Origin of the sequence: Clostridium sp. Marseille-P7770, assembly GCF_902143525.1 — a bacterium.
In the GTDB taxonomy this organism is placed as follows: domain Bacteria; phylum Bacillota; class Clostridia; order Lachnospirales; family Lachnospiraceae; genus Pilosibacter.
In genome coordinates, this window is record NZ_CABFVC010000002.1 from 173,015 (window position 1) to 403,700 (window position 230,686).

The 230,686-nt window shown below is 48.8% G+C and carries 201 protein-coding genes and 11 pseudogenes (2 of these 212 cut by a window edge); 176 read left to right on the top strand and 36 right to left on the bottom strand.

The genetic code is table 11. The annotated features are described in order from the left end of the window. The 9 genes and pseudogenes from FN001_RS04575 to FN001_RS04610 form a co-directional block, all read left to right on the top strand. On the top strand, positions 1 to 549 hold the final stretch of the coding sequence (locus tag FN001_RS04575) for a C40 family peptidase (RefSeq protein ID WP_142410973.1). It extends 1,473 nt beyond the left edge of the window; 549 of the gene's 2,022 nt are visible here — the last part of the coding sequence; its start codon lies off the left edge, out of view; its stop codon occupies positions 547 to 549. A gap of 19 nt (positions 550 to 568) precedes the next feature. Then, positions 569 to 850 carry a DUF4315 family protein gene (locus FN001_RS04580; RefSeq protein WP_097776613.1) on the top strand — a complete coding sequence of 94 codons (282 nt, stop codon included), beginning with the start codon at positions 569 to 571 and terminating at the stop codon, positions 848 to 850. Further along, the gene (locus tag FN001_RS04585) at positions 843 to 1,466 is read left to right on the top strand and encodes a DUF4366 domain-containing protein (protein ID WP_243121955.1); all 624 of its coding nucleotides are present in this window, start codon (positions 843 to 845) and stop codon (positions 1,464 to 1,466) included. The genes FN001_RS04580 and FN001_RS04585 overlap by 8 nt, the downstream gene beginning before the upstream one ends. A gap of 102 nt (positions 1,467 to 1,568) precedes the next feature. Next, the gene (locus FN001_RS04590) at positions 1,569 to 3,611 is read left to right on the top strand and encodes a type IA DNA topoisomerase (RefSeq protein ID WP_142410975.1); all 2,043 of its coding nucleotides are present in this window, start codon (positions 1,569 to 1,571) and stop codon (positions 3,609 to 3,611) included. 3,317 nt (positions 3,612 to 6,928) lie between these two features. After that, positions 6,929 to 7,267 (top strand): annotated as a pseudogene (locus tag FN001_RS18675) (MutS N-terminal domain-containing protein); the annotation flags it as partial. 537 nt (positions 7,268 to 7,804) lie between these two features. Continuing rightward, positions 7,805 to 12,700: pseudogene (locus FN001_RS18680) on the top strand (DEAD/DEAH box helicase family protein); the annotation flags it as partial. A gap of 67 nt (positions 12,701 to 12,767) precedes the next feature. Continuing rightward, the gene (locus FN001_RS04600) at positions 12,768 to 17,030 is read left to right on the top strand and encodes a DUF3849 domain-containing protein (RefSeq protein WP_142410976.1); all 4,263 of its coding nucleotides are present in this window, start codon (positions 12,768 to 12,770) and stop codon (positions 17,028 to 17,030) included. Beyond that, positions 17,027 to 17,257, top strand: a complete 231-nt coding sequence (locus FN001_RS04605; protein ID WP_142410977.1) for a transposon-transfer assisting family protein — start codon at positions 17,027 to 17,029, stop codon at positions 17,255 to 17,257. Before FN001_RS04600 ends, FN001_RS04605 begins: the two co-directional genes overlap by 4 nt. Next, a complete protein-coding gene (locus FN001_RS04610) occupies positions 17,254 to 18,096 on the top strand; it encodes a YodL domain-containing protein (RefSeq protein WP_142410978.1) in 843 nt (280 codons plus the stop codon). The genes FN001_RS04605 and FN001_RS04610 overlap by 4 nt, the downstream gene beginning before the upstream one ends. A 183-nt stretch (positions 18,097 to 18,279) precedes the next feature. Here FN001_RS04610 and FN001_RS04615 read toward each other — a convergent pair whose 3' ends face one another. Together FN001_RS04615 and FN001_RS04620 are read right to left on the bottom strand one after the other, a co-directional pair. Beyond that, positions 18,280 to 19,887 (bottom strand): relaxase/mobilization nuclease domain-containing protein, encoded by a 1,608-nt coding sequence (locus FN001_RS04615; RefSeq protein ID WP_142410979.1) that lies wholly within the window; start codon positions 19,885 to 19,887, stop codon positions 18,280 to 18,282. Next, on the bottom strand, positions 19,850 to 20,251 hold the full coding sequence (locus FN001_RS04620) for a plasmid mobilization protein (protein WP_119250909.1): 402 nt from the start codon (positions 20,249 to 20,251) through the stop codon (positions 19,850 to 19,852). The genes FN001_RS04615 and FN001_RS04620 overlap by 38 nt, the downstream gene beginning before the upstream one ends. 400 nt (positions 20,252 to 20,651) lie before the next feature. Here FN001_RS04620 and FN001_RS04625 point away from each other — a divergent pair, with 400 nt between their 5' ends. From FN001_RS04625 to FN001_RS04645, 5 genes are all read left to right on the top strand, one after another. Next, the gene (locus FN001_RS04625; RefSeq protein WP_243121931.1) at positions 20,652 to 20,930 is read left to right on the top strand and encodes a DUF6870 family protein; all 279 of its coding nucleotides are present in this window, start codon (positions 20,652 to 20,654) and stop codon (positions 20,928 to 20,930) included. Positions 20,931 to 21,099: 169 nt separating this feature from the next. Then, on the top strand, positions 21,100 to 22,749 hold the full coding sequence (locus tag FN001_RS04630; RefSeq protein WP_142410980.1) for a recombinase family protein: 1,650 nt from the start codon (positions 21,100 to 21,102) through the stop codon (positions 22,747 to 22,749). Continuing rightward, positions 22,746 to 24,275 carry a recombinase family protein gene (locus FN001_RS04635; RefSeq protein WP_142410981.1) on the top strand — a complete coding sequence of 510 codons (1,530 nt, stop codon included), beginning with the start codon at positions 22,746 to 22,748 and terminating at the stop codon, positions 24,273 to 24,275. Before FN001_RS04630 ends, FN001_RS04635 begins: the two co-directional genes overlap by 4 nt. Beyond that, the gene (locus FN001_RS04640; RefSeq protein ID WP_142410982.1) at positions 24,259 to 25,950 is read left to right on the top strand and encodes a recombinase family protein; all 1,692 of its coding nucleotides are present in this window, start codon (positions 24,259 to 24,261) and stop codon (positions 25,948 to 25,950) included. The genes FN001_RS04635 and FN001_RS04640 overlap by 17 nt, the downstream gene beginning before the upstream one ends. Next, positions 25,943 to 27,538 (top strand): recombinase family protein, encoded by a 1,596-nt coding sequence (locus FN001_RS04645; protein ID WP_142410983.1) that lies wholly within the window; start codon positions 25,943 to 25,945, stop codon positions 27,536 to 27,538. Before FN001_RS04640 ends, FN001_RS04645 begins: the two co-directional genes overlap by 8 nt. 104 nt (positions 27,539 to 27,642) lie before the next feature. Here FN001_RS04645 and FN001_RS04650 read toward each other — a convergent pair whose 3' ends face one another. Then, positions 27,643 to 28,122 (bottom strand): flavodoxin, encoded by a 480-nt coding sequence (locus FN001_RS04650; protein ID WP_142410984.1) that lies wholly within the window; start codon positions 28,120 to 28,122, stop codon positions 27,643 to 27,645. A 183-nt stretch (positions 28,123 to 28,305) separates the two neighbouring features. On the opposite strand from FN001_RS04650, the gene FN001_RS04655 reads away from it, so the two are divergent. From FN001_RS04655 to FN001_RS04735, 16 genes are all read left to right on the top strand, one after another. After that, positions 28,306 to 28,887, top strand: coding sequence for a type IV toxin-antitoxin system AbiEi family antitoxin domain-containing protein (locus FN001_RS04655; RefSeq protein ID WP_142410985.1), 582 nt, complete (start codon positions 28,306 to 28,308; stop codon positions 28,885 to 28,887). Continuing rightward, on the top strand, positions 28,888 to 29,727 hold the full coding sequence (locus FN001_RS04660) for a nucleotidyl transferase AbiEii/AbiGii toxin family protein (RefSeq protein WP_142410986.1): 840 nt from the start codon (positions 28,888 to 28,890) through the stop codon (positions 29,725 to 29,727). A gap of 775 nt (positions 29,728 to 30,502) precedes the next feature. Further along, the gene (locus FN001_RS04670) at positions 30,503 to 31,750 is read left to right on the top strand and encodes a nucleotide sugar dehydrogenase (RefSeq protein WP_142410987.1); all 1,248 of its coding nucleotides are present in this window, start codon (positions 30,503 to 30,505) and stop codon (positions 31,748 to 31,750) included. Positions 31,751 to 31,766: 16 nt separating this feature from the next. Further along, positions 31,767 to 32,234: a PssD/Cps14F family polysaccharide biosynthesis glycosyltransferase gene (pssD, locus tag FN001_RS04675; RefSeq protein ID WP_142410988.1), complete on the top strand. Its 468-nt coding sequence runs from the start codon at positions 31,767 to 31,769 to the stop codon at positions 32,232 to 32,234. Positions 32,235 to 32,249: 15 nt separating this feature from the next. After that, a complete protein-coding gene (locus FN001_RS04680; RefSeq protein ID WP_142410989.1) occupies positions 32,250 to 32,744 on the top strand; it encodes a glycosyltransferase in 495 nt (164 codons plus the stop codon). Between the two features lie 10 nt (positions 32,745 to 32,754). Beyond that, a complete protein-coding gene (locus FN001_RS04685; protein ID WP_142410990.1) occupies positions 32,755 to 33,852 on the top strand; it encodes a glycosyltransferase family 1 protein in 1,098 nt (365 codons plus the stop codon). A 21-nt stretch (positions 33,853 to 33,873) separates the two neighbouring features. Further along, on the top strand, positions 33,874 to 35,037 hold the full coding sequence (locus tag FN001_RS04690) for a glycosyltransferase family 4 protein (RefSeq protein WP_142410991.1): 1,164 nt from the start codon (positions 33,874 to 33,876) through the stop codon (positions 35,035 to 35,037). A 12-nt stretch (positions 35,038 to 35,049) separates the two neighbouring features. Continuing rightward, positions 35,050 to 36,384 (top strand): O-antigen ligase family protein, encoded by a 1,335-nt coding sequence (locus FN001_RS04695; protein WP_142410992.1) that lies wholly within the window; start codon positions 35,050 to 35,052, stop codon positions 36,382 to 36,384. Continuing rightward, a complete protein-coding gene (locus FN001_RS04700; protein ID WP_142410993.1) occupies positions 36,381 to 37,484 on the top strand; it encodes a polysaccharide pyruvyl transferase family protein in 1,104 nt (367 codons plus the stop codon). The genes FN001_RS04695 and FN001_RS04700 overlap by 4 nt, the downstream gene beginning before the upstream one ends. Further along, entirely contained in the window at positions 37,481 to 38,899 is a 1,419-nt protein-coding gene (locus FN001_RS04705; RefSeq protein ID WP_142410994.1) for a lipopolysaccharide biosynthesis protein, read from the top strand. The genes FN001_RS04700 and FN001_RS04705 overlap by 4 nt, the downstream gene beginning before the upstream one ends. Further along, entirely contained in the window at positions 38,883 to 39,884 is a 1,002-nt protein-coding gene (locus tag FN001_RS04710) for an acyltransferase family protein (protein ID WP_142410995.1), read from the top strand. Before FN001_RS04705 ends, FN001_RS04710 begins: the two co-directional genes overlap by 17 nt. 51 nt (positions 39,885 to 39,935) lie before the next feature. Further along, positions 39,936 to 40,943: a Coenzyme F420 hydrogenase/dehydrogenase, beta subunit C-terminal domain gene (locus FN001_RS04715; RefSeq protein WP_142410996.1), complete on the top strand. Its 1,008-nt coding sequence runs from the start codon at positions 39,936 to 39,938 to the stop codon at positions 40,941 to 40,943. Next, positions 40,943 to 41,896 carry a Coenzyme F420 hydrogenase/dehydrogenase, beta subunit C-terminal domain gene (locus tag FN001_RS04720; protein WP_142410997.1) on the top strand — a complete coding sequence of 318 codons (954 nt, stop codon included), beginning with the start codon at positions 40,943 to 40,945 and terminating at the stop codon, positions 41,894 to 41,896. The genes FN001_RS04715 and FN001_RS04720 overlap by 1 nt, the downstream gene beginning before the upstream one ends. After that, positions 41,893 to 42,093, top strand: a complete 201-nt coding sequence (locus FN001_RS04725; RefSeq protein ID WP_142410998.1) for a 4Fe-4S dicluster domain-containing protein — start codon at positions 41,893 to 41,895, stop codon at positions 42,091 to 42,093. Before FN001_RS04720 ends, FN001_RS04725 begins: the two co-directional genes overlap by 4 nt. Positions 42,094 to 42,102: 9 nt before the next feature. Next, positions 42,103 to 43,005 carry a sugar phosphate nucleotidyltransferase gene (locus FN001_RS04730; protein ID WP_142410999.1) on the top strand — a complete coding sequence of 301 codons (903 nt, stop codon included), beginning with the start codon at positions 42,103 to 42,105 and terminating at the stop codon, positions 43,003 to 43,005. A gap of 40 nt (positions 43,006 to 43,045) precedes the next feature. Beyond that, on the top strand, positions 43,046 to 43,375 hold the full coding sequence (locus tag FN001_RS04735) for a hypothetical protein (RefSeq protein WP_142411000.1): 330 nt from the start codon (positions 43,046 to 43,048) through the stop codon (positions 43,373 to 43,375). 71 nt (positions 43,376 to 43,446) lie between these two features. Here FN001_RS04735 and FN001_RS04740 read toward each other — a convergent pair whose 3' ends face one another. Then, positions 43,447 to 44,001: an ImmA/IrrE family metallo-endopeptidase gene (locus tag FN001_RS04740; protein ID WP_185911838.1), complete on the bottom strand. Its 555-nt coding sequence runs from the start codon at positions 43,999 to 44,001 to the stop codon at positions 43,447 to 43,449. Positions 44,002 to 44,046: 45 nt separating this feature from the next. Further along, complete coding sequence (locus FN001_RS04745) at positions 44,047 to 44,448, bottom strand: helix-turn-helix transcriptional regulator (RefSeq protein WP_055185268.1); 402 nt, start codon at positions 44,446 to 44,448, stop codon at positions 44,047 to 44,049. A gap of 284 nt (positions 44,449 to 44,732) precedes the next feature. On the opposite strand from FN001_RS04745, the gene FN001_RS04750 reads away from it, so the two are divergent. The 30 genes and pseudogenes from FN001_RS04750 to FN001_RS04895 all read left to right on the top strand — a co-directional run bounded on the left by FN001_RS04750 (position 44,733) and on the right by FN001_RS04895 (position 66,844). After that, positions 44,733 to 44,939 (top strand): hypothetical protein, encoded by a 207-nt coding sequence (locus tag FN001_RS04750; RefSeq protein WP_097776605.1) that lies wholly within the window; start codon positions 44,733 to 44,735, stop codon positions 44,937 to 44,939. Positions 44,940 to 45,340: 401 nt separating this feature from the next. Further along, on the top strand, positions 45,341 to 46,003 hold the full coding sequence (locus FN001_RS04755; RefSeq protein ID WP_142411003.1) for a sigma-70 family RNA polymerase sigma factor: 663 nt from the start codon (positions 45,341 to 45,343) through the stop codon (positions 46,001 to 46,003). After that, on the top strand, positions 46,000 to 46,173 hold the full coding sequence (locus FN001_RS17990; protein WP_185911839.1) for a hypothetical protein: 174 nt from the start codon (positions 46,000 to 46,002) through the stop codon (positions 46,171 to 46,173). The genes FN001_RS04755 and FN001_RS17990 overlap by 4 nt, the downstream gene beginning before the upstream one ends. 373 nt (positions 46,174 to 46,546) lie before the next feature. Then, positions 46,547 to 47,428 (top strand): DUF6017 domain-containing protein, encoded by an 882-nt coding sequence (locus FN001_RS04760; protein WP_142411004.1) that lies wholly within the window; start codon positions 46,547 to 46,549, stop codon positions 47,426 to 47,428. A 13-nt stretch (positions 47,429 to 47,441) separates the two neighbouring features. Then, positions 47,442 to 48,104: a phage antirepressor KilAC domain-containing protein gene (locus tag FN001_RS04765; RefSeq protein WP_142411005.1), complete on the top strand. Its 663-nt coding sequence runs from the start codon at positions 47,442 to 47,444 to the stop codon at positions 48,102 to 48,104. Positions 48,105 to 48,109: 5 nt separating this feature from the next. After that, complete coding sequence (locus FN001_RS04770) at positions 48,110 to 48,295, top strand: hypothetical protein (RefSeq protein ID WP_055185257.1); 186 nt, start codon at positions 48,110 to 48,112, stop codon at positions 48,293 to 48,295. A gap of 30 nt (positions 48,296 to 48,325) precedes the next feature. Beyond that, positions 48,326 to 48,823 (top strand): PcfB family protein, encoded by a 498-nt coding sequence (locus FN001_RS04775; RefSeq protein ID WP_142411007.1) that lies wholly within the window; start codon positions 48,326 to 48,328, stop codon positions 48,821 to 48,823. A gap of 98 nt (positions 48,824 to 48,921) precedes the next feature. Next, positions 48,922 to 51,841: pseudogene (locus FN001_RS18370) on the top strand (DUF4368 domain-containing protein). Continuing rightward, positions 51,838 to 52,236 carry a TnpV protein gene (locus FN001_RS04790; protein WP_055163287.1) on the top strand — a complete coding sequence of 133 codons (399 nt, stop codon included), beginning with the start codon at positions 51,838 to 51,840 and terminating at the stop codon, positions 52,234 to 52,236. The pseudogene FN001_RS18370 and the gene FN001_RS04790 overlap by 4 nt, the downstream one beginning before the upstream one ends. Then, positions 52,237 to 52,518 carry a DUF6809 family protein gene (locus FN001_RS04795; protein ID WP_055163288.1) on the top strand — a complete coding sequence of 94 codons (282 nt, stop codon included), beginning with the start codon at positions 52,237 to 52,239 and terminating at the stop codon, positions 52,516 to 52,518. 122 nt (positions 52,519 to 52,640) lie between these two features. Continuing rightward, entirely contained in the window at positions 52,641 to 52,919 is a 279-nt protein-coding gene (locus FN001_RS04800; protein WP_070101529.1) for a hypothetical protein, read from the top strand. After that, positions 52,912 to 53,202 carry a hypothetical protein gene (locus FN001_RS04805; protein WP_055163289.1) on the top strand — a complete coding sequence of 97 codons (291 nt, stop codon included), beginning with the start codon at positions 52,912 to 52,914 and terminating at the stop codon, positions 53,200 to 53,202. Before FN001_RS04800 ends, FN001_RS04805 begins: the two co-directional genes overlap by 8 nt. Before the next feature lie 216 nt (positions 53,203 to 53,418). Continuing rightward, positions 53,419 to 53,667: a helix-turn-helix domain-containing protein gene (locus tag FN001_RS04810; protein ID WP_055163290.1), complete on the top strand. Its 249-nt coding sequence runs from the start codon at positions 53,419 to 53,421 to the stop codon at positions 53,665 to 53,667. After that, a complete protein-coding gene (locus FN001_RS04815) occupies positions 53,667 to 54,335 on the top strand; it encodes a response regulator transcription factor (RefSeq protein ID WP_055163291.1) in 669 nt (222 codons plus the stop codon). Before FN001_RS04810 ends, FN001_RS04815 begins: the two co-directional genes overlap by 1 nt. 1 nt (position 54,336) lies before the next feature. Next, complete coding sequence (locus FN001_RS04820) at positions 54,337 to 55,344, top strand: sensor histidine kinase (protein ID WP_055163292.1); 1,008 nt, start codon at positions 54,337 to 54,339, stop codon at positions 55,342 to 55,344. A gap of 100 nt (positions 55,345 to 55,444) precedes the next feature. Beyond that, on the top strand, positions 55,445 to 56,125 hold the full coding sequence (locus tag FN001_RS04825; protein ID WP_055163293.1) for an ABC transporter ATP-binding protein: 681 nt from the start codon (positions 55,445 to 55,447) through the stop codon (positions 56,123 to 56,125). Then, positions 56,125 to 58,629, top strand: coding sequence for an ABC transporter permease (locus FN001_RS04830; protein ID WP_055163294.1), 2,505 nt, complete (start codon positions 56,125 to 56,127; stop codon positions 58,627 to 58,629). Before FN001_RS04825 ends, FN001_RS04830 begins: the two co-directional genes overlap by 1 nt. 42 nt (positions 58,630 to 58,671) lie before the next feature. Further along, positions 58,672 to 59,034: a hypothetical protein gene (locus FN001_RS04835; RefSeq protein WP_055163295.1), complete on the top strand. Its 363-nt coding sequence runs from the start codon at positions 58,672 to 58,674 to the stop codon at positions 59,032 to 59,034. A gap of 463 nt (positions 59,035 to 59,497) precedes the next feature. Beyond that, a complete protein-coding gene (locus FN001_RS04840; protein ID WP_055163297.1) occupies positions 59,498 to 60,733 on the top strand; it encodes a plasmid recombination protein in 1,236 nt (411 codons plus the stop codon). Positions 60,734 to 60,793: 60 nt separating this feature from the next. Continuing rightward, entirely contained in the window at positions 60,794 to 61,414 is a 621-nt protein-coding gene (locus FN001_RS04845) for a CHC2 zinc finger domain-containing protein (protein ID WP_055163298.1), read from the top strand. Between the two features lie 16 nt (positions 61,415 to 61,430). Beyond that, entirely contained in the window at positions 61,431 to 62,696 is a 1,266-nt protein-coding gene (locus tag FN001_RS04850; protein ID WP_486463488.1) for a virulence-associated E family protein, read from the top strand. A gap of 252 nt (positions 62,697 to 62,948) precedes the next feature. Further along, positions 62,949 to 63,137 carry a transposon-encoded TnpW family protein gene (locus FN001_RS04855; RefSeq protein ID WP_055163299.1) on the top strand — a complete coding sequence of 63 codons (189 nt, stop codon included), beginning with the start codon at positions 62,949 to 62,951 and terminating at the stop codon, positions 63,135 to 63,137. Between the two features lie 30 nt (positions 63,138 to 63,167). Further along, positions 63,168 to 64,001, top strand: a pseudogene (locus FN001_RS04860) (VirD4-like conjugal transfer protein, CD1115 family); the annotation flags it as partial. 236 nt (positions 64,002 to 64,237) lie between these two features. Continuing rightward, positions 64,238 to 64,366: pseudogene (locus FN001_RS04865) on the top strand (Maff2 family mobile element protein); the annotation flags it as partial. Positions 64,367 to 64,530: 164 nt separating this feature from the next. After that, on the top strand, positions 64,531 to 64,737 hold the full coding sequence (locus FN001_RS04870) for a helix-turn-helix transcriptional regulator (RefSeq protein ID WP_118700292.1): 207 nt from the start codon (positions 64,531 to 64,533) through the stop codon (positions 64,735 to 64,737). Continuing rightward, complete coding sequence (locus tag FN001_RS04875; RefSeq protein ID WP_118700291.1) at positions 64,734 to 65,168, top strand: hypothetical protein; 435 nt, start codon at positions 64,734 to 64,736, stop codon at positions 65,166 to 65,168. Before FN001_RS04870 ends, FN001_RS04875 begins: the two co-directional genes overlap by 4 nt. 25 nt (positions 65,169 to 65,193) lie before the next feature. After that, positions 65,194 to 65,556, top strand: coding sequence for a DUF3784 domain-containing protein (locus FN001_RS04880; RefSeq protein WP_142411010.1), 363 nt, complete (start codon positions 65,194 to 65,196; stop codon positions 65,554 to 65,556). Positions 65,557 to 65,663: 107 nt separating this feature from the next. Beyond that, positions 65,664 to 66,160, top strand: a pseudogene (locus tag FN001_RS04885) (RNA polymerase sigma factor). Continuing rightward, positions 66,138 to 66,335, top strand: a complete 198-nt coding sequence (locus FN001_RS04890) for a helix-turn-helix domain-containing protein (RefSeq protein ID WP_142411012.1) — start codon at positions 66,138 to 66,140, stop codon at positions 66,333 to 66,335. The pseudogene FN001_RS04885 and the gene FN001_RS04890 overlap by 23 nt, the downstream one beginning before the upstream one ends. 59 nt (positions 66,336 to 66,394) lie before the next feature. Continuing rightward, positions 66,395 to 66,844 (top strand): hypothetical protein, encoded by a 450-nt coding sequence (locus tag FN001_RS04895; protein ID WP_118700287.1) that lies wholly within the window; start codon positions 66,395 to 66,397, stop codon positions 66,842 to 66,844. Position 66,845: 1 nt separating this feature from the next. On the opposite strand, the gene FN001_RS17995 is transcribed toward FN001_RS04895, so the two are convergent. After that, positions 66,846 to 67,307: a hypothetical protein gene (locus tag FN001_RS17995; RefSeq protein WP_185911840.1), complete on the bottom strand. Its 462-nt coding sequence runs from the start codon at positions 67,305 to 67,307 to the stop codon at positions 66,846 to 66,848. 73 nt (positions 67,308 to 67,380) lie between these two features. Here FN001_RS17995 and FN001_RS04905 point away from each other — a divergent pair, with 73 nt between their 5' ends. From FN001_RS04905 to FN001_RS04935, 6 genes and pseudogenes are all read left to right on the top strand, one after another. Beyond that, on the top strand, positions 67,381 to 67,779 hold the full coding sequence (locus tag FN001_RS04905) for a plasmid mobilization protein (RefSeq protein WP_034479871.1): 399 nt from the start codon (positions 67,381 to 67,383) through the stop codon (positions 67,777 to 67,779). Beyond that, positions 67,751 to 69,373 carry a relaxase/mobilization nuclease domain-containing protein gene (locus tag FN001_RS04910; RefSeq protein ID WP_142411013.1) on the top strand — a complete coding sequence of 541 codons (1,623 nt, stop codon included), beginning with the start codon at positions 67,751 to 67,753 and terminating at the stop codon, positions 69,371 to 69,373. Before FN001_RS04905 ends, FN001_RS04910 begins: the two co-directional genes overlap by 29 nt. A gap of 184 nt (positions 69,374 to 69,557) precedes the next feature. Continuing rightward, entirely contained in the window at positions 69,558 to 69,770 is a 213-nt protein-coding gene (locus FN001_RS04920; RefSeq protein WP_005927784.1) for a hypothetical protein, read from the top strand. Continuing rightward, positions 69,760 to 70,509 (top strand): phage replisome organizer N-terminal domain-containing protein, encoded by a 750-nt coding sequence (locus FN001_RS04925; protein WP_014078533.1) that lies wholly within the window; start codon positions 69,760 to 69,762, stop codon positions 70,507 to 70,509. The genes FN001_RS04920 and FN001_RS04925 overlap by 11 nt, the downstream gene beginning before the upstream one ends. Further along, positions 70,506 to 71,353 (top strand): annotated as a pseudogene (locus tag FN001_RS04930) (ATP-binding protein). Before FN001_RS04925 ends, FN001_RS04930 begins: the two are co-directional and overlap by 4 nt. Further along, a complete protein-coding gene (locus tag FN001_RS04935) occupies positions 71,350 to 71,547 on the top strand; it encodes a transposon-encoded TnpW family protein (protein ID WP_025486305.1) in 198 nt (65 codons plus the stop codon). The pseudogene FN001_RS04930 and the gene FN001_RS04935 overlap by 4 nt, the downstream one beginning before the upstream one ends. A gap of 61 nt (positions 71,548 to 71,608) precedes the next feature. Here FN001_RS04935 and FN001_RS04940 read toward each other — a convergent pair whose 3' ends face one another. Further along, on the bottom strand, positions 71,609 to 72,148 hold the full coding sequence (locus FN001_RS04940) for a DUF3795 domain-containing protein (protein WP_142411014.1): 540 nt from the start codon (positions 72,146 to 72,148) through the stop codon (positions 71,609 to 71,611). 213 nt (positions 72,149 to 72,361) lie between these two features. Between FN001_RS04940 and FN001_RS04945 the strand changes: the two genes are divergently transcribed. The 20 genes and pseudogenes from FN001_RS04945 to FN001_RS05045 all read left to right on the top strand — a co-directional run bounded on the left by FN001_RS04945 (position 72,362) and on the right by FN001_RS05045 (position 102,201). Further along, complete coding sequence (locus FN001_RS04945) at positions 72,362 to 73,972, top strand: recombinase family protein (RefSeq protein ID WP_055228425.1); 1,611 nt, start codon at positions 72,362 to 72,364, stop codon at positions 73,970 to 73,972. An 88-nt stretch (positions 73,973 to 74,060) separates the two neighbouring features. Beyond that, positions 74,061 to 74,153, top strand: a pseudogene (locus FN001_RS18685) (Maff2 family mobile element protein); the annotation flags it as partial. Between the two features lie 65 nt (positions 74,154 to 74,218). Beyond that, the gene (locus FN001_RS04955; RefSeq protein WP_330577007.1) at positions 74,219 to 75,055 is read left to right on the top strand and encodes a VirB6/TrbL-like conjugal transfer protein, CD1112 family; all 837 of its coding nucleotides are present in this window, start codon (positions 74,219 to 74,221) and stop codon (positions 75,053 to 75,055) included. Between the two features lie 78 nt (positions 75,056 to 75,133). Beyond that, positions 75,134 to 75,502, top strand: coding sequence for a PrgI family protein (locus tag FN001_RS04960; protein WP_142411015.1), 369 nt, complete (start codon positions 75,134 to 75,136; stop codon positions 75,500 to 75,502). Then, a pseudogene (locus FN001_RS04965) lies at positions 75,489 to 76,403 on the top strand (VirB4-like conjugal transfer ATPase, CD1110 family); the annotation flags it as partial. The gene FN001_RS04960 and the pseudogene FN001_RS04965, both read left to right, overlap by 14 nt. 697 nt (positions 76,404 to 77,100) lie before the next feature. Beyond that, on the top strand, positions 77,101 to 78,897 hold the full coding sequence (locus FN001_RS04975; RefSeq protein ID WP_142411016.1) for a reverse transcriptase domain-containing protein: 1,797 nt from the start codon (positions 77,101 to 77,103) through the stop codon (positions 78,895 to 78,897). A gap of 103 nt (positions 78,898 to 79,000) precedes the next feature. Next, positions 79,001 to 80,506 (top strand): annotated as a pseudogene (locus FN001_RS04980) (VirB4-like conjugal transfer ATPase, CD1110 family); the annotation flags it as partial. Beyond that, entirely contained in the window at positions 80,503 to 80,823 is a 321-nt protein-coding gene (locus FN001_RS04985) for a hypothetical protein (RefSeq protein WP_112091630.1), read from the top strand. The pseudogene FN001_RS04980 and the gene FN001_RS04985, both read left to right, overlap by 4 nt. A 91-nt stretch (positions 80,824 to 80,914) precedes the next feature. Continuing rightward, positions 80,915 to 82,852: a C40 family peptidase gene (locus FN001_RS04990; protein WP_185911841.1), complete on the top strand. Its 1,938-nt coding sequence runs from the start codon at positions 80,915 to 80,917 to the stop codon at positions 82,850 to 82,852. 9 nt (positions 82,853 to 82,861) lie between these two features. Beyond that, on the top strand, positions 82,862 to 83,134 hold the full coding sequence (locus tag FN001_RS04995; RefSeq protein WP_112148182.1) for a DUF4315 family protein: 273 nt from the start codon (positions 82,862 to 82,864) through the stop codon (positions 83,132 to 83,134). Beyond that, the gene (locus FN001_RS05000; RefSeq protein WP_243121957.1) at positions 83,127 to 83,777 is read left to right on the top strand and encodes a CD1107 family mobile element protein; all 651 of its coding nucleotides are present in this window, start codon (positions 83,127 to 83,129) and stop codon (positions 83,775 to 83,777) included. The genes FN001_RS04995 and FN001_RS05000 overlap by 8 nt, the downstream gene beginning before the upstream one ends. Positions 83,778 to 83,846: 69 nt before the next feature. Next, on the top strand, positions 83,847 to 85,895 hold the full coding sequence (locus FN001_RS05005) for a type IA DNA topoisomerase (RefSeq protein ID WP_142411019.1): 2,049 nt from the start codon (positions 83,847 to 83,849) through the stop codon (positions 85,893 to 85,895). A 14-nt stretch (positions 85,896 to 85,909) separates the two neighbouring features. After that, positions 85,910 to 94,465 carry a MutS N-terminal domain-containing protein gene (locus FN001_RS05010; RefSeq protein WP_486463479.1) on the top strand — a complete coding sequence of 2,852 codons (8,556 nt, stop codon included), beginning with the start codon at positions 85,910 to 85,912 and terminating at the stop codon, positions 94,463 to 94,465. A 64-nt stretch (positions 94,466 to 94,529) separates the two neighbouring features. Continuing rightward, a complete protein-coding gene (locus tag FN001_RS05015) occupies positions 94,530 to 94,991 on the top strand; it encodes an XF1762 family protein (RefSeq protein WP_142411020.1) in 462 nt (153 codons plus the stop codon). Further along, the gene (locus FN001_RS05020) at positions 94,981 to 99,015 is read left to right on the top strand and encodes a DUF3849 domain-containing protein (RefSeq protein ID WP_142411021.1); all 4,035 of its coding nucleotides are present in this window, start codon (positions 94,981 to 94,983) and stop codon (positions 99,013 to 99,015) included. Before FN001_RS05015 ends, FN001_RS05020 begins: the two co-directional genes overlap by 11 nt. After that, positions 99,012 to 99,245 carry a transposon-transfer assisting family protein gene (locus tag FN001_RS05025; protein ID WP_142411022.1) on the top strand — a complete coding sequence of 78 codons (234 nt, stop codon included), beginning with the start codon at positions 99,012 to 99,014 and terminating at the stop codon, positions 99,243 to 99,245. Before FN001_RS05020 ends, FN001_RS05025 begins: the two co-directional genes overlap by 4 nt. Continuing rightward, positions 99,242 to 100,048, top strand: a complete 807-nt coding sequence (locus FN001_RS05030; protein WP_142411023.1) for a YodL domain-containing protein — start codon at positions 99,242 to 99,244, stop codon at positions 100,046 to 100,048. Before FN001_RS05025 ends, FN001_RS05030 begins: the two co-directional genes overlap by 4 nt. Before the next feature lie 145 nt (positions 100,049 to 100,193). After that, positions 100,194 to 100,556 (top strand): helix-turn-helix domain-containing protein, encoded by a 363-nt coding sequence (locus FN001_RS05035; RefSeq protein WP_142411024.1) that lies wholly within the window; start codon positions 100,194 to 100,196, stop codon positions 100,554 to 100,556. 12 nt (positions 100,557 to 100,568) lie between these two features. After that, positions 100,569 to 101,354 (top strand): ImmA/IrrE family metallo-endopeptidase, encoded by a 786-nt coding sequence (locus FN001_RS05040; RefSeq protein WP_142411025.1) that lies wholly within the window; start codon positions 100,569 to 100,571, stop codon positions 101,352 to 101,354. Beyond that, on the top strand, positions 101,347 to 102,201 hold the full coding sequence (locus FN001_RS05045) for a hypothetical protein (RefSeq protein WP_142411026.1): 855 nt from the start codon (positions 101,347 to 101,349) through the stop codon (positions 102,199 to 102,201). The genes FN001_RS05040 and FN001_RS05045 overlap by 8 nt, the downstream gene beginning before the upstream one ends. A gap of 64 nt (positions 102,202 to 102,265) precedes the next feature. Here the strand turns inward: FN001_RS05045 and FN001_RS05050 are convergent, their stop codons facing one another. Together FN001_RS05050 and FN001_RS05055 are read right to left on the bottom strand one after the other, a co-directional pair. Then, positions 102,266 to 103,870 (bottom strand): relaxase/mobilization nuclease domain-containing protein, encoded by a 1,605-nt coding sequence (locus tag FN001_RS05050; RefSeq protein WP_142411027.1) that lies wholly within the window; start codon positions 103,868 to 103,870, stop codon positions 102,266 to 102,268. Next, positions 103,842 to 104,570 carry a plasmid mobilization protein gene (locus tag FN001_RS05055; RefSeq protein ID WP_142411028.1) on the bottom strand — a complete coding sequence of 243 codons (729 nt, stop codon included), beginning with the start codon at positions 104,568 to 104,570 and terminating at the stop codon, positions 103,842 to 103,844. The genes FN001_RS05050 and FN001_RS05055 overlap by 29 nt, the downstream gene beginning before the upstream one ends. A 53-nt stretch (positions 104,571 to 104,623) precedes the next feature. Here FN001_RS05055 and FN001_RS18000 point away from each other — a divergent pair, with 53 nt between their 5' ends. From FN001_RS18000 to FN001_RS05080, 6 genes are all read left to right on the top strand, one after another. Beyond that, a complete protein-coding gene (locus FN001_RS18000; protein WP_185911842.1) occupies positions 104,624 to 104,785 on the top strand; it encodes a hypothetical protein in 162 nt (53 codons plus the stop codon). Between the two features lie 157 nt (positions 104,786 to 104,942). Then, complete coding sequence (locus FN001_RS05060) at positions 104,943 to 106,604, top strand: recombinase family protein (protein WP_142411029.1); 1,662 nt, start codon at positions 104,943 to 104,945, stop codon at positions 106,602 to 106,604. After that, entirely contained in the window at positions 106,601 to 108,133 is a 1,533-nt protein-coding gene (locus FN001_RS05065; protein ID WP_142411030.1) for a recombinase family protein, read from the top strand. The genes FN001_RS05060 and FN001_RS05065 overlap by 4 nt, the downstream gene beginning before the upstream one ends. Continuing rightward, the gene (locus tag FN001_RS05070) at positions 108,117 to 109,805 is read left to right on the top strand and encodes a recombinase family protein (RefSeq protein ID WP_142411031.1); all 1,689 of its coding nucleotides are present in this window, start codon (positions 108,117 to 108,119) and stop codon (positions 109,803 to 109,805) included. The genes FN001_RS05065 and FN001_RS05070 overlap by 17 nt, the downstream gene beginning before the upstream one ends. Beyond that, positions 109,802 to 111,406, top strand: a complete 1,605-nt coding sequence (locus FN001_RS05075; RefSeq protein ID WP_142411032.1) for a recombinase family protein — start codon at positions 109,802 to 109,804, stop codon at positions 111,404 to 111,406. The genes FN001_RS05070 and FN001_RS05075 overlap by 4 nt, the downstream gene beginning before the upstream one ends. An 86-nt stretch (positions 111,407 to 111,492) precedes the next feature. Next, a complete protein-coding gene (locus FN001_RS05080; protein ID WP_142411033.1) occupies positions 111,493 to 111,804 on the top strand; it encodes a hypothetical protein in 312 nt (103 codons plus the stop codon). A 194-nt stretch (positions 111,805 to 111,998) separates the two neighbouring features. Here FN001_RS05080 and FN001_RS05085 read toward each other — a convergent pair whose 3' ends face one another. Next, complete coding sequence (locus tag FN001_RS05085; protein WP_185911857.1) at positions 111,999 to 112,175, bottom strand: helix-turn-helix domain-containing protein; 177 nt, start codon at positions 112,173 to 112,175, stop codon at positions 111,999 to 112,001. Positions 112,176 to 112,417: 242 nt separating this feature from the next. On the opposite strand from FN001_RS05085, the gene FN001_RS05090 reads away from it, so the two are divergent. The 3 genes from FN001_RS05090 to FN001_RS18380 all read left to right on the top strand — a co-directional run bounded on the left by FN001_RS05090 (position 112,418) and on the right by FN001_RS18380 (position 114,960). After that, entirely contained in the window at positions 112,418 to 114,082 is a 1,665-nt protein-coding gene (locus tag FN001_RS05090; RefSeq protein ID WP_185911843.1) for a recombinase family protein, read from the top strand. 323 nt (positions 114,083 to 114,405) lie between these two features. Then, the gene (locus FN001_RS18005) at positions 114,406 to 114,543 is read left to right on the top strand and encodes a hypothetical protein (RefSeq protein WP_185911844.1); all 138 of its coding nucleotides are present in this window, start codon (positions 114,406 to 114,408) and stop codon (positions 114,541 to 114,543) included. A gap of 45 nt (positions 114,544 to 114,588) precedes the next feature. Further along, the gene (locus FN001_RS18380; protein ID WP_142411035.1) at positions 114,589 to 114,960 is read left to right on the top strand and encodes a hypothetical protein; all 372 of its coding nucleotides are present in this window, start codon (positions 114,589 to 114,591) and stop codon (positions 114,958 to 114,960) included. Between the two features lie 302 nt (positions 114,961 to 115,262). Here FN001_RS18380 and FN001_RS05100 read toward each other — a convergent pair whose 3' ends face one another. Then, complete coding sequence (locus tag FN001_RS05100; RefSeq protein ID WP_142411036.1) at positions 115,263 to 116,276, bottom strand: asparaginase; 1,014 nt, start codon at positions 116,274 to 116,276, stop codon at positions 115,263 to 115,265. Positions 116,277 to 116,400: 124 nt separating this feature from the next. Here FN001_RS05100 and FN001_RS05105 point away from each other — a divergent pair, with 124 nt between their 5' ends. From FN001_RS05105 to FN001_RS05160, 12 genes are all read left to right on the top strand, one after another. Continuing rightward, the gene (locus tag FN001_RS05105; RefSeq protein WP_117503544.1) at positions 116,401 to 116,580 is read left to right on the top strand and encodes a DUF4250 domain-containing protein; all 180 of its coding nucleotides are present in this window, start codon (positions 116,401 to 116,403) and stop codon (positions 116,578 to 116,580) included. A gap of 83 nt (positions 116,581 to 116,663) precedes the next feature. Further along, positions 116,664 to 117,239 carry a putative ABC transporter permease gene (locus FN001_RS05110; RefSeq protein WP_486463480.1) on the top strand — a complete coding sequence of 192 codons (576 nt, stop codon included), beginning with the start codon at positions 116,664 to 116,666 and terminating at the stop codon, positions 117,237 to 117,239. A gap of 197 nt (positions 117,240 to 117,436) precedes the next feature. Beyond that, the gene (locus FN001_RS05115; protein WP_142411037.1) at positions 117,437 to 118,177 is read left to right on the top strand and encodes a lysophospholipid acyltransferase family protein; all 741 of its coding nucleotides are present in this window, start codon (positions 117,437 to 117,439) and stop codon (positions 118,175 to 118,177) included. Positions 118,178 to 118,296: 119 nt separating this feature from the next. After that, positions 118,297 to 119,433: a prephenate dehydratase gene (gene pheA, locus FN001_RS05120; RefSeq protein ID WP_142411038.1), complete on the top strand. Its 1,137-nt coding sequence runs from the start codon at positions 118,297 to 118,299 to the stop codon at positions 119,431 to 119,433. A gap of 53 nt (positions 119,434 to 119,486) precedes the next feature. Continuing rightward, the gene (locus FN001_RS05125) at positions 119,487 to 121,052 is read left to right on the top strand and encodes a Ppx/GppA phosphatase family protein (protein WP_142411039.1); all 1,566 of its coding nucleotides are present in this window, start codon (positions 119,487 to 119,489) and stop codon (positions 121,050 to 121,052) included. Between the two features lie 129 nt (positions 121,053 to 121,181). Beyond that, complete coding sequence (locus tag FN001_RS05130) at positions 121,182 to 123,380, top strand: RNA degradosome polyphosphate kinase (RefSeq protein WP_118321548.1); 2,199 nt, start codon at positions 121,182 to 121,184, stop codon at positions 123,378 to 123,380. A gap of 330 nt (positions 123,381 to 123,710) precedes the next feature. Continuing rightward, positions 123,711 to 125,717 (top strand): molecular chaperone HtpG, encoded by a 2,007-nt coding sequence (gene htpG / locus FN001_RS05135; RefSeq protein WP_142411040.1) that lies wholly within the window; start codon positions 123,711 to 123,713, stop codon positions 125,715 to 125,717. Continuing rightward, entirely contained in the window at positions 125,707 to 126,675 is a 969-nt protein-coding gene (locus tag FN001_RS05140; protein WP_142411041.1) for a CPBP family intramembrane glutamic endopeptidase, read from the top strand. Before htpG ends, FN001_RS05140 begins: the two co-directional genes overlap by 11 nt. 247 nt (positions 126,676 to 126,922) lie before the next feature. Beyond that, a complete protein-coding gene (locus FN001_RS05145) occupies positions 126,923 to 127,438 on the top strand; it encodes a dCTP deaminase/dUTPase family protein (RefSeq protein ID WP_142411258.1) in 516 nt (171 codons plus the stop codon). A 143-nt stretch (positions 127,439 to 127,581) separates the two neighbouring features. Then, entirely contained in the window at positions 127,582 to 128,403 is an 822-nt protein-coding gene (locus FN001_RS05150; protein ID WP_185911845.1) for a tetratricopeptide repeat protein, read from the top strand. An 8-nt stretch (positions 128,404 to 128,411) separates the two neighbouring features. Continuing rightward, positions 128,412 to 129,665: a GTPase HflX gene (hflX, locus tag FN001_RS05155; protein WP_118529384.1), complete on the top strand. Its 1,254-nt coding sequence runs from the start codon at positions 128,412 to 128,414 to the stop codon at positions 129,663 to 129,665. A 154-nt stretch (positions 129,666 to 129,819) separates the two neighbouring features. Further along, complete coding sequence (locus FN001_RS05160) at positions 129,820 to 130,689, top strand: YitT family protein (RefSeq protein WP_142411043.1); 870 nt, start codon at positions 129,820 to 129,822, stop codon at positions 130,687 to 130,689. A gap of 166 nt (positions 130,690 to 130,855) precedes the next feature. On the opposite strand, the gene FN001_RS05165 is transcribed toward FN001_RS05160, so the two are convergent. Then, complete coding sequence (locus FN001_RS05165; RefSeq protein WP_118529386.1) at positions 130,856 to 131,806, bottom strand: substrate-binding periplasmic protein; 951 nt, start codon at positions 131,804 to 131,806, stop codon at positions 130,856 to 130,858. Positions 131,807 to 131,943: 137 nt separating this feature from the next. Beyond that, complete coding sequence (locus FN001_RS05170) at positions 131,944 to 132,420, bottom strand: hypothetical protein (protein WP_118529387.1); 477 nt, start codon at positions 132,418 to 132,420, stop codon at positions 131,944 to 131,946. A 212-nt stretch (positions 132,421 to 132,632) separates the two neighbouring features. On the opposite strand from FN001_RS05170, the gene addB reads away from it, so the two are divergent. Together addB and addA are read left to right on the top strand one after the other, a co-directional pair. After that, positions 132,633 to 136,106, top strand: a complete 3,474-nt coding sequence (addB, locus tag FN001_RS05175; RefSeq protein WP_142411044.1) for a helicase-exonuclease AddAB subunit AddB — start codon at positions 132,633 to 132,635, stop codon at positions 136,104 to 136,106. Continuing rightward, on the top strand, positions 136,106 to 139,852 hold the full coding sequence (addA, locus tag FN001_RS05180) for a helicase-exonuclease AddAB subunit AddA (protein ID WP_142411045.1): 3,747 nt from the start codon (positions 136,106 to 136,108) through the stop codon (positions 139,850 to 139,852). Before addB ends, addA begins: the two co-directional genes overlap by 1 nt. Positions 139,853 to 140,112: 260 nt before the next feature. On the opposite strand, the gene FN001_RS05185 is transcribed toward addA, so the two are convergent. Then, entirely contained in the window at positions 140,113 to 140,733 is a 621-nt protein-coding gene (locus FN001_RS05185) for a hypothetical protein (RefSeq protein ID WP_118298539.1), read from the bottom strand. 276 nt (positions 140,734 to 141,009) lie between these two features. Here FN001_RS05185 and FN001_RS05190 point away from each other — a divergent pair, with 276 nt between their 5' ends. The 4 genes from FN001_RS05190 (at position 141,010) to FN001_RS05205 (ending at position 145,647) form a co-directional block, all read left to right on the top strand. Next, entirely contained in the window at positions 141,010 to 141,543 is a 534-nt protein-coding gene (locus FN001_RS05190) for a dihydrofolate reductase (RefSeq protein WP_142411046.1), read from the top strand. Between the two features lie 230 nt (positions 141,544 to 141,773). Further along, positions 141,774 to 142,661, top strand: a complete 888-nt coding sequence (locus tag FN001_RS05195) for a sulfide/dihydroorotate dehydrogenase-like FAD/NAD-binding protein (RefSeq protein WP_142411047.1) — start codon at positions 141,774 to 141,776, stop codon at positions 142,659 to 142,661. 22 nt (positions 142,662 to 142,683) lie between these two features. Further along, positions 142,684 to 144,078: an NADPH-dependent glutamate synthase gene (gene gltA, locus FN001_RS05200; protein WP_142411048.1), complete on the top strand. Its 1,395-nt coding sequence runs from the start codon at positions 142,684 to 142,686 to the stop codon at positions 144,076 to 144,078. Positions 144,079 to 144,264: 186 nt separating this feature from the next. After that, on the top strand, positions 144,265 to 145,647 hold the full coding sequence (locus FN001_RS05205; RefSeq protein WP_142411049.1) for an MATE family efflux transporter: 1,383 nt from the start codon (positions 144,265 to 144,267) through the stop codon (positions 145,645 to 145,647). Positions 145,648 to 145,914: 267 nt separating this feature from the next. Here FN001_RS05205 and FN001_RS05210 read toward each other — a convergent pair whose 3' ends face one another. Both FN001_RS05210 and FN001_RS05215 read right to left on the bottom strand, forming a co-directional pair. Continuing rightward, complete coding sequence (locus FN001_RS05210; protein ID WP_142411050.1) at positions 145,915 to 146,934, bottom strand: GGGtGRT protein; 1,020 nt, start codon at positions 146,932 to 146,934, stop codon at positions 145,915 to 145,917. A 19-nt stretch (positions 146,935 to 146,953) separates the two neighbouring features. Next, a complete protein-coding gene (locus FN001_RS05215) occupies positions 146,954 to 147,646 on the bottom strand; it encodes an iron-sulfur cluster assembly scaffold protein (RefSeq protein WP_118298532.1) in 693 nt (230 codons plus the stop codon). A gap of 406 nt (positions 147,647 to 148,052) precedes the next feature. On the opposite strand from FN001_RS05215, the gene FN001_RS05220 reads away from it, so the two are divergent. Together FN001_RS05220 and FN001_RS05225 are read left to right on the top strand one after the other, a co-directional pair. Continuing rightward, positions 148,053 to 148,295 carry an acyl carrier protein gene (locus tag FN001_RS05220; protein WP_185911846.1) on the top strand — a complete coding sequence of 81 codons (243 nt, stop codon included), beginning with the start codon at positions 148,053 to 148,055 and terminating at the stop codon, positions 148,293 to 148,295. A gap of 81 nt (positions 148,296 to 148,376) precedes the next feature. Further along, entirely contained in the window at positions 148,377 to 149,030 is a 654-nt protein-coding gene (locus tag FN001_RS05225) for an endonuclease III domain-containing protein (protein WP_118298529.1), read from the top strand. Between the two features lie 119 nt (positions 149,031 to 149,149). Here FN001_RS05225 and FN001_RS05230 read toward each other — a convergent pair whose 3' ends face one another. Then, a complete protein-coding gene (locus FN001_RS05230) occupies positions 149,150 to 149,995 on the bottom strand; it encodes a D-amino acid aminotransferase (protein ID WP_142411052.1) in 846 nt (281 codons plus the stop codon). Positions 149,996 to 150,250: 255 nt separating this feature from the next. Here FN001_RS05230 and FN001_RS05235 point away from each other — a divergent pair, with 255 nt between their 5' ends. Next, positions 150,251 to 150,982, top strand: coding sequence for a GTP pyrophosphokinase (locus FN001_RS05235; RefSeq protein WP_142411053.1), 732 nt, complete (start codon positions 150,251 to 150,253; stop codon positions 150,980 to 150,982). Between the two features lie 94 nt (positions 150,983 to 151,076). On the opposite strand, the gene FN001_RS18010 is transcribed toward FN001_RS05235, so the two are convergent. Next, a complete protein-coding gene (locus tag FN001_RS18010; protein WP_185911847.1) occupies positions 151,077 to 151,937 on the bottom strand; it encodes a GNAT family N-acetyltransferase in 861 nt (286 codons plus the stop codon). Positions 151,938 to 152,299: 362 nt separating this feature from the next. Here FN001_RS18010 and FN001_RS05245 point away from each other — a divergent pair, with 362 nt between their 5' ends. From FN001_RS05245 to purD, 16 genes are all read left to right on the top strand, one after another. Continuing rightward, positions 152,300 to 152,659 carry a CidA/LrgA family protein gene (locus FN001_RS05245; protein ID WP_142411054.1) on the top strand — a complete coding sequence of 120 codons (360 nt, stop codon included), beginning with the start codon at positions 152,300 to 152,302 and terminating at the stop codon, positions 152,657 to 152,659. Positions 152,660 to 152,661: 2 nt separating this feature from the next. Further along, the gene (locus FN001_RS05250; RefSeq protein WP_118298524.1) at positions 152,662 to 153,336 is read left to right on the top strand and encodes an LrgB family protein; all 675 of its coding nucleotides are present in this window, start codon (positions 152,662 to 152,664) and stop codon (positions 153,334 to 153,336) included. A 28-nt stretch (positions 153,337 to 153,364) separates the two neighbouring features. Next, a complete protein-coding gene (gene pepF, locus FN001_RS05255; protein WP_142411055.1) occupies positions 153,365 to 155,161 on the top strand; it encodes an oligoendopeptidase F in 1,797 nt (598 codons plus the stop codon). 175 nt (positions 155,162 to 155,336) lie between these two features. Further along, a complete protein-coding gene (locus FN001_RS05260; RefSeq protein WP_142411056.1) occupies positions 155,337 to 156,104 on the top strand; it encodes a nitroreductase family protein in 768 nt (255 codons plus the stop codon). A gap of 382 nt (positions 156,105 to 156,486) precedes the next feature. Beyond that, positions 156,487 to 157,404, top strand: coding sequence for an orotidine-5'-phosphate decarboxylase (pyrF, locus tag FN001_RS05265; RefSeq protein WP_118298521.1), 918 nt, complete (start codon positions 156,487 to 156,489; stop codon positions 157,402 to 157,404). A gap of 135 nt (positions 157,405 to 157,539) precedes the next feature. Continuing rightward, positions 157,540 to 158,373, top strand: a complete 834-nt coding sequence (locus FN001_RS05270; protein ID WP_142411057.1) for a dihydroorotate dehydrogenase electron transfer subunit — start codon at positions 157,540 to 157,542, stop codon at positions 158,371 to 158,373. Further along, complete coding sequence (locus FN001_RS05275) at positions 158,370 to 159,272, top strand: dihydroorotate dehydrogenase (RefSeq protein WP_142411058.1); 903 nt, start codon at positions 158,370 to 158,372, stop codon at positions 159,270 to 159,272. The genes FN001_RS05270 and FN001_RS05275 overlap by 4 nt, the downstream gene beginning before the upstream one ends. A gap of 112 nt (positions 159,273 to 159,384) precedes the next feature. Further along, positions 159,385 to 160,059, top strand: a complete 675-nt coding sequence (gene pyrE / locus FN001_RS05280) for an orotate phosphoribosyltransferase (protein ID WP_118298518.1) — start codon at positions 159,385 to 159,387, stop codon at positions 160,057 to 160,059. Positions 160,060 to 160,074: 15 nt separating this feature from the next. Continuing rightward, complete coding sequence (locus FN001_RS18015) at positions 160,075 to 160,224, top strand: hypothetical protein (protein ID WP_182426546.1); 150 nt, start codon at positions 160,075 to 160,077, stop codon at positions 160,222 to 160,224. Positions 160,225 to 160,390: 166 nt separating this feature from the next. Then, entirely contained in the window at positions 160,391 to 160,858 is a 468-nt protein-coding gene (locus FN001_RS05285) for a VanZ family protein (protein WP_118298517.1), read from the top strand. Next, entirely contained in the window at positions 160,839 to 161,156 is a 318-nt protein-coding gene (locus tag FN001_RS05290; RefSeq protein WP_118529487.1) for a calcium:proton exchanger, read from the top strand. Before FN001_RS05285 ends, FN001_RS05290 begins: the two co-directional genes overlap by 20 nt. A gap of 19 nt (positions 161,157 to 161,175) precedes the next feature. Beyond that, positions 161,176 to 163,245 carry an aminopeptidase gene (locus FN001_RS05295; protein ID WP_142411059.1) on the top strand — a complete coding sequence of 690 codons (2,070 nt, stop codon included), beginning with the start codon at positions 161,176 to 161,178 and terminating at the stop codon, positions 163,243 to 163,245. A gap of 632 nt (positions 163,246 to 163,877) precedes the next feature. Next, entirely contained in the window at positions 163,878 to 164,396 is a 519-nt protein-coding gene (gene purE, locus FN001_RS05300) for a 5-(carboxyamino)imidazole ribonucleotide mutase (RefSeq protein WP_142411060.1), read from the top strand. Between the two features lie 221 nt (positions 164,397 to 164,617). After that, positions 164,618 to 165,649 carry a phosphoribosylformylglycinamidine cyclo-ligase gene (gene purM / locus FN001_RS05305; protein WP_118298513.1) on the top strand — a complete coding sequence of 344 codons (1,032 nt, stop codon included), beginning with the start codon at positions 164,618 to 164,620 and terminating at the stop codon, positions 165,647 to 165,649. Next, positions 165,643 to 166,236 carry a phosphoribosylglycinamide formyltransferase gene (purN, locus tag FN001_RS05310; protein WP_142411061.1) on the top strand — a complete coding sequence of 198 codons (594 nt, stop codon included), beginning with the start codon at positions 165,643 to 165,645 and terminating at the stop codon, positions 166,234 to 166,236. Before purM ends, purN begins: the two co-directional genes overlap by 7 nt. Positions 166,237 to 166,323: 87 nt before the next feature. Beyond that, complete coding sequence (purD, locus tag FN001_RS05315; RefSeq protein WP_142411062.1) at positions 166,324 to 167,601, top strand: phosphoribosylamine--glycine ligase; 1,278 nt, start codon at positions 166,324 to 166,326, stop codon at positions 167,599 to 167,601. Between the two features lie 133 nt (positions 167,602 to 167,734). Here the strand turns inward: purD and FN001_RS05320 are convergent, their stop codons facing one another. Beyond that, entirely contained in the window at positions 167,735 to 168,505 is a 771-nt protein-coding gene (locus FN001_RS05320) for a hypothetical protein (RefSeq protein ID WP_142411063.1), read from the bottom strand. A gap of 421 nt (positions 168,506 to 168,926) precedes the next feature. Here FN001_RS05320 and FN001_RS05325 point away from each other — a divergent pair, with 421 nt between their 5' ends. The 5 genes from FN001_RS05325 (at position 168,927) to FN001_RS05345 (ending at position 174,866) form a co-directional block, all read left to right on the top strand. Then, entirely contained in the window at positions 168,927 to 170,324 is a 1,398-nt protein-coding gene (locus FN001_RS05325) for a DNA/RNA helicase domain-containing protein (protein WP_142411064.1), read from the top strand. A 534-nt stretch (positions 170,325 to 170,858) separates the two neighbouring features. After that, positions 170,859 to 172,238 carry a Na+/H+ antiporter NhaC family protein gene (locus FN001_RS05330; protein WP_142411065.1) on the top strand — a complete coding sequence of 460 codons (1,380 nt, stop codon included), beginning with the start codon at positions 170,859 to 170,861 and terminating at the stop codon, positions 172,236 to 172,238. Positions 172,239 to 172,336: 98 nt separating this feature from the next. Further along, the gene (locus tag FN001_RS05335; RefSeq protein WP_118321574.1) at positions 172,337 to 172,696 is read left to right on the top strand and encodes a TIGR04076 family protein; all 360 of its coding nucleotides are present in this window, start codon (positions 172,337 to 172,339) and stop codon (positions 172,694 to 172,696) included. A gap of 19 nt (positions 172,697 to 172,715) precedes the next feature. Continuing rightward, on the top strand, positions 172,716 to 173,765 hold the full coding sequence (locus FN001_RS05340) for an aldo/keto reductase (RefSeq protein WP_118298506.1): 1,050 nt from the start codon (positions 172,716 to 172,718) through the stop codon (positions 173,763 to 173,765). Between the two features lie 315 nt (positions 173,766 to 174,080). After that, positions 174,081 to 174,866 carry a tRNA threonylcarbamoyladenosine dehydratase gene (locus tag FN001_RS05345; RefSeq protein WP_118298505.1) on the top strand — a complete coding sequence of 262 codons (786 nt, stop codon included), beginning with the start codon at positions 174,081 to 174,083 and terminating at the stop codon, positions 174,864 to 174,866. A gap of 148 nt (positions 174,867 to 175,014) precedes the next feature. On the opposite strand, the gene FN001_RS05350 is transcribed toward FN001_RS05345, so the two are convergent. Genes FN001_RS05350 through FN001_RS05360 form a run of 3 tightly spaced genes read right to left on the bottom strand, consistent with a single transcriptional unit; the run spans position 175,015 to position 178,238 of the window. Then, positions 175,015 to 176,013: an isocitrate/isopropylmalate dehydrogenase family protein gene (locus FN001_RS05350; RefSeq protein ID WP_142411066.1), complete on the bottom strand. Its 999-nt coding sequence runs from the start codon at positions 176,011 to 176,013 to the stop codon at positions 175,015 to 175,017. Positions 176,014 to 176,049: 36 nt separating this feature from the next. Next, positions 176,050 to 177,363: an SLC13 family permease gene (locus tag FN001_RS05355; protein WP_142411067.1), complete on the bottom strand. Its 1,314-nt coding sequence runs from the start codon at positions 177,361 to 177,363 to the stop codon at positions 176,050 to 176,052. Beyond that, the gene (locus FN001_RS05360; RefSeq protein WP_118298502.1) at positions 177,357 to 178,238 is read right to left on the bottom strand and encodes a DUF6282 family protein; all 882 of its coding nucleotides are present in this window, start codon (positions 178,236 to 178,238) and stop codon (positions 177,357 to 177,359) included. The genes FN001_RS05355 and FN001_RS05360 overlap by 7 nt, the downstream gene beginning before the upstream one ends. A 143-nt stretch (positions 178,239 to 178,381) precedes the next feature. On the opposite strand from FN001_RS05360, the gene FN001_RS05365 reads away from it, so the two are divergent. Together FN001_RS05365 and FN001_RS05370 are read left to right on the top strand one after the other, a co-directional pair. Continuing rightward, positions 178,382 to 179,302, top strand: a complete 921-nt coding sequence (locus FN001_RS05365) for a LysR family transcriptional regulator (protein ID WP_142411068.1) — start codon at positions 178,382 to 178,384, stop codon at positions 179,300 to 179,302. A 175-nt stretch (positions 179,303 to 179,477) separates the two neighbouring features. Then, positions 179,478 to 180,869: an alanine/glycine:cation symporter family protein gene (locus FN001_RS05370; protein WP_118298500.1), complete on the top strand. Its 1,392-nt coding sequence runs from the start codon at positions 179,478 to 179,480 to the stop codon at positions 180,867 to 180,869. 147 nt (positions 180,870 to 181,016) lie between these two features. On the opposite strand, the gene FN001_RS05375 is transcribed toward FN001_RS05370, so the two are convergent. Then, complete coding sequence (locus tag FN001_RS05375; protein ID WP_243121933.1) at positions 181,017 to 182,345, bottom strand: sensor histidine kinase; 1,329 nt, start codon at positions 182,343 to 182,345, stop codon at positions 181,017 to 181,019. After that, on the bottom strand, positions 182,240 to 182,917 hold the full coding sequence (locus FN001_RS05380; RefSeq protein ID WP_142411069.1) for a response regulator transcription factor: 678 nt from the start codon (positions 182,915 to 182,917) through the stop codon (positions 182,240 to 182,242). Before FN001_RS05380 ends, FN001_RS05375 begins: the two co-directional genes overlap by 106 nt. Positions 182,918 to 183,207: 290 nt before the next feature. Between FN001_RS05380 and FN001_RS05385 the strand changes: the two genes are divergently transcribed. Then, positions 183,208 to 183,861, top strand: a complete 654-nt coding sequence (locus tag FN001_RS05385) for a GTP pyrophosphokinase (protein WP_243121934.1) — start codon at positions 183,208 to 183,210, stop codon at positions 183,859 to 183,861. A 7-nt stretch (positions 183,862 to 183,868) separates the two neighbouring features. On the opposite strand, the gene FN001_RS05390 is transcribed toward FN001_RS05385, so the two are convergent. Continuing rightward, entirely contained in the window at positions 183,869 to 184,297 is a 429-nt protein-coding gene (locus FN001_RS05390) for a hypothetical protein (protein WP_142411071.1), read from the bottom strand. A gap of 190 nt (positions 184,298 to 184,487) precedes the next feature. Here FN001_RS05390 and FN001_RS05395 point away from each other — a divergent pair, with 190 nt between their 5' ends. Then, on the top strand, positions 184,488 to 184,751 hold the full coding sequence (locus tag FN001_RS05395) for a helix-turn-helix domain-containing protein (protein WP_118298496.1): 264 nt from the start codon (positions 184,488 to 184,490) through the stop codon (positions 184,749 to 184,751). Here FN001_RS05395 and FN001_RS05400 read toward each other — a convergent pair. From FN001_RS05400 to FN001_RS05415, 4 genes are all read right to left on the bottom strand, one after another. Beyond that, complete coding sequence (locus FN001_RS05400; protein ID WP_118321579.1) at positions 184,705 to 185,115, bottom strand: helix-turn-helix domain-containing protein; 411 nt, start codon at positions 185,113 to 185,115, stop codon at positions 184,705 to 184,707. The two genes, FN001_RS05395 and FN001_RS05400, sit on opposite strands and share 47 nt — an antisense overlap. Positions 185,116 to 185,684: 569 nt before the next feature. Continuing rightward, positions 185,685 to 186,803 carry an RNA-guided endonuclease TnpB family protein gene (locus tag FN001_RS05405; protein ID WP_142411072.1) on the bottom strand — a complete coding sequence of 373 codons (1,119 nt, stop codon included), beginning with the start codon at positions 186,801 to 186,803 and terminating at the stop codon, positions 185,685 to 185,687. Then, positions 186,766 to 187,206 (bottom strand): IS200/IS605 family transposase, encoded by a 441-nt coding sequence (gene tnpA, locus FN001_RS05410; RefSeq protein WP_142411073.1) that lies wholly within the window; start codon positions 187,204 to 187,206, stop codon positions 186,766 to 186,768. The genes FN001_RS05405 and tnpA overlap by 38 nt, the downstream gene beginning before the upstream one ends. Positions 187,207 to 187,546: 340 nt before the next feature. Then, the gene (locus FN001_RS05415; RefSeq protein ID WP_142411074.1) at positions 187,547 to 188,911 is read right to left on the bottom strand and encodes an MATE family efflux transporter; all 1,365 of its coding nucleotides are present in this window, start codon (positions 188,909 to 188,911) and stop codon (positions 187,547 to 187,549) included. A gap of 569 nt (positions 188,912 to 189,480) precedes the next feature. On the opposite strand from FN001_RS05415, the gene nudC reads away from it, so the two are divergent. Continuing rightward, positions 189,481 to 190,365 (top strand): NAD(+) diphosphatase, encoded by an 885-nt coding sequence (gene nudC / locus FN001_RS05420; RefSeq protein WP_142411075.1) that lies wholly within the window; start codon positions 189,481 to 189,483, stop codon positions 190,363 to 190,365. 166 nt (positions 190,366 to 190,531) lie between these two features. Here the strand turns inward: nudC and FN001_RS05425 are convergent, their stop codons facing one another. Together FN001_RS05425 and FN001_RS05430 are read right to left on the bottom strand one after the other, a co-directional pair. Beyond that, entirely contained in the window at positions 190,532 to 191,428 is an 897-nt protein-coding gene (locus FN001_RS05425; protein WP_118298492.1) for a LysR family transcriptional regulator, read from the bottom strand. A gap of 388 nt (positions 191,429 to 191,816) precedes the next feature. Further along, complete coding sequence (locus tag FN001_RS05430; protein WP_142411076.1) at positions 191,817 to 192,707, bottom strand: DUF4392 domain-containing protein; 891 nt, start codon at positions 192,705 to 192,707, stop codon at positions 191,817 to 191,819. Positions 192,708 to 193,210: 503 nt separating this feature from the next. Between FN001_RS05430 and FN001_RS05435 the strand changes: the two genes are divergently transcribed. Both FN001_RS05435 and FN001_RS05440 read left to right on the top strand, forming a co-directional pair. Continuing rightward, positions 193,211 to 193,552, top strand: a complete 342-nt coding sequence (locus tag FN001_RS05435) for a DUF3870 domain-containing protein (RefSeq protein ID WP_118298490.1) — start codon at positions 193,211 to 193,213, stop codon at positions 193,550 to 193,552. Between the two features lie 427 nt (positions 193,553 to 193,979). After that, the gene (locus FN001_RS05440) at positions 193,980 to 194,840 is read left to right on the top strand and encodes a YitT family protein (protein ID WP_118298591.1); all 861 of its coding nucleotides are present in this window, start codon (positions 193,980 to 193,982) and stop codon (positions 194,838 to 194,840) included. Positions 194,841 to 195,243: 403 nt separating this feature from the next. Here FN001_RS05440 and FN001_RS05445 read toward each other — a convergent pair whose 3' ends face one another. Next, complete coding sequence (locus tag FN001_RS05445) at positions 195,244 to 196,104, bottom strand: ABC transporter permease (RefSeq protein ID WP_142411077.1); 861 nt, start codon at positions 196,102 to 196,104, stop codon at positions 195,244 to 195,246. After that, on the bottom strand, positions 196,091 to 196,972 hold the full coding sequence (locus FN001_RS05450) for an ABC transporter ATP-binding protein (RefSeq protein WP_142411078.1): 882 nt from the start codon (positions 196,970 to 196,972) through the stop codon (positions 196,091 to 196,093). The genes FN001_RS05445 and FN001_RS05450 overlap by 14 nt, the downstream gene beginning before the upstream one ends. Before the next feature lie 323 nt (positions 196,973 to 197,295). Here FN001_RS05450 and FN001_RS05455 point away from each other — a divergent pair, with 323 nt between their 5' ends. The 6 genes and pseudogenes from FN001_RS05455 to FN001_RS05480 form a co-directional block, all read left to right on the top strand. Then, the gene (locus tag FN001_RS05455) at positions 197,296 to 198,618 is read left to right on the top strand and encodes an efflux RND transporter periplasmic adaptor subunit (RefSeq protein WP_142411079.1); all 1,323 of its coding nucleotides are present in this window, start codon (positions 197,296 to 197,298) and stop codon (positions 198,616 to 198,618) included. Between the two features lie 3 nt (positions 198,619 to 198,621). Continuing rightward, entirely contained in the window at positions 198,622 to 199,446 is an 825-nt protein-coding gene (locus tag FN001_RS05460) for an ABC transporter ATP-binding protein (RefSeq protein WP_142411080.1), read from the top strand. After that, on the top strand, positions 199,440 to 200,651 hold the full coding sequence (locus FN001_RS05465; RefSeq protein ID WP_142411081.1) for an ABC transporter permease: 1,212 nt from the start codon (positions 199,440 to 199,442) through the stop codon (positions 200,649 to 200,651). Before FN001_RS05460 ends, FN001_RS05465 begins: the two co-directional genes overlap by 7 nt. A gap of 24 nt (positions 200,652 to 200,675) precedes the next feature. Further along, entirely contained in the window at positions 200,676 to 200,969 is a 294-nt protein-coding gene (locus tag FN001_RS05470) for a GtrA family protein (protein ID WP_279230955.1), read from the top strand. Then, entirely contained in the window at positions 200,953 to 201,522 is a 570-nt protein-coding gene (locus FN001_RS05475) for a phosphatase PAP2 family protein (protein WP_142411083.1), read from the top strand. The genes FN001_RS05470 and FN001_RS05475 overlap by 17 nt, the downstream gene beginning before the upstream one ends. An 81-nt stretch (positions 201,523 to 201,603) precedes the next feature. Continuing rightward, positions 201,604 to 201,774: pseudogene (locus FN001_RS05480) on the top strand (winged helix-turn-helix domain-containing protein); the annotation flags it as partial. A 70-nt stretch (positions 201,775 to 201,844) separates the two neighbouring features. Here the strand turns inward: FN001_RS05480 and FN001_RS05485 are convergent. Then, positions 201,845 to 202,321: a hypothetical protein gene (locus FN001_RS05485; RefSeq protein WP_118321592.1), complete on the bottom strand. Its 477-nt coding sequence runs from the start codon at positions 202,319 to 202,321 to the stop codon at positions 201,845 to 201,847. A 335-nt stretch (positions 202,322 to 202,656) separates the two neighbouring features. On the opposite strand from FN001_RS05485, the gene FN001_RS05490 reads away from it, so the two are divergent. From FN001_RS05490 to FN001_RS05515, 6 genes are all read left to right on the top strand, one after another. Then, positions 202,657 to 203,316 carry an HAD family hydrolase gene (locus FN001_RS05490; protein WP_118529514.1) on the top strand — a complete coding sequence of 220 codons (660 nt, stop codon included), beginning with the start codon at positions 202,657 to 202,659 and terminating at the stop codon, positions 203,314 to 203,316. 19 nt (positions 203,317 to 203,335) lie between these two features. Continuing rightward, a complete protein-coding gene (locus FN001_RS05495) occupies positions 203,336 to 204,418 on the top strand; it encodes a metal ABC transporter substrate-binding protein (RefSeq protein WP_486463481.1) in 1,083 nt (360 codons plus the stop codon). Next, on the top strand, positions 204,415 to 205,125 hold the full coding sequence (locus tag FN001_RS05500) for a metal ABC transporter ATP-binding protein (protein WP_118529515.1): 711 nt from the start codon (positions 204,415 to 204,417) through the stop codon (positions 205,123 to 205,125). Before FN001_RS05495 ends, FN001_RS05500 begins: the two co-directional genes overlap by 4 nt. Beyond that, entirely contained in the window at positions 205,126 to 205,947 is an 822-nt protein-coding gene (locus tag FN001_RS05505) for a metal ABC transporter permease (RefSeq protein WP_118529516.1), read from the top strand. A gap of 308 nt (positions 205,948 to 206,255) precedes the next feature. After that, a complete protein-coding gene (locus FN001_RS05510) occupies positions 206,256 to 207,500 on the top strand; it encodes a CobW family GTP-binding protein (protein WP_142411084.1) in 1,245 nt (414 codons plus the stop codon). A 172-nt stretch (positions 207,501 to 207,672) separates the two neighbouring features. Further along, a complete protein-coding gene (locus FN001_RS05515) occupies positions 207,673 to 208,620 on the top strand; it encodes a TIGR03943 family putative permease subunit (RefSeq protein WP_346011260.1) in 948 nt (315 codons plus the stop codon). A 92-nt stretch (positions 208,621 to 208,712) separates the two neighbouring features. Here FN001_RS05515 and FN001_RS05520 read toward each other — a convergent pair whose 3' ends face one another. Further along, positions 208,713 to 210,263 (bottom strand): polysaccharide deacetylase family protein, encoded by a 1,551-nt coding sequence (locus tag FN001_RS05520; protein ID WP_243121936.1) that lies wholly within the window; start codon positions 210,261 to 210,263, stop codon positions 208,713 to 208,715. A gap of 136 nt (positions 210,264 to 210,399) precedes the next feature. Between FN001_RS05520 and FN001_RS05525 the strand changes: the two genes are divergently transcribed. The 18 genes from FN001_RS05525 to FN001_RS05610 all read left to right on the top strand — a co-directional run bounded on the left by FN001_RS05525 (position 210,400) and on the right by FN001_RS05610 (position 227,064). Further along, complete coding sequence (locus FN001_RS05525) at positions 210,400 to 211,668, top strand: D-alanyl-D-alanine carboxypeptidase family protein (protein ID WP_243121937.1); 1,269 nt, start codon at positions 210,400 to 210,402, stop codon at positions 211,666 to 211,668. A 227-nt stretch (positions 211,669 to 211,895) separates the two neighbouring features. Next, entirely contained in the window at positions 211,896 to 212,636 is a 741-nt protein-coding gene (locus tag FN001_RS05530; RefSeq protein WP_118299119.1) for an ANTAR domain-containing response regulator, read from the top strand. Position 212,637: 1 nt separating this feature from the next. Next, entirely contained in the window at positions 212,638 to 213,729 is a 1,092-nt protein-coding gene (locus FN001_RS05535) for a sensor histidine kinase (protein ID WP_118299118.1), read from the top strand. A 150-nt stretch (positions 213,730 to 213,879) separates the two neighbouring features. After that, positions 213,880 to 215,304 carry an ethanolamine ammonia-lyase reactivating factor EutA gene (locus FN001_RS05540; RefSeq protein WP_243121938.1) on the top strand — a complete coding sequence of 475 codons (1,425 nt, stop codon included), beginning with the start codon at positions 213,880 to 213,882 and terminating at the stop codon, positions 215,302 to 215,304. Between the two features lie 22 nt (positions 215,305 to 215,326). Continuing rightward, the gene (locus FN001_RS05545) at positions 215,327 to 216,700 is read left to right on the top strand and encodes an ethanolamine ammonia-lyase subunit EutB (protein ID WP_118299117.1); all 1,374 of its coding nucleotides are present in this window, start codon (positions 215,327 to 215,329) and stop codon (positions 216,698 to 216,700) included. 5 nt (positions 216,701 to 216,705) lie between these two features. Continuing rightward, entirely contained in the window at positions 216,706 to 217,704 is a 999-nt protein-coding gene (gene eutC, locus FN001_RS05550) for an ethanolamine ammonia-lyase subunit EutC (protein ID WP_142411085.1), read from the top strand. An 8-nt stretch (positions 217,705 to 217,712) separates the two neighbouring features. Continuing rightward, a complete protein-coding gene (gene eutL / locus FN001_RS05555) occupies positions 217,713 to 218,366 on the top strand; it encodes an ethanolamine utilization microcompartment protein EutL (RefSeq protein WP_142411086.1) in 654 nt (217 codons plus the stop codon). 39 nt (positions 218,367 to 218,405) lie between these two features. Then, positions 218,406 to 219,908: an acetaldehyde dehydrogenase (acetylating) gene (locus FN001_RS05560; RefSeq protein WP_185911858.1), complete on the top strand. Its 1,503-nt coding sequence runs from the start codon at positions 218,406 to 218,408 to the stop codon at positions 219,906 to 219,908. A 65-nt stretch (positions 219,909 to 219,973) separates the two neighbouring features. Continuing rightward, on the top strand, positions 219,974 to 220,258 hold the full coding sequence (locus tag FN001_RS05565; RefSeq protein ID WP_118299114.1) for a BMC domain-containing protein: 285 nt from the start codon (positions 219,974 to 219,976) through the stop codon (positions 220,256 to 220,258). A 71-nt stretch (positions 220,259 to 220,329) separates the two neighbouring features. Further along, positions 220,330 to 220,623, top strand: coding sequence for an ethanolamine utilization microcompartment protein EutM (eutM, locus tag FN001_RS05570; protein WP_118299113.1), 294 nt, complete (start codon positions 220,330 to 220,332; stop codon positions 220,621 to 220,623). A gap of 22 nt (positions 220,624 to 220,645) precedes the next feature. After that, positions 220,646 to 221,386 (top strand): hypothetical protein, encoded by a 741-nt coding sequence (locus FN001_RS05575; protein WP_118299112.1) that lies wholly within the window; start codon positions 220,646 to 220,648, stop codon positions 221,384 to 221,386. A gap of 1 nt (position 221,387) precedes the next feature. Beyond that, positions 221,388 to 222,329 (top strand): phosphate propanoyltransferase, encoded by a 942-nt coding sequence (pduL, locus tag FN001_RS05580; protein ID WP_243121939.1) that lies wholly within the window; start codon positions 221,388 to 221,390, stop codon positions 222,327 to 222,329. A 6-nt stretch (positions 222,330 to 222,335) separates the two neighbouring features. Next, complete coding sequence (locus FN001_RS05585; RefSeq protein WP_118299110.1) at positions 222,336 to 222,611, top strand: EutN/CcmL family microcompartment protein; 276 nt, start codon at positions 222,336 to 222,338, stop codon at positions 222,609 to 222,611. A gap of 1 nt (position 222,612) precedes the next feature. Further along, a complete protein-coding gene (locus FN001_RS05590) occupies positions 222,613 to 224,010 on the top strand; it encodes a 4Fe-4S dicluster domain-containing protein (protein ID WP_142411089.1) in 1,398 nt (465 codons plus the stop codon). Positions 224,011 to 224,051: 41 nt separating this feature from the next. Beyond that, on the top strand, positions 224,052 to 224,606 hold the full coding sequence (locus FN001_RS05595; protein WP_486463482.1) for a BMC domain-containing protein: 555 nt from the start codon (positions 224,052 to 224,054) through the stop codon (positions 224,604 to 224,606). 25 nt (positions 224,607 to 224,631) lie between these two features. Further along, on the top strand, positions 224,632 to 224,994 hold the full coding sequence (gene eutS, locus FN001_RS05600) for an ethanolamine utilization microcompartment protein EutS (protein ID WP_118299107.1): 363 nt from the start codon (positions 224,632 to 224,634) through the stop codon (positions 224,992 to 224,994). 164 nt (positions 224,995 to 225,158) lie between these two features. Then, positions 225,159 to 225,602 carry a EutP/PduV family microcompartment system protein gene (gene eutP, locus FN001_RS05605; RefSeq protein ID WP_142411090.1) on the top strand — a complete coding sequence of 148 codons (444 nt, stop codon included), beginning with the start codon at positions 225,159 to 225,161 and terminating at the stop codon, positions 225,600 to 225,602. A 181-nt stretch (positions 225,603 to 225,783) separates the two neighbouring features. After that, on the top strand, positions 225,784 to 227,064 hold the full coding sequence (locus FN001_RS05610; RefSeq protein ID WP_142411091.1) for a MerR family transcriptional regulator: 1,281 nt from the start codon (positions 225,784 to 225,786) through the stop codon (positions 227,062 to 227,064). A 114-nt stretch (positions 227,065 to 227,178) separates the two neighbouring features. Here FN001_RS05610 and FN001_RS05615 read toward each other — a convergent pair whose 3' ends face one another. Further along, complete coding sequence (locus FN001_RS05615; protein WP_142411092.1) at positions 227,179 to 227,928, bottom strand: gamma-glutamyl-gamma-aminobutyrate hydrolase family protein; 750 nt, start codon at positions 227,926 to 227,928, stop codon at positions 227,179 to 227,181. Between the two features lie 358 nt (positions 227,929 to 228,286). On the opposite strand from FN001_RS05615, the gene FN001_RS05620 reads away from it, so the two are divergent. Beyond that, positions 228,287 to 229,645: an alanine/glycine:cation symporter family protein gene (locus FN001_RS05620; protein WP_142411093.1), complete on the top strand. Its 1,359-nt coding sequence runs from the start codon at positions 228,287 to 228,289 to the stop codon at positions 229,643 to 229,645. A 286-nt stretch (positions 229,646 to 229,931) separates the two neighbouring features. Then, positions 229,932 to 230,686, top strand: the 5' portion of a protein-coding gene (gene eutH, locus FN001_RS05625; protein ID WP_142411094.1) for an ethanolamine utilization protein EutH. It continues 325 nt past the right edge of the window; the window shows 755 of its 1,080 coding nt (coding positions 1-755); it begins with the start codon at positions 229,932 to 229,934; its stop codon lies beyond the right edge, outside the window.

Genomic DNA, 230,686 nt, shown 5'->3' on the forward strand with positions numbered 1-230,686 from the left:
TATGATGCCTACAATCTGACCTATGGCAATCGCCCGGAACTGTTTGGTGCAGGCTCACCTACATACAGCGGCGGCACAACAGGAAGCATTGGCTCTGGCGGTTCGGGTGGAACAGGCGGTAGTTCCGGCGGTGGTTTCCGATATGATATTCCAGAAGAAGCCCTGTCGGATGAAAAGTTTGCAAGGATGATTGCAGAAGCCGAAAAGTATCTGGGTATGCCGTATGTGTGGGGCGGAAGTTCGCCCAGCACCAGTTTTGATTGCTCTGGCTTTGTCTGCTGGGTCATCAATAACTGCGGCAATGGCTGGAATGTCGGACGCACGACAGCAAACGGACTGCGCGGCAAGTGCAGCTACGTTTCTCCTGCAAATGCACAGCCGGGTGACTTGATCTTCTTTGAAAAAACCTATAATACCGTCGGCGCGTCGCACGTTGGCATCTATGTTGGCAACGGCATGATGATTCACTGCGGCGACCCGATTTCTTATACCAGCATCAATTCGACCTACTGGCAGAACCACTTCCTTGGTTTTGGCAGAATCAAGTAGAGGAAAGGAGAGAAGTTAGATGAGCAAAAAGCTGAAGAAGTTTTTGAATGATGCAGAGAAAACCGAAAGCAAGATCGCGGAACTGGAAGAGTACCTGAGAAATGTCCGGGCTGCACAGAAAAAGGAAGAGGACAATGAGATCGTTCGGGCTATCCGCAGCACAAAGCTGGGCGGGCGTGACCTGTTGGCACTGCTGGAAAATATCCAGGCGGGGAATGTGACGTTCCAGACAACCGTGAATAACGAGAATAAGACTTCGGAAGAAGCAGAAATGGAGGATGTGATTGCGAAAGATGCTTAAAAAGCTGGGTATTGTGATTCCCAGTGCAGTGCTGACCCTGCTGATGGCGGTAGGCTTTTCCACTCCGGCATTTGCCTATGTGGAGCCGGAAGTCAAGGAAGAGCCTGCACAGGTCATTGAGGAAGAGGAACCCACCGAGGAAGAGAAGATTCCGTTCACCATTGCGGGCAATGGTGAGGTGGAGGATAACATTACGGACGATTCCAGTAAGGAGTTCTTCACGGTCAAGACCAAGGGCGGAAATACCTTTTTTCTAGTGATCGACCGGGCAAGGAACAGCGAGAATGTGTATATGCTCTCCATGATCGACGAATACGATTTGCAGGAGTTTCTAACCGATGAGGAACGCAACGGCAAGGAAGAAGAGAAGCCGGCAGTCGTGCTACCGGAAACCAAACCTGAGCCGGAACCGGATGTCGAGATCGAAGAGCCGGAACAGGACGATGGAAAGCTGACCAAGATTCTGGCAATCGTATTTGTTATGGGTGTAGGCGGTGCAGGCGCATTCTTCTATTTCTACATTTATAAGCCGAAGCAGAGTGAGCCGGAAGTATCGAAAGAAAATCTGGAATATGAAGCTCTGCCGACAAAGAATGAGGATGAGGAAGCAGGGTAGGACGCAGAAACCGAAGAATAATAGAAAAACCGTATAATCTAGTGGTGCAGGGATGGTCTGATTCGGACTGTCCCTGCTTTTTTCAAACAAGCAGGAGGATACATGAAATATCTTGTGATAGCAGAAAAGCCGAGTGTGGCACGTTCCATCTCGAAAGTGATCGGTGCATACAAACATGAGGACGGGTATCTGGAGGGTGGGGATTGCGTGGTGAGCTGGTGTCTAGGGCATCTGGCAGAGTATGCAGCCCCGGAGTATTACGATGAACGCTATAAAAGCTGGCGGTTTGATGATCTTCCGATTCTCCCGGAAGAATGGAAATTGTTGGTTTTGGAAGATAAGAAAGCGCATTTCAATATCCTGCGAAAGCTCCTCCGAAGCAAAGATTTTGATTATGTGGTAAATGCCTGCGACGCAGGGCGTGAGGGCGAAGCAATCTTTCGCCGCGTGTACGGGCTGGCAGGCAGCAAACTCCCGGTCAAACGGCTGTGGATTAGCAGCATGGAAGATTCCGCTATCCAGCAGGGCTTTGATTCCTTAAAGGATGGCGCAGAGTATGACAACCTGTTTGCCGCTTCGGAGTGCAGGGCAAAGGCAGACTGGCTGATTGGTATGAATGGCACACGGGCTTTTACCAAGAAATACGGCAGGCGGCAGACCATTGGACGGGTGCAGACTCCGACACTGGCAATGCTGACGGAACGGCAGAACAAAATCCAGAACTTTGTAAAAGAGCCGTATTACAAAGTAGAAATCACAGGAAATGGCATCGTGGCAGAATCGGAACGGATGGCACAGGAGCAGGATGCGGATACCATGCAGGCAGCTTGTGATGGACAGTGTGCCGTAGTTGGCAGCATCGAGCGCAAACGGAAAGAACAGTCTGCGTCGAAGCTGTATGACTTAACGACCTTGCAGCGAGAAGCTAACCGCTATTATGGTTTTACCGCCAGTCAGACTTTGAAGATCGTACAGGAATTGTACGAAGAAAAGCTGGTGACATACCCGCGAACGGACAGCCAGTACATCACGGAAGATATGCAGCAGACCATGGCAGATTTGCTCAAACACTATGGCGGCGAAGCAGATGGAGTAAAGCAGGTGGTCAATAACAAAAAGGTCACTGACCACCATGCGATTCTGCCGACACTGGAAAGCTGCAAGCGTGGGTCAAACAGCCTGTCCGGGGATAAGGAAAAGGTCTTTGCTCTCATCGTCTGGAAGATGCAACAGGCAGTACAGCCGCCATACATCTATGAAGATGTTCTGGTAACAGTATGCTGTCAGGACAGGAAATTCACTGCAAAATACAAAAATGTCTTGCAGGCGGGACATACCGCAATGCCTGTTCCGTTTGCAGAACAGGAAAAAAGCAAGGATATGGCATTCCCCAAGAAGCTAGAACAGGGCGAGGTGATTCCTGTGGTGAGCGCGGAGAAAAAGCAGGGCTTTACATCTCCGCCGAAAGCATTTACCGAAGACACCCTGCTTTCTGCAATGGAAAGCGCAGGCAACAAGGAGTTTGAAAAAGACACGGAAAAGAAAGGACTGGGAACACCTGCGACCCGTGCAGCGATTCTGGAAAAGCTGGTATCTTCCGGCTATGTGGAATGCAAAGGCAAGCAGATTCTTCCCAGTGCAGAGGGGGTTACGGCAATCGCAAATATCCCGGATTACCTGAAATCGGCAAGCATGACCGCTGAGTGGGAAAATGAACTGCTGCGGATGGAACGGGGCGAAACAAAGCCCGCCGACTTCATGCAGGGCATCGGTGGATTGCTGGAACGAATGCTGGCAGACCTCCGGCAAATTCCGACCGTACAGGAATCACCTATTTATAATAAGGTATCTATCGGGAACTGCCCGGTATGTGGAAAGCCCGTCTGTGAAGGCAAGCTGAATTTCTATTGCTCTGACCGGGACTGTAAATTTGCCCTCTGGAAAGAAAGTAAATACCTTTCCGGCATGAAAAAGACGCTCACAAAGAAGATGGCAACTGACCTTTTGAAGAAAGGACGTACCTATGCAAAAGACTTCTACTCTGCCAAAAAGGACAAGACCTTTGCCGCAGACCTTGTTATGGCAATAGAAAATGGCAGGGCGCAGTACAGTCTTGAATTTCCGAAAACACCAGCTAAGAAGTAAGGAGGGAACGATTGGCGAAATTTAACGATATTCGGGAACTTGCCCAGCAGAACGCACGGTGGGTAAGCAATTCTCCGAAAGACTGGATGAACTATCTGGATGTGGCGGCACGGCTGTACCGCTATTCGTTCAAAGATACTCTGCTGATCCATGCCCAGCGTCCTGATGCGACCGCCTGTGCAGAGCTGGAAGTCTGGAACAAGAAAATGAACCGCTGGGTAAACCGTGGCGCAAAAGGCATTGCGCTTTTGGACGATGCCAGCCCACGGGCAAAGCTGCGCTATGTGTTCGACATTGCGGACACGCATCTGGTGCAGGGCGGCAGAACGCCGATCCTCTGGCGCATTGATGATTCGGAACACCAGCAGATGATCCTCGACCATCTGGCAGACACTTATGCTCTGACGCAGACGGACAGCATGAATGCTGCGCTGATGGAACTGGCACAGCAGTTGACCGCTGAAAATCTGGAAGAAGCGATGGATGGTCTGGAATATGAGGTGGCAGACACTTTTCTGGAAGGACTGGATGAAGATAACCTCCGTGTCCGTTTCCGGGAGTTAATGACCAACAGTATTTTCTATACCCTTTCCCGACGCTGCGAACAGGAACCGCTGGAAGTTTTGGAAGATGAGGATTTTATCCGTATTGTGGATTTCAACCAGCTTCCGGTTTTGACGTTCCTGGGCAATGCTGTTTCGGAACAATGTGAAGCGGTTCTCCGTGACATCGGACGGGAAATGCAGAAAATTTACCGAAAAGAAGTCACAGAACATCTTGCAAAAACTGCCGACAGCTTGTATAATACCAGTACGGACTTTAGCGCATTAAAGCGTGAAACTGAAACGAACATCACTGAAGGAGGAAAACCGTATGGAACTGACTTATCACCGCAAGGGGGACTACCTGTTTCCGAACCTGACCGTACAGGACGAGCCGATGAGCATTGGGAAGTACGGGATGCTGCGCAGGACTTATCTGAGGGAAAACAAGAAGAACTGGTATCAGAGTATGCTGATGAGCGGCAGGCTGAATCAGCATCTGGCGCAGATCGACGAGCAGGCGGAGAACCGGATGGAAGAACTGATCGAGAGCCTGAACGAGAAGTATCCGGCTCCGAACAAGGAAACCGAACAGATGGCATGGGCGGCACATCAGAACAATCTGACCGCGATGGCGGAAGAGATCGTGCTGAAGGAATTGGTGTACAACTAACCGCTGACACAACCGAACAGGATTTGAGCGAAGCAGAGGAAGAAATTGCCTCTGCTTTTTCTCTGCCCAGTCTGCCGACCGTGGAACAGCAGATTCGGGCAATCGAAGCCCCGATGCAGGCCCAGTATGCCGATGAGATCACGATTCCGGCAGAAGTTGTGGATGAAATCCTGCGGACGGGAAGCAATCGAAGCAAAAGCCAGCTCCGCCTTATCTATAACTTTATGACCGAACAGACCCCGGAAGAGTATACTGCTTTCGTCAAAAAAGAGTATGGCGAGGGCGGCAAGGGCTTTGAGATCGGTGGCACAAAATATGCAGTCTGGTTCGGTGAGTTGGGTATGCAGATCGCCGTTGGAGATACGGTTCGGAACGACCCCAAAAACAAAGCATTTCTGTCCTGGGAAGATGTCAGCTGCAGAATCCATCAGCTTCTGCAGCAGGGAGAGTACGCACCAAAGTCTGTCCTGGATGCAGCCCGTGGCAATGCTCTGCATGAACACGCAGAAGCCCTAAGCTATATGGAACGCGATATGGCAGAGGGCGTGGCAGAGATGGTCTTTGCCGATACGTCCATCTTCTCCGGCGGATACCCGGAACTTACAGAACGACTTGCAAAGTTGATTGACCAGCCGGAATTTCTGGCTGACCTGAACGAACGTCTTTTGGGACTGGCAGAAGCCTACGCCGAAGATAAAAGCGTGATGCGGATGCCGTTCTATCGCCCGGACAAAGTATCCGAACAGTTTCAGAAGTTTGCCCTCCCGTTCCAGCCGTATCAGGCAAGAGAGGGCTTTCAGTGGAATGAGCAGGAAGTCTTTATCACGGAAGATGAGATCAATGCTTTCCTTGCAGGCGGCGGGCCGTATTCGGATGGCAGGCTGGCAACGTACAGTTTCTTCCTTACCCATACAGAGAAAGCAGAACGCGCGGTATTTCTGAAAGACCGATACGGTGTGGGCGGCAGCAGTCATGCACTTTCCCGTGCAGATAATTCCCATGCCAGCTATGACGGCAGAGGTCTTGAACTGGCACGGGGCATCTATGGAAAGCCGGATGCGCTGGTAAAGCTGAACTGGAACCAGGCGGCTGAACGAGTTGCAAAGCTCATTGACCAGAGTTTGTATCTGAAGCCTGCGGATTACAGCCGGATGCCGAGTTACGAGCGTGAGCAGATGGCAAATCGGGTAATCGGTTTCTACCATCGTCTGCCCGATGAAGTAGAGCGTCCATTTAAGCGGGAATTGCTGAATGAGGATGCCAGAAAAAAACTGCCCACCATGCTGGCTGATCCGGAACAGGCGGTAGAGCTTCTGGAAAAGATGGATGCAGCACTTCTTTCCGTGCCGCTGGATTCCCCGGAATATGCGGAAAAATCAAAGACGCTTGCTGAACTGCACCAGTATGTTGAGGGAACGTACACGATCTTCCCGGAAAAGAAAAAGGCTGTTGAGATTTCTGTTTCTGAGACAGGACAAATATCACTTTTCGATATTTGGGCGCAGGAACAGGAATCGAAAGAGCATTCAACCACCGCAGTGGTTGAAGAACCCCAGAAGCAGGCGGCAAAGTACAGCAGAAATGTCGGGGATTATCTCTATCTGGAAGATGACCGCCTTTATAAAATCGAACGTGTTACGGATTCTCTGATCTATCTGAAAGATATGGAGCGTTCTGCATGGGCGGCGCGGGTGCTTCGACCGAACCAGTATGATGCAGAACTGGCAAAGAATCCGCTGAATGATTATCTTCTGGCAGGGCAGGAATCTGCATTGAAAGATAGTCGCTGTGTTTACAAAGAATGTCTGTATTCCATGCTGGATGCGGTGCAGCAGAGTGAAATCTATCTGTATCTCCGCGACCGCGATGTGGATGCAGACGAAGCGGAAAAGGAACTTCGGAACAAGATTGACGAGCTGTTAGAGCAGAATGCGAAAACTGCTCCGCTGTATCTGGAAGCAAGCCAGAACTGGGAAAACTTCAAAGACTGGTTGGTAGAAGATATTTTCCAGCGCACCTATCAGGACATTATTACGGACAGACGGGATGCCGTTGCACTGTATCAGGATAGCAAGGACGCACCGCAGTGGGTGCGCGGCATTATGGTTCCGTATGCAGCGGAAGAAAAGGCCGTTGAGCCGACCTTGCAGCCCCTGCCGCTGGATGCCGTAAACGAATATAACGCGCTGAAAGAGCGTTACCCGGATGCTCTGGTCGGCTATGAGCAGTACGGCAACTTTGAGTTCTACGGCGAGGATGCAAAGCGCGTTTCAGAACTTCTTGGCAGCAAGCTGTTGGAAAAGGAAACCGCACTCGGCAAGGTGGAGGTATCTGGTTTTCCGCGTGAACAGTGGGTTTCGCAGGCAATGAAGCTCTGGAAACAGGGGGAGAGCGTCTATCTGTCCGGCCAGCAGGAAGATGGAACCCATGCCCAAACGAAATACTTCCGCAGAGAGGAATATCTGCCTGTTAATACCATCATCGAACTGGACGATCGGGAGTTCCGTGTGGATTCGGTCAACTTTGAGCAGGGAACGGTCAGCTTGCAGGACATGACCCTTGCGAAAGAAGCCCGGTACCCGATTTTCCGAACGGAACCGCTGGAGTACATTCGGCATCTGTACGAACAGGCAGATGTGCCGATGGAAGAAGCGGTGGAAATTACGGTCTTTACGGCTCTGCACAATGCAGGTGTGGCTTACGAGGATTTTTCCCCGGAGCAGATGGATGTGATCTATTCGGTGGCAGAATCGGGCGGCGAGTTGGAAGATTTGCTCAATCCTGAGTTTCCGCCGGAACAGATGCAGCTGATCGCAGATGTGCAGAACAGAACGGATGCCATCAGCCGTGCAGCAGCAGAGGAAGCCCTTGAACCGCTGGTCCAGCAGCCTATGACTCCGACAGAGGTCAACCATGCACGGCGGCAGCACAACCTTCCACTGGACAGTGGAGCCGAAACAGAACAGCCTGCACAGCCCAAACAGGAGCCTATGAACTTCCGTATTACGGACGATGATCTCGGTGCAGGAGGGCCGAAAACAAAGTATAAAGCCAATGTGGAAGCCATTCGGCTGCTGAAAACGCTGGATGCAGAGCAGCGGCAGGCTACCGCAGAAGAGCAGGAGATACTTTCCCGGTATGTGGGCTGGGGCGGCATTCCGCAGGTGTTCGATGAAAACAATGCGGACTGGTCAAAGGAATATGCTGAACTGGAATCTCTGCTTACGGCAGATGAGTATAAGGAAGCCCGTGCCAGTACCCTGAACGCATTTTACACTTCTCCTGCGGTTATCAAGGCGATGTACGAGACCCTGGGCAATATGGGATTGTCCAAAGGCAATGTGCTGGAACCGTCCTGCGGTGTCGGCAATTTCATGGGTCTGGTGCCGGACAGCATGGAGAAGATTCGGATGTACGGTGTGGAGCTGGACAGCATTTCGGGCCGCATTGCTCAGAAGTTGTACCAGAAAAACAAAATTGCGGTGCAGGGCTTTGAAACAATGCAGTTCCCGGACAGTTTCTTTGTTTGTGTGGTGGGTAATGTGCCGTTCGGCAATTAAAAAGTGCCGGATAAGCGGTATGACCGCCACAACTTCCTCATCCATGATTACTTTATTGCAAAAAGTCTTGACCTTGTTCGTCCGGGCGGCGTGGTGGCGGTAGTCACTTCCAGCGGTACGATGGATAAAAAGGATTCCTCTGTCCGAGAGTATCTTGCCAACCGTGCCGATCTGGTCGGTGCAATTCGCCTGCCAAACAATGCGTTCCAGCGCAATGCGAACACAAGTGTTGTAGCTGACATTTTGTTCCTGCAAAAGCGTGACCGGGCGGCAGTGGAGCGGGCAGAGTGGGTAGACCTTGGCACAACGCCGGAGGGATACCCCATCAACCAGTATTTTGCGCAGCATCCTGAAATGGTGCTGGGTGAGATCACGACTGAAAGTACACAGTACGGCAAACAGGAAACCACGGTCAAGCCCATCGAGGGCGCAGACCTTGCACAACAGTTGAAAGCAGCCGTTGAGAACATCCATGCGGAAATCACTGAGCCGGAAATCACGGACGATGAACTTGAACAGAACGCAGAACCACTTCCGGCAGACCCAAACGTGAAGAATTTCAGTTACACCAATGTGGACGGACAGGTCTATTACCGTGAAAACTCCTATATGAACAAGGTTGACCTGCCTGCGGTCACGGCAGAGCGTGTGCTGGGGATGATTGCCCTGCGGGAAACTACACAGAAATTGCTGGACTGCCAGTTGCACGATGGTACGGATGCCGAAGTGAAACTGCTGCAAGGAAAGCTGAAAGACCAGTATAAGCGGTTCACAGCGCAGTATGGTCTGATCAACAGCACCGCCAACAAACGGGCATTCCGGCAGGATAGCAGCTATTGTCTGCTGGCATCTCTTGAGATTCTGGACGAGGATAAAAACCTCAAGCGGCTGGCAGATATTTTCACGAAACGCACTATTCGCAAGCCGGAACCCGTCACCTCTGTGGATACTCCGAGTGAAGCCCTGGCACTCTCCATTGGAGAAAAAGCAAAGGTCGATGTGCCGTTTATGGCAGAACTTTGCGGAAAGACAGAGCAGGAAGTGACCGAAGAACTGGCAGGTGTTATCTTCCGAAATCCTGTCACACAGGTGTGGGTGACGGCGGACGAATATCTGTCCGGCAACGTCCGGGAAAAGCTGGCAACGGCAGAAACCTTTGCCGCAAACCACCTGGAGTATCAGGTCAATGTCGAGTATCTCAAGCGGGTACAGCCGAAAGATTTGAATGCTTCGGAGATTGAAGTGCGGCTTGGTGCAAACTGGATCAAGGCAGAGTACATTACGGACTTCATGGAGCGGGTGTTCAAAACGCCGAGTTACTATATCGGAAGTTCCATCAAGGCAACCTATTCGGAAATCAGCGGCGCATGGAACATCAGCGGAAAGTCACTTGACCGGAGTAATCCCCGTGTGACGAACACCTATGGCACAATGCGGGTCAACGGCTATCGACTGCTGGAAGATGCGCTGAATCTCCGGGATACCAAAATTTACGATACCATCTATGAGGATGGAAAAGAAAGGAGAGTGCTGAACAAAAAAGAAACCATGCTGGCGCAGCAGGCACAGGAAGCGATTCGGGATGCGTTCAAGCAGTGGATTTTCAAGGATTTAGACCGCAGAGAGGAACTTTGCAAGGTCTACAATGAGCGGTTCAATGCGATTCGTCCCCGTGAATACGATGGCAGTCACATCAAGTTCGTGGGCATGACCCCGGAAATCAGCCTGATGCCGCACCAGAAAAATGCAGTGGCGCATATCCTGTATGGCAATAATACGCTGCTGGCGCATTGTGTGGGTGCTGGCAAGACCTTCCAGATGATCGCTGCCGGCATGGAAAGCCGCCGTCTGGGTCTGGCGCAGAAGAATCTTTATGTTGTGCCGAACCATCTGACGGAACAGTGGGGTGCAGACTTCCTGCGGCTGTATCCGAATGCCAATGTGCTGGTGGCAACGAAAAAGGATTTCGAGCCATCCAACCGAAAGAAGTTCTGTTCCCGGATTGCCACGGGCGATTATGATGCTATCATTATCGGGCATTCGCAGTTTGAGCGGATTCCGCTTTCCCCGGAACGGCAGAAATCCATGATCGAGCGGCAGATTCAGGACATTACCTTTGCGATTGCAGAAGCAAAGGCAGAGGACGATGGCAAGAGTTTCACGGTCAAGCAGATGGAGAAAACAAAGAAAACCTTGCAGGCAAAACTTCAGAAGCTGAACGACCAGAGCCGCAAGGATGATGTAGTTACATTTGAGCAGCTTGGTGTTGACCGCCTGTTTGTGGACGAGAGCCATTTTTATAAAAATATGTTCCTCTACACAAAAATGCGGAACATCGCTGGTATTGCTCAGACCGATGCACAGAAGTCCTCGGATATGTTTGCAAAATGTCAGTATCTCGATGAAATCACTGGCGGCAAGGGTGTGACCTTTGCAACAGGTACGCCTGTATCGAACAGCATGGTAGAGCTGTATACCATTATGCGCTACTTGCAGTATGACACCTTGCAGAAACTTCATCTCGGACATTTCGATAGCTGGGCGGCTTCGTTTGGCGAAACCGTAACGGCAATCGAATTGTCCCCAGAGGGAACGGGCTACCGTGCAAAGACGCGGTTCGCCCGTTTTTTCAATCTCCCTGAATTGATTTCACTGTTCAAGGAGTCCGCAGACGTACAGACGGCAGATATGCTGAATCTGCCTGTGCCAGAAGCAGAGTACATCAATGAGGTGCTGAAACCCAGTGAAACGCAGCAGGAAATGGTGAGCAGCTTTGCCGACCGTGCAGAGCGTGTGAGGAACGGAAATGTCGATCCGAGAACCGATAATATGCTCAAAATCACGAACGACGGCAGAAAACTGGCCTTGGATCAGCGGCTTATCAATGACCTGCTGCCGGATGAGCCGGAAAGTAAGGTCAACCTCTGCGTGGAGAATGCCTATCAGGTATGGGAAGAATCCACGCCCGACAAATCCACCCAGTTGATTTTCTGCGACTTATCGACCCCGAAAGCAGACGGAACATTCAATGTGTACGATGATGTCCGGGAAAAACTGGTGGCAAAGGGAATCCCCCGTGAGGAGATTGCTTTTATCCATGAGGCAAATACCGAAACCAAAAAGACAGAACTGTTTGCAAAGGTGCGCTCCGGTCAGGTGCGTATCCTGCTTGGTTCGACCCCGAAACTTGGTGCTGGTACAAACATTCAGGACAGACTGATCGCCCTGCATCATCTGGACTGCCCTTGGAAGCCCTCTGATCTGGAACAGCAGGAAGGACGCATTCTTCGTCAGGGAAACCGCAACCAGAAAGTGAAGATTTTCCGTTACGTCACAGAGAATACGTTCGATTCGTATATGTGGCAAATTCTGGAAAATAAACAGAAGTTCATCTCGCAGATCATGACCTCGAAATCTCCTGTTCGTGCCTGCGATGATGTGGACGATACCGCGCTGACCTATGCAGAAATCAAAGCATTGGCAACGGGAAATCCCTACATCAAGGAAAAGATGGATTTGGATATTCAGGTCAGCAAGCTGAAGCTGATGCGGGCCAACCACACCAGCCAGATTTACAGCCTAGAATCGGATATTGCACGGCGGTATCCGGCAGAAATCACGGCAGCGAAAGAGCGTATAGCAGGTCTGAAAGCTGACCTTGCAGTGGCAAAGCCGTTGCTGGAACAGGACAAGGAGCAGTTCTCCATCACGGTGGAGGACAGGGTTTATACCGACCGCAAGGAAGCAGGCTCGGCAATTCTTGCAGCCTGTGCCGCAATGAAGATCGCTAAGACAGAGGGGCAAATCGCAGATTTGGGAGGGTTTGCAATCAGTTCCCGGTTTGATGCGTTCGCCCAGACATTCAAGCTGACCATCAAGCGGCAGAGCAGTTATACGATTGAACTTGGCAGTGATCCGGCTGGCAATATCCAGCGTATTCTCAATGCGCTGGCATCTATCGAAAAGACACTGCCGCAGGTGGAGCGCAGATTGGAAACCTTACAGCAGCAGTTGGCAGAAGCAAAGGAAGAAGTGCAGCGTCCGTTCCCGCAGGAGACGGAATTAAACGAAAAATCTGCACGGCTTGCAGAATTGAATGCCCTGCTGGATATGGACGAAAAGGGGGATGATGCGGCTCTTGGCATGGATGAGGAAGTAACGGATAGCGAACTTCCTGCGCCGAAACGTGAGATTGAGCGGAGTGCAGACAGCGTAAAACGTCCGTCGATCCTTGCACAGCTTCACGAAAAGCAGGCAGAACGCATGGCAGAGCCGAAACCGCAGAAAAAGAAAAGTCACGATATGGAACTATAACTGAGAATGCCCCGTCAGATCTCCGAAAGGGAATCTGATGGGGCAGATTTTGTAAAGGAGGGCATGAATGGCAGATAAGCGGGCAGACCAGCTCAAAGAAATCACGGAACGGTTGGAACAGGGCGTAAAGGACATTTTTACTTCGGAAATGTATACGAAGTACCTGCTTACAATGTCGAAATTCCACAATTACAGCTTCAATAATACGCTGCTGATCGCAATGCAGCGTCCAGATGCTACGTTGGTGGCTGGGTACAATGCCTGGAAAAATAAGTTTAACCGCTATGTGAAAAAGGGTGAAAAGGGCATCCAGATCATCGCGCCTGCCCCGGTAAAGGAACGGGAAGAGAGGGAGAAAATCGACAAGGACACCGGGCTTACGGTGCTGAATGAGAGCGGGGAGCCGGAAATCGAAGTGGTGGAGAGGGTGATTCCCCGGTTCCGGGTAACAACGGTTTTCGATTATGCCCAGACAGACGGAGAACCGCTGCCTACGCTGGAAGTGAATGAACTGACTGCCCGTGTCAAGGATTATACCCTGCTGAAAGAGGCAATCGAACAGGTATCTCCTGTGCCAATTCGTTTTGGAGAGATCGAGGGCAACGCAAAAGGTTATTACAGCCACATGGACAAAGAAATCTGTGTTCGTGCCGATATGGGTGAGAGCCAGACCATTAAGACGATGATCCATGAGGTTGCTCATGCCATGCTGCATGACAGCGACCAGATGAAACAGCGCGGCGAGGAAAAAGACCAGCTTACCAAAGAAACAGAAGCGGAAAGCATTGCATTTACGGTTTGCTCGGCACTTGGCATTGATACTTCGGACTACTCGTTCCCGTATGTAGCAAGCTGGGCAAGCGGCAAGGAACTGAAAGAATTGAAAGATTCGATGGATACGATTCGATTGACCGCTGCTGATTTTCTTGAAAAACTGGAAACGGCGGTGGCAGAAAGGAGTGTGGAGCGCATGACGGCGATGGAATATGCTGAAAAGCTGATTGCGGACAAGGAACGGGACAAAACCGTTTTTGACAACAGCCAGCGAAATCTCATTGTAAACTTTGCTTACAAGCTGGATGACCGGGCGGCAACGGAAGAACTTGCCAACAATCTGGCAGCTGCAGTTGCGGCTGAAAACACGGAAGAAATCAATCGCCTGATGTGGGAAGCAGAGGAGAAGATCGAAAATCTGCCGGATGGCATGATCGGTCTTTCGGAAATGCACGAATATGGGTATCTGAAAGATGATGTTCTGCCGCTGACAAAGGAAGGCGCACGGGAGTGGCATCGGCTGGGCGAACGGATTTACCCGCTGTTTCAGGATGGCACGGCAGGAGATTTCGCCAGTCAGGAAGAGATCGAACAGCATGATGGCATTTTCGGAATCAAGGCAGACGCATGGAGTGCAATTTTGCTGGAAAAGAACGAAGAGTATCTGGAAGATGAGTATGCCCGCCCGGACGCTGCACTGACGCTGATAAGCCGGGAGCAGGCTCTGCGCCTGTTTGATGAGGGCAAGCAGATTTATCTTATCCGTGTTAGTCCATGGCCGGTTCTTGTCACAGGGCGTGAAGAAATCGAGCGGGGAAGTGACTATTTCCAGATTGCCCAGGAAGATTTGGAAAAGGACAAGCAGAAAGCAATGGAAAACAGCGAAAAAACACCCGTTGAAAAGCTGGCGGCAGACCTTGATAATTTCGCCTTTGACTTCGATTTCTACCACTATAAAGATAGCGTGGAGGATCGGGAACAGGCAGTTGAAGCACTGAAAGAACAGATTCAGGCTGGGGATATTCAGCCGATCCGGGAATGGCTGCAAGTTGCAGTGGAGGAAGCAGAGGGAGAGTCCGCAGAAAAGGCGGCAGAGCTGATAACCCGGCTGGATGCGTTGGTCAAGGAGCAGAAGCTGCTTTCCGGCAGTGAAAAGCAGTTTGGCATCTACCAGATCACTGTCCGTGACCCGGAACACGACTATCGCTTTATGAATCTGGACTTTGTAAAACGGCATGGGATGGAAGTGAACCGTGCAGACTATGAGCTGGTCTATACCGAGCCTCTTACGGAAAAAGATACACTTGAAGCCATTTACGAACGCTTCAATATCCAGCGTCCAACGGATTTTACCGGGCATTCGCTTTCCGTCAGTGATGTTGTGGTGCTGAACGATGGCAAGTCGATCAAAGCCTGCTATGTGGACAGCATCGGCTTTGCAGAGTTGCCGGATTTTTTCAAGGAAAGAAAGATGGATTTGAAGAAAGAAACGATTCTGGATGAACAGTTGCAGGAAATTGAAATCTTTGATAAGCCCGGTCTTTTCAGCAACAGCAGACTGCGGGATGAGGATGTGCCGGATGGATTGTACCGCTATGACCTGCGCGGGTCGGACTATGATCCGGGGCAGCCGATTCTGGTGGAGAAAACAGTGATCGTAAACCATGCGGCATCTGTTCTGATGGCAGAAGAACTTGACCTTGGCGCAGGCGGTCGGCTGGAACTGGGCGAGGAAGGGCTGAACTTCACGGGTGGATTGCTGACTGTACGGGAGTTTATGGAAGAACAAGAGCATAAAAAGGATGGCTTAATACACGGTGACTCCGACCAGATTGCAGTTGAGGGTCATGTTGGTACATGGTATGCGATTGATGAAACGGAGGTCGGTGGCGAGAAGTTCTTCCTGCTGGAGCATGAGGAATACGGGGATGAAGCTGCCTGCGTTGCGGTCAATGAGCAGGGAAAACTGGTGGCAGAAGATTTGTGGAACGGCTTTGATGAGGACTTTCAGGATGCCGTAAAGGAGTATTTTGCAGAAAAGAATCCGACTTCACAAAAAGAAGAACAGGCTGTGCCTGTGGCAGAGGAAAGCCGCACGGATAATTCGGATGTTCCGGTTTATTACGAATCTTTTGCCTATGCAGCAGAGAATGGCGAGGTGGATTTGTACCGCATTTCCAGACAGCTCAATGAAGATTGCAGAAATGCCATTGAAGAAGCGATTGCAGACAATTTCGATGGAATGCACCTTGCAGACGATGCTACGAAATCCGTCATTGAACAGTTCGGCATGGAGCGTATGGGCTATATTCTGGCGTATACGCTGAATTATAACAATCACGACGGACGGTATTCGCACAGCAATAAGGAATGGGCAGAGACCACCTGTAAAGGAGAACGCGGTAACAACATTCGTCCTGACTGGATCGTGCGCAGTCACCCGGCTGTGCTGAACGGATTTGTGGAGATGTACCGCAAAGAACTTGAGGCTGAACAGCAGAGGGAGCCGGAAAAGCCTTTTGTGCAGCAGTTCTATGTTGTGACAGATTTGCAGACCAATCCGATGCAAATTGAGAAGTTCGGGGATCTCGATGATGCAATGTCCTGCTATCAACAGGTTCCGAATTTTCATCTAAAAGCCCTTGGCGTAGAGAAAACGCCTGAGCCACTTCCGGGCAGTCTGGACATTGTGCAGTGCAAGAACGGTATCGACACGATTGTGGAGGACTACAAGAAAGTTCCGGGCTGGGATAATCCGTACATCCAGAATCATGTTGTTGCATTGGTGGCAGAAGCATTGAAAGTGCAGGATGTGGCGGTAGCCTATGAGATCAACGATGGCTATTTTCACATCCAGACCAGCGAGGACGGCTACGACTATACCTTATATAGTAAGGACTTCACAGTAATGGACGGTGGCATTGTTGAAACAGACGAGTACAGACCCGTGCAGGAAGTGATGGAAGAAGTTCTGGCAGAACACGGACACAGCGTTTCTGAGTGCGGTGTGATTAGCGCTGAATATCTTCAGGAACAGTCCTACCGTGCAGAAACACAGCGGGCAGAAGCGATGAAAGAAAAGCTGGCGGCAGAGAAGCCTGCGCCAGAAGCAAGCATCAGCTTTTATGTGGCAGAGTGTGCAGAGTTCCCAGTGATGGGTGAGTTCCATGACAATCTGACCTTGGAGCAGGCATTGGAAGTCTACGATAAGATTCCGGCAGAGCGGATGAACGGAATCAAGAGCATTGGCTTTTCCCTTGAGGATGGAAGCATCTATTCGGGAATGTTTGACCTGATGGTAGGTGGAGAAGTGCAGGCAGAAATCGTCAACCATATCCAGCATTACCGGGAAAGTCCGCTGGTGCAGAAAGCAATTTCGAATATGAAAACGCTTTTGGAAAAGCGGCAGGCAAGCAAGGAGTTAGAGGAACGCCCCAGCACCCGGCAGTCTGTTCGTGAAGCGTTGAAGAACCGCAAAAAGGCGCAGGAACAGCAGTCCAATCAGGAACAGGAAAAACCGAAGAAGGCAAAGAAGAAAGGAGAAATGGAACTGTGAGCAAGGTGAAGTTTAATGCAGATGAGATGATGGTTATGGCAATGTTTGAGCAGCCGACACGGACGGAAACCATGAGATATATCGAGGAAGTTGTTCCGTTTGTCGAGGACGATGTTGAAGTTTTTTCGCTGGTAGCATCGACCATGAAAAAGATACGCTCTATTTCGGACATGGAATTTTCCAGACTTGACCTTAAACCGTATCTTCAGGATGTGGTGGCAAAATGAATATCAATCAGTATGCGGTCTATCAGCTGAAAGAAAGTGCAGAACTTGCTGCGTATCGGTCACGTTCATATCAGTATTTGACGGAACATCATTTTCAGGTGATCGTACAAAATTATCAGCAGGCGTATTTTACCAAGTTGTTTACATCGGACACACCAGAGATGATTCGGAAACGGTTGGAAGAGCATCGACCGAAGAATTTCCGTGGCCGTCCATTTGGTGTCGGTGATGTGATTGTCATAAACCAACAGGGAGAAATCACGGCGTATTTTGTGGATAAGGACTCCCTTGTTGTGGTTGCTGGCTTTATCCGCAGTAGTAGTTCTGGCATTCTGGTTACACTTGACACGAAAAATCTTTTTATAGATGGATGTGCTGGAACGTGGATGGCAACCGAAGAATGCGTAGTAGAAAGCCAGCACTTTTTTCTGATGCAGCATGAAGTCTATAAGGAAAAAGCACCGAACGTGATTGTAGATGCTTCTGGAAAACTGGTTTCCACTGAAATCCGAAAAGGGTTGGATGAGGATGCCAGAAAAAAGATTCTGGATTATCTGCATCCACCGCTGATGGAAAAGCCGATGAACCAGAAGCCGTCACTACACCAGATGGAACATTATCAGAAGTTCTATGAGAACGGGGAATATGTTCGGGCCGTAGAATCAACTACGGAACAAAACTACAATATGATTGATGGCTGTGCCAACAATCTCCCTAAGCCCCGCATAATCAACGGACGGGAATCCGTTCTTGATAAATTGCGAATCAGGCGGATGGCACGGGAAAAGCAAAAGAGTAGCCAAGAGCAGTCGGCTGATATGGAACGGAACAGGAAGTGATCTGTTGTTGCCCGGATGCAGAGGGTTCCCTGCAAACAGGCGTTGGAAGAAATATTTCAGGATCGCTTTGTGGAATTACAAAATGGTTTCTTGAAATACAGGGACGCTTAAAGGCTGAAAATAGTGCAAGAGCCACCATAGGCTTACCCAACAAAAGGGTAGCGTATGGTGGCTCTTTTTTGCTTAAAGGGTCTGTTCTGTTCGCTGAGTGTGATCTCGAATGTGGTGCTGCCCCAAGATGTTGTCAACATTGGCGCAGGCTGTTCGTAATTCTTTCTGATAATCTTTATAATAGGTATAGGTGTCGTACTGAGCCGCTTTCAAGGCAAGCAACCGTTCTTTTTCAAGCTTCAAATCTTTCATCTTCGGAAGTGAGTCGTCTGGATTTTGTGCTTTCAGAATCTGGACGGCTTTTTCATGCTTCTCAATTTCATCGGCATGATCCTTGCGGAATTTTCCTTTGAAGCAAGCTTTCAAAAATTCATTGTAGGTGGATTTTGTGGAAAGGTACTGACCCAGATAGTGAATCTGCTCGTTTACAGATTTGATTTGTGCTTCAGTGTCCTTTGCCTTTTGCCGTGCATTGTGCATCTGTGAGGTGATGCTATCGTAGGTTGACTGTAAATTTTCTCTGGTGTCAAATCCGTTTTCCTGAATGTAAGCTACGGTCTTTGCCATCTGCTGAAGATTGGAAATTTTAACTTTTTGAGCATAAGCCCTACTTTGCTGAGCCTTGATGCAATTCTGCAAGTCCACAACAAGACGCAAATCAGAGCGAATGAAGAGAATGGCAATCGGGTCTGTATGGTAATCATGCATGGGCTGTCGATGCTTCTGTTCTTGCTCAACAGCAAGTGCATTTGCTTCAAAAAGTTTGAGCAGATAATCTTTATCAAAATTTGTGCCTAAAGAGCGACCAGAAATGTACTTCTCTCGCTCTGGATGCAGATAGCTATATCTTCCCCGATTTTCTTTCACATGAATCTTATACTTTTCAAATAACTGGCTTTGAAAATCTTCAAACGAAATTGCGGAGGAAGAAATCTCTGAAACGGCATTCCGAACAAACTGCTTACGAGTCTGAAATGTTGTTTCCATTGGATTCATGCCATCAGCAATGATCTGTTCGTTTATATCTTCCAGCTCTTTCTGCCCTCGCTTTTGCAACCAGTATTCAGCTTCAGTGATTTTATGTTGAGCCGGAGAGAGAAGATCGACCTGATACAGATTTTCACGCTGGCATAGATTCATAAGTTCTTGCTGTAAGTATTTTAGATAATCTTTTGTCAGGTGATGTTTGTATCCTGCTTTGCAGTCAATGCTGCGTGTGGTGTATGACTGTGGCTCTATGTCCAGTTTCCGTAAGCTGTTGATTATGATATGAACATGGATGTTGCCACTGCCATTATGTCCATCCGTGTGAGTACAAACCAATGCTTGATGGCCGGGAAGATGATTCTTCACAAATTCAAGTCCCAGGGTTTGTGCTTTCTCGCCAGTAAGATGGTGTTCGCCTTTATCGCGCGGATCAAAACTGATGATATAGTGATGGGACTTGACTTCGTCGTATCGGTAGTTTTTTCGATACTGGTCATTGAGCATTTCGCACTCAAGATCAAAGGTGTCGGGATTGCAGTTTACTCCATTCATGTGAAATTCGCTGCGGAGCATCATGCTCCCGTTTTCATCAAGGAGCGGTTTTAAGTGTCGTTCATCATGCTGATATTTCAAATAGCAGACTGCCGCACTGTAATCAGCGTTTTTTATTGCGATGTGTTTTAACACGGCCATGATAGGTTCCCCCTAATTTGATTGCTTCCTGCCGAAGCTGCCATAATGCAGTGAGATGGCGGTTGATCTCGTCCTGCATTGACTTGGAATAGAAACCGCCAGAGTGGAAGTATTGGGCAATCTGATTTAGGTTGTTGCCGATGGCAGAATACTCAGCAATCAGTTTTTGAAGTTCGGGAAGTTCTGCAGTGATGTTGTAGTGGACTTCGATGCGTTCGTCCAGCGCACTCTTCCTGACATAAACGGCAACCGGATAGCCTGCCTGTTCAGCAGAAATGGAAATAGAAGCGTACTCGGCATCCGTAAAACGTACCATTACGTTATTTGTTCTTTTTATCTGCTCGCACTTTTTTCTTCTGCCCATAGATAGAAACTCCCTTCAAATTTATTTGCGAAGCAAATCCCGACAAGCCGTAGGCGGTCGGCTGCGACCACTTTAGTGGAAGCCAAATAGCCAAAATCAGAGATTTTGTGCGTACCGAGGGAATGGGGAAGCGGAATCCCCATCAAGATTGCCGGTAACGAAAAATCACGAAAGTGAATTTTGAGTTACTCCAGGCGAATCTTGCCCTACTTACGGTGAAGCCGTTGCCTTACGCATTTTTCGGGTTCTTCTATCTTTAGAATCGGGCAGAGCGTGGTTCGCAAGGTGTTTTTGAAAAAAGACAAAAAATTTTTTGAAATACCTTGCGAAATGGCCTTTCTCCAATTCTATAAGTGAAAGAGGCTGACACACCACCCCAAAAACAGAAAGGAATGAGTGAATGACCGAAACAACTGCACGAACCTATCACACCATGGAAAGCCTGCGCCAGATGGCACAGACCGATCTCCGTAATGTGAACCGCAAGGAACTGGTAGACATCAACGAAGTGGAAATTAGAAAAGACTTGTCGCAGCGGGAGCGGATGGTCGATTTCATTTCGCAGATCAAGAACCCTTATTGCTATCTCGACAAGGGCATGGTAGTGAAGATCAGCTTTGCGGGAGAGAACCGATTAGAGGACACGCTGAAAAAATGCGCAAGGACACATCGGAAATAAAAAAAGAAGAAAGTAGAAGAAAATTTACACTTTAACACATTAAAGCGTTGACATGAACCACGAAATATGAGATAATGGCTTTGGGTCAAAACAGAATATGCTGATAAAGCCGATAATTTCTTGGTTTATTGTCTGAACGACAAATAGATTAGGAGGTTATCGGCTTTTTATGTTTTTTCAGGGAAATGAAAAATACAACTGTGCCACATATCTTCGATTGTCGCGTTCGGATGGCGACCAGCAGGAGAGCAACAGCATTAAAAATCAAAGAGCGTTGCTGAACGATTACATGGGTAAGCACCCGGAATTGCACAAGTTCGATGAGTATGTGGACGATGGTTACAGCGGCACAAATTTTGAACGCCCGGATTTTAAGCGGATGATGCAGGACATTGAGAAAAGGAACGTCAACTGTATCATCGTCAAGGATTTATCTCGCTTCGGCAGAAACTACATTGAAACGGGCCGTTATCTGGAAAGAATCTTTCCGTTCATGGGTGTGCGCTTTATCGCCATCAACGATCATTATGACAGTGCAGAGGAAAACGATGATAAGGGCCGTATTCTGATTCCGTTCAATAATCTTATCAATGACACCTACTGCCGGGATATTTCGCTGCGCGTTCGCAGTCACTTGGATGTGAAACGAAAAGAAGGTCAGTTCATTGGCAGTTTCGCAGGGTATGGGTATCGCAAAGACCCCAAAGACAAAAATCATCTGATTATAGATGAATACGCTGCGGGCATTGTGCAGGAAATATTCAAATCAAAATTGAACGGAATGAGTTCACAGCGCATTGCCAGCCACTTGAATGAACTTGGGGTCCTGCCGCCGAACGAGTATAAGAGAGCCAATGGATTCAACTATACCTGCGGTTTTCAGGCTGGGCTGAATCAGAAGTGGACAGTGGTTTCCGTCAATCGTATTTTGAAAAATGAATCCTATACGGGAACATTGATTCAGGGCAAACGCAGGAAAATCAATTACAAAGTAAAAAAGAGCCATGATGTTGGAAGTGAAAACTGGATTCGGGTGGAAGATGCGCATGATGCCATTATCAGCAAAGGCGAGTTCCAGCAAGTACAGCAGTTGTTGGAACTGGACACTCGTACCGCACCATCGCAGACAACAGTTTATCCATTATCAGGTTTTCTGCGCTGTGCAGACTGCGGGCAGAATATGATTCGCCGCACAGTGACGAAAAACGGGAAGAAGTATCAATACTATCACTGCTCTACCTATAAGAATGGCGGCGGCTGCACACCGCACATGATAAACAGTGAGAAGCTGACGGAAAGTGTTCTGGCTGCGATTCGGCATCAAGTGACACTTCTTGTAGAAGCGGAAAAGGTACTCTCCAATGCAGAGTTGGCAAGCGGCGAACAGATTGGCATAAAGATTCTGGACAGCCAGATCACTGCACTGGAAGCTGAATTAGAACGGTACAGTAATTTGAAAATCCGTCTGTATCAGGACTTATGCGATGATGTTGTCAGTCGGGAAGAGTACGGAGAAATGAATACTCGCTTTGCGCAGAAGATAAAAGAGGCACAGGATAAGATTCAGGAAATCCGCGAAAAGAAGCAGGAAGCGTTAAAGCACGATACGCTGCTTCCCACTTGGCTGGAAGAATTTAAGCAGTACGAACATATCAAAACGCTCGAACGCAGGGTCGTGGTGGAACTGATTGACCACATAGATGTTCATAGCAAAACAGAGATTGAAATTCATTTCTGCTTCGAGGATGAACTGCACAGTATCACAGAAAAATTTATGGAATATCAAGCACATCATGGAAATGAGGTGGCAGAGAAATGAAATGGGTCAGTTATACAAGGTCGATTTCCAGCAGGATCGGAGAAGAAAATCCATCCAATACGATTGCGGAGCAGAATGAGCGAATTGCACGGTATCTAAAAAAGCTTGGGTGCAACGTATCCGAAAAATACAGTGACCGAAAGAGAACAGCAGAAGCCACAGAGGGCTTTGACAAATTGGTACAGGATGGGATGGCGCGGAAATTTGATGCAGTTGTTGTGGATTCTATCTTCCGCTGTGGAAGAACCCTTCCGTTTGCCATTGAAGCACTGCAGAGGACGTTCTATCCGCTTGGTATCCAATTTGCAGTTGTGGAAGATGACTTTTGCAGTGCAGACAAAACTGCCGAAGAAGTTGCAGAGTATTTCAATGGAAAGACCATTGATAAGATTCGTTCGGAATTTATTACCAATCGCCAGAATCACTTTGAAGAAGGTACATTGACCCATCGACAGGCTAAATATGGTTATGCGCTGTCGGAAGATCGCAGAAACCTTGTTCTTAATCCTGAGAGCGCACAGGTTGTAAAGCTGATTTTTCAGATGTATCTGGAAGATATGAAAATCCCGGAAATCGCAAGAGCATTGGATGCACAGGGCGTTCCATCTCCACAAATCCAGATGGCAAAGAAAAAAAGATCAAGAGCAAAAATCAAGTGGCCGGATTCAACAATTCGCTCGATTTTGAAAAATCCACTCTATATCGGAAAGTGTACGCTGACACTGGCAAAGGCAAAGCGAGAATTGGAGGTTCCGGCGATTGTTTCAGAGACGGAATTTCAGAAAGCTCAGAAAAAGTTGGAATCTACGAGGTTGCCTTCGAGAAAAAAGGCCCGAAAAAAACCAAATCTGCTCTTCAAAAAAATCTATGACAAGGAAAGTGGAAAAGGTCTGCTGTGCAGAACATCAGAAGATGAAAGCCAGCAAATCTATTCGTTTGACAAGGGGTATAGATGCTTCTCTGGAAAAGCCCCTTTCATCGAAAGCGAGAAAATCTTTCGAGAGATTCTTTCAGCTTTGGAAAAAGAAAAAATGCAAGCTGCGCATATTGATAGGGTGCTGGACTTGAATCCTGAGAAAGTCAAGCAGTGCATGGATGCTGGACTGTTGCAGTACAGAAAAAGAGCAAATGAGATTGTTACGTACTTGATGGCCAAGGACGATGAACGAACAGCAGTTTATCGGGAATACGAGCAGGGATCAATTTCACTAGAACAGGTAGAGGAGTATGAACATCAGTATCAGGTGGCGGTCCAGAAGCAGGAAGCGGCTTTTAAAAAAGTAATGCTGGCTGTTAATGACATAGAAAAAGCATTTAGCCATGGGAATCCCTGGTTGATGAAGTTCCGAGCGATTTCAATTCCTGAAACGTTGGAGCGCACGCATCTTAAAGAATGGCTTGACCATGTATGGATTGTAGATTTTGAACAGGTAGAAGTGATCCTACAAGAAAGTGAGTGGAAGAGATTCTTCCCGGAAGAATGGCTGAACAAAGGAGAGGAAGATTGTAATGGCAAGAAAGAGTAGAAAGAATATGATGCCGCAGGCTGCTGTGCAGGAGGCCGTACAGCAAAACGAAAAAGAACTTCTGCGCACGGCAGCGTATGCGCGGCTGTCAGTTGAGAACGGCGGGCATGAAACAGAAGATTCCCTGCACACACAGATTTTGCAAATTCATAATTATATCAGGGAAAACCCGGAACTGACGCTGACCGATACCTATGCAGACAACGGTTTTACGGGAACACGTTTTGACCGACCAGAATTTGAGCGTATGATGCAGGATGTACGGACAGGCAAAATTCAGTGCATCGTAGTGAAGGACTTATCTCGATTTGGTCGTGACTATATCGAAACGGGAAGCTATCTGGAAACTATTTTCCCGATGCTCCATGTTCGTTTTATCGCCATCAACGATGATTTTGACAACATCCGGCAGTCGGATGTGGATAGCCTTGCGGTTCCCATCAAGAACATGGTAAACAGCTTGTACGCGAAGGACATTTCAAAGAAAATCAGCCTTAGTTACCAGATGCGCCGCGAGAAAGGAATCCCTACATCGTGGTGTACACCGTATGGCTATCAGTTGAACCAACAGGGAAATAAGCTTGAAGCGACTGAGGATGCGAAGTGGGTCAAACTGATCTATCAATGGTATCTTGCAGGAGTGAGTACAAACGAAATTGCCCGCAGGTTGGAATTTTTAGAAGTAGCAAGGCCGAACGAACGGCTGAATCGCAAATTACATGAGGGAGATGACCCTACCTATAATAAATGGCACCCCAGTACGGTTCTTCGTATTTTAAACAGCAGTGCTTATATTGGAGAACTGGTATCTGGGAAAACGCAAACTGCATCATACAAAGGGATTGGCCTCCATCCAGTGGAAAAGAAAGAATGGCATATTGTTGAAAACGCTCATGAAGCAATCATTCTGAAATCGGATTTTGAAAAAGTGCAGGCACGGCGGGAGCAGAATAAGGAAAAACGGGAAAGGGCGATGGCTCGTTCCAAAGCAACCAGAGAGAAGTGTTATAACCATCTATCGGGAATGGGTTACTGTGGCTGCTGCAGACGCAACATGACGTTTGAACGGCGTGTGCATGGTACGGTGAAGGAAACGCACTATGGAGTGTTCATTTGCAAAAGAAAGAAGAACACGACTCCCTGTGCCTATCATGCGGTGCCGGAGAAAATGCTGATGATGGTGGCGATGGATCAGATTCATCATCTGGTGTCTACCATGTGTGAAGAAGAAAAGCTGGTAAAAGACATGATGCGCGGCAGCAATCTGGATTCGGCTCGTTCCATCAAAATGAAAGAAAACTCTATCCTGTTTCGGATTCAGGAAGCTGAAGAACGGCGGTTGCGCTTATATGAGGACTATAAAGCTGAAATTCTGGACGAAGATGAATACAGTCAGCTAAAGGAACACTACATAGCAGAAAAGCAGCGGTTGGAACATGAACTGCAAAAGCAGCGTCAACGTGCATTGGAACTGGAAAAAAGAATCAAAATCTGCGATGCGCAGATGGAGCGGATGCGCGGGATTCTGAATCAAAATGAATTTGATGAAGAACTGGTGCATGAACTTATCAAGAGAATCTATGTAGGAATGGACAATTCTGTGGAGGTCGAATTTAAGTGTAGCGACCCCTATCAGGAAGTGCTTGCAATCATGTCGGAGGTTCAGAATGAATGATAAAATTGCAATCTATCTCCGCTTATCATTGGCAGACGGAGATTTGAAAAAGGGCAGCAAGGATGAAAGTAACAGCATTGAGAACCAACGGATGCTGCTCCACGATTACATTGGGAAGCAGGAAGATTTGTTTGGCGAGATTGTAGAATATGTAGATGATGGCTATACTGGAACAAATTTTAATCGTCCGGCTTTTCAGAAAATGATCGTGGATTTGAAGCAGGGCGATATAAAAGTCATTATGGTAAAGGATTTATCCCGCCTTGGTCGTGACTATATCGGTGTTGGCGATTACATTGAACAGATTTTTCCGTTGATGGGAGTTCGGTTTATTGCTGTGAATAATTCCTTTGACAGCATGAAACTGAACAACGGAACACCGGGAATCGAAGTGGCGGTCAGCAATCTGGTGAATAATATGTATAGCCGGGATATTGCGAAAAAAATTCGGGCTGCTCTGGAAACGAACTGGAAGAACGGGAAAGCCACCTGCACGAATGTCCCTTTTGGATATGTGTGGAACAAGAAAGGTGGGCAGCGGTGGGAGATTGACCCGGAGGCAGCACCCTGCGTGAAAAAAGTATTTGAATTAGCATTGTCCGGCCGCAATACAACGCAGATTGCCTATGGCATGAACGAATTAAATCTTCCTACGCCGGGATTGTATGCGAAACGAAAGAATCTGCTGATGGGTAGCAATCCTATTATTGCCCCGGACAGTGAAATGTTATGGAACGCGGCAATCGTGTGGAGAATCCTTAGACGGTATGAATACACTGGTGCGTTGGTTATGGGGAGAAGAAAGAAAATTGATGTGAATACTACCTCTGTTCGGACGCTCCCGGAGGATAAGTGGATCATCGCAGAAAACGCTCATGCGGCCATCGTGACAAAAGATGAATACTATCAGGCACAGAAAGCAATCCGTAACGTAACTCCAATTCAATATAAGGTGGGTGATGATTTCGCGTTAAAAGGGAAGATTTGCTGCGGAAACTGCAAACGGCAGCTTCGCCACGAAAGGCAATATGGGGAAATGGTTTTCTATTGCGGCTATAAACGGTCAGCCGGAAAGTTCTCTAAATGCTACGGCGGCTATTACAGAGAATATTCGGTGAACGCAAAAGTGGCTCGTGCGATAAAAACTGTGTTCTATGCGCTGGATGTGGTGAATCAGGGAATGCAGGAAAAGCAGTCTATCACGGTGCGCTGCGTGGACATTGAGGGCTTGGAAAAGCAAGCAGAAGCCATTCGGGTAGAGCAAATCAAACTGTACGAATCGTATGCGGACGGTGTACTGCTGCGGGATGCGTACATAGAAAAGAAAAAAGCTCTTTCGGAAAAACTGGCTGCATTGCAGGATAGCATACGAACAGAAAAGGAGGAACAGGAGTGTGCCGATGAACTGGATGAAGAAATTCGCGCTCTGACAAAGCAGGCCAGCGAGAAAACGTACATTGGCGGGCTGACAAAAGAATGTGTGGATGCTTTTGTCAGCATGGTTTATCTGTATGACGACCAAACGATGAAAATAGAGTTCAACTGTGAGGATGTGATTCGGAGAGCGTTGGAAAAGTATGGCGCATAATTGGATGGAAGAAGTTGCATAAGAAAAAGAATACCCGTCTGGGTGAGAGGATTGATATAATCTTCTCGACCAGGCGAGTATTTCATTCCGCAGGAATGTGTCTATTAGAGGCTGATGGCTTCCACCCATGCAGACAAGTCGGCTTTGCTGGAATATGAGTTAAACACCTTACCATGTAGCAGCTTTGCACCGGGGCAGCTCGGCGCAAGTTTTTCATTGGTCTTACCCATGTCGCTGCCGCCAGATGTGGCAAAGGGAATGATTGTTTTACCTTTCAAATCATAGCTTTCCAGAAATGTATTGATAATGGTGGGAGCAACATACCACCAGATGGGGAATCCGACAAAGATGGTGTCGTATTCGTCCATGTTATCACGCTTGGCAGCGATGGCAGGGCGAGAGGTAGGATCGCTCATTTCGATGGTGCTGCGGGATTTCTTGTCCATCCAGTTCAGATCGGCCTTGGTGTACGGAACTTCCGGCTGAATCTCAAAAATGTCTGCACCGATAGCATCAGCCAGATTTTCGGCAACTTTCGCGGTGATGCCGCTGGCAGAGAAGTAAGTGACAAGTCTTTTGCTCATGACAAATGCACTCCCTTGATTGATTTTTACAATTTAAGTATAACACGTTGAATAGGGAGCATCAAGTAAGGCTGAGTGGACGAATGTGCTAATATTGCAAATGAAATAAGCACAAAAGAAAGTTTGCGTTGACTTTCGTGCTTATTTGGAATACAATATAAGCACGAAGGTGAGGTGACGCTTATGATGAACATGAACAATTTGGCTCAAACACATGAGATTTTAACACCGCAGCTTGCAACAAAAGTAGGTTTAACGAAATTTGAGTTTTATAAATATGTAAAGGCCAATGAATACGAGCAAGTCGGACATGGCGTATACGCAGCAAAAGATACTTGGATTGACGAATTAGAAATGCTGCACCGCCGCTGCCCGATGGGAGTGTTTTCTCATGATGAAGCGTTCTATTATTATGGGCTGACAGATCGGGAACCGCTTGTTCATACACTCACGATTTATAGTGGATATAATGTTCACCGCTTGAAAGAGGATGGCTATAAGGTTTATACAGTAAAAAAGGAACTTCTTGACGTTGGCAAGCAAATCGTAAAAAGCAATCAGGGAAATGAAATTCCTATGTACGATTTGGAACGGACAATTTGCGACTTGGTGCGGAGTAGAAGTTCTATAGAAGTACAGGATTTCAATGCGGTATTAAAAGCGTATGTCGGGAGAAAAGATAAGGACCTTAATAAACTGATGAAGTATGCAAAGCTATTTCGAGTGGATAAGATCATCCGAAATTATATGGAGGTACTACTGTAAATGGGATTTACACCTGAACAGATAAAAGGGCGTATCAAGAGCGTTGCAAAACAGAACAATGCAGACGCAAGGACACTCATGCGAATCTATATGATGGAGCGTTTTCTGGAAAGACTGGCACAATCAGAATATCGGGATAACTTCATTATCAAAGGCGGAATACTAGTTACGGCAATGATTGGTGTTGCGCACCGTTCCACGATGGACATAGACACCAGCATGAAGAATCTAAATCTATCTGCGGAGGATGCCTTGCGAGTTGTCAATCAGGTCAAAGATATTGACCTTGACGACGGTGTTTCTTTTGAGGTTAAAGATGTTTCCAATATCATGGATGAAATGGAGTATCCGGGAATCCGCGTTACCATGAACGCCAATGTGGGAAGATTGATTACGCCTTTGAAAATTGATATTTCCACGGGCGACGTGATTACCCCACGAGCAATCGAATTCAATTATGATCTCTTGCTGGAAGATCGTTCTATCAGTCTATGGTCGTATAATTTGGAAACTATATTAGCCGAGAAGTTGCAGACAGTTTTGGCGAGGGGCATCTTAAACACCCGAATGAGAGATTTTTACGATATACGGATGCTGCTTGATACATACGAAGATAAAGTCAATAAGGCTGTTTTGAAGGATGCTTTTGCGGCAACTTGTAACAAGAGAGGAACAGATCATCTGCAGGAGCAGGCCGCGGAGATTATCAAAATTATTGAAGCAGATGAACAGCTTCAAGTGCTATGGAGAGCATATCGGAAGAAATACTCGTATGCAGCAGATATTGATTATGCCAGTGTGATAAGCGGCGTAAGAAAATTGATGGATTGGATTCGATAAGCTACCATTGAAAATAGAATAGCGAGTAAAGCCCTACAAGGCTCAGGTCGGTTCACAGAACTGACTAAAAGCCTTGTAGGGCTTATTTTTTTGCGATTTTTTCTAAAAAGTTTTCGCCCCTATCTTGACATCAGGGGGTCTTGCAGCGGTGAGTTCCTCTTTCTTCGCGGCACTGTACAGTGCTTTTGGAACATATGATGTGGTTCATATCCATGCAGAAGGTCCAGCTTTTTTCTCATGGCTTCCAAAGATGTTTGGAAAGAGGGTTGTGGTTACCATTCATGGGGAGTGTGAAATAATATGGACAACCAGAAAAAATCCTGATTTCATGCGGGTTTGCGCGGCTTGACCTTTTCACCTCAACTTGTTTCTGCTTGTCATGGTGCGTTATAACCAGCGTGCTTTCAGGGGTTAATGGCTTCTGGTTGCGCTCTATACTTAACCCACCACAGCGAAAGCTGATAGAGCAGAAAACAGAATAAGGAGGTACGAAGGCAAGCCTGCGTATAGATCGCTACGGCAATCTGTATACAGGCTTGTTGTCGTGCAATGAAATGAGTAATCGCGTAAACCGATATTCGGAAAATCAAGAAAAGCATAAGTAGTGTAGAAAATGCGAACGTATAAAAAATGCCGTTGTATCTACACGACGTGCCAACAAAGAGAAACACGTAACTGATTGTACATAACATGGGAAATACCATCTTTTAGGATGTGTATATAAATTTAAAAAGTCTATTTTTGAGAGAGCCTAAAAAGGCAGGAGGAGAATATTATGAAAAATTATAAAATTGCTGTGGCTGGTACGGGATATGTGGGATTGTCCATTGCCACTTTGCTCTCCCAGCACCATCAGGTAACGGCGGTGGATATAATCCCGGAGAAAGTGGATTTGATTAACAGCCGTAAGTCCCCGATTCAGGATGACTACATTGAAAAGTACCTCGCAGAAAAAGAACTGAACCTGACCGCAACGCTGGATGCAAAGGCTGCATACTCTGATGCGGACTTTGTTGTAATTGCGGCCCCTACAAACTACGACAGCCACACGCAGCACTTTGACACATCTGCAGTCGAGGCTGTGATCAAGCTGGTCATGAAATATAACCCGAACGCTATCATGGTCATCAAGTCCACGATTCCTGTGGGCTACACTGCTTCCGTGCGTGAGAAATTCAACAGCAAGAACATCATTTTTAGCCCGGAATTTCTGCGTGAGTCCAAGGCTCTTTATGACAATCTGTATCCGAGCCGCATCATCGTTGGTACTGATCTGAATGATGAGCGTCTGGTTGAAGCCGCTCATGAGTTCGCTGGCCTGCTGCAGGAAGGCGCAATCAAAGAGAACATCGACACTCTGTTCATGGGCTTCACAGAGGCGGAGGCCGTTAAGCTGTTTGCCAATACCTATCTGGCCCTGCGTGTGGCTTACTTCAACGAACTGGATACCTACGCAGAGAGCAAGGGCCTGAACACCCAGCAGATTATCAATGGTGTCTGCCTTGATCCGCGTATTGGTAGTCACTACAATAATCCGAGCTTTGGCTACGGCGGGTACTGCCTGCCCAAGGACACTAAACAGCTGCTCGCAAATTATGTCGATGTACCGGAAAATTTGATTGAAGCAATTGTGGAGTCTAACCGTACTCGCAAAGATTTTATTGCGGATCGTGTCCTAAAACTGGCTGGTTATTATGGCTATGATGAAGAAAATGAGTTTAATGAGGCTAAAGAAAAGTTTGTGACTATTGGTGTGTATCGTTTGACAATGAAGTCTAATTCTGATAACTTCCGCCAGAGTTCTATCCAAGGCGTGATGAAGCGCGTTAAGGCTAAGGGAGCAACAGTGGTAATCTATGAGCCGACTCTGAAAGATGGAGAGACTTTTTTTGGCAGCGTTATTGTAAACGACTTGGCTAAGTTCAAGGAAATGAGTAATGCTATTATTGCAAATCGATATGATAAATGTTTGGACGATGTAAAGGACAAAGTATACACTCGCGACATTTTCCAGAGAGATTAATAAGGGAGCGAGTGGAATGAAGGATAAACAGAAAATAAAAGTATGTTTGGTGGGTTCATCTGGAGGACATTTAACCCATCTTTATATGCTAAAGCCATTTTGGGAAAACAAAAGTCATTTTTGGGTAACTTTTGATAAAGAGGATGCACGAAGTTTGCTTGAAGGTGAGAAAGTATATCCGTGTTACTATCCGACAAACAGGAGTTTGAAAGCACTGATTAAAAATACCAAAATTGCGTGGGATGTGCTTCACAAGGAAAAGCCTGATTTGATTGTTTCCTGCGGTGCAGCAGTTGCGGTTCCGTTTTTTTACATTGGAAAAATGATGGGCGCAAAACTGGTTTATATTGAGGTTTTTGATCGAATTGATAAGCCGACTATGACAGGAAAAATGGTTTACCCCATTGTAGACAAATTTGTTGTGCAGTGGGAGGAACAGAAAAAGGTTTATCCGAAAGCGGTCAATCTTGGCAGCATATTCTAAGTAGGGGACGAAAAAATGATTTTTGTGACGGTGGGAACACATGAACAACCGTTTAATCGGTTAATACAGAAGATAGATGAACTAAAGAAGGATGGTACTATTCAGGATGATGTAGTTATCCAGACTGGTTTCAGTACTTACGAGCCGAAATACTGCCAATGGAGCAAATTAATTCCATATCAGCAGATGGTAAAGAATGTGGCTGATGCCCGGATTGTGATTACTCACGGTGGCCCAGCAAGTTTCATTATGCCACTACAAATTGGCAAAACTCCCATTGTTGTGCCGCGTCAGCATCAGTTTAATGAGCATGTGAACGACCATCAGGTTGAGTTTGCAAGGAATGTGGCGCAGAGAATGGGGACGATTATTCCTGTGGAAGACATTAATACACTAGGAGATATTATCACGAACTACGATCAGATTGTTGCTGATATGGGACATGGCATGAGTAGCAATAATGCAAAGTTTAATGAGGAACTAGAAAAACTGGTAAACAAATTGTATTGAGGAAGTGTAAATGAAAAAATACAAACAGCAAAAAGTTAAGGTGCTTATAATCAGTACAGTAGGTCTAATTTATGATGGGATTACAAGTGTGATTCTTGAGTGCTTAAGAGCCATGAATCGAGAAGGAATTGAGTTCTATGTTGTATCGACAATAGACTGTAGACCGGGTATAAAAAAGCAACTTGAAGATTTGGGCTGCATCATTGTTGAGTTTGCGAATAGGAGAACTTATCCGATACAGTATTTTCATGAATTAACAAAGTTCATCAGAAAAAATGATATTGATATAGTTCATGCACATGGAAATAGTGCAACTCTTGCCGTTGAAATGATTGCTGCCTGGCTGGGAGGTGCAAAAAAAAGAATTGCGCACTCCCATAACACAAGGTGTGACCAAGTGAAAGCAGACAAGGTTTTGCGACCTTTTTTTAATTTGTTTTATACAGATGCTTTGGCTTGTGGCGAAGACGCGGGAAAGTGGTTGTTTGGAACAAAGCAATTTATGGTCTTAAATAATGGCAGAGATGTTGAAAAATTTTCTTATAATCCAGAAAAAAGACAGTTGATGAGAGAACAACTTGGACTTACAAAAGAATTAGCAATTGGGCATGTAGGAGGGTTTGTTGAGCAGAAAAATCACAGTTTTTTAATCAATATCTTTAAGGAAATAGTAAAACTCGACTCTAATGTGAAGTTCTTTTTAATTGGTGATGGGCCGAAGAGAACAGAAATTGAAGAAGAGGCAAAAGGATTAGATGTTGCTTTTTTGGGAACTGTCGATAATGTTTATGACTATTTAAACGCAATGGATGGAATGATTTTACCATCACTTTTTGAGGGACTTCCATTAGTTGCCATTGAATGGCAGCTAAATGGCCTTCCGGTATTGGCGGCAGATACTATAACGAAAGAGTGCGTAATATCGGAAAATTTCGAACTGCTCTCGCTGGATGAACAAGCAGAAAAATGGGCAAAAAAAATAGTTCAGATGGTTCACTCCAATAATAGAGAAAAAAATTCACTGTGTGCACAAAATAATGCCCAAAATTACGGCTTTGACATTAATGAGTCTGCAAAAATATTGAGGGATATATATTTACATTCATAATAAGGTGTTGGAGGAAAAGTAGTGAAAATCTTAGTATTAACACATAGATCTAATTTTAGCGGCGGTGCAAATAGATCGCTGTTAGCTGTTCTAAAAGGTCTTAGAGACAAAGGACATCAAATTGATGTGATTCTTCCTAAAGAAACAGGAGAACTAAATGATGCATTAACGATGGAGAATATACCATGGTGGCATTGTCAGTATTATCGTATGGGAGCTAAACCATTCTCTGGACCAATGAGAATAATAAGCTATTCGATATTGTACGGAAAATATATTCATCATAAAATTAAAGGAATAGAAATTTATAATAAGATTAAGAATAACGATTATGATGTGGTTTATACTAATACGATTTTGCCATATTGTGGGCTATTTGCAGCAAAGAAATTAAATATACCAAGTGTGATTCACGATAGGGAGCCATTGGACGGTACGAATGTTCCACAAATTATTGGATATGAGAAATTTTTATACAATCACGCCAATAAGATTATTGTGATTTCAAGCGACTTGAAAAACCAATGGAAAAAACGAGGATTAACAGATAAAATTGTTCTAATTACAAATGGAATTCCTGTGGAGGATATTCCGCTTTCAGAGCAAAAAGAGATAGATGGTATTTTTAATATAGTTTTAACCGCACGTATTTCTCCGACAAAGCATCATATTGATGCTTTGAAAGCGTTAAAAATACTTGTTGATCGGGGAATTACAAATATAAAATTGTCTTTTGCGGGAACAGAAGGGGAAAAAAGTGATGCCGAATACAAAAAGTCTTTACTAAAATTCATCGGTGAAAATAGATTAGAAGATAATGTGGAATTTCTAGGGGAAGTAAAGGATATGGGGAAATTACGTTCCCAAATGAATGTGGAGCTGATGTGTAATCCAGATGAACCTTTTGGAAGAGTTACCGTTGAGGCCATGAGGAGTGGCTTGATTGTAATTGGCGTCGCTGCGGGGGGAACATTAGATATTGTTGTAGATGGGGAAAACGGTCTTTTGTATAAGAAAAATGACGTTGATGATTTGGCAAATAAAATTTATACAGTATATAGTGATGAAAAATTTAGAAAGGAACTTGCCCAAAAAGCTATCCAGTATGGTAATTCGCATTTTACAATGGAGGAAAATGTAAATGCGATAGAAAAAGTGTTACTTGAAGCTGTAAGTCATAAATAGTTGGTATATATTATGAAACTAAAGAAATCAAACCTATGTAGTATTGGAGTCTTTTTGATTCTATTAATTGCATTTACAAAATCGCTTATTAAAACATTGTATGGTAGCAATGCAGGAGCAACGATAGTTCTCATTATTGGAATGGCTTTGGTTTTTGCAGCTAACATAGTGAATGGTAAATTTTATTATAAATTTACGGGATTTTCTCTTTTGTGGATTGCAACTTTGGCTGTTGCACTTTCCAATAATTATGATTTAAAAGATGGAAATACAATGGCAATTGCACAGTTGATAATAGGGACATTACTTGTAGTGTTATTACAAGTGAATGATACATGGTGCATATCAACAATTAAAATTATTAAGGGATTTGCACTGTTTCACTTTTGTACGGGAGTGATTTTTTTATTTGCTAGAAATATATTGATAAAGTACATTGTGCCGCTTTTTAAGCTGAGCGAATCTAGTGAATACTATTCCAATGAGCTGATTAATCAAATTCATAATGGATATATGACAGGACTAACTTCTCATTACAGCACAATGGGAATCTATATGTCCATAGGAATGTGCTTTTTTGCTAGTAATATTTTTAATGACAAAGACAGAATTGAAATAAAGGATCTGGTTGGCATATTAATTATGCTAACAGGTACGCTTTTATCGGGAAAAAGATCTGCATTGCTATTTCCGGCCTTGGCAGTGCTGATCGTTTACTTTTTATATTTTAAACCCAAAAATGCGAGCAGAAGATATAATTACATAGCAATAGTAATTATAGCAATATTAAGTGCATTGTTGATTATGACATTGATTCCGGGTTTAGGGGGTGCTGTTGGACGAATAGTTGCAATTTTGGGAAGTACAGATTTAAATGATATAACGAATAAGCGGTATGAAATGCTATGGCTTCCCGCTATATTGCTTTTCTTGGAAAAACCAATTACTGGAATAGGATGGGGTAACTTTAAATTCTCCTTTAGAAAATATTACCAGTATGCAGCAAACCAGAATAATGCACACAATGTTTATTTACAATTACTTTGTGAAACTGGAGTTTTGGGAAGCATTATTGTACTTGGAGCGATGATTGCTAGTGTAATAATTATTGGTAAGACATTGAGCAATTGGAGAAAAGGGAAACTGGACATATCGCATAATCAACTGAATTCATTAGGTACATCGATGGCAATGCAAATTTATTTTTTATTATATGCTGTTTCAGGTAATCCACTCTATGATATTCAGTGCTACTTGCCTTATATGGTTGCGGTGGCTATGGGCCTTGCAACAGTAAATAAAATTAAGAAAAATAGTAAAGAAGTAAGATGTGAGGAAATTAGATGAAAGTTGGTATATTAACATATCATAGAGCAAATAACTATGGGGCTTACCTTCAGGCGTATGCGTTGACTATGAAGGTAAGAAGTTTCGGTTATGAGGCGGAAATCATTGACTATGATATGAAATGCGCGGAAGAACGCTATAAAGTTCATAATCGAAACCCGATTAGATGGTATAACGAAAAAATTAGAAGAAATATGTTTAAATGCGAACTTAGAAATTTGCCAATTTCTAAAGAGAGCTTGGTCAGTGATTCGATTTCCGATTTTGAAAAGTTTATAGCAAATCGATATGATGTCATTATTGCAGGAAGTGATGAGATTTGGAAAATAGATTCATTCAGAGGCTTCCCCAATCCATACTGGTTGATTGATAATAATAATTATCAACGGTTTTCGTATGCAGCATCATCAAGATCAGACTTCTCTATGTTGAGCGAAGAGCAAATAGAGGTTGTAAAGGGGACATTGAGAAAGTTCTCTCTTATTGGTGTTAGGGATTCTTTTACATACAGCGAATTGAATCGCATTATAAGAGAAAGTGAAAAAATAGAATTGTGCTGTGATCCAGTATTTCTTTTTGATTTTGAACCCAGTAAAGAACGAGGAAAAGAAATACTGAAGAATAGATTTAATGTTAGAATTGATAGACCAATTTTGGGAATTATGCTAAATGATGAAAAATTGGCAAGAAGAATACGGAGCGAATTTGGAAAAGAATACGAGTTGGTTTCGTTATACCGTCAATGGCCAGGCTATAAAAAGACGGCTAGCTTGACGCCTTTTGAATGGATTGATGTAATTACTGCACTTGATGTACTCGTTTCCAATTATTTTCATGGCGTGTGCTTTTCAATGATAAGTAACACATATTTTGTGGCTATTGATTCTAGGGAAAAGAATGTAGAACACGGAAAAATTTATGATTTGTTGAATCGAAATTCCATGTTGAATACCTTCCTTTCTACAACTGACACTGAATATATGGATAAAACAATTAAATTGTGTAAATCTCCTAAGAAGTTAGATTATTCGAAGGCTGTCACTAAAGAAAGAAGCCTTGGAGAACATTATTTTGCAAAATTCGTAGAGGCTTTGAGATGAGCAGGGAAAAAGAATTAATAAAAAATACTGCTGTTCTAGGAATTGGTAAGTTCCTTCCAAAATTTGTAGCGATTATTACACTGCCAATTATTACAGCAAAGTTGACAAAGACCGAGTATGGTACATACGATTTGATTTCTACCTTGGTCATGCTGATTTTACCAATAGCAACATTGCAAATACAATCCGCTGCATTTAGATTTTTGATTGATTGCCGAGGTGATAAAGAAAAGTCTGCTAAAATTATCAGTAATATATTTGTAGTAACAGTTCCAATCTCTGTTGTGGTTTCCTGTATTGCGGCATTTATATGGAAGGATATTAGCATACTGAATAGGATATTGTTTGGAATGTATTTGGTTGGAGATATTCTCTATATTACTGTATCGCAAGTCACCAGAGGCTTGTCCTATAATAAATTATATTCGATTAGTTCAGTAATAGTATCGGTTGTGAACTGTATATCTGTTGTATTTGTCTTACAAGTAAAAAATACAGGCTTGAGTGGCGCAATTTTTTCATTAGTGTTGGCAGATTTTGCTGCAACAGTATATTTGACACTGAAGATTAACTTGTTTGGATACTTGGATTGGAGGATGGTGTCTTGGACAAAAATTAAGGAATTGATATCATACTCATGGCCCATGATACCGAATAACTTATCCAATTGGGTACTCAAACTTTCGGATAGACTCATTATAACTGCAGTGTTGGGAGTAGAGGCTAATGCTGTATATGCAGTGGCCAATAAAATACCAAATTTGTTATCAATAGCACAGTCTATTTTTGTGATGGCATGGCAAGAGAATGCGTCTATTGCAGTCGGGGATAAAGATGCTGGGATATACTACTCAAAAATGTTTAATTGTGTGTTGAGAATGATGTTTGGGTTTACAGCTATTCTTATTGGTTTTACACCGATTATTTTTTCTCTTCTGATTCGTGGAGATTATTCTGACGCGTATACGCAGATGCCTGTTTTAATATTGGGAATGTTTTTTTATTGTATGTCGGCATTTCAGGGGGGAATATATGTCGCACATAAAAGAACTAAAAGTGTGGGTGTGACGACAACTGTAGCAGCAATAGTAAATCTACTTATCGATGTTGCTTTTATTAATGTGCTCGGTATTACAGCAGGATCAGTATCGACATTAGCAGCTTATTTTTTGCTATATTTATATCGTTTGGTGGATACAAAAAAGTTTCAGCCGATGAATTACTATATAAAGGAACAGATATTTTATTTGTTTGCATTAATAGTAATGCTGTATATTTGCTTTATTAAAAATTTCTATCTTAATATTGTAAATATGATTATGGGGGTGACTTTTTTTGCAGTCGCTAATTCGGATTTGATTCTAAAATTGGTTAATAGCTTAAAACGCGGAGGAAACAATGGCAACAAGGAGTAAAGAAATTGAAAGCTATAATTATTTCAAAGCATTTGCGTGTTGCTTTATTGTATTGATTCATTGTAAGTTCCCTGGCTATATTGGTAATATATTACGAACAGTTGCCAAGTTTGGAGTTCCATACTTTTATATGGTATCTGGCTTCTTTTTTCTATATGGTTCAAATTGCGAATATAACTATAAAAAGAATAAAGAAAAAATATTGCATATTGTTAGAATTATGATGGGAGCAGCATTGTTTTACTTTGCGTTCTCTGCCATTTATATTCTCATTTTAAAGCAAAGAATAGAATTTGAAAACATAGTAACGGGAAAAACACTTTTTAAGTTGATTATTTCAAATAGCCCATTTGTATATAGCCACCTGTGGTTTTTAGGTGCACTACTCTATTGCTATATATTTGCTGGAGTATTGAAAGAGAGAATTTGTGGTAAGTGGAAAAAGAACATTATAGTTTTGTTGCTTGTGATGTTTTCGGTGATGAGTGAAATCTTACCGAGATTTGGACTGAAAATTTCTTTTTATGGAGTTGCATTATATAATGTCTTTATATTTAGAGCGTTGCCATTTTTTCTTTTGGGGATTTATTTGAGAGAAAACATGGAAGCAATCGTTTTTCGTGCACTTGAAATATCAAAAAGAAAACTTCAGTGTGTAATACTGTTTGGCTTTCTTTTGAGTCTATTGGAGAGAATAATATTTGTGGAATCACAGTTTTACGTGGGAACATATATAGCGGTCATTGCCCTTTTTGTTTTTTGCATGACATATCCGAACGGATATAATAAAACCATTCAGTATATTGGAAAGAAACTTTCCATGTACATCTATATTTTACATATTGCAGTCATGAAAATATGTGATTTGCACGGGGGGGGGGTACTGTGGAGCGCTGTAAAACCAATTTTGGTGATTGCGATTTCAACATTGATATCTAGATTTATAGTAGATATTTTACACATAAAGAAGATAAAATTGAAGTGAATTTCCCAAACTGTGACGTGAGAAAAAATAAATATGTTGGAGGAACAACTCGTGGTGGATTTGATAAATACAATAGTATATGCGGGAAGATTAAAAGATAGGTCCGCATTGATGAGTAGTTCGTCCGGTGGCGCATTTACTGCGCTTTCTGACTTCTTTCTGAAAAGTGGCAATGCTGTTGTTTCGGCAGTATATAATTATGATGATCACACAGCGGAATTTAAGATGATTCTGGATAGAGAGCAACGTGAAAGGGCAAAAGGATCAAAATATATGCAAAGCAAACCCGGTGACATTTACAGAAAAGCATATCACTGGTTGATAGAAAATCCAGAAAAAGAACTGCTCTTTGTTGGTATGGGATGCCAATCAGATGGTTTTCGGAAATTCAGTGAAATAAAAAGTATCCGTGAACGAGTGTACATAGTAGACATTATCTGTCATGGCTCTCCAAGTCCAAAGTTGTGGAAAGAGTATGCGGAGTCTATTCAGAAGACGGATGGAAAGATAACATATCTTACATTCAAAGATAAGCGTAACGGCTGGAAATCTCCAATGGCTTATGTGAAAGTCAACGGAGCAGAGAGGCCGATTAAAGATTATGTTAAGGTGTTTTATAATCGCTGTGCATTGCGTCCATCATGCTACGAATGTCCATATACGACAACTGAAAGAAAAACAGATATGACCATCGGAGATTTCTGGCATATTGAAGAAACGATTCCGGATTTTTATGACCCCAATGGAAACTCTCTCTTTCTGATTCATACAAAGCGAGGGAAGAAACTGTTTGAAAAAATTGAGGATGATTTGGATTGTCGATTGAGCAATACGACACAATGTTGGCAGGCAAATCTTGAAGCTCCGACCAAGAAGTCTGAACGAAGAGAAGCGTTCTGGAATGATTATAAGAAGAAAGGAATTGATTTCGTGATGAAGAAATATGGAACAGTTCCAATGAAAACGAAGATTAAGAATAAGCTCCTCAAAATCATGGGGGGGGGGTACACAGAAAGTAGTACCCGTTATGCTGATTACTCCGAAAGGAGGGCAGCATAATGAATTGGAAGCAGCCTAAAGTATATGCAGTAAAACATAAAGATGAAGCAACAAGAGTAGCTTCCAGATCTGGCGGTATTTTTACAGCATTATCCGATTTGGCATTTGCAAAGAACGGTGTTGTATACGGATGTGTTTTGGATGAAAATTTTAATGCAATTCATATCAGAGCAGATAATTATGAAGATCGAAATCGTATGCGGGGGTCAAAATATATTCAGAGCAAATTAGGAGAAACCTATAAAAGCGTAAGGTCAGACCTAGTGGATGGCTGCTTTGTATTATTTTCAGGAACTTCTTGTCAAGTTGCAGGATTAAGGAAATATCTTGGAAAAGAATATACAAATCTGGTTTGTGTGGATATAGTCTGCCACGGAGTGCCGAGTCCGAAGGTATGGAAAGAATATTTATGTTGGCAGGAAAAGAAAAACAAATCTAAGGTTATAAAGGTCGATTTCAGAAATAAAAGAGATTATGGCTGGCGAGCTCACAAAGAAAACTTGGTATTTGAAAATGGAAAAATCGTCAATAGTACGGTTTTTACGACGTTGTTTTATAGCCATAGTATTCTGAGACCATGTTGTTATGAATGCCCGTATAAGAAAGTGACTCATCCGGGCGACATTACAATTGCGGATTACTGGGGCATTGAAAAGGCCGCGCCAGAATTTGATGATAATAAAGGAGTCTCTTTGGTTTTGATAAATAACGAGAAGGGCGATAAAATATTTAATACTGTAAAAGAGAGCATTAAATGGAAAGAAACACGCATTGAAGATAGCATGCAGATGTCTTTTAAAGCTCCTTATCCACGTCCAATAAATAGAGATGTACTTTGGAATAATATATTAAATGAAGATTTTGAGTATATTGCAAAAAAGTATGGAGGCTTAGGTTTCAAATATAAAATCAAACAGTGGATTAGAAGTATAAAAAGGAGGTTAATCAGATGAGAGAGCTTCCAGTGTTATATAAAAGAAAAGAAGAATGCTGTGGGTGTACGGCCTGTTATGCCATCTGTCCGAAAGAGGCTATTTCTATGGTCGAGGACGAAGAAGGCTTTGAATATCCAAAGATTGATGAGAATAAATGTGTTCATTGTTATCAGTGTATCAAGGTATGTCCAATAAAAGCGGCAAGAGCACAGTGAGGAGGAATCATGAAAACAACATTACTTATCATGGCTGCTGGTATCGGTAGCCGCTTCGGAACGGGAATCAAGCAGTTGGAGCCGGTGGATGATGCTGGTCATATCATTATGGACTACTCGATACATGATGCGATTGGAGCTGGTTTCAATCATGTGGTATTTATCATCCGTAAGGATATTGAGAAGGAGTTCAAAGAGGTCATCGGTGATCGCATTGCCTCTATTTGTTCCGCTCACAATGTAACTGTGGACTATGCTTTCCAGGATATCAACGATATTCCGGGAGAACTTCCGGCAGGCCGTACAAAGCCGTGGGGAACCGGTCAGGCTGTGCTTGCAGCGAAGGACGTAATTAAAACTCCGTTCATCGTCATTAACGCAGACGATTACTATGGCAAGGAAGGCTTCAAGGCCGTCCATGAGTATCTGGTGAATGGCGGCAAGTCCTGCATGGCTGGCTTTGTGCTGAAGAACACGCTGTCTGATAACGGCGGTGTGACTCGTGGTATCTGCAAGATGGATGAGAATGGAAACTTGACTGAGGTTGTGGAAACCAAGAACATCGTAAAGACTGCAGATGGAGCAGAGGCAGACGGTGTGGTTGTTGATGTGAATTCTCTGGTATCCATGAATATGTGGGGCTTGACTCCTGATTTTTTGGATGTGCTGGAAAATGGTTTTAAGGAGTTTTTCGAGAAAGAAGTACCGAGCAATCCTCAGAAAGCCGAGTATCTGATCCCAATCTTCATCGGTGAGCTGCTGGAGCAGGGAAAGATGTCCGTAAAGGTCCTGAAGACCAATGACACTTGGTATGGCATGACCTATCATGAGGATGTCGCAGCCGTAAAAAACAGCTTCAAGAAAATGTTGGCGGATGGTGTGTACAAGGCTGATTTGTTTTCAGACTTGTGATATACTTGAGCTATCATAATAGGAAAGAGGTTTGTGTCCTATGCCCAGAACTAAAGGTAGCAAGAATAAGCCCAAAACTGTGACTGCTGATTTCGCAACGCAGATTGCAGAAAAGCAGTCCGCAAAGGAAGCGCTCACAGCGGAAATCGCATCTATCACCGCAAACATTGACACTTTGAAGGCTGACCTGAAAGTGAAGAAGACTGCTCTGAAGAAGGCCGAAAAAGAAGTGGCAATGCTGGAAGCGAAGAAGGCAAAGGCAGATGCTAAAGCTGCAGAAGAAGCAAAAAAGGCAGAAGCGGAGGCCGTTCTGAAAAAGCTGCTGGCCGAAGGTATGAGTGCCGATGAAATCCTCGCAAAACTGAAATAACACGAAAAACCCGTGATGGACAGGCATAACGCGCCGTTCATTACGGGTTTTAGGGTTATAAGAACATAAGTTTATCCAGCGGCAACATCAAACTGAAAATGTGCCGGAAGGTTGAACTGTTTGATAAACGCATGGTGCTGCTCATGGTAATGCCGTAGATCATAACCCAAATGATGCAGTTCCAGCAGCTTCACCAGAACCAGATTGAGGTGGATTCCCTTAGCAGCGGCAATCTGAGCAGCATCCAGCCCGCGCTTCGTCATTTGATAGACTTCATCACTGTCCAGCATCAGGTGGGATGTGAAAGCGTTATGCTCGTAAAGACGGATGTGCTTATCCTTAATGGTCAGAAACCTGTTCAGGGTATGCAAGTCCATAAGCAACTGATGTTCCAGATAATGCCCCAGCGCATAGCCACATACCATCTGCTTTGTCTGCTTGTCCAGCTGGCGATTGATAAGGATCAATGGCTTATCAAAATAGAGTGAAAGCAAACCCAACATATCTTTAATGCGGGATGTTTCACTGATGTCCAAACTACAACTGCGCGCAATCTGTTTAATGTTGCGAGTTCCGACATTTTGGACAAGTTCATTAGCAGCTTGGTGAATAAATGCAGAATCCATAATGTGATCTCCTTCCGGGGATGGCATAGTGAATAGAACAGTGATTTACAGGTTCATGATTCGTTCCTTTTCTCGTTTTTGTTCTCGATACTTAAAATAGGCTTTGTGCATTTCATACATGATGCCGTCCATATCCTGCGGGGTCAACTCTCCGCTGGCAAATAGCTCAGTAAGCTCAAATGCGAGATGCTGGGCTTCTATTTTGCCCTTTTTTCCGTAGGCTTCGGCGGCACGTTCGATAAATAAAGACTGATCCGGCTGTAAATAGGTCAGAGGTACATGGAATATATCGGCCATCTTTTCGAGCATTTCAATACTGCGAGGGTAGCGGCCATCCCGCTCCCATCCGATGATCGTTCGTTTGTTGATACCCAGACATTGTGCCAATTCGTCCTGGGTCAAAGAATGTTTCTTTCGTAGATCGCGAACTTTCTCTCCAAATTTCATGTTTGCAACCTTTCTATGGAGTAGTTGTCGTGCTGTAACGATGTGCAATGGAATTTGTAAATATTCGGCCTGTAAGATGCAACGAATTTTCACATTTTCCTCTTGACACGGCGATATTACTTGCTTATAATATATGCTATATTCTATCATCTTTTGAATTATTATACCGTAAAAATTGTGAATATGCAAGCTGAAAAAGGTGAAAAAAGAGCGGAAGTTCAAAAGGTGAAGTTGAATAAAAGAAAAGAAGAAACTTAAACCAACACAAAGGAGGCCGTGAAAAGATGAGCAACGGAGAACATGAAATCCGCACCCCAAAAGGGCTGCGGATCGGGAATCGCAGTGTCGTTGATGGAAAGAATATGCTCCAGATCAAGCGTGGTGGCTGTGAAGATTATATTTCTGCTGAATCTCTGGTGGAGTGTATTCACGGCCTTCCTGTGAAGAGTATCGAATTTTTCACAGCAGAGAACCAACGGAAAGAAGCCTGAAGCAGAGTGCTTCATCGGACACTGAAAGCGCAGAGGTGGAATCTTAGGCGGCACTTGGTTAGCCGACCAGCTCCATCAGACGTTCTTTTGGGTCTACAATATAATATCTGTTTGTTTAGAGCGATACCGTAGCAATATGTGATATAGGCCGGGACAGAATGAGCGAATGCAGCGCAGTAGTGCGCCTGCAAGTAGTTCATCCTGTTCCGGCTTTTTTTATTTTCTCGAAAATTTGTATTCCCAGGTGGCTCTACGGATTCATGTTAGTATAGGGACTTCAAAAAAATAGAAAGCAGCAAGAGGAATCTTAGATTCCCGTTCAAAAAAAACGGGTGAATCTGAGACGATTTTTGCTGCTTTTTTCAGTTCACCCGGAGCCGGAAGGCAGAAAGGTGGACAAAATGCTTACATTGAAAAAGGTCAAGGAAATGGTAAAAGCTCCTGCACATACCAAGCGCGTACCCTCTCCGAAGGTGCTTTTGGAAGAAGGCCGGATTTTTCTGCGTAAAGAATTTGAGCATGGTAGTCATCTGACACTCTATCACAACGGCTATGTTTGGTTTTCTGCTGGAAAGCGCAATACTGTGTTCCATATCCATGACTGCCGTGGGGACTATGCCTACGGTGCATCAAAAGGAAAGGGCGAAGTGATTAAGGAAGAATACTTTGAAAACTGCGAGTGGCATATTCGCGCACTGTTTGAGGGCGAACAGAGAGTGGAGGAATCACAGCTGAAGTGCGAGGGCGTAGGTCAGACCAAAGTGAGTGTGTCATATCATGCCGTGGCGGAAGATTGGGGAGAGATGGCAGACTCTGAAATCAATGTTCTGGATAAATATATTGAGAAGGAAGCACTTCATGCAATGATGGCGGTTCTGACGAAAAAGCAGCGTAACCTGATCTACCAGAATTATGTTCTTGACAAGACCCATCAGGAAATTGCAGATGGTATGGGAATTGCACGCGGGTCGGTTACAAGGTCTGTCAATCAGGCACTTGAACGGATTCGCCGCAAATTTGATTTTGAAGCACATTATGAATTGACAGTGGGAGACTTTACATGAAAAGGAAACAGCAGATGAGCAAGAATACCCGGCAGGCAGAGAACGTGGCAAGCGGTTCTGCTTATATCAATAGATGCGGTGAGTATACCATCGAGGCCGAATTTGCAGGCAGTAGTTCGTTGGAAAGCTGCATTGCAGCTTATCTCAATGAAAAATATCAAATTGAATAAAAATGAATGCTTCGATAATCCGTTAAAAATAAATGCGGGATAAAAAAATTCAAAAAATCTTTGGGAACTGTATCCCCCAAAGACCTTTCAAATTCATATTAGTGTAAGGGTCAGAAAAGAGAACCTTACGAAGCTCCTTGAAAACTGAATAAGCCATCCCAGAGAGATACTTCTGGCACTGAATGTGCATCCTGCGCGTCTTACCAGAGAAAACGCCGCTGAAATATGGGGCAGGAACGGGCTGGGGCAGAATGGCAAAGCTCAAATAACAGCAGATACACTGCGGCGGAGCATTGAAAACGTGTTCCGCCGCAGGAATGTACTGTTATTTTCAATAGTGCAAATCCAATCCGACAGGGGGTGATGAATTTACATGGAATACCCGTATTTCAAAGGTCTGGAAGCAGACCGATACAGCTTTTACCGTGTGCCGAAAGCACTGGTCAAGGCTGATCTGTTCCAGAAGATGTCCGGGGATGCCAAGCTGTTGTATGCTGTGCTGCTGGATCGTATGAGCCTTTCCATTAAGAACGGCTGGCAGGACAAGCACGGCAACGCCTACATTATCTGCACGATAGAGGAAGTTATGGACTCTATCCATTGCGCCAGACAAAAGGCGGTCAAGCTGCTGGATGAACTGGAACATGAGTTTCAGCTTATCGAGCGATGCAGGCAGGGACTTGGCAAACCCAATCTGCTGTATGTGAAAGACCTTTATGCGGGGCTTTCGCAATCAAACTACTGGAAGTATGAAAATCATACTTCCGGCGGTATGAAAAACGAACTTCCGGGAGTTCCAAAATCAAACGGAAGTAATACTGAGAAGATAAATAAGACAGATAATAGTGAAACTGATCTTATCTATCCCGCTGAATTACAGGAAGAAGAGCAGTACCGCCGCTATTTCAAGGAAGCTCTGGAACTGGAAATTCTGGAACAGGGCTACCCAGCGGATAAAGCGGTCCTGTATGAGATTCTGGAACTGTTGGTGGAAACCGTCACCAGCAGAAAGAAGTTCCTGCGTATCTGTGGGGAAGAAAAGCCGAAAGAGGTGGTGAAGAGCCGCCTGATGAAGCTGGATTCCTCGCATATCCAGTACATATTGGAGTGCTTGAAAGAAAACAGCACTCAGATTCGGAACATCAAGCAATACCTGCTGGCAACACTCTATAATGCACCTGTGACCGTGGATAGCTATTATTCCGCACAGGTTCGACATGAATTTGGGTGGGGCGGCAGGGTAGATAAAAATTAAGGAGGACAACCCCATGAACATCGTATTCATGAGTATGGACACGCTGCCCTCTACTCTGTGGGCGCGTGATCTGTATGACCAGATGCACATTCGCAGTGATTTCCGCAAGTGGTTCCCGCGTATGTGCCAGTATGGATTCATCGAGGGGCGTGACTACGAGTATATGCCCCGTGTCCGGCTGCAGGATGAGGGCGGGCGCACGGTCCAGCGGTATGTGAAAGACTACCGCATTACGCAGGACATGGCAAAGAAGCTCTGCAAACTGCACCACACGGCGGTCGGTGCGGCGTACCATCCGCAACCGTTTGAGTGGGATGCGCTGCTCGGCCTGCTGCATAAGAAGCCGCCGCGCCAGAGCAGCTACGAAGCGCAGTTGAGCGATTCGGACTCGCTGGTTACGACCACGCAAATCGCTAAAGAGTACGGCTGCGGAGCAAAGGTGTTCAATCGGCTGCTGCACTTGCACGGCATCCAGTACCGGGCCAACGGCCAGTGGGTACTGTATTCGGAACACCACGGCAAGGGCTATACGTCCAGCCTGACATTCCGGCTCCAGCGCAGCGATGGCTCCGAGGTGGAAAAGCTGCACACTGCATGGACGCAGAAAGGCCGGAAGTTCCTATATCACACTTTGAAGCGGCGCGGAGTGCTGCCGCTGGCTGAACAGGGAGGGTAATGCCTATGAATTTTACCGACAATCCGTTTGAACGCATGATGCGCCAGCGTCCGGGAACGGACAGCGGCCATCCCTGCAAGCACTGCCGCCACAAATGGGAGTGCGGCTATCTGCTGCACCAGTGCCGCAAGAAGTTTCGCTCGGTGCTGGGTGACACCGCACCGCCTGCAGCCGGGGCAGTCCGCCCCTGATGTAGCGGCGATAGATGGGAGGTGAGCATCTTGCAGGAAGAAGTAAACGAGAAAACCATCTCACTGTGCATCAAAGGAGGAAAAATCACCGCACAGATTTTGAAAGCAGCCCTGATAAAGCTGCTGGCAGAGATGGAAAAAAAGAAACAGCAGGTGAAAGGAGAAAAGAGCCAATGTAAGAAAACAGGTCGGCAGAGCATCAAGAGTTTGCAAAAGAGCGGCGCGCAGATCACGAACATCGTGGTTACGGACAATAATATCAAGTCCTTTGACCGGGTGGCCCGGAAGTATGGCATTGATTACAGTCTGAAAAAGGTGGAACAGGAGGGCAAAACAGAATACCTTGTCTTTTTCAAGGCCAAAGACGTGGATGTTATGACCGCCGCCTTTAAGGAGTACACCAGTGAAACGCTGAAAAAGCAGAAGCGTGAATCGGTGCGTCAGAAGCTGGAAAAGGTGAAAGAAGAACTTTCAAATCACCGCCAGCTCAAGAAAGAAAAGACGAGGGAGCAGGAACCGATACGATGAAGAATCTGAAAACACCTGCCCAACGTCCGCGCAAAGCACCGTCCAACCAGACGGGCGGCACGGCATGGGGCAAAAAACTAGCTGCGGAAATCAGCAGGATGGCGCAGGCAGCAGATATGAAAAAGCTGATCCTGCTGAATTTTCCATACATCATCGCCTTTTACATGGTGGAGAAAGCCGCATGGCTCTACCGTCATTGCAATGGCGATTCCGTGGTGGACAGGCTCATGGTTCTCTTTATGAACTTTGGACTGGCCTACAAAAGTGCCTTGCCTAGTTTTCACCCGTTCGACCTGATGGTGGGGCTGGTCGGCGCAGCTGTGCTGAAAGCAGTGATCTACTTCAAAGGGAAGAACGCGAAGAAGTATCGGCAAGGCGAAGAATACGGCTCTGCCCGATGGGGCAACCAGAAGGACATCGAACCTTTTATTGACCCGGTATTCGAGAACAACGTCATCCTCACACAGACCGAACGGCTGATGATGAGTGGTAGACCAAAGCATCCGAAGTATGCTCGAAACAAAAACGTCATTGTGATCGGCGGCAGCGGAAGCGGTAAGACCCGATTCTACGTCAAGCCCAACTTGATGCAAATGCCCGAAAAGGTCAGCTATGTCCTGACAGATCCCAAAGGCACAATTATTGTCGAGTGCGGAAAAATGCTCTCGGATGCTGGGTATAAAATTAAAGTCCTGAACACCATCAACTTCAAAAAATCCATGCGGTACAATCCGTTCCATTACATCCGCAGCGAAAAAGATATTCTGAAGCTGGTCAATACCATCATCGCCAATACAAAGGGGGATGGTGAGAAGTCCGGTGAGGATTTCTGGGTCAAAGCGGAACGCCTACTCTACTGCGCACTGATCGGCTACATCTGGTATGAAGCCCCGGAGGAGGAGCAGAACTTCTCCACGCTGCTGGAGTTCATCAACGCCAGCGAAGCCCGTGAGGATGATGAAGAATTTAAGAATCCTGTGGATGAGCTTTTTGATGAACTGGAACAGAAGAAACCGGAGCATTTTGCAGTTCGCCAGTATAAGAAGTATAAGCTGGCGGCAGGTGTTGTATGCTTTAAGAGACTTATTCATCACGATATGAGTAAGTCTCTTAAAACATATAAGGCTACAAAGCAGAAAGGAGACCCCCATGAGCAAACAGAAAATAACCGCCCTGTATGAGCGTTTGAGCCGTGACGATGAACTGCAAGGCGAGAGTAATTCCATATCCAATCAGAAAAAATTATTGGAGGAATACGCCGCACAGCAAGGCTTTACAAACTGTGTCCACTTTACGGACGATGGAATAAGCGGGACTTGTTTCGATAGACCCGGCTTTCTTGATATGATGCGGCAAGTCGAAGCCGGAAATGTGGACTATCTGTGCATTAAGGACATGAGCCGTCTGGGGCGTGATTATCTCAAAGTCGGTCAGATTATGGAGATTTTACGCCAGAGAGGTGTCCGTCTCATTGCCATCAATGACGGTGTGGACAGTGCCAGAGGAGACGATGATTTTACCCCTTTTCGCAATATCATGAACGAATACTACGCCAGAGACACAAGCCGCAAAATCAAGTCCACTTTCAAGACCAAAGGCATGACAGGCAAGCATCTGACAGGGACGGTCATTTATGGTTATCTCTGGAATGAGACGAGAGACCAATGGATTGTTGATGAATACGCCGCCGAGGTTGTCAAGCGTATTTTTGCTATGACGATTGACGGCTACGGACCGTATCAGATTGCAAAGAAGCTGTCCGAGGACAAGATACTCATTCCCTCTGCCTACCTTGCACAGCATAACGAGGGCGTGAACAAAAACAAGACTTTCAAGGATGTGTACGGTTGGGGTTCTTCCACTATCGTCAATCTGTTGGACAAGCGTGAATATCTCGGTCATACCGTCAATTTCAAGACCCGAAAGCACTTTAAGGACAAGAAAAGCCATTATGTCCCGGAGGACGAATGGACGATTTTCGAGAATACCCACGAAGCCATTATCAGCCAAGAGACTTTCGACCTTGCACAGAAAATCCGAAGCAAGGTCAGACGATACCCCGATGGATGGGGCGAAGCTGCTCCCCTCACAGGCTTGCTCTACTGTGCCGATTGCGGCGGCAAGATGTATGTCCACCGCACTAACAACGGCAAGCGTATCTCTCAATACACTTGCTCACAGTACACAAAAGTCCCTTGTGGAACGCTCTGCAAGACACAGCACCGTATCAATGAAGATGTGGTACTTTCCCTTGTCTCCGATATGCTCCGAGCCATAGCCGAGTATGCAAAGCATGAGCGAGCCGAGTTTGTCCGAGTGGTACAAGAAGCACAGTCCAGTCAGCAGACAAGCGAGGTCAAGAAGCAACGCACAAGGCTTGCTACGGCAAAACAGCGTGTTTCAGAACTGGAAGTTTTGCTCTGTAAAATTTATGAGGACAATGTATTGGGCAAGCTCCCCGATGCCAGATATGCCGTTCTGGATGCACAGTACGCAAAGGAACAGGCGGCACTTACCGCCGAGATTGCAACACTTGAAAAGGCTGTCGGAGATTATGAGAAGCATGAGAAATCCGCAGACCGCTTTATCGCTCTGATTGACAAGTATCAGAACTTCGACAAGCTGACAAATACCATGCTCAATGAGTTTGTCGATAAAATCCTTGTCCATGAGCGAGCCAGAAAAGGCAGTCGAGAGACTACGCAAGAGGTTGAAATCTTCTTTAACTTTGTCGGGCGTTTCGTCCCTCCGGCATTTGCCGAAGTGGAGCTTACACCGGAAGAATTAGAGGAAATCCGCAAGCGTGAGGAACGCAAGGACAAACTTCATCAGAACTACTTGAAGCGTAAAGCCAGCGGTGCCCAGAAGCGTTATGAGGACAAAATCAAGGCGGCAAAGAAAGCCGAGATGGACGAAAAGAAAAATGCCATTCGAGCCGAGGATATTGCAAGGGGCGTATTTATCCCTGTCAGCAATCTTCCGAAGCGAGAACCACAGAAAGGAGCTATCACAGCATGAACGAACTGAAAGCGAGAATCCATGAAAACGGCATTGACTATGTCCTTGTGGGAGATTACTATGTGCCGGATTTGAAGCTGCCGGAGGAAAAGCGACCTATCGGGCATTGGGGCAGACTTCACAAAGCCTATTTGCAGAACTACCGCCCCACCGTTTACAACGAGCTTGTTTTGTCCTGTCGGCTTCATTCCGTCCTTGCGGATCTGAACGAACAGGCAAATGACCGCTTCTCTCTGATTATGGAGCAGATGGCAAGAGCCGAGGGCGTGACAGAGCAAATGAAAGCGGAAAATCAGATGTTGTGGGTGCAGTCTATGAACTCTATCCGCAACCGAGCCGAGGAAATTGTCAAGCATGAAATGATTTACTGCCATTATAGCGGAGGGGGTGATTAAATGATTATGGAAGCGATTTTCGGCGGCGATATGTACCCATTGGAGAACATTGTACCGCAACAGGACGGCTACAAGGCAGAGGTCAAAGCCATTGCCGACCTTATGGACGAACTGGCGAACAGGTTTTCAAAAGCTGACTTTTCCAAAGTGGAGGAGCTTCATCAGCGAATGACGATTATTCAGCAGTACGAAAGCACCGAGCATTTTAAGTGCGGACTGTCCACAGGATTGCTACTTATGAAAGAAGCCTATGAATATCCACTCAATCCCAAAGAGGATTAAAAAAACAAGGTCTGAACCCGACAATTTAATACCGTAATTCAAGCGGCAAGTGTTTCGTTCTTCGTGAAATGCTTGTTGCTTTTATTAACCTTAAATCTTAATCTTTCAAGGAGGAACCCACTATGAATATGAACATCAATGAAAAGAAAGCTCTTTATGCTTTTGGCTGTCCGAATCGAGAAGCGACCGTTCAACGCTTGCGTCTTGTGGCTGCACTTGCTCCCGACCCTGCGGCTAAGAAGCTGTTTTTCGCTCTGGCAGTCAAGTTGAATGACAAGGACTGTGACCGTTGGTATCGCTGTTTCTTCTACAACATGAGGGTGGAAATGGAACGCTTTGCTCACCACAAGTATGTGCCGGACAGCTATCCTGTTCCGATTATGGAGGGGCTTTATGAGTAAGCTGACGAAGTATGAGAAAGAAACAATCGTCCTGTTTAATGAAGCAGACGAAGAAGCTCATATCCAGACTTACAATGCCGGACTTCGGAAACGCCTTGAAGCGTTCAGCAAGAAGTACCCCGACCTCTGCCGTTTGGATATGAGTATGGGGCAAGGCGGTGTGTCCTATTGGATTGACAAGTCCAGATTGTCTATCCGCTTTCAGCCGCCCATGAGCGAGGAACGCAGACGAAAAGCAAGCGAATTGGCGAAGCAAAACGGTTTTAACGGTCAGAACGGATAATGTAGCTTTTCGGGTCTGTTTGCGGTCAAAATGTCGGGTCTGTACCCGATGTTTTGACTGTTACATATCGTCAAGGTATAAAGTCCTTACCTACCCAAAAAAGGAAAAGTATGCGTTATGGAGCTAATATGAACTACGAATTTACCGCAAGAGTGTTGATTTATTCACACTTGCGTGATATAATAATAGAATATGTAAGCACAAGGAGGGTAAGCTATGGCGGTAACATATAAAAAGTTGTTTCATTTAATGATTGACAAGGGTATGAGCAATGCGGAATTGATGGAACAGGCAGGTTTTAGTGCCAACATCATAACCCGATTGAAACGAGATAATTACCTTTCCCTTGACACCATCGAAAAGATATGCAACACACTCCATTGCGGAGTTGATGATATTCTTGAATTTATACCTAACGAAAAAGGCAATGATGCCAGAAATCCTTTCAGCAAGGAGAATACATGATGAGTAAATTATTATTAGTGGAGGATGACCAAAGTATCGTATCCTCATTATCGGACTATTTAGGAAATGAAGGGTTCAAAATCGAAAGTGCTTCCGGGCAAAAAGAAGCAATAGAAAAATTGGATAACGACCAATACGATATAGCCTTGGTGGATATTCAATTATCAAATGGAAATGGCTTTTCTGTTTGTTCTGCAATTAAAGAAAGAGGAACTATGCCGGTTATTTTCTTAACGGCGTCTGATGATGAATATAGTGTTGTGGCAGGACTGGACATGGGAGCTGACGATTATATCAGTAAACCATTTAGACCAAGGGAGCTTCTTTCAAGGATCAACAGCGTATTAAGGAGAACTAAGAACACGCAAAACATTATCAGCTACCATGACTTAGTTGTGGACACAAATCAAGCAACCGTGGTAAAAAACGGAACAGAGATTTTATTGTCTGCTATGGAATATAAGTTGCTGTTAGTCTTTTTGCGTAACAAAGGTATTGTCCTTTCTCGCAGAAGATTGTTGGAGCTTTTATGGGACACTACCGGAGAGTTTATCAATGATAATACGCTGACTGTTTACATGAAAAGGCTGCGTGACAAAATTGAAACAAATCCACAGGAGCCGGAAATCATAATTACCGTTCGTGGGCTTGGCTATAAGGTGGGTTGATATGGACTTTATCAGAAATAAAGAAGTTAAAAGGCAGATTGTTGTCAGCAGTATTCTTATTCTATTTTGGGGCGGCATTGGCATTATCGTTGATAGCAAAGCTGTGTGGATTGTTCTGTCGGCTATCATTTCATCAAGTGCAGTTTCCCTCTTTTTTACATATCAGAGATACAAGAAAATTGCTGATTTTAGTTTGCATATTGATAGGCTGCTGCATGGAGATGAAACGATTTCTTTTGGGCAGTTTCAAGAAGGCGAATTATCTGTTTTACATGATGAAATATCTAAGATGACAAGACGACTTATTGAACAGGCAGAAGCTCTGAAAATGGAGAAAGGTAATTTGGCGAATGCTTTAGCCGATATTTCACATCAATTAAAAACACCTTTGACATCGCTGAATATCCTAAATGCTTCTCTGTGTAATGAGGAACTGACTGACGAAGAAAGGTATGAGCTGATCCGCAAACAGACTATGCTCTTATCAAGAATGGAGTGGCTGATAGCCACACTTCTGAAAATATCCAAGCTGGATGCAGGAACGATTACTCTAAAGCCACAGGAGATATACTTAAAAGATGTGGTAGAAAAAGCAATTCGTCCTCTGGAGATTGCGGCAGAATTAAAAATGCAGACAATAACGCAAGTGATTCCGGCAGAACTGAAACTTGCTCTTGATGCTGATTGGACTGCTGAAGCCTTGGGGAATGTAATTAAAAACTGTATCGAACATTCACCAGAGAGCAGCAGTATTGAAATCAAGGCAATAGAAAGACCTCTTTTGACACAGATCATTATAGCGGATAATGGAGCAGGTTTTCGGAAAAAGGATATACCGCATCTATTTGACCGATTTTATCAAGGAAGTGGCTCTACAATCGGTAATGCCGGTTTGGGGTTGGCTCTGGCAAAAACAATCATCGTCAATCAGGGCGGCGTCATCCAGGCGAAAAACCGGAAGTCAGGCGGTGCAGAATTTGAAATCTGCTTTTATCGGGGGACTGCTTAATGCAGCCCCTTTTTAAGTGACATTTTTGTAATGAAAAAGTAATGAAGCAGTCACTTGGCTTTGCTATACTGAATTGCAAAAATATATGGAGGAACTTTTTATGGAAATATTAAGAGTAGAGAATATCTGCAAAACCTATGAAATGGACAATGCTCCTGTCCATGCTTTGTCAGATGTTTCTTTTTCCGTCGATAAAGGAGAGTTTGTTGCAATCATTGGAGCATCTGGGTCTGGCAAGTCTACCCTGTTGCACATTTTAGGTGGTGTTGACAGACCAACTTCGGGAAAAGTATTTGTGGATGGACAGGATGTTTATGAGCAAAACGAAGATGAATTGGCTGTATTCAGAAGAAGGCAGGTTGGGCTTGTCTATCAGTTTTATAATCTGATCCCGGTTTTGACTGTCGAGGAAAATATCACGCTGCCGATTCGATTGGATGGGCGTAAAATCAATAAGGAGCGTTTGAAAGAACTGCTATCCACGCTCAAACTGGTAAAGCGTAGAAAGCACCTGCCAAGTCAGTTATCCGGCGGTCAACAACAAAGAGTGGCAATCGGACGAGCGTTGATTAACGCACCTGCGATTATCCTTGCGGACGAGCCGACGGGAAATCTGGACACGGAGAACACAAGGGATATTATGAAACTTCTGCGTGAATCCAATGAAGTCTATCGCCAGACAATGATCCTGATTACCCATGACCGTGAAATCGCAATGCAGGCAGACCGTATTCTGGAAATTCAGGATGGCAGACTTGTGAGGGATGAGGTGATACGCTGATGAATATGATTTTCACGCTTACACTCAGGAATCTGCTGTCGAATAAAAAGCGTACCCTACTCACACTTTTAACCATTCTTTTGTCAATCAGTATGATAACCGCTATTCTCTGTGGGGGATGGTCGTTGGTTGATTTTTTGAAAGAGAAAGAAAAAGTGTATGGTGGCGATTATGACTACTACATGGAGGATTTGACTTGGGAGCAGGTTCAAGAGCTATATAGTCAAAACAATGTAGGCGAGGTTTCGCTTCTCCGCTTTGCCGGAAACAGTTTTTACGGGGAGAAATCCAACAGTACAATGCTCTCCGTTGGCGAGATTGACGAGAACTTTACCCAAAGATTTTCGTTAAATCAGTATTTGCTTGCGGGGCGTTTCCCGCAAGATGAAAATGAGCTTGTTATTTCAGAATCTTTTTTGAAGAAAAACAATATGAACACAGAGATTGGAGATACGATTTCTTTAACCCTTGGTTCAAGAATTTGGGATGAATATAATGCCCAGCTTTCCGGGCTGACAAATTATAGGGGCGAAGAAGAAAGTTTCGTTCCAACGAAAGAGAAAGCGTATGTAGTTGTTGGTATTCTGTCAGATGTGAATGACTCAAAAATCGCAGCAAACTATAATGCCTTTGCAGGCGTTGACAAAACGGCATCCGATTTTGCTGCGTATGTCAAGGCAAAGAATTTATCCAATTCGATCTATACAGAAGCCGAAGAAGTGGCTGCGGCAGTAGACAGTCATGTAGCAAAGTTTCATTCTGAACTGTTAGTCTATCATGGAATTACCGGCGGCAAAGGAGCTGCCAAACTGATTGCTTTGGTAGTCATGGTCATTTGCCTTTTGATGGCTGCATCCGCTTCAATGATCAGCAACGCCCTCTCCATTTCCTTGCAGGAACGAATTAAGCAGATGGGAATGTTATCCAGTATTGGAGCCACAAAAGGGCAAAAACGCCTTAGTGTATATTTAGAAGCCTTTCTTTTGGGTGTGGTAAGCATACCTTTGGGATTGGTTGTCGGCATACTGCTGTCTGCTCTGTTGTTAAGTGTGGTCAGGGCAGCTTTTGGAGAAACATTCACTTTTGGCATTGTAGAACTGTCCTTAAAGGTAAACGGACTTATCCTACTCGTCAGCGGATTATCCGGCATTGCTTCTTTGTACTTCGGAAGCAGAAAGCCTGTGAAGCAAGCTGCTAAAATTACAGTTATTGAAGCTATCCGCCAGTCTAACAATGCGGTATCAAAAAAGAAATTCCGTGATGGAAAAATCGTTTCTTTGGTTTTTGGCATTTATGGTTCGCTGGCAGCTAAAAATATTAAGCGTAATCCAAAACGCTTCCGAGCAATTACTGGCTCTATTTTCTTGTCGGTGGTAATTGCCCTTTCCTTATACAGTTTGTCTGATTTTATGCTTTATCAGACATCCTTGGACATGAAGGAGGACGGTTCCTGTTATACTGATGTGATTTCGACGATTCAATACAAAGATATTCCTACCGCAATCGGGGCATTATCGGATGAAAATATCACTGCGGATGTTTCCTATTCTTTTCAGCGATATATGACTGCTGAATTTTCGCAGGAACAAATCAATCCTGATATGCAGGGATATTTTATCAATGGTACGAAAGCAGAGGTATATGTCGTAGGACTGGACGAAGAACATTTTACTTCCTTTTGTGAGGAAAATGGCTTTCATATTATGACTGGCAGCTCCAATCGTGGAATCCTGCTCAATCAGACAATGGGATATTATAATGCGGGTCAAAATCGAGTGATTGCAGGCTCCCCGTTTCTTATTGAACCGGGAACTGAAATCATTCCGTTGGGGGCATCCGAGGATGCCTTGCCGATTATCGTGGAAGAAATCGTTTCAGAAGAAAATGCAAATATCCAATCCATGTTTGTGAGAGATCGAGCTGTCCTCATTGTGCCTTTAAGTTATTTTAACTGGCTGATAGATGATAACGCCTATGTGGAAATGAGAATACAGACAGCACAGCATAAAGAAGCAATGGACTGTCTGGCTGACAGAGGATTTCCGCAAACTGTGGACATTGCAGCCGCAACGAATAATTCCAGACAGGTATATACGATTGCAAAACTGGTAATCTGCCTGTTCTCGATCCTGATGACGGTTATTATCAGTTTGAATGTTTGCAACACTATCTCAAATACAATTCATTTGAGAAGAAGCGAATTTGCTGTTCTGCGTTCTGTTGGTATGACTGCCAAAGGATTGAAATGTACGCTATTGCTTGAAGCTGTTTTGTACGGCGTAAAAGCATTGGTTCTTGCGTTGCCTGTGAGCTTTTTGATTCATTGTGCCATCTACTACTTCATATCGTCGGGTATGACACCATTTGCTTTTTATATCAACGGTGGTATTTATGCTCTTGCAGTTCTGGCGGTCGGTGCTATGGTATGTATCGCTATGCTGTTTGCTGTCAGAAGCGTATCAAAGGTGGAAATTGTAGAGGAACTGAAATTGAGCAATATGTAATCATTCAATCTAACAAAGCAACTGAAACGGAGGTAATAGAAATTGCGTAAAAAGAAACTGGTAAAGAGAGTTGCAGGCATTGCTTTGACTGTTGGTGTAGTTATACTTGCCATTGTATGTGTCGGTAAAGTAAATCGCATTCAGAACGAAAAAGATATTATTGGCACATGGAAGGATACAAATGCGGAGGAGGTATTTACCTTTCAAGAGAACGGGGAACTTGCTGTGAGTAAAGATATGCCCGATTCGGGTCTGTCCTGCGGTAACGCATCTTATGGTTTTTCTTACTCGGATATAATCTGCGTGACACAGGGAGATAGTAGTGTAGAATTTGAGATAGAAGTAGATCATGACGAATTGACAATCTTCTTTATGGGGCAAGAATACTTAGCGTTAGAAAGGTAATGGTAGAAACTCTCTTGTTTCGTAAAAACTGAATAGAATGAACAAACCAAAGGCGACTAACCGTAAAAAGTTGGTCGCTTTTGCTTTGCTCATTTGCAAAGCGGATGTGTCGGAAACGGCATATCCGAAAAGTGGAGAAATCCGATTTGACGAAATTGGACTTCTCCATTTTTTTGTGAAAGTCTCCGATGGAGAGTTTCGCAAAAACCGATGGACTGCAAATGTCGGCAGCTGACGATGTGAAGCAGTTTATCGGGCAGGAGTACAGAGGGCGGCAAGCCCTTTGTGCATGGGTACAGGGAATGCAATATCCCTGTGCAGGTCAAGGGCGGCAGCCTTGCCCAGTTAAGTGGCGTTTCGCCACTTAGTACTGGGTATTACTTGTCGCAAAATTGCAGCAAGGATGGCAGCTTCGCTGCCCCTTTCCCCTGCGGGGAAAATCTGAACGGAGGTTAGAAATGGTTTGAAATTAACAAGACACAACGGTCGCTCCGGCAAGCATGGCACTTACAACCCGAAGCACAATGACCGCACTTTTGATGTGAGCAACAGCGAACACATTGACGAAGAACGAGCCAAGCACAATGTCTATTGGGACTGCTTCAACGGCTATCGCACCTTTGCAGAGAAGCAAGTCCAGAGCGAGCTTGCAGACACTTTCGAGGAAGTGGAGGAACTGTTCTACTCCGCAAAATACGGTGCTTATGTCGAAGCACAGAACGCCAGAAACGATAAGAACAGGCACTCGGAACGCAACCGCACCACAACGGATTTGCTTAAAGACAAAAGGACTTGCCCGGAGGAAACCATCTATCAGATCGGAAAGATGGGCGACCATGTTTCGCCTGATGTTCTGCTGAAAGTCGTGACGGATTTCTTCGTGGAGATGGAACGGCGTTTCGGCTCTCATGTTCACATTCTGGATTGGGCATTACATCTGGATGAAGCGACACCGCACATTCAAGAACGCCATGTATTCGACTGTGAAAACCGCTACGGCGAGATTTGCCCACAACAGGAAAAGGCACTTGAAGCATTAGGCTTTGAACTGCCAGACCCCACCAAGAAGCAAGGCAGACACAACAACCGAAAAATGACTTTCGATTCTGCCTGTCGTGCCATGCTCTTTGATATTGCAAAAAGGCATGGTCTGCATTTGGAGCAAGAGCCGGAATATGGAGGGCGAGCCTATCTTGAAAAACAGGACTTCATTCTTGCCAAACAAAAAGAGCAGTTGGAGGTACAGGAGCAGAGATTAGAGGAACTGACTTTGAAAATCGAGGATGTGGAAACGCTGATTGATGATGTTGCCGATATTGCCTATGACAAGGCGGTGGAGGTCGTGACAGATACAGTCAGAGTGGAAACCCACAAGGAGGACATTCGGCTGATTGAGGAAACAAAGACATGGCTTCAATCGCCGGAACGCAAAGCACCGAAGAAAGAGCGTGACTATGCAATCAGCCGTTTGGATGGCGTGATTGGCAAAATCAAAAATGCCATGCAGTCTGCATTGCAGAAAATCCAGTCCAGACTTCTTTCGCCGGAGGTCAAGAAAACGAGCAAAGAGCAGATTAAGGAAAAGGTCAAGCCCTCCATCCTTGCCAGACTTGAAAGAAACAAGGAACTGGCAAAACAGGAAAATGAAGCGAGACGGAGCGAACACCGTCCGCACAAAAAACAGAATATGGAGCTTTAAGGCACTTGCCATTTTCGATTTGAGAATGACAGGTGCTTTTTCCATTTTGGGAGGTTGATAATGAATGTATTTGAAGCAGTAAAGCAGTCGGTCACGACAAGGCAGGCGGCAGAGTTTTACGGCTTTCGTGTAAACCGAGCCGGAATGATAGCCTGTCCGTTTCACAATGACCGCACACCGAGCATGAAAGTGGATAAGCGTTTTCATTGTTTCGGCTGCGGTGCGGATGGGGATGCCGTTGACTTTGTTTCCCGACTGTTTGAATTGCCGAGCAAAGAAGCCGCTATGAAACTGGCTGACGATTTCGGTATCGCTTATGACCGAAACGGCAAGCCGTCCATCGTGGCAAAAATCCGAGAGCCTACCGCCAAACAGAAGTTTGAAGCGGAGGAAAAACGGTGCTTTCGTGTGCTGTCCGATTACTTCCACAAGCTCCGAGCGTGGGAAAAGGACTATGCACCGAAGCAGCCAGAGGACGAATGGCATCCGCTATTTACAGAAGCCTTGAACAAGAGAGATTATATTGAATATCTCCTTGATATTTTGATTGACGGAACACTTGAAGATAGAAAGGCACTTGTAGCCGAGCAAAGAAACGAGGTGATGAAACTTGAACGAAGATTTGCAGACAGCCGCCAGAGAGGAAATTCGAGACCGATTAGAACTGACACAGCAAGGTAAGCCTGCGAATACCGCCATGAATTACAAGACGGTATTTCAGAATGACCCTCTACTGAAAGGTGCTATCCGCAACAATCTGTTGACGGAACGCACCGACATTGTAAAGCCGCTTGGTTGGTATCGTGAAAGCTCCACTCTGACCGATGTGGATATTAAATATCTGCTTCTCTACTTTGAAGAACACTACGGCTTGACGGTTGAGAAGAAAATCGAGGATGCCGCATTGGTTATTGCCAACGAAAACCGCTACCACCCTGTCTGCGATTTTCTGAACGGCTTGGAGTGGGACGGACAGGAACGCATACGCTTTTGTCTGCACCGCTTTCTTGGGTCGGATGCCGATGATTATACCTATGAAGCCTTGAAGCTGTTTCTGCTTGGGGCAATCAGCCGAGCCTTTAAGCCGGGGTGCAAGTTTGAAGTCATGCTATGCCTTGTCGGAGGGCAAGGAGCCGGAAAGTCCTCTTTCTTCCGTCTGCTTGCGGTCAAGGACGATTGGTTTACCGATGACCTTAAAAAGCTGGATGATGAAAATGTGTACCGCAAAATGCAAGGGCATTGGATAATCGAGATGTCGGAGATGATAGCCACAGCCAATGCAAAGAGTATTGAGGAAATCAAGTCCTTTTTGAGCAGACAGAAAGAGACCTACAAAGTCCCCTATGAGACACATCCGGCAGACCGCAAGCGACAATGCGTGTTTGGCGGTTCGTCAAATACTCTGGACTTCCTACCCCTTGACCGCACAGGCAACCGCCGTTTCGTGCCGGTCATGGTTTACCCCGAAAGAGCCGAGGTGCATATCCTCGACAATGAGGAAGAATCCAGAGCCTACATTCATCAGATGTGGGCAGAAGCAATGGCGATCTACCGAAGCAGAGACTTCAAGCTGCGGTTTAGCCCGACAATGAATGAGTATCTGAAAGCACATCAAAGGGAGTTTATGCCGGAGGACACCAAAGCCGGACAGATACTTGATTATCTGGACAGCTACACAGGCAATGCCGTCTGCTCCAAACAGCTTTACAGAGAAGCATTGGGGCATGAGTATGACGAGCCGAAGCAATGGGAACTGCGAGAGATAAACGACATTATGAACAATGTTGTCAAAGGTTGGAAGTCTTTCAGCAATCCGAGACACTTCCCGAAGCCGTATCTTCGTCAGAAAGGTTGGGAGCGTGAGTTGCCCGACAACGGAGAAGCTGACAACGGAGACGGAAGATTTATTCCTCTCTCCGATGCGGAGCTTGAACAGATGGAACTGCCGGAGGGATGGCGATAGAAAATTGCTATCCTGTTGTCAGCTTGTTGCCGAGCCGGTTGTCAATCCCGTTGTCGGGCAAAATCCGAAAAAGCCTTGTCAAGACTGGACTTTTCTCTCTCTGACAACCTTGACAACCAAGATTTCAAAGAAAAAGTAAATAGTAAGCAATAAGAGCCGCCCGATAAGATAAAAGGTTTTTGAATGTCCGTTGTCAGGACTTCGTTGTCAGCCTTTCCTTGTCGGGCATTTTTCATTCACAGGAGGTATTGAATGACAGAAAACAGAAACACAGCAGCACAGACCACCACCCAGCACACCGCACCCACCGTCAGAAAGCAGATAAACGGCACGACCTATATCGTCCGTGTCCACTTCAACGAGAACGCCAGAGAGACAATGGAGGACAAAATCAAGCGTCTGCTTCGCAACGAGATTCAGCAAAATGTAACTTGTTTGTGAATTTGATGAAAAAGTCCTTGACTTTTCGTCTCTGGCAAAACGGCGAAATCCATCCTCATTTCCTGTGGTGCCAGATTAGCCCCATTTGACATTGCGGAGCTGCGTGACCTTATGGCCTACGATGAAATGGAACTGGATTTGCTGGGGGACCGCCGCACGGCCTTGTTCGTTATTATTTCCGACACGGACGATACCTTCAATTTCGTGGTGTCCATCATGTACACCCAGCTTTTCAATCTGCTTTGTGACCGTGCGGACGATCAATGTGGAGGGCAGCTAAAGTATCATGTGCGGTTGCTGCTCGATGAGTTTGCGAACATCGGGCTGATCCCGAAGTTTGATAAACTGATCGCCACCATCCGCAGCCGCGAGATTTCGGCATCCATCATCTTGCAGTCGCAGAGCCAGTTGAAAACCATCTACAAGGATGCCGCAGAAACCATCATCGGCAACTGCGACACCATGCTGTTCCTCGGCGGCAAGGAAAGTTCGACCCTCAAAGAAATTTCCGAAACGCTGGGAAAAGAAACCATCGACCTATATAACACATCCGACACGCGAGGGCAAAGCCGATCCTTTGGCACAACGTACCAAAAGACCGGGAAGGAACTCATGAGCCGGGACGAGCTTTCTGTCATGGATGGCAGCAAGTGTATCCTGCAGCTGCGCGGTGTCCGGCCATTTCTGAGCGATAAATTCGACATTACCAAGCATAAGCGGTACAAGGAGCTTTCAGACTTCGATAAAAAGAACGCTTTTGATGTGGAACGCTACCTGAAGCACGAACTAAGGCTGCGGATGGATGAAGAATTTGATTGCTATGAGGTGGATTTGACCACAACAACCGAAGAAGCAAGCGCATAAAAAAGGAGGTTCTTATCCGAAACAAGTATGCTCGCCCGCCTGTCCGGGCAGACCCCGTGGCAGGTAACTTGTCCGACTGATCTCTACATTATTTGCGATTCCAAAAGGCTGATTTTTTATGAAAATGAAAGGAGAAGCCAGCATTGCAGGAAGCAGGCAGCACCGAAGATGTGCCAGCCTGTTTTTCTTTTGGAATCGTGTTTTTTATCAATGCTGCAATCTGGCGAAACAACACTATGGAATTCTTCAATCAGGCTATTACCGTTCTGCAGACTCTCGTTGTTGCCATCGGCGCAGGCCTTGGTGTTTGGGGCGTTGTGAACCTCATGGAAGGGTACGGAAACGACAACCCTGGCGCAAATGCTCATGTGTGGTAAAGTAACACACAAGAATTTGATAGACAGCGACCACTATTCCGTAAAATAAAATGTAACAAGCAATGTGTAAGGGTAGCTTGACATACCGAATTTTCATGCTATAATACATGTAAGGTTAGCCTTACACACCACAAACAAGGAGGAGGTTGCATTTGAAAAATCAAGTGCGAAAGCTTCGTGAAGAACGAGGACTAACGCAAAAGCAACTGGGTGAACAAGTTAATGTTTCCCGTCAAGCAATCAATGCAGTAGAAACAGGAAAATTTGATCCGTCACTTTGGTTAGCTTATGACATTGCCCAGTTATTTGGTATGAGTATTGAAGAAGTATTTGATTTTAAGGAGAGTGAACGGAAATGAGATGGCTGAAAAATCCTATGGTAAATGCCATATATGTTGCCTTAATCACAGCTATTTATGCTGCAATCTTTATCGTTTCTTCTGAATTTGTAATGAGTTACAGCAACTTGCTTTCTGAAAGTTGGTGGGCTTCGTTTATCATATCCCGAAATATGAAATTTGTGGGGGTCGGTATGATTAGTGTTTCCATTATCGTTGACATCTTGTCGGCAATAAGAAGAAAACGATATGACGAATATCAAATTGTTTTGTTGGAGAAAGTTTTCCTGTTTAATGGCGTTTTTACAGCAGTATTGTTTCCTTTTTCATTGACGGTACTCATACTTGCTCCAGTGTATTTTGTCGAAACAATTTTTGCACTAATTTTCTTTCAATGGGTAGTAATGATGATTACCGAACTATGGTATCTAATCACAAATTATAAAATCTAATCAAAAGCTGAAAGGAGTTTTAACTATGTGGTTCATTTGGATTATGTGGGCGATTGTGGCAATCGCTACCATTGCAACGATTATCCTGCTAACAGGAAAAGGAAGCATATTGGTTTCTGGATTTAATACGAAAAGCCCCGAAGAACGTGCGAAATATGATAAGAAAAAGGTAAGCAGGCAAGCCGGTACACTTATGGTTTTCATTGATATTGGCTTGATAGCTTTGGCTTCGTATATTCAATTTAGGGCAATTCCAGCAATACAGAATAACACTATTTCGGACTATGGCACAGAAATAGCCATTGTAGCGTTGTGTATTTGTGCGTATATTATTGTTATCGGCATTTTGGCAGCAACACGAGGGTTCAAAGGCACAAAAAAGGATTGAAATAGCAAATCCAGTCGAGCCAGTCAACGGCAAGTAAATGGGCTTCGCCCACCGTTGACAGCCCCGTCTGTCTTTGCTGATAGGCAGCTAAGGGGCGACAGCAAAATGTGCTGCCGCCCTTTCTCATAATTCCGAAAGGGGGATTTCTTTGACTGAGTTAGAATATCAAGAACATATCCAGCATACACACGATGTTTTTTGCAAGACCGTTATTCGCCACGCTGCCATAGACGCAGCCCGGAGCATACGCAGCCGCCGCAAGCGGGAAATCTCGCTTGAATATCTGATAGAAGAAAAACACTATCCATTCAGCACCACAGATAAATACTTTGCGGAGCAAGCAGCCATGAACAGCTATCCGCTTTTCGTCTGTGGTCAGATTGTGCTTTTGGAAAGTCCAGAGCTTGCCGCAGCCCTGTCCGCACTATCGCAGATGGAACAAGAAATCATTTTCCTATACTACTTCCAACGATTGACGCATAGGGAGATTGGACAGAGATATGGACGGGCTGGCAACACAACCGGGCGGCGTATTCAGATGATTTTGCGGCGGCTACGGGCAGAGTTGGAGGGCTTGTCCTATGAGCCATCTACTTCCCTATGAAACAATCGTTAAGGCGAGCGAGGGCGACCCGGAAGCCGTTGCCGCCGTCCTATCCCATTATGCCGGGTATATCCGCTCCTGTGCGAAAATGGACGGGCAGATCAACACGGATATGCAGGAGCATATTGTCGGGCGGCTGATAGAAAGTTTGTTGAAGTTCCGCTTTGACCGCTGATAGAAATAGTGTATAATAAGACTGATAAATAGGAATTTTGGGAGCAGGAGAAATCGAGAGTGGAGGATAAATTGGTGAACAAGATTTTCAAATGTCTTATTCGATTTTTGATAGAAGCGATAGTTTTGACTGTTTTAATTGTTGGAATCAACATATTTACGAATGGTATGTATCTTTGGGGATTGCCCCGCATAAATGATATTCAGTCTGTAAATATTACATATCCGAGTGTCACGGATGATGTTAAAGAAATTTCGAGCCGAGAGGATATTGAGTTAGCCTTAAAGCTAATGGGATTTCTGAAATATGATTTATTTTGGGAAGTGAATAGCGAAGAAGAACCTGCTATTACAATTACTTATTTTCTTAAGGATGGAACAAGCAAAACAATCTCCGCTAATAACACTACCGTCTGGTGGAACAATAAAATTCATGTAATCAAGGACAAAGAAATGTTTATCAACCTAACAGAGGGGATTTTCTTTCTGGAAGATTTACAAACAAAATAAATCAATTCCAGCTTGAAGAACTGCCTGACAATTTAATACCACCGCCCATCACAGCGGCATATAAGCAGTAAATCTTGAAAAAGGTTTGCTGCTTTTTTGCGCCCATTTTCAAAAATCTTTGGCAAACCACACCGCCGGATGGTTGTAGGGAGCAGACAGGGAAAATACAAAAATTTCCGCTGCGTTTGCCAAAACGCACCCTTTTCACCGTTGTAGTGGTGAACAGCGGGCAGAACACGCCGCCGCAATCGCTATATTGGTGGAGCAAGCCAGTATATCCGCAGACCAGAGCCGCCGAGGAAAGCGGCAGTTTTTTAGAGCAAGATTCTACCGCAGTACCAAAATTCGCTTTTCGCTCATTTTGCCCCTGCGGGAATCTTGTTGGGGAGTGCCTTCCCCAAACCCTGCTTATGCGGCTTGCGCCGCTTAAAAATCCCTCAAAATATTTTTTCGGATTTTTCAAAAACAGTTCCGCTTCACACCCCGTTTTTCTCCTATTAGTGAGAGGACACCACGCACAGAAAGGAGGTTTTACCATGCGAAAACGATACAACACGCCGCACCGCAGCCGGGTAGTCAAGACACGCATGACCGAGGAAGAATATGCCGAGTTTGCGGAAAGGCTTTCTGCCTGCAACATGAGCCAAGCCGAGTTTATCCGGCAAGCCATAACCGGGGCAGCCATACGCCCCATCATAACCGTTTCCCCCGTCAATGACGAGCTGCTTGCCGCTGTCGGGAAGCTGACCGCCGAATACGGCAGGATCGGCGGCAACTTAAACCAGATAGCCCGGACGCTGAACGAGTGGCACAGTCCCTACCCGCAGCTTGCCGGGGAGGTACGGGCGGCGGTTTCCGACCTTGCTGCCCTAAAGTTTGAAGTCTTGCAGAAAGTGGGTGATGCTGTTGGCAACATTCAAACATATCAGCTCTAAAAATGCCGACTATGGCGCAGCGGAAGCCTACCTCACATTTGAGCATGACGAGTTTACCATGAAGCCCACCCTTGATGAAAACGGGCGGCTGATACCGAGAGAGGATTACCGCATTTCTTCCCTCAACTGCGGGGGCGATGATTTCGCCGTTGCCTGTATGCGAGCCAATCTCCGCTATGAGAAAAACCAAAAACGGGAAGATGTGAAAAGCCACCACTATATCATCAGCTTTGACCCACGGGACGGGACAGACAACGGCTTGACCGTAGACCGGGCGCAGGAGCTGGGCGAGCAGTTCTGCAAGGAGCATTTTCCCGGACACCAAGCCCTAATCTGCACCCACCCGGACGGGCATAACCACAGCGGCAATATCCATGTGCATATCGTCATCAACTCCCTGCGGATTTATGAAGTCCCGCTTCTGCCCTACATGGACAGACCAGCCGATACACGGGAGGGCTGCAAGCACCGCTGCACCAACGCTGCTATGGAATATTTCAAGAGTGAAGTCATGGAGATGTGCCACCGGGAGGGGCTTTACCAAATCGACCTCCTAAGCGGCAGCAAGGAACGGATAACGGAACGGGAATACTGGGCGGCAAAGAAAGGGCAGCTTGCCCTTGATAAAGAGAACGCCGCCAGAGAAGCCGCCGGACAGCCGACCAAGCCCACCAAGTTTGAAACGGACAAGGCGAAGCTGCGCCGGACGATACGGCAGGCACTTTCCCAAGCTGGCAGCTTTGACGAATTTTCTTCCCTTTTGCTGCGGGAGGGTGTGACCGTCAAGGAGAGCCGGGGGCGGCTTTCCTACCTCACGCCGGACAGGACAAAGCCTATCACAGCCCGGAAGCTGGGGGACGATTTTGACAAGGCTGCTGTCCTTGCCCTGCTCACGCAGAACGCCCACAGAGCCGCCGAACAGACCACAGACATACCCGAATACCCACACACCCAAAAGGAACGCTTGCGGGAGGAAAAAGCCGCAAAAACCACCCCGGCAGACAACACCTTGCAGCGCATGGTTGACCGGGAAGCCAAGCGAGCCGAGGGCAAGGGCGTGGGCTATGACCGCTGGGCGGCAAAGCACAACCTAAAGCAAATGGCAGCTACCGTTACCGCTTATCAGCAGTACGGCTTTTCTTCCCCGGAGGAACTGGACGAAGCCTGTTCTGCCGCCTATGCCGCCATGCAGGAAAGCCTTACAGAGCTGAAGCAGGTGGAAAAGACGCTGAACGGGAAAAAGGAGCTGCAACGGCAGGTACTTGCCTATTCCAAGACCCGCCCTGTCCGGGACGGGCTGAAACAGCAGAAAAACGCCAAAGCAAAAGCAGTCTACCGACAGAAGCACGAAAGTGACTTTATCATAGCAGACGCAGCCGCCCGTTATTTCAGGGAGAACGGCATTTCCAAGCTGCCGAGCTATAAATCCCTGCAAGCAGAGATTGAAACCCTTATCAAAGAGAAAAACAGCGGCTACAACGATTACCGGGCAAAACGGGAGGAATACCGCCGCTTACAGACTGTCAGGGGCAATATCGACCAGATTTTACGCCGGGAACGCAAGCCCGTGAAAAGGCAGGAACAGGAGCGATAAAAACCACCCCAAAATGTACCCGAACCCATACAGAACAAGGGGGCTGCCCCGTACCCTACCCGCAATACCAAAGGATTTTTTAACGGGCTTACAGGGCAGAAAAACCCCGAAAATGATACCGAGATGATACAGAATTACCGCCGATACCGTCACACCAGCGGAAACGGCAGAAAGGAGCGCACCCATGCCAAGAATGAGCAAGAAACGGCGGCTGGAATGGTCTTTTTTCCTGCGGCAAGTGAAAGTCGGGAATACCACCTGCGACCGTATCACATACAACGACCTCTGTCGGGGCTGTACCCATAGCTGCAAGCAGAGCTTCCGGGCGGTTATCATACTCTGCCCCCGCTACTACTCCAAACGCCGGAAAAAGGAGGACAGGGACAATGGCAGATAACCGCAAATATTACTACCTCAAGCTGAAAGAGAACTTTTTTGACAGCGACTCCATTGTGCTGCTGGAAGATATGAAAGACGGGATTTTATACTCCAATATCCTCTTGAAGCTGTACTTAAAATCGCTGAAAAACGGCGGGAAATTGCAGCTTGACGAGCATATCCCCTACACAGCGCAGATGATAGCGACACTGACCCGCCACCAGATAGGGACGGTTGAAAGGGCTTTAGAGATTTTCCGGCAGTTGGGGCTTGTGGAGCAGCTTGACAGCGGGGCTTTCTATATGACCGACATTGAGCTGATGATAGGACAGTCCTCTACCGAAGCCGAGAGGAAACGGGCTGCAAGGCTGGAAAACAAGGCACTTTTACCGCCCCGGACAAAAGGCGGACATTTGTCCGACATTCGTCCACCAGAGATAGAGATAGAGTTAGAGAAAGAGATAGAGATAGAAAAAGAGAGAGAGGGAAAAACGGGACACCCCGCCCCCGCCGCTTATGGCAGATACAACAATGTGATACTGACCGATACAGAGCTTTCCGGGCTGAAAACAGAGCTGCCCGACAAGTGGGAGTATTATATTGACCGGCTTTCCTGCCATATCGCTTCCACCGGAAAGCAGTACCATAGCCATGCAGCCACCATTTACAAGTGGGCGCAGGAAGACGCTGCCAAAGGCAAGGCTGCCCCGAAACAGGGCATACCCGATTATTCATGCAAGGAGGGCGAGAGCTTATGAAAAACGAGATTGAAGCTATGATTACGGACATTACAGCCACTACCGCCGAAGCGGAGGACTACACAGGCGAGGACGGGCTTTTATACTGCGGCAAGTGCCATACGCCCAAAGAAGCCTACTTTGCAGAGGGAAAGACCTGTTTCGGGCGTGACCGCCACCCAACAGACTGCGACTGCCAGCGAGCAGCCCGTGAAAAGCAGCAAGCCGCCGAAAGCCGACAGAAGCACCTTGAAAAAGTGGAGGACTTGAAACGCCGGGGCTTTACCGACCCTGCTATGCGGAACTGGACATTTGAGCATGACAACGGCAGAAACCCACAGACCGAAACCGCCCGCTTTTATGTGGAGAGCTGGGAAACCATGCAGGCTGAAAATATCGGCTACCTGTTTTGGGGCGGCGTGGGGACAGGAAAAAGCTACCTTGCCGCCTGTATCGCCAACGCCCTTATGGAGAAAGAGGTTGCCGTCTGTATGACAAACTTTGCAACCATACTCAATGACCTTGCTGCCAGCTTTGATGGCAGGAACGAATATATTTCCCGCCTTTGCAGCTACCCCCTGCTGATACTTGATGATTTTGGTATGGAGCGAGGAACAGAATACGGGCTGGAACAGGTTTACAGCGTGATTGACAGCCGTTACCGAAGCGACAAGCCGCTGATCGCCACGACCAACCTCACGCTGGAGGAATTGCAGCACCCGCAGGACACGCCCGTATCTATGACAGGCTGACTTCCATGTGCGCCCCCGTCCGCTTCACGGGCAGCAACTTCCGAAAGGAAACCGCACAGGAAAAGCTGGAACGCTTAAAGCAACTGATGAAGCAGCGAAAGGAGAGCCTATGACAGAAACGAAACAGACAAGCACCACCAAAACAGACCGCCGCCCGGACTGTGTAACGGAAATCCGCATGGGCAACTCCGTCCTTACCGTTTCCGGCTTCTTCAAGCAGGGCGCAACCGACACCGCAGCCGACAAGATGATGAAAGTGCTGGAAGCGGAAACTGCTGCCGGACATACGCCACCGTTCAGCGCATAAGTGATGACATGGAAAAGCGGTCACGCCGGGGAGCATGACCGCTGGAATATCAGTAACAACTTTATTTTTTCCGAAGTTTCAACTCAATGCCTTTTGGAACAGCTATATCCTGCAACAGTTTTGCGATAACAGAAGCCTGTTCTTTCTTCCCCATACTTTGAAAATCCTTATCGGATTTAACTGTTTGCAAGATATTTTCAATTTCTTTAATCGTTAAGAGATTGACTGCAACACAGAATAGATTTTTTCTGCGCCCGTCATTATAGTGTGACAAGAGGAAATCCAATAATTTGCGCTTTTCTTCCTGTTCAGCATTATAGGCGGGAATCCCTATCTGGCTGGCTTTTTCCATGTCATTCATTTGATTATGATGAGTTATAAAAGAATCAAAATCATCTATATGAGCGTATTTGTCACAAGGGAAGCTGGTACACTGAAAGCAATATTCGATTTTCCCATGTTCAATACTGCACTTTGCGATTTTACAACTTTGATTATCAACGCCGCAACCGGAACAATGCCCTGCCAAATTCATAGGACATAATTTACAATTTAGACCACAAAGAGAAAGGTACCGATTGTTACGGACAAACCCTTTCATTGTCACACCCCCTTGTATTGATTAGCTCCATTTTACCATAAGAACAAGAGTTTTTCTACTATGCAATCCCAATCATCTGCTACACAAAAAACGGCGATTTGACCGACCATAAAGAAGCAGATTTGACGCTTTTGCCGCTATACAGACCGCCGCCCCATGTGGTACAATCAAGGTACGGAATAGTGGGGCTGGCTGTCGGAAACGGAGGATTTTATGTTAAGACAGACCAACCAACAACCAATTACTGCCCTTTACCCAAGACTTTCCCATGAGGACGAGCTGCAAGGCGAGAGCAATTCCATTTCCAACCAGAAGCGTATTCTTGAAACCTATGCAAAGCAGAACGGCTTTTCCAATCTGCGCTGGTACACGGACGACGGTTATTCTGGTGCGAACTTTCAAAGACCCGGTTTTCAAGCCATGCTTGCGGACATTGAAGCCGGAAAAGTCGGGACAGTTATCGTAAAGGATATGTCGAGGTTAGGGCGAAACTACCTGCAAGTGGGAATGTACACGGAAATGATTTTCCCACAGAAAGGTGTCCGCTTTATCGCTATCAATGACGGAGTGGACAGCGCACAAGGCGACAATGACTTTGCCCCGCTGCGGAATATCTTTAACGAATGGCTGGTGAGAGATACGAGCAAGAAAATCAAAGCAGTAAAACGCTCAAAAGGCATGAGTGGCAAGCCCATCACAAGCAAGCCTGTGTATGGCTACCTCATGGACGAGGACGAAAATTTCATTATTGACGAGGAAGCTGCACCCGTAGTCAAGCAGATATACAACCTCTGCCTTGCCGGGAACGGTCCGACTAAGATAGCCCGTATGCTCACAGAGCAGCAAATCCTCACGCCGGGGACGCTGGAATACCGTAGGACGGGCAGCACCCGCCGCTACCACCCCGGCTATGAGTGCAAGTGGGCGACCAATACCGTTGTGCATATCCTTGAAAACCGGGAATACACAGGCTGTCTGGTAAACTTCAAGACAGAAAAGCTCTCTTACAAAGTCAAGCACAGTGTAGAAAATCCCCTGGAAAAGCAAGTGATTTTCGAGAACCACCACGAGCCTATCATAGACACCCAGACATGGGAACGGGTGCAGGAACTTCGCAAGCAGCGCAAACGCCCCAACCGCTATGATGAAGTGGGCTTGTTCTCCGGCATACTGTTCTGTGCGGACTGCGGTAGTGTCATGTATCAGCAGCGATACCAGACGGACAAGCGCAAGCAGGACTGTTATATCTGCGGCAACTACAAGAAACGCACCCATGACTGTACGGCGCACTTTATCCGCACCGACCTCTTGACCGCTGGCGTACTCTCCAATCTGCGGAAAGTGACAAGCTATGCGGCAAAGCATGAAGCCCGGTTTATGAAGCTCTTGATTGAGCAGAACGAGGACGGGGGCAAGCGCAGGAACGCCGCCAAGAAAAAGGAGCTGGAAGCCACCGAGAAACGCATAGCCGAGTTATCCGCTATTTTCAAGCGGCTGTATGAGGACAGCGTGACCGGGCGCATATCAGACGAGCGTTTCACAGAGCTGTCGGCAGACTATGAAGCAGAACAACGGGAGCTGAAAGAAAGAGCCGCTGCTATCCAAGCGGAGCTTTCCAAAGCACAGGAAGCCACCGTGAACGCAGAAAAGTTTATGAATGTTGTTCGGCGGCATACCAGCTTTGAAGAACTTACCCCTACTCTGTTGCGGGAGTTTGTAGAGAAAATCGTTGTGCATGAGTGCAGCTATGACGAGAACAAGACCCGTAGGCAGGACATTGAGATTTATTATTCTTTTGTTGGCAAGGTGGACTTGCCCGAATAACCGCCCGACCTATCCGACATACCTCATGTGCCGGATAGGAACGGCAAAATTTTTTACACTTCTATTACTTCTTTATCACACATCAGTAAAGTCGCAGGGCATGAAGCAGCTTATGAGTGGTGGCGGGGTCATTCTCATCGGCACTCAGCTGATTCCGCTGCTCTCTGGTCTGTTCGGCTAATCAACAAGCGATAGGAGGAAAACCCGCCATTGTTCGATAATATTTTCGCAGCAATCGAAAAATGGATGAGGGAACTTCTTTCCGGCATGGTGGAGTCCAACCTGAGTACGATGTTCACAGCGGTCAACCAACAGACCAGTGAGATCGCTGCTCAGGTTGGGCAGACACCGCAAGGGTGGAACAGCAGCATTTTCAGCATGATCCGTAACATTTCGGATTCGGTGGTGATCCCCATTGCGGGAATCATCATCACGCTGATCCTCTGCTACGAACTGATTTCGATGCTGACGGAACGGAACAATCTGCACGATGTAGACACTTGGATGTTCTTCAAGTATTTCGTGAAGATGTGGATTGCGGTCTATCTCGTCAGCCATACGTTCGATATTGCAATGGCGGTATTTGACATTGGACAGTCGGTGGTAAATTCTTCCTCCGGCATTATCCGTGGCAATACCGCCATTGATATTAGTTCTCTTTCCATGCAGATGCAGGCGGCAATGGCAACGATGGCGATTGGCGAACTGGTGACGCTGGCATTGGAAACCCTTGTTGTAAGCTGGTGTCTGAAAATTCTGTCGGTGGTTATCACGGTAATTATGTACGGCAGAATGATAGAAATATACCTCTACACTTCGCTTGCTCCGATTCCTTTTGCAACCATGAGCAACCGTGAATGGGGTCATGTGGGTACAAACTACTTCCGAGGGCTGTTCGCTCTGGCATTTCAAGCGTTTCTGATGATGGTCTGCGTGGCAATCTATGCAGCCCTCATCGGCAGCATCCGGGTATCTTCAGATATTCACTCGGCATTGTTCGGCACGATGGCCTACACGGTGATTCTTTGCTTCTCGCTGCTCAAAACGGGAAGTCTGTCCAAACAGATCTTTGGCAGTCACTAAATCCGGGAAAATCCAATGAAAGGAAAAGACAGCAGACAACGCCGTTTCCCGGCGGCGGTCTGGCTGTTCTGGTAATCAATGGCCTATGTAACGATTCCTAAAGACCTCTCTAAAGTGAAGAATAAGGTCTTTCTGAACCTGACGAAGCGCCAGCTTGTATGTATGGGGTTCGCGGCAGGCATTGGCGTTCCGTTCTATTTCCTCATGCGTGATACGCTGGGAACGAGCAATGCAGCGGCAGGCATGGTGCTTCTGATGCTGCCGGAGTTTTTCTTTGCGCTATATGAAAAAAACGGGATGCACCTTGAAACCATCCTGACGAATTTCATCAGCGTCCGATTCAAACGTCCTGCGGTACGGCGCTATGAAGTCGAAAACCTGTATGACCGGGAACTGGAAACCGCAGCACCGATGCAGAAGAAAGGAGGCATTCTTGGTAAAAAGTGAACCGAAGAAGAAACCGCAGTTCGGCGGCTTCTTCCAGAAGTTCTTTCGGAAACCCGAAAAGAACCAGAAGGAACAGCGGCTCACCGTGCAGCGTTCCATTCCGTATCTGGAAATGGGGCGCGATGGTATCTGCCGGGTGGAGGAACATCTGTATTCCAAAACCGTCCGATTTTATGACATCAATTACCAACTCGCCCAAAACGAGGATAAAAACACCATCTTTGAAAGCTGGTGCGACTTCCTCAACTATTTCGATGCCAGCATTCGTTTTCAGCTGTCGTTCATCAACCATAAGAGCGACATGAGCGAGTACAACAAGGTTATCCAGATCGAGCCGCAGCACGATGCGTTTGACGATGTGCGTATGGAATATGCGCAGATGCTGAAACAGCAGCTTGCCAAGGGCAACAACGGTCTGGTTCGGACGAAGTACATCACGTTCAGCATCGAAGCAAAAAGCGTCCGGGAAGCAAAGCCCCGGTTAGAGCGTATCGAAACCGATATTCTCAATAATTTCAAGGTGCTGGGAGTGAAAGCCTATCCGCTGAACGGTGTGGAACGGCTTCAGATCATGTACGAAACCTTTCATCAGGAAGAACAGCAGAAGTTCGATTTCAGTTATGACCGCATTTTGCAGAGCGGCATGACGACCAAGGACTTCATTGCCCCGACCAGTTTCCTGTTCAAGAGTGGCAAGGACTTTATGATGGGTGACACCTATGGTGCTGCATCCTATCTGAACATCCTTGCCCCGGAACTGACGGATAAGGTGCTGGCCGAGTTTCTGGACATGGACAAAAATCTGGTGGTCAGCATCCATGTGCAGTCGGTAGACCAGTTGAAAGCCATCAAACTTATCAAGGGCAAAATTACCGATCTGGACCGTATGAAAATTGAGGAAGTGCGCCCAGATAGGGCATTGTGTAATGTAGCGTAAGGGACTACCCCGTAGGATAACGCGGGAAACAACCTGCCTAACCGAAAGGCGAAAGCTGAAACGGGAACAGAGCACGGCAGGAAAGCGGTAAGTCACTGAAAGACAGTATTGTGCGACTGAACCGCCATGTTAANGTAAGGGACTACCCCGTAGGATAACGCGGGAAACAACCTGCCTAACCGAAAGGCGAAAGCTGAAACGGGAACAGAGCACGGCAGGAAAGCGGTAAGTCACTGAAAGACAGTATTGTGCGACTGAACCGCCATGTTAAGCGGATACGAGGATGAAGTTGGGTTTACTGATACGCAAGTTTCTAATTTCTGTTATTTTCAGGCGGAGGAAAATGTCTGAAACCTCTGTCATGAACGCGATGGATGATGCTCTTCCATCCATCGGTTATCTCAATGTTCATGGAATCTGTAGGAGAACCTATGGCAAGGAAACGAAAGCGCATACCGACAATCCGCATTTCCCTACACACAATGTTAACTGGGGATACCCTACACAGGAACGCCTGAAAAGGCTATGGCTGTAGAGCCTGAAAATCCTGCATGGGTACGGAACGCTCATAGTAGTCCGAGAGGGATAATGACCCTTACATGGCGAAGGAGCGTAGTTATTGTGTACTAAAATAGAACGTTGATTATGGAGGAAAACCTCATTGCAACCAACAACCGAAATTTTAGAAAGAATCAGCAAAGACTCATTAACCCATAAGGAAGAAGTATTTACTAGATTGTATCGCTATCTGCTGCGCCCAGATATTTACTATCAGGCATACCAGCGTCTGTACACGAACAAGGGTGCATCGACAAAAGGTATCAATCAAGACACAGCAGACGGTTTCAGCGAAGCTAAGATTGAAAAAATCATTCAGTCCTTGGCAGATGAAACCTATCAGCCCACGCCAGTACGACGAACTTATATTGCAAAGAAAAGCAATCCGAAGAAGAAGCGTCCATTAGGTATTCCGACCTTTACGGACAAATTGGTTCAAGAAGCACTCCGTATGATATTGGAAGCAATTTATGAACCGCTCTTTCTGGACTGCTCGCATGGATTCCGCCCGAAAAGAAGCTGTCACACCGCATTAGACAAATTGAAGTACCAATTTGGTGGTGTGCGTTGGTTTGTTGAGGGGGATATTAAAGAGTGCTTTGACAATATAAATCACGATGCACTGGTTGGATTTATCGGCAGCAAGGTCAAAGATGCACGCATCGTAAAACTGGTCTACAAATTTCTAAAAGCAGGATATTTGGAAGATTGGGTTTACCACAAAACCTACAGCGGCACACCGCAAGGCGGTATTCTTTCACCGTTGCTGGCAAACATCTATCTGCACGAACTTGATAAATTCGTCATGCAGCTAAAAGACGAATTTGATACTCCTGAAAAAGGGAAAATCACCCCGGAATACCGTGAACTGCACAATAGAATCAAAAATCTTTGCTACCACATCGACAGAAAGAATGGAGTAGAAAGAGAAAACATGATTGCAGAGTGTAAAACACTCCGCAAACAACTTTTGAAAACTCCATGCACAGCACAGACGGATAAAAAGCTCAAATATATCCGCTATGCAGATGATTTTATTATTGGTGTAAAGGGCAGTAAAGAGGATTGCCAGTGGATTAAGAGCAAACTCTCTGAGTTTATTGGGCAAACACTCAAGATGGAACTCAGCGAAGAAAAGACACTTATTACCCACAGCGGTGAATGTGCCCGGTTCTTAGGTTTTGATGTTCGTGTCAGAAGATGTGAGAAAGTAAAGCGGAACAAGAAAGGCACAAAAGCGAGAACTCTCAACAACCATGTTGAGCTGCTAGTGCCATTCGATGACAAAATCCACAACTTTATTTTCTCAAAGGGTATAGCGATACAGAAAAAGGACGGAAAGCTATTTCCCGTTCACAGAAATTCCCTGCTACGGCTGACAGACCTTGAGATAGTCACAGTTTACAACGATGAGTTGAGAGGTATTTGTAATTATTACGGAATAGCCAGCAACTTCTGTAAACTGAAATATCTGTCTTACCTTATGGAATACAGCTGCCTAAAAACGCTTGCAGCAAAACACAAAAGCAAAATCTCAAAAGTTGTTGCTATGTATAAAGACGGAACTGGCGAATGGGGTATCCCCTACGAAACGAAAAAGAAAGCCAAGCGCCGCTATTTCGCCAACTATATGGACTGTAAAGATGCGAAAATTTCAACAGACTGCATTAGCAATGCCGCAATTATTTATGGTCAGTCGGTAACACCGCTTGAGAAGCGTTTGAAAGCAAGAATTTGTGAACTTTGTGGCACAACGGAAAGCGAACGTTACGAAATCCACCATATCAATAAACTGAAAAACCTTAAAGGAAAAGAACCGTGGGAAATCGCAATGTTAGCAAAACGGCGAAAGACACTTGTAGTGTGTGAGCACTGCCACCATCTAATTCACAATCAATGAGTTTTTCTGACCGAACAATGACAGAGCCGTATACTTCGAGAGAGGTAAGTACGGTTCCCGGAGAGGGTGATGCAAACCTGCTATTGCAAGATAGTAAGGCGGCAGCTCCCTACTCCACCAGAAGAAAGCTGTGAGATCTGGTTATGATATGGAAATTATTCCGAGTGACCTTGCAACTTATGGCGGCGAGGCCAAAAAGATTCTGGACGATTTGCAGAGCCGTAATGAGCGTATGTTCCTTGTTACGGTGCTTTTCCTCAATACGGCCAGAACAAAGCAGGAGTTGGATAGTGCTGTGTTTCAGACTGCCGGTATCGCTCAGAAGTTCAACTGCACGCTGAACCGTCTGGACTATTTGCAGGAGCAGGGGCTTATGAGCAGCCTGCCGCTGGCAAATAATCTCGTTCCCATCAAGCGCGCACTGACTACCACTTCCACCGCGATTTTCGTCCCGTTTACGACGCAGGAGCTTTTTATGGAGGGCGATTCCCTCTATTACGGTCTGAATGCGGTATCCAACAACATGATTATGGCAGACCGCAAGCAGCTCAAAAACCCGAACGGTCTGATTCTCGGCACACCGGGCAGTGGTAAGTCATTCAGTGCAAAGCGTGAAATCACCAATGTGTTCTTCACCACAACGGACGATATTATCGTGGCAGACCCGGAAGGCGAGTATTATCCGCTGGTGGAAGCACTGGGCGGTCAGGTCATTCATATCTCGTCTACGAGCCGGGACTACATCAACCCGATGGATATTAACCTGAACTACGCGGACGATGATAACCCACTGGGCATGAAATCGGACTTTATTCTTTCCCTGTGCGAACTTATCATGGGCGCACGGGATGGTATGGAGCCGGAAGAAAAGTCGGTCATTGACCGCTGCCTGCCGCTGGTTTACCAGAAGTATCTGAACGACCCGAAGCCGGAGAATATGCCCACGCTCGGTGATCTGTACGACTGTCTGCGGGAGCAGAAAGAACGGCAGGCGCAGCGTATTGCAACGGCACTGGAAATCTACGTCAATGGTTCGCTGCGAGTGTTCAACCACCAGACCAATGTGGAACTGGATAACCGCATTATTTGTTTCGATATTAAGGAGTTGGGCAAACAGCTTAAAAAGCTGGGTATGCTTATCGTTCAGGATCAGGTCTGGAACCGTGTTACCATCAACCGCAACAGCAAAAAGAACACGCGGTACTATATAGACGAGTTCCACCTCCTGCTGAAAGAGGAGCAGACGGCGGCATACAGCGTCGAAATCTGGAAGCGGTTCCGAAAATGGGGCGGTGTACCGACAGGAATTACGCAGAACATCAAGGATTTGTTGGCCAGCCGGGAAATCGAGAACATCTTCGAGAACAGTGATTTCATTTATATGCTTAACCAGGCATCCGGCGACCGACAAATTCTTGCCAAACAGCTGAATATTTCGCCGTTCCAGCTGTCGTATGTAACGAACAGCAACGAGGGTGAGGGGTTGCTGTTCTACGGCAACACGATTATCCCGTTCAAGGATAAGTTCGATACTTCGCTGAAACTGTATAGCCTGATGACCACGAAGCCCAATGAGATGGGAAAATACAAGGAGAAGAAAGAAGCATGAACACACCGAACATTTTTGACCGACTGAGCCGCAAGATTCATCATCACTCTGACATGGAGCCGCACGAAAGCGATTCCGGCCCGCCTTTTGATGAGGTGGAGCCGCTCAACTTTCACGATGAAGAATCGGTGGTGCATACGGTGCTGGAAGATTTCTATGCCGTTGGCACACTGGCCGATGAACTGACTGACGGCTTTCACATGGAAGCTCACGGTTATCTTGACCGTGAGGAAGTGAACGCCCGTTTAATCGCCTTTGCCCGGAAGCTGGAACAGGTGCTTGATAAGTGGGAAACCCACGCAGCCCTGCTCGCATGACGGCTCCAGCCGGAAGGAGGTGATTTCCATAGCAGACAAAAAGTTTCGGGGCAGAGATAAAATCGTTCAGAAAATGACCAAGGATGGTCTGGTGGATGAAAACCTCCGCACCGGAAAACAGAAGTCCGCAACCGCAGCTGAAAAGCCGGAGCAGGAAGATTCGGCAAAAGAAACTGCGGAAAAGGAAACAGACAAAGAACCTGTCATGGACGAAGAAATCTGTATGGATGCCGAGGATGGGAAGGAGGAACCACCCCGGCATCACAGTACCGCCAAGCAGAGCGCAGACTATTATAAAGCCCATCAGGAGGATGGTAAACCAAAAGATGCGCCTGCAGAATCGGATGCAGAGCCGTCCACAAAGAAGGGCCGACTTTCTTTTGAGGATGAAAAAAGCGGCATCGTTCGTGGCGTAGGGATGGGCGTTAAAAAGGTGGCGAAGAAAGGAGTGGACACCGCCACCGGGTTTGCCCATCAGAAAGTACATCAGGTAGAAAAGGACAATTCCGGCGTGGAAGCTGCTCATAAGTCGGAAGAAGCTGCCGAACGCCTGCACCACTTTGTCAAAGGCAGAAAAAAGCCCAAAGATAAATCTGCCAGAGCGGAGAAAAGAGGTGGGGAGGATCAGAAGTCCAGCCGCCTGAAATTCTCCGAGAGCGAGGGCGGTACGGCGGAAAATGCAGCAGAACCGCCGCTGAAAAAGAAGCAGCCCCAGCCACCACCGACTGCCGCAGAGGGTGAAGCAAAAACAGTCGGTGCAAAGTTTTACCAGAAAAAGCAGTATAAGGATGCCTATGCAGCCGCCAAGCGCGGCCAGAAAGCCGGAACTGCCGCCAGCAAGCAGGCAACAGCGGCAACAAACACCATTACGGAGAAAGCGAGAGCGGCGGTGCAGGAGATTGTTCTGCAGAACAAAAAACTGTGGGGCAGTATTGGAGTGGGTATCCTTCTGGTGATGGTAATGTTAGGAGCCTTTTCAAGCTGCGGTGCGGCGATTCAGGGAACAGGCAGTACCTTTGTAGGAACGACCTACCCCAGCAAGGATGCCGATATGAAAGGTGCGGAAGAAGATTATCTGGAACTGGAAAAAGAACTGGATAAGCAGATTCGGCAGATGGAGTCCACCCATCCGGGCTATGATGAATACCGCTATCAGCTGGATGAGATCGGACATGACCCGTATCAGCTGATTTCTCATCTGACGGCAGTTTATGAGCAGTTCACCAGAGGACAGGTCAAGCCTGTTATCAAGGAACTGTTCAAGCAGCAGTATCTCCTGAAAGTGTGGGAAACCATTGAGATTCGCACTCGCATGGAAACCAGAGTAGGGATTCGGCCAACGATTGACGCTTTTGGAAATGTCAGTATGGAAACCTATACCTATCAGGAAAAAGTGGAGTATGAGTATAAAATCCTCAATGTCCTGCTGAAAAATAAGGGCTTCGACACCATCGCGCGGAAGAACATGAACCAGAAGCAGACCGGGCGGTACGATGCCTATAACCTGACCTACGGCAACCGCCCCGAACTGTTTGGCGCAGGATCACCGACTTACAGCGGCGGCACAACGGGCAGTATTGGCACGGGCGGCGGAGCGGGTGGTTCCGGCGGTGGTTTTAAGTACGACATTCCCTCGGAAGCCCTTTCGGATGAAAAGTTCGCAAGGATGATCGAAGAAGCTGAAAAGTATCTCGGTATGCCGTATGTGTGGGGCGGCAGTTCCCCAAGCACCAGTTTTGACTGCTCCGGCTTTGTCTGCTGGGTCATCAATAACTGTGGCAACGGGTGGAGCGTTGGACGCACAACGGCCAATGGTCTGCGCGGGAAGTGCAGCTATGTTTCTCCTGCGGATGCGCAGCCCGGCGACCTGATCTTCTTTGAGAAAACCTATAACACCGTTGGCGCGTCGCACGTTGGAATCTATGTCGGCAATGGCATGATGATCCACTGCGGCGACCCCATTTCCTACACCAGCATCAATTCGACCTACTGGCAGAGCCACTTCCTAGGCTTTGGCAGAATCAACTGAGGAGGGCCGATGGGCAAGAAGTTACAGAAATATCTGGATGAAGCCGAAAAGACAGAACAGCAGATCGCGGAACTGGAAGAACGGCTGAGAACCATCCGTGCAGCACAGAAAAAGGAAGAGGACAGCGAGATCATTCGTGCCATCCGCAGCACCAAAATGGGCGGGCGCGAACTGCTGGCTCTGCTGGACAACATTCAGGCGGGCAATGTGACGTTCCTGACCGCTGTAAACAAGGCTTCGGAAGAAGCAGAAACGGAGGAAGCGATTGAAAAAGATGCTTAAAGGGCTGGGTGTTGTTATTCCCAGCACAATTCTGACCCTGCTGATGGCAGTGGGCTTTTCGACACCGGCCTTTGCTTATGTGGATACCACCGCGGTGGCAGAGGAACCTGTACAGGTGATTGAGGAGGCAGAGCCGACGGAAGAAGAAAAGATTCCGTTCACCATCGCAGGCAACGGCGAGGTAGAGGACAATATCGTAGATGATCCCAGCAAGGAGTTCTTTACGGTCAAGACGAAGGGCGGCAATACGTTCTTTCTGGTGATTGACCGGGCGCGGAACAGTGAGAACGTCTATATGCTTTCCATGATCGATGAGTACGATTTGCAGGAGTTTCTGGATGATGAAGAACGGAACGGCAAACAGGAAGAAGAAACGCCTGCGGTAGTCCTGCCCGAAACCAAACCTGAACCTGCCCCGGATGTGGAAATCGAAGAACCGAAAGAAGAATCCAGCAGCGGCATGAATAAGATTCTGCTGCTGGTGTTCGTGGCTGCACTGGGCGGCGCAGGTGCTTTCTTCTACTTCTACATTTATAAGCCGAAGCCGAAAGAAGAAACGCCGCAGAGTGAAAATCTGGAAACCGACCAGAGCCTTGCGACTGTGAACGAGGATAATCAGTCGGATTACGAAAATGGCACATAAGAAAACCGTAACATAAGGATGCAGGGATAGTCGAAAGGCTATCCCTGTTTTTTGCAAGGAGGGAAAAATTTGAAATATTTGGTGATTGCAGAAAAACCGAGCGTATCGAAATCCATTGCAAAAGTGATCGGTGCATATCGGCAGGAGGACGGGTATCTGGAGGGTGGGGATTGCGTGGTGAGCTGGTGTCTGGGGCATCTGGCAGAGTATGCAGCCCCGGAACACTACGATGAACGCTATGAGAACTGGTGTTTTGAAGATTTGCCGATTCTCCCGACCGAGTGGAAACTGCTGGTGCATAACACCAAAAAGCCGCAGTTCAATGTCCTGCGCAAACTGTTCCGCAGCAAGAAATTTGATTATGTGGTGAACGCCTGCGATGCAGGGCGCGAGGGTGAAGCGATTTTCCGCCGTGTGTATGCCCTTGCCGGAAGCAAACTTCCCATCAAGAGGCTGTGGATCAGCAGCATGGAAGATGCTGCCATTCAGCAGGGCTTTGAAAACCTGAAAGATGGCGCAGCGTATGACAACCTGTTTGCGGCGTCCGAGTGCAGGGCAAAAGCGGACTGGTTGATCGGAATGAACGGAACCCGCGCTTTTACGAAAAAATATGGCAGAAAGCAGACCATTGGCCGTGTGCAGACCCCGACGCTGGCGATGCTGACGGAGCGGCAGGCTAAAATCCAGAACTTTGTAAAGGAACCCTATTATAAAGTGGAACTGTCCGGTGGAGGCGTGGTTGCGGTATCGGAACAGATGGCACAGGAGCAGGACGCAGATGCTGTGCAGGCTGCTTGTGATGGCCAGTGTGCGGTGGTCGGCAGCATCGAGCGTAAGCGAGTGGAGAAGAAGCCCCCGAAACTGTATGACCTGACAACCTTACAGCGAGAAGCAAACCGCTATTACGGCCTGACCGCCAGCCAGACCTTACAGGCCGCGCAGGAACTGTACGAAGAAAAGCTGGTGACATACCCTAGAACGGACAGCCAGTTTGTGACCGAGGATATGCGCAAGACAGTGGAATCTCTGGTGCTTGATTTGGGTGGTACGGCAGCAGATGTAAGCTGCGTTATCAATAACAACAGGGTCACAGACCATCACGCAATTCTGCCGACGATGCAGGGCGCAAAGTGTGACAAGGAAAAGCTGCCCGAAACCAAACAGAAGATTCTTTCGCTCATTATCTGGAAGCTGGTGCAGGCTGTACAGCAGCCGTTCATCTACGAAGATGTTCTGGTGACAGTATGCTGCCAGGGCAGGAACTTTACGGCAAAATATAAGGATGTTCTGCAACCCGGATACACGGCAAAGCCCGTTCCGTTTGTGGAGCCGGAAAAGGATAAGGATGTGCCGCTTCCGAAAAAGATGGAGCAGGGAACCGTCCTTCCTGTGGTACGGGCCGAGAAAAAGCAGGGCTTTACTTCGCCGCCGAAAGTCTACACCGAAGATACCCTGCTGTCGGCCATGGAAACGGCAGGCAACAAAGAATTTGATAAGGATACTGAGAAGAAGGGCTTGGGAACACCGGCAACCCGTGCTGCGATTCTGGAAAAGCTGGTATCCTCCGGCTATGTGCAGCGTAAGGGCAAGCAGATGATTCCCACGGAGGACGGCGTGGCGGTAATTCACAACATCCCGGACTACCTGAAATCCGCCAGCATGACAGCCAAGTGGGAAAATGATCTGCTGCGGATGGAGCGCGGTGAAATTAAACCCCATGATTTTATGCAGGGCATCCACGGGCTGCTCGATAAGATGCTGGCTGACCTCCGGCAGATTCCTACCGTCGCGGCGGCTCCCTATTGTAATAAGGTAGGCGTAGGAAACTGCCCGGTCTGCGGCAACCCTGTACATGAAAGCAAACTCAGTTTTTGCTGTGCAGACCGTAGCTGCAAATTTGCACTCTGGAAAGAAAGCAGATACTTGTCAAACATGAGAAAGACGCTGGACAGGAAGATGGCGGCAGACCTTTTGAAGAAAGGCCGCACCCATGTAAAAGACTTTTATTCCGTGAAAAAAGATAAGACATTCGCCGCTGACCTTGTGATGCGCGTCGAAGATGGCCGCGCACAGTACAGTTTGGAATTTCCCAAAACACCAATGAAAAAGAAAACGTAAAGGAGGTTTGACCCTTGCCACAGATTAACGATATTCGAGAATTGGCGCAGCAGAACGCCCGGTATGTCAGTAACTCGCCACAGGACTGGATGAGTTATCTGGATGTGGCGGCGCGGCTGTACCGCTATTCGTTCACCGATGCGCTCCTGATCCGCGCGCAGCGGCCCGATGCAACCGCCTGCGCAGAAATGGAACTCTGGAATCAGAAAATGAGCCGATGGGTCAACCGTGGCGCAAAAGGCATCGCGCTTCTGGATGATACCGGACCGCGTACCAAACTGCGGTATGTGTTCGATATTGCTGACACCCATCTGGTGCGCGGCGGCAGAACACCGCTTTTATGGAATTTGGACAGCCACGAGCATGAGCAGACGATCTTAGACCATCTGGCAGATACCTATGGTTTATCCCAGACAGATAGCATGAATACTGCCCTGATGGAGCTGGCACAGCAGTTGACCGCCGATAATCTGGATGAAGCGATGGATGGTCTGGCCTATGAGGTGGCAGACACTTTTCTGGAGGAACTGGACGAAGATAACATCCGTGTTCGCTTTCGGGAACTGATGACCAACAGTATCTTCTATACGCTTTCCCGCCGCTGCGGGCAGGAGCCTATGGATGTACTGGACGATGATGACTTTATCCGTATTGTGGATTTCAACAAACTGCCTGTGCTGTCGTTCCTTGGCAATGCCGTTTCGGAGCAGTGCGAAGCGGTTCTTTTTGACATTGGCCGTGAGATGCGGAAAATTTACAAAAAAGAAATCACGCAGCAGCTTGAAAAATCCGTTGACAGCTTGTATAATACCAATACAGACTTTAGTGCATTAAATCGTGAAACCGAAGAAACCACGACCAAAGGAGGACAAGAAAATGGAGTTGACGTATTACCGCAAGGGAGATTATCTGTTCCCGAATCTGGCCGTGCAGGACGAGCCGCAGACCATCGGGAAGTACGGGATGCTGCGCAGGACGTACCTGAAAGAGAATCGCAAGAACTGGTATCAGAGTATGCTGATGAGCGGCAGGCTGAACCAGCATCTGGCACAGATCGAGGAAGCAGCGGAGAGCCGGGTGGAAACCCTGCTGGACAGCCTGAACGAGAAGTTCCCGGCACCGAGCAAGGAGCAGGACCCGCTGGCATGGGCAGCGCACCAGAACAACCTGACGGCGATGGCAGAGGAAATCGTCTTGAAGGAATTGGTGTACAATTAACCGAAACGACAACAGAACAGGATATGAGCGAAGCAGAGGAAGAAATTGCCTCTGCTTTTTCTTTTCCTGATTTGCCGACCGTGGAACAACAGATCCGCGCCATTGAAGCACCGATCCAGGCGCGGTATGCGGACGAGATTGCACTTGATTCCGAAGTTGTAGATGAAATTCTGCGCACGGGTAGCAACCGCAGCAAGGGCCAGCTGCGCCTGATTTATAATTTCATGGTCGAGAAAACCCCGGAAGAATACACAGAGTTCGTGAAAAACGAATATGGTACGGGTGGCAAAGGCTTTGAAATTGACGGTGCAAAGTATGCGGTCTGGTTCGATGATCTGGGACTTCGCATTGCAGCAGGTGACACGGTCAAGGGCGGCACGATTGTCAATGCGTTTCTTTCGTGGGAGGATGTCAGCAACCGTATCCATGAACTGCTCCGGCAGGGCGAGTATGCGCCGCAGGCGGTTCTGGATGCTGCACGGCAGAATGCTTTGCAGGAACACGCGCAGACATTGGCTTATATGGAACGCGACTTAGCAGATGGCGTTGCCGAAGCAGTGTTTCAGGATACAGAAATCTTTAGGGGCGGTTTCCCGGAACTGACGGACAGGCTGGCGGGCTTGCTGGATGATACGGATTTTCTGACCGATCTCAATGAGAGATTGTCCGCGCTGGGAGAAGCCTATGCCGAAGATAAAGACCTGATGCGGATGCACTTTTATAAGCCGAATAAAGTGGCGGCACTGTTCCGGCAGTTTGCAAAGCCCCATCAGAACTATGCAGCAAGAGAGGGCTTTCACTGGAGCGAGTATAAGAAGTTCATCACGGAAGATGAAATCAATGCTTACTTCACACGGGGCAGCAATTATTCGGACAGTCGGCTGGCAATCTATTCGTTTTTCCTGAATCATGAGGACAAAAAAGAACGGGCTGACTTCCTGAAAGATCATTACGGAATCGGCGGCAGCAGCCATGCACTCTGCGGGGCAGATGATTCTCACGAAGATCACGATGGCAGGGGCATTGCTTTGGAGCGTGGCCCATACGGGAACCCGGATGCCAGTGTTCATCTGAACTGGAATCAGGCTGCGGGCCGGATTGACCAGCTTATCCGTGACAGTGAGTATTTGAAGTCAGCAGACTACTCCCGGATGCCTGCTTATGAGCGCGAGCGGATGGCAATGCGGGTGATGGGCTTCTATCACCATCTGCCGAACGACGTGGAGCGGCCTTATCCGCAAGACCTTTACCATGAAGAAGGACGAAAGGCTCTCATTGAAAAGCTGGCAGACCCCGAACAGGCGGCGGAACTGCTGGAGCAGATGGACAATGCACTGCTGTCTGTGCCGCTGGATTCGGAAGAATATGAGCGCAAGGCAGAATCCCTCTCTATCCTGCACCAGTATGTCGAGGGAATGTACACAATTTTCCCGGAAAAGAAACGGGCTGTTGAGATTGCGGTTCCTGAACAGGGGCAGATGTCCATGTTTGACTTCATGGAGCAGGAGCCGCAATCGAAAGAGCAGTCAACTGCAGCAGCGGTTGAGGAACCCCAAAAGGATGCGCCTCTTGCTGATGAAAAGACCTCAGAGCAGATGCTGCAGCCCATGTCGCTGGATGCCGCCAACGAGTATAACACGCTGAAAGAGCGTTACCCGGATGCACTGGTCGGGTATGAGCAGTACGGAAACTTTGAGTTCTACGGCGAGGATGCAAAGCGCGTTTCAGAACTTCTTGGCAGCAAGCTGTTGGAAAAGGAAACTGCACTCGGCAAGGTTGAGGTATCTGGTTTTCCGCATGAACAGTGGATTTCAAAGGCAATGAAGCTCTGGAAACAGGGGGAGAGCGTCTATCTGTCCGGCCAGCAGGAAGATGGAACCCATGCCCAAACGAAATACTTCCGCAGAGAGGAATATCTGCCTGTTAATACCATCATCGAACTGGACGATAGAGAGTTCCGTGTGGATTCGGTGGACTTTGGAAATAGAACGGTCAGTTTGCAGGATATGACCCTTGCGAAAGAAGCCCGGTATCCGATTTTCCGAACGGAACCACTGGAGTACATTCGGCATCTGTACGAACAGGCAGATGTGCCGATGGAAGAAGCGGTTGAAATCACAGTCTTTACGGCTCTGCACAACGCTGGCGTGGCCTACGAGGATTTTTCCCCGGAGCAGATGGATGTGATTTATTCGGTGGCAGAATCGGGCGGCGAACTGGAAGAACTGCTGAATCCCGACTTCCCGCCAGAACAGATGCAGCTGATCGCAGATGTGCAGAACAGAACGGATGCCATCAGCCGTGCAGCAGCAGAGGAAGCCCTTGAACCACTGATCCAGCAGCCCATGACCCCGGCAGAGGTCAACCATGCAAGGCGGCAGCACAATCTTCCGCTGGACAGCGGAGCGGAAACGGAACTGCCTGTACAGCCCAAACAGGAGCCTATTAACTTCCATATTACGGACAACGACCTCGGCGCAGGAGGGGCGAAAACAAAGTATAAAGCCAATGTGGATGCCATTCGGCTGCTGAAAACGCTGGATGCAGAGCAGCGGCAGGCCACCGCAGAGGAACAGGAAATACTTTCCCGGTATGTGGGCTGGGGCGGCATTCCGCAGGCGTTCGACGAAAACAATGCGGACTGGTCAAAGGAATATGCCGAACTGGAATCTCTGCTCACGGCAGATGAGTATAAGGAAGCCCGCGCCAGTACCCTGAATGCGTTTTATACTTCCCCTACGGTCATCAAGGCAATGTATGAAGCCCTGGGCAATATGGGATTGTCCAAAGGCAATGTGCTGGAGCCGTCCTGCGGTGTCGGCAACTTCATGGGTCTGGTGCCGGACAGCATGGAGAAGATTCGGATGTACGGCGTGGAGCTGGACAGCATTTCGGGCCGCATTGCACAGCAACTGTACCAGAAAAACAAGATTGCGGTACAGGGCTTTGAAACGATGCAGTTCCCGGACAGTTTCTTTGACTGTGTTGTGGGCAACGTACCGTTCGGTAATTACAAGGTACCGGATAAGCGGTATGACCGCCATAATTTCCTCATCCACGATTATTTTATCGCCAAGAGCCTTGACCTTGTGCGTCCGGGCGGTGTGGTAGCGGTGGTAACGTCCAGCGGTACACTGGACAAGAAAGATTCCTCTGTCCGTGAATATCTTGCTAACCGAGCTGATCTGGTCGGTGCAATTCGATTGCCGGACAATGCGTTCCAGCGCAATGCTAATACCGGCGTGGTCGCGGATATTCTTTTTCTGCAAAAGCGTGACCGTGCGGCGGTGGAACGGGCTGACTGGGTGGATCTCGGTGAAACACCGGAAGGCTACTCCATCAACCAGTATTTTGCGCAGCATCCTGAAATGGTGCTGGGCGAGATCACCACGGAAAGCACCCAGTATGGCAAGCAGGAAACTACAGTCAAACCCATCGAAGGCGCAGACCTTGCCAAGCAGTTAAAAGAGGCGGTCGGCAACATCCATGCCACCATCACAGAGCCGGAAATTTCCGATGATGAACTGGATGTGCAGGAAGAACCCATTCCGGCAGACCCCAGTGTGAAGAATTTCAGCTTCACGAATGTTGATGGGCAGATTTACTACCGCGAAAATTCCTTTATGAACAAGGTGGAACTGCCTGCCGTAACTGCAGAACGGGTGCTGGGCATGATCGCTCTGCGGGAAACCACCCGGAAGCTGCTGGATTGTCAGCTGCATGATGGTTCGGATGCAGAAGTTCAACTTTTGCAGAACGAACTGAAACAGCAGTACACCGCATTTAAGGCGCAGTATGGCCTGATCAACAGCACGGCTAACAAGCGGGCGTTCCGACAGGACAGCAGTTATTGCCTGCTGGCATCTCTGGAAATTCTGGATGAGGAGAAGAATCTCAAACGGCTGGCCGATATTTTCACCAAACGTACCATCCGTAAGCCGGAGCCTGTTACCTCGGTGGATACGCCAAGCGAAGCCCTGGCACTTTCCATTGGAGAGAAAGCAAAGGTGGATGTGCCGTTTATGGTGCAGCTCTGCGGCAAACCGGAACAGGAGATCACGGATGAACTGGCAGGTGCGATTTTCCGAAATCCTGTGACACAGCAGTGGGAAACCTCGGATGAATACTTGTCTGGCAATGTTCGTGAAAAACTGGCCACAGCAGAAACATTTGCTGCGAACCATGCAGAGTATCAGATCAATGTGGATTACCTGAAACGGGTACAGCCCAAAGATCTGGACGCTTCGGAAATCGAAGTGCGGCTGGGAGCAAACTGGGTAAAACCGGAATACATCACGCAGTTTATGAAAGAAGTGTTCAAGACCCCGAACTACTATGTGGGCAGTGATATTAAAGCAACCTATTCCGAAATATCAGGCGCATGGAACATTTCGGGCAAGTCGCTGGATCGCGGCAATCCGCTTGTCACCAACACTTACGGAACCCTGCGCGTCAACGGCTATAAGCTGCTGGAAGATGCGCTGAATCTCCGGGATACCAAAATCTACGATACGATTCACGATGCGGATGGCGACCATCGTGTGCTGAACAAACAGGAAACCATGCTTGCACAGCAAGCGCAGGAATCCATTCGGGAAGCGTTCAAGCAGTGGATTTTCAAGGATTTGGATCGCCGCGAGGATTTGTGTGCGACCTATAATCGGATTTTCAATGCAATTCGTCCTCGTGAGTACGATGGCAGTCATATTCGTTTTGAGGGCATGACCCCGGAAATCTCTTTGATGCCGCACCAGAAAAATGCGGTGGCGCACATTCTGTACGGCAACAATACGTTGCTGGCGCATTGCGTAGGTGCCGGCAAGACCTTCCAGATGATCGCTGCCGGCATGGAAAGCCGCAGACTGGGCCTGTCGCAGAAAAACCTCTATGTGGTGCCGAACCACCTCACAGAGCAGTGGGGCGCAGACTTCCTGCGGCTCTATCCCAATGCCAATGTGCTGGTGGCAACGAAAAAGGATTTTGAACCCAGTAGTCGTAAGCAGTTCTGTTCCCGTATCGCAACCGGCGATTACGATGCCATTGTGATCGGACACTCGCAGTTTGAGCGTGTGCCGCTTTCCCCGGAACGGCAAAAAGCCATTATTGAGCGGCAGATCGACGACATTACGCTGGCTTTAGCCGATGCCCGGAGTGAGGATAGCCGCAGTTTTACGGTCAAGCAGATGGAAAAAACAAAGAAAACACTGGAAGCAAAGCTGCAAAAGCTGAACGACCAGACGAGAAAGGATGATGTGGTTACATTTGAGGAACTGGGTGTTGACCGTCTGTTTGTGGACGAGTCGCATTTCTATAAAAATATGTTCCTCTACACAAAAATGCGAAACATCGCGGGTATCGCCCAGACGGATGCACAGAAGTCCAGCGATATGTTTGCAAAGTGTCAGTATCTGGACGAGCTGACAGGCGGCAAGGGCGTGACCTTTGCAACCGGAACCCCGGTCAGCAACTCGATGGTGGAGCTGTACACCATTATGCGGTATCTCCAGTATGACACCCTGCAGAAGATGGGGCTGAGCCACTTCGATGATTGGGCGGCATCCTTTGGCGAAACCGTCACGGCAATCGAGCTTTCCCCGGAAGGAACCGGCTACCGTGCGAAAACACGCTTTGCCCGGTTCTTCAATCTGCCGGAGTTGATTTCTCTGTTCAAGGAATCGGCGGATGTGCAGACGGCGGATATGCTAAACCTACCTGTGCCGCAAGCGGAATACATCAACGAAGTGCTGAAACCGAGCGAAACGCAGGAAGAAATGGTGAGTTCCTTTGCAGACCGTGCCGAGGCTGTACGCAACGGTAATGTGAATCCCAGATTCGATAATATGCTCAAGATCACCAACGATGGCCGAAAACTGGCACTCGACCAGCGGCTTATGAACGATATGCTGCCGGATGAGCCGGAGAGCAAGGTCAATCGCTGTGTGGACAATGCGTTCAAGGTTTGGGAAGAATCTGCGTCGGACAAGGGAACACAGTTGATTTTCTGCGATTTATCGACACCAAAAGCCGATGGAACATTCAACGTCTACGATGATGTGCGGGAGAAACTGGTGGCGAGAGGTGTTCCCCGCGAAGAAGTGGCGTTCATTCACGAGTATAACACCGAAACGAAAAAGGCTGACCTGTTTGCAAAGGTGCGCGCAGGACAGGTGCGTATCCTGATGGGGTCTACGCCAAAACTTGGCGCAGGAACCAATATTCAGGATCGGCTGATTGCCCTGCATCATCTGGATTGTCCGTGGAAGCCCTCTGACCTGGAACAGCAGGAGGGGCGTATTCTCCGGCAGGGAAACCGGAATAAGCAGGTAAAAATCTATCGTTACGTCACTGAAAATACGTTTGATTCGTACATGTGGCAGATTCTGGAAAATAAGCAGAAGTTCATTTCCCAGATCATGACTTCCAAATCTCCTGTCCGTGCCTGCGATGATGTGGACGATACCGCGCTGTCCTATGCTGAAATCAAGGCACTGGCAACGGGCAATCCCTACATCAAGGAAAAGATGGACTTGGATATTCAGGTCAGTAAGCTGAAGCTGCTGAAAGCCAACCACACCAGTCAGATTTATAGCTTGGAATCGGATATTGCGCGCCGCTATCCGCGAGAAATCGCTGTGGCACAGGGTCAGATTGAAGCACTGAAAACCGATATGGAAGCGGCAAAACCGCTTCTGGCGCAGGACAAAGACCACTTCTCTATGGAGATCAGCGGCAAGGTGTACACCGAACGTAAGGAAGCGGGTGCAGCCATCATTGAGGCTTGCAAGGCTTTGAAAGCGGCTGGCACCGAGGGAAGGATCGGCAGCTACGGTGCGTTTGAACTGCATTCCCGGTTTGACAATTTCGATAAGGTGTTCCGATTGTCCATCAAGGGCGCATGGAATTACTCAATGGAAGTCGGCAAAGACCCGCAGGGTAACATTCTGCGCGTTACCAATGCGCTGACAGGTATCGAAAGGTCTTTGCCACAGGTGGAGCGCAGACTGGAAACCTTGGAACAGCAGTTGACGCAGGCAAGGGAAGAAGCCAAACGTCCTTTTGCACAGGAAGCGGAATTGGCTGAAAAATCTGCGCGCCTTGCGGAGCTGAACTCTTTGCTCAACATGGACGAAAAGGGCAGTGAGGATGCGCTGGGCGTGGACGAGGATGCCACTGAAACCGAGGTTGCAGACAGGCCGCGCCAGCCTGTGAACTATGCAGGCCGCGTTGCAGAGCGAACTGCGGACAATGTGCGGAAACCCTCTGTGCTGGCACAGCTTCATGCAAAGCAGGCAGAGCGCACCGCCGAACCGCAGAAATCCCAGAAGAGGAAAAGTCACGATATGGAACTGTAAATAGGATAACCCCGTTAGATCTCTGCAAGGAATCTAACGGGGTATTTTTGAAAAAGGAGGGCATTTGCTGACATTAACACCGATCAATCTGAAAACAGCAAACGCATTTGTGCAGCAGTATCACCGCCACCATAAGCCGACACGAGGGCATAAGTTCTCCATCGGAGTATCGAAAAATGGTGCGTTGGTGGGTGTTGCTATCTGCGGTAGACCTGTGGCGCGGCGGCTGGATGATGGCTATACGCTGGAAGTTAACCGCTTGTGTACGGATGGAACGCCGAACGCTTGCAGCATCCTGTACGCGGCGGCATACCGTGCAGCACGGGCAATGGGTTACAACAAAGTGATCACCTACATTCTGGATACGGAAAATGGAGCATCCCTGAGAGCTGCCGGATACACCTGTGAGGGCAGAGCCGGAGGATTGGAGTGGAACGGCGCAAAAGCACCGAAACAGGCCGACCAATATCCGCGTCAGATGAAAACACGATGGGTCAAGGAAAAGGAGGGCTTGCATGGCAGTTGACCGCAAACAGCAGATGAAAGAAATCACGGAACGGCTGGAGCAGGGCGTAAAGGATATTTTTACATCGGAAATGTACACGACGTACCTGCGCACGATGGCAAAATTCCACAATTACAGCTTCAACAATACGCTGCTGATCGCTATGCAGCGGCCTGATGCCACACTGGTGGCAGGGTTTAACGCATGGAAGAATAAGTTTAACCGTTACGTCAAAAAAGGCGAAAAGGGCATCCAGATCATTGCTCCGGCTCCCATCAAGGAAGTGGAGGAGCGCGAGAAAATCGACAAGGATACGGGTCTGGCGGTGCTGAACGAAAACGGTGAGCCGGAAATGGAACGTGTGGAGTATGTGATTCCGCGTTTCCGCGTAACAACGGTCTTCGATGTTTCGCAGACCGATGGTGAACCGCTTCCGGAACTGGGAGCGCATGAACTGACGGCCAGCGTTAAAGACTATGCGCTGCTTACGGCGGCAATCGAGCAGGTATCGCCTGTGCCGATGCGGTTTGATGAAATCGAAGGGGATGCAAAAGGGTATTACAGTGATGTAGACAAAGAAATCTGCATTCGGGTCGGCATGGGCGAGAGCCAGACCATAAAAACAATGATCCACGAGGTTGCTCATGCGATGCTGCATAACAGCGATTTCATGAAGCAGAACGGAGAGGAAAAAGACCGGCTTACGAAGGAAACCGAAGCTGAAAGCATTGCATTTACAGTCTGCTCGGCTCTGGGCATTGATACGTCCGATTACTCTTTTCCGTATGTGGCAAGCTGGGCGAGCGGCAAGGAGATGAAGGAGCTGAAAGATTCGATGGATACGATTCGATTGACCGCAGCCGACTTTCTGGAAAAACTGGAAGCGGCGGTGGCAGAAAGGAGCGCAGAGCGCATGACCGCGATGCAGTATGCGGAAAAGCTGATTGCCGACAAGGAGCAGGAAATAACGATTTTCGATGATGAGCAGAGAAGTCTCATCGTGAATTTTGCTTTTAAGCTGGATGATCGGGCAGCAACGGAAGAACTGGTGAGCGGTCTGACGGCTGCACTGGCCGAGGATGACAAAGAAGAAGCCAACCGTCTGATGTACGATGCGCAGGAGAAAATTGAAAATCTCCCGGATGGGATGATTGGTCTTTCGGAAATGCACGACTATGGCTATTTGAAAGATGATGTGCTGCCGCTGACAAAAGAAGGCGCAAGGGAGTGGCATCGGCTGGGTGAGAGGATTTATCCGCTGTTCCGTGATGGCACGGCAGGTGACTATGCAAGTCAGGACGAGATCGAACAGCACGAAGGCATTTTCGGTATTAAGGCAGACGCATGGGATTCAATTTTGCTGGAACAGCGAGAAGATTATGCAGACGAGTATGCGCGCCCGGATTTTCCGTTGACAGTAATAAATCGTGAACAGGCTCTACGGCTGTATGATGAGGGTAAGCAAATTTATCTTGTTCGTATCAGCCCGTGGCCGATTCTTGTCACGGCACGAGAGGAAATCGAGCGCGGAAGTGATACCTTCCAGATTGCAATAGCTGATTTGGAACAGGAGCGGAACATGGCAGAACACGAAAATTTACTGTTGCACAGCGGCGAAAAGCGGTTTGGCATTTACCAGATCACTGCCCGTGACCCGGAACACGACTACCGCTTCATGGGTCTGGATTTTGTGCAGAAGAAAGGCATGACGGTCGATCGCGCAGACTACGACCTGATTTATGTTGCGCCGCTCACGGACAAAGATACGCTGGAGGAAATCTTTGAACGGTTCAACATCCAGCGTCCGGCAGACTTTACGGGTCATTCTCTGTCTGTCAGCGATGTGGTGGCACTCAACGATGGCAGCACAGTCAAAGCCTATTATGTGGACAGTATCGGCTTTGCCGAACTGCCGGAATTTTTCAAGGAAAGGAATATGGCTTTGCAGAAAGAAAACCTTCTGAACGAAGAATTGCAGGAAATCGAAATCTTTGATAAGCCCGGACTTTTCAGCAATGGCCGACTGCGGGATGAAGATGTGCCGGAGGGATTGTATCGCTATGATCTGCGTGGTTCGGACTATGACCCTGGCCAGCCTATTACAGTGGAGAAAACTGTGGTGGTGAACCATGCGGCATCGATCCTGATGGCAGAAGAACTTGACCTTGGCGCAGACGGGCGGCTGGAACTGGGTGAGGAAGGGCTGAACTTCACGGGCGCAGAGCTGACCGTGCGAGAGTTTATGGAGGAACAGCAGCAGAAAAGAAATGGACTGATCCACGGTGACTCCGACCACATCGCAGTCGAGGGGCATATCGGCACATGGTATGCTGTTGATGAAACGGAAATTGGTGGCGAGAAGTTCTTCCTGCTGGAGCATGAGGAACACGGCGATATGGCGGCTTGTGTTGCAGTCAATGAGCAGGGCAAGCTGGTGGCAGAGGATTTGTGGAACGGCTTCGATGAAGATTTTCAGGAGGCCGTGCAGAAATATCTTTCTGAAAAATGGAATATGCCGAAAAAAGAAGATGTGGTATCGGAGATCATTGAAAAGGCTGTGCCTGTGCCGGACAACAGCGCACAGGACTTTTCTGATGTGCCTGTCTACTACGAGCCGTTCAGCTATGCTAAAGAAAATGACGAGGTGGATGTATACCGTACATCCTATCGGCTGAACAGCGAGTGCAAGCAGGCAATCCAAGAAGCGATTGCGGACAACTATGACGGGATGCACCTTGGCGATGATGCAGTGAATCAGGTGGTGCGGCAGTATGGTATGGAGCGTGTGGGATACATTCTGGCGAATACCCTGCGCTACAAAAACTATGATGGCCGCTTTTCTCCCAGCAATAAGGAATGGGCAGAGCAGGTCGGCACCCCGGAAAATAACGCGAGAATCATTAAATTTCGAGCAGATTGGGTGGTTTCCAGCCATCCGGCTGTTTTGGATGGCTTTGTGACGATGTACCGGGATGAACTAGAAGCGCAGAAAAAGCTGGAGCAGGAGCAGCCATTTGTAAAGCGATTCTATGTAGTCGAGAACCGGCAGGCCGTTCCGCTTGAAATTAAGCGGTTTGGCAATCTGGACGATGCAATGTCGCAGTATCAGGTACTTCCGAACCATTACATGAAAGCCCTGGGCGTGGAGAAAAATCCTGATCCGCTGCCGGGGGTGCTGGATGTTCTGCAATGCAAGAACGGTATTGACACCATCGTGGAGGACTACAAAACGGTTCCGGGCTGGGATAACCCGTATATCCAAAATCATGTTGTGCAGCCGTTGCAGGGGGCCTTAGCCGTGCAGGATGTGGAAGTGGCCTACGAACTGCCGGATGCCTATTTCCACATTCAGACCTGTGATGATGGCTTCGACTATACCTTATATAATAAGGACTTCACGGAGCGGGATGGCGGTATACTTGAAACGGATGGAGATAAGTCTGTGCAGGAGGCTATGACGGAACTGTTGGCAGAGTTTGGCTGTGATGCGGCAGAGGGTAAAGTTATGGACGCGGCAGAACTGCGGGAACAGGCCGATACGGTGGCTGAACAGCAGGCAGAAGTTTTGAAAGAAAAGCTCGCCGCAGAAAGACCTGCGCCGGAAGAAACGCTCAGCTTTTATGTTGCGGAGTGTTTGGAGTTCACGTTTGCGGGAGAGTTCCACGACCATCTGACAATGGAAGAAGCCTTGGAAGTCTATGACAAGATTCCGTCCGAACGGATGAACGCCGACAAGTGCATTGGATTCTGCATCGAGGAGAATGGCGGCTTTGTTGGAATGTATGAGTTGGTCGTGAACGATAAAGTGCAGCGCGAGAATATCAATTCCATCAACTATTTCAGGGATGATAAGCTGGTGCAGCAGGCGATCTCCGATATGGAAAAGCTGATGGCGGCACGGCAGCAGAGTAAGGAGCAGGAACGCAGCAACACGAAAAAGTCTGTTCTGGATGCCCTGCGCAGTCTGAAAGCTAAAAAGCAGGAGCAGCCTGCACAGGAACAGGACAAGCCGAAGAAAGCAAAAACGAAAGGAATGGAGTTATGAGCAATGTACGCTTTGATGAACTGGAATTGATGCTGATGGCGATGTTTGAGCAGCCGACGCTCAAGGAAACGATTCAGGTGTTGACGGAAATCCAGCCGCTTGTGGCAGAGGATGCAGAGATGGCTGCGCTCGTTCAGCAGACCATCCCGAAGATGCAGCAGTTGAACGAGCAGCAGTTCAAGGGCTTGGAACTGGAATGGCATAGGCCGGAGGATGATGCAGGAAAATGAGTTCAGATATATTTGTGATTTACCAGATCGACAATTCTGATAAAAACCGTGAGTATCGCTGCCGCAGCTATGAATACCAGATTCAGCATGGCTTTATGATAACCGCAGACAATTATAGTACGGGCTATTCCGGTACGGCTACACGAGGAATGGGCGAGGAAGCTATTCGTAAAAAGATGGAAAGCATTAACCCGGACAAATTCAAAATTAGAAAATTTGGGGTCAGTGATGTGATCGGATTGACTGTGGCAGGCAAAACCTCTTTTTTCTATGTTGATAAGGATAGGTTGGTGAGATTCAACGGCTTTTTCCCAAAGCCCCAGAGCGGCACATACCTGATTCTTGATGAGGGCGGCTATCAGGTGGCAGGACAAAAAGGCACATGGCTGGTATCGGATGAAGTGGAGGTCGATGGTCAGCGGTTTGTTCAGATGAGAAGTGAACAAACAAAAAATCCGCCGCCGAGCATTATTCTTCACGCGAGTGGAGCCTTTGTGACGCAGACAGCTTTAGGTTTTGATGGAGAAGCTACCAGAAAGATGCGCACTTTCTTGCAAGGCCCAAAGCCTGAACTGCTGCACCACCAGAAGTTCTTTGAAAACGGTACAGCGGAACGCGCCAAGGAATCCGGCACAGAGCAAAATTACAATATGATAGATGGCTGCGTCAATAATGTGCCGAAAAAGCCCCGGCGCATTGGTGGCAGGTGGTCGGTGCTGGATCGGCTGCATATTAAGCAGGCCGAGCGGCGACAAAAAGACAATGCGCCGCAGCAGGAACAGGAAAGAAGCCGAAAAAGTTAAAATACCGTAATATCGTTGAGATGGCTTCCCCCAAAAAGGAGGCCATCTTTTTTGCGTTAGGATCGTAATGTAAAAAACTTTTTTACATTACGATTGATTTCCCGAAGCTGATGGTATATAATAATAGCAGAAGGGAGAGATGATAATGCGTTTTGATGAACTTTTTGAAATGAGAAAACTGACAGGGACAAAATTAAAGAACTATATTCGTAGCAATGGATTCTCAAAGGTATCGTTCTGCAAGAAAACAGAGATTTCTCGCCCTACTTTAGATAAGATTTTGAATGGCGAGATAGACAGTAAAAGTACATTCGATAAGCATTTGAATAAAATTCTTACCAGTTTGAGCATTGACCCGGAAACTTTGATGGGATTTTCACCGAGGGTGCAAAGTGTAGATGCCGTGTACTCACAGAATGCGCCGATTGATTATCAGATGAATGATAAGGCAAAGATGGAGTACGATCTGTTGCAGGATATTCTAAACCTTTGCAGTGTTTATTATTAAAGGCGGAAGGCTATGAGTGAGCGAATTACAGCAGCTAACTTAGATGAGGTTATCAAAAGGAACGAAGTCATCGAGGAGCAGATGAAGCAGAGCGCTTCGCTTATCTGGTCAAAATACAATCCGATGCAGATAAATTCTCCGATACAGTTGGCGTTACAGATTTTAAGACCGTATGGTTTGATACAACTGCCGATTGATAATCGCTATTTAAGCGGAGCAATTTTTGTTCGGGATGGAAAACGAATCCCCTTGATAAATACGGCACTTCCGAGAGCAAATCAGTATTTTACTGCGTGGCATGAAATTTATCATCTATTGTTTGATGAAGTTTCTTTTGACCATTTGATTGAATCCGAAATCCTGATGGAAGAACGAAAAGCAGAATACTTTGCTGCGCTTATGCTTTTAGGAAACCTTATGCCGTATTTTGAGGGCTTAAAGGATATGGATTTCCAAGCAAAAGCGTTTCAGTGTATGAACGCTTTCCAGGCTCCTTATAAGGCGGTGCTGATCTCTCTGTATGAAAGTGCAGTAAAGAATGGGAACACGGTTATTGCGGAAGAAGTTAAGGAAAACTTTGATGTGCAGGTTGAAGACATTGCACAGAGATTCCGCGATTTGGGATTGGATGATTCTCTTGTACGGCCTTCGTATGTAGTAAATGTAAGTCCGTTGCAGGAGAAAATCAATAAGACGATTCGCAATGAGCCGGAAGTGGAATACCATAAAGACAATGAAGCATTTCTGAAAACGGTTTTAAGTGAATTTAAAATGCTGACGGGAGAGGCCGATGCTTAATATACCAGAGTATAAAGAATATGGTGGGGAAACCAAAATAGCACTTATGGATAACTCATCACTGGCATTTATGCACGAGTTGAGCCAGAGAAGTTATCCGTCTGATGGAATCCTCAGCGTATACGATTTGATTCTGATACCAAAGTGGGTAATGGAAGAAATTGAGGATTCTACATACAGAAGCACCTATGTTGAACAGCTTCAGGCAAAAGGGTATCCTATTCGTTGGATTGATGAAACAAAGTACGGCACTTTTGTCAATGATGAAGATGTGAACCTGTACTACATCGTTGAAGCTGCGGTGTCGCGTGTGTCAGAGTTGATGCGCTTTCTTCGTAGGAAAGTAAAAACCGAAGATCTGATTGATTTACCCTCCGCAGAAGAATGGATGAACCGGCTGTACGATGAATGGCCGATCTATGGAAGAACGCTGTCAACGGGCCGCGCTCTTAAAAAGAATGCGGGAGAAATCTCGTTGACGATCCTTGCTGAAATATTCGCGTGGTATCACGATGAAGTGGACAGTCTGACAATCTATACGCAGGATACGGATGCGCATGAGTTCCAAACGAATGCAGAGCGTATCTTAACGGGAAATTCTGAATTTACTCCTGAGCTGGATTCTCCGATTTCGGTGGCCTTTAAGTCAAATGACTTTATTTTGTGCCAGATGTATCGTGAGGGAGCCTTGACTTTGGAGGCGGTGCGGCAGCTTCGCCGCGATGATAGAAAATTGACTTATACACGGCAGCAAGCTGATAAGTCGATTATTTGTCGTAAGGAAGTTATAACGAAAGAGCAGTTTATTGACTTGATTCAGGATGCGACAGTTCAAATCCTGTTCTAACAGTGATACGGCAGAAAAAGAGTCAGCCCTAGTCTTGTGAAAGGCCAGGGCTGGCTTTTTTGTTTTATAGAGAGTGTTCGTTCTTTCGGGATTGCTGCTGTTCGCGCCGTGCTTCTCGTTCTGTTCCCAGAATATTATCTACATTGGCGCATACAGTCTGGAGTTCCCTGTGGTAATCTTTGAAATAGTGGTATGTGTCATACTGCGCATCTTTCTGAATGGTGAGCTGCTCCTTTTCAGCCCGGAGGTCTTTCATGGTAGGAAACTTTCCATCTGGGGAGTGCTGCTTTAGAATGTGGATGGCTTCTTCATATTTGGCAATATCCTCTGCATGAGCCTGACGGAAAGATTTCTTATTGCTGGATTTCAAAAAATCACCATAGACTGATTTTGTAGAAAGATACTGTCCTAAATAACGAATCTGTTCGTTGACCTTTTTCAATTTGGCTTCGGTGAATTTAGCATCACTTCGAGCTTTCGCCATTTTGGATTGGATGGTGTCAGTGGTATCGGAGAGTTTTTCGTAAGAATCGTATCCATGTTCCTGCACATAAGCGACTGTCCGTGCCATCTGCTGCAAATTGGAAATCTTGACTTTCTGTGCATACGCGCGGCTCTGTTGCGCTTTTACACAGGTCTGCAAATCAACCACAAGGCGCAGATCGGACTTAATGAACAGAATGGCCAGGGGATCATCTGCCGCCAAATGAGGATTGTTCCGTTCTTTGTTCTGCGCATTTTCTGCAAAAATGCGGAGAAGCCTATCGCGGTCATAATTAGAACCGAGGGCGCGGGCAGAAATGAATTTCTGTCGGTCAGCAGGAAGATAGCTGAATCGTCCGCGATGGTCTTTTACTGAAATTCCGTATTCTGCTTTCAGCAATCTCTGAAATTCTTCAAAAGATGTGGCACGTTCCGCAATGTCAGAAATGGAATTGCGGATTTTTTCTTTGTTTGTTTCAAAGGTAGTGTGCATGGGGGTGATGCCATCGCCCAGAAGTTCCATGTTTGCAATGTCCAGATTCAACTGCCCGCGCCGCTGCGCATGGTACTCCTGCTGTGTGATTTTATCCACAGCAGGGGAGAGCAGATCGACCTGATGCAGTCCTTCGCGCTGGCAAATATCCATCAAGGTTTTTTGCAGGTGTTTCAAATAGTCTTTGGTAAGGTGGTGTTTATATCCAGCCTTGCAGTCGATTGGCCGTTCGGTGTAGGGCTGTGGCTCTATGTCAAATTTGCGTAGGCTGTTGATTATGATGTGGGTATGGATGTTGCCTGTTCCGTTATTGCCATCTGTATGGGTACAGACCAAAGCCTGATGCCCCGGAAAATTAGCTTTTGCGTATTCCAGCCCGATGGCCTGCGCACGTTCTCCTGTTAGATCATGGTCGGCGTTATCTCTGGGATCATGGCTGATAATGTAGTGGTGGCTTTTGATTTCGTCATAGGTGTTGTTCTTATGGTGCTGCTGGTTTAACAGTTCACATTCAAGGTCGAAGGTTTCGGGATTGCAGTTCAAACCGTCAAGATAAAATTCTTCCCGAAGCAGCATATTCCCGCTTTCATCCAGAACGGGAACCAGATGAAACTCATCGTGCTGGTATTTCAGATAGTCGATGGCACTCCCATAATTGGCATTTTTACTTGCGATGTGTTTTAGAATTGCCACGATACACACCTCCAAGCTGAACGATTTCCTGCCGCAGTTCACGAATTTCCGCAATGCACTTTTTTAGTTCTTCCAACATTCCACGCGATGCCAGACCGCCGCCGTGGAAATAACGGGCAATCTGGTTGAGATTGTTCCCGATGCCTGCGGCCTGCACCGTCAAATTCTGAATCTCTCCCAGATCGGCAACGATATTATAGTTGACTTCCAGCTTTTCGCGGAGAGCCTGTTTGCGTACAAAAGTACCAATCGGGTATCCAGCATCTTTAGCGTATCCGGCTACCAGCTCATATTCCAATTCTGTGAAACGGATGTAAACTCGTTTCCCCCTATGAAGCGATTCGTCTTTCTTTGGTCGAGCCATCGTATAATCCTCCTGCATTTTATAGTTGCAGAGCAACTCCCGATAAGCCGTAGGCGTTCGGCTGCGAACACATTCGTGTGGAGCCAGACAGCAAAAATCTGAGATTTTGTGCGTACCGTGGGAATGGGGAACGGAATCCCCATCAAGATTGCCAGCCGGGAAAAACCACGAAAGTGAGTTTTGAGCGGCTATGGGCGAATCTTGCGCTAAGAGAGAAAAGCCCCAGCGTTTTACCGAATTCCGCAGGCCCATCAATAAAGATGCTTCTATAAATATGAATCCGAAGCCCCGATGCAGGATACACTTTTTAAAATTTCCTGTAATTTTTTCAAACACTGTATCCCCCAATGGCTTTCTGAATTCATATTAGTAAAGGGGGATTGATTTCCATGAAGCAGAAAGAACGATTTGATGAAAAGCCTAAACAGGAACATACGGAGCCTGTGCATCACAGAAAAGCCGTCATCAAGGGCATTACCGTATATGAATCGTTTCGGTCAGAAGGCAGCGAACTGTGGGATTGTCTGTTGCAGAGCATGGGAAAGCACTGAACAAGAACTTTTTTTGAAATTCTGAAAAAATGTGCGCAGCAGCTTGATTTTTGCGCGGCAGCTTGGTAAAATACAGACGGGTTAAGTGAATAGTGCAATCAAAAGCCATTAACTTTCTGGATTTTACCATGCAATATGCGTGGAGACGGGAGGTTTAATGGCTTTGTTTTTTTACAAGGAAAAGAATAAAGACATACGGGCAGCGGCCTATCTGAGATTGTCCATCGAGGATGGCGACAAGGCTGAGAGCAACAGCATCGGCAATCAGAGAGAACTGATTCGAGATTTTGCTGCAGAACGGCCAGGACTGCATTTGGTCGAAGAGTACGCTGATGATGGCTACACAGGAACCAACTTTGAACGTCCGGGCTTTAAGCGGATGATGGAGGATATTAAATCTGGCAAAATCAACTGCATCATCGTCAAGGACTTATCCCGACTTGGCCGTAACTACATCGAGATGGGAAAGTATCTGGAACAGATTTTCCCGATGATGGGGATTCGCTTCATCGCTATCAATGACAACTATGACAATGCAAATTCCGAGAGCAGCGATTCGGACAGCATTGTGGTTCCGTTTAAGAATCTTCTGAACGATTCTTACTGCCGGGATATTTCCATTAAGGTGCGCAGCCAGTTGGACATGAAACGGCGCAAGGGTGAGTTCATTGGCGGCTATGCAATTTACGGCTACTGCAAAGACGAACGGAACAAAAACCGTCTGGTGGTAGACGAGTACGCAGCAGATATTGTTCGCTCTATCTACCGCAGAAAACTGGAAGGCATGAGCGCACAGGCGATTGCCGAACAGCTGAACAGTGAGAATGTGCTGGCCCCCAGCGAGTACAAACGGCTGTGCGGTTTGAATTACCATAGTGGGTTCAAAGCTGGCACTCATGCAAAGTGGCAGGCAATTCAGGTGCTTCGGATTCTGAAAAATGAAGTCTACACAGGGACGATGGTGCAAGGCAGGCGGCAGAAGATCAATTACAAAATCAAGAAGATTCGGGATGTGGAAGAATCCAGCTGGATCAGAGTTCCCAATATGCACGAAGCAATCATTCCGCAAAAGCTGTTCGATACGGTGCAGGAAGTTTTGAAGCTGGACACCTGCGCATCGAAAGGCCAGCAGACTGTAAATCTATTTTCGGGCATCGTTCGCTGCGGCGGCTGTGGACAGAACATGGTGCGGCGTACCGTATCAAAAAACGGAAAAAAATATATTTATCTGCACTGCGTCACAAACCACAACGGTCTGGGCTGTTCCTCGCATCTTATCAGCGAAAGTAAGTTGGAAGAAGTGGTGCTGGCCGCATTGCAGGGAAAAATCCGGCAGATCAGTGGACTGGAACATCGACTGGATGAAATCAACGAGATTCCCAAGAATGAACGCAGACTGAAATCTGTGGAAGAGCATCTGAAAATGCTGGAGCAGGAAGAACAAAAATATCAGACCTTGCGCCGCCAGCTTTATGAGGATATGAGCAATGGCATCGTCAGCCAGGAGGAGTACAAAGAGTTCAGCCATTCCTTTAATGAAAAGGTTGAAACTATCCGTAAGGCCAAAGCAGAAATGAACCGCCAGCGGGATTGCCTGAACAATCTGGATGTGGAACATCTGCCGTGGATCGAAGATTTCAAGTCCTACCAAAACCTGACGAGCCTGAACCGCCGCGTTCTGGTGGAACTGGTAGAGAACATCACCGTCTATGATAAGGAACACATTCATATCCAGTACCGTTTCGATCAGGAAATTCGCAATGTGCTGGAATATTGCAGTAGTGTTCCGCAGGCAGAAACGGAAGGAAATGCAGTATGAAGTGCGTAAGCTATACCCGGACGCTTCCATGGAAGAACCATCAAGGTGAACTGGCGATTGCCGAGCAGAATCAGCGTATTGCGGCATATCTGGCGGAACATAAAGAACTGGATTTGCTGAAAAAGTATTCTGACCGCAAGAACGATGAAAAGACGCGCACTGCGTTTGACCAAATGACCGATGATGGCGTAGAGCGAAAATTTGATTGCATTATTGTGGCATCCATGTACTACTGCGGGCCGGATTTCCCGGCGGCACGACAGGCAATCAAGGAAACGCTCTATGCGACGGGCATCGACCTGATCGTGCTGGAGGAGGGTTTGGACTCCAGAACAGCCAGCCGAAAAGAAGTCGAGGACTATTTTGAAGCAAAACGCTGTGAGATGCACGCAGAAATCATGTTTGCGTGGAGAAGGAAACAAGGCGCAGGATTCCGGTTGACAAGCTCTGTTCCATTTGGCTATATCCGCAGGAATGGCGAAAGCAACATGATAAAGGATGAAGAAGTTGCTCCTTATTTGAGCGAGGCTTTTTCCAGATATGCGTCCGGTCAGAAAATGCGTGACATTGCAAAGTGGTTAAATGAGCAGGGTGTTGAACCTCCAATGAGACACAAAAAGAGAATTTTGGGAAAGCCTTATGATGCAGAACCAGACCAGTGGACAACGGATATGTTGAGGTGCTTATTCCGAAACCCGACTTATACGGGTGCGGCGGCAAATGGAAGCCGCCAGATCATTGCGGAAAACTGCCACGAACCATACATAACCAAAGAACAGTTTCATGCGTTCCCGTGCAATATGCGCGAGGACGAAAACAAAATCTCCACTAGAAAAAGCTACAAAAAGCCGAATCCGCTGGCAAAGCACATTGTCTGCACCTGTGGACGCGCACTCTGCTGGCATAAGGATAAGAAAACGGAGGAAGAACTTTTCTATTGCCGTTACTGCCGCGCACACAAGGAAAACGGAAAGAATCTGAAAGTTCCGGCAGCTACCATTTATAAAAATGTGATGGATGCTCTGGAACTGGAACATCTGGAAGAAGAAAAGCTGACTGCAGCGATTCAGCAGGGAGCAGGCAGAAAAGCAATCGAGGTAGTCCGAGCTGAAAAGTCGGTGCAGATGAAGTCCGTTCTGGCCGAACTGAATATGGAACAGTTTCGCCGTGTGCCGCTGTATGAAAGTTATATGGCCGATGAAATCACCGAAGAACAATATCGTGCCGAACTGCTGGACTACGAAGAAGAACATCGGAGGCTGAATGAGCAGCTTACGGAAATTATGGAAGATACGCTGATATGGGAACGAGCATTAAGCTTGCGCAATCCGTGGATTCAGCAGATGGCACAGTATAAGACCCCGGAAGAACTTGACCGCAATTTTGTCAAAAAGTACATCGAGCAGGTCACAGTTACATTACTGGGCGATGATCAGGCAGAAATAAGTCTGACCATGAAAACGGATGAATGGAAAAAGATGCTTGGCCGGATAGAGATGGAGGACACAGACGATGGCAAGAAAGAGTAGAAAAAATCTTCCGCAGCAGGAACAGGCGGCAGTTTCTGCGCTGCTCCCGGAACTGGAAGAAGCAAAGATGCCAGCGGCAATCTATGGGCGGCTCTCTGTTGAGGATGAAGAAAAAGAAGAAAGTATGGAAACGCAGATCGCGTTGGTGCAGGATTATATCAATCGCAGCAGTGAACTGAGTTATGTGGACACCTACTTCGACAATGGTTTTACGGGAACGAATTTTAAGCGGCCTGCATTTACCCGCCTGATGAACGATGTGCGGCAGAAGAAAATCAAGTGCATTGTGGTGAAAGACCTTTCGCGCTTTGGTCGTAACTATTTGGAAGCGGGGTATTATATCGAAACAGTGTTCCCGTTTCTGGGGGTCCGGCTGATTGCAGTTACCGACAACTTTGACAGTACGCGCAAAGAGGACATGGAAAGTCTGGCTCTCCCGATTCGGAATATGGTCAACGCAATGTACGCGAAAGACATATCCAAAAAGATATGGACTTCTTTGCAGCGCAAGAAAGAAGAAGGCTATGCAGTCGGAAACGATGCCCCGTATGGCTATATTCGGAACCCCGTGACGAAGCGTAATGAAATTGATCCGGAAGCTGCATTTTATGTGCAGTTGATTTTCCAGTGGGAACTGATGGGTGTGCCTATTTTTGAAATTGCTCGACGAATGACATTGCTGCAGGTTCCGACTCCACGGGAGTGGCATAGAAAAATGGTTGAGGGGAAAGAAGTTCTTACCTATAAAAAGTGGGGCGTAACCACAATCCGGCACATTCTGGAAAATCAAACCTATGTGGGCGATACCATCAACAACAAAAGTACACAGAAGTTATTCGCAGGACAGGACAAGCACGACCTTCCCAAAGAACAGTGGTATGTGGCAAAGAACACACATCCGGCCATTATCGCAAGGGATGATTTTGAAAAGGTGCAAAAAATCTTGAACAAGAATCGAAAGGTATTCCATACCGTAAGAGCAAAGTCGGAGCAGATTCGCAGTGAGTACCAGAACGACCTTGCAGGAATGGTGTTTTGCGCAGACTGCGGCAGACCGATGGAGTTTGAACGACTGCCGCATGGAGCAGAAGAAAGTAAAAAGGTCTGCTATTACATCTGCAAGGCAAGACAGGCTGACGATAAGTGCATCGGCCACCAGATTCCGGAAAAACTGCTGAAAGCACTGATAATGGATCAGCTGCATTTGTTCATTGTCCAGCTGAGCGATAAACGGAAGGTGCTGGAAGAATTGCAGAAAATCGAGGATGTGCAGAATCCCGTCTACCGGGCGAAGGGTGAAATTATGAGCCTGACAGATAAAGTCAGCCAGATGGCCAAGAAGCGGGAACAGCTTTATGCGGACTATGTGGCTGGTGTGGTGGATTCCGAAGATTACCAACTGATTCGGGAGGATTATTCCAGACAATACGATAGCCTGCGAACTGCGCTGCAGGAAGCAGAGAACAAAAAAGTGCAGGTAGAACAGCAAATCGAAGAATATCTGAATATGGCTTCTCATTTGGAAGAACATCTGGACAACTTTGAATTTGATATTCAGTTGGTAAAATCCCTTGTGCATAGAATCGAAGTGAGCGCAGACAAGCGGATTCGGATCATTTTCGGATTTCGGGATGTGTTTGCAGAGGTAGAAAAGGAGAGTGCAGAAAAATGATTGCAGCGTATCAGCGCATTTCAAGGGCTGATGGCGACCTGGGTAAAGACGGCAAGGATAAGAGCAACAGCATTGAAAACCAGAAAGAACTGATCCAGCGGTATATTGCCTGCAAAGAAAGTCTGCAAAATGTGCCTGTGATGGATTTTGTAGATGATGGCTACACAGGCAGCAATTTTGACAGACCGGGATTCCAGCAGATGATGGATGGTGTACGCAATGGCAAGATTGATACCATCATTGTAAAAGACCTCTCTCGCTTTGGTCGTGATTATATCGGCGTGGGTGAGTATATGGAACAGATTTTTCCTTTGCTGGGGGTAAGGCTCATTGCCATCAATGACAACTATGATAGCAATAATTATAAAGGTACAACGCTGGGTATGGATGTGGTGGTCAGCAATCTGGTGAACACGATGTACTGCCGGGACGCAGGGAAGAAGCTGCGGACTGCCAATCAGGTCAAGTGGCGAAAAGGCATTACAACGGCATCCGCTGCACCGTTCGGCTATCAGTTCGATCCGGACAAAAAGGGCGCATTTATCATCGACCCACCTGCGGCAAAAATCGTGCGGCGTATTTTCGACCTTGCGATTCTGGGGTTAGGTACAAGAGAGATAGCGATGATGCTCAATGACGAAAATATTCCTGTGCCGAGCGTATATAACAAAGAAAATAAAGCGTATGGCAAAGAAACAACCTATACCATTGCCCCAGTGATTCTTTGGGATAGCTCTCGCGTTTGGAAAATCCTCACGGCGTATGTGTACACCGGGGCGATGGTTTTGGGCAAAACCAAAACGCTGATTTCTGGCAAAAGCATTGTCAGAACGGTTCCCAAAGGACAGCAGTTTATTACGGAGGGAACCCATGAAGCAATCGTAAGTCGTGAAGAATTTGAAAAAGCGCAGCTTGTCATAAAGAGCAACAGCCATAAAGTGCTGATGGGCAGCGTGGACTTTCCATTGAAAGGTAAAGTTCGCTGCGGAAATTGCAGGCGAGTGATGGCGCACAATTTCAAACAGGTTGTGCCGACATTTTGGTGCAGAGAGGGCTTGGAACTGGTTGGGCAGACCCAATGCACATCTGAGATATTTCAGGTCAGTGATATTGAAAGTGCCGTCTTTCAGGCACTGAAAAAGGAACTCTCTCTGCTGGATTCCCTCTATGGTGATATTCAAAAAGAAGAACAGGATTTGAAAGAGGCTAGCAAAAAGGCAAGCCGCCGAAAAACTCTTATGGAGCAGGAATTAAAAAATCTAAAGGGAGAGAAGATGCGGATGTATGAAGAATATGCGGCAGGAACACTCCCGTTGGATACCTACAAGCAGAAAAAGCAGGAGTGTGATAGACGAATTTCAGAGGTAGAAGAAAAAATAGAACTGGAAAAAGGAGTGGAATCCACTCGGAGTGCTGTGCCGGGAACTGTGCGTGCAGCGGCAGAGCAGGCAGAGAATTTCCTGCACAGTACGAGGCTCACGGCAGGGATGGTGTCGGCCTTTATTGAAAATGTCTTTGTGCATGATGGAGGGCGCATTGTGGTACGGTTCAAATACGAGCAGAGCATACAGGATACTGTAAAGGCACTGCATACAGGCTGAATTTGAGACAGGACTGGGTTGCCCATGTTGGAACATCAAAGAGTGTGTTATAACATGGGCAACGGACCAGTCGGAAAGAGGACACTATGAAAGCGATTCGATGGCTGTTAAAATTGATGTTGGTGATGATAACCCTGCCGCTGATCCTTGCTGTATGGCTGGCAAAGTGGTTTGTGGTATTCCTGCATCATTGTTCGGCATGGATTTTCTATCTGCTGGGCAGTGTGCTATTGGCAACGGCGATTCTTTCGTACCTCATGCAGCAGTCGCAAGGGATGAAAGCACTTCAAATGCTGATCGGCGGATTTGTGATTTTTATGATACCGCAGGTGGTCGGCAGTGTGGTAGTACTTCTGGAACTGGCGGCAGTAATGCTTCGGCAGGTATGGTACATATAAGACGCCCGACCAGGATAGCCTGTCTTTGGAACTGCTTGAATAAAAGCAACGCCCTCATAGTTGAGAGGATTTGTATCTTCTCGACTATGAGGGTGTTTCATTCCACAGGAATGTGATAGTTATAGAGTGAATGTTTCTGCCTATATATAATGGAATGCCGCCACAGCCACCGACTATACGGTACTATGACGGCATTATTTTTTATCGTCTGGAATGAATTGCACCACATCATTGGGAGTACAATCAAGCATCAGACAAATTTTTTCCAATGTGGATAGTGTAATATTCCGATTTTTTTTCAGGGTGTCCAGCGTTTTGTTGTCCAAGCCGTTTTTGAGAAGCTGGTACTGTGTTACCTGCTTGCGGCGCATAGTTTCCCACAGAGGAGTAAAATCAATCAATGCTGTCACCACTTTTGCTTGTAAAAAATCGTTCTTTACGTTTCATTATACGGGTTGGGTATGCAAATGGATATTGTGGAGATACCCACAATGCGGTATAATAAGTAAGATAGAGAGTCTGCAAATAGTGTTTGCCCATGTTATGACATTAATGATAATGCTATAACATGGGCAACTTTGTAATAGGAAGAAAAAGTGAAAGGAGGGGGAATGTGGCAAGCGATAGTCATGCTAAAAGGCCGATTGTGGTAGAACGGCGTAAGGAAAAGGGAAGAAAAAAGACACCTCGCCTGACAAAGACCTATGATGTAAAAATTATTCCTGCAACAGTGGGTGTCGTGGCGGAAACAGAAGAACCACCTAAAAAGCGTGTCGCTGCATACTGTCGTGTCAGCACAGACCAGGAGGCGCAGGAAACCAGTCTGGAAGAGCAAATGGCACATTTCAACACTGTTATAGCGGAGCATCCAGACTGGGAGCTGGCAGGCATTTATGCGGATGAGGGAATCTCTGGTACACAAGTTAAGCATCGAGTGCAGTTTCAGCAGATGATAGAGGATGCAAAGGCTAAGAAAATTGATCTGATTCTTACGAAGTCTATCAGCCGTTTTGCTCGTAATGTGGTGGACTGCCTGACTAATATTCGATTGCTGCGGAATCTCCGGCCACCGGTCAGTGTGTATTTTGACAAGGAACGCTTGGATAGTCTGGATGAAAAGGCAGAAGTATTTCTGACGATGCTGGCTTCTTTCGCACAGGAGGAATCCCGAAGCATCTCCACTAATATCAAGTGGGCAACTCGAAGCCGGATGAAAGCCGGAACGCAAAAAATCAGTACGACGAGTCTGCTGGGCTATGATACGGACGATGATGGCGAAATGGTGATCGTTACCAACGAAGCTGAAATTGTTCGTACCATCTATATGAGCTTTGATAAAGGAATGCACCCAGCAGAAATTGCAGAAAAGCTCAATGCGTTGGAAATCAGAACGATCAAAAATAACCCGTGGACGGGTGAATCGGTCAAGAATATCCTGCGGAATGAAAAATACTGCGGCGACGTTCTGATGCAGAAAACCTATACGGTAGATTGTTTGACCCACAAGACAAAGAAAAACGAAGGCGAGGTGGAGCAGTATTTTATACCAGACCATCACCCCGCAATCGTAGAGCGAGAGGTCTGGGATAAGGCACAGGTAAGGCTGGAACAGATTGCAGGCAAGCGGAGGCGCATTCGCCCCAAGCAGCAAAGGCTGATTCCATTACGAAAGGGAGTGCTGTTAGGATTCGTCCCCATCAGACCTACATGGAAGGCTGTTTCCTTCAAGCGATTGGAAACGGCAACAGAAAAGGTGATGGCACTGGCTGATGCAAAGCCAGTGCAGGTACACATAGAATATGAAAGCGAGGAATGTGAAATGGAAATTTTGAAAGGATTTGAAGTAATCAATCTAAAGCAACCGAAAGGCGAGTCTGTTATGACGGTGACTTCAAACAGCCTGAAATTCAATAAGGCAACAGCTGTAGAGTTGAACTACGCGCCTTACATCAAGGTGCTGCTCAACGCAAAGACCAGGCAGATTGCGATTCAGCCTTGTTCAGAAAAAGACCCGAATGCGATTAAGTTCAGTAATGAGGAAAGCAAGCAGACGTATGCGATCAGCATTAAGGTGCCGGCTATCCAGGTGGAGTTTCGGAGAATGCTGCCTTTCGAGGATGAAAACGGTGGTAAACTTAGTTATACCTTGAATGGAACTTTGTACCCGGATGAGCAAGTTGTCATTTATGATATTGGAGATGTGAAACCGGAAGCAGAAAAGAAACGCCGGGGCAGAAGAAAAAAATCTGAAATTGAAGCAGAACAAAAAGAAGACTAAAAATAATATTTGAAGATTTGGTAGTGGCTCCCACTTGTGATTCAAAGGAAACTTTGAGTTGCAGGTGGGAGCTTTTTTATTGTGAAAAAGGCTATCTTCCTGACAAACCAGATGAATCTTTGCCGGACTTTTAACGAATGTTTATTTTTTAACAAAGAACATGATGGAGATGGAAAAGTGTATCGCTTGCTCGAAAATTAAAAATCTTAGTCTTTTTTAACAAAAATCTCATGGCATTTTTGACACCTATCTTTTCGGGCTGTTGATGGCATGTTGGGTCGGATTTCTGCTTTTGATGGAAAAACCAGAGATAAGCAGGATTTTTGGAAAAGATTGATATGGAATCCTGTAAAGATATGGCGCAGCACGGAAAAAGATTAAATGCGGATTCCTATAAGATTGAAAAAGGTAAAGGACCTAGATCATCAGCGGTAAAAATGAAGATTAGGGCAAAAAAATAGACCGCCAAAGTGAAAAATGGCGGAATATCAAGGAAAATCAAGGGCTTGCTGCAGTATTGGGGAGGAGTTCTTAAAAAGAAATTTGTGAAATTTGTTGTCCAAGACTTGACATCGGGCGGTATAGACTGGCAACGGGAAAAATGGAAGTCAGGATTTGGCTCTAAATTCATCCGGCAGGGTGAAAAGAATGCTGTAAAGTATATTAGTAGTGATGAAGTAACGGGAGAACCATTGGAAGGAAATGGAGATTTTCATCATAAAAATAAAAAGACAATTTATACGGATCCCGTGCAAAGATTAAATCCGAATAAAGGGATATTGGTTAATAAGCAAACTCATAGGGATATTCACAAAAATAATATAAATAATGAAGAAGATTTAAATAAATATATTAAGGAAAGGCGAGAAAGCAAATAGTGTAGGGGGTGTATCAGCCCCTTTCGTTAAATAATGCACACCCCCGTCAGTAGTCTGCCCCCCTTAACTGACTACGATTTGACTACTACACATTGCCTTGAATTGCACCATTTTGAAGTAGTTTGCAAAAAGTGTAGTAATTAACAAGAAAAATACAATGCTCGAAAAAGCCGATAAAACCTTGCAAAACTCGGCATTTTAGGATAGGAGAATTTTATGATTAGAGTACTTTTCATCTGCCACTATATTAAATAATAAATGAAGGGGCAGGAAACCGGAAAGGGAATCCTGCCTTTTTTCATTTACCGTCCACCCGTATTCCAGAGAATATCATGATTGATGGTCTCATAAAACATTTCCCGCACCTTATCATGATCTTTCGTCTGGCCGAGGATCCACATGAGCTTGGTGACGGTGGCTTCCAGGGTCATATCGTAGGATTCGATGAGACCGAAGGCGTTTTTGATCTTCTGGCCGACTTCGTAGACAGACATGTTGCTGCCTTCCTGAGTTACCTGAGTGGTCATTACGACGGTTTTTCCCATGGAGATCCATTTTTCGATGGAGCTATAGAAATCGCCGGATTCATAGGACGGAAGTCCGCCGACGCCGAAGGATTCGATGACGACTGCGTCGTAATGCTCTGCCATATAGTCGAGGAGGCTGGAGTCCATGGACGGGATCAGCTTTAAGAGGCTGACCTGGCTGTCCATCTCGTGGTAGAAGCGGACGCTCTCGCGGTCCTGCCATTTATCGTCGATATAGTATAAAATGTGCTCGTCCTGGATCACAGCGAGATACGGGAAATTGATGCTGGAGAACGCGTTGTAGCTCTTGCTGCGCTCTTTCTTTCCGCGGGTTCCGGCGATCACTTTTCCGTCAAATACGATCGTAACGCCGTGAGCACGGTCGGAAGCGGCAAATCGCAGGCTGTCTAAAAGGTTGGTCCTCGCATCCGTCACATCAAGGTCGATGGGCTTCTGGGCTCCTGTGATGACGATCGGCTTGCTGGAGTGCTGGACGAGATAGGACATGGCGGCGGCTGTGTAGGCCATCGTGTCCGTTCCATGGCAGATCACAAAGCCGTCGTAATTGTCGTAATTCTCTTCCAGAACCTGAGCCAGTTTCAGCCAGTGTTTCGGATGCATGTTTGTGCTGTCGATGTTTAAGACCTGCACAGTCTCCACCTCACAGAATTTTTTTGCGTCCGGTACATAAGACAACAGTTCATCGCCGGTGAGGAGCGGTGTCAGACCGTTTTCTCCTCTCTTGCAGGCAATCGTTCCCCCTGTTCCGAGCAGCAGAAGGTGTTTCATGATTTTAAAATCCCCTTTCGTTTGCAATCATCTCACATATGGTTTATAGTATAACATAGGAGGCTTCAGAAAGTAAAGACGGCGGATGGTTTGGAAAGAAAGAATCATCCGGGAAAGGGGAGAGATGGTGAATATACCGAAAGATCCGGTCATGCTGTTAAGCTATATCAACACGCAGTTGCGGGACAATTACCCGGACATGGACGAGTTGTGCAGGTCGCTTTGTCTAGACAGGAAAGACGTGGATGAAAAACTCGCGTCGATCGATTATGAGTACGATCCGGAAAAAAATCAGTATGTATAGAGTAAGCGGCCGATCCTGGCTTTCCAGGGCATGAGCCGCAGAAAAATAAAAGTGGAAAAAAGCACCGTGGAAAAGGCTGCATAGTGGATCAGAGAATCACAGATACTGGTTTCATGAACAGATGGAAGCAGAAAAACAGAAATCAGAAAATTGCAGTAAAAAAAAGCTTCGGCGGCGGATGGAGACAATGGGTCAGGAATTTTATGCTCTGCGGTCTGACGGGATGGGGACTTGAGATCCTTTTGACTTCCGTGGAAGGCTTTGCGGCTGGAGATATGAAATTCATGGGAAAGACATCAATATACATGTTCCCGATATATGGAATGGGAATCCTTTTGGGGCCCATCGGGAAATGGGTGGACAGCTGGATCGGAGACCGGGGACAGATCGCGGTAAAGGACAGGATCTTCCGACATGGGATCCTGGACATGGTCCTGATCTTTTTCGCAGAATACCTCACGGGAACATTCTTGAAAAGCCTTGGGATATGTCCATGGGATTACACAGGGCGGATGTTGAATGTCGACGGCGTGATCCGGCTGGATTTTGCCCCGTTCTGGTTCATGACAGGACTTCTCTTTGAATATCTGACAGGAGGAAAAGAGGAGATCTTTTCCAGAGATCCGGCAGCAGGAGAGTCAATGTTTAGACAGATTTGAACTGGATTTTAGATGGATTCGAGGTGTATTTGAGTTGCAAATAAGAGGTTTATTTAATATAATATAAGTCATGGACCTCATCACTGTAACTCTTTAAAGTGTATGAAAGGTAACTGTTCAATAGGCCGGCACACCTGTTGTGCTGACCGTAAGAGAGCACCTTTACTGTTAAAGAAAATATGGGAGGTTTGTTACTTATGATAAGATTATTACTTGTCCTGTTCACACTGGTGGGATTCCTGATCTTCAGCTATCCGTTCCTTGTGGCACAGGTATCACTTGGGAAAAAGGATCCCCACGCGCGGGATCTGGAGACGATCAAAATGGTACGTTCCGTGTTCGGCCTGCTTTTAAAGCTTGCAGGCGTGACCGTGACGGTGAAGGGCGCGGAAAATATACCGGAAGACACGGCAGTCCTCTATGTTGGAAACCACAGAAGCTACTTTGATATTCTTGCCGGCTATACGACCGTACCGACGCTGCTCGGATTTGTGGCAAAGAAGGAGATGGAAAAGATCCCGATCTTACGCACCTGGATGGTGAACGTGAACTGCCTATTCTTAGACAGAAAGAACATCAAAGAAGGATTAAAGACGATCCTTCAGGGGATCGAGAAGGTGAAAAACGGTATCTCCATCTGGATCTTCCCGGAAGGAACGAGAAATACGAACGACGATATCACGGAGCTTCTCCCGTTTAAAGAGGGAAGCCTGAAGATCGCGGAGAAATCCGGCTGTCCGGTGATCCCGGTGGCGATGACAGGTACTGCGGAAGTCCTGGAAAAGCATTTTCCGTTCATCACTCCGTCCCATATCACCGTTTATTACGGAAAACCGATCAATATTAAAGAGCTGGATCCGGAAGACAGGAAACATCCGGGTGCATATACGAGAAATGTGCTAATCGGGATGCTGAAGGAGATGCAGGAAGAAAAGTGATAAAAGCCCATACCGGTCGATCATTTCGGAAATTCCGGAAGAAAAAGAGCGGATCACGTTCAAGGAAAGAAAGGGTCCGCGTGCTGTAAAATGGCAGAAAGCAGAGGCAATAGAAATACATGAAGAATCTTGACTTAAAAGAATGCAGGGACAAGCTGGACGTGATCGATAAAGAGATCGTCCGCCTGTTTGAAGAGCGCATGTCCGTCTGCGGAGATGTTGCAGAATATAAGATCGGAACGGGAAAAGCCGTTTATGATGCGACGAGAGAGGCGCAGAAGATCGCGGCAGTCCAGGATCTGGCGCACAGCGATTTTAACAGAGAGGCAGTGAAGGAGATCTTCTCCCAGCTTATGTCGATCAGCCGCCGGTATCAGTATGGTCTGTTATCCACCCATGGAATGGGAATGGATACTGGTTTTTCCGAGGTAGAAGAGATCGCCAAAAAAGGAAAACGGATCGTATTCCAGGGCGTTGAGGGCGCATACAGCCATGCAGCGGCCAAAGCATACTTTGGTGAGGATGCGGATCTCTACCATGTTCCGGAATTTGAGGATACCATGAAGGAGGTCGAGGAAGGACGCGCCGATTACGCGGTACTCCCGATCGAAAATTCCACGGCCGGTTTCGTGATCAACAATTATGACCTGCTCTTAAAATATAAGAATTACATAGTAGGCGAGATCTATGTTCCGGTTGCCCACATGCTTCTCGGCGTTCCGGGTGCAAAGCTCTCCGATATCAAGACGGTCTATTCCCACGCCCAGGCGCTGGCCCAGAGCTCTGATTTCCTCTCTGCCCATAAGGAATGGAAACAGATCGCAGTTTTAAACACAGCCGTTGCCGCGAAGAAGGTCATGGAGGAGCAGGACCCGTCCCAGGCAGCTGTTGCGAGCCGCACTGCGGGGGAACTCTACGGAATGGAGGTTCTTGCGGAGGAGGTCAATAACGTAAAGGGAAATACGACACGTTTCCTGATCCTCGGGAAAGAGCCGGTCTACGCAAAGAAAGCCGGAAAGATCAGTGTGGCGTTTGAGATCCCGCACAAGAGCGGATCTCTTTACAACATTCTCGGAAACTTCATCTTCAACAATGTCAATATGATGATGATCGAGTCCAGACCGATCCCGGAGAAGAGCTTTGAATATCGTTTCTTTGTGGATTTTGAAGGAAACTTAAGCGACGCGGGAGTCCGCAACGCCCTGACGGGGATCGCGGCGGAAGCTTCTGTCATGAGAATTTTAGGAAATTATTGATGAAAGACGGTCCGGTATTTTCCGGACCGATTCTTATAAGAGGAGGAAAAGCTATGGCAGCCCTTACATTTGCAGCCATCGATGTGGGATCGTTTGAGGTTGAGATGGGGATCTATGAGATCTCAAACAGGAACAAGATCCGGAAATTGGACCATATCCGCCATGTCACGGCGCTTGGGAGCGATACTTACAACAACGGAAAGATCAGCTATGAGATGGTGGAAGAGCTCTGCGATGTACTTGCGGGGTTTGCCGGGATCATGAAATCCTACAAGGTCACGGAATACCGTGCCTATGCGACGAGTGCGATGCGTGAGGCGAGAAACAACCGGATCGTTCTCGATCAGATCCGCGTTCGCACCGGCATCCAGGTCCGTATCATCAGCAACTCGGAGCAGCGATTCCTGGGATACAAGGCGATCGCCGTCTCGGATGATGAGTTTGATGAGAATATCCAGCAGGGGACCGCGATCGTGGATGTGGGATTTGGAAGCATGCAGATCTCGCTTTTCGACAAGAACCTTCTTGTGACCACGGAAAATCTGCCGCTCGGTGTTTTGAGGATACGCGGCACTCTTCAGGACGTCAATACGACGGTGGAGCAGTACCGGGATCTCATCGGAGAGATGGTGGACAATGAGCTGGAAAACTATAAAAAGATGTACCTGAAGGATAAGAAGATCAAACATCTGATCGGGATCGGAGAAAATATCCTTTATCTGTTCCGGTATGAGGATCACGGAAAACCGCTCCGCAGAGTCACGAGAGAGCGCTTTGACGAGTTCTATGCGCGCCTTGTCACGATGAATGAGACACAGATCGAGGAGACATTCGGGGTGAGCAGGGAATATGCGTCTTTGCTTCTTCCGTGTGTGGTGATCTATAAAAAGTTCCTTGAGATGACAGGAGCGGAGATGATCTGGATCCCGGGGATCCGCCTCTGCGACGGGATCGCGGCCGAGTACGCGGCGGACAAGAAACTCTTGAAATTCCGGCACAATTTTGACAATGACATCATCAGCACCTCGCGCACGATGGCGAAGCGCTACCAGTGCCTGAGCCGCCATACGGAGACAGTGGAAAAATATGTGCTCCAGATCTTTGACACGATGCGGAGATACCATGGAATGGGGCAGAGAGAGCGGCTTCTGTTACAGATTGCCGTGCTGATCCACGCCTGCGGAAAATTTATCAGCGTCCGCAACTCCAACGAGTGCGCCTACAATATCATCATGTCGACGGAGATCATCGGGATCTCTCACCTGGAACGTGAGATCATCGCAAATGTGGTCCGCTACAACATCCGGGATTTCGATTACAACATGGTCCGGATGGAGACCGAGCTGGACGCTGTGACAGACAGCTTCGGCGGGCAGAATGAGGTCATGCTCCTGATCGCGAAGCTGACGGCGATCCTGCGTCTGGCAAATTCCATGGACCGCGGCCACGGGGACAAACTTGCGGACTGCAAGATGGCAGTAAAAGACGGAAAGCTCATGATCACGACGGATTATCCGGGCGATATCACGCTGGAGGCGGTATCCTTTGAACAGAAGGCGGCATTCTTCGAGGAGATCTTCGGGATCCGGCCGGTCCTGCGGCATAAAAAATACCGCTAGATGCCGGAGTGCAGACAGGGATATTGCTGCGAAACACGATGAATTCAGGATGTGAAAGGGTGTCCGGAGCCGGTTTTCGTTTGCGCACTGCGTGAACCGTGGACCGGCCGGATACAGGAAGGCAGAGAAATGAAAAAAGAGTTAAAAAAGGGGAATGCTCAGAAAGAACGGAAGGAGCAGGATCCGGCACGCTTCAATGATCCGAAAAATTATGTAAACCGAGAACTCAGCTGGCTGGAATTTGACTGCCGTGTTCTCGAAGAGGCAAGAGATAAGACGACACCGCTCTTTGACCGGCTGAAATTCTTAAGCATCACGGCATCGAACCTGGATGAGTTTTTCATGGTCCGGGTCGCATCCTTAAAGGATATGGTCCATGCGGGATATAAAAAGCCGGATATCGCGGGGATGACCGCGTCGGAGCAGCTGGAAAAGATCAGTGTGCGGACCCATGAGCTTGTCACTCAGCAGTACAACACATATAACCGGTCGCTGCTCCCGGCTCTTCGGAGCATCGGACTGAACCTCATCGAGAATCACGAGGACCTGACCCCGGAGCAGGGCGAATTTGTGGACCGCTATTTCCGTGAGGAGGTCTATCCGGTCCTGACGCCGATGGCGGTGGATTCCTCAAGACCGTTTCCGCTTGTCAGAAACAAGTCCTTGAATATTGCGGCGCTCTTAAAGAAAAAAGAGGGCGGCAAGGAGCTGGAGTTCGCGATGGTGCAGGTCCCGGCTGTCCTTCCGAGGATCATCAGCCTCCCGGTGACGACCGATGAGAACAACCGTGAGATGCGGAATGTGATCTTCCTGGAGGAGATCATCGAGCGGAACATGCAGCAGCTGTTCTTAAACTATGATATCGTGACGTCCCATCCGTTCCGTATCATGAGAAACGCCGATTTCTCCCTGGACGAGGAGGAAGCTGTGGATCTTCTCGAGGAGATCGAAAAGCAGTTAAAGCGCAGACAGTGGGGCGAAGTCATCCGTCTGGAGATCGAGGACAAGGCGGACCAGAGACTTTTAAAGATCTTAAAGAGAGAGCTGGAGGTCAACGAGGAAGACATCTTTGAGATCCCGGGTGCGCTCGACCTGACGGTCCTGATGAAAATGTACGGGCTTGACGGGTACGACCACTTAAAGACCCCGAAATATACGCCGCAGCCGGTTCCGGCTCTGATGAATGACGATGATATCTTTACGAACATCCGGAAGGGCGATATCCTTCTGATGCATCCGTATGAGACTTTTGATCCTGTCGTGGACTTCGTGCGGAGCGCGGCAAAGGATCCGGAAGTTCTGGCGATCAAGCAGACGTTATACCGTGTCAGCGGCAACTCCCCGATCATCGCGGCTCTGGCGGCGGCAGCCGAGAACGGAAAGCAGGTATCGGTTCTCGTCGAGCTGAAGGCGAGATTTGACGAGGAGAACAACATCATCTGGGCGAAAAAGCTGGAAAAAGCCGGATGTCATGTTATTTACGGACTCGTCGGCTTAAAGACGCACTCAAAGATCACACTCGTGGTCCGCAGGGAGGAAGACGGGATCCGGAGATATGTCCATCTTGGAACCGGAAACTACAACGATTCCACTGCAAAACTTTACACGGACTGCGGAATCATGACCTGCAATCCGATGATCGGAGAGGATGCGACTGCGGTCTTCAACATGCTCTCCGGATATTCCGAGCCGTTAAACTGGAACATGCTTTCGGTTGCCCCGCTGTGGCTCAGAACGAAATTCCTGCATCTGATCAACCGGGAGACGAAGCATGCAAAAGACGGAAAGCCGGCATCGATCATCGCGAAGATGAATTCCCTCTGTGACAAGGAGATCATCGCCGCGCTGTATGAGGCGTCCTGCGCAGGGGTGAAGATCCGCCTGGTTGTCCGCGGCATCTGCTGTCTGAAGGCGGGGATCCCGGGACTTTCTGAGAACATTGAGGTCCGCTCGATCGTCGGAGAATTCCTCGAACATGCGAGGATCTTTATCTTTGAGAACGACGGGAGTGAAGAGATCTACATGGGAAGTGCCGACTGGATGCCGAGAAACCTGGACCGCCGTGTCGAGATTATGTTCCCGGTATTGAGAGAGGAACTCAAAGACAGGATTCGCAGATATATGGAGCTGGAGCTGGAGGACAACTTAAAGGCCCATGTGCTTCAGCCGGACGGGACATATGAAAAGCCGGACCGCCGAGGAAAACTTCCGGTCGGCTCCCAGATGGCACTCTGCGAGATGGCAGTCAATGCTGCGAAAGAGGAGCGGAAGAAAAAACAGCAGGACGAACAGGCCCGCGTGTTTATTCCGATCGAGAGTGAAAACTGATCCGCGAGCGGCTGTAAAGCCGGCAGCAGAAGTGCAGCTCCGTGACTGACAGAGAAAAATCAAAAAGTTTATAAAATTTTTATTAGCACTCATCAAAAATGAGTGCTAATTTTATTGACATTTTGATTTTCTGGTATTAAAATATGTCATGTTGAATCGAACAGCTGTTAAAAATCCCGGAGATCCGGGGCGATACCGGCTGTCCTGAAAGAAGAAAAAAGTAGCTGTTTAAGAATGGAACGGTTACAGAGAAAATAAAAAACAGCGGTCCGGCGGGCGGCAATACAGATTGTCCCCCGACGCGCGAATGGAAATAAGGAGTGGTTTAACATGGCAAAAAGCGGAAGTCTTTCAATCAACAGTGAGAATATATTCCCGATCATCAAAAAATGGCTGTATTCCGATCATGATATCTTTTATCGTGAGTTAGTCAGCAATGGCTGCGATGCCATCACAAAATTAAAGAAACTGGCTCTGATGGGCGAGTATGAGACCCCGGACGATGAAACGTATAAAGTCCAGGTTACTGTAAATCCGAAGGAAAAGACGATCAGGATCGAAGATAACGGTCTCGGTATGACAGAGGATGAGGTTGACGAGTATATCAACCAGATCGCTTTCTCCGGCGCCCAGGATTTCCTGAACAAGTACAAGGATAAAGCGAATGAAGACCAGATCATCGGTCATTTCGGACTCGGTTTCTATTCCTCATTTATGGTAGCGGACAAAGTAACGATCGATACCTTATCCTACAAGAAGGACGCAAAACCGGTCCACTGGGAGTCTGAGGGCGGTACCGAGTTTGATATGAAGGAAGGCACTAAGGAAGGCCACGGAACCCTGATCACCCTGTACTTAAATGAGGACAGCGCTGAGTTTGCGAATGAGTACCGCGCAAGAGAGATCCTCGACAAGTACTGTGCATTTATGCCGGTCGAGATCTACTTAAACGATGAGACTGCTGAGCCGCAGTACGATACGATCGAGAAAGAGGAACTGACCGACAAGGATACGATCATCGAGACGATCGTTGAGCAGGCAAAGACCGAGGAGAAGGAAAAAGAGGACGGATCGAAGGAGACTGTTGAGGTGAGCCCTGCGAAAGAGAAATATAAGATCGCAAGACGCCCGGTTCCGGTCAATGATACGAACCCGCTCTGGAACAAGCATCCGAACGAGTGCACCGATGAGGAGTACAAGGAGTTCTACCGCAAGGTATTCCAGGACTTCAAGGAGCCGTTATTCTGGATCCATCTGAATATGGACTATCCGTTCAACTTAAAAGGAATCCTCTACTTCCCGAAGATCAACATGGAGTACGAGAGCATCGAAGGAAAGATCAAACTCTACAACAACCAGGTATTCATCGCGGATAACATCAAAGAAGTTATTCCGGAATTCCTGATGCTGTTAAAAGGCGTGATCGACTGCCCGGATCTTCCGCTCAACGTATCCAGAAGTGCTCTTCAGAACGATGGATTTGTAAAGAAGATCTCCGATTACATTACAAAGAAAGTTGCTGATAAGCTCTCCGGCATGTGCAAGACAGATCGCGAGAACTACGAGAAATACTGGGATGATATCAATCCGTTCATTAAATTCGGCTGCTTAAAGGACGAGAAGTTCGATGAGAAGATGAAAGATTACATCCTCTATAAGAACCTGGACGGCAAATATCTGACACTCGCTGACTGCCTTGAGGAGAACAAGGAGAAACACGAGAACAAGATCTTCTATGTAACGGACGAGAAAGAGCAGAGCCAGTACATCAACATGTTCAAGGAAGCCGGGATCGACGCTGTGATCCTTCCGAACCCGATCGATGCCCCGTTCATGCAGCATGTGGAGCAGAAGAATGAGGGCTTAAAGTTCCTGCGTATCGATGCGGATGTCAACGAGACATTCAAAGAGACGGAGGAGACCGATGAGGCCGCGAAGGAGCAGGAGAAGAAGGACGCCGAGACTCTCGCTGAGGTATTTAAGAAGGCGATCGGAAACGACAAGCTGAACGTGAAAGTCGAGAAGCTGAAAAATGAAGGTCTCGCTTCCATGATCACAGTCTCCGAGGAGAGCCGAAGAATGCAGGATATGATGAAGATGTACAGCATGTACGGCGGCGGTTCCGACATGTTCCCGGCTGAGGAGACATTAGTCCTCAACGCAAACAACGGTCTTGTAAAATACGTTCTTGCCAACAAGGACGGAGAGAAGACACCGATGCTCTGCGAACAGCTCTATGACCTTGCGAAACTTGCTCACGGAAGTCTTTCTCCGGAGCGTATGACAAAGTTCATTGCGAGAAGCAGTGAGATCATGAAGGAAGAATATGGTGCATAAGAGAAGAGATTTTCTGATCACATTTACAGTTTTATGTCTGGCCATGTGTGCCTGCTCAGGTCTTCAGTACCTGGGCAGTGCGTTCTATCTCATGGTGCGGCACTGGGTGTTCAGCCTGGAGAGCGGCGGGGGTCGTCTGCTCTCCGGGCTCTTTTCGTCCCCGTGGACCGGAGTCCTCGTGCAGTATGTCTTCAGCATCGGACTTCCGTTCCTTGCGGTGATCCCGATGACCTGGTTTCTGCGGTCAGACCGGAGACCGGCCCAGAAACTTTCGGCGGAAGTATGGGTTTCTGCGCTGTTCATGGCGCTGGGACTCGGCTATATCTTTAACTTCCTGGGAGTCTTTCTTGACTCGTTTATTTCCATATTTACCGGTGTTCCGGCTGGAGATATGAACCCGGTGATGGACGCACTGGATGCACTGACGCCGGGAATGGTGATCTATACCTGCCTGGTGGCCCCGTTTATGGAGGAACTGCTCTTTAGGGGAGTGCTGTTAAGAAAAGCGAGACGATTTGGAGACCGGACGGCGGTCGTATTCACGGCGGTCATGTTCGGGCTGATGCATGGGAATCTGAACCAGTTCCTGTATGCGGTGGTGATCGGACTGGTGCTCGGTTATCTCGCGGTGCGGACGAACCGGATCCTTTACAATGTCCTGCTCCATATGGCAGTGAATTCGTTTTCGATGCTGCTCGTGATGGTGGAGGACGGGCTCTATGCGCTGGGGCTTTCCTGGGCGGCAGCGGCGTTTTCGTTTGCCAGTTTTCTTATGGTCCTGCTCGTCATCGCGGCAGGGATCTATTTCTTCTTCCGGGACGGACGCCGTTACTGGTGGCAGATGGGGCAGCAGAACGGAGTGCCGACATCGTATAAAAAATATGTGTATATGAATCCCGGATTTCTTTTCTATGTGATCATTTTCGGGATGGAGATGCTGTCGTATATGATGAAATGAGTTTAAGATGATTTTGTACGTCACAGACGGATTGATCCGGCAGAATATACTGCGGGCAGTGGACACACTGCCGCGATAACGTGGTATGTTCTGCCGGATTTTTCGTTTGAAATGCTTGAAATGGGACCGGGCTCTTGGTATAGTAGTGGGAGACATCCGGACGGTCCGACAGGAGAAATGATCCGGGAGCGCACGCCGATCCGGAAAGGAAGAGCGGGGCGTCAGAATGAGAGTAAGAGGAGACAACATGCAGAGAATCGCGAAATTTGAAAAAGTAAGCTTTGAGCAGTTTAAAAAAGATTGGCAGGGGGAACACCCGCAGGATACAGACGATATGATAAAGGAGATCTATGACGGGATCCGTCTCCCGAAACGGGCGACCGCAGGTTCCGCCGGATATGATTTCTTCGCACCGGCGGCATTTACACTGAAACCTGGTGAGATGACTAAGATCCTTACCGGGATCCGTGCGCAGATCGACGATGGATGGGTGTTAAAGCTCTATCCGAGAAGCGGACTTGGATTTAAGTTCCGCCTGCAGTTAAACAATACCGTCGGGATCATCGACAGCGATTACTACGGATCCGACAACGAGGGCCACATCCAGGTGAAGCTCACCAACGACAGCCGTGAAGGAAAGACTGTGGAAGTTGAAGCCGGAACCGGTTTCTCCCAGGGAATTTTTGTGGAGTACGGCATCACGGTGGATGACGAGGCCGATGAAGTGAGAAACGGTGGATTCGGAAGTACGACACGCGCGTAGGAGACAGAGCATATTTCCGAAGGCGCGGAGGATGAAGAATCAGAAGTATCACAGAAAAAACAAAATTAAATATATAGTTGAAAATGTATAAATATTATCGAAAATCAGAAAAAAGAGAAAAATCAAAAGAAGATGTACTGAATTTGAACCACACACCGGCTGCGGTCGTCTGTGAAGACCGGCAGTTCCATGCGAAAGTTCGAAAGCATATCGCATCAGCTCTTCTCATCGCTGGCATGCTTTTTCTCCTTACCGGCTGCGGTCATGTGACAGAGGAGATGAAGGCGGGGAAGGAAAACGGGATCGCTCTCATGGAGAACGGCGATTATGAGGGCGCTGTCGCGGAGTTTGACCGCCTGATCGATCAGACAAAGCATGTCTCATTCTTTGAGATCGATGTATTAAAATACCGCGGTGAGGCAGAATTTATGCTGGGAGATTACGGTGCCGCGGCGTACACATATGATACGCTGGTGAAGGTGGATAAACCGAGAGCGGAATACTATTATCTGGGCGCGGTGAGTCTCGCAAATTCCGGCGATGCGGAAGGCGCTGAAAACCGTCTGGAGTCCGGAACAAAGGCGGACGAAAAACATGCAGCTGCCGGCTATGCTGAAGCGATGGAAGCTCTTGGGGCGGCTTATATGACGGCCGGAGATGAGACGAAGGCAGATGAGATCTACCAGACGCTGGTGGAAGAAGGATTTTCCAGCACGGAAGTCTATAACCGCTGGATGATGGCGGCGATGAAAAAAGGCGATTACGAGGAAGCACTGCAGCACGGGGAAGCGGGACTTGCACTCTCCGATGACAGGGCGAAGAAGGAGATCGCCTTCAACCAGGCGGTGTGTTACGAGTACCTGGGGCAGTATGAGAAAGCGCTGGAGCTGTTCCGGAGCTATGAGGAACAGTACGGACAGGATGAGAAAGCGGATCATGAGATCGCGTTTCTTGTGACGAGATAGGAGAAAGAATGGCAGAATTGATAGAGATCGGTGAGCAGCAGGAGCGGGTGATCCTGTTTGCCGCCAGCACGAACGACTCCGATGACACGGAAGAATCCGTGGAGGAGCTGAAAGAGCTTGTAAAGACGGCGGGAGCGGAGACAGTCGGGACCGTGATCCAGAACCGGGAAAACATCCATCCGGGAACCTACCTTGGAAAGGGAAAGATCCAGGAACTGAAGGAGATGGTCTGGGAGAGCGGAGCGACCGGAGTTGTCTGTGACGATGAGCTCTCCCCGGCACAGCTCAAAAACCTGGAGGATGCCCTGGACACAAAGGTCATGGACCGGACGATGATCATTCTTGATATCTTTGCGGCCCGCGCGAAGACCAGGGAAGGAAAGATCCAGGTCGAGCTGGCGCAGCTCAGATACCGTGCCGTCCGTCTTGTCGGACTCAGAAATTCTCTGTCGAGACTCGGCGGCGGAATCGGCACGAGGGGTCCTGGTGAGACGAAACTCGAGGTGGACCGCAGACGGATCCATGAGCGGATCAGCCAGTTAAAATCGGAGCTTCAGGATGTGGAGCGCCACAGGGATGTGGTTCGGAAACAGAGAGAGCAGAGCGGAACTCTGACGGCGGCCATTGTTGGCTATACGAATGCAGGAAAGTCCACACTCTTAAATAAGCTCACCGGCGCCGGGATTCTGGCGGAAGATAAGCTCTTTGCAACTCTGGATCCGACGACGAGAGCGCTTGTGCTTCCGGGTGGGGAGAAGGTCCTTCTGACGGATACGGTCGGATTTATCCGGAAGCTTCCGCATCACCTTGTCGAGGCATTCAAGAGTACGCTTGAAGAAGCGAGGTACTGTGATGTGATCCTCCATGTGGTGGACTGCTCCAATCCGCAGATGGACATGCAGATGCATGTAGTCTACGAGACGCTGCGCCGACTGGACATCAAGGATAAAGAGATCATCACCGTGTTCAACAAGGTGGACCGTCCGGATGCGGACACTGCCTGCCGGGACATGTCTGCGGACTATAAGGTACGGTTATCGGCAAAGACAGGAGAGGGCATCGGGGAACTGCTCGATCTTTTTGCCGTGATCTTAAGAAACCGCAGGATCTATTTTGAGAAGGTCTTTGCATACAAAAATGCCGGGCGGATCCAGACGATCCGGAAGAGCGGACAGCTTCTCTCGGAGGAATACCAGGACGACGGGATCCATGTGAAGGCATATGTTCCTGTGGAACTGTTTGAAGAGCTGTATAAGGACTAGCGGACCGGCCGGTCAGCATCGGGAACTTTCTGTCCGGACGGGCAGAAAGCCGGAAGACAGAGAACGCTGACAGGGCGGACAGACACGCTCCGGCATGTGGGGAATGCCGGAAAATCGGACTTTGCAGCATTTGATATGAGGGGGGGGTAATCTTATGGGGAAGACACGGGGAAAAGACTTTGCCCTGGATTTTCTGGTAGATGTGGCGGGCGGTTTTATCCAGGCTGTTGCGCTGCACTGCTTTATCGACAACATTGATATCGCGCCGGGAGGCGCCAGCGGTATGGCGATCCTGCTCAACCGTCTAACGAGCCTGCCGATCGGTACACTGACATTTTTGATCAACATCCCGCTTCTGATCGCGTCCTGGATCTATCTGGGGAAGGAAAAGACGATCAAGACATTGAAAACCGTGGCGATCATGACGGTGATCCTTGATGGACTAGTGACGCCGTATTTCCCGGTGTATTCGGGGGACAAGATGGTGTCCTGCCTTTTCGGCGGAGTGCTCATGGGGATCAGCCTGGCGGTCGTATTTATGCGCGGTTCCACAACGGGTGGCGGCGATATCGCCGCGAAGCTTTTACAGAAGTTCCGCCCGCACATGCAGACCGGAAAGGCTGTCATGGCTACGGATCTCGTGATCATTCTCCTGTCCATGGCAGTGTTCCGGAATATTGAATCGGGTCTTTACGGACTGATCAATATGGTAGTCGGAACGTATGTGATCGATGTGATCCTCTATGGTATGAATAAGAGCACGATGATCACGGTGATCAGCCCGAGATCCGGGGAGATCGCAAAGGAGCTGATGAGGGATCTGGAGCGCGGCTGCACACTGCTAAAGAGCCGCGGTGCCTACCGGGAAGAGGAAGGCGAGACGGTGATCTGCGTGCTTGATAAAAAGCAGTTCTACCGCGCAAAAAAGATCGTTTACGACATTGATCCGAAGGCGTTCATGATCGTATCCGAGGCTCAGGAAGTCTACGGGGAAGGATTCCTTGATTCTGACTGGGAAGTGTAAAAATAAAGAAAAGAAAAAGACGATCCGCCAGGTAATTTGTGGATCGCCTTTTTTCGTCACGGGAGTTCTGGGGGAACTCTCATGAGATGACTTCCGGCATCCGGGGAAGACGCCGGTGAAGGGGTACGGCCTGACCGCGGCCGCGGGGTTATATCAAAGGATCGAATTATTCGATAATGCCAAGGCTCTTAGCGTACTCCGTATACTCGTCGTACCATTCATTGTAGAGATTCTGATCAACAACTTCATCGATGATCTCGTTGATCCTGTCTGTCAGGGCATCTTCCCCTTTCGGGATACCGATTCTTGTTCCCTGTGTCTCCGGATCAACTTTAAAGTAGAGGTTCGGAACGATCACGAGGTTGCTGTCCGGGTTGGATTCCAGATATAATCTTGCCATTCTGAGAGCAGCGACCATGACATCGGCTTTGCCGGTCTGGACCATCAGGAAACCATCGTTTGTGGAAGAAACACGGTTGTATTTTTTATAGCTCGGGATCTGTTCCTGTACGAACTGTTCCTGAAGGGAACCGTTCTGTGCAACGACAACCTTGTCCGAGAGATCATTGAAGGATTTGATGCTGTCGACATCTTCCTTGCGGACCAGGATACCGTAAGCAGTCTGCGGATCTTCGTCTCCGAAGTAATAACCTTTGGAGAGGTTCATGGTCTCAGCTCTTGCCGGTGTGTAAGCCAGAGCGGAGATCGCGAGATCATATTTGCCGGTCGTGATGCTTCCGAGAACGCTTGTGAAGTCCATCGGTTTGATGCGGACCTCAACGCCGAGAGATTCGCCGATATAGTTCGCAAGCTCGATATCGGAGCCGACATAGGCGTCATCTCCGCTCTTTGTCGGATCGATGAACTCGTTCGGAGCGAAGTACGGCTCGGTCGCGATCTCGATGTATCCGCGCTCCAGAATGTCGTTTAAACGATTGCCGGAACCGGTCGTCTCTGCTGCTACCAGACCTGCGTCTGTCTGCGGAGTTGTTGTCTCAGATGCCGTTGTCTGCGGGATCGTAGCGCCCATCGCGGAGGAACCGGAACATCCGGTGAGTGCCGCAGCGGATAATAAAAGTGACGTACCTAAGATGAAAAGCTGATTGAATTTCTTCATGGATGGTTCCTCCTTGTATACTCTTGATTCAGTATGCTAATGAACTTTTGGTTTAGCGTGGTAAATTGTTATCATGGTGAAGAGTATACAGGAGGAAAAGAGATTTGTCAAGTGGGTTATTAAAAAAAATTTGAGATCTACTTCGCGGATGCCTTGGAGAGCGCCGTTTTCACCGCCGATACGAGCGCCATGGAGGTGTACTGGGACCCGGCGGGGTATTCCAGACCTTCCAGACTCTGGTTTTCGAGGATCTGTTCTGAGATGAGATCCATGGCAGGAGCCATTAGAGGATACATAGTCTCAACGGAGTCGCTTAAAGGGACAAGGGACACGGAGCGGATCCCCGTGTGATCCACAGCGACCTCCACATTGACGTTCTCGCTGCCTAAAACGATGGGAGATGAATAAAGTCCCGGAACATATGTAACAGAGGCGGGAGCGGCCTGTGAGGAGCTCTCCGATGCCTGATCAGGAGCATCATGGGAGATGTTGTCCTTTTTAGGGCGGAACATAAAGAGAAACAGCATGATGAGGACGATGGCGAAGCCGATAAAAAGAGCCGTGTAGATGATCTCCTTCATCCTGAGGACGATGATCTTTGTTTTTGAACTCATAGAATAATAGATCCTTTTGGGAATGGTTTGTATTAATCATATGAGAGCGGATGAGAAAAAATACATGGCATTCCTTTTGCATGGCCCGGAGCATGGGCCGGAAGCCGGACAAAAAACTTGACATTTTTGTCCGGAACATATACGGTTTACATATCTGAAATTGAATAATGCCTGACCGGCGGAAATGCGGTCAGGGAGCAGGAGGACATAGAATGGGATTGTGCATGGTGATGGGCGGTTCCGGAGCCGGAAAAACAGAATATATCTATAGGAAGATCATCGAGCTGTCCATGAAGGAGCCGGATGGCCGTTTTTTTGTGGTGACGCCTGAACAGGCGACGATGCAGGCCCAGAAGGAGATCGTGAGACTGCATCCGAATCATGGAACGATGAACATTGATGTTGTGAGCTTTGAACGTCTGGCTTACCGGATTTTTTCAGAACTGTCGATTCCGCAGCCGGAGGTCCTGGACGATACGGGAAAAAATATGATCCTGCGGAAGCTTGCGGGGGAGAAGAAGGACGAACTTACCATGTTTTCGTCTCATCTGAACCGCCCGGGGTTTATCGGGGAGATCAAGTCCATGCTCTCGGAACTCTACCAGTACGGGGCAACTCCGGAAGACCTTAAGATCCAGTCGGCAGGAGACGGTGTCGGTCAGATCCTTTCGGCAAAGCTCTCCGACATGGAGGTGATCTTTGAGGCATTCCGGGAGTTCACAAAGGAAAAGTACATTACTCTGGAGGAACTTTTGGATGTGCTCTGTCAGGTGGCGGAGCGGTCGGAGCTTTTAAAGGACAGTGTTATGGTTCTCGACGGGTATACAGGTTTTACCCCGATCCAGTACCGGCTGATCGGAATCCTGTTAAAAATCTGCCGGGATCTCTTTGTGACGGTTTCTGCGACAATGGAGCCGGGACTGGATCTTTCTGCGGAGTCCGATGAGACCGATCTCTTTGATATGAGCAGGAAGATGACCGGAAAACTGAAAAAACTGGCGGAAGAAAACGGTATAAAAATCTACCGCGATCTGATCTTTTACAAACGTCCGCTGGTGCGCTTCCGGAACAGTCCTGCGCTCGACCATCTGGAACGGACGTTTTTCCGTTATCCGTATCCCAGATACCGCGGCGGCACGGAAGAAATCCTTCTCGTGCAGGCGAAAAATCCTGAGGACGAGGCAGACTTTATAATAAACAGGATCGAGACTCTTGTAAAAAAGAACGGATACCGGTATCGCGATATTGCTCTGGTATGCGGGGATCTTCCGGGATACAGCCGTGAGATCACCAAGAGCTTTGAGGAAAACGGGATCCCGCTTTTCCTCGATGAGAACCGGGATGTCTCCGGAAATCCACTGATCCGCCTGATCCAGAGTGCTCTCGATATCCTGCAGAAAGGATTTGATTACGAGAGCATGTTCCGATATCTCCGGACGGGACTTGTAACAGATCAGACTGAGAAAGTGGACCGGATGGAAATCTATGTGCGTGCGATGGGAATCCGCGGCTTTGCCAAATGGGATGCGGTCTGGGACCGGACGTTTGATGGCGGAGAAAATCTGAATCTTCTTGAAATGAATGCTTTTAAAGAGGAGATCATGGCGCCGCTGCGGCTGCTCCGGGAACAGTGCGGCGGCCGGGGAGTTCCGGTAAAGACAGTCACGGATGCACTGGCGGAGCTTCTGGAGATACTCGGCGCGGAGGAAAAGCTGGAAAAACTGTCGGAGCAGTTTAAAACTTGCGGTATGGACCGCGAGGCGAGAGAGTATGAGGAAATTTTCGATCTTGTCACGGAACTCTTTGAGAAATTTAAAAGTCTCCTGGGGGACGAATATGTGGCCAGAAGAGAGTACGCGGAGATCCTCTCCGCCGGTTTTTCAGAACTTTCTGTCGGGGTGATCCCTGCAGGCGCGGACCGTGTGGTCTGCGGAGACTTAAAGAGAACACGTCTCGACAAGATCAAAGTCCTCTTTTTCCTCGGAGTCAGCCAGGGAATTGTTCCGGCGGACCATTCAAAGGGCGGACTGTTTACCGACAATGAGAGGGAGATCTTAAAAAAGAATTCCATGGAGCTTGCACCGACCGCCAGGGAAGAGGGCTTTATGGAGCGGTTTTATCTGTATCTCATGATGACAAAGCCGTCCGACCAGCTGATCCTCTCCTGGCCGGCGGTGACGGCGGAAGGAAAAGAGATCCGTCCATCCGGCATGATCGGGGAGATGAAAAAGAGATTCCCGGATCTTGTGATCCATGAGAGCGGGGAGGAGAAATGTCCGGATGTATCCGTGACGGCAGCAAAAAAATCCGTGCTTTCCTGGCTGCAGGAGCCGGAGAAAATGATGGATCCGGCGCAGGAAGAGCCGAGAGTGCTTTACCGCTTTCTCTCCTCGGAGAAAGAGACGGAGGCCGAGATGGAAAATCTTGCAAAAGCTGTCGCCTATTCTTATAAAAAAGGAGAGATCGGCAGAACAGCTGCGCGGGAACTCTATGGGACACTGCTTCGGGGAAGTGTCACGAGAATGGAGGGATATGCGGCATGTGCCTATTCCCACTTCCTGAATCACGGACTTGGACTGCGTGCAGGAAAAGAGTATGAGCTCGATCTTTCCGATATGGGAAATCTGTTTCACCAGTCGCTCGATACGTTTTTCAGAAATATCCGGGATCACGGGAAGGATTTCAGAACGATCACGGATGCGGAGCGGCGGACTCTGGTAAGAAAAGCGGTGGAGGAGGTTTCTGCAAAGTACCGGAATACGATCATGAAAAGCTCTGCGAGAAATGCATATCTCGAAAAGAAAGTGGAGAGGATCACGGACCGGACCGTGCGGGCACTGATCTACCAGATCCGGAAGGGCGATTTTGAGCCGGAAGAGTTCGAGGTAGATGTCAGCACGAGGATCCCGCTGAAAGATGGGGAGGCGCTGAATCTCCGGGGAAGGATCGACCGGATGGATGTGTTTGAGGATGAGGATAAGGTCTATGTGAAAATCATGGATTACAAATCGGGAAGCACATCCTTTGATCTGGCGCTTTTATATCACGGACTGCAGCTTCAGCTCGTGGTCTATATGGATGCGGCGCTGAAAATGCAGGAAAACCGGCATCCGGGGAAGCAGGCGGTCCCGGCCGGGATCTTTTATTATCATATCGATGACCCTGTGATCGACCGCGAGGACGGGATGACGGACGAGGAGATCGAAGCCGGGATCCTGCGCAGGCTCAGAATGAACGGACTCGTGAACAGCAGTCTGGATGTGATCCGCCATATGGACCGGGACATCGAAAAGGAATCCGATGTGATCCCGGTTGCGTTAAAGGATGGATATGTCCAGGAGGTAAAGTCCTCTGTTGCCGGGGGAAAGCGGTTTGCCAGACTTGCAGATTTTGTGAACGGACAGCTGAAGACTATGGGCGGTGAGATCCTGGACGGAAATGTGGCGGTCAATCCGTATAAACAGGGAAACAGGACAGCATGTGATTATTGTCCATACCACAGTGTCTGCGGATTTGATCTGAAGACAGAAGGATATGGATTCCGCCGTTTCCGCCCGATGAAGGCGGAGGAGATCTGGAAGGAGATCGATCCGGAGAAATCAGATGAAAATGAGACAGAGGAACAGGAAAGCGGAAACAGAAAACCGGAACCGGGGAGACGCAAGGACGGAGAGGAGAAGATGTGATGGCGACAACATGGACGGACGAACAGTTACAGGTCATTGAGACGAGGCATAAGAATCTTCTTGTCTCTGCGGCCGCAGGAAGCGGAAAGACTGCGGTCCTCGTTGAGAGAATCATCCGCATGATCACAGATCCGGATCAGCCGGTGGACATTGACAGACTGCTCGTCATGACGTTCACCAACGCGGCGGCCGCGGAGATGCGGGAGCGTGTGGAGACGGCTCTCGGATCACTTCTCGACGAAGACCCGGGAAATAAAAATCTGGAACGGCAGAGCACGCTGATCCACCATGCGAAGATCACCACGATCGACAGCTTCTGCCTGAATCTACTGAGGGAACACTTCCACGAGCTGGATCTGGATCCGGGATTCCGGGTGGCGGACGAAGGCGAACTTCTGCTCTTAAAAGCCGATGTGATGAAAGAGCTCCTGGAGGAATATTACGGGAGAGAAGATGAGCGGTTCCTGCAGTTTGTGGACACTTATGCGTCAGGGCGGACGGACGGAGGTCTCGAGGACTATATTTTAAAAGTATGGGAGTTTTCACAGAGTAATCCGTGGCCGGGAGAGTGGATCGCCGCCTGCCGGGACGAGCTTTCGGAGAGCAGTGAGGAAAGTTCCGGGGAAAAAGGCGGAAAGGAACCGGCCTGGATGAAATTCCTGATCCGGGATGTGGGACGCCAGGCGGAGGAATTTCTGGATGGTCTTTATGAGGCAGCAGAACTTGCCGCTGAGGAGGACGGACCGCAGGCGTATGCTCCGATGCTGGCGGAAGATATTCGGGCAATGGAAATACTGAAAGAAGCGGAGACTTACCGGGAGATCGCAGATGGGATTGCCGGACTGAAATTCGGACGTCTGGCGGCTGTCAGGGGAAAACAGGTGGATCCGGAGAAGAAAGAGCGGGCGGCAGCGCTCAGAAATGCCGCAAAGGACGGCATCAAAAAGATGAAAGCCTTTTATCTTCCGGGTGATGTGGATTCTGTGTTTTCCGACATGGATGCCTGCCGGGGACCGATCCGGATGCTTCTGGAACTTGCGGAAGAATTTTCCGCCAGGTTCCAGGAGGCAAAAGAAGAAAAGAATCTGGTGGATTTCAATGACCTGGAACATTTTGCACTCGAAATCCTTACAGGCGGCAGTCCGGATCACAGACCGGGAGCAGTGGCGGATGAACTTTCGGGAATCTATGAAGAAATTCTCGTAGATGAGTATCAGGACAGCAATGAGGTCCAGGAGACACTGATCCGCTGTGTATCCAGAGAACGGTTCGGGACACCGAATGGTTTTATGGTCGGCGATGTGAAGCAGAGCATCTATAAGTTCCGACTGGCGAAGCCGGAGCTTTTTCTGGAAAAATATGAATCTTACGGGGATGAGGATGATCTGTACCAGAAGATCGAGCTCCATAAAAATTTCCGGAGCCGACGGGAGGTCCTTGAAAGCATCAATGATGTGTTTTATCAGATCATGACAAAGCAGTTGGGAAATATCTGCTACACGGACGATGCGGCCCTGTATGCGGGAGCAAAATTTCCGGAAACGCCCAAAGAAGGCCAGGCAAAGACGGAGGTCCTGCTCTTAAATACGGGAGATCCTCTTTTTGACGGCATGGATGAGGAAAAAGCGGATTACACAGCACGGGAAGCGGAGGCGAGACTGATCGCTGCAAAGATCCGCGAGCTGACTGATCCGGAATCCGGAATGCAGATCTATAACGGAAAGACCGGGCAGTATGAACGATTAAAGAAAAAGGATATCGTGATCCTTCTGCGGAGTCTTTCCGGATGGTCGGAGGAATTTTTAAGTGTTCTCGGTGCAGCAGGAATCCCGGCGTATGCGGAGTCCAGGACAGGGTATTTTACAGCGGTGGAAGTTGAGACGATGTTAAATATGCTGGCGCTCATCGACAACCCGATGCAGGACATCCCGTTAGCCGGAGTGCTGAAATCTCCGATCGGCGGAATGAAGGACCGGGAGCTTGCCATTGTGATGGCGGACTTTAAGCGGGATCCGGACCGCGGGGAAGATATCGGATTCTATGGGGCAGTGAAGCACTATCTGGAAAAACATGGGAAACATGATGAAACGATGACATCGGCCCGGACTGGGGAAGAGAGCGAAGAAGAGACAATCTTCCGGAAGCTGCAGACCTTTATGGATCTGCTTGCGGAGCTTCGGAGAGAATCCCTGTATCTTCCGGTCTCCAGACTGATCGGCCGTATCTTTGATCGGACAGGATACGACAAATATGCGGCTGCCATGCCGGCCGGGAAGACTCGGCAGGCAAACCTTGCCATGCTGGTACAGAAGGCGGAAGATTATGAGAAAACAAGCTATCAGGGGCTGTTTGACTTTATCCGCTATATCGAAAAACTGAAGAAATACAACACGGATTTCGGAGAGGCATCCCGGTCCGGGGAACATGATGATGCGGTGCGGATCATGAGCATCCACAAAAGTAAAGGACTGGAGTTCCCGGTCGTATTCCTCGCCGGATGCGGAAAAAAATTTAACCGCCAGGATGCAAGAGGGCGGATCCTGATCGACGAAGAGCTCGGGATCGCGGCAGATTTTCTGGATCCGGTGAAGAAAGTCAAGGCGCCTACTTTAAAGAAAAATGTGCTTGCAAGGCGCTCCAACCTCGAAAACATGGGGGAGGAGCTGAGAATCCTCTATGTCGCGATGACGCGTGCAAAAGAAAAGCTCATCATCACGGCGGGGGACAAGTACCTGGAGAACAAGATCGAAAAATGGGGAATGACCGGATCAGTGGGAGCACTGCCGTTTACCGTGCTGAGCGCGGCGTCCTCCTATCTGGACTGGATCTTGATGGCAGCCGGGGGCGCAAAAAGAACGATCGATGTGAAAAATGTCCCGATGAAGGATCTCCTTGTGGAGGAAGAAAAAAATCAGGAAGAGAAGGCAAAACTTTACCTGGAACTGGAACAACTCCGCGGGGAAAAGCCGGAAAAAATTCCGGAACTGATTCGGAAACCGTATCCGTTTGAGGCGGATCTTTCCCTGCATGCGAAGATGTCCGTCTCGGAACTGAAGATGCAGGGACAGTTCACGGATGATGCGGAAAGCGCGTTCCTGGTCCAGCCGGAGCGGGAAGGTCCGGCGGAAGAAACAGAACGGGGGCCAGAAGGAGAGCCGGAGAAATCTCCGGAAGCGGAAGAACGTCTGTCTGCCGCTGAGAAGAGGGCGCGTCAGAAACAGGCAACAGGCCGCGGTACCGCCTGCCACCGGATGCTGGAACTGATCCATTTTTCGGATATTTCCGGGTATGAGGATGTGAAAAAAGAATTTGACCGGGTTCTCTCTGAAAAGAGAATGCAGCCGGATGCGGTCCGCCTGGTGTCACCCGGCATGATCGCGAAGTTTTTCCGGTCCGGGATCGCCGGCCGGATGAAGATGGCAGACAGGCAGGGAAAACTGAGAAAAGAGAGCCAGTTTATCCTTGGAATTCCGGCCCGGGAGATGAAAGCGGCGGATTCGGATGAACTCGTTCTGATCCAGGGAATCATCGATGCATGGTTCGAGGAGAAGGACGGACTTGTGATCGTAGACTATAAAACCGACAGAGTGAAGGAAGGGGAAGAACAGACTCTTCTGGACCATTATCAGGTCCAGCTTCAGTATTATGCCCGGGCGCTCTCCCAGATCACAGGAAAAAGAGTGAAGGAAGCGGTCATCTATTCCCTGACGATCCAGAAGGAGATAAACGTACCGGTCGGGCAGTAGAGAAGGCGGCTGCGGAAGGCTGCCGGAGCTGACTGAAAAGGAAGGCTGCATAAAAAAGACTGCCCGATGTTGTGAAAAAAGGTTACTTTTCACGGGTAGGAATTTTCTGAACTGAAAATTCCGTATGATACCGTTGAGGTCGCGGATTTTGCCGATTTGGAATGCGAAGCATCGGCAAAATCCTGTTACAGTACGCGGGCATGGAGTGACCGTGTACTGTAACGAAAAAAGCGCCGGACAGTCTTTTTATGCAAACTTATTTATTCCGCGATGATCAGCTCTTTCGCATACGGGAGAGATGCGATCCAGTCGCAGAAGGTGTGCCACTCGGTGAGCTTATGATTCTTTCTCGCATGATAGATGTTCACGAGAGTCTCATAGTTCATCGTGCAGGTGCGCATCTGGTTGTAGCTGGACGGGAGGAGCTGGATCATATCGTACCAGTCCTCTTTGTTCTTGCCCTCGTTCATGTATTTCAGGCGGATCTGCTCAAGGCGGTCCACAACGGTCTGCATGTAGGCGAGAGTGTCCGGAGTCATATGGTCGTGGCTGAAATCGTCGATGTCGAACGGTTTGGAATGGATCTTGTGCATGGTACTCGTGGAGTTTGCGACGGTCGCCACTTTGTAGGTATCATATTCCTTCCACCAGTAGAGCGGAGCTGTAATGTCCACGGAGACGAAGATCTGGCGGATGAATTTGCGGTGGTCGCTTCCGGCCATGCGGAGACGTTTCGCAAGATCGATATCGTTCGGACCGAAGACGAAATTTCCATCCTCATCGTAGCTGCTGTCCATGCGTGCCCAGCTGTTCATCGGGTTTCTTGCGCCGCGCATGGCGTTCTCGAAATTCATGACGCTTGTGCGTTCAAATTTTATCATAATGGGTGTTCTCCTTCATAAAAAAGTCTGGCGGAAGAGAAAGTAGCGGAAGGATCTTCCAACCGTCTGTCCTGCGCCGGATGCTTTCCCTATTATAACGGGTTTTGTGGGAGGATACAAGATGAAAATTTAGGAGGATCACATGCTTTTTGGGCTGTTCTTCTGGGCAGATCGGGAATGCGGATATGACAGCTTGCGATTCAGGCGTCTTTTCGCTATAATAGGGAAAAAAGAAAGAAGAGTGGCTTTGCCATCAATATAAAGGAGGAAACAGCCATGAATATCATTGCGGCGGTGGATAAACACTGGGCGATCGGAAACAAGGGGAAACTTCTGGTGACGATCCCGGATGACCAGAAGCTTTTCCGTGAGGAGACAAAAGGAAAAGTGATCGTCATGGGAAGAAAGACGCTGGAAAGTCTCCCGGGCGGGCAGCCGTTAGCGGGGAGAGTCAATGTCATTCTCACGAGAGACGAGTCTTACAGGGCAAAGGGGTGTGAGATCTTTCATGATCTCTCTTCAGCCATGGAATATTTAAAACAGTTTGCGTCGGAGAATATCTACATTATCGGCGGTGCGGAGATCTACAGGGCGTTCCTGCCGTACTGCGACACGGCCCACATCACATGGATCGACTACGAGTACATGGCGGATACATGGTTCCCGGATCTCGACAAAGATCCGGACTGGGAAGTGACGGCGGACAGCGATGAGCAGACGTATTTCGACCTTTGCTATGAATTCCGGCGGTATGAGCGCACGGGAAAGAAGGCTCTGGCGCTGGGAGAAAAAACAGCTTCTTTGCTATGACGCATAAAAGTGATACAGAAATGCAGAAAAAACGCAAAACCGGAAGAATCGATGTTGCGTATCTGACAAAAAAATGTTACACTGAACTCAGTGTGTGTCAGTGACTTTGCAGACCCGGCTCCGATGGAGTGCGGGAGAATGATCTGAAAAGTTCTGTGTTGCAATCTGATTTCAGCTGCCGGAAAAGTCTTTTCGGCGGAACATGTTTGAGAAAACAGGAGGTATGGGATATGTATCCTATTTTAGAGGCAAAAAAGCTTGCGGATAAGATCTATCTGATGGTCGTAAAAGCTCCGAGAATTTCCGCAAACTGCAAACCTGGTGAGTTTGTGATCGTAAAGATCGATGAGAAAGGCGAGCGTATTCCGCTTACGATCTGCGACTATGACCGCGAGAAGGAGACGATCACGATCGTATTCCAGACAGTCGGTGCGTCCACAGAGCGTATGTCCACATTACAGGCCGGAGACTCTTTCCGTGATGTTGTCGGACCGCTCGGAAACCCGTCTGATTTCGTAAAAGAAGACATCGAAGAATTAAAGAAGAAAAAATATCTGTTCGTTGCGGGCGGTGTCGGAACAGCTCCGGTATATCCGCAGGTAAAATGGTTAAAAGAACATGGGATCGACGCTGACGTCATCATGGGATCCAAGACAAAAGATCTCCTGATCCTCGAGGACGAGATGAAAGCGGTTGCCGGAAACCTCTATGTGACGACCGATGACGGTTCCTACGGACATAAAGGAATGGTTACCGAGGTCATCAAAGAACTCGTAAATGAGCAGGGAAAGAAATATGACGTCTGTGTCGCGATCGGACCGATGATCATGATGAAATTCGTATGTCTCCTGACAAAGGAGCTTGAGATCCCGACAGTCGTAAGCTTAAACCCGATCATGGTAGACGGAACCGGAATGTGCGGTGCATGCCGTGTGACGGTTGACGGAAAGGTAAAATTTGCCTGCGTGGACGGACCGGAATTTGACGGACATGCCGTAAACTTTGATGAGGCAATGAAACGCCAGCAGATGTACAAGACAGAAGAAGGCCGTGCCCTTTTAAAACTCCGTGAGGGCGAAACCCACCACGGCGGATGCGGAAACTGCGGCAACGATTGATCGGTGATATGGAGGAAATGACATGGATGGAATGAAGAAAGTCCCGGTAAGAGAACAGGAGCCGAAGGTTCGCGCAACGAACTTTGAGGAGGTCTGTTACGGATATAATGAGGAAGAGGCTGTCGCTGAGGCGTCCAGATGCTTAAACTGCAAAAACGCGAGATGCGTTCAGGGATGCCCGGTCAAGATCGATATTCCGGCATTTGTAAAAGAAGTAAAAGAAGGAAACTATGCTGAGGCTGCAAAGGTGATCGGAAAATCTTCCGCACTCCCGGCTGTCTGCGGCCGTGTGTGCCCGCAGGAGAGCCAGTGTGAAGGCCAGTGCGTCCGCGGCATCAAGGGCGAGGCTGTTTCCATCGGTAAACTTGAACGTTTTGTTGCCGACTGGTCCAGAGAGAACGGGATCGTTCCGGAAAAGCCGGAGAAGACAAACGGCATCAAGGTCGCGGTCATCGGTTCTGGCCCGTCCGGACTTACCTGTGCAGGCGATCTCGCGAAACTTGGCTATGAAGTAACGATCTTCGAGGCACTTCACGAGCCGGGCGGAGTTTTAACATACGGAATTCCGGAGTTCCGTCTTCCGAAACAGGGCGTTGTACAGCCGGAGATCGAGAACGTGAAGAAACTCGGCGTTGACATCGAGACAAACGTAATTATCGGCAAGTCTGTAACCGTTGACGAGCTGATGGACGAAGAGGGCTACAAGGCAGTCTTCATCGGTTCCGGTGCCGGTCTTCCGAGATTTATGGGAATCCCGGGCGAGAACGCAAACGGCGTATTCTCCGCAAACGAGTACCTGACAAGAAGCAACCTTATGAAGGCGTTCCGCGACGATTATGACACACCGATCGCTGCTGGTAAGAAAGTTGCTGTTGTCGGCGGTGGAAACGTAGCGATGGACGCAGCGAGAACGGCTCTCCGTCTCGGTGCAGAGGTTCATATCGTATACAGAAGAAGTGAGGCAGAGCTTCCGGCAAGAGCAGAGGAAGTTCACCATGCAAAAGAAGAGGGGATCATCTTCAATCTCTTAACGAACCCGACTGAGATCCTGACCGATGAAAAGGGCTGGGTCAAAGGCATGGTCGTAAGAAAGATGGAACTTGGCGAGCCGGATGCATCCGGAAGACGCCGTCCGGTCGAGATCGAAGGTTCCGATTATACGATCGATGTTGATACGGTCATCATGGCGCTCGGTACTTCCCCGAACCCGTTAATCTCCTCCACAACAGGCGGACTTGAGATCAACAAGCATAAATGCATCGTTGCGGATGAGTCGAACGGAAAGACTTCCCGTGAGGGCGTATTTGCAGGCGGAGATGCTGTGACAGGTGCTGCTACCGTTATTCTTGCCATGGAGGCAGGAAAAGCAGGAGCGCGCGGAATCCACGAGTATCTGAGCGGTAAGAAAGCTGAATAAAAAAGTTGTGCCTGACGGAGCGCAGATACGTTCCGGCAGGCATCTGCATGAGAAATCGTGACAGAAAGAGCTGCCGTTGGAAGGGGATTCTTCCGTAGGCGGCTCTTTATACTATCTGGCCCCGGGGCGGCAGAATGGGACAGCCGCACCTTTTGCAGAGTAACATACGAAACGGAGGAAAAGAACATGAAGAGCCCCATGACCCAGGAACAACGCTACATAAAAATGACGGAAACCCCGATCTCCCGGCTGATCCCGAGCCTGGCGATCCCGACGATCATCAGCATGCTGGTGACTTCCATCTACAACATGGCGGATACATTTTTCGTGAGCCGGATCGGCACGAGTGCATCGGCGGCCGTCGGCGTGAGTTATTCGTTGATGTCTATGATCCAGGCACTTGGATTTACGCTCGGAATGGGAAGCGGAAACTATCTATCGCGGGTTCTCGGAAGCAGGGATGAGGAAAAAGCAGAGCGGATCGCTTCCACCGGCTTTTATTCCGCGATCCTGATCGGGCTCCTGTTCGCGGTCGTGTGTCTGCCGAATCTTGATGTGCTCGTGAGACTTTTAGGAGCTACGGATACGATCGCTCCTTACGCAAAGGATTATGCAAAGTATATCCTGATCGCAGCCCCGGTCATGACAGGGTCGCTGGCAATGAATAACCTGCTCCGTTTCCAGGGACTGGCTGTCTACGCGATGATCGGGATCACGACCGGAGGCATCTTAAATATGATCCTGGACCCGATCTTTATCTTCGGACTGGATCTCGGGATCTCCGGCGCCGCACTTGCGACTGCGTTCAGCCAGTGCATCAGTTTCGGGATCCTGTTTTTCCAGAGTCTTTTGAGAAAGGACTGTGTGCACCTGAAACCGGGAAAGATCACGCTTTCTTTATCCCTCTACGGTGAGATCCTTCACGGCGGGATCCCGTCCCTCTGTCGTCAGGGCATCGCGAGCATTGCGACTGCTGCGCTGAACCTTGCGGCAAACCCATTCGGGGATGCGGCGATCGCGGCTCTCTCCATCGTGAGCAGGTATATGATGTTCATCGGCTCCGCCATGATCGGATTCGGACAGGGATTCCAGCCGGTCTGCGGCTTCAATTTCGGTGCGAAGCGGTATGACAGAGTCCTGGAGTCCTTCTGGTTCTGTGTGAAGGTCTCGGTTGTCTTTCTGGCAGTTCTTGCAGTCGGAAGCTTTGTCGGTGCGCCGCAGATCATGCGTGCATTCCGGAAAGAGGACCTCGATGTGATCGAGATCGGGACCTGGGCGATGCGGTTCCAGTGCGTCACGCTGCCGCTGTCCGCCTGGATCGTCATGTCCAACATGATGACCCAGACGATCGGGTACGGGTTCCGCGCATCACTTGTCGCGTCCGGCCGCCAGGGACTTTTCCTGATCCCGGCGCTCTTCATCCTTCCGTCTGCATTCGGGATCCGCGGTCTGCAGTTATGCCAGCCGGTCGCAGATGCGCTGACATTTGTCCTGGGCGTGGTGATCGTTCTTGGAATTTTGAGGGAACTGAAGGAAAAGCAGAGGGAAGAAGTGCAGATGCAGCAGTAAAGGAATCCCGGACGAGGCGCAATTGCTGCTTCAAAAAGACGGAAATTTCTGAACCGGAGCTTCTGCAAGATACGGTTGAGCGTGAAGTTTTTGATGATGTCAACAAGTGAAAACACGATTCGCAGTTTTTCCCTTGTTATCGCGACAGTCGCCAAGGTCCCGCGCAAGCGCGGACTTTGGTTCGTTGTTCGCATAAATAGAAAAGCCCGGGGAATTATGATCCCCGGGCTTTTCGTATGATGCTTCGCAAGGAAGCGCCTGATTTTTTTAGAACTTACCTTCATCAGCAGCCTGCTGTACAGAAACAGCAACAGCAACGGTAGCGCCAACCATCGGGTTGTTGCCCATACCGATCAGACCCATCATCTCAACGTGAGCCGGAACGGAGGAGGAGCCTGCGAACTGTGCGTCAGAGTGCATACGGCCCATGGTATCTGTCATACCGTAGGAAGCCGGACCTGCTGCCATGTTATCCGGGTGAAGGGTACGGCCTGTGCCGCCGCCGGATGCTACGGAGAAGTACTTCTTGCCTTTCTCTACGCATTCCTTCTTGTATGTACCTGCAACCGGATGCTGGAAACGGGTCGGGTTGGTGGAGTTACCGGTGATGGAAACGTCTACGCCCTCTTTCCACATGATTGCAACGCCCTCTGTTACGTCGTTAGCACCGTAGCAGTTTACTTTTGCACGCGGGCTCTCCGGATCTGTGGAGTAGCATTTGCGGAAAACTTCCTCAACTTCGCCTGTGTAGTAGTTCATCTTTGTCTCAACATAAGTAAAGCCGTTGATACGGGAGATGATCTGTGCAGCGTCTTTTCCGAGACCGTTTAAGATAACACGGAGCGGTTTTTTACGAACTTTGTTTGCTTTCTCAGCGATACCGATCGCGCCCTCAGCGGCTGCGAAGGACTCGTGACCTGCGAGGAAGCAGAAGCAGTCTGTGTCCTCTTCCAGGAGCATTTTTCCGAGGTTGCCGTGTCCGAGACCAACTTTTCTCTGATCAGCAACGGAACCCGGGATACAGAAAGCCTGAAGACCTTCACCGATTGCAGCAGCAGCGTCTGCGGCACGGCGGCAGCCTTTCTTGATCGCGATCGCAGCGCCTACTGTGTAAGCCCAGCATGCGTTCTCGAAACAGATCGGCTGGATCTTCTTTACCTGGTCATATACGTTAAGGCCTGCATCCTTTGTGATCTTCTCAGCTTCTTCAATGGATGCGATGCCATAGCTGTTTAAAACGGAATTGATCTTGTCAATTCTTCTCTCATAGGATTCAAATAATGCCATTGTTTTCTTCTCCTTCCAATCATTCCTGACGCGGGTCAATGATCTTCACTGCATCTGCTACGCGGCCGTACTGACCTTTTGCTTTTTCGTAAGCAGTTGTCGGATCGTCGCCTTTTTTGATGAAGTCGGTCATCTTGCCGAGGTTTACGAACTGGTAGCCGATGATCTGGTCATCAGCGTCAAGAGCGATACCGGTAACATAACCTTCTGCCATCTCGAGGTAACGCGGACCTTTCTTTAAAGTACCGTACATCGTACCAACCTGGGAACGAAGACCTTTACCGAGATCCTCAAGACCAGCGCCGATCGGAAGACCTTCCTCGGAGAATGCACTCTGGGTTCTTCCGTAAACAATCTGGAGGAAGAGCTCTCTCATTGCTGTATTGATTGCATCACAGACAAGGTCTGTGTTTAATGCTTCAAGAATTGTTCTGCCCGGAAGGATCTCTGCTGCCATAGCTGCGGAGTGAGTCATACCGGAACATCCGATGGTTTCCACAAGAGCCTCCTGAATGATACCTTCCTTTACATTCAGGGTCAGCTTACAGGCACCCTGCTGCGGAGCGCACCAGCCAATACCGTGTGTCAGACCGGAAATATCTTTGATTTCCTTGGACTGTACCCATTTCGCTTCCTCCGGGATCGGAGCTGCGCCATGGTTTACGCCCTGCGCAACCGTGCACATCTGTTCTACTTCATGTGAATAAATCATGTTGAGACTCCTTTCAATATATGGTTTTTAATGCTCGTTAAAAAAATCACATCATACCCGTTCCATTTTCTCACAAAAATGAAGTTTCGTCCATACCTTTTTCCAAAATATTCAGGTTTTGGGAAGGAATTTCAACAGAAAAAAGAACCCCCCGGGTAGGAATAAGAATGGAATTTCTTATTGCGGAACATATTCTATATAGCGGAAAAACGATGGATCAAACCAATGAAATCCTGTTCATACAGGAGAAGAGAAAAGAGATTGTAAACCCGGGATTTCAGCGTTATACTAAAAGGAACGAAATATGATCGGGGCGGCGGTCAGATCCTGCCTGGTGCGGGAAACGGTCGGCGGCTCATGCAAAAAATAACGAGGTGGATCAATGAACCTTCATGAGGATGCAAAGATGAAAATCGAACAGAAGGAAGAAAAAGAACTGGAAATTCTCGGAGAGATCCTGGAAGCGTATGTCGATACGCCGATCAAAAAGGATGCGTTTCTGATCGGAGATCTTGGTCTCGATTCCTTTCTGATCGTATATTTTATATCGGAAGTAGACGACCGTTTCGGCACTGCGATCGAGATGCCGGAACATGTGGAGTATATGACGGTCCAGGATGTGCTGGATCAGTTAAACGGGAGAAAGTGACCGGCCAAAAAGGCGTGAAGCCGCAGCCGGATACCGGAAAGCGGCTCGTACAGCAGAACCGGAGGACAGGAGAAAATACATATGGAAAAAACACTGGAAGAGAAAAAAGAACTTGCTGCGAAGGTGATCGCGGCATTAAAAAAAGAGTATCCGGATGCGGACTGCACGCTGGATTACAACGAAGCATGGAAGCTTTTGGTCAGCGTGCGCCTGGCGGCCCAGTGCACGGATGCGAGAGTCAATGTGGTCGTTCAGGATCTCTATAAAAAATTCCCGGATGTGAAATCGCTGGCGGAAGCGGATGTGAACGAGATCGAGGAGATCGTCCGTCCCTGCGGACTCGGGAAGAGCAAGGCGCGCGATATCAGCGCCTGCATGAAGATCCTCTGGGAACAATATCATGGAAATGTGCCGGATGACTTTGACGCACTCTTAAAACTCCCGGGCGTCGGAAGAAAGAGCGCGAATCTCATCATGGGTGATGTCTTCGGAAAACCGGCGATCGTCACCGATACCCACTGCATCCGCCTGACAAACAGGATTGGTCTCGTGGACGGGATCAAGGACCCGAAAAAAGTTGAGATGGCGCTCTGGAAGATCATTCCGCCGGAGGAAGGAAATGATTTCTGCCACCGCCTCGTGGAACATGGACGGGCTGTCTGTACTGCGCGGACAAAGCCGTACTGTGACAGGTGCTGTCTGGCGGAGTTCTGTGAGAAGAACGGGGTCGAGTAAGGAAGGTTTGAGCTGTCATGAATCCATAAAAAGGTCAGAATGGAAAAGCGTCCATTCTGACCTTTTTGGTATCAGGATTCGTTTTTGCGATCGTGCAGTGGGAAATCAGGAACTCTGACCTAGTTTGTCGTCTCGTTCTCAAATTTCTCCATGTATTTTTCCTGAATCAGCTTTACGAGTTCCGGAGCTTTTCCGCCGATCGGAGTTCCGTTCATCTCGCAAGCCGGAGAGCAGAATTTTGTGGAGCTGGAGACGATGATCTCATCGGCATCCATGAGTTCCGCCATTGTGAACGGTGTCTCATCGACCGGGATCCCGTTGTCTTTGCAGATCTGGATGATGTGCATTCTTGTGATGCCCGGGAGGATGTAGTGGTCGGTCGGGTGAGTCTTGAAGATCCCGTCTTTGATGATGGAGACATTGCTGTGGGCGCACTCGGTGACAACATCGCCGCGGTGGAAGACGCATTCCCCGCATCCCATGGACTCGGCTTTCTCGGCGGCCATGACGTTGACAAGGAGGTTTAAGGTCTTGATGTTGCAGTGAAGGAACCGGGTATCCTCAACATCGGTGAGCTTCAGGCGTTTGCTGGAATCTGCCGGTTTTCCCGGTTTCATAAAGATCCAGAGATTCGGCTTTGTGCCTTTTTCTGGGAACTGGTGCTGGCGGATGCCGGTTCCGCGGGTCATCTGCCAGTAGATGAAGATATCGCTGTCGTCCATCTTCGCGAGCATGTCATAGAGGATCGCGGTCAGTTCTTCGCGTGTATAAGGAATCTCGATCCTGAGAAGGCCCGCACTGTTGAAAAAGCGGTCGAGATGTTCTTTTAAGGCGAAGATCTTTCCGTTTCTTGCAAGTGTTGCTTCATATACACCGTCCCCGAAGTAGCAGGCACGGTCATTCATCGGCACGGTCATCTCCTCGAGAGGACCGAATTTCCCATTGTAATATCCAAGTGTTTTCATAATGATTTCCTCCTGAATTCAAGTGGTTGCGGCACAAGGGCAGGGATTGTTCCCTTTGTGGTATCATAGCATGAAACGCGGGCGTTGTAAAGAATATGGGGTGAACAGGGTTGTGGAAACTTCATAAAAAGTTCGGAAATCTTTCGTTGTAATATGGCATATTTTCCGGTATAATAGGAATGATCATGAAAAGAAACCACCTGTGCAGAAATGGGTGGTGAGCATAATAATGAAGGAAAGTGCAGGAAATTACCAATGAACATCAGTATGAACCCAAATGGTGAACTGTACCAGTCGGCTGTCAACGCGCCGGGAGCGATCAATATCCCGGAGAGCTTTTTAAATGAGGCACGTCAGTTCCGGGAGTTAAATATGCGCTACGCATGTGCGATCCGGGAAGTGAAGACGAAATTGGAAGTATTGAACGACGATCTCGCAGTGCGGAATCAGAGAAACCCGATCCAGATGATCAAATCCAGAGTGAAAAAGCCGGAGAGCATCATCGAAAAACTCCACAGAAGAGGATTCCCGATCTCCGTAGAGTCGGTGCGGGAAAATCTCTACGATGTGGCGGGGATCCGCGTGATCTGTTCGTTTGTGGATGATATCTATACCGTCGCCGAGATGCTGGCGCGACAGGATGATATCAACGTTCTCATGGTAAAAGACTATATCCGCTGTCCGAAGGTCAACGGTTACCGCAGCTACCACATAATCATCGAAGTTCCGGTATTCTTCTCCGACCGGAAGGAAAACATGCGCGTGGAGGTCCAGATCCGGACGATCGCGATGGACTTCTGGGCGAGTCTGGATCATCAGATGAAGTATAAGAAGGATGTGGAAGATGCGAGTGAGATCAGCGATGAACTGAAAGAGTGTGCAGAGGTGATCGCACAGACAGACCTTAAAATGCTGGCGCTCCGCCGGAAGATCGAAGATCGTGAGAGCAGGGAAAATCCCCTCCAATTTGATAAAGATCTGCCGTAGGCCGAAAAGAACAGCCGGCAGCAGATGCAAAAAAGAGAAGAGCGGGCAGACGACAAAAGAAAGCTGAGGAAAAAGCTGTTTGTCGAATGCGTCCTTAATAGAGATAGCAGCACAGGGTTTCGGTGATCCGGAACCCTGTTTTTTTGTACAGGGCAAGAGCCGGAGTGTTATTTCCGGCAACCTGAAGGAGGACCGGACGTTTATGATCACCAGAAGCACCGGTGCGGGATGAAACCGCGACCGGGGTGTCGGAAACAGTCCGACCGGTGTAAAGATCCGTCAGGAGATTTTCGGTGTCTGAAAACAGTCCTACAAGGACAGTCTGTAAAAATGAGGTTCCGTATCCTTTTCCACGCTGCGATCTTTCCACTTCAAAACCGTAGAGATAGTAGTGGGACGGGAAGACAGAAAAATTTACGATGGCATGTCCGGATCGAAAACAGAGTGTCAGGGTCCCGTCGATATCCAGAGTTTCGAGCTGAACATCGGTGAGAAAGCCGGATGGTGCAGCCGCAGATTCCGCATGGTCAGTTCGCCGGACAGCAGTAGAAAAATCCTCCGGCAGCAGCTCCATCATATGTTCCTCAGAGTCCTGTTCCGCTCCGATCGCCTCAAGGACAGCGGCGGTGTTCCGGTCTTTCTGATCCACATAGAAGAGCAGTTCGGAATCCTCTGGAAGTTCCTGGATCCCCTGATCCAGAAGCGCAGAGAAGAGTCCCTGACCGCGGAATTTCGGATCTGTAAAGGCGGAGCACTCAAACAGAAGGTCGTCCACCGGAACAAAAGCGATGGCGGAGACGATGCGCCCGTCGTATTCAGAAAAAAGAAACAGGGATGCATCCTTAAAAGGGAAAGAGAGCGAGGTGTGATCGTGAGCTGTGCATGTATTTACCATGGTTTGGATCTGGTCTTTCCGGAAAGAATCTAAAGAAGAGACGCAGTATGATTTCATCATAAACCTCCTGTAACTAAGTGGAAAAATCGGTGAAAAACATTCCCTTTCAGGAACAAAGTATGTGGATCCGGCGGGAGTTTTATCTGCCGGGGATAAAAATGCAGAAGTGAAATGCGGAAGAGAGACAAATTCCACACCATAGAATCACTGCCGCCATCGTGTTCAGATGAAGATAAGTATATACAGAAAAATACTTCAATTCAAGGAATTTTCCGTGTTTTTTTCTATTGCCGCCATGCAAAAGGGGTGATAAAATGGTTCCTAGTCTCAAAAATGGTTGGACCATTTTATACTGTCTCTCCGCAAGCCTGCGAAGATCGCAGAAAACAGAGACAGAATCTGACAACAGGAGGAAAACAAAAATGAAGTACGTGAAAGAAATTGTGATCATTTTCGGGATCACGATGGTGGGGGAACTCTTGAATATGTTTGTTCCGCTGCCGGTTCCCGCCGGAGTGTATGGACTGTTCATTCTTCTCGGCGGTTTATGCACGAAAGTGATCTCCCTTTCCGATGTGGAAGTGACGGGAAACCTGCTTCTGGATCTGATGCCGGTCATGTTTATTCCGGCCGCTGTCGGGATCATCGATAAGATCGAAGAGTTAAAAGCCATTATGATCCCGATGCTCATCATCACCTTTGTGACCACTTTCATCGTCATGACCATCACCGGCAAGACGGCAGAGTGGATCATCAAGAGACAGAAAAAGAGGGAGAAATAGAAATGTCATTGTACTTTGGAGTATTTATCAGTCTGTTCGCATACCTGATCGGTATGAAGTTAAAGAAAAAATTCGGATGGCCAGTGTTAAACCCGCTGCTCGTCGCGATCATCCTTGTGATCGCATTCTTAAAAGCGACCGGGATCAGCTATACCGATTACAACACAGGTGCATCCTATATCAGTTATTTTTTGACACCGTCAACGGTTTGTCTTGCAATTCCACTGTATAAGCAGTTAGAATTATTAAAGAAGAACCTGACAGCAGTCGCGGCAGCGATCACAGCCGGAGTCATCGGAAGTGTCGTCAGCGTCTATGTGATGTCCATGATCTTCCGTCTGGAACATGTCCACTATGTTTCCCTGCTTCCGAAGTCCATCACGACAGCGATCGGAATGGGAGTATCGGAGGAAGCCGGCGGGATCGTGACGATGACGATCGTCAGCATCATCCTGACGGGAATCCTCGGAAATATCGTTGCAGATGGCTGGTTTAAGCTTGTCGGCATCAAGGAACCGATCGCGAAAGGACTGGCACTCGGAACTTCCGCGCATGCGATCGGAACCGCAAAGGCGCTGGAGCTCGGCGAGGTCGAAGGTGCGATGAGCAGCCTGTCGATCGCGGTAGCAGGCCTTATGACGGTCGTTGCAGTGCCAATCATGTCAGGATTGCTCTAAAATAAAAAGTGCAAAAGGAGAGAAAACCATGGCTGAGAGAGTAAAGAAACGTTCAGAGATCAGAGAACAGGATACCTGGAAACTGGAGGACATGATCGCATCGCCGGAGAAATTTGAAGAGCTCGCGGACGGAGTGGAAGAGCGGATCCCGGGGTATGAGACATACCGGGGAAAACTCGGAAGTTCGGCAGATCTGCTTAAAAGTTACCTGGAATTTGATGAATCGATGGATGAGACGCTCTCTCTCCTCTATGCGTATGCGATGCAGAAACGCGACCAGGATACCTCCGTCAGCGAGAACCAGGCGCTGGTGTCCAGAGTCCAGTCTCTTGCGGTAAAAGCAATGGCTGCTTCGTCCTTCGCCCAGCCGGAGATCCTGGAGATCCCGGATGAAACGATGAACGGATTCCTGAAAATGGATGAGTTAATGGCGTATAAACTCCAGATCGAACGTCTGCTCGCGAAAAAGCCGCATATGCTTTCAGAGAAGGAGGAAGCGATCTTAGCGTCCGCTTCCGAGATCGCGCATACTCCGTCATCGGTATTCTCCTTATTTAATAATGCAGATCTGAAATTTGACCCGGTTGAGGACGAGAACGGGGAACTCGTTGAGGTGACCCACGCGAGATACGGGAAACTTATCGAGAGCAAAAAGCGGAGTGTCAGAGAGGCGGCTTTCCATTCCCTCTACAAAGGATACCGCCAGTTTGCGAACACGATAGCGGCAACCTACGAGGGAAATGTCAAGCAGGGGAATTTCTATGCAAGAATGCGTCAGTATCCGTCGGCAAGAGCCATGTACCTTGCGGAAAACGAGATCCCGGAGCGTGTTTACGATAACCTCCTGGAATCAGTCCATGATGCGCTCCCACTGCTGCACCGGTATATGGGATTCCGGAAAAAATGCCTGGACCTTCCGGAGCTGCACATGTATGATCTCTACGTGCCGCTCACGGATGAGTATGAGAAAACGTACTCCTACAAAGAGGCACAGGAACTGATCCTGAAGGCATTAAAACCTCTCGGAGAGGAATATTTAAACCTCTTAAAGAATGGTTTCGGGAACCGCTGGATCGATGTCTATGAAAATGAGGGAAAGCGGAGCGGCGCCTACTCGAACTGCGTTTACGGCGTGCATCCGTACGTGCTGATGAGCTTTGACGGAACGCTGGATTCCGTCCTCACCCTGGCGCATGAGATGGGACATTCGATCCACTCCTGGTACTCCAATGCCAGCCAGACCTACACGTATGCCGGATATAAGATCTTTGTGGCGGAGGTTGCATCGACCTGCAATGAGATCCTGGTCTTAAATTACATGATCAATGAGACGAATGACAGGAAGGAGAAGTTTTACCTCATCAACCAGCTCGCCGAGCGGTTCCGCACAACGCTGTTCCGCCAGGCGATGTTCGCGGAATTTGAGGCAGAGACTTACCGGCTTTCCTGGAGCGGGACTCCTCTCACAAAAGATTTGCTCTGCAGTCTTTACCATGAGCTGAATTCGGAGTATTATGGAGAAGAGACTGTGATCGATGAGGATATTGATCATGAGTGGGAACGGATCCCACACTTCTACATGCAGTTTTATGTCTACCAGTACGCGACAGGATTTTCCGCGGCGATGGCGATCGCAAGGCGGATCCTTTCTGGGGACGAAAAGACAAAAGAAGGTTATTTCCGGTTCTTAAAGGGCGGATGCTCAAAGACGCCGGTGGAGCTTTTAAAGTTAGTCGGGCTTGACATGGAAAAGCCGGATGTCGTCAATGAGGCGATGAAGGTGTTTGAAGGACTCATCAAAGAGTTGGAAGGTTCCTTTTCATGAACGGAAATTTTCTGAACTGAAGATTCCGTGTGATCAGCTGCGGGGCGGATCTTGTCAGACCGTCTTCCGGACTGAATTGGTGAGGAGCGGACCGGAGTGGATGGAAAAAAGGAATTGACAGTTTTGCCGGATCTGGCGATCGATCATCCGGCATGAGGGGAAGAGGCGAGCGGTTATGAGTATTTATGAGGCGATTTTTAACAGATGTTCGGTCCGCGAGTATGAGATGGAGAAACTTGCACCGGGACGGCTGGAGGCGCTGGAGCGGTATCTGGAGAATATCGCGCTCCTTGATGAGGAGAAAACGGTAAAATTTGAGATCATAGACAATTCAGACGGAAAGCAGAAGATCCATGGTCTCTGGAAGGTCGAGGCGCCGTACTATCTTGCCGTCTACTGCGGGGATGACCAGCTGTCTGTGCGGAATGCCGGATATGCGGCTGAACAGGCAGTCCTTTACCTCACATCAAAGGAACTCGGAACCTGTTATCTCGGGGCGACGAAGGCCGGAGAGGAGAAAAAAGACGGTCTGAAACGTTTCCTCGTGATCGCGTTCGGACGGGCTGCGGGACGCCCGTCCCGCGATTCCTCCCTGGCTCACCGCGCTTCCCTTGCGGCGCTCTGCGCGTTCAAGGACGAACCGGGGGAGCAGGTGAAGGCGATCCTGCGTGCCGCGAGACTCGCTCCGTCCTCATTCAATTCCCAGCCATGGCGCTTTGTCGTCTATTCGGACCGGATCTATATCTTTGCGAAAAAAACACTCCCGTTTTCCGGAAAAGAAAAGCGCGCCTTTAAGGAATTCAACATCGGCATCATGCTCTCCCACATCATGCTGGCCGCCGAGGAGCTCTGGATGAACATGGAGACCCAGGTGGAAGACCAGTTCGCGAAGAAAGATTACAAGAACGGGGAATACGTCTGTACGATCGTGTTCCACAGTTGATAAAAGTATAAAAACAGAGAACGGCAGCTGGCGTGGGTACCAGGTGCCGTTCTTTTTGTATAGCAGGAAATTCCGATGGAACTTCCAGCTATACAAAAAGGCACTGCGTGCCTAAGATGCGCACTCGCGCGAAGATGAAGGTTGTCGCAGGCGACCGCGCTCGGCGCGAGAATGTGCCGAGGCACATTCCATTTTGTTTAGCAGATGAATTGAACATCATAACGATGCAGAAAAAGACTTCTGTCACAATATTTGAAAAATCTTTGCAAAATGCGGAAATTTTTTCAGAACCTATATTTTTACTTGAAACAGAAAAACTCTTATGCTAAAATTGGTAAGAATAAGGTGTTTTAGAAACGTAACTACATCGGAGGAGGAAACTATGATCAGTCAGCTCATACAGAAGATTCAGAAGACAAAGGCACCGATCTGCGTCGGTCTTGACCCTATGTTAGGTTATATCCCGAACCATATTGTACAGAGAGCATTCAAGGACTTCGGCGAGACCATGGAAGGCGCTGCCGAGGCTGTATGGCAGTTTAATAAAGAAATTATCGATAACACTTATGATTTGATTCCCTCAGTGAAACCGCAGATTGCAATGTATGAGCAGTTTGGCATTGAGGGTCTTAAAATATATGCCCGCACGATCGAGTATTGCCAGAACAAGGGACTCCTTGTGATCGGCGATGTCAAGAGAGGCGATATCGGATCCACTTCCTCCGCGTATGCAGTTGGACATATCGGAAGCGTAAAAGTCGGAAGCAACGTATGCCGTGGCTTCAATACAGACTTCATTACCGTAAATCCGTACCTCGGAACAGACGGCATCAAACCGTTTGTCAATGTCTGCAACGATGAAGACAGAGGACTTTTTGTTCTCGTTAAAACCTCCAACCCGTCCAGCGGTGAGTTCCAGGACCGTCTTGTAGACGGAAGACCTCTCTATGAGTTAGTCGCTGAGAAGGTCGTTGAGTGGGGCGAAGCGAGCATGGACGGCGATTACAGCAACGTCGGTGCGGTTGTCGGCGCTACTTATCCGGAGATGAGCAAGATCTTAAGAAAGCTCATGCCGAAGACTTATTTCCTGGTACCGGGTTACGGTGCACAGGGCGGTACTGCGAAAGACTTAATGCACTGCTTTAACGAAGATGGACTCGGAGCTGTCGTAAACTCCTCCCGTGGTATCATCGCAGCTTATAAGCAGGAGAAATATGCGAAATTCGGTCCGGAGCACTTTGCAGAGGCATCCAGACAGGCCGTTATCGACATGATCGCAGATATCAATTCTGTATTATAAATGAAAAAACGCAATTGTTCAGAAAAGTATTGTAACCATAAAAGCTGTACAACTGCGGAATGATCCACATTGAAAAAATAATCATCAGCCATGGCCATTCGTCCGTGGCTGATGTGTTGTAATAAGGAGGGAACCATGGCACAGAAAAAAGTAAACGCTGTGATCTACAGCCAGGAGAAGCTGGCGGAGGGGATCTACAGCATGTGGCTTGACGCACCGGAGATGGCAGAAGCGGCTGTTCCGGGACAGTTTATCGCTGTTTACACAAATGACCCGTCAAAACTTCTTCCGCGTCCGATCAGTATCTGTGAGGCGGACAAGGAGAATGGAAGACTTCGGATCGTTTACCGCATCGCGGGAGCCGGCACAAAGGAGTTTTCCGAATGCAAGGCAGGCGATACCCTGGATATTATGGGGCCGTTGGGAAATGGATTCCCTTTAAAGAAGAAAAAGGCATTCCTGATCGGCGGAGGGATCGGAATCCCGCCGATGCTGGAACTCGCGAAGAACCTGGACTGCGAAAAGACAGCAGTCATCGGTTACAGAGATCAGGAGACCTTCCTTGCGGACGAGCTTCGCAAATATGCTGATGTTGTGATCGCAACGGAGGACGGAAGCGTCGGAACAAAAGGAAATGTCATCGATGCGATCCGCGCGGAGAAGCTCACCGCGGATATCATCTACGCATGCGGACCGACTCCGATGTTAAAGGCACTGAAAGCCTATGCGATGGAGAACGGGATCGAGTGTTACATTTCCCTGGAAGAGAAGATGGCGTGCGGGATCGGTGCCTGTCTTGGCTGCGTATGCCACAGCAAAGACATCGATGAGCACAGCAACGTGAGAAACAAGAGGATCTGCAAGGACGGTCCGGTCTTCCGCGCCGAAGAGGTAGAGCTCCTGACTCCGGACGAGCAGCGCGAGCGCATCGCCTCCGGCATCATGATCAAAAAGGAGGAACAGGCATGAATACAAAAGTAACACTGGCCGGTGTGGAGTTAAAGAACCCGGTGATGACCTGTTCCGGTACCTTTGGTTCCGGTATGGAATACGGCGAGATGATCGACCTTGACCGTCTCGGAGCTGTTGTGACAAAGGGAATCGCAAATGTTCCGTGGCCGGGAAATCCGACTCCGCGTGTGACGGAAGTTTACGGCGGAATGTTAAATGCGATCGGTCTTCAGGGACCGGGCGTTGATGTTTTCATGAAGCGCGATGTTCCGTTCTTAAGACAGCATGATACAAAGATCATCGTCAATGTCTGCGGAAAGTCCGAGAGCGACTATGTGGACGTTGTGGAGCGCCTTGCGGAAGCCGACGTGGACATGCTCGAGATCAACATCTCCTGCCCGAATGTAAAGGAAGGCGGGATCGCGTTCGGTCAGGATCCGAAATGTGCAGAGCAGATCACAAAGGCAGTCAAAAAGGTTGCAAAGCAGCCGGTGATCATGAAACTTTCCCCGAACGTGACCGACATCGCGGAGATGGCGAGAGCCGTTGAGGCAGGCGGAGCGGACGTGGTATCCCTGATCAATACGATCACGGGTATGAAGATCGACATCAATAAGCGGACCTTCGCGCTGGCAAACAAGACCGGCGGTATGTCCGGTCCGGCGATCAAACCGGTCGCTGTCCGCATGGTATATCAGGTTGCGAACGCAGTAAAGATCCCGGTAATCGGAATGGGCGGCATCATGACAGCTGAGGACGCGCTGGAGTTCATCCTCGCGGGCGCGACAGCCGTGTCCGTCGGAACCGCGAACTTCATCAACCCGGATACAACGATCCAGGTGATCGAGGGAATTGAGGCATATATGAAGAAGTACGGCGTGGAGGACATCCACGAGCTGATCGGCGCCGTACACTGAACATAAGGATCGCATTCCTGCACGGCAGGGACGCCATCTGACAAAAAGCCGGCAGATAACGATATCGGAAATCTGCGAAACAGTATATTATCTTGAAAGGAATGGATGAAAAATGGAAAAGTACAAGCAGGAATTTATCGAATTCATGGTTGATTGCGGCGTATTAAAATTTGGAGACTTCGTGACAAAGAGCGGAAGAAAGACCCCGTTCTTCGTAAACACAGGATTCTATCGCACAGGCGCTCAGCTTCGCAAGCTCGGCGAGTACTATGCGAAAGCGATCAATGACACATTCGGAACAGACTTCGATGTTCTCTTCGGACCGGCTTACAAGGGAATCCCGCTGACTGTTGCGACCAGCATGGCGATCAACGAGCACTTCGGCGCAGACATCAAATACTGCTCCAACAGAAAAGAAGTAAAAGATCACGGCGACAAGGGAATCCTTCTTGGCAGCCCGATCGCTGACGGTGACAAGGTTGTGATCATCGAGGATGTAACAACAGCAGGTACTTCCATCGAGGAGACTCTTCCGATCATCAAGGCACAGGGCGATGTCGATGTTCTCGGTCTTGTTGTCTCTGTTGACCGCTGCGAGAGAGGAAAAGGCGAGAAATCCGCACTCACAGAGATCCAGGAGAAATACGGTTTCCGCACAACAGCGATCGTAACCATGAAGGAAGTCGTTGAGCACCTTTACAATAAGGAGTACAAGGGAAAAGTGATCATCGACGATACATTAAAAGCAGCGATCGACGCATACTATGAGCAGTATGGTGTAAAATAATAAAGGAGCGGTTCTATGGAAAAGATTTATAAGACCATGAGAAACACAGGCGCAGCGAGCATCGCGGTCGGAATCATCGTTGCATCTGTCGGACTTGCTGCCGGGATCATCGCGATCGTGAACGGCGCACTGCTTCTTAAGAGAAAATCAGATATTACTTTCTAAAAAATTGATTTCAGGGAAAGATGATGCAGCGGGAGATGCGGCTGAAATGGCGGCATCTCCTTTCCTGCTTTTCTCCCGTAAGGTCCGGTTCTGCAAGAAATGCAAAAAGAATGCGGGAAAGCACCCGCACGGGAACGGGAGAAAATAAAAATGGAGAAGTTTGAAGATGAAAAAACACAGACATCGGATTCTTGGGGCGGTCTTTTTCGTCCTGTATCTGGTTCTGCTGACATATTTCCTGTTTTTCGCCGAAGAGATGGGGCGCAGTCCCGATGCGAGGGCCGAATATTCCTACAACCTGACCCTTTTTAAAGAGATTCGGCGTTTTATTTTATACAGGGACATTCTTGGCTGGCGCGCGGTATTTTTAAATATTTTCGGCAACGTGCTGGCGTTTATGCCGTTTGGCTTTTTTTTGCCGGTCATCTGGGAGCGGACGAGACACTGGTATATCACCGTGATCTTAAGCTTTGCCATGAGTCTCACCGTGGAAACGATGCAGCTCGTCGGCAAGGTTGGAAGTTTCGATGTGGATGATCTGCTCTTGAATACCATCGGCGGTTTTGTCGGGTATATTATTTTTGCCCTTGCGAAAGGCGTGTGGGAGAGATACAGTGGAACGAATCGGAAATAAAGTATCGTATATAAAAAAGCCGCTGGCAAAAAACAGTTTTGTGGCGGCGGGACTTGTGGCGGCGGCGCTTCTTTTTTACGCCGCTGCCATCGGTTTTTCCTATCACACCCAGGGGAATGCGCCGCTTGCGGCAGCAGCTCTGGGTTTTTGCAGTATTATCACTGCGGTATCATCGGTGGTCTACGGGATCTTCGCGATGATGGAGAAGGAGAAAAATTACATTCTGGCGAAGATCTGTCTCGCGGCGGCGGGGATCCTGCTGCTCGTGTGGGCACTGATGATCGTATTTGCTCTGTAATGAAATGGAGGCATGAGACATGGAACAAGATCTGATCAGAGAGCGCTATGACCTTTCCATGGCGCGGATCCGGGATTTTCTGACGGAAGAGACAGTACCGGAAGTTTACCGGGATTATTTTAAAAAGGTGACGGAGCTCATCATTCAGTGCGGCGAAGTCCTGAAGGCAAAGAAAGACGGAAGTCTTGACAAGATGACTCTGGAAGAGGGGAGAGCCTTAAATCAGAAGCTCTATGCGGACGTTCTCCCGGGAGCTTATGAGACAAGTTATGCGAATCCGGCTTATGCTGTGCAGACGCTCGGAGAGGAGTATGGAAAGCTTCTTTCTTATCTCTATGCGGAGATCCGTGCGGACATCGTCTATGCATTTGAGGGGCGTGTTCTCGATCTCGTGATCGGAAACGAGGCGCTGATCGAGATCTACAACCTGTTTGAGGGCGAGGCGCTTCCGGCGGCGAAGGAGATCAAGGACGTCCTCTACTGGAGTGCGAGCGATTACTGTGATGTGACATTGACTTACCGTGTGCGGGAAGGTGTCGATCCGACGCTTGATTTTGCGAAGAAGATCATCATGGAGAGTGATCTCTCGGATCTTTCTTACCTGTACCGCTTCGGCGAGTATATCTCCCCGGAGGAGGAAAAGATGGCGGCGTTCTTAAACAGCCTGCCGGAGGAAGAGGTCAGGAAGATGGCGGATACCTATACAGACGGATATATCCGCGGGTTTGAGGTCATGGGACGTGATCTCGCAAAGAAGAAAACGGCGGCAATCCGGTATCCGGTCGGAATGGAGCGTATGGTTCGCCAGGCGGTGAAGAATTTCGAGGCAGCAGGTCTTTCTGTGATCTTCCCGCGAGGTGCGGTCGGCAGCATCAACCGGAATCCGGCGGGGCGCGGCGGCTATACATCGTCTTCCCCGAACAGACAGTACGACTATGATCACCGGTATGACAGCGCGGTCTATATGGACAAGGCGTTCCGTGACCGGAAGATCGGCGTTTTGAAGACGGCGTATGAACAGTATAAGAAGGAGGCGGCTGTCTATGCGGGACCGGCGGTCATCGAGACGTTCGGTGAGCCGGGATTTGAGCCGGTGAACAAGCCGGAGGCGTGGGCGTTTACGGAGAAACAGCAGAATCTTTATCTGGAGTACCGGAATCTTTCCATGCCGGTCGTGAACGAGTATATTCCGGGAGATGAGACGAGCTTCACGATCATTGCGTTCCCGGTTCCGGCGATTGGGGAACACTTCACGGAAATATTTAAAGAGACGATCCGAATCAACACTTTGGACTACGAGCTTTACCGCGATATGCAGCAGAAGATCATCGATGTGCTCGATACAGCAGAGTATGTGGAAGTGATCGGAAAAGGTGAGAACCGGACGAACATGCAGGTACGTCTGGCGGCCCTTTCTGATCCGGAAAAGCAGACGAAGTTTGAGAACTGCGTGGCCGATGTGAATATTCCCCTCGGTGAGGTGTTCACTTCACCGAAGCTTGCGGGGACGAACGGAATCTTAAATGTGGGAACGGTCTATATCGGAGATATCCAGTACCGGAATCTTCTGATGGAGTTCAAAGACGGACGTGTGGTTTCTGCAGTCTGCGACAACTTTGCGGAAAATGGAGAGATCGATAAAGAGGCGGGACACCGCCTGATCGTGCAGGGGATCATGAATGGACATGAGATCCTGCCGCTCGGCGAGTTTGCGATCGGAACGAACACGACGGCGTATGCGATGGCGGAGAAGTTCGGGATCCTGGACCGGCTGCCGATCCTGATCGTGGAGAAGATGGGACCGCATTTTGCGGTCGGTGATACTTGTTACAGCTGGTCGGAGGACAGTCCGATGTATAATCCGGATGGGAAAGAGATGATCGCGCGGGACAATGAGGTTTCGATCTTGCGGAAGGAAGATATCTCGAAGGCGTATTTCGGAGTGCATACGGATATTACGATCCCATATAAGGAGCTGGAGAGGATTTCGGCTGTGCGTGAGGATGGGACGAAGGTGGATCTGATCCTTGATGGGAGATTTGTGCTGGCGGGTCTGGAGGAGTTGAACAGGCCGCTGGGGGAGGAGTAAGATCGCTTTTTGAGTTGAAATGGGTGCCTTTGGAGGTGCAGGTGAGCTGCATGTTCGGGGGCATCTTTTTTTGTGTATTGGCGAGGGTACGCGGTGAGCTTCCGGGCTGGAGTGCACAGGGATGCGGGGATGGTTCCTCTAAGCCTGCAGGTGACTGCTAAGGGCGAAAACAAGACGACACAACTCGCTGCGCTCAGACAAGTGTCGTCTTGTTTTCAACGCAGTCACCCGCGGGCTAAGAGGAAGCCAGATCCCCGGATCAAGGCACTCCAGCCCGGAAGCTCACCGCTGGGATGTGGCAGAGATTGCGCTCGCGCGGGGCGCATCGCTGGGGTGATGCAGCTTTTTCAGATGAAGTCACCTGTGGGGGAAGAGAAAGCGGATCCCGGATCAAGGCACTCCAGCCCGGAAGCTCACCGCTGGGATGTGGCAGAGATTGCACTCGCGCGGGGCGCATCGCTGAGAGATGCGGCAGATGTATGCTCATCGCGGGGATGTGGCAAAATCTACGATTCCCACTTGACGTGCATGGAAAAACCTTGTATTATGATTGATAAGGAATTATTGTTATTCAAATGCTATATATTAGTGAAACTTATCAATATTTGTTACACTCATAAGGAGAAAAGACAATGGCAAAAGTTGGAATTGTAATGGGCAGTGACTCTGATATGCCGATCATGGCGCAGGCTGCCGAGGTACTGGAACAGTTTGGGATTGATTTTGAGATGACGATCATTTCCGCACACAGGGAGCCTGATACTTTCTTTGAGTATGCGAAGAGTGCTGAGAGCAGGGGCATGAAGGTGATCATTGCCGGTGCAGGTAAGGCGGCTCATCTTCCGGGAATGTGTGCAGCGATCTTCCCGCTTCCGGTTATCGGAATCCCGATGAAGACTTCTGACCTTGGCGGGGTGGATTCCCTCTATTCGATCGTGCAGATGCCGTCCGGGATCCCGGTTGCAACGGTAGCGATCAACGGCGGAAAGAATGCCGGTATTCTTGCTGCAAAGATCCTTGCGGCTTCGGATGCGGATCTCCTTGAAAAGTTAAAGGCTTATTCTGAGAAGATGAAGACGGAAGTGGAGAGTAAGGCGGAGAAGCTCGACAAGATCGGATATAAGGAGTATCTTGCTTCCATGAAGAAGTGATCGGATGATACCACCATCCCAAACCATGAATAAGCAGCCGTTTTGCGTAGGAAAATGAGCAGAGTATGGCTGTTTTAGGAAATTGCAAGAGCACGAAGTGTGGAACAATACGGTATCATGGGGCAAAAAATTTTGCACACGATATCATCTGATATAGAAAAATTAAGGAAAGGAAAAGCTATCATACATCTTCTGGATGTCTGCGATAGCCGGGAATACATATGGATTACAAGAAAGCCGGAGTTGATATTGAGGCTGGTTACAAGTCTGTGGAGCTGATGAAAGAGCATGTGAAGAAGACGATGCGTGAGGAAGTTTTAGGTGGTCTTGGAGGATTTTCCGGTGCTTTTTCTCTTGCAAAGATCAAGGATATGGAGGAGCCGGTTCTTCTTTCCGGTACGGATGGATGCGGAACGAAGGTAAAGCTTGCGATGATCATGGACAAGCATGACACGATCGGTATCGATGCAGTTGCGATGTGTGTGAATGATATCGCATGTGCGGGCGGCGAGCCGTTATTCTTCCTGGACTATATTGCATGCGGCAAGAACTATCCGGAGAAGATCGCGGATATCGTCAAGGGTGTTGCGGACGGCTGTCTCCAGTCCGAAGCTGCTCTGATCGGTGGTGAGACTGCGGAGCATCCGGGTCTGATGGCTGAGGATGAGTATGATCTTGCCGGTTTTGCGGTTGGCGTCTGCGATAAGAAGGAGATGATCACAGGTGAGAATCTCCAGCCGGGTGATGTCCTGATCGGAATGGCTTCCACGGGTGTTCATTCCAACGGTTTTTCCCTTGTCCGCAAGGTTTTTGAGAAAGAAATGACAAAAGAGGGCTTAAATACCTATTATGATGAGCTTGGAAAGACTCTCGGCGAGACGCTTCTTGCTCCGACAAGGATCTATGTAAAGGCTTTAAAGAACGTAAAGAATGCAGGTGTTACGATCAAGGCGTGCAGCCATATCACAGGCGGCGGTTTCTATGAGAATGTTCCGCGTATGTTAAAGGATGGCGTCCGCGCGGTGATCCACAAGGACAGCTATCTGATCCCGCCGATCTTCCCAATGATGCAGCAGAAGGGTGAGATCGATGAGAAGATCATGTACAACACGTTCAATATGGGAATCGGTATGGTCGTTGCAGTCGCTGAGGAGGACGTCCGTGCGGCGATGGCAGCCATGAAGGCAGCGGGAGATACCCCGTATATCATCGGTTCCATCGAGGCAGGAGAAAAGGGAGTGACCTTATGTTAAGAGTCGGCGTTCTCGTTTCCGGAGGAGGAACAAATCTTCAGGCGATCCTCGATGCGATCGATGCGGGTACGATCCGCAATGCGAAGGTGGAGGTCGTGATCAGCAACAATGCGGGTGCATTTGCCTTAGAGCGCGCGAAAAAGCACGGGATCCCGGCAGAATGCCTGTCCCCGAAGGAGTTTGCGTCCAGAGAGGAATTTAATGAGGCGCTTGTCGCGAAGATCGATTCCTACCAGCTGGATCTGATCGTGCTGGCCGGATACCTGGTAAAGATCCCGGCGGCTATGATCGAAAAATACAGAAATAAGATCATCAATATCCATCCGTCCCTGATCCCGTCCTTCTGCGGTGTCGGCTTTTACGGATTGAAGGTCCACGAGGCTGCGCTTGCGAGAGGCGTGAAGATCACCGGTGCGACGGTGCATTTTGTGGATGAGGGAATGGATTCCGGTCCGATCATCCTGCAGAAAGCGGTTGAAGTGGAAAAAGGCGATACGCCGGAGGTTCTTCAGCGCCGTGTCATGGAGCAGGCGGAGTGGAAGATCCTTCCGAAGGCGATCGACATGATCGCGAACCACGAGATCTGATCGTATCTGTCCTGGCTGATATGTATTTTTACATGTTGCCAGGACAGTCGGCTTATGTCATAGGGAAGTTTACAGGAGGAAGAATAGATGAAGGTTTTAATCGTTGGAAGCGGCGGAAGAGAGCATGCGATCGCATGGAAGGTCGCCCAGAGCAAAAAAGTCGAAAAGATCTACTGTGCGCCGGGCAATGCCGGAATCTCCGAGGTGGCGGAGTGCGTGCCGATCGGAGCCATGGAATTTGATAAATTAGTTGCATTTGCAAAAGAGAAAGAGATCGACCTGACCGTGATCGGAATGGATGATCCGCTCGTCGGTGGGATTGTGGATGTCTTCGAGAAAGAGGGACTCCGCGTATTCGGACCGAGAAAGAATGCGGCGATCCTTGAGGGCTCAAAGGCATTCTCCAAGGACCTCATGAAGAAATATCATATCCCGACAGCCGCTTATGAGACATTCACAGACCCGGAGAAGGCGCTGGAGTATCTTGAAACGGCGAAGATGCCGATCGTCTTAAAGGCGGACGGTCTTGCGCTTGGAAAGGGCGTGCTGATCTGCCAGACATTGGAAGAGGCAAAAGAGGGCGTGAAGACGCTCATGATGGATAAGAAATTCGGCTCCGCAGGGGATGAGATCGTCATCGAGGAGTTTATGACCGGCCGTGAGGTTTCCGTTCTGTCCTTTGTGGACGGAAATATCGTGAAGATCATGAGTTCCGCCCAGGACCACAAGCGTGCAAAGGACGGCGACCAGGGCTTAAATACAGGCGGTATGGGAAACTTCTCCCCGAGCCCGTTCTACACGGAGGAAGTCGATGAATTCTGCAAGAAGTACATCTACCAGCCGACCGTTGATGCGATGAAGGCAGAGGGAAGACCGTTCAAGGGCGTGATCTTCTTCGGACTGATGCTGACACCGGAGGGACCGAAGGTCTTGGAGTATAACGCGAGATTCGGCGATCCGGAGGCGCAGGTTGTTCTTCCGAGACTGGAGAACGATATCGTGGACGTCTTTGAGGCGTGCATCGACGGAACGCTCGACAAGGTAGACTTAAAGTTCGACAATGATCGTGCGACGGTCTGCGTTATCCTTGCATCCGACGGCTACCCGGTCGAGTACAAAAAGGGATTCCCGATCGAAGGACTTGAGAAGTTCAAGGGAAAAGACGACTATTATGTCTTCCACTCCGGAACAAAATTCAACGACAAAGGCCAGATCGTCACAAACGGCGGCCGTGTCCTCGGCGTGACCGCAACCGGAAAAGACCTGAAGGAAGCCAGAAAGAAAGCCTATGAGGCGACGGAGTGGGTTTCCTTTGAGAATAAGTATATGAGACATGATATTGGACGGGCGATCGACGAGGCGTAAGTGATCCGGAAAATTTTCTGGATCTGCAGGATCAGAAGAAAAATGACAGATTGATATTGAGAAAACCGGCGATGAATAAATCTTCGCCGGTTTTTCTGCTCTCATGCATCTGAAATGCTCTCATAGCTCATCATCACAAGCTGGAAGATGATCCTGAATCCTCAATAACAACTTTAACAGATGGGATATTGCATTCTGCTGTTATTTGGGCTCCGCTTATTCTGCGGAAAACATCTTCAGTACAGAAGGCTGCTTCATTAACTAAATCAGAGATGTCGTTTAATGCACCCCGATTATACCGAAATTGAAAGGTTTCTGAAATATAATTATCGTTTTCAAACGCCATTTCCTTTTCTGGTGCACTTCCTTCTTCATTCAAAACAATATCTCCTATTTTTAAGGTTGCCATTACTGGAACGATATCCTTAAATGACTCGATCGAAATTGTTATATCAAAAACTCCGGTATATAATTTATCTACAGTGACTGAAGTGATAGAGAACCAAGGTTCATCAGCATAGTAAGCCACACTTCCAACGCTGCATGGTGTCATGGATGAGTTTGATCTGCCTTGTTCAAATACATAAATATCTGGTGCCTTTATATAAATTTTATCAGGCAGTGTGTCATATTGATAATTATAAATATGTTCATTTGTATTTCCATCGGAACTTTCTGAAATTTGTTGAAGTTCATGTAAGAACTTGTTATCTATGGCACATTCCATCGTAGAAACCGGTGTTATAACGGCAGTTTCATATTCTGGATACTTTATTGTAACGCTTAAGGTTCCGTCCTCATCAGCGGGTTTGCTATAATAACTCCATATCAGAACTGCAGACAAAAAGACGCACACAAAACAAATAACAGGAACAATTATTTGGGATTTTTCCGCTTTATTCATATGGCCTCCTGAAAATTCTGCTTATCTTGGCTTTATACGATAATGTACTGATAAAAATAAGATTTTGTTTAAATTATACTTATATAATAACGGTTTGCTGATCCAGTGTCAACATTCAAGCCAAATAGAGATCATTCTAATGATGACTTATTGTTACTTTTCACGGGTAGGAATTTTCAGAACTGAAAATTCCGTATGATACCGTTATGGTCTCGGATTTTGCCGATTCGGAATGCGAAGCATCGGCAAAATCCCATTACAGTGCACGGTCACTGCCATATCAATAAAACAATTGACAGGATGAAATTTTTGTTTCATGATGTTAGAATATTGATGTGATGACCGATGTGCTCACAGTGACGCATTGTAACTGTGAAGCTGCTGAACAGTTACGACGTATTTTATATTCAGGAGTGTATCCATGAAATCAATATCCATCTACGCACTGACAAGAAAACAGAATATCGCCTGTCTTTCCAGGTTGGAGCATCAGCTGTCGGGCAGGGAAAAACCTTTAAAGATCCGGACATGGGAACTGAACAGTATGCGGGCATTTGTGGATCACCTGGAAGAACATATGCCGGAGGTGTACCGGCTCCGCTTCTTTTATTCTTTCCAGATCCCGCGTCTCGGAAAAGAGTTTGACCTGCTCCAGGTGAAGGAAAAACAGATCGTGAACATCGAGCTGAAGAGCGGCGCTGTCTCCGGGGACGCGATCCGCAGGCAGCTGATCCAGAACCGTTATTACTTATCGGTGCTGGGGAGACCGATCCGGTCCTATACCTATATCAGCAGTGAGGACCGTCTGGTCCGTCTGACGAATCATGATAACCTTGTGGATGCGGACTGGGACCGGCTATGTGAGGAGTTGAAGGATCCGGGTGAGGATGAGCCGGGAGATCTCGAAGACTGCTTCCGGGCAGAATGGTATCTGATCTCCCCGCTGACACAGCCGGAGCGGTTTTTGCAGAAGGAATATTTCCTGACGGCCCAACAGAAGGATATTGAGCGGCAGATCTTAAAGAAAGTCCGCGCGGAGCGAAGCGGATATTACTCATTTTCAGGACTTCCTGGGACGGGAAAGACGCTGCTTCTCTACGATATCGCGATGAAACTTTCCGGGCGTCAGAAGGTCTGCATGATCCACTGCGGGACATCGGGAGAGGAGTGGAAGAAGCTTCATGAGAGACTCAGGCGAATTCTCTGGATGTCGGATCGGGAGATCACGGAGGAGACCGGTTTTGAGGATTATGGTGCTGTTTTTGTTGATGAGGCGCATCTGCTGAGTGAGGAGCCCCTGAAGCGGATCATACGGGCAGCAGGAACACGTCCGGTTATCTTTTCCAGTGACTGCGAGGACCAGATCTCCCCGGAAGAGGCGGACCGGAGTGCGAAGAATGAGCTGGAAAAACTTCCGGGGATCCAGCTTTTCCGCCTGACAAACAGGATCCGGACAAATGTGGAGCTTTCCTCGTTTATCCAGAATCTGATGCACCTTCCGGACCGGAAGACCACCCGGCATTTCCCGAATGTCACAGTGCTGTATGCAAATGATGAGCGGGAAGCGGAAAATCTGATGTTGGATGCAGGGGAACACGGGTTTCAGATCCTTTCGCGACAGGAAGACAACGGGAAGACGATGGACCGGTTGGCGGTGCTGTTGGATGAGAAGTATTATTACGATGAAAACAGGTATCTGCGATCGCAGGATCATACGGTGCGCACACTGTTTTACAGGCTAAACGGTGCGAAGGAGAAGCTGATGATCGTAGTGAAAGAGAATGCTCCGGTTTATGAGAGAGTATTGGAGTTGTTGTGAAGAGCATGGGAGAAGATAGTTGGGATATCAGCAGCCAGTTTCCGATAAAAAATTCTTGACAAATCCGTATGACATTGCTATTATTGCTTTAAACCGTTGAAGAGGAAGTTGTACCAGAAAGAACAGTCTCCCAGAGAGTCCGGGGCGGTGGGATCCGGACAGAGTGTTGTGGTAAGTGGGCCTCAGAGGGCAAGGTGAAAAAGAGGAACGGATCAAGAGGAATCTTTAGTAGCCGAGACGCAGGGTCAGCGTTACGAGACCAGGAATGTAACTGCATTCTGTAAAGAGTGGGTGCTTGGCACCAAACAAGGTGGTACCGCAGGTATATGACAGCCTGTCCTTGAACGAAGTTCAGGGATGGGCTTTTTTGATAAAAAGATTTCCCGATCTTCTGAACTTGAAATGTCAGTCCTTTATGAAAGCCGGAAACCGGAGCGGTGAGAAAATGCATCGTGGCATGCAGAAACGCATAGTCTCCCGGGAGGCTTTCGTATATGACAAGAGTTATGTTACAGAAGAAAGGAAGGCAATCGTATGAGCGAGGAGAGAAAACTTCAGTTTCGCGGCGGGATCGGAATGTCCCTGATCCCGGTAGCAATTTATGTATTCTTCTGCATGGTGCTGTTCATCGGCTTTAAAGCATTCAACATGGAAGCACTTGCAGTCGGAGGATTTTTAGCCCTTTTGATCGGCGGCGTGTTCTGCACGAGCTACAGTGAGTTCTGGGAGAGTGCGATCCGGGGAATTTCCTCGATCACGTCGGTATCGGTCATTGTGATCCTGCTGCTCGTCGGCATGTTCAGCGCCCTGATCAAGCTGTGCGGCCTTTCCGGCGGATTCGTATGGATCGCCAACGCGGTCGGCATGAAAGGCGGGATCTTCGTTGCATTTACATTTCTTGCCACATGCATCGTATCGACAGCGACCGGTTCCTCGATCGGAACCATGTTTATCGCGTTCCCGATCTTTTACCCGGCGGGGATCATGCTGGGTGCCAACGAGATGATGATGGCCGGCTGCATCGTATCCGGCGCGATCTTTGGAGATAACCTGGCGCCGATCTCCGACACGACGATCGCTTCGGCTTCCACGCAGCAGTTTAAGAACGGAAAACCGGCCGATATCGGTGGTGTCGTGTCAAGCCGTATCAAGTATTCGCTGGTGGCAGGACTGATCACGATCGTGATCTTCGCGATTTTCGGCGGTGTTGGCGGTACTTATGAGGGAGGTTCCATCGATGCGGCGTCCAACCCGGTTTCGTTAGTCATGCTGATCCCGGTTGTCCTGATGCTGACGGTTTCGACAAAAACAAGAAATATCTATGAAGGCATCCTCGTCGGTCTTGCGACAGGAACGCTTGTCGGCCTTGCAGCGGGATTATTTACTCCGGCGCAGGTATTTTCCAACGACGCGGCAAACAACGCCGCAGTCGGCTTCCTGGTTGACGGGATCAACAATATTTTACCAACCTGTGCGCTTGTCATCTCCGTATTCGGCATCATGGGAGTTTTAAGCGACGCAGGCATGCTGAACCTGATCGCCGAGAAGATCCTCGACAGTAAGATGGCTGGTACAGCGAAAGGTGCTGAACTCGTCTGCATGATGGGGATCGCATTTACAACGATCTTACTTGGCGGTGTGACGAGTGCCTCCATCCTGACATTCGGACCGATCTTAAATAAGATCGGAGCGGCGAGAAACATTCACCCGTACCGCAGAGCGAACCTTTTAGACGGAACGGCAAACAGTCTTCCGGCGATCATCCCGTTCATGAGCGTGTTCGTATTCATCGGATCCGCATTGACAGGTCTTTCCCCGGTCATCGTTGCGGGCGGAACGATCTACGGATTTGTCCTGTTCTTTGTATTCCTTGGAGCTGTCCTTACGGGATGGGGATGCCAGAAAGAAGAATAGGGGAGTGGTTTCCTGGATCTGGATCATGAAAGCTCATGAAGTGTCAGGATGGCACAGACGTTGGAACGAGTACACGAGAGAAAAGAGGTTATGGAAAAATGGATGATACCTTTACATTATACGATCTCAAGGTGGAAGTAGTCGCCGGTGACCGCCCGATGGTGTGCAGCCACAAGGTGGGGGACTATTTCCTGGTACAGGGAGAAAACCTGGTGTTTCCGAAGGAAACATCGTTTTCCATGTATTCCCTGAGCGCCATCCTGCCGCTTCTTCCGGCAAAAGAACGGCCATTGGACCCGAACGACTGGATGCTCTCCGACGCGGAGATCGCCTGCCCGGATCCGAACTGCGGGGCGAGATTTAAGATCACAAGAGTCGGAAAGCGGATCCAGAGTCATGGGCAGTGCACGGTCGTGCCGCTCATGAGACCGGATGCGGGAAAATATCATGAGAATTAGATAATAAGGAGAATCGATCATGCAGAAAAAAGCTCAGTTTAAAAATGGATATACCTTCAACCGCGTCATCAATGGCTGCTGGCAGCTCTCCGCGGAGCATTGTCTTCAGGGACACCTGGACTATGACGATGCGATCCGCGCGTTCCACGAGCTGGTGGAGCAGGGATTTACGACGTTTGACTGTGCCGACATCTACACGGGCGCTGAGGAGGTCCTCGGCCGCTTTGTGACAGAGTTAAAGGCGAGCGGACATTATCAGGAGGAAGACATCCAGATCCACACGAAATTTGTGCCGGACAAGGACGTTCTTCCGGTGATCAACATGGAGTACACGGAAGGAATCGTGGACCGCTCCTTAAAGAGAATGCACCGCGAAGCTCTGGATCTGGTACAGTTCCACTGGTGGGATTTCAATGTGCCGGGCATGATGGAGACGGCCTTTGACCTTGTAAAGCTTCAGGAAAAAGGAAAGATCCGCAACATCGGTATGTGCAACATGGATACAAACGCCTTAAAGCAGATGGTTGACGCCGGTATCCCGGTCGTATCCAACCAGGCGCAGTATTCCGTCTTTGACCGCCGTCCGGAGAGAACACTTTTGGATTACAGCGCAGAGCACGGCATCTACACATTCGCTTACGGCACACTGGCCGGTGGATTTCTCGCGGAGCGCTACATGGGAAAGACATATGAGGCGCCGGAGACCCGTTCCCAGGTGAAATACATGCAGATCATCGAGGATTCCCTCGGCTGGGACGGAATGCAGAAGCTCCTTCCGGTCCTGAAAGCGATCGCAGACAACCACGGCGTCAGCATCGCCAACGTGGCAACCCAGTACATCTTAAACCAGAAGAGCGTCGGAGCCGTCATGGTCGGAACCAGAAACTCCAAACATGTAAGATCCAACATTCAGACACTGGAATTTGATCTGACCGCGGAGGAGATGAAGACGATCCGCGACTTTATCGATCAGTACCCGACTCCGGAGGGAGAATGCTATGAGCTTGAGCGCACCTCTCCGAGATATAAGGGGATCATTCTGACGGACAGAAACCATGTGGATAAGTAAAATGACATGCAGGGATCATGGCAGGAGATTTACAGAAAAGCAAGATCAGCGATGACAGAGAATCAGACTGCAGGAACGGTTCGGACAGTTTTGTGAGAATATCAGAAAGTACGGAAGGGACACCAGAGATGGTGTCCTGTTTCGTTACAGGACGCAGAAAAACTGCTGCTTTTCATGGGAAGGAATCTTTCTCTTTACACATACCGAATTAGTAGGTATAATGGTAAAGGTTTCAGGGGCAAAATCCCGTCGAATGGCTGTTTTAACAGGGAGATTGCCGGTAACATTGCAGGAAAGACAGGATTGGAGATAGAGATGTTAAATCAGTTCTCAAGAACACAGCTCCTTTTAGGAGCAGAAAATATGGACCGCCTTGCGAAGGCGAAGGTTGCGATCTTCGGAATCGGCGGAGTCGGCGGATATGTGGCGGAGGCACTGGCGAGAAGCGGAGTCGGTTCCTTTGTGTTGGTGGATGATGATAAGGTCTGCCTGACAAATATCAACCGCCAGATCATCGCGACGAGAAAGACAGTTGGACAGTATAAGGCGGAAGTCATGCGCGACCGGATCCTGGATATCAATCCGGATGCCCAGGTCGAGGTCAGAAAGTGCTTTTATCTCCCGGAAAATGCGGATGAGTTCGACTTTACGGAATATTCCTATGTGGTTGATGCGGTGGACACGGTGACGGCAAAGATCGAGATCATCATGCGGGCGATCGATTGTAAAGTTCCGGTCATCAGCAGCATGGGCGCCGGAAACAAGCTGGATCCGACTCAGTTCCATGTGGCGGATATCTATAAGACGAGCATGTGCCCGCTCGCGAAGGTCATGCGCCGCGAATTAAAGAAGCGCGGAGTGAAGAAGTTAAAAGTCGTTTACTCCACGGAACAGCCGGTTGAGCAGCAGGAAGACATGAGCATCAGCTGCAGAAAGAACTGTATCTGTCCGCCGGGCGCGAAACATAAATGCACCGAGCGCCGCGCAATCCCGGGCAGCATCGCGTTCGTTCCGTCGGTTGCCGGACTGATCCTTGCAGGGGAGATCGTGAAAGACCTGACAGTGATGCCGCCGAAGAAGGTGGAAGAGCAGGGGCAGTGATCAATGCCGGGAGCGAATAAAAGATCATAAAAAGACATCACAAAACCGGAAATTGGAGTGGATTCCATTCGAACAAGGTTTTGTGATGTCTTTTTACTTTCAGGGATACAGAAAGAGCTGCCAATGGCAGCCCCCTCTGATTTCAGTTTTATAATCTTTCCAGGATCGCATCCACATACTCTTCGGTACTTGCTGTTCCGTGCAGGTCTTTTGTGAGATGTTTTCCTTCTGTGAGAACCTCATCGACGGCTTTGCGGATCCGCGCTGCAGTCTCATTTTCCCCGAGGTACTCTAACATCATGCAGGCGGACCAGAGGAATGCAGTCGGGTTTGCAAGGTGCTTTCCGGCGATATCCGGCGCGCTGCCGTGTACAGCTTCAAACATGGCGTAATCGGCACCGATATTGCTGGATGGAACGAGTCCGAGACCGCCGATCAGACCGCTGCAGAGGTCGGAGAGGATGTCTCCGTACAGGTTCTGCATGACCATCACGTCAAACTGGTTCGGGTTCATCACGAGCTGCATGCAGGTGTTGTCGATGATCTTGTCATCGCTCTCGATCTCCGGATATTCTTTCGCGATCTCCTTGAAAATGGATAAGAACATGCCGTCGGACATCTTTAAGATGTTTGCCTTGTGAACGCAGGTCACTTTTCTGCGGCCGTTTTTCTTTGCATACTCGAATGCGTCACGGATGATGCGCTCACTCGCTTTTCTTGTAACGATCTTGATCGCATGGACGGTGTCCGGATCGATCTGTTCTTCGACGCCGACGTAGAGGCCTTCCGTATTTTCACGGAAAATGACGATATCTACATTTTTGAACGGTGTTTTTACGGCATCGTTGGATCTTACCGGGCGGATGTTTGCGTAAAGATCATATTTTCCGCGGAGTGTCACGTTCAGGGAGCGGAATCCCTTTCCGACCGGGGTCGTGATCGGGGATTTTAACAGCACTTTTGTCCGCTCAAAAGATGCGTAGGCTTCCTCCGGGATCAGTGCGCCGTTGCGTTTCCATTCGTCCTCCCCGACGTTGTAGACTTCATATTCGAGAGGTGCGTTCGCTGCCTTTAAGATCTTTAACACGTTATCAACAAGTTCTGGACCGATTCCGTCACCGCGGAATACTGTGATTTTGTGACTCATATGATTAATCTCCTTTTTAAATGATTCAATTTGATTCTACAGGACAAATGTCACGATCAGGTTATAGACTGCACAGCAGAGCACACTGATCGGAACGGCAACAAAGAGAAGCCGGTTAAACAGATGGTTGCGGTCTTCCTCGTTTCCACAGGAACCGAGGATCAGACTTCCGCCGGATGAGAACGGGCTGATCGCGCTGCTCTGTGCGCCGAGGATCGTGCAGGCAAAGAGAGCGGCCGGGTTCAGTCCGGTTGCAGCGGCGAGTCCCGGGATCAGCGGGAATAATGCCGGTGCAACAACGCCGGTCGTGGAGCTGAAGAAGCTCATAAATGCACCGACGAAGCTGAATGCCAGCGGGATCAGGGCCGCCGGTACATTGGATCCGATCCATGCGGACAGGGCATCGATCGTGCCTGCTTTTACAGCGACCGCGATCAGCATGCCGGCTCCGGCGATCATGAGGATCGTATTCCACGGGACACGGGCGATGACTTCTTTCTGAGGTGCCAGATCAAATAACAGGGCAATGATGGTAAAGCAGAAAGCAACGAGACCGACATCAACTTTTCCTGCGATCGTTCCGATCAGGGCATTGTCCGGAAGCGCGAGCTTTAAGAGTGGGAAGATCAGGACGATCACCATCATCAGCAGCATCAAGTATAAAGTCAGCTTCTGCTTCCTGTCAAACGGTTCCGGCCTGGAGAAAGTAACTCCTTTGCCGATGCCGCGGTTGCGCTTAAAACCGAAGCGGAAGATCGCGATCAGGATCAGGGAGAAGATGATGGCGAATCCAAAAATCTTCATTTCGTCCACAAACGAATTCGGTGTTCCCAAAGCCGGTTCTGACTCGTAAGCGGTATCGATCAGACCGCGGAATACGACGCCGAGAGAGGCTGTCGGAAAGTTTCCGCCTGCAAGCGCACCGCAGTTGATCGCGACAGCGCCGGTCAGCTTGTCCATTTTTGCTTCTTCGCAGATCAGGATCGTGATCGGAGCCAGAAATGCGAGAACAGTAAAGTAGGCAGCTCCCATTACCGAGAGAACAACTGCTACAAAGAAGAGGGCAAACGGCAGCATGCCCGGGAAACGGCGGCACATGTAGAGAAGACTTGCAGACATCTTCTCAAGCGTTCCGTTGACAGCCGCAAAGTTGTAAAAAAGGGAGACGGACAGGATCACAAACATCGTGCTGACCGGCCAGAAACTAATCAGCTCTTTTGGCTTGATCCCCATACCGAAACATCCGATCAGGTAAGCGAACGCGATACAGAAGAATCCGGTATTGATCTTTGTCTTGTAGCCAAGAACGACGGCAACTGCGATGGATGCGACCAGAATGATACTTAACATGCGGATTCCTCCTGTTCGTTGATGCCGAGCAGGGATGCCGGGATCGTGTGAGTCATATGGTAAACATGTTCTTCCGGAATTCCGTGATCGACCAGATACTGCATGTATTCCGCAAGTGCGAGTTCCCAGTGCGGATTTTCCGTCTGTCCGCCGTCGGTGTCGACCATGACATTTCGGTAGCCGACTTCTTTGATGATCTCCAGATTGTCTGCGAGATTGCTCTTATATTTTCCGCCGCCCATGTTCTGTGCGTAACAGCGCTCCAGGATGACGTTGTAGTCCTTCACGAGGCGGAGCTGGTCTTCATGGCTCATTCCCACGATCCACCACTCCGGATGGGTGATCACGATATTTTTGACTCCGAGGTCGCGGGCTGCCTCGACGACGGTAAAGATCTCATCAGGTGCGATATGGGCAGTTCCAAGGACTGCATTGTGATCGCGGACAAGTTCCAGTACAGAGCGCAGTTCCGGAACGATCTTTCCGTCTTTTACGACTTCCACGCACTGGCTCAGATCCTGGCCCATTTTCTGCATGTGATTTTTTGCGGACTGTGTCGGGAGCCAGACAACTTTTGCTCCAAGACGAAGTGCGGTATCGACGGCTTTCGGATTGATCCCGCCTACAACGCGGTTTAATGTGATGCTTCCGTACATGGTGAAGTTGTTCGTGTTTCCATGTACGATCTCGTTGTGACGGTTGCAGAGATATGCTCGGTCCATGGTTGTCCCCTGATGTGTCTTGATGACGATGGCACGCGCGCCGACGCGGATCGCTGCTTCCATGAGTTCGAAGTCATCGTATGCGCGAAGGCGCAGATCCGGATTCGTATGGACATGCATGTCGATCACGCCTTTCATGAGATCCTGTTTCATTCAAATTCCCTCCTGTGTGTTTTTGCTGTATTCAGAGACATTGATTTTGCTATGGTTATATTTTATACTAGTCTTGATATAGGGGAAAGCCACAATTTACGATACCAGGTATCGATAATTCCGATATCTGACGGAGGTGTTTTATGGACTTAAAAGAGCTGGATTACATTGTAACCGTTGCCGATGAGGGGAGCATTTCCCGGGCGGCGGAAAAATTGTTTATGGCGCAGTCAAGTCTCAGTCAGGCTGTCCGTCTGATCGAACAGGATCTCGGTACATCTGTTTTTGTCCGCACTGCCAGAGGAGTCCGCCCGACGGCTGCCGGGGAGGCGTTTATTTCTCATGCCAGACAGATCCTGCAGCAGTACCGGGAAGCGCGCAGTGAGGCTTCTGATATCGAAAACTTAAAAGGCGGGACGATCATCTTTGGGATCAGCACCTACCGGGGAACGTATCTGCTGCCGCCGGTCCTGAAAAAATTTCACGAGCGTTATCCAAAAGTGCATGTGGAGATCAGCGAGATGGACAGTATTGATCTGGAAAACCAGATCCTGGAGGGAATCCTGGATCTCGCACTGATCGCAGCACCTCCGGTCCGGATCAAGCATGGATTCGAGGAACTGATGAGGGATGAGATCATGCTCGTCACTACGAAGGAGCATCCTGTCATGAAACATGCACGCGCATGCGAGAATGATCCGGAAGAACTGTGGATCGATCTGAAGGATACCGCCCCGTATGAATATATTTTAGGTCCGCCGAACACGGTACTCGGCCGGACGGCACGCCATTCTCTGCGGGAAGCAGGTGTGGAACCTCTCGGACTCGATACATATCTTTCCGCGGCGTTTGCGGCAGCTGTTGCGCGGGAAGGTGTTGCGCTGGCCTTTACCTACCGGTCCTGCCGGATCATGCGGGATGGATTCCGGTATCTGCGGATCGGAAAAGAGGGGATTTTCCTGGACCTTGCACTGGTCTGGCCGGCAGGAAAATACCGGTCCAGGGCGGCGAAAGCGCTCGCGGATCTGCTCCATGAGATGGCACCGGAACTGCTTCACCGATAGGATTTGACAGAGACACACTTGTATGTGTATAATAGAAATCAATGCATGACAATTTAACAGACTGGCGCGTCGTGGTGGTGAAGCTTTTTGTCGGTGCCGGTCTGGAACGACGGCTGTAAGGGGGGAAATGACAGAACAGCCGGAAAGATCGATCTGAAAAGGAGAAAAGAAAATTATGGTGTTAGCAGTCATCGAAGCGGTGTACCGCTTCCTGTGGGGAGATCTGTTCACGATCCCGATCGGCAACGGAAATGGGATCGGAATCCCTCTTCTCGTGTTGCTTTTGATCCCAACGGGGATCTATTTTACGATCCGGACGAAATTCCTTCCGGTCCGGCTGTTTCCGGATATGATCCGGGCGCTGGGCGGAAAAAAGAAGGAAGAAGGCGGTCTGTCACCGGTGCAGACCTTGTTTGTGTCGACAGCGACCCGTGTGGGAATGGGAAATCTCGTCGGAGTTGTCGCTGCGATCTCTGCGGGCGGCGCGGGAGCCGTGTTCTGGATGTGGATCTCGGCGATCTTTGGTTCCTCCACGGCATTTGTGGAGGCAGCCCTGGCGCATCTATACAAAGAAAAAGATCCGCTCTACGGCGGATATCACGGCGGTCCGGCTTATTATATCCACAGCTATGCGGAGCGCGTGAGAAAAAAGAAATTGAAACACTCCGTCGTTGCCGTTTTGTTTGCGCTGTCCGGTCTGATCTGCTGGGGCGGGATCAGCCAGGTCATCAGCAATTCGGTGGCATCGGCATTTAAAAATGCATTTGGAATCTCACCAATGATCACGACGGTCATTCTTGTTGTGCTCTCGGCGGTGATCGTTTTAAGAAAGAATGCAACGGTCCGTGCGCTGGACGTGATCGTTCCGATCATGGCGGGATGTTATTTTGTGATCACCCTGTTCATCATCGCGACGCATCTCGGAAGTGTTCCGGGCGTTTTCAAGAGGATTTTTGAGGAGGCATTCGGACTCCGCCAGATCGCAGCGGGCGGTTTTGGCGCGGTTCTCATGAACGGAGTCAAGCGCGGTCTGTTCTCCAACGAGGCCGGTTCCGGTTCCGCACCGTGTGCAGCGGCAGCGGCGGAGGAGAGTGACCCGGTAAAGGTCGGACTTGTCCAGGCACTAGGCGTATTTATCGATACGATCGTGATCTGCAGCTGCACGGCGATGATCATGCTGCTTGTCCCGGAGGAACTGACGATGGGACTAGCAGGAATGGACCTTCTCCAGAAAGTCATGAGCTACTATATGGGGGAGTTCGGAGTGGTCTTTATCGCCATCACGCTGGCATTGTTCAGTTTCTCGACATTCCTCGGGATCCTGTTCTATGCGCGTTCCAACGTGGCATACCTCTTCGGAAACCGCTGGTGCTATCAGACTCTTTATAAGATCTTCGCCCTGATCATGCTGTTTGTCGGCGGTCTTCAGGCCTACACAGTCGTCTGGGACCTCGGCGATGTCGGCGTCGGACTGATGACCGTGTTCAACCTCATGGTACTGTTCCCGCTGTCCGGGGAGGCGCTGCGGGCGTTGCGGGAGTATGAAGAGAAGAAAAAGATGAAGTGAAATACTGGAAAAGAATAGAAAAGCGGCAGAAATCTGAAAAACTGTGAGCGGAGGAACGGGACAGTTCCATGATCGCATAAAAAGATCCGTCAGGATACCGGGGAGAAGAAACTTTCGGTATTCTGGCGGATCTTTTTTGTTTGATCATCATCCCGGAAACACCGCCTCGATCGTCAGCGACTTCCCATCCTCCGTGGACGCCTGGATCTTTCCGCGGTGTGTGTTCACGATGGCTTTTGCGATCGCGAGGCCGATCCCGTAGCCGCCGGTCGCGGAATTCCTCGATCGGTCGGAGCGGTAGAAACGGTCAAAAAGGTGCGGGAGCTCAGCAGGATCGACCTCAGATGCCGTGTTGAACACGGAGAGCCGGATCTGGCGCCCCTGTTTTTTCAGGCTGACTTTTATCGTGCCGTTCTCGGGGGAATATTTCAGCGCATTGTCCAGGAGGAGTGAAGTCAGCTGTCGGATCATCTTTTCATTCCCGTACATGGAGACTGCAGGCTGGATATCCATCTGAAAATCTTTCTTCTGGGTCTTTGCGGGCGCCTGGAAGGAGGAGGCCGCCTCTGTTATGACCTCGGAGAAAGGAAATTCGATCATTTCTGCGCTGTTTTCGGATTCCTCCATTCTCGCGAGACAGATCAGGTCGTTTGTCAGGGCGGTCAGGCGGCAGACCTGTTTTTTGATGTCCCCGATCCACTCGCTGTCCCCGACATCCATCGAAAGAACATCTGCGTCTGCGTCGATGATGGCGAGCGGGGTCTTCAGCTCATGACCGGCGTCGGTGATAAAAAGCTTCTGTTTTTCATAGCTTTCCACCGTGGGATTGACGATCCGTCTGGAAAAGTAGATGATCAGCAGAAAGACCAGGACAAAACCAGCAACAGCGACCTGGGTGATCGTGATCCAGAAAGTCCGGAAGTTCGACAGTGAGCGGCGGCAGTCCAGAAAAGTGATCTGTGTGCCGTTATCTGCAGTGTTTACGATATACCGGTAATTTCCAATAAAGCCATGATCATTGCCGCTTGCGAGAACGCTCATGGCGTACTGGACTGCGGTGTCGGAATTGACTGCGGCGATCTGGCCGACATCGATCAGGTCGCAGGAATCGCCGGATGTGAAGCTGACGGAAAAATACCGGGATTCGTAGGGGAGTTCAGCCTGGAAGATATTGCTCTTTTCCATACTTTCCATCTGCTTCCAGGAATTGGGAAAATGACCGTTGTTTTCCGCCAGAACGGTCAGGATCTCGTCCGCCTCGGTGATCACGCGGGAATAGCTGATGGCAACACTGATCCCGACGATGAGGGACAGGACCGCGAACAGGGAGAGCATGGAGACGGCGATGAGTTTGACCTGCAGAGATCGGATCAGATGATCGCCGCCAGGGAATAGGCGCCGTTTCCATCCGGCGTGATCTGAATGTCGGCGTGCAGGGCGGCCAGCTTCTTTGTGAGATAAGAAATGTAGATCCATACAATGTTCACCTCCATATCCGGTTCATTTTTCCAGATCCGTTCCAGAAAAAGCTTGTCCAGCAGCGGGTGCCCCGGACTGCATAGAAACATCTCCAGCATCTGGAATTCCGTGTTGCTGAGCCGGAAGCTGCCAGTGGGGGAAGAAACCTCAAAGGTCGTCCGGTCCAGTGAGATATTTCCGAGAGAAAGAACGGAAGATTCCGGATCTCCGCCCTGGGAGCGCATCATGGCGCGGATCCTGGCAAGAAGTTCCTGAACGGAAAATGGTTTTGTCAGATAGTCGTTGGCCCCGCTGTCAAGTCCGAGGACTTTATCATTTACTTCCGCTTTTGCAGTGAGCAGCAGGACCGGGATCCTGTTTCCTGTACGGCGGACCGCTTTTAACACTTCCAGACCATCTTTTTTCGGCATCATGATATCCAGGATCGCGGCATCGTAAATACCATCTGAAATCGCATTGAATGCCTCTTCCCCGTCAAAGACGGGATCTACGGAATACCCGTTTCGCTCTAAAAGAACCTGTACGGCCCGCGAAAGGGAAGGTTCATCTTCTGCAAGAAGAAGTTTCATGTCTGCAAACCTCCTGAGAACGTTTATTTCAGACCGGTCACATGCCGGAAACGGTATGTGGTGCGGGTCAGGGAAAGCTGGTGGATCAAAGATACGTCAAGACGATGGGATGACCTGATCTGCTTTCAACGAGGAGCATACAGGAAAAATAAGGAGAATCTGTGAAAAAGAGTGCGGAGATCCGGAAAAACAGAAAAATTCAGGAAATGGACACACATTTTTCAACGAATTTTCGAAAACGGGGGATAAGATGGCAGTGTTGAAAGGAAGAGCGTTGATAAGATGAACTTATGGACAGAAAAATAAAGGATACAGTTGTGGTATATCAAGAAGAGAATGGGGAAGTCATTATGACAGCAGAAGAATTTTATGGGGACAGATTTGAAATCCTTGAAACTGCGAGAACCGACATGCTGGAGCTGCTGAAGAAATTTCCGGATGATCAAAGATCCGGATTCCACGCGGTCCAGTATATCTGTTCCAGGATCAAATCGCCGGAGAGCATGATGGAGAAATTAAAGAGGAAAGCGCTGCCGGAGACACTGGAGTCGGCACTCTGTGAAGTCCATGATGCGGTGGGAGTCCGGGTCATCTGTTCCTTTGCGGATGATGTGTTCCGGGTGGAAAAATGGCTGAAAAGTCAGGAAAACTATGAACTGGTCAAAGAAAAGGACTACATTTCATATCCGAAGCCAAACGGGTATCGCGGGATCCATCTGATCCTTCGGGGAATGACCGGAAAAACGGCGGGAACTTATGTGGAGATCCAGCTCCGGACGATCGCCATGGATTTCTGGGCGAGCCTGGAACACCAGCTGAAATATAAAAAGGAGATCGGACATGCGGCGATGATGAGCGGGGAATTAAAGCAGTGCGCGGATGATATCGCGTCCGTAGATCTTTCGATGCAGACGATCCGCGATATCATCGAGGCGGAAGAGTGAAAAGCTCTCAGCCGCGGATCCGCGCATGGATCCCGGAAGTGAGATTCGGGTGTTTCAGACCGCAGATCCGCTGTTTCGGGCTGCCGCCGATGAAGACGCGTTTCCAGACATCCTGGTCCAGTTCATCGTCATGGACATACACTTCGATATCGGTCATCGGCGGGAGCGGAGGTCCGCCGAGCGTGAAGCTGCCGGATGGATCCTGGATCAGGATCCCCTCTTTCACGACGTCTTTCTGCATATAAGAAGCGGCAAACTGAGCGGAGGAGAGATGTGTGATGAGTTCCAGCATCAGGTCGATCTTCAGGCTTTCCTCGGCGGACATTTCCTGTTTATTCAGAGCACTTGTGAGTACGGATTCATATTTTTCGAGAAAATTTCCGCATGCGGATTCCAGCGTGGAGAGATCCTGCTTCAGTTCGTTTGTGATTTCCATAAAGACATCCTCCTTTAGATATATTTGGAAATTGAGAAACCTGCTCCGGAAACGGCAGCAGGATTTTTTTTCATGATGATAATCCAATAATTTCCACCGATGACATTCACTGAATGTCATCGGTGTTTCAATAATAACATATATTGTTTGGAGTGACAATCAGTGAATGCCAAACAAGGAGTGTTATTATATGTATAAAAATAAAACAATATCCGGCAGGAACAATATCTGCGGGATCAAAATTCATGAGCTTCGCTGTGCGATGACGAATGTATCGCAGAAGCATCTGGCGGACATGCTCCAGCTCAAGGGACTGGATCTTGATAAGAATGCGATCCAGAGGATCGAGAGCGGGAAGCGGTTTGTGACCGATATTGAGCTGCGTTATTTCGCAAAGGTCTTAAACGTCAGTTATGAGGCACTTCTGGATTCGGATGTTCCTGAGAATGAGTAAAAGCTTTTGTGTAGTAATTCCCCGTAAACAGATCTGACCGTGCTTTCGACCGTCTTTTTGAGGAAAAATCGTCTTTTTCCTGGAAGAGAAGACCGATATGGTACGGAAAACCGCCGTCAAAGATGCGGTGGTAGGCGGGACTTCCGTCCTCACGGATCAGGAGTGTTTCCAGCGGAACCTGAAATAATTCACCGAGTACCAGCATATTCGGGAGGGAAGGAAAGGATTCCCCCCGGAGCCATTTATAGATCGACTGGGGACTGTCCAGTTCCAGCGCGTCCTGGAGATCCCGCACGGTCATTTTTCTTCTTCGCATTTCATCCCGGATCTTTTTTCCGGTCAGTTTTTTCGACAGATTTTTCATACTTTCAATCTTATCCTCCATATTTCCAATCAGAACAGATCGATATCAACTGTCGGACATAAAAAACGCTGCCGGCAGCCGGATGGGAAAGTATTCAATATATTTTCAAGGGAAACGGACGGCGGATCCTTGCCGGCCGGTGTGAAGATCTGAAGCCTTTGTTCTGCAGGCAGGTCTATCATACTATAAAATTCCGGATTTGTCTTGAACTAAAAGGTTAAAATGAGAAATTTTATGAAAAAATATCAGGGAAGTGGATCCGGGGAGATGTACAGCTTACAGCGGGAAAGACAGAAAATGCACTTTTTTCAGATGCAGTGGGAAATAAAGACAAAAAAGATGGAAAACAGGAATCCGGCAGGACTGTCTTATCCCCGGACAGGAACCGGGAAAATGGTCTGCAGGGAATCTGTTTTCCACCTCTGAAAAATATAAATGATGTTATTGTGACATACTCCCACCACTTAGCTCACGCTTGAAGTGGGGGCTTCTCGTTCGATTGCCCCGTTGGGCAAAGCATTCACGAGCGATCCCCGTGTGTCCCACGGTTCTTTTGGACTGATATCTTTTTATGATGCTTTTTCGCTTTTTTCTAATATGATCCCGGATATTCTCAGGCCTTCCCGGCAGATATTGACCGCCGCATTTTCATCACGGTCCATCCGGTTTCCGCAGTTACAAAGATATACCCGCTCTTCCAGTTTCAGATCATGTTTTATTTTTCCACAACAGCTGCATGTTCTGGAACTGGGATACCAGCGGTCGATGCGGACAAGTTTCTTCCCTTCCCGTTCCAGTTTATACTGCAAAAAATCTGTGAACATTCTCCAGCCGTTATCATGGACACTTTTTCCAAAATGATGTTCCCCGCTCATCGTTTTCAGATCCAGATCTTCGATACATACGATATCATAGAAATTGGTTATCTTTCTTGATTCTTTATGCAAGTAATCTTTTCTCTGGTGAGCGATATGTGTATGGATCCGCGCCACTTTTTTCTGCTGTTTTTTGTAACGATTGCTTTCTTTCCGGCAATGACTCAGTTTTCTCTGCGCTTTCGCCAGTTTTTCCTGGCTGTTTCTGAAATAGTGCGGATAACCTGCATGTTTTCCATTGGAATCTACATATAGTTCTTTCATGGAAAAATCGAGTCCGACGGCCTGCCTTATGTTCCTTGTTTCCACCGTCTTTTCTTCACAAAAATACAGAAGAGAAACATAATACCGCCCATCAGCTTCCATACAGACGGTTGCGCCTTTCAGGCAGGCATCTTCCCGGATCTTACGATGCTGCCGGATCCGGATCCAGCCAGTTTTGGGGAGCTTCAGCTTCCCATCTTTTAACAGGATATTTCCATTGACACTGTTTGTGGTATAGCTTTTAACAGGATTCTTTTTTGACTTGAATCTCGGAAAACCAAACGATGGATCCCGGAAAAAGTTTTTATATGCAATCTGTAGGTGCAGCTGGGCATTGCACAGAGCAAGGCTGTCCACTTCTTTTAGCCATGGAAATTCTGCCTTATATTTTGCCGGAGTGACCTTTAGATTTTTTCCGGTCTTTTCATAGCATTCCTTCTTCTCTGACAGCATCCGGTTATATACGAACCTGACACATCCAAATGTTTTTGCAAACAGTTCCTGCTGTATTTTATTGGGATAGATCCGAAACCGGTATACTACGTTCATGTTTTTTCTCCCCCTGCGTCTCGATGTACTGACGGATCACTTCGATCGGAGCTCCGCCGGCACTCAGGAGGCAGAAGCTCTGACTCCAGAACATTTCCTTCCAGAGCTTCTGCCGGATCTCCGGATACTCTTTTTTGATCAGACGGCTGCTGGCACTTTTATAGGCATTGATAAATTTACTGAGTTCCGACTTCGGATGGGCACGGAACATGATATGGACATGGTCCTCATCGTGATTCCACTCTTCCAGGGTGATATGATATTTGGGCGCAATGTATTCAAAGATTTCTCGTGCGCGATCCGAGATCGGATCATTCAGGACCTTTTTCCGGTACTTTACGACCAGGATCAGATGATAACAGAGTAAAAATACTGAATGTGCATTATTGTCAAGTTCTCTCATATTTATCAGCCTTTCTTTTTATTTCGACTGATTTAATTATATCACAAATGAGAGCGTTTGTCCATTACATATTAGAACATTTGTTCTGCTTGATCTGTAATCTATTTTTCAGACTTATTCATTGTATGCAGGATTAATGATATAGCACGACTGCAAAAATCAATATATGAGAAGTTTACAACACACAGCACAACCATATGCAATAATCTGATATTTACATGCCAACTATGGCACTATGCAAGAGATAGCAATTCATCTCACCACCTATAGAGGTGGGAGAATTCTTGCTGATTCTTGTTAAAATGTTTTAGGCATTGGAGACTGAGCTACTCCGCTCCGGTTACTTTTCCTGACGTGCCTTTAACGGAAGGATTTCTTTCCGATACACATAGCCGAGGCAGACTGCACTGAAAATGATCGCGAAAACTTCGGCGATCGGGAATGCGAACCATACGACGTGAAGTCCTCCGAGTTTCGCAAAAACAAATGCGACCGGGAGAAGAACGACCAGCTGACGGAACACGGAGATCCATAAGCTCAGCATGCCGTGACCAAGCGCCTGGAACATGGAAGAGCAGACGATGGAGAATCCGGCGAACAGGAAGCTCAGGGAGATGATCCGGAGTGCCGGGATGCCGATGGAGAGCATGGTGTCGGAGGCGCTGAAGATCATTAGGAGCTTATCCGGTATGAGCTGAACGACCGCTAAACCGATCAGCATGATCGTTACGGCATACATGGCAGCGAGCTTCAGGGTTCCCATGATGCGGTCCGGCTTTCCGGCGCCGTAGTTGTAGGCGATGATCGGGACCGTTCCGTTGTTCAGACCGAAGACCGGCATGAACACGAAGCTCTGGAGCTTAAAGTAGATGCCGAACACCGCAGTCGCCGTGGAGGAGAATGCGATGAGGATCTTGTTCATTCCGAAGGTCATGACACTTCCGATGGATGCCATGATGATGGACGGAATACCGACTGCATAAATATGGCTGATGATCTCGCTGCTTGGTTTAAAGTCACGGAGAGAGATCGTGATCTCATGGTTTCTCGTCTTGTTAAAGAAGAAACCGAGACAAAAGGCGATGATCTGCCCGATCACGGTAGCGCCGGCTGCACCCGCGATGCCGAGAGCAGGCGCTCCGAAATAACCGAAGATCAGGATCGGATCCAGAACGATGTTGATGATCGCGCCGAGACCCTGGGTGTACATGGAGTAGATCGTTTTTCCGGTGGACTGTAAGAGACGCTCACAGGCGATCTCCATGAAAAGACCGAAGGAAGCGATCGTGCAGACTCTTAAATAAGTAGTTCCGAGATCCACGATCTCCTCGATATCGGTCTGGAGACAGAAGAACTGTCTTGCAAAGCAGAGGCCGAAGAGTGCAAATACGACATAGCTCAATGCAGCAAGGAACAGAGCGTGATCCGCGATCTTGTTGGCGCGTTCAAAGTTCTTTTCCCCGAGGTTTCTCGAGAGGGCGGCGTTGACACCGACGCCGGTTCCGGTCGCAACGGCGATCATCAGGTTCTGGGCCGGGAACGCCAGGGATACGGCGGTCAGGGCATTTTCACTGAGCTGTGCGACGAACATACTGTCGACAATGTTATAAAGTGCCTGGACGAGCATCGAGATCATCATCGGCACGGACATGGAGATCAGAAGCCGGTTTAGCGGCATGACTCCCATCTTGTTTTCTGTTGCCATAGAACATGACTCCTTTCATACATACATCCTTGCCTGTTTTCAGAAAAGAAAAAATGTAGGTAACGATTCAGCAGGTCTGCGCAGTTGCTGCGCTGACCGCAAGAAAGCCTTGACTTGAGGGAAAAATTCCATCGGCGCAGCGATCGGGAATGGATTTTTGCTCATAGCTTGCCATGCATCCGAAGGAAAGCTCCGGGGGAGGTTCCAGTAGGTGTGAAGGTACTGAACAGTTACAAATGTGGAAAGACTGCCGAAAGTTTGTACTTTGGCAGTCAGGATTCCTGAAAAAGGCATACTGTCTGGCATTATACGACAAATAAAAATGTTCGTCAACATAGATCTCATAGGTTGCCGTGCCGGGGGAAGAGTTTTGCTGATCTTAGCGGATTTTGCCGGATTGACAAAAGGGCGGGGGCGGCGTATCATAAAAATGATGCGGTAATTTTTGCGGACAGAGTGTGTCCGTGTACTGCAGCATGAAAATTTCATGGTTTCCGTCTGAGGAAAACGAGGAAAGCTGTGTACAGAGCAGAGAGCGGAAACTTATATTAATGAATAGGAGAGAAAGAATGATCCAGGAAATCGCCCCACATAAATTTGATCTGACTTACGGACAGCCGAAGGCGCAGGATGAGGACTTTGTCCTCTTTATCAAGAAGAGCAAGACACTTTTGAGAAAAACAGCTGAGGAGAATCATGAGATTCCGATGTTTTCTGATTTCCCGGAAGACAAAGAAGCGCTGAAAGAGAACGCGTACTATCTGTTCGCGATCGATGGAAATCATTATTATTATGTGACAGAGATGCCGGAACATGTCTCCGACGCATACGAGCTCTGCCCGACAGCGGCATATCGGAAGATGCATCCGATGTACCAGGCGTTCGCAGGGATCACTGCTACCCAGATCCACCGCTTTAAGGAGAGCAGAAAGTACTGCGGATGCTGCGGCCACCTGATGGAGAACAGCAAGACCGAGCGCGCGCTGGTATGCCCGGAGTGCGGACAGACTGAGTATCCGAAGATCTCCCCGGCTGTGATCGTTGCGATCTCCGATGGGGACCGTCTCCTGATGTCCAGATACCGTGTGAACAACAATCCGTACCGCGGATATGCTCTGATCGCCGGTTTTGTAGAGATCGGAGAGAGTTTTGAGGAGACGATCCACCGCGAGGTCATGGAGGAAGTTGGCCTGAAGGTCAAAAATATCCGCTATTATAAGAGCCAGCCGTGGGCATTCTCCGACACGGAGATGATCGGATTCTTCGCGGAGCTCGATGGACCGGATAAGATCAAGCTTCAGGAGGACGAGCTCTCCGAGGCTGGCTGGTACCATCGCGATGAGATTCCGGATGAGACGATGATGAACAGCATCGGAAGTGAGCTTAAGATGGTGTTCAAGTACGGAAGTCTCGAGAAGTTCTATGAGGCGACCGGGTATCACGACGAGAATTAGGAATATGGGAATATCGGATCGAGTGTGATCCTGATGGGGATCCTGCAGATAGAATCGATGGCAGGTCGTAAATTGAAAAAAAGCCGGAGACTGAATTTCAGACTGTACGAGAAATTCAGTTTCCGGCTTTTTGCAACAGAAATTTTCTGCTAAAAAGACAGATGGATCAGGCTTTGCGGAATGTCCGGCAGAATTCCAGAAATTCTCGCAGGGTATCAGGAACATCCTGTGGATGATAACAGAATCCGATCACGCGTTTCGGAATCGGGATATCAAGCGGGATCTCGATAAGCGTACCGTTTTTCAGATCATCTTCGATGAAGTCTTTGATGACGCAGCCGATCCCGAGTCCGATCCGGGAGAATTCGATGAGGAGTTCCATGTCAGTCGTCTCGAGGATCTGGTTGATCTCGATCTGATTGTCGGACAGGTAGGCATCGACGTGTTTCCGGCTCATGTTGGAGCGGTTTAAGAGCATGATATTTCCGGTCTTAAAGATATCCGGGTCGTTTCCTTCTCTTAAATGAAGATTCTCCAGGTAGGCAGGCGTACAGACGAAGATGTCGCTGATCTCCATCAGGGGCTGGAAATGGAGTCCTTTTCTGTTTTTTGGCTCAGCGACAAGGCCGATATCGATCTTTCTGGCATCGAGCATGTCGAGTGTCTGGTAGGTGGACTGGCTCTCGATGGCGATGTTTACATGTGGATATTTTCCGATAAATCCTTTTAAGTAGGGGAGGAGGACGTATTTACACAGGGTGTTGCTGACGCCGATCTTTAAGTTTCCGATATGGAAGTCATGGATCCGTTTGAGTTCGCGTTCGCCGTGACCGATGGAGTCGAAGGCTGTGTTCACATGCTGGAAGAGGATGGTTCCTTCTCTTGTGAGCTGGACTCCGCGGGAGTTTCGGTTGAAGAGTCTGGTTCCAAGGCTTTCTTCAAGTTTGCTGATGGCTTTGCTGATGGCGGGCTGGCTGATGTAGAGTTCTTTGGCAGCCCGGGAGATGTTGCCGCAGCGGGCTACCTCGTAGAAGATTTTGTATTGTGACAGATGTTGTTCCATGAAAATACCGCTGTCCTGTCAGGGACCGCAGGAACATAACCCCCTTTCATATGTGGTATTCGTATTATTTATAGCTATTATAATGAATGGGGGTGGGGATGTCAATATGAAATTGATGGCGAAAGGTACGCGCCGGTCGGCCTCCGGCTCGGGGCACTCGGGATTTTATGGGCGGTTCCTCTAGACTTGCGGAAGAATGCTAAGGGCGGAGAAGATGGGACACAACTCGCTGCGCTCAAACAAGTGTCCCATCTCCTCCAACGCATTCTCCCGCGAGCCAAGAGGAAGCCAAGCCCCTGAAATCGGGCACCCGGATCCGGAGGCCGGCCGGCGCTGAAATTGGCTGTGCTGGGTGGGGATCGCAGGCGCTGCGCTGTGCGATCCTGATTTAGGCGATCGCACAGAGGCCCAGTTCTTTTTTGAGGATTTCATCGACGGAGTCGAGGATTCCGAGGTGTGTCTCGAGATCGAGACGGTCTACGGTCATTTCATTTTTTCGGGTGCAGCCGTCGACGCTGCCTGCGGCTACGGCGAGACGGAGAGATTCGGTCTCTTCGGCGCGGGTCGGGAGCAGGCTTTTTTCGGCGAGGAGGGAGCAGAGGGCGGCGATGCCGATGCCCCACCAGTTGGAGACGCCGCTTGCGAGTGTGAGATCGGCGGCTTCGGCGGTGCAGATCTTATCTCCGAACGGGACAAATGTTTCGATCACATTCCGGTATGTTCCCATTCCCATTTCGTTTCCGCCGTCGCCGACAGAGATCGTGACTGCTCCGGCTTTTTTTGCCTCGGAGAGGAAGAGGGCGGAGTCGGTGATCATGTCGTCGAGGACTTCACCGCGCATGCTGTGATAGTGGCCATTGGCGGCTTTTCCTGGGCGTTCTAAGGAGATGAAGTGGGTCGGGGAGAAGTTTTTGATGCAGCTTCGGATGAAGTCTTCGGTGTCTGTTTTTGGCAGCATCATGAGTTTTGCTTTGGGTGCGCGGTAGCAGACGACGTCGCTCACGATGGAGAAGGCGGGTTCGTCGGTGATCACGAGGACGGAGACGCCGAGTGCTGTCAGGGCGGCGGCGATATCGGCGATGCCGAGAGGTCCGTCTGTCTCGCCTACATAGGTTCCGTCTTCAAGGCGGACCGGGAAACCGGTGAGAAGGATCACGCGGCGGGCAGTGGAGAGGGTTTCAAGTGTTTCGCGGATCGGGTTGTCCGGCAGTGCATTTAAGAGTCCGCGGTTTCCGAAGTCCTGTTTCATAATGGTATCCAGATCTTTAAAGAATGTCATGTTCATATCCTCCAAATGATGATCGGGCTGCAGGGAAGCGGAAATGGGATCGCCTGGGACGGTCCGGGGCTTTTGCGGCAGCGCGAATGTGATGAGAAGGAGAATGCTTTTTTCGTATCAGGGCAACAAAAAAAGCCACTGATCCCCTTGTTGGAAGATTCATGGCTCTTATTTACGGTGGGAGCATCCGGGCAGGAGTCCCGATAAATAAAAGAATCTGTTTTTGTATCTTTAGTTTAGTGGAAATGGGTGGAAATGTCAATGGAAAAAGGGAAATTCCGGTGGTATAATAAGCAGTAAAGTTACTTTTTATGGGTAGGAATTTTCTGAACTGAAAATTCCGTATGATACTGTTATGGCCGCAGATTTTGCCGATTCGGAATGCGAAGCATCGGCAAAATCCTGTTACAGTGCGCGGGCATGGAGTGCCCGTGTACTGTAATGCAGTAAGGTTATAAGTTGATCAATGGAAGTACAGAGTTTTGGGAAAAGGGGAATACATTATGGAGAACAGGAACACGATCCTCGTGGTCGGCCAGGCGAAGCCGAGCAAAGAGGATGCGATCTACAATCTGCACGGGGAATTTTATATCAGTCTGATCGTGGAGCGGGAGACGGGAAAAATTTTGGAGCTGGACTGCAATACGATCCTGGATGTGACAAAGCGGTTTGTGGCATCGATGTTTGTCGGAAAAAGTTTAAAGACGGATATTCCGGCGATCGAGAAGGAGATCCGGGAGCGGTATTTTGCGCTGACGCAAAAGCCTCTGATCGCGTGTATGAAGGACGCGTGCAACCGGTATCTCACGGCAATCGGGGAGAATTGTCCGCAGAAGAAGAGCTGAGGAGACTGAAAAGATGCAGGAATGTCTGATCAGACTGAGCTGAACGACCGGTTAAAGGAACTTTTAACAGAGCAGAGATGAGAACTATAACATAATTGTATAGATCTGGAAACAAAAGAGTATAAATTTTAACATTCTTAAGCCGGAGCTTGTCTCCGGCTGTTTTTTTCTTGTTTTTTCCGGGATGGATTGACAAGGGGAAAAAACATGATAAAGTTATGAATGCTGTTTTTCAAAACCCCATGAAAAAGCGGCAGATAGACAGAGGTCTGGCATGAAAAAATGACTCCACAGAAATATCTGGGAGACAGGTTTTCTGCGATATGTTGAGAAACATGTGACCCTGTTATCATGAAAATCTAAAGTATGAAAAAGGAGTACCCCACTTATGAGTTCGTGGAATGATGTAACGAAAAAGGTGCGCGAGATGCGGAAAAATTTCGCATTCCGCTGTGCGATTTCTTTTGTGGCAGTTCTGGCATCAGCCCTTTTGCAGTCCTATGTGATCCTGGCATTTATCCGTCCGGCGGGACTTTTGTCCAGCGGATTTACAGGACTTGCGATCCTGATCGACCGAATTACCGAGCTGTACGGATTTTCCGTATCGACTTCCCTGGCGTTAGTTGTCCTGAATCTCCCGGTCGCACTCATGTGCTGCCGCAGCATTAACGTGAAATTTACCGTATTTTCACTTTTACAGGTATTTTTCGCCAGCTTTTTCTTAAAAGTCTGCCATTATACCCCGTTGTTTGATGACCTGACCCTGAATGTGATCTTCGGAGGTGTTCTTTATGGACTCTCTGTTGTTCTCGCACTGAAAGGAAATGCATCGACCGGCGGTACCGACTTTATCGCACTTTATGTCTCAAATAAGACAGGAAAGTCGATCTGGAATTACGTGTTCATGGGAAATGTCTGCATCCTTGTGATCTTCGGACACATGTTCGGATGGAAATATGCAGGTTATTCGATCCTGTTCCAGTTCATTTCCACAAAGATGATCTCCACCTTCCATCACCGCTACGACCGCGTGACCTTACAGATCACGACCGAGAAGGCGGAGGAGATCATGAAAAAGTACGTCAGCCAGTACCACCACGGAATTTCCTGTGTGGAAGCGATCGGCGGTTACAGCCACAAAAAGATGTATCTGCTCCACACCGTGATCTCTTCCTATGAGATCAACGATATCGTCCAGCTGATCCAGGATGTGGATGAGCATGTGATCATCAACGTATTTAAGACGGAGAACTTCTACGGAGGATTCTACCGGGAGTCCCTGGATTAAGAAAATCAAAAAGTAATAAAGTAACTATTCAGTAGGTCTGCGCACTTGCTGCGCTGACCGTAATAAAATATGGGACGGAAGGCAAAAATCCCATCGGCGAAGCCGATCTGGAATGGATTTTTGCTCGTAACTTGCCATGCATCCGAAGGGAAGCTCCGGGGGAGGTTCCTGTAGGTGTGAGGGTACTGAACAGTTACGTAATAAATTACAGACAGCACACAGAACTCTGATTGTCGACATGGAAGGAGTACGTGTGCTGTCTTTTTATTTACGCGGACAACGAGCCAAAGTCCGCGCTTGCGCGAGACCTTGGCAACTGTCGCGATAACAAGGGGAAACTCGCGAATCGTGTTTTTGCTTGTTTGACAGGAAATTCCTGCGTTAAATGTTGCGTACATTCGACTTAATGATGCCGCACACACCTTTTCTCCAGCATCGTCACCGCCTGATACAGCACCGCCGACAGCACACACAGGATCACGATAGACATGATCACGAGGTCCAGTTTGAAGACCTGGCTGCCGTAGATGATGAGAAAGCCGAGGCCTGCCTGCGCGGAGAGAAATTCCCCGATGATGACGCCGACGAGACAGAGACCGATGTTGACCTTCATATTGCTGATGATGAGAGGGACAGAACCTGGCAGCAGGACCTTTGTGAGGACATCCTTCTGCTTCCCTCCGAGCGTATAGATCAGCCGGATCTGATCCGGGTCCATGGAGAGAAAGCCGTTGTAGAGCGTTAAGATCGAGCCGAAGACCGCCACGGAGACGGCCGCCGTGATGATCGTTTTCATGTTGTTGCCGAGCCAGACGATGAGGACTGGGGCGAGGGCGGACTTCGGCAGGCTGTTCAGCATGACAAGATACGGCTCCAGGATCTTTGCCAGCCGCCTGCTGGACCAGAGCGCCACCGCACCGGAGATCCCGATGCATGTCACGAGAAAAAAGCTGAGCATCGTCTCAAGAATCGTGATCCCCGTGTGATAAAAGATCGTCCGGTCCGCCGCCATGGAAAGAAAACAGGAGAGCACGCGGGACGGAGAACTGAAAATAAAATCATTCAGGATCCCGATGCGGGCACTGACTTCCCAGGAAACAAGAAACAGGATCAGAAACAAGACCCGACAGGCAAAAATCTGTCTGCGGATCCGCCGTTCCTGTTCCAGATAGCGATGCTGGGCGGGAGAGACGGAGAGCGCTTCCGTGGGGATCGCACCCCGCCGCCGGAAAAAAAGAAAAGAAGCGATATCATGAAATTTCATCCGCTCCACCTCCGATCTCACATTTCGGTCCGTCATTTTCATCCTTTAGAGGAACACCCCCATATTTCCGATCATTTCCGTCCAAAGCCATCTCATCACCTTCCCCTGAATTTCCAAGAATCCTCCACAATTCATTAAAATAAGAAGAAAACTCCGGATAATTCCGCCGCTTCAAAGGACTCGTCTCATGATCCGGAAAACGGATCAGAAGCTCCCCCTTGATCCGCCCGGGCCGGCTCGTCAGGACCAGGATCCGGTCTGCCGCGCTGACGGCCTCGGAGAGATCGTGCGTGATCAGGATCGCCGTCTTTTTCCGGCTGCGGATGATCGAGCTGATATCATCACAGACGGAGAGTCTTGTCTGATAATCAAGAGCAGAAAACGGCTCATCGAGAAGCAGAAGATCCGGCTCCAGCGCCAGTGTCCGGATCAACGCCGCCCGCTGCCGCATGCCGCCGGAAAGCTCGGACGGCCTTGCGTCATAAAAATACTGAAGCCCATACGCATCAAGAAGCTCTCTCAGCCGCCCGATATGCCCGGGATCACACTTCCCCTGAACCTCAAGCCCGAGAGAAGCATTTGAAAAAATCGTGCGCCACTCAAACAGATGATCACGCTGCAGCATATACCCGATCCCGGACGATCCCTTCGCGACCGGGATCCCATCCAGAAGGATCTCCCCCCGCTCCGGCGCCAGAAGCCCGGAAAGCAGCGAAAGCAGCGTAGACTTCCCACACCCCGACGGCCCGACAATACAAAGAAACTCCCCACTGTTCACATGAAACGATATATCAGAAAGGGCCTTCGTCTCTCCCTCCAACGTATGATAGGAGAAATCCACCCCATTCACTTCCAACTTCGGAGTCATGGACACCTCACAAACAGTATTTATTATAAAATATGAATCCATATCTGCACACGTGAACCGTTATCCATCAATCTTTCCTTTTGTCCAGCGCCAGCGCAGACCACCCACCAGGCACGGGTGCATATTTGCGAGCCTAGAGGAACCGCCCCGAAAATCCCGGCACCCATGCCTGGTGGGTGGCCTGCGCGTACCCTTCGCCAATCCCCCCAAAACCGTAAAAATTCCGCAAGAAAACCGAAAGACAGAAGTCCAAAAAACGCAAGCTTTCCCTGCTATACTACTCCTTAGTATAAAAAACAACACAAACACCAAGGGAGTAAACCATGAGCAGTGAAGAAAAAATCTCACCTGATGAGTTCGATCAGGAACTGGAAGCTCTGATGAGCGGAAAAAAAGAACCAAAAAAGAAAAAAGGTGGAAAGAAAAAGAAGATCGCCGTTTCGGCAGCCGTCATCCTGGTCCTTGGGATCGCAGCCGGAAAGATCCTCGGCGGCGGAAAAGACATGGTCCCGGTGGTGGACACCGTAAACCCTGTGAGAAAAACGATCCAGAACCGCCTCTCCGTCACCGGCCCGGTATCCGGGACCGACAGCGTGGACGTCGTTTCCAACCTCCATGCGGAGATCCTGGAGATCCCGGTAAAAGAAGGGGACAAAGTCACAAAAGGACAGACACTGGCAGTCCTCGATGACTCCGATGTAAGAAAAACGGCAGATATCGCAAAAAACGATTACGATCTCGCAGTGAGCACCTGCGCGGAGAAAGACAAAGAAGCACGAAACGGCTACGCGAAAGCCATACAGGACCTGAACACCGCACAGGCGAACTACGACCGGACAAAAGCACTCTATGACGGCGGCAGCGTGCCGAAAGTAGACCTTGAGACTGCGGAAAACGGACTCAATGACGCGAAACGCGAGCGGGACTCCTATACCGTGAAGAATGGGACAGCGGTTGCGGACGATTCCTACCGCCTCCAGATCGAAAAGGCAAAATATGACTACGAGAAAGCGACGGAATCCCTGGAGGACACCGTGCTGAAGGCGCCGATCGACGGCACCGTGGTCCGCGTAAATACGAAAGTCGGACGGTTTGCCGACAAGATGGAGAACGATGCCCCGCTGTTTGTGATCGAAAACCTCGACCAGCTGGAACTTGAGATCAAAGTCAGCGAATATTCGATCGGAAAAGTCGCACTCGGACAGGAGGCGGAGATATCAGCGGACATTTTAAACGGCGGGACGGTCCACGGAGTTGTCGACTCGATCTCACCGACCGGAGAGGAAAAAGGCGGCGGTTCTACCGAACGCGTCATCCCGACAACGATCCGGATCACGGACAACGATACGAAGCTGATCGCCGGGATCACCGCCCGCGCTTCGATCGTGCTGGAGGAATCAGAAAACGCCCTGACAGTCCCTGTGTCGGCAGTCATGGAGAAAGACGGGACAGCTTATGTCCAGGAGCTCACGGACGGGGTCGTCTCCTGGGTTCCGGTCACCATCGGCGTGGAAGGAGATGTGGAGGCGGAGATCATCCCGCAGGAGGGCCATGCGCTGGACGAAAATTCGCTTCTGATCGCGGAGCCGGGAGAGCAGTATCCGGAAGGAATGGCTGTCAATTCAGCGGCAAAACAGGGGGAATAAGAGATGTTTGAAAAATGGAGAGGAGCTGCCTGGCTTACGGAAAATGTGACGGACGAGCTGATCCGCCTGGAAAATCTCGTGAAGATCTATGACACGGGCGCGATCCGGGTCCTGGGATTAAAAAAGATCAACCTGACGATCCGCCGCGGGGAATTTGTGGCGATCATGGGCCATTCCGGATCGGGAAAATCCACCCTGATGAACATTCTGGGCTGTCTCGACCGCCCGACACTCGGTCATTACTATCTGGATGGGATCGACACGGCGGCGCTGTCGCCGGATGAACTCTCGGCGGTGAGAAACAAAAAGATCGGTTTCGTATTCCAGTCCTTCAATCTGATCTCACGCACATCGGCATTAAAAAATGTGGAGCTGCCGATGACTTATGCGAGGATCCCGAAGAAAAAACGGACGGAGCGTGCCATGGAACTTTTAGATTGTGTGGGACTTGGCGCACGTGCCGGTCACATGCCGAACGAGATGTCCGGCGGACAGAGACAGCGCGTGGCGATCGCCAGAGCTCTCGAAAACGAACCGCCGCTGATCCTCGCAGATGAGCCGACGGGAAACCTCGACACGGCGGCATCGATCGAGATCATGGAGATCTTTGCGGAGCTCCACAAGGCTGGAGCCACGGTGATCGTGGTCACCCACGAGGAAAACATTGCCGCCTTCACGGACAGGATCATCCACTTTTCCGACGGACAGATCATTAAAGATGAGATCAATGAGAATCCGACAAAGGGGAGCGGGGAACTCCACATGAAGGGCCTCTACCGACATTTCCGGGAGGCAGCCGGAACAGAGAGCGGGGTGAGTTCATGTTAGGGGAAAATATGGTCATGGCGTTCCATGCCATCATGGCGAACAAGATGCGTTCCTTTCTGACGATGCTAGGCATCATCATCGGGATCGGCTCCGTTATCTCGATCGTCTCCATCGGAGACACCATGCGGGGACTGTTTGCGGATCTCTACAAGGATGCGGGAACGACGCAGGCAGTCGTGTCAATCGGCTACTGGGTCGAGGACGTGCGGGACAGCGATTATTTCACATTGGATGATCTGGAGAAGATCCGGGAAGTGTTTGCAGACGAGATCGCATATATCGACAGTTATGCGAGTGTGAGTCCGGATGTCCGTGTGGGCCGGACTTCCATGAAATTTGATCTTCAGGGAATCGACCGGGATTATCAGGAAGTACAGACGGTGACGATGGTTGCCGGACGGTATTTAAACGAGAGTGATATCCTTGGAAGAAAGAAAAACGTGGTGATGGAGGCGGAGAGCGCCGGAAAACTCTTTGGAACGGAGGATGCGGTCGGGAAGACATTCCGGACGACGATCTACGGGGACACGGACCTCTATACCGTGGTCGGCGTCTATAAAAAGGAGATGAGCGCGTTTCAGAAACTGCTGATGGGCGGTTCCAGCGATACAGGGTCCGCATACATTCCGTACACGCTGCTCACCTGGCCGAATGATACGTTTTATTACTGCCGCTTATATGCAAAAGAAGGAACCGATATGGCGGATCTCATGTCCCGCCTGACCGCGTATCTTGGAAAATTAAAAGGGCGGAACGCAGGAGATTTCTATACGAACACGGTGGCGGATGAGATGGGAAGCATTGACAGCATGATGGGAGGACTTTCCATGGCGGTCGGAGGGATCGCGGCGATCTCCCTGATCGTCGGCGGGATCGGGATCATGAACATCATGCTGGTGTCCGTCACGGAGAGGACCCGGGAGATCGGGATCCGGAAAGCGCTGGGCGCGAGGACCCGGGATGTCCTGATCCAGTTCCTCACGGAGTCGGCGATCCTGTCCGCCCTGGGCGGGATCATCGGCGTCGTACTTGCCGTGACCGTTGTGACGGCTGGAGGTGCCGTGTTTGGACTCCCGGTCGTGATCCGGCCGGGGATCATCATTCTTGCAGTGTCATTTTCGGCGGTTGTCGGAATTTTCTTTGGAATCTATCCGGCATCGAAGGCCGCAAAGGCGGATCCGATCGACGCGCTGCGGTACGAGTAAAAAAGTCTGCGATCCCCTTTAAGAATTTACGCGGCTAATCTGTTTGCAAGAATGTTCAGCGCCGTGTATAATTATGAAATGAACTGCCGCCTGGTGTTCCGGACCGGAGAGAGTCGGGAGTCATTTCTTGAATATGCAGCGCTGGCAGCCGGAAACCTGATCCTGGACAGCATGATCCTCGGGATCCTTGTGAGGGGAGGAATTCCTCTCTACGTGGCAAAGTTCATGACGGAATGTACCATGTTCCTGTTCAGCTGGATCATGCAGCATCAGATCATATTCAGAAAGAGAGGAAAGCAGTATGGGATGGGAGTTTGATATCTTAAACGGGATCCAGTCGGTATTTCAGTCGGATCTTATGGATCAGATTATGCCTGCAGTCACCGCTCTCGGGAACGGCGGCATCTTCTGGATCGCGGCAGGACTTGTTTTTACTTTATATAAAAAGACGAGAACATTTGGAATCTGTATTCTGACAGCACTGGTCTTTGAGGTACTGAGCTGCAATGTGATTCTGAAACCTCTGGTCGCAAGACCGCGTCCGTTTACTTCAGATCCGGCGAGAATCCTTTTGATCCCGAGACCGGAAGATTATTCGTTTCCGTCCGGACATACGGCGGTATCCTTTGCTGCAGCGTCAGCCGCCTGGTTTATGAAGAAGAGAAAAACAGGTGTGGCTTTTGGGGCCGTCGCATGCCTGATCGCATTTTCGAGACTGTATCTGTATGTCCATTATCCGACGGATGTATTGGCCGGGGCTGTCATTGGAATCCTCTGCGGGGCAGCCGCTTCAAAACTGACAGAGATGGCAGCGGCGGCCCGGGAGGCACGAAGAGATTCCGGCCCGGAAATTCCGGTCGGGAAGTTATGAAAGAGGGAGAACCATGGAGAAAAAGCCGGGAATGTCGCTGAGTTTGAGCTTCTGAGGTTCATGTCGTAGAATCCGAATGTCGTATTTTCAAAGGAGCGTCTCTTTGAGGCGGTCTGGGGATACGATTACGTCTCGGACGCGGCGACTGTGTCAGTCCATGTGAACAGGATCCGGGAGAAGATCGAGGACGATGCGAGAAATCCGAAGATCCTCGAGACGGTCTGGGGAGCGGGATACCGGCTGAATTCATAATTATAACATGAAAAAACCGCTTACGGATTTCCGGATCCATAAGCGGTTTTGATCAATTTTTTCTTTTTTTTTATTCTACAAGAGCTCCATTTACATCAACCGTGTGTCCATCCGGTGTTACACAGTCAACCATGAGAGTTCCCTTGAATCCGTCGCCTTCCTCATGGAAGTAGTACCATTTGCCGCCGATCTCATGCCATCCGGTAAAGAGAGCGCCGGTCTCAAGGTCCATGTAGTACCAGTTGCCGTCATCCTTTACCCAGCCGGTCTGCATGATGTTGTCATGACCGAAATAGTACCAGGTTCCGTCGATCTCCAGCCAGTAGTCAGTTGCTTCGAGACCTTCTGCGAAATGATATTTCCAGGTGCCGTCAGCGAGTTCTTCCCACGCACCGCCAGCCGGGGATTTTAAGCCGCGGAGACGACCGCCGTTTACACTGCGGTACTGTTTAGGATAAGTCGGCTCTGTTGTGTCAGCAGCCTGTGCTGTGATCATTGTTCCGAGTGCCAGAGTTGCAGCGAGAGCTGCGATACAGATCTTTTTCATGAAAAATACCTCCTGGGATTTCCTTTTCCGGTATCAGACTGCATAAAAAAATATGAAATCTGCCGTTTTTTCTACGAACTTATCTATATCCTAATATGGAAACAGAAAAGAGTCAATAAAAAGTGGCAAAATAGCGGCAAATAGAGAGTGAAAATATGAGAAAAAAGGGAAATAGAAAAGTGTTGTCAAGTTTTCGGGTTTGTGATAAAATGAGTGGCACAGTTTTGTGGATGACTCAATTTCGATGAAACCGGCGGTTTTATGGAATTTTCTGCCCGGAATAAGGGCAGACGGACCGCCTTTTTGGATTCATTTTTGCGTTGATGGAGGCAGATATGAAATATAAGTGTCTGATCTTTGATCTCGATGGAACACTGGTAAATTCGATCCATGCGCTGACCTACTGCACGAACCTCGCTCTTGAGAAGTTCGGGCTCGGTCCTCTGACGGAGACTCAGATGAAGACGATCGTCGGGGATGGATATAAGATGCAGATGAAGCGTTCCCTGGCCGCCTGCGGAGATACGGACGAAGCGCATTACGAGGCAATCTTACCTGTATATATGGAGATTTTCGGAAAATACTGTAACTATGAGATGCATCCCTACGATGGGATCATGGAGCTCACGGCGAGAGCGAAGGAACTCGGTCTTAAGATCGCGGTCGTGTCCAATAAGCCGGACGCTCAGGCGAAAAAGACGGTGGAATACGTGTTCGGAACAAACTATTTCGACACAGTGATCGGGGAGCAGGAAGGTGTCCCGAAGAAGCCGGATCCGTCAGGGGCGCTGAAGGCGGCGAAACTCTGCGGTGCAGATCCGTCGGAGTGCCTGTATTTTGGTGACACGAACACGGATATGAAAACCGGAAAGAATGCGAAGATGACGACCGTTGGAGTTCTCTGGGGATTCCGGGGGCGTGAGGAACTTGCCGCATTTCATCCGGAATTTCTGCTTGAAAAGCCGCAGGATATCTTAAAAGAGATAGTCGGGTGATGATACCGGAGGAGACAGATTGAAATATTTTAAGAAAACAAGACGAAAACGGGTGGAAGCATGGCTCATTGCAGCGATGTTTCTTTTTGGTTCCCTGACCGGGTGCGCTTCTGTCAGGGACACACACGGGAATGTGGGAACTCCAGGAGACGGGAAGCTGAAGGTTGTGACGACCTTGTTTCCGTATTATGATTTCGCAAGACAGATCGCCGGTGACGCCGTGGATCTTTCCATGGTGATCCCTGCCGGTCAGGACAGCCATTCGTTTGAACCAACGCCTGCAGATATCCGACTGATCCAGAATGCGGACCTTCTGATCTGCAACGGCGGAACGATGGAACAGTGGGTGACACAGGTGCTCGGATCCCTGGATGCCCCGGACCTGAAGGTCATCACGATGATGGATTATGTCGATGTCGTTCAGGAGGAGATCGTGGAAGGAATGGAAGATTCTGGCGACGATCATGGACATGATCATGCGCATCATGACGAGGAAGACGGTGACCATGCAGATCATGACCACGATACGGAGGACCATGACAATGCGGACGACGACCATGCCTACGAGATCGAGTATGACGAGCATATCTGGACGTCTCCGGTGAATGCCATGAAGATCACGCAGGTGATCGCAGATACGCTGGAGGAGATGGATCCGGCGGATGCGGCGGTTTTCCAGGCGAAAGAGGCGGGTTACCTCGGGGAGCTGAAGAATCTCGACCAGGAATTCCGGGATGTCGTGGACGGTGCGGATCTTGACCTGATCGTCATGGCGGATAAGTTCCCACTCCGCTATTTTGCGGACACCTACGGACTCCGCTACCGGGCAGCGTTTTCCGGCTGTTCGTCCGACACGGAGCCGAGCGCGAAGACGATCGCTTATCTGATCGACAAAGTGCGGGAGGAACAGATCCCGGCGGTCTACTATCTGGAGCTTTCCAGCCACCGGGTGGCGGAGATCATCAGTGAGGAGACCGGAGCGAAGCCGTTATTATTCCACTCCTGCCACAACGTGACGAGGAGAGAATTTGAGAGCGGCGTTACCTATCTGCAGCTGATGGAACAGAATGTTGTGAATTTACGGGAAGGACTTTATCGATGAACCAGCCTTTATTAAAATGTGAACATGTGGACTTTGGATATGAAAATTACGACGTGGTGAAGGACGTGTCCATGGAGATCGTTCCCGGGGATTATCTCTGTATCGTCGGTGAGAACGGATCCGGAAAGAGTACGCTGATGAAGGGACTTTTAGGGCTCTTAAAGCCGACTGGGGGAGTCCTCACGATCGCGGACGAGTTAAAACGGTCCGGCATCGGATATCTCCCGCAGCAGACGCCGGCGCAGAAGGATTTCCCGGCAACGGTCCAGGAGGTCGTACTTTCCGGCTGTCTCGGAAAGCGCGGAAACCGCCCGTTCTATTCTGCGGCGGAGCGGAAGATCGCACAGATCAACATGGAAAAGCTCGGGATCACGGATCTGAAAAAAAGCTGCTACCGGGATCTCTCCGGCGGCCAGAAGCAGAGAACACTGATCGCGAGAGCGCTCTGCGCGACCGACAAGCTCCTGATCTTAGACGAGCCGATCACCGGTCTCGATCCGGCATCGACCCAGGATTTCTATGCGGTGATCCGCCATCTGAACAGAGATGAAAAGGTCGCAGTCCTGATGGTCTCCCATGATATCGGGAACATCGTGACTCAGGCGAACAAGATCTTACAGTTGAAACAGACAGTCCAGTTCTACGGGACTGTGGAAGAGTATAAAAAATCGGAATTTGGAAGAGAATTCCTCGGAGGTGAGAGCTAAATGGGACTTTTACAGGAAATGTTTTCCTATCCGTTTCTGGTGCGCGCGATGATCGGCGGGATCTGTATCTCTCTGTGCGCGTCGCTTTTAGGCGTCAGCCTTGTATTAAAACGGTATTCGATGATCGGTGACGGACTGTCCCATGTATCGTTCGGTGCCTTATCGATCGCAGTGGCGTTTAACTGGGCGCCTCTCGCGGTGTCGATCCCGGTCGTCGCAGCCGCAGCGGTCCTGCTCCTTCGGATCACGGGAAACGGAAAGATCAAGAGTGACGCGGCGATCGCGATGATCTCTGCAGGATCCCTGGCGATCGGTATTATCGTGACCTCCCTGACAACGGGAATGACGACCGATGTGAGCAGCTACATGTTCGGAAGTATCCTCGCCATGAGCCGTGAGGACATGTATCTGAGCGTGGTGCTCTCCGTGATCGTCCTCGGAATGTTTGTGATCTGTTATAATAAGGTCTTTGCAGTGACGTTCGATGAGAGCTTCGCAAAGGCGACCGGCGTGCGCGTGTCGGCCTATAACCTTCTGATCGCGGTCCTTACTGCGATCACGATCGTCCTCGGAATGCGGATGATGGGCGCCATGCTGATCTCGAGTCTTGTGATCTTCCCGGCGCTGACCTCCATGCGGATCTTTAAGAGCTTTTTCGGTGTGGTCGTTTCCTCCGGCGTCGTGTCGGTGGTGTGTTTCTTCATCGGACTCGTTCTTTCCTATGTATATTCGATCCCGGCAGGAGCGAGTGTGGTGGTCGTCAATCTCGTGATGTTCGGGGTGTTCTGCATCGTGCAGATCCTGAAGCAGAAGGTGCGGTAAGAAAGATATGCTTTCTTCCGGTCAGCGCAGACAGATGCGCAGATCTGCGGAAAACTTCATAATGAGAAAAAATCTCAGATACTGCCGCTTTCCGAAAAACAAAGGAAAGCGGCAGTACTTGACTTTGCGGGAAAATGTGTTAAAGTTAGTAAATGGTAACGAAAAATGAAAGTGCTATGAGAAGACGGATTCGCAGTGATCTGAAAACTGCAGCATGTGTTCCGGTCTGCGGATGAGAAGAAACACTGGAAAACAGACCTGTCAGAACTACAGAAACATGGCACAGGTGACAAGAAAGAGGTGTCATTATGACAAAGATCGATATTATCTCCGGTTTCCTCGGAGCCGGAAAAACAACATTTATAAAGAAGCTTCTGAAAGAAGCGATCGCGGGTGAGAAAGTAGTCCTGATCGAGAATGAATTTGGTGAGATCGGAATCGACGGCGGATTTTTAAAGGATTCCGGAATTGAGATCCGTGAGATGAACTCCGGATGCATCTGCTGTTCCTTAGTTGGTGATTTCGGACGTTCCTTAAATGAAGTCCTCACAAAATATACACCGGACCGTGTCATTATCGAGCCGTCAGGCGTCGGCAAACTTTCTGATGTCATGAAGGCAGTATGCGACGTTGCAGGCGAGATCGACGTTGTATTAAACGGTTCTGTTACGGTTGTTGACGCACAGAAGTGCAAGATGTACATGAAGAACTTCGGTGAGTTTTTCAACAACCAGATCGAGAGCGCCGGAACGATCGTTTTAAGCCGTACCGATGTCGCTGACGCTGACAAGGTTGCACAGTGCGTTGAGATGATCCGTGAGAAGAACCCGAAGGCAGCAATCGTGACAACTCCGATCGACAAGCTGACCGGTGAGCAGCTTCTTGCGATCATCGAGAAACCGACCGATGATATGGCTGAGAAGCTCCTTGAGGAAGTAAAAGAAGGTCATCACCACCATCATGACGATGACGAGGAGTGCTGCTGTGGCCACCACCATCATCACCATGACGACGATGACGATGAGGACGAGCATGAGCACCACCATCACCACGACGATGACGAGGAGTGCGGCTGCGGTCATCACCATCATCACGACGACGATGACGATGAGGACGAGCATGAGCACCACCATCACCACGACGATGACGAGGAGTGCGGCTGCGGTCATCACCATCATCACCATGACGATGATGACGAGGATGAGCACGAGCATCATCATCATGACGGCGAGTGCGGCTGCGGTCATCATCACCATCACCACCATGACCATGATGCCGATGAGGTATTCACAAGCTGGGGGCTTGAGACAAACCGCACGATCACAAAGGAGAAACTTGAGTCCCTGTTACAGGAGCTTGCTCATTCCGAGAAATACGGTCAGGTTCTCCGTGCAAAGGGAATGCTCCCGGATGCAGACGGAACCTGGTACTACTTTGATCTCGTTCCGGAGGAGACGGAAGTCCGCACAGGCGCTCCGATCTACACAGGTAAAGTGTGCGTGATCGGTTCCAACTTAAAGGAAGACGAGTTAAAGAAAGCATTCGAGGCTTAAGAGACGAATGCGCAGTGTCGGGCATGTGCCGGACACGGATATGAAAGAATGCCCGTAGCTGTGAGAGCACTGAACAGTTACGATTACAGGAAATAAAAACGACAGGAGCTTTTTGCGTCATCAGGATCTCGCGAAAAGCTTCTGTCATACAATCAGATAGGAGAATAAAGCATTGAAACAGCAGGAAAAAATGCCGGTATTTGTCATCAATGGCTTTCTGGAAGCAGGAAAGACCCAGTTTATCACAAATACCTTACAGCAGGACTATTTCCAGGCCGACGGAACAACAGTCCTGATCCTCTGCGAAGAGGGAGATACGGAGTATGATAAGGAGATCTTAAAGAAGACAAGAACGAAGATCGTGACGGTTGAAGATGTCTCCGAGATGGATGAAGACTTCTACGGCCGGATCGAAGCGCTCTATGACCCGGACCGTGTCCTCATCGAGTGGAACGGAATGTGGCCGCAGGATCAGCTGCAGCTGCCGGATACCTGGGAGCTCTTCCAGCAGATCACGATCATTGACGGTTCTACCTTTGATCTTTATCTGAACAACATGAAGCCGCTCCTTGCGCTTCTTGTCAAACACTCCGAGCTTGTGATCATGAACCGCTGCGATGAAGTCAGCGACGAGAACATCACCCGCTACCGCCGCGGATTAAAGGCTTTAAACCCGCAGGCAGAGCTGATCTTCGAGGATGCGGAAGGCGAGATCGAGCAGGAAGTCCTGGAAGAGGATCTTCCGTACGATATGAAAGCGGACGTGATCAAGATCGACCCGAAGGATTTCGGTATCTGGTATATTGATGCGCTGGATAAGAAAGACCGCTACGAGGGAAAGGTCGTGGAGTTTACCGGAATGGTATTAAAATCCCCGGAATTCCCGAAGAACTACTTTGTTCCGGGCCGTATGGCGATGACATGCTGCGAGGCGGATATGACATTCCTGGGCTTCATCTGCAAGGCGCGTGAGGCGAGAAACCTTGAGACAAAGCAGTGGGTCAAAGTCCGCGCGAAGATCGCGTACGAGTTCTGGCAGGACTACGACGGCGTCGGACCGGTCCTCTACGCGGAGAGCGTTGAGCCGGCGGAGGAGATCAAGGAGATCGTGCAGTTCTAAGGAAATTTGACAGGCAGAAAATTGGATTCCAATGGAAATAAAAAACAGACTCTTACTCTCGATTTTCAGGAGGAAAGAGTCTGTTTTTTATGTTAGTTCATCGGTGCCACCGGAACTGGCCGCTCGCGGTCGAACACTTCCGACACATCGAAGAGATCGCTCAGATGATCTTTCGTCGGATTCGTCTCCGGGAGGTCATAGTACATCCGGTAGCCATCGATATTCCGGCGTCCCTGACGCAGATAATCCGGTCCAAACTGTACCCAGTACCGGCTGGAGTCCACGTTGCAGAAGTAGCGGAAACCGAGCTGGTGGAGATACTCGTATTTCTGATTTTCAGATGTGTACGGGTGCCAGTCGCCGACATCGGAGCCGAACGGATAGAGCAGGATATCGGTCTTTCCGATCAGGGATTCCACGCGGGACGCCCATTTATCGGAATCGGTCTTCACATCTTCAAAGGAGCGCTTTCCGAAGTTGATATGTCCCCAGCTGTGGGAGGCGAGCTCCCAGCCGTTGTCGCGGAGACACTGCGCCACCTGGCGGACCGTCTCCTTATCGGCCTCATAGTTGGGGTTCGTAGTCTCATAGGACGGGTCCGTCCGGTATCCGAGGACACCCTGATATCCTGTGAAAGCGAGGACAGCTCTTGCGCCGCGGTAGGAGAAGTCCGGATGTTCCGTGATGAAATCCTCCAGAAGCGGGACGAGATCGTAGGAGCCGACGGACACGGAGCCGTCATCCATCACCATCTCACAGGTCGGTTTCCCGTCTTCCCCGATGATCATCCGGCTCGCGAAACCGTCGCCGGTCATGTACTCATAGTAGCAGAGATCATCCTGCGACATGACGAATGGGATCTTTCCGGGCGGCAGCAGGATCGTTCCCGGCACCATTTTTGCATTGCCGTTTTCATCGGTCTCCTCATGCGCAATGTCGTGAAGTTTCACGAGGACATAGCCTTTTGCGTACATGGAGTCCAGGATCTTTAAGAACTCACTTTTTGTCGTCATCACCTGATCGTAGCCTTTTTCATCGGCATCCCCGTCAAACGCTTTGGAGTTGTCCATGATGAGGGAATGGAAAAAGATGTGGGTGATCTTATTCACATCAGCAGGAACCAGGGTGGCTTTTGTCTCTTCGCAGGACGCGATCAATGCCTTTACATCCTCGTTTTCGGCATAATCTGTCGCCGAGTTCAGGATCTCAAGGGCGGCATCGTAATCGTAGGTAACAAATTTTGCATGGGCGCTGTTTAAGATCTCGTCCAGCGCAGCATCGCCGGTATTGTAGGCGGCTGTCAGAGCTGTGGAGGAAGGCGTTTCGGAAGATGCATCTCCATCGGATCCGCTCTCCGCCAGTGAAACGTTTGTCTCTCCGTTTCCGGAGGAAGGATCGGAGGAAGTTTCTGTCTCCTTTTTCGCAAGTCCGGGAAGCCCGCCATGTTTTTTTATAAGGATCCCGCCGCCGACCAGAAGGAACAGAGCAGCGAGGACCATAAAAAGGATCGTAAGATAAACGGTCCGGCGTCGTTTCCGCATCTTTTCGCGGCTTGAAATATATGCGCGGCGTCTCTCAAAATCGTTGTTGTATTCCAAAGTATCACCTCTTGTAATCAATAAGGATTTTATTACTTCTATCATAACACAACCGCATGTTCGCCGCTATGGAAAATACAAAAATTAAGCATTTTGTAAGCAGTGGCATAATAAGGAATGTCCGCTCCATATTTTATATGGAGAAATCCTGCGTGAGAGCAGGCTGGGCGGGAGAAAAAGCATGAGAGCTGGAAAAAGGATCTTTTGCGGGATCATGGCCGGGATCCTGATGATGATGGGACCGGTAAACGGATATGCGGGGGCAGGAAACAGTAAAATAGCGGAGAGTGGACGGATCACAGCGGAAACTGCGGCGGGAGCCGATCCCGGCCCGGAGATCACAGCCCCGTCCGCGATCCTCATGGAGGCGTCCACAGGGACCGTGATCTGTGAGAAGAACGCGGATGAGCCGAGAAACCCGGCAAGTGTCACGAAGATCATGACGCTGATTCTGATCTTCGATGCCCTGCAGTCCGGGAAGATCCACTTGACGGATGAGGTGGTGACGAGCGCCCACGCGAAATCCATGGGCGGATCGCAGGTGTTTCTGGAGGAAGGCGAGATCCAGACGGTGGAGACACTGATCAAGTGCATCGTCATCGCATCGGGGAACGACGCGTCGGTGGCGATGGCGGAGTTTGTCGGCGGAGATGAGGGGACATTTGTGAAGATGATGAATGAGCGGGCGAAAGGACTGGGGATGGAGCACACAAAATTCATCGACTGCTGCGGGCTCACAAATTCCCCGGAACATGTGACGACCGCGCGGGACATTGCGCTGATGTCACGGGAACTCATCACAAAATATCCGCAGATCACGAACTACACGACGATCTGGATGGAGAACATCACCCATGTGACCAAACAGGGATCGAAGGAGTTCGGCCTCTCCAACACGAATAAGCTTTTAAAGATGGCGACGAACTTTGAGGTGACCGGTCTAAAGACGGGGTCCACGAGCATCGCGAAATACTGTCTCTCTGCCACGGCGAAGAAGGACGGTGTGGAGCTCATCGCCGCGATCATGGCAGCGCCGGATTACAAGGCACGATTTAAAGATGCGGTGACGCTCTTAAATTATGGATATGGGAACTGCAGGCTCTATAAGGACGAGACGCCGCCGGAGCTTCCGAAGCTCCCGGTCAACGGCGGAAAAGAACCGGAAGTGGAACTTTCCTACGGGGAACCTTTTACATATCTCGGGCTCCACGGCGAGGATTTTTCCGGCATGGAGCGGGAACTGATGCTGGAGGAAGACGTAAACGCCCCGGTAAAGGCGGGGGACCGGCTTGGAACCTTAAGTTACCGCCTGAACGGGGAAGAAGTCGGAAATGTCCCTGTCATAGCGGCACAGAATGTGGACACTGCCGGATTTGCTGATTATATGAAGTGGATGACAGGGTGGTGGAGAATGAAAGGTGAAGAAGCTGGTGGTACTTTTCACAAGTAGAAATTTTCGGGATTGAAAATTCAATCTGGCGGTTCCATTTTCCGGAAAAATATTGTATGATGGTAACTATTCAGCAGATCGGTGCATTTACTGCACGGACTGTAAAAAACGATAAAGACACTGCGTGCCTGAAACGCGTACTCGCCCGAAGTTGAAGATTGGCGCAGGCAGCCGCGCCCGGAGCGAGAATGTGTCAAGGCACATTTTTTTATAACTGAGGAAGAAAAATGGCGGACAGACAGGAGAATAAAAAGACTGTGGTCGTGGTGGATGACGAACCGATCATCCGGATGGACCTCGGTCAGATGCTGGAAGAGTTAAATTATGAGGTAGTAGCGGAGGGCGCGGACGGATTTGACGCGGTGGAACTCTGCAGAAAGAAGAACCCGGATGTGGTCCTCCTGGACCTTGAGATGCCGGTATTTGACGGAATGACAGCGGCGGAGACGATCATCAATGAGAACCTCGCAGGCTGCGTTGTGATCTGCACCGCTTTTGCAGATGAAGACTTTCTGGAACAGGCCGGCCGGATCGGAGTGTCCGGTTATATCGTGAAGCCGGTCGAAGCGAGAAATCTGCGGCCGACGATCGAGATGGCGTATGCGCAGGGAAGACGGCTTGCGAAACAGAAGCTGGCGATCGGTGAGGCGAACAGAAGACTGGAGGAGAACCGTGTGATCGAACGGGCAAAAGGTCTTCTGGCGAGATCAAAACATATCTCTGAAATGGATGCGTACCGGAAAATGCAGAAGACAGCCATGGAAAAGCGTGCACCGTTAGTTTCCGTGGCCCGTGCGATCATCCGCGTGGAATCCCAGAGGGACGAGGCAAATCAGGCGAAGAAGTGGCTGATGAGGGAGCGCCGGATGACGGAGCAGGAGGCGTACCGTTACCTCGTAAAGGGAGCGGAAAAGGCCGGGCTTACGGTTTCCGCCTTTGCAAAGCAGCTCCTGGAAGAGGAGGCGTAGCATGACAAAAGAAGAACTCATGAAACGCACCGGACTCTCGGAGGAGAATGCAGAGATTTTAAAACGGACGGAACAGATGCTGCCGATGATGGCGGAGCTTGCGGGGGCCGATCTGTTTATCGACTGTATGGACAAAACGGATGGGATTATGTTTGTCGCAGCCCAGGCAGGACCGAAATATATGCCGTCAGCCTATCAGAAAAGTGTTGTCGGATGTGCAGCTGAGCAAAAGGACGAACCGGCGGTTTACCGGGCGCTCGAGACGAGAACTCCTGTACGGGATATCAAAGCAGTGACTCAGGAGGAAAATATGGTGCGCCAGGATGCAGTCCCGATCCAGGGCGAGGATGGAAGCGTCATCGGGATCCTGATCGGCGAGCGGGACATCAGCAAAGAGATCCGGAAAGAACAGAAATACGAGGCGATGGCGAGACAGCCGGTGGCGTTTGGTTCGGTCGCGTCGAGGACTGAGAGTACCGCAGTCCGGAATGCGAGACGGGAAGTCCATCACCGGGTAAAAAATCATCTTCAGCTCATCGCCAGCATCATGAACATCCAGGCGAGAAAGTCGGAGAGTGAGGAAGTGAAGCAGGCGTTCCGGGAAAACATCGCAAGAGTCCAGAGCATCGCCTCCATCAACGAGATCCTCACGGCAAATGATGAGGGACCGGCGCCTCTGATGCCGTTTCTCGAGAAGTTGAAGAATCAGTTCCTGCTCCTATATGGGGCAGAATATCCCATTGATCTGAAACTTTCCGGCGATGATCTGACGGTTTCCCAGGATCAGGCGACGGACGTTGCGCTCGTGGTGAATGAGCTTGTTTCAAATGCGTACAAACACGCGTTTAAGGGAAGAGAAAACGGGGAAATCCGCGTGATCTTAAAGAACGGAGAACGGTACGCATCCGTGACGGTCCAGGACAACGGGACCGGAACGGAAGAGATCCGGAATGAGGGAAATTTCGGTATGATGCTGGTACAGATGACCGTGAAAGACAAATTAAAGGGAAAAGTCTATGTGGAGAGCGGAGAGAACGGAACCTCCGTCACCTTCGATTTTTTGATTGACAAATCCACGGAGACTGGAATATAATAGACGAAGAAATTGAATATTTCACCGCACAACAGGGTACGGTGCAACAGCGATAAGGCTCAGAGCAGGAATTTATTTCTGCTCTGGGTCTTTTGTTCTTTTCTGGGAAAATTTCGGTGAACGGAGGTGAGAATACTGGAACATTCAAAAATGTTGAGCGTTGGGATCGATATCGGGACATCGACATCGCAGGTGATCTTCAGCCACCTGACGATCGAAAATACAGCGGGATACTTCTCGGTTCCTTCTGTGGAGATCGTGGGAAAGGAGATCATCTATAAGAGTCCGGTTTACCGGACACCGCTTCTGGACAGATCCCTGATCGACGGAGCTGCGTTAAAGAAGATCCTCGAAAAAGAGTATCAGAGTGCGGGCGTTGTCCCGGCACAGGTGGAGACGGGAGCCGCCATCATTACCGGTGAATCGGCGAGAAAAGAGAATGCCTCCATGGTCCTCGATGAGCTCAGCGTGTTTGCCGGAGACTTTGTCGTATCGACGGCAGGCCCTGATCTGGAATCTGTGATCGCGGGACAGGGAAGTGGCGCCTGGAAATATTCGGAGGATCACGGCGTTGTCGTTGCGAACCTGGATATTGGAGGCGGAACCACGAACGTGGTCCTCTTTGACGGAGGTGTGATCGGGACGAGAGGCTGCATGGATATCGGCGGTCGTCAGGTGACCGTGGATGAACATGGACGGATCACTTATGTGAGCCCAAGCGCCGCGGCGATCGCAAAGGCGCTGAGACTTTCAATCAATGAGGGTGACCCGGCAGATGAGGCGGTCCTCTCGAGACTCTGTGACGGAATGGCGGAAGTCCTCGAGGAAATGCTCGGGGCGGCGGAACCCACAGAGCTTTTAGAAGAAGTCCGGACAGCGGGTTCCTCAACATTTGAGATCCCCGCAGAACGTCCGATCCGGTACATCTGTTTTTCAGGCGGTGTGGCGGAATGCATCTATCACCCGGGAATGGATGTATTTGCATACGGGGATATCGGGATCCTCTTGGCAGATGCCATCCGGCGGAGCCGCCTGTTCTCAAAATTCCATGTGATCAGCGCGCAGGAGACGATCCGGGCCACAGTGATCGGAGCAGGAACTTACACGACGACGATCTCCGGAAGCACCATCGCTTACGCGGACGGGCTGTTCCCGATGAAGAATATTCCGGTACTCAAGCTTTCGGAAGCGGAGGAAAACGACTGCTGGCTGGGAAAGAGCGAAGGACTGAAAGAAAAGATCCTCTGGTTCTTAAAACAGAGTGACAGCTCGAAGATCGTTCTCGCCGTGAACGGAAAGAAAAATCCGGGTTACACGGAATTAAAGACGTTCGCCGCCGCTCTGGGAGATGGAATGCATGCGACGATCCCGACCGGGGAACCGCTTCTTTTTGTTGTCAGGGAGGACATGGCAAAGGCGCTGGGACAGCTTTTGAGACAGAGGTTTTTAAAAGAAAGAAATATTGTGGTGATCGACGAGATCCGCGTGGAGGACAACAACTTCGTGGATTTCGGAAAGCCGGTGATGAACGGTCTTGTCATCCCGGTAGTTGTAAAGACATTATTATTTGGGTAAAAGGAGGAGAGGAAAAAGGAACATGGGATACCATACGATACTTTCCGGACAACGCTTTACCTTTGATTCTGTAAAAGAAGTGATGGCGAAAGCCGGGGAACATAAATCCGGAGATGTCCTGGCCGGTGTGGCGGCCGCATCCGATATCGAGCGCATCGCAGCGAAGGATGTTCTCGCAGGGATGACATTGAGAGAACTCTACGAGAATCCGGCGGCGCCCTACGAGGAAGATGAGGTCACAAGGATCAACATCGACGGATTGAACAGGAAAATATTTGGCGAGATCGCCGGATGGACGGTCAGCGACCTCAGGGAATGGCTCCTCTCCTATGAGGCGGACAATGAGGCGATCCACCGGATCTCCCGGGGACTGACCGCGGAGATGGTCGCTTCCGTCTGTAAGCTCATGACGAATCTGGACCTGATCTACGCGGCACAGAAGATCCGCGTGACGGCTCACTGCAATACCACCGTCGGAGAGCGTGACATCATGGGAACAAGACTTCAGCCGAACCATACGACCGATAATGTCGAAGGGATCACGGCATCCTTATTTGAGGGACTTTCCTACGGATGTGGAGATGTCCTGATCGGACTGAACCCGGTCAATGATACCGTGTCGAGTCTCGCGGAGGTATTAAAGCGGTTTGACGAGGTCAAACACCAGTTTGACATTCCGACGCAGATCTGTGTACTGGGACATATCACCACCCAGATCGAGGCGGTCAAACAGGGAGCGCCGTGTGACATGATCTTCCAGTCCATCGCGGGCAGCGAGAAAGGAAACCGGGCGTTCGGTTTCTCCGCGGAGACTGTGGATGAGGCGCAGGAGCTGATGAGGACGCAGGGTACGGCGGCAGGACCGAATGTTCTCTATTTCGAGACAGGACAGGGAAGTGAACTTTCCTCGAACGCCCACTGGGGAGCGGATCAGGTGACGATGGAGGCGAGATGTTACGCGTTCGCAAGAAAATATCACCCGTTCATGGTCAATACAGTCGTCGGCTTCATCGGACCGGAGTACTTATATGATTCCAAACAGGTCATAAGGGCAGGACTTGAAGACCACTTCATGGCGAAGCTCTCCGGAATCCCGATGGGATGTGACTGCTGCTACACAAACCATATGATGGCAGATCAGAACGACATCGAGAACCTGTCCTTGCTCTTAGGGGCAGCGGGAGTCAATTACATCCTTGGCGTTCCGACCAGCGACGACATTATGTTAAACTATCAGACAAATGCCTACCATGACATCGGAACGATCCGTGAGATCCTGGGGAAACATCCGATCCCGGCATTCGAGCGGTGGCTTGAGAAGATGGGGATCATGGAAAACGGAAGACTTACAAAGTACGCGGGAGATCCGACGATCTTCATGAAGAAAGGGCGGTGATCGGAGTGCTGAGTAAAGAAGAGATCGACCGGATCGCGGAAGAGATCCTGGCCGGGTTTCAGGCGGGAAAGGAAGAGCGAACGTCCGCCCCCAAAATAAAAAAAGAAATTCCGGGGCTCTCCGGAGTCGCTGATGTGAAGGCGGAAGCTTCCGTGAGAGAAAACAGAAAAAAACAGGAACAGGAGATCCTCGAGGCGGCCGTCGGAAGTGTTCCGAAGGCGGAAACAACGGCGAAAGAGTCAGAAAGCGGAGAGGATGAGTTGAAGGAAAAGGACTGGCGGGCGCCTCTCATCGATAGCCCGCAGGATCCGGATGCCCTGCAGAGGATGATGGCGAAGACGACGGCTCGGATTGGAGTCGGAAGGTGCGGTCCGAGATTAAAGACCCAGACGCTTTTAAAGCTTCGCGCCGACCACGCGGCTGCGCGGGATGCGGTCATGATGGATGTCAGCGAGGAACTTGTCTCGGAACTGGGACTTTTCCCGGTAAAGACACTCTGCGAGGACAAAAACGTATTCCTCACGAGACCGGATCTCGGAAGAGATTTCTCTGAGGAGACAAAGAAGGCAATCTCCGAACACTGTGTCCATGATATCGATGTCCAGATCATCGTGAGTGACGGACTTTCTTCCTCCTCCATCGAGGCGAATGCGCCGAAGATCCTGCCGATCGTGATGGAAGGACTAAAAGAGAAAGGGATCAGTACGGGAACGCCGATCTTCGTAAAATTCGGAAGAGTCGCTGCCCAGGACCAGATCTCAGAGCTTCTTAACGCAAAGATCGTCTGCTCCTTTATCGGAGAACGGCCGGGTCTCGCAACGGCGGAGAGCATGAGCGCCTACATTTCCTATATGGCGACAGTCGGAATGCCGGAGGCGAGAAGAACCGTTGTTTCCAATATCCACAAAAACGGAGTCCCGGCGGTCGAAGCGGGAGCTTACATCGTTGATCTTTTAGCTCTGATCCTGGAGAAAAAGGCCAGCGGTGTTGACCTGAAAAAATAGGAGGCAGCATGGCAGGAAAACAGCTGAACACAAAGATCCTGGCAGTGCGGATCATCCCGAATGCGGATCCGATGCTCTTAAAGAACCTGGATGTCCGTCCGGGGGATAAGAGTCTCGGGATCTTCACCACCGACTGCGACGATGTGTCCTACACGGCGGTGGATGAAGCGACAAAGAAGGCAGATGTCCATGTGGCTTACGCGAAGAGCATGTACGCGGGCTCTGGAAATGCCAGCACGGCACTTGCGGGAGAGTTTATCGGGATCCTTTCCGGACCGGATCCGGAGGAAGTGAGAAGCGGACTTCAGGCGGCATTCTCCTTGATCGAGAACGACGCGCACTTTTATGAGGCGAATGAAACGGGAACGGTAGTCTACTTTGCCCACTGTATTTCCCGGACAGGAAGCTACCTTTCCAGTCAGGCGGGAGTGCCGGAGGGAACACCGATGGCGTATCTGATCGCACCGCCGTTGGAAGCTTCCGTGGGACTCGATGCAGCGTTGAAGGCGGCGGATGTGGAGCTTTCCCTCTATTACGGACCGCCCACGGAGACAAACTTTGCAGGCGGACTTCTGACGGGAACTCAGGCATCCTGTCAGGCGGCATGCGATGCCTTCGCAGATGCGGTCTGCCGGATCACTGAGGATCCGTTGGCATATTAGAAAATGAGATAGAACTACAGAACAGAAAGGAGTGGTCAGATCGTGAATATTGATCGTGATCTGCAGTCGATCCAGGAGGTCAGAGACCTGGTCGCAAAAGCAAAAGAGGCAGAAAAAACACTCTGCACATTTCCGCAGGAAAAATTAGATGCCATCTGTGCTTCCATCGCTTCCGCATGTATGGAGCATGCGGAGGAGCTGGCGAAGATGGCGGTCCAGGAGACCGGATTTGGAAAATGGGAGGACAAGGTATTAAAGAACAAGCTCGGCAGCGCAATTACCTGGGAGTCCGTAAAGAACATGAAGACGGTCGGAGTCTTAAGGGAGAATGAGGAGACAAAGGTGACCGAGATCGGCGTTCCGATGGGCGTTGTAGCGGCACTGATCCCGTCCACAAACCCGACTTCCACCGTCATGTACAAGAGCATCATTTCCATCAAAGCTGGAAATGCCATCGTGATCAGCCCGCATCCGGGAGCAAAAAACTGTATCACAGCTACATATAAGATCGTGAAAGAGGCGGCGGAACGCGCGGGTGCTCCGGAGGGAACCGTCAACTGTGTGAGCCTCACAACTGTCCAGGCGACGGATGCTCTCTTAAAGCATCCGGATGTAAGCATCATCCTTGCCACAGGCGGCGAAGCGATGGTCCATGCGGCGTATTCTTCCGGAAATCCGGCGCTCGGCGTTGGTCCTGGAAATGGTCCGTCCTATATCGAAAAGAGTGCGGACATCCCGATGGCGGTAAAACGGATCATGGATTCGAAGACCTTTGACAACGGAACGATCTGTGCATCCGAACAGTCCATCGTCACAGAGACTGAGATCGCAGAGAAGGTAAAAGAGGAATTAAAGAAACAGGGCGGCTATTTCCTGACGAAAGAGCAGTCGGACAAGCTTTCCGGATTTCTTCTCAGAGCGAACGGAACGATGAATCCGAAGATCGTCGGAAGAACGGCACTGAAAATTGCTGAGATGGCTGGGATCACGGTCCCGGCGGGAACAAAACTTCTCGTATCCGAACAGGATCCGATGAATGTCAGCAAGAAGAATCCGTACTCCAGAGAAAAGCTCTGCCCGGTCATCGCATTCTTCACGGTAGACGGCTGGGAGGCCGCATGTGAGCTCAGCATCCGCATCCTTCAGAATGAGGGCGCAGGTCATACCATGACACTCCACACAAAAAATAAGGATGTTGTCCGTGAGTTCGCCTTAAGAAAACCGGTATCGAGGATCCTTGTCAACACCCCGGGTGCGCTCGGCGGAGTCGGAGCGAGCACAGGTCTTGCACCGGCCCTGACGCTTGGCTGCGGAGCAGTCGGCGGAAGTGCAACTTCCGATAACATCACCCCGATGAATCTCATCAACATCCGCCGTGTGGCATGGGGACTCTGCGAACTGGAGGATCTGAGAAAAGGAAGTCCGGTCCCGAAGGATGAGCCGTCCTGCGAATGCGGTACCAGGACAGATCTCACCCCGGAGGATATCGAGGCGATCACACGTGAGATCATGAAACGACTCGGAGCAGGACTCGGAAAATAATCAAAAAACAAGAAAGAATATATAATTTAAACTATTAGAACAGATAAAACAGGAGGAAATCGATTATGGCAGCATTATTAGCACTTGGAATGGTAGAGACAAAAGGTTTAGTAGGATCCATCGAAGCAGCCGATGCAATGGTAAAGGCAGCAAACGTTACTCTGATCGGTAAAGTACATGTCGGCGGCGGACTTGTGACCGTTATGGTGCGCGGCGATGTCGGAGCAGTCAAGGCAGCTACAGACGCAGGCGCAGCAGCAGCGGGCCGTGTAGGGGAACTCGTATCTGTACACGTTATCCCGCGTCCGCATGCAGAGGTTGAGTCCATTCTTCCGAAGCTTGGGGAATGATCATCTCAGAAGATCTAAGACATGTCACAGCCTGAAAAAGGCTGCGTGAAAGATATCAGGAGGAAACGAACATGGCATCATTACAGGCACTTGGAATGATCGAAACAAAAGGACTTGTCGGAGCGATCGAGGCGGCCGACGCGATGGTAAAGGCAGCAGATGTTACGCTGATCGGCAAAGAGCATATCGGCGGCGGACTCGTGACCGTTATGGTACGCGGCGATGTCGCAGCAGTCAAGGCAGCGACAGACGCAGGAGCGGCAGCAGCAGGAAAAGTCGGAAATCTCGTTTCCGTACACGTTATCCCGCGTCCGCACGGCGAAGTGGAATCCATTCTTCCGCATGTGAGCGTAGTCACAGAGTAAACAAAAGTAAAGGAAACAGCGCATGAAAGTACTGACAGAAATGGAGCTTCGGGCAAAGTGGAAAACCCCGGAGGACGGAGTCTACCATGTGGAAGCCGGGACATTTGTCACGCCGATGGCAAAAGACTTTCTGCGGGAAAAGGGGGTGTCCATGGTCATTGACCCGGAGGAGAAGAAGTCCATGACCAGGACGCCGGTAAAAAAACAGGGAGACCACACCTATATCGATGCAAAAACAGGAGAGGGATACCGGGAGAAACCGGAGAACATGACTCATCTTCGCGGGAATCTTCTTGTGATGAAGACCCATCCCCGGATCGCTTTCCGGGGAAAGGTGGATACGATCCAGGCGAAAGTCCTTCTTCTGATGGCGGAGTACCGGAATGAACCCGGGCTATATAAAGACCTCGCCGATATTTTAAACGGTCTGAGGGAAGTCCTGGGATCAGAAGTAAAGGAAGAGGAGATCGCGGGATTTTCTCTCTTCGGTCTGGATGAGAAGGAGATCCATCGGATGTCCCACCAGGTAAGGGAGACATTTGGGATGGATCATCCGATCCCGGACGCATCGATGGGAAAAACGGCCCTGGAACTGAACCTTTTGCGGGCAGAGATCCGGGAAGTGGAGCTTGCGGCGGCAAATGCGTTTGAAGACGAAGAAAACGACTATGGGATCATAAAGGCGTTAAACCGGTTGAGCAGCGGAGTCTATGTTGTATTCTGCCGCCTGCTTTCCGGCTATTACGACAGGATGGAGGAATAACGTGGACAGAGAACAAATTCAGGAGATCATCTTCCGCGTATTGTCCGAATTCGGAAACTGGATGCCGGGACGGGAACCGGAACTGGAATTTCCCGTTGAGGTATCCGCAAAACATGTACATCTGACGGATAAAGCAGTGGAAGTGCTGTTCGGCAAGGGAAAAAAGCTGACGCCAAAGCGCCCGCTCTCCCAGCCGGGACAGTTCCTGAGTGAGGAGCGTGTAACTCTCGTCACTCCAAAAGGAAGGATCGAAAATGTGGCAGTCCTGGGACCGGAGCGCCCCTATGTGCAGGTGGAACTCTCGGCAACGGATGCCAGAACACTCGGCGTTAAGGCCCCGCTCAAAATGTCCGGGGATTTAAACGGAGCCGGGGATGTCTATATCATTGGACCGGAAGGCGTCTACGACGCAAAAGGAAGTGCGATCGTGGCACAGGCCCATATTCATCTCACACCGGATGACGCAGCGAAAGCAGGCGTTTCCGATGGACAGAGAGTGTCGGTGACGATCCGCGGGGAGCGTCCGGCAACTTTTGAAAATGTGATCTGCAGAGTCAGCTCCACAGCGGGACTTGCGATGCACATTGATTATGATGAGGCGAACGCGTGCATGCTTCCAAAGAATGCGACTGCGAAAATGCGCCTTCAGACACCGTGCTGCAGCCTGGAAAAGACTCCGGCAAAGCCGCACGCGGAGGAAAAGATCGAACAGAAACCGGCTGTGAAGACGGAGCCGGAGAAAGAAAATATTCCATGTGATGAGCCGGTAAAAAAGCCGGAGACGGTATTTAACGGAAAGCTGATCACGGAAGCGATCGCGAAAGAACTGACTGCACAGAAAGGCGGCACGCTGACGATAAAGAAAGGCGTGATCGTCACTCCATCTGCGAAGGATGTTTTCAGCCGGGAAAAGATGGAACTCGTGTGGGAGACTGGGAGGTAAAAAACGATGATGATCTGTCAGGTGGTCGGTCATGTCTGGGCGACAAAAAAAGAAGAAAAATTAAACGGACATAAACTTATGATCGTCCGTGAGGAGACGACGACAACGAGAAAGGGAGCAACGTTTGTCGCGGCGGATTCGGTGGGAGCCGGGATCGGAGAGATGGTCCTTGTTGTCAGCGGAAGTACAGCGAGACGGGCGATCGGCGAGGATGACGCGCCCATCGACAGCGCCATCGTCGGGATCATCGATTCCATGGAGATTTCAAAGGAGAAGAATTAACATGGCAGGACTTACGGAAATCATAAAAGAAGCCGGTATCGTCGGATGCGGCGGAGCGGGTTTTCCGACCCATGCAAAATACTCCGGCGGTCCGGTCGAGACAATTATCGTGAATGGAGCGGAGTGTGAGCCGCTCCTGCAGACGGACCGGTATCTCATGAGAAACTGCGCCAGAAAGCTGATCCGGACGGCAGACCGGATCAAGGAAGAAACTGGTGCGAAAGAATTTATCATTGCGTTAAAAGCGGCATATACAAGGGAGATCGAGTCTCTGGAGCGTGCCATTGAAGAGCTTGGCTCCTCTGTAAAACTTCATAAGCTTCAGAGCTTTTTCCCGGCCGGGGACGAGCAGACGATCGTCTATGAAGTGACAGGACGGGTCGTTCCTCCGGCTGCGATCCCGCTTTCTGTCGGCTGCGTAGTCAGCAATGTGGCAACCATCTACGGGATCGGGGATGCCTTTGAGGGGGAACCGTTTACAAGAAAATTCCTGACAGTGACAGGAGAGGTGGCGCATCCGACGATCCTCAGAGTGCCGGTCGGAACACCGGTCAGCGAGTGCATCGCCCTGGCGGGCGGCACGCATCTTTCGAGGTATATCGTAGTCAACGGCGGTCCGATGATGGGAAAGATGATCCCCATGGAAGAGGTTCCGAACTCCTATGTGACGAAGACCATGTCGGGACTCATCGTGCTTCCGGAGGATTCCGCGATCGCGAGAAGAAACCAGGTGACGGTAAAGCACATGATCAATCAGGCAAAATCTGCCTGCATCCAGTGTTCCTTCTGCTCCCAGATGTGTCCGAGAGCGCTTTTGGGACATCCGATCCGTCCAAATAAGATCATGAGAAAATTGAGCTCCGGCACTCCGATCGGGGAGATGTTAAACGATCCGGATGTAAGGAATGCGGCGCTCTGCTGTGAATGCGGGATCTGCGAGATCTACGCGTGTCCGATGGGACTGAAGCCGAGAACCGTGAATTCCATGCTGAAAAAGGAGCTTGCGAAAGCGGGGATCCGCTATCAGAGACCGGAAGGCGTGGAATATACAGCACGTCCGGAGCGCGGGATGAGAAAAGCCCCGACAGAGCGAGTCGCGTCAAGAGCCGGTGTCGGCGCCTATGAGAACCTGAAGATCGATGATTTCTTTTCTGTAAACCCAGAGGAAGCGGGATGCGTCCGCTTAAGCCTCAGACAGGGGATCGGAGCGCCGTCTGTTCCGACTGTGAAGGACGGGGATCCGGTGAAAGCAGGAGAGCGGATCGCTGCCTGTCCGGAAAAGAGTCTGGGATCAGAGCTTCATGCTTCCGTGTCCGGAACGGTTTCCATTGATCCGGATGGAGCGTATATCGAGATCCGGACAGGAAAGAACTGGAGTTATGAAAAACAGGAACCGTAAAAGATGCGGAGACAGCCGGCAGTCAGGCAGGATAAAGGAGAGTGGCTATAGTGGAAGCGATCGGAATTCTTGAGAGCAACAGCATCGCGAAAGGAATCGAGGCAGCAGATGCGATCTTAAAAGCAGCAGATACATCCCTGCTGTTTTCAAAACCGGTATGTCCGGGAAAATATACGACCCTGTTTTACGGGGATGTGGCGGCGGTCCAGGCGTCCCTGGAAGCCGGAGAGCGCGTGACGGGAGATCATACGGTGGACTCCGTTGTGATTCCGAGAGTACATCCGCAGGTGATCCAGGCGATCAATCTGTCGACAACACCGGAAGGCGTGAATGCGGTCGGCGTCATGGAATTTTACAGCATTACAGCGGCAGTTTATGCGGCCGATGCGGCGGTAAAAGCGGCTGATGTCACACTGATCGATGTGCGTCTGGGGATCGGGATCGGCGGAAAATCGTTCGCGGTCCTGACCGGGGATGTGGCAGCTGTTGAGGAAGCAGTGAAGTGTGGAATGGCGGCAGGAACAGAGAAGGGACTGGCGCTCAGCAGCGTAGTGATCCCGAGCCCGCGCGAGGAGATCTTCGCGGCACTTTTATAATGAGACCTGAGAAGGAGAAGACATCATGACAGAGCAGAATCCTTTTGAGAGTAAACAGAGGATCATCCAGGAGTTTGTACCCGGCAAGCAGGTCACCATGGCCCATCTCATCGCGAATCCGAACGAGGATCTCTATAAAAAGCTCGGCGTCGTCAGCAAGACCCGTGGAGCTCTTGGGATCCTGACGATCACGCCGAGTGAGGCGGCGATCATAGGAGCCGATGTGGCGACAAAGGCGGCAGAGGTGGAGATCGTATTTGTTGATCGTTTTTCCGGCTCCCTAGTCGTATGCGGGGATGTGGCGGCCGTGGATGCGGCCCTTAAGGATGTACTCAGAGTCCTTGGAGAAGTCCTTCATTTTACACTCACAGATATTACAAGATCCTGATGAAAATCAGGATCTTGTAAGTTGGGAAGAAAGTTACTTTTTATGGGTAGAAATTTTCTGAACTGAAAATTCCGTATAATACAGTAGTGGTCGCAGATTTTGCCGATTTGGAATGCGAAGCATCGGCAAAATCCTATGTTACAGTGCGCGGGAGGAGAGAAGACATGAAGAAGATCATGATGGTGGGAAAGATCGGCTGCGGAAAGACGACGCTCAGCCAGAGACTCATCGGGGAGCAGGTCTCCTACAAAAAGACCCAGTCGATTCAGGTCATCGGGGATGATATCGTGGATACCCCGGGCGAATATGTCGAGCAGAAACAGTTTTACAGCGCCCTCATCGTGACAGCCGTGGAGGCGGATGTAATCCTGCTCCTCTCCTCGGCGATCGATGAGCAGAATGCATTTTCCCCGCGGATGGGATCCCTGTTCTCCGGAAAACCTGTGATCGGGGTTATCACAAAGACGGATCTGTGTGAGGATCCTGAGCTCATAGAAGGCGCTTCTGAGATCCTTTCCATGGCAGGGGCAGAAACAATCATCGAGGTCGGATTCGGGGATGATTCCTGCCTGGAGAAGCTCAGGAAGGCAATTGAGACGGCGGAGTAGACATTGTATATTTCGCTAAGAAAATGCAAAGATTTCGGTGAAAAACAGTTCGCCTTTTTTTATTATTTATGTATAATAGATAGAAAATGCAGAATTTGATATCTGAAAAAGCTGCAAAAAACAGAACTGTAAAGGTGAGAAGCGACAGTTCTCAAAATATCGCAGACAATGAGGTGATCCGATGAAAATTGGACAGTTGGCAAAGTTATGCGGTGTCAGTGTTGCGACGGTCCGCTACTATGTAAGTATGGGAATGCTGATCCCGAATGATTCGAGTGCCCAGTATGATTTCTCCGAGCGTGAAGTGGAGGATCTGAATCTGATCTTAAAGATGCGGAAGCATCAGTTTAAACTGAAAGAGATACAGCAGTATCTGATCCTGACGAGACATTCCAGAATGATCGAGCCGAGTACGATCAATGCGGCGCTGACGATCCTGGAGACAAAGCAGCAGGAAATATTCTCTGAAATAGAGGAACTGAAAAATTCCTACCGGGAGATCGGGGAGGAAATCCACAATCTCCGGGAAAAGGGAACAGCCGAGAGGCGTGTGACGGGGGTGCCGGTGAGTGCCCTGCCTCTTTTTACGTGTCCGTACTGCGGGGAACCGTTAAATATCGAGGATGCGGAGATCAAGAACGGATACATCATTTCAGGAAAACTCGTGTGTTCCGGTTATGGGAATGGAACGTGTGAAAAGAAATATGAAGCGAAGATCGTTGACGGGATCGTGGAGACCGGAAATCTTTACACCGGAATCTATGATCATCCGGATCTCAAGCGCGGACTGTACCGGGATATGGGACCGGAATTCAGCTTTTGTTTCCAGAGATGCTATGACCGTGTGACAGAGTCTCTGATGAAGGATGATATGAACGGAAAAGTCTTTCTGGAGGCGAATATCAATGGATATTTTTACATGTACAACCATCTGGGACTTCTGCCGGCGAACAGCACGCTGATCCTGATCGATAAATACCCAGAGATCCTCAGGATGTACAAAGCCCTGATCGAACAGTGCGATATCAAATGTCAGATCCTCTATATCGCCGATGCAGGAACGGATTACCCGCTAAAAAGCAGTTGTGTGGACCGCTACATTACATTCTGTGGGGAAGGAGAATATATGCTGTACCATCAAAACTGTTATCTGATGGATGCTGCAAGGTATTTTAAAGAGGATGTCCGTGTGTACGGTACATATTTAAGCTATGACCGGAGCGCAAAATCCAGAAAAAATCTCCTGACCAAGTATCCGGAAAGTTCAAAACGTGGATTCCAGATGGAATATCTGTTGGAGGATTACAACAAATGCGGATATGAGATGGCAGTGGAGCAGATGGGCGCGATCACGGATTGCGGCGCGAGAGTGTATGCCTTTGCTTGTCAGGTGATAGGGGAAGTCATGAGGATCTACTCGATCACGGCATGGAAGAAAGGTCATAAGCCAGAGACGATATAGAGAACGAAACGAGATATGAAACTGAAACGAAGCCCTACACATTTTTTCGATGTGTGGGGCTTCATTATAATAGTGATCCTTTATCCTTTTATCCCGTCAGATGTAATCCCAGTACTATCTGCAGGCATCAACAAACGCTTTCAGAAGCTTTAACTGCTCCTCAGAATCATACATCATCTCCGGATGCCACTGAACTGCTACAGAGAACGGATGGTTCTTCTGTACGATTGCTTCCGGAACACCGTCTGCGGATTTCGCAATGATCTCGATATCCTTGCCCGGATCCTTCACTGCCTGGTGATGGAAGGAGTTGATGCGGATCTCGGTTTTTCCGTAGATCTCCTCTAAGATAGAACCTTTTTCGATCTTCAAGTCATGCCACGGGTAGTTTCTCGGGTACTTGTCCCCAAAGTGATGTTCGAACTTGCCTTCGATCTCGAGATCCTGGTACAGGGTTCCGCCTGCAGCCACGTTCATGATCTGGATTCCGCGGCAGATGCCGAGAATCGGTTTCTTGATCTCATTCATGAAGTATTTTGCTACTGCGATATCGTGGTTGTCACGCTGTGGGATGATGGTTCCGCAATAGCCCTTCGTAGGTGTGTTATACTGCTCCGGTCCTACATCATGTCCACCGGAGATGATCACACCATCTAACTTATTTAAGAATTCTTTGATGGATTCCTCATCACAGTCTTTATAAACCGGGATCAGTACCGGAACTGCACCGGCCTTTTCCAGTATGTATACATAATCTCCCGCAACAAAGTTCCAGTCCTGTCCCACGATTCCCATACCGGATGTCATACCTACGGTATCGCGGTAATCATAGTTGCATGTTACGCCAATCAAAGGTCTCTTCATATTTTGTATACCCTCCTGCATATCAATTCTCTTTTTTGTTTTTGCTCATTATTATTGCCACGCCTGTAGTTCTGTGCATCGTCGTGTACACATAGTATATTCTCTCAAGCATTCTTTCTGTCAATATCTGTTTTTAACAAAAATTATACAAAACCTAAAGTATACTTTACATTTAATAAAAATTTTATAAAAATTTCCTCTTGAAGTCAAGTTGCCTTCATGGACTATAATGCAGACATCAGCGATGCGAAAGATCTTTTTTCAGAAATCTTTCCATACAAAACTTCAGAAAGCAGACGGAGAACAGCGAAAGAGATCCGTTCCTTTCTGATAAGGAAACACAAAGGAGGATGTGTGTATGTTTATTTACAATGCAGTGTTGGCTTACAACGCATGGATCTGGGGTATTCCGATCCTCATCATCTTAATCGGCGGTGGCCTTTACCTTTCCTTCGTAACAGGATTCGTACAGGTTCGTCACTTCCCGGATGTGCTCAAATCAACAGTCGGTGGAATGTTCAACAAAGAGGAAATGAAAGAGGAGACCGGTAAGCATCACGGTACAATCTCAAGTTTCCAGGCAGTATCCGCAGCCCTCGCGGCCGTTCTTGGTACCGGTAATATCGTCGGTGTCGGAACTGCTATTGCAGCAGGTGGTCCTGGCGCTATCTTCTGGATGTGGGTCGTTGGTTTCGTAGCAATGGCATTAAAGTACTCTGAGGCATGCGTTTCCATCGCAGTCCGTGAAAAGAAACCGGAAGGCGGCTACAAAGGCGGCGCCAACTACTACCTTTCCAAGATCAACAAACCGTTAGGTTTTGCATGGTCCATCGCAATGATCTATGGTCTGATCACCGCAGCCGGCGTTCATACCGGTTCCGTTGTCACAGCTTGTGAGAGCCTTGGCATCCCGCGTCTCGTTGCTACTATCGTCGTTTGTATCATCATCGCCCTGATCATCTTCGGCGGTCTTCAGGCACTCGTTCAGATTACAGAGCGTCTCGTTCCGATCATGGCAGCAATCTACATTATCGGTGGTCTTGCAGTTGTAGTATTAAATATCGGCAACCTTGTTCCGGCAATCGTAAGCATCTTCAAGGGAGCCTTCACAGGTACTGCAGCAATCGGCGGCTTCGCAGGCGCAACGATCTCCGCAGCGATCCGCAACGGCTGTGCACGTGGTGTTTACTCTTCTGATGCTGGTAACGGACAGTCCTCTATCGCATACTCCCAGTCATCCGAGACAGACCCGGTTAAACAGGGTATGTGGGGTATCTTCGAAGTATTCTTCGATACGATCGTTGTTTGTACATTCACAGCCCTCGTTATCCTCTGCACAGGTGTTTGGCAGACAGGTGAAGCTGGTTCCACACTTGCGATCACAGCCTTCACTTCTGCATTAGGCGGCGCAGGTAAGGTTATTGCATCTATCGGTCTTATGATGTTCGCAGGATCCACAGTTCTTGCTTTCTGTACCTTTATCGGTCTTACATGTGAGAACGTATTCGGCAAGACAGGCCGTTGGATCGGTCAGATCGGTTTCGTTATCCTCGCATTTGTTGGTGGTATGGTCGGCGTTGATATCCTCCTCGGATGGGCTGACTTCGGTAACTCCTTAACATTAACATTAAACATTATCGGTCTTCTTTGCTTCAGCAAAAAGATTGCACAGTGGACCAGAAACTACTTCGAGAAAGGAAACTCTTTCGCAGAATAATTGCCGGATCTCCTGTTACCCCCTCGGATATGGCGGCTTCCCTCACTGGCTGTCATCGGCAATTTACTAATATTACATCTTTTTCTCATACCATGTTACAAAAAGGCGGACAGGTTTCATCTCCTGTCCTCCTTTTTTACCCTAAACCAGAATATTTCCATGATCGGCACTGCGGCGCTCTCATTAGAATCGATTTGAATTTTCCATTTTTTCATAGCCAGACAGCCGATTCTGGATTATAATTACTGTTGCCCTGAATGTTTTTAATGTATTGAGGTAACTACATATGGAAAAAATCGTTTCAACCACCATGATGTTCTTCATGGTCTTAGGCGCCCTGGACCGGGCAGTCTTCCGAAACCGGTTTGGTCTCGGAAATGAATTTGTAAAGGGATTAAACAGCGTCGGCCCCCTGATCCTCGGAATGGCAGGAATCATGTGCAGTGCCCCGGTTCTTGGAAAATTACTTTTAAGACTCGTAACGCCGTTATTCAACGTCATCGGTGCTGATCCGGCGATCATTGCGGGATCATGTTTCGGTCTCGATATGGGCGGTTACTATATGACTGCGTCCATGACGGATGATCCTTCCGTTATCATGCTGGGCGGCGTTATCTTAAGTACCGTTCTCGGAGCCACCATCGTTTTCACGATCCCGGTTGCATTGACACTCTGCCGCCCGGAGGACGCTCCGGCGGTCTCCAAGGGAATCGTATTCGGGATCATCTCCATTCCCTTCGGAACCATCGCGGCGGCCCTGGCTTCCGGCCTCACGCTGCGCTATACGCTGGTCAATGCGGCTCCCGCCTTCGTTCTGGCGGCTCTCCTTGCTGGGGGAATGATCTTCTTCCCGCAAAAGACGCTGATCATCTTCCGGGCTTTTGGAAATCTCCTTCAGGCCTTTATCATCCTGGCTCTCGCGGCCGCGGGCGTCGAGGCAACTCTCGGAATCACCGTGATCCCTGGAATGGATCCCCTGGCAGAACAGCTTGAAACCATCGCCATGATCGGAATCACACTGGCAGGCGCGTATCCATTTGT

Bases quoted from the DNA above. Each gene is read 5' to 3' on its own strand.
- FN001_RS04920 (WP_005927784.1), top strand. From the start codon at position 69,558: ATGCCAAGAATGAGCAAGAAACGGCGGCTGGAATGGTCTTTTTTCCTG.
- FN001_RS05375 (WP_243121933.1), bottom strand. From the start codon at position 182,345: ATGGATCTACATTTCTTATCTCACAAAGAAGCTGGCCGCCCTGCACGC.
- FN001_RS04730 (WP_142410999.1), top strand. From the start codon at position 42,103: ATGAAAACAACATTACTTATCATGGCTGCTGGTATCGGTAGCCGCTTC.
- FN001_RS05035 (WP_142411024.1), top strand. From the start codon at position 100,194: ATGCGTTTTGATGAACTTTTTGAAATGAGAAAACTGACAGGGACAAAA.
- FN001_RS05145 (WP_142411258.1), top strand. From the start codon at position 126,923: ATGCAGAGAATCGCGAAATTTGAAAAAGTAAGCTTTGAGCAGTTTAAA.
- FN001_RS04735 (WP_142411000.1), top strand. From the start codon at position 43,046: ATGCCCAGAACTAAAGGTAGCAAGAATAAGCCCAAAACTGTGACTGCT.
- FN001_RS05460 (WP_142411080.1), top strand. From the start codon at position 198,622: ATGTTTGAAAAATGGAGAGGAGCTGCCTGGCTTACGGAAAATGTGACG.
- FN001_RS05345 (WP_118298505.1), top strand. From the start codon at position 174,081: ATGTTAAATCAGTTCTCAAGAACACAGCTCCTTTTAGGAGCAGAAAAT.
- FN001_RS05230 (WP_142411052.1), bottom strand. From the start codon at position 149,995: ATGAAAACACTTGGATATTACAATGGGAAATTCGGTCCTCTCGAGGAG.
- tnpA (WP_142411073.1), bottom strand. From the start codon at position 187,206: ATGAGAGAACTTGACAATAATGCACATTCAGTATTTTTACTCTGTTAT.
- FN001_RS04760 (WP_142411004.1), top strand. From the start codon at position 46,547: ATGGAATACCCGTATTTCAAAGGTCTGGAAGCAGACCGATACAGCTTT.
- FN001_RS04955 (WP_330577007.1), top strand. From the start codon at position 74,219: ATGAGGGAACTTCTTTCCGGCATGGTGGAGTCCAACCTGAGTACGATG.
- FN001_RS05530 (WP_118299119.1), top strand. From the start codon at position 211,896: ATGGCGGACAGACAGGAGAATAAAAAGACTGTGGTCGTGGTGGATGAC.
- FN001_RS05205 (WP_142411049.1), top strand. From the start codon at position 144,265: ATGAAGAGCCCCATGACCCAGGAACAACGCTACATAAAAATGACGGAA.
- FN001_RS05370 (WP_118298500.1), top strand. From the start codon at position 179,478: ATGGTGTTAGCAGTCATCGAAGCGGTGTACCGCTTCCTGTGGGGAGAT.
- FN001_RS05130 (WP_118321548.1), top strand. From the start codon at position 121,182: ATGAAAAAAGAGTTAAAAAAGGGGAATGCTCAGAAAGAACGGAAGGAG.
- FN001_RS05260 (WP_142411056.1), top strand. From the start codon at position 155,337: ATGAGTATTTATGAGGCGATTTTTAACAGATGTTCGGTCCGCGAGTAT.
- eutS (WP_118299107.1), top strand. From the start codon at position 224,632: ATGACAGAGCAGAATCCTTTTGAGAGTAAACAGAGGATCATCCAGGAG.
- FN001_RS05455 (WP_142411079.1), top strand. From the start codon at position 197,296: ATGAGCAGTGAAGAAAAAATCTCACCTGATGAGTTCGATCAGGAACTG.
- FN001_RS05235 (WP_142411053.1), top strand. From the start codon at position 150,251: ATGAACATCAGTATGAACCCAAATGGTGAACTGTACCAGTCGGCTGTC.
- FN001_RS05070 (WP_142411031.1), top strand. From the start codon at position 108,117: ATGGCAAGAAAGAGTAGAAAAAATCTTCCGCAGCAGGAACAGGCGGCA.
- FN001_RS05040 (WP_142411025.1), top strand. From the start codon at position 100,569: ATGAGTGAGCGAATTACAGCAGCTAACTTAGATGAGGTTATCAAAAGG.
- FN001_RS04615 (WP_142410979.1), bottom strand. From the start codon at position 19,887: ATGGCCGTGTTAAAACACATCGCAATAAAAAACGCTGATTACAGTGCG.
- addA (WP_142411045.1), top strand. From the start codon at position 136,106: ATGGCGACAACATGGACGGACGAACAGTTACAGGTCATTGAGACGAGG.
- pheA (WP_142411038.1), top strand. From the start codon at position 118,297: ATGAAGAATCTTGACTTAAAAGAATGCAGGGACAAGCTGGACGTGATC.
- FN001_RS04985 (WP_112091630.1), top strand. From the start codon at position 80,503: ATGAACACACCGAACATTTTTGACCGACTGAGCCGCAAGATTCATCAT.
- pssD (WP_142410988.1), top strand. From the start codon at position 31,767: ATGAAGGATAAACAGAAAATAAAAGTATGTTTGGTGGGTTCATCTGGA.
- FN001_RS04790 (WP_055163287.1), top strand. From the start codon at position 51,838: ATGAACGAACTGAAAGCGAGAATCCATGAAAACGGCATTGACTATGTC.
- FN001_RS05000 (WP_243121957.1), top strand. From the start codon at position 83,127: ATGCTTAAAGGGCTGGGTGTTGTTATTCCCAGCACAATTCTGACCCTG.
- FN001_RS04945 (WP_055228425.1), top strand. From the start codon at position 72,362: ATGTTAAGACAGACCAACCAACAACCAATTACTGCCCTTTACCCAAGA.
- FN001_RS05220 (WP_185911846.1), top strand. From the start codon at position 148,053: ATGAAAATCGAACAGAAGGAAGAAAAAGAACTGGAAATTCTCGGAGAG.
- FN001_RS18010 (WP_185911847.1), bottom strand. From the start codon at position 151,937: ATGATGAAATCATACTGCGTCTCTTCTTTAGATTCTTTCCGGAAAGAC.
- FN001_RS04620 (WP_119250909.1), bottom strand. From the start codon at position 20,251: ATGGGCAGAAGAAAAAAGTGCGAGCAGATAAAAAGAACAAATAACGTA.
- FN001_RS05100 (WP_142411036.1), bottom strand. From the start codon at position 116,276: ATGAAACACCTTCTGCTGCTCGGAACAGGGGGAACGATTGCCTGCAAG.
- FN001_RS05415 (WP_142411074.1), bottom strand. From the start codon at position 188,911: ATGGCAACAGAAAACAAGATGGGAGTCATGCCGCTAAACCGGCTTCTG.
- FN001_RS05225 (WP_118298529.1), top strand. From the start codon at position 148,377: ATGGAAAAAACACTGGAAGAGAAAAAAGAACTTGCTGCGAAGGTGATC.
- FN001_RS04590 (WP_142410975.1), top strand. From the start codon at position 1,569: ATGAAATATCTTGTGATAGCAGAAAAGCCGAGTGTGGCACGTTCCATC.
- purE (WP_142411060.1), top strand. From the start codon at position 163,878: ATGGCAAAAGTTGGAATTGTAATGGGCAGTGACTCTGATATGCCGATC.
- FN001_RS04850 (WP_486463488.1), top strand. From the start codon at position 61,431: ATGAATTACAAGACGGTATTTCAGAATGACCCTCTACTGAAAGGTGCT.
- FN001_RS04625 (WP_243121931.1), top strand. From the start codon at position 20,652: ATGACCGAAACAACTGCACGAACCTATCACACCATGGAAAGCCTGCGC.
- eutL (WP_142411086.1), top strand. From the start codon at position 217,713: ATGGCAGGAAAACAGCTGAACACAAAGATCCTGGCAGTGCGGATCATC.
- FN001_RS04610 (WP_142410978.1), top strand. From the start codon at position 17,254: ATGAATATCAATCAGTATGCGGTCTATCAGCTGAAAGAAAGTGCAGAA.
- FN001_RS04580 (WP_097776613.1), top strand. From the start codon at position 569: ATGAGCAAAAAGCTGAAGAAGTTTTTGAATGATGCAGAGAAAACCGAA.
- FN001_RS04925 (WP_014078533.1), top strand. From the start codon at position 69,760: ATGGCAGATAACCGCAAATATTACTACCTCAAGCTGAAAGAGAACTTT.
- FN001_RS05525 (WP_243121937.1), top strand. From the start codon at position 210,400: ATGAGAGCTGGAAAAAGGATCTTTTGCGGGATCATGGCCGGGATCCTG.
- eutM (WP_118299113.1), top strand. From the start codon at position 220,330: ATGGCATCATTACAGGCACTTGGAATGATCGAAACAAAAGGACTTGTC.
- FN001_RS04905 (WP_034479871.1), top strand. From the start codon at position 67,381: ATGCGAAAACGATACAACACGCCGCACCGCAGCCGGGTAGTCAAGACA.
- FN001_RS04805 (WP_055163289.1), top strand. From the start codon at position 52,912: ATGAGTAAGCTGACGAAGTATGAGAAAGAAACAATCGTCCTGTTTAAT.
- FN001_RS05195 (WP_142411047.1), top strand. From the start codon at position 141,774: ATGTATCCTATTTTAGAGGCAAAAAAGCTTGCGGATAAGATCTATCTG.
- FN001_RS05435 (WP_118298490.1), top strand. From the start codon at position 193,211: ATGGAGAACAGGAACACGATCCTCGTGGTCGGCCAGGCGAAGCCGAGC.
- FN001_RS04685 (WP_142410990.1), top strand. From the start codon at position 32,755: ATGAAAAAATACAAACAGCAAAAAGTTAAGGTGCTTATAATCAGTACA.
- FN001_RS05030 (WP_142411023.1), top strand. From the start codon at position 99,242: ATGAGTTCAGATATATTTGTGATTTACCAGATCGACAATTCTGATAAA.
- FN001_RS05020 (WP_142411021.1), top strand. From the start codon at position 94,981: ATGGCAGTTGACCGCAAACAGCAGATGAAAGAAATCACGGAACGGCTG.
- FN001_RS05575 (WP_118299112.1), top strand. From the start codon at position 220,646: ATGAAAGTACTGACAGAAATGGAGCTTCGGGCAAAGTGGAAAACCCCG.
- FN001_RS05295 (WP_142411059.1), top strand. From the start codon at position 161,176: ATGGAACAAGATCTGATCAGAGAGCGCTATGACCTTTCCATGGCGCGG.
- FN001_RS04800 (WP_070101529.1), top strand. From the start codon at position 52,641: ATGAATATGAACATCAATGAAAAGAAAGCTCTTTATGCTTTTGGCTGT.
- FN001_RS05045 (WP_142411026.1), top strand. From the start codon at position 101,347: ATGCTTAATATACCAGAGTATAAAGAATATGGTGGGGAAACCAAAATA.
- FN001_RS05080 (WP_142411033.1), top strand. From the start codon at position 111,493: ATGAAAGCGATTCGATGGCTGTTAAAATTGATGTTGGTGATGATAACC.
- FN001_RS04830 (WP_055163294.1), top strand. From the start codon at position 56,125: ATGAATATGATTTTCACGCTTACACTCAGGAATCTGCTGTCGAATAAA.
- FN001_RS05405 (WP_142411072.1), bottom strand. From the start codon at position 186,803: ATGAACGTAGTATACCGGTTTCGGATCTATCCCAATAAAATACAGCAG.
- FN001_RS05285 (WP_118298517.1), top strand. From the start codon at position 160,391: ATGAAAAAACACAGACATCGGATTCTTGGGGCGGTCTTTTTCGTCCTG.
- FN001_RS05425 (WP_118298492.1), bottom strand. From the start codon at position 191,428: ATGGAACAACATCTGTCACAATACAAAATCTTCTACGAGGTAGCCCGC.
- eutP (WP_142411090.1), top strand. From the start codon at position 225,159: ATGAAGAAGATCATGATGGTGGGAAAGATCGGCTGCGGAAAGACGACG.
- nudC (WP_142411075.1), top strand. From the start codon at position 189,481: ATGATCCAGGAAATCGCCCCACATAAATTTGATCTGACTTACGGACAG.
- FN001_RS05590 (WP_142411089.1), top strand. From the start codon at position 222,613: ATGGCAGGACTTACGGAAATCATAAAAGAAGCCGGTATCGTCGGATGC.
- FN001_RS05610 (WP_142411091.1), top strand. From the start codon at position 225,784: ATGAAAATTGGACAGTTGGCAAAGTTATGCGGTGTCAGTGTTGCGACG.
- purD (WP_142411062.1), top strand. From the start codon at position 166,324: ATGAAGGTTTTAATCGTTGGAAGCGGCGGAAGAGAGCATGCGATCGCA.
- FN001_RS04600 (WP_142410976.1), top strand. From the start codon at position 12,768: ATGGCAGATAAGCGGGCAGACCAGCTCAAAGAAATCACGGAACGGTTG.
- pyrE (WP_118298518.1), top strand. From the start codon at position 159,385: ATGGAAAAGTACAAGCAGGAATTTATCGAATTCATGGTTGATTGCGGC.
- FN001_RS05115 (WP_142411037.1), top strand. From the start codon at position 117,437: ATGATAAGATTATTACTTGTCCTGTTCACACTGGTGGGATTCCTGATC.
- FN001_RS04670 (WP_142410987.1), top strand. From the start codon at position 30,503: ATGAAAAATTATAAAATTGCTGTGGCTGGTACGGGATATGTGGGATTG.
- FN001_RS05355 (WP_142411067.1), bottom strand. From the start codon at position 177,363: ATGTTAAGTATCATTCTGGTCGCATCCATCGCAGTTGCCGTCGTTCTT.
- FN001_RS04635 (WP_142410981.1), top strand. From the start codon at position 22,746: ATGAAATGGGTCAGTTATACAAGGTCGATTTCCAGCAGGATCGGAGAA.
- FN001_RS05270 (WP_142411057.1), top strand. From the start codon at position 157,540: ATGGCACAGAAAAAAGTAAACGCTGTGATCTACAGCCAGGAGAAGCTG.
- FN001_RS04880 (WP_142411010.1), top strand. From the start codon at position 65,194: ATGTGGTTCATTTGGATTATGTGGGCGATTGTGGCAATCGCTACCATT.
- FN001_RS05075 (WP_142411032.1), top strand. From the start codon at position 109,802: ATGATTGCAGCGTATCAGCGCATTTCAAGGGCTGATGGCGACCTGGGT.
- FN001_RS05250 (WP_118298524.1), top strand. From the start codon at position 152,662: ATGTCATTGTACTTTGGAGTATTTATCAGTCTGTTCGCATACCTGATC.
- FN001_RS04845 (WP_055163298.1), top strand. From the start codon at position 60,794: ATGAATGTATTTGAAGCAGTAAAGCAGTCGGTCACGACAAGGCAGGCG.
- FN001_RS05395 (WP_118298496.1), top strand. From the start codon at position 184,488: ATGTATAAAAATAAAACAATATCCGGCAGGAACAATATCTGCGGGATC.
- FN001_RS05615 (WP_142411092.1), bottom strand. From the start codon at position 227,928: ATGAAGAGACCTTTGATTGGCGTAACATGCAACTATGATTACCGCGAT.
- FN001_RS05275 (WP_142411058.1), top strand. From the start codon at position 158,370: ATGAATACAAAAGTAACACTGGCCGGTGTGGAGTTAAAGAACCCGGTG.
- FN001_RS05475 (WP_142411083.1), top strand. From the start codon at position 200,953: ATGGGATGGGAGTTTGATATCTTAAACGGGATCCAGTCGGTATTTCAG.
- purM (WP_118298513.1), top strand. From the start codon at position 164,618: ATGGATTACAAGAAAGCCGGAGTTGATATTGAGGCTGGTTACAAGTCT.
- FN001_RS05325 (WP_142411064.1), top strand. From the start codon at position 168,927: ATGAAATCAATATCCATCTACGCACTGACAAGAAAACAGAATATCGCC.
- FN001_RS04645 (WP_142410983.1), top strand. From the start codon at position 25,943: ATGAATGATAAAATTGCAATCTATCTCCGCTTATCATTGGCAGACGGA.
- FN001_RS04745 (WP_055185268.1), bottom strand. From the start codon at position 44,448: ATGAAATTTGGAGAGAAAGTTCGCGATCTACGAAAGAAACATTCTTTG.
- FN001_RS04815 (WP_055163291.1), top strand. From the start codon at position 53,667: ATGAGTAAATTATTATTAGTGGAGGATGACCAAAGTATCGTATCCTCA.
- FN001_RS04795 (WP_055163288.1), top strand. From the start codon at position 52,237: ATGATTATGGAAGCGATTTTCGGCGGCGATATGTACCCATTGGAGAAC.
- FN001_RS05335 (WP_118321574.1), top strand. From the start codon at position 172,337: ATGGATGATACCTTTACATTATACGATCTCAAGGTGGAAGTAGTCGCC.
- FN001_RS05445 (WP_142411077.1), bottom strand. From the start codon at position 196,104: ATGAAATTTCATGATATCGCTTCTTTTCTTTTTTTCCGGCGGCGGGGT.
- FN001_RS05390 (WP_142411071.1), bottom strand. From the start codon at position 184,297: ATGGAAATCACAAACGAACTGAAGCAGGATCTCTCCACGCTGGAATCC.
- FN001_RS04755 (WP_142411003.1), top strand. From the start codon at position 45,341: ATGCTTACATTGAAAAAGGTCAAGGAAATGGTAAAAGCTCCTGCACAT.
- FN001_RS04750 (WP_097776605.1), top strand. From the start codon at position 44,733: ATGAGCAACGGAGAACATGAAATCCGCACCCCAAAAGGGCTGCGGATC.
- FN001_RS04630 (WP_142410980.1), top strand. From the start codon at position 21,100: ATGTTTTTTCAGGGAAATGAAAAATACAACTGTGCCACATATCTTCGA.
- FN001_RS04770 (WP_055185257.1), top strand. From the start codon at position 48,110: ATGAATTTTACCGACAATCCGTTTGAACGCATGATGCGCCAGCGTCCG.
- FN001_RS05170 (WP_118529387.1), bottom strand. From the start codon at position 132,420: ATGAGTTCAAAAACAAAGATCATCGTCCTCAGGATGAAGGAGATCATC.
- FN001_RS04650 (WP_142410984.1), bottom strand. From the start codon at position 28,122: ATGAGCAAAAGACTTGTCACTTACTTCTCTGCCAGCGGCATCACCGCG.
- FN001_RS04855 (WP_055163299.1), top strand. From the start codon at position 62,949: ATGACAGAAAACAGAAACACAGCAGCACAGACCACCACCCAGCACACC.
- FN001_RS05385 (WP_243121934.1), top strand. From the start codon at position 183,208: ATGGACAGAAAAATAAAGGATACAGTTGTGGTATATCAAGAAGAGAAT.
- FN001_RS04875 (WP_118700291.1), top strand. From the start codon at position 64,734: ATGAGATGGCTGAAAAATCCTATGGTAAATGCCATATATGTTGCCTTA.
- FN001_RS05065 (WP_142411030.1), top strand. From the start codon at position 106,601: ATGAAGTGCGTAAGCTATACCCGGACGCTTCCATGGAAGAACCATCAA.
- FN001_RS05140 (WP_142411041.1), top strand. From the start codon at position 125,707: ATGGTGCATAAGAGAAGAGATTTTCTGATCACATTTACAGTTTTATGT.
- FN001_RS05210 (WP_142411050.1), bottom strand. From the start codon at position 146,934: ATGGCATTATTTGAATCCTATGAGAGAAGAATTGACAAGATCAATTCC.
- FN001_RS04680 (WP_142410989.1), top strand. From the start codon at position 32,250: ATGATTTTTGTGACGGTGGGAACACATGAACAACCGTTTAATCGGTTA.
- FN001_RS04820 (WP_055163292.1), top strand. From the start codon at position 54,337: ATGGACTTTATCAGAAATAAAGAAGTTAAAAGGCAGATTGTTGTCAGC.
- FN001_RS05165 (WP_118529386.1), bottom strand. From the start codon at position 131,806: ATGAAGAAATTCAATCAGCTTTTCATCTTAGGTACGTCACTTTTATTA.
- FN001_RS05510 (WP_142411084.1), top strand. From the start codon at position 206,256: ATGACAAAGATCGATATTATCTCCGGTTTCCTCGGAGCCGGAAAAACA.
- FN001_RS04960 (WP_142411015.1), top strand. From the start codon at position 75,134: ATGGCCTATGTAACGATTCCTAAAGACCTCTCTAAAGTGAAGAATAAG.
- FN001_RS05485 (WP_118321592.1), bottom strand. From the start codon at position 202,321: ATGAAAAAGATCTGTATCGCAGCTCTCGCTGCAACTCTGGCACTCGGA.
- FN001_RS05060 (WP_142411029.1), top strand. From the start codon at position 104,943: ATGGCTTTGTTTTTTTACAAGGAAAAGAATAAAGACATACGGGCAGCG.
- FN001_RS05125 (WP_142411039.1), top strand. From the start codon at position 119,487: ATGGCAGCCCTTACATTTGCAGCCATCGATGTGGGATCGTTTGAGGTT.
- FN001_RS05400 (WP_118321579.1), bottom strand. From the start codon at position 185,115: ATGAAAAATCTGTCGAAAAAACTGACCGGAAAAAAGATCCGGGATGAA.
- htpG (WP_142411040.1), top strand. From the start codon at position 123,711: ATGGCAAAAAGCGGAAGTCTTTCAATCAACAGTGAGAATATATTCCCG.
- FN001_RS04585 (WP_243121955.1), top strand. From the start codon at position 843: ATGCTTAAAAAGCTGGGTATTGTGATTCCCAGTGCAGTGCTGACCCTG.
- FN001_RS05430 (WP_142411076.1), bottom strand. From the start codon at position 192,707: ATGACATTCTTTAAAGATCTGGATACCATTATGAAACAGGACTTCGGA.
- FN001_RS04725 (WP_142410998.1), top strand. From the start codon at position 41,893: ATGAGAGAGCTTCCAGTGTTATATAAAAGAAAAGAAGAATGCTGTGGG.
- FN001_RS05245 (WP_142411054.1), top strand. From the start codon at position 152,300: ATGAAGTACGTGAAAGAAATTGTGATCATTTTCGGGATCACGATGGTG.
- FN001_RS05085 (WP_185911857.1), bottom strand. From the start codon at position 112,175: ATGCGCCGCAAGCAGGTAACACAGTACCAGCTTCTCAAAAACGGCTTG.
- FN001_RS05380 (WP_142411069.1), bottom strand. From the start codon at position 182,917: ATGAAACTTCTTCTTGCAGAAGATGAACCTTCCCTTTCGCGGGCCGTA.
- FN001_RS05105 (WP_117503544.1), top strand. From the start codon at position 116,401: ATGGTGAATATACCGAAAGATCCGGTCATGCTGTTAAGCTATATCAAC.
- addB (WP_142411044.1), top strand. From the start codon at position 132,633: ATGGGATTGTGCATGGTGATGGGCGGTTCCGGAGCCGGAAAAACAGAA.
- FN001_RS18000 (WP_185911842.1), top strand. From the start codon at position 104,624: ATGAAGCAGAAAGAACGATTTGATGAAAAGCCTAAACAGGAACATACG.
- FN001_RS05540 (WP_243121938.1), top strand. From the start codon at position 213,880: ATGTTGAGCGTTGGGATCGATATCGGGACATCGACATCGCAGGTGATC.
- FN001_RS05520 (WP_243121936.1), bottom strand. From the start codon at position 210,263: ATGATAGAAGTAATAAAATCCTTATTGATTACAAGAGGTGATACTTTG.
- FN001_RS04720 (WP_142410997.1), top strand. From the start codon at position 40,943: ATGAATTGGAAGCAGCCTAAAGTATATGCAGTAAAACATAAAGATGAA.
- FN001_RS04705 (WP_142410994.1), top strand. From the start codon at position 37,481: ATGAGCAGGGAAAAAGAATTAATAAAAAATACTGCTGTTCTAGGAATT.
- FN001_RS05025 (WP_142411022.1), top strand. From the start codon at position 99,012: ATGAGCAATGTACGCTTTGATGAACTGGAATTGATGCTGATGGCGATG.
- FN001_RS05440 (WP_118298591.1), top strand. From the start codon at position 193,980: ATGCGGAAAAATTTCGCATTCCGCTGTGCGATTTCTTTTGTGGCAGTT.
- FN001_RS04890 (WP_142411012.1), top strand. From the start codon at position 66,138: ATGAGCCATCTACTTCCCTATGAAACAATCGTTAAGGCGAGCGAGGGC.
- FN001_RS04740 (WP_185911838.1), bottom strand. From the start codon at position 44,001: ATGGATTCTGCATTTATTCACCAAGCTGCTAATGAACTTGTCCAAAAT.
- FN001_RS05500 (WP_118529515.1), top strand. From the start codon at position 204,415: ATGAACCAGCCTTTATTAAAATGTGAACATGTGGACTTTGGATATGAA.
- FN001_RS05465 (WP_142411081.1), top strand. From the start codon at position 199,440: ATGTTAGGGGAAAATATGGTCATGGCGTTCCATGCCATCATGGCGAAC.
- FN001_RS05535 (WP_118299118.1), top strand. From the start codon at position 212,638: ATGACAAAAGAAGAACTCATGAAACGCACCGGACTCTCGGAGGAGAAT.
- FN001_RS04640 (WP_142410982.1), top strand. From the start codon at position 24,259: ATGGCAAGAAAGAGTAGAAAGAATATGATGCCGCAGGCTGCTGTGCAG.
- gltA (WP_142411048.1), top strand. From the start codon at position 142,684: ATGGATGGAATGAAGAAAGTCCCGGTAAGAGAACAGGAGCCGAAGGTT.
- FN001_RS05190 (WP_142411046.1), top strand. From the start codon at position 141,010: ATGAATATCATTGCGGCGGTGGATAAACACTGGGCGATCGGAAACAAG.
- FN001_RS17990 (WP_185911839.1), top strand. From the start codon at position 46,000: ATGAAAAGGAAACAGCAGATGAGCAAGAATACCCGGCAGGCAGAGAAC.
- FN001_RS04810 (WP_055163290.1), top strand. From the start codon at position 53,419: ATGGCGGTAACATATAAAAAGTTGTTTCATTTAATGATTGACAAGGGT.
- FN001_RS05450 (WP_142411078.1), bottom strand. From the start codon at position 196,972: ATGACTCCGAAGTTGGAAGTGAATGGGGTGGATTTCTCCTATCATACG.
- FN001_RS05490 (WP_118529514.1), top strand. From the start codon at position 202,657: ATGAAATATAAGTGTCTGATCTTTGATCTCGATGGAACACTGGTAAAT.
- FN001_RS05350 (WP_142411066.1), bottom strand. From the start codon at position 176,013: ATGAGTCACAAAATCACAGTATTCCGCGGTGACGGAATCGGTCCAGAA.
- FN001_RS04710 (WP_142410995.1), top strand. From the start codon at position 38,883: ATGGCAACAAGGAGTAAAGAAATTGAAAGCTATAATTATTTCAAAGCA.
- FN001_RS05545 (WP_118299117.1), top strand. From the start codon at position 215,327: ATGGGATACCATACGATACTTTCCGGACAACGCTTTACCTTTGATTCT.
- FN001_RS04935 (WP_025486305.1), top strand. From the start codon at position 71,350: ATGACAGAAACGAAACAGACAAGCACCACCAAAACAGACCGCCGCCCG.
- FN001_RS05340 (WP_118298506.1), top strand. From the start codon at position 172,716: ATGCAGAAAAAAGCTCAGTTTAAAAATGGATATACCTTCAACCGCGTC.
- pyrF (WP_118298521.1), top strand. From the start codon at position 156,487: ATGATCAGTCAGCTCATACAGAAGATTCAGAAGACAAAGGCACCGATC.
- FN001_RS04825 (WP_055163293.1), top strand. From the start codon at position 55,445: ATGGAAATATTAAGAGTAGAGAATATCTGCAAAACCTATGAAATGGAC.
- FN001_RS04660 (WP_142410986.1), top strand. From the start codon at position 28,888: ATGGGATTTACACCTGAACAGATAAAAGGGCGTATCAAGAGCGTTGCA.
- FN001_RS05160 (WP_142411043.1), top strand. From the start codon at position 129,820: ATGGGGAAGACACGGGGAAAAGACTTTGCCCTGGATTTTCTGGTAGAT.
- FN001_RS05505 (WP_118529516.1), top strand. From the start codon at position 205,126: ATGGGACTTTTACAGGAAATGTTTTCCTATCCGTTTCTGGTGCGCGCG.
- FN001_RS05360 (WP_118298502.1), bottom strand. From the start codon at position 178,238: ATGAAACAGGATCTCATGAAAGGCGTGATCGACATGCATGTCCATACG.
- FN001_RS18015 (WP_182426546.1), top strand. From the start codon at position 160,075: ATGGAAAAGATTTATAAGACCATGAGAAACACAGGCGCAGCGAGCATC.
- FN001_RS05620 (WP_142411093.1), top strand. From the start codon at position 228,287: ATGTTTATTTACAATGCAGTGTTGGCTTACAACGCATGGATCTGGGGT.
- FN001_RS04995 (WP_112148182.1), top strand. From the start codon at position 82,862: ATGGGCAAGAAGTTACAGAAATATCTGGATGAAGCCGAAAAGACAGAA.
- FN001_RS04765 (WP_142411005.1), top strand. From the start codon at position 47,442: ATGAACATCGTATTCATGAGTATGGACACGCTGCCCTCTACTCTGTGG.
- FN001_RS05585 (WP_118299110.1), top strand. From the start codon at position 222,336: ATGATGATCTGTCAGGTGGTCGGTCATGTCTGGGCGACAAAAAAAGAA.
- FN001_RS05565 (WP_118299114.1), top strand. From the start codon at position 219,974: ATGGCAGCATTATTAGCACTTGGAATGGTAGAGACAAAAGGTTTAGTA.
- FN001_RS05185 (WP_118298539.1), bottom strand. From the start codon at position 140,733: ATGATAAAATTTGAACGCACAAGCGTCATGAATTTCGAGAACGCCATG.
- FN001_RS05330 (WP_142411065.1), top strand. From the start codon at position 170,859: ATGAGCGAGGAGAGAAAACTTCAGTTTCGCGGCGGGATCGGAATGTCC.
- FN001_RS05320 (WP_142411063.1), bottom strand. From the start codon at position 168,505: ATGAATAAAGCGGAAAAATCCCAAATAATTGTTCCTGTTATTTGTTTT.
- pepF (WP_142411055.1), top strand. From the start codon at position 153,365: ATGGCTGAGAGAGTAAAGAAACGTTCAGAGATCAGAGAACAGGATACC.
- FN001_RS04655 (WP_142410985.1), top strand. From the start codon at position 28,306: ATGATGAACATGAACAATTTGGCTCAAACACATGAGATTTTAACACCG.
- FN001_RS04700 (WP_142410993.1), top strand. From the start codon at position 36,381: ATGAAAGTTGGTATATTAACATATCATAGAGCAAATAACTATGGGGCT.
- purN (WP_142411061.1), top strand. From the start codon at position 165,643: ATGTTAAGAGTCGGCGTTCTCGTTTCCGGAGGAGGAACAAATCTTCAG.
- hflX (WP_118529384.1), top strand. From the start codon at position 128,412: ATGGCAGAATTGATAGAGATCGGTGAGCAGCAGGAGCGGGTGATCCTG.
- FN001_RS05365 (WP_142411068.1), top strand. From the start codon at position 178,382: ATGGACTTAAAAGAGCTGGATTACATTGTAACCGTTGCCGATGAGGGG.
- FN001_RS04695 (WP_142410992.1), top strand. From the start codon at position 35,050: ATGAAACTAAAGAAATCAAACCTATGTAGTATTGGAGTCTTTTTGATT.
- FN001_RS04940 (WP_142411014.1), bottom strand. From the start codon at position 72,148: ATGAAAGGGTTTGTCCGTAACAATCGGTACCTTTCTCTTTGTGGTCTA.
- FN001_RS05215 (WP_118298532.1), bottom strand. From the start codon at position 147,646: ATGATTTATTCACATGAAGTAGAACAGATGTGCACGGTTGCGCAGGGC.